General features: G+C 57.8%; 212 protein-coding genes, 2 other RNA genes and 5 pseudogenes (2 of these 219 only partly in view). 120 read left to right on the top strand and 99 right to left on the bottom strand.

What is annotated here, in order from left to right; all coding sequences use genetic code 11:
* From trpC to rpe, 6 genes are all read right to left on the bottom strand, one after another.
* Positions 1-505, bottom strand: the 5' portion of a protein-coding gene (gene trpC, locus R1T46_RS06310; RefSeq protein WP_317307710.1) for an indole-3-glycerol phosphate synthase TrpC. It extends 308 nt beyond the left edge of the window; 505 of the gene's 813 nt are visible here — the first part of the coding sequence; the start codon lies at positions 503-505; its stop codon lies off the left edge, out of view.
* A gap of 13 nt (positions 506-518) precedes the next feature.
* On the bottom strand, positions 519-1,547 hold the full coding sequence (gene trpD, locus R1T46_RS06315; protein WP_317307711.1) for an anthranilate phosphoribosyltransferase: 1,029 nt from the start codon (positions 1,545-1,547) through the stop codon (positions 519-521).
* Between the two features lie 11 nt (positions 1,548-1,558).
* A complete protein-coding gene (locus R1T46_RS06320) occupies positions 1,559-2,140 on the bottom strand; it encodes an aminodeoxychorismate/anthranilate synthase component II (RefSeq protein WP_036210957.1) in 582 nt (193 codons plus the stop codon).
* A 16-nt stretch (positions 2,141-2,156) separates the two neighbouring features.
* Positions 2,157-3,644, bottom strand: a complete 1,488-nt coding sequence (trpE, locus tag R1T46_RS06325) for an anthranilate synthase component I (RefSeq protein WP_317307712.1) — start codon at positions 3,642-3,644, stop codon at positions 2,157-2,159.
* Between the two features lie 176 nt (positions 3,645-3,820).
* Positions 3,821-4,510: a phosphoglycolate phosphatase gene (locus R1T46_RS06330; RefSeq protein WP_317307713.1), complete on the bottom strand. Its 690-nt coding sequence runs from the start codon at positions 4,508-4,510 to the stop codon at positions 3,821-3,823.
* The gene (rpe, locus tag R1T46_RS06335; RefSeq protein WP_127401896.1) at positions 4,507-5,193 is read right to left on the bottom strand and encodes a ribulose-phosphate 3-epimerase; all 687 of its coding nucleotides are present in this window, start codon (positions 5,191-5,193) and stop codon (positions 4,507-4,509) included. The genes R1T46_RS06330 and rpe overlap by 4 nt, the downstream gene beginning before the upstream one ends.
* Positions 5,194-5,341: 148 nt before the next feature.
* Between rpe and R1T46_RS06340 the strand changes: the two genes are divergently transcribed.
* Both R1T46_RS06340 and R1T46_RS06345 read left to right on the top strand, forming a co-directional pair.
* Complete coding sequence (locus R1T46_RS06340; RefSeq protein ID WP_317307714.1) at positions 5,342-5,851, top strand: DUF3530 family protein; 510 nt, start codon at positions 5,342-5,344, stop codon at positions 5,849-5,851.
* The gene (locus R1T46_RS06345) at positions 5,769-6,368 is read left to right on the top strand and encodes a DUF3530 family protein (RefSeq protein ID WP_317307715.1); all 600 of its coding nucleotides are present in this window, start codon (positions 5,769-5,771) and stop codon (positions 6,366-6,368) included. The genes R1T46_RS06340 and R1T46_RS06345 overlap by 83 nt, the downstream gene beginning before the upstream one ends.
* A 7-nt stretch (positions 6,369-6,375) precedes the next feature.
* Here R1T46_RS06345 and R1T46_RS06350 read toward each other — a convergent pair whose 3' ends face one another.
* The 4 genes from R1T46_RS06350 to R1T46_RS06365 form a co-directional block, all read right to left on the bottom strand.
* Complete coding sequence (locus tag R1T46_RS06350; protein WP_317307716.1) at positions 6,376-6,663, bottom strand: type VI secretion system PAAR protein; 288 nt, start codon at positions 6,661-6,663, stop codon at positions 6,376-6,378.
* A 114-nt stretch (positions 6,664-6,777) separates the two neighbouring features.
* Positions 6,778-7,533: a DnaJ domain-containing protein gene (locus tag R1T46_RS06355; protein WP_127401893.1), complete on the bottom strand. Its 756-nt coding sequence runs from the start codon at positions 7,531-7,533 to the stop codon at positions 6,778-6,780.
* A 3-nt stretch (positions 7,534-7,536) separates the two neighbouring features.
* Entirely contained in the window at positions 7,537-8,217 is a 681-nt protein-coding gene (gene murU, locus R1T46_RS06360) for an N-acetylmuramate alpha-1-phosphate uridylyltransferase MurU (protein WP_317307717.1), read from the bottom strand.
* Positions 8,214-9,251, bottom strand: coding sequence for an aminoglycoside phosphotransferase family protein (locus R1T46_RS06365; protein WP_317307718.1), 1,038 nt, complete (start codon positions 9,249-9,251; stop codon positions 8,214-8,216). The genes murU and R1T46_RS06365 overlap by 4 nt, the downstream gene beginning before the upstream one ends.
* A gap of 329 nt (positions 9,252-9,580) precedes the next feature.
* Between R1T46_RS06365 and R1T46_RS06370 the strand changes: the two genes are divergently transcribed.
* The 9 genes from R1T46_RS06370 (at position 9,581) to slmA (ending at position 18,146) form a co-directional block, all read left to right on the top strand.
* Entirely contained in the window at positions 9,581-11,896 is a 2,316-nt protein-coding gene (locus R1T46_RS06370; protein ID WP_317308270.1) for an LPS-assembly protein LptD, read from the top strand.
* A 64-nt stretch (positions 11,897-11,960) separates the two neighbouring features.
* Positions 11,961-13,283, top strand: a complete 1,323-nt coding sequence (locus tag R1T46_RS06375; RefSeq protein ID WP_317307719.1) for a peptidylprolyl isomerase — start codon at positions 11,961-11,963, stop codon at positions 13,281-13,283.
* Positions 13,280-14,281, top strand: a complete 1,002-nt coding sequence (pdxA, locus tag R1T46_RS06380; protein WP_317307720.1) for a 4-hydroxythreonine-4-phosphate dehydrogenase PdxA — start codon at positions 13,280-13,282, stop codon at positions 14,279-14,281. The genes R1T46_RS06375 and pdxA overlap by 4 nt, the downstream gene beginning before the upstream one ends.
* Positions 14,278-15,108: a 16S rRNA (adenine(1518)-N(6)/adenine(1519)-N(6))-dimethyltransferase RsmA gene (rsmA, locus tag R1T46_RS06385; protein ID WP_317307721.1), complete on the top strand. Its 831-nt coding sequence runs from the start codon at positions 14,278-14,280 to the stop codon at positions 15,106-15,108. The genes pdxA and rsmA overlap by 4 nt, the downstream gene beginning before the upstream one ends.
* Positions 15,101-15,901: a symmetrical bis(5'-nucleosyl)-tetraphosphatase gene (locus R1T46_RS06390; protein WP_317307722.1), complete on the top strand. Its 801-nt coding sequence runs from the start codon at positions 15,101-15,103 to the stop codon at positions 15,899-15,901. The genes rsmA and R1T46_RS06390 overlap by 8 nt, the downstream gene beginning before the upstream one ends.
* Positions 15,902-15,962: 61 nt before the next feature.
* Complete coding sequence (locus R1T46_RS06395) at positions 15,963-16,283, top strand: DUF423 domain-containing protein (protein WP_317308271.1); 321 nt, start codon at positions 15,963-15,965, stop codon at positions 16,281-16,283.
* 27 nt (positions 16,284-16,310) lie between these two features.
* Complete coding sequence (thiS, locus tag R1T46_RS06400; protein ID WP_286810012.1) at positions 16,311-16,511, top strand: sulfur carrier protein ThiS; 201 nt, start codon at positions 16,311-16,313, stop codon at positions 16,509-16,511.
* Positions 16,512-16,565: 54 nt separating this feature from the next.
* On the top strand, positions 16,566-17,375 hold the full coding sequence (locus R1T46_RS06405; protein ID WP_317307723.1) for a thiazole synthase: 810 nt from the start codon (positions 16,566-16,568) through the stop codon (positions 17,373-17,375).
* Between the two features lie 174 nt (positions 17,376-17,549).
* Positions 17,550-18,146, top strand: a complete 597-nt coding sequence (gene slmA / locus R1T46_RS06410; RefSeq protein WP_036210993.1) for a nucleoid occlusion factor SlmA — start codon at positions 17,550-17,552, stop codon at positions 18,144-18,146.
* Here the strand turns inward: slmA and R1T46_RS06415 are convergent.
* The 6 genes from R1T46_RS06415 to R1T46_RS06440 form a co-directional block, all read right to left on the bottom strand.
* The gene (locus R1T46_RS06415; RefSeq protein WP_317307724.1) at positions 18,137-18,961 is read right to left on the bottom strand and encodes an inositol monophosphatase family protein; all 825 of its coding nucleotides are present in this window, start codon (positions 18,959-18,961) and stop codon (positions 18,137-18,139) included. The two genes, slmA and R1T46_RS06415, sit on opposite strands and share 10 nt — an antisense overlap.
* Positions 18,962-19,010: 49 nt before the next feature.
* On the bottom strand, positions 19,011-20,306 hold the full coding sequence (locus tag R1T46_RS06420; RefSeq protein ID WP_317307725.1) for a pyridoxal phosphate-dependent aminotransferase: 1,296 nt from the start codon (positions 20,304-20,306) through the stop codon (positions 19,011-19,013).
* Between the two features lie 92 nt (positions 20,307-20,398).
* A complete protein-coding gene (locus tag R1T46_RS06425) occupies positions 20,399-21,139 on the bottom strand; it encodes a substrate-binding periplasmic protein (protein ID WP_317307726.1) in 741 nt (246 codons plus the stop codon).
* A 191-nt stretch (positions 21,140-21,330) separates the two neighbouring features.
* Positions 21,331-21,654 (bottom strand): DUF3301 domain-containing protein, encoded by a 324-nt coding sequence (locus R1T46_RS06430; RefSeq protein ID WP_317307727.1) that lies wholly within the window; start codon positions 21,652-21,654, stop codon positions 21,331-21,333.
* Positions 21,651-24,734 carry an efflux RND transporter permease subunit gene (locus R1T46_RS06435; RefSeq protein WP_317307728.1) on the bottom strand — a complete coding sequence of 1,028 codons (3,084 nt, stop codon included), beginning with the start codon at positions 24,732-24,734 and terminating at the stop codon, positions 21,651-21,653. Before R1T46_RS06435 ends, R1T46_RS06430 begins: the two co-directional genes overlap by 4 nt.
* A complete protein-coding gene (locus tag R1T46_RS06440) occupies positions 24,734-25,834 on the bottom strand; it encodes an efflux RND transporter periplasmic adaptor subunit (RefSeq protein ID WP_036211014.1) in 1,101 nt (366 codons plus the stop codon). The genes R1T46_RS06435 and R1T46_RS06440 overlap by 1 nt, the downstream gene beginning before the upstream one ends.
* Before the next feature lie 314 nt (positions 25,835-26,148).
* Here R1T46_RS06440 and R1T46_RS06445 point away from each other — a divergent pair, with 314 nt between their 5' ends.
* Positions 26,149-26,661 carry a DnaJ domain-containing protein gene (locus R1T46_RS06445; RefSeq protein WP_317307729.1) on the top strand — a complete coding sequence of 171 codons (513 nt, stop codon included), beginning with the start codon at positions 26,149-26,151 and terminating at the stop codon, positions 26,659-26,661.
* Between the two features lie 6 nt (positions 26,662-26,667).
* Here R1T46_RS06445 and R1T46_RS06450 read toward each other — a convergent pair whose 3' ends face one another.
* Complete coding sequence (locus R1T46_RS06450; protein WP_317307730.1) at positions 26,668-27,453, bottom strand: secretin N-terminal domain-containing protein; 786 nt, start codon at positions 27,451-27,453, stop codon at positions 26,668-26,670.
* 360 nt (positions 27,454-27,813) lie between these two features.
* Between R1T46_RS06450 and R1T46_RS06455 the strand changes: the two genes are divergently transcribed.
* Positions 27,814-28,872 carry a 3-deoxy-7-phosphoheptulonate synthase gene (locus tag R1T46_RS06455; protein WP_317307731.1) on the top strand — a complete coding sequence of 353 codons (1,059 nt, stop codon included), beginning with the start codon at positions 27,814-27,816 and terminating at the stop codon, positions 28,870-28,872.
* Positions 28,873-29,045: 173 nt separating this feature from the next.
* On the opposite strand, the gene R1T46_RS06460 is transcribed toward R1T46_RS06455, so the two are convergent.
* Positions 29,046-29,702 carry a LysE family translocator gene (locus tag R1T46_RS06460; RefSeq protein ID WP_317307732.1) on the bottom strand — a complete coding sequence of 219 codons (657 nt, stop codon included), beginning with the start codon at positions 29,700-29,702 and terminating at the stop codon, positions 29,046-29,048.
* A 174-nt stretch (positions 29,703-29,876) separates the two neighbouring features.
* Here R1T46_RS06460 and R1T46_RS06465 point away from each other — a divergent pair, with 174 nt between their 5' ends.
* A complete protein-coding gene (locus R1T46_RS06465) occupies positions 29,877-31,319 on the top strand; it encodes a dihydrolipoyl dehydrogenase (protein WP_317307733.1) in 1,443 nt (480 codons plus the stop codon).
* A 20-nt stretch (positions 31,320-31,339) separates the two neighbouring features.
* Here the strand turns inward: R1T46_RS06465 and R1T46_RS06470 are convergent, their stop codons facing one another.
* Positions 31,340-31,615, bottom strand: a complete 276-nt coding sequence (locus R1T46_RS06470; protein ID WP_317307734.1) for a DUF2061 domain-containing protein — start codon at positions 31,613-31,615, stop codon at positions 31,340-31,342.
* Between the two features lie 227 nt (positions 31,616-31,842).
* Between R1T46_RS06470 and R1T46_RS06475 the strand changes: the two genes are divergently transcribed.
* Both R1T46_RS06475 and R1T46_RS06480 read left to right on the top strand, forming a co-directional pair.
* The gene (locus tag R1T46_RS06475; RefSeq protein ID WP_007154203.1) at positions 31,843-32,316 is read left to right on the top strand and encodes a Dps family protein; all 474 of its coding nucleotides are present in this window, start codon (positions 31,843-31,845) and stop codon (positions 32,314-32,316) included.
* 181 nt (positions 32,317-32,497) lie between these two features.
* Positions 32,498-34,201 carry a choice-of-anchor I family protein gene (locus R1T46_RS06480; RefSeq protein WP_317307735.1) on the top strand — a complete coding sequence of 568 codons (1,704 nt, stop codon included), beginning with the start codon at positions 32,498-32,500 and terminating at the stop codon, positions 34,199-34,201.
* A gap of 60 nt (positions 34,202-34,261) precedes the next feature.
* Here R1T46_RS06480 and R1T46_RS06485 read toward each other — a convergent pair whose 3' ends face one another.
* The 13 genes from R1T46_RS06485 to R1T46_RS06545 form a co-directional block, all read right to left on the bottom strand.
* Positions 34,262-35,392 (bottom strand): NAD(P)/FAD-dependent oxidoreductase, encoded by a 1,131-nt coding sequence (locus R1T46_RS06485; RefSeq protein WP_317307736.1) that lies wholly within the window; start codon positions 35,390-35,392, stop codon positions 34,262-34,264.
* Positions 35,393-35,394: 2 nt separating this feature from the next.
* Positions 35,395-36,714, bottom strand: a complete 1,320-nt coding sequence (locus R1T46_RS06490; protein WP_317307737.1) for a cyclopropane-fatty-acyl-phospholipid synthase family protein — start codon at positions 36,712-36,714, stop codon at positions 35,395-35,397.
* A 283-nt stretch (positions 36,715-36,997) separates the two neighbouring features.
* On the bottom strand, positions 36,998-38,293 hold the full coding sequence (locus R1T46_RS06495; RefSeq protein ID WP_036211044.1) for a TRAP transporter large permease subunit: 1,296 nt from the start codon (positions 38,291-38,293) through the stop codon (positions 36,998-37,000).
* Complete coding sequence (locus R1T46_RS06500; RefSeq protein ID WP_036211047.1) at positions 38,290-38,835, bottom strand: TRAP transporter small permease subunit; 546 nt, start codon at positions 38,833-38,835, stop codon at positions 38,290-38,292. The genes R1T46_RS06495 and R1T46_RS06500 overlap by 4 nt, the downstream gene beginning before the upstream one ends.
* A gap of 100 nt (positions 38,836-38,935) precedes the next feature.
* Positions 38,936-40,012: a TRAP transporter substrate-binding protein gene (locus R1T46_RS06505; RefSeq protein WP_036211050.1), complete on the bottom strand. Its 1,077-nt coding sequence runs from the start codon at positions 40,010-40,012 to the stop codon at positions 38,936-38,938.
* Between the two features lie 647 nt (positions 40,013-40,659).
* Positions 40,660-40,731 (bottom strand): transposase domain-containing protein, encoded by a 72-nt coding sequence (locus R1T46_RS06510; protein WP_317308272.1) that lies wholly within the window; start codon positions 40,729-40,731, stop codon positions 40,660-40,662.
* Complete coding sequence (locus tag R1T46_RS06515; protein ID WP_317307738.1) at positions 40,728-41,282, bottom strand: nitrilase-related carbon-nitrogen hydrolase; 555 nt, start codon at positions 41,280-41,282, stop codon at positions 40,728-40,730. The genes R1T46_RS06510 and R1T46_RS06515 overlap by 4 nt, the downstream gene beginning before the upstream one ends.
* A gap of 17 nt (positions 41,283-41,299) precedes the next feature.
* Complete coding sequence (locus tag R1T46_RS06520; protein WP_317307739.1) at positions 41,300-41,836, bottom strand: hypothetical protein; 537 nt, start codon at positions 41,834-41,836, stop codon at positions 41,300-41,302.
* Positions 41,837-41,911: 75 nt separating this feature from the next.
* Positions 41,912-45,049, bottom strand: coding sequence for a multidrug efflux RND transporter permease subunit (locus R1T46_RS06525; RefSeq protein WP_317307740.1), 3,138 nt, complete (start codon positions 45,047-45,049; stop codon positions 41,912-41,914).
* On the bottom strand, positions 45,049-46,260 hold the full coding sequence (locus tag R1T46_RS06530) for an efflux RND transporter periplasmic adaptor subunit (protein ID WP_317307741.1): 1,212 nt from the start codon (positions 46,258-46,260) through the stop codon (positions 45,049-45,051). Before R1T46_RS06530 ends, R1T46_RS06525 begins: the two co-directional genes overlap by 1 nt.
* Positions 46,261-46,380: 120 nt before the next feature.
* Positions 46,381-47,691 (bottom strand): histidine kinase dimerization/phospho-acceptor domain-containing protein, encoded by a 1,311-nt coding sequence (locus R1T46_RS06535; RefSeq protein WP_317307742.1) that lies wholly within the window; start codon positions 47,689-47,691, stop codon positions 46,381-46,383.
* Positions 47,688-48,371: a response regulator gene (locus R1T46_RS06540; protein ID WP_317307743.1), complete on the bottom strand. Its 684-nt coding sequence runs from the start codon at positions 48,369-48,371 to the stop codon at positions 47,688-47,690. Before R1T46_RS06540 ends, R1T46_RS06535 begins: the two co-directional genes overlap by 4 nt.
* Before the next feature lie 441 nt (positions 48,372-48,812).
* Positions 48,813-49,682 (bottom strand): MBL fold metallo-hydrolase, encoded by an 870-nt coding sequence (locus R1T46_RS06545; protein ID WP_317307744.1) that lies wholly within the window; start codon positions 49,680-49,682, stop codon positions 48,813-48,815.
* Between the two features lie 395 nt (positions 49,683-50,077).
* Here R1T46_RS06545 and soxC point away from each other — a divergent pair, with 395 nt between their 5' ends.
* From soxC to R1T46_RS06605, 12 genes are all read left to right on the top strand, one after another.
* A complete protein-coding gene (soxC, locus tag R1T46_RS06550; RefSeq protein ID WP_317307745.1) occupies positions 50,078-51,409 on the top strand; it encodes a sulfite dehydrogenase in 1,332 nt (443 codons plus the stop codon).
* Positions 51,393-52,070, top strand: a complete 678-nt coding sequence (locus tag R1T46_RS06555) for a cytochrome c (protein WP_317307746.1) — start codon at positions 51,393-51,395, stop codon at positions 52,068-52,070. Before soxC ends, R1T46_RS06555 begins: the two co-directional genes overlap by 17 nt.
* Before the next feature lie 52 nt (positions 52,071-52,122).
* A complete protein-coding gene (gene soxX, locus R1T46_RS06560) occupies positions 52,123-52,476 on the top strand; it encodes a sulfur oxidation c-type cytochrome SoxX (RefSeq protein ID WP_051947063.1) in 354 nt (117 codons plus the stop codon).
* A gap of 19 nt (positions 52,477-52,495) precedes the next feature.
* On the top strand, positions 52,496-52,984 hold the full coding sequence (gene soxY / locus R1T46_RS06565) for a thiosulfate oxidation carrier protein SoxY (RefSeq protein ID WP_317307747.1): 489 nt from the start codon (positions 52,496-52,498) through the stop codon (positions 52,982-52,984).
* Positions 52,985-53,009: 25 nt separating this feature from the next.
* The gene (soxZ, locus tag R1T46_RS06570) at positions 53,010-53,321 is read left to right on the top strand and encodes a thiosulfate oxidation carrier complex protein SoxZ (RefSeq protein ID WP_036210664.1); all 312 of its coding nucleotides are present in this window, start codon (positions 53,010-53,012) and stop codon (positions 53,319-53,321) included.
* 52 nt (positions 53,322-53,373) lie between these two features.
* Positions 53,374-54,213: a sulfur oxidation c-type cytochrome SoxA gene (soxA, locus tag R1T46_RS06575; protein WP_317307748.1), complete on the top strand. Its 840-nt coding sequence runs from the start codon at positions 53,374-53,376 to the stop codon at positions 54,211-54,213.
* Between the two features lie 25 nt (positions 54,214-54,238).
* Positions 54,239-54,550: a hypothetical protein gene (locus R1T46_RS06580; RefSeq protein ID WP_317307749.1), complete on the top strand. Its 312-nt coding sequence runs from the start codon at positions 54,239-54,241 to the stop codon at positions 54,548-54,550.
* Between the two features lie 87 nt (positions 54,551-54,637).
* Positions 54,638-56,395 (top strand): thiosulfohydrolase SoxB, encoded by a 1,758-nt coding sequence (gene soxB, locus R1T46_RS06585; protein WP_317307750.1) that lies wholly within the window; start codon positions 54,638-54,640, stop codon positions 56,393-56,395.
* Positions 56,396-56,398: 3 nt separating this feature from the next.
* Positions 56,399-56,860, top strand: coding sequence for a hypothetical protein (locus tag R1T46_RS06590; RefSeq protein ID WP_317307751.1), 462 nt, complete (start codon positions 56,399-56,401; stop codon positions 56,858-56,860).
* Between the two features lie 27 nt (positions 56,861-56,887).
* Positions 56,888-57,403, top strand: a complete 516-nt coding sequence (locus tag R1T46_RS06595) for a heme-binding protein (protein WP_317307752.1) — start codon at positions 56,888-56,890, stop codon at positions 57,401-57,403.
* Positions 57,404-57,457: 54 nt separating this feature from the next.
* Positions 57,458-58,195, top strand: a complete 738-nt coding sequence (dsbG, locus tag R1T46_RS06600) for a thiol:disulfide interchange protein DsbG (RefSeq protein WP_317307753.1) — start codon at positions 57,458-57,460, stop codon at positions 58,193-58,195.
* A 43-nt stretch (positions 58,196-58,238) separates the two neighbouring features.
* Positions 58,239-59,174, top strand: coding sequence for an MBL fold metallo-hydrolase (locus R1T46_RS06605; RefSeq protein WP_317307754.1), 936 nt, complete (start codon positions 58,239-58,241; stop codon positions 59,172-59,174).
* A gap of 66 nt (positions 59,175-59,240) precedes the next feature.
* Here R1T46_RS06605 and R1T46_RS06610 read toward each other — a convergent pair whose 3' ends face one another.
* Genes R1T46_RS06610 through R1T46_RS06625 form a run of 4 tightly spaced genes read right to left on the bottom strand, consistent with a single transcriptional unit; the run spans position 59,241 to position 63,636 of the window.
* Entirely contained in the window at positions 59,241-60,986 is a 1,746-nt protein-coding gene (locus R1T46_RS06610; RefSeq protein ID WP_317307755.1) for a sulfate permease, read from the bottom strand.
* A gap of 27 nt (positions 60,987-61,013) precedes the next feature.
* Complete coding sequence (locus tag R1T46_RS06615; RefSeq protein WP_317307756.1) at positions 61,014-62,282, bottom strand: FAD/NAD(P)-binding oxidoreductase; 1,269 nt, start codon at positions 62,280-62,282, stop codon at positions 61,014-61,016.
* Positions 62,283-62,336: 54 nt separating this feature from the next.
* Positions 62,337-62,753: a TIGR01244 family sulfur transferase gene (locus R1T46_RS06620; protein ID WP_317307757.1), complete on the bottom strand. Its 417-nt coding sequence runs from the start codon at positions 62,751-62,753 to the stop codon at positions 62,337-62,339.
* A 13-nt stretch (positions 62,754-62,766) separates the two neighbouring features.
* Positions 62,767-63,636 carry an MBL fold metallo-hydrolase gene (locus tag R1T46_RS06625; RefSeq protein ID WP_317307758.1) on the bottom strand — a complete coding sequence of 290 codons (870 nt, stop codon included), beginning with the start codon at positions 63,634-63,636 and terminating at the stop codon, positions 62,767-62,769.
* A gap of 235 nt (positions 63,637-63,871) precedes the next feature.
* Here R1T46_RS06625 and R1T46_RS06630 point away from each other — a divergent pair, with 235 nt between their 5' ends.
* The 11 genes and pseudogenes from R1T46_RS06630 (at position 63,872) to ltrA (R1T46_RS06680) (ending at position 76,903) form a co-directional block, all read left to right on the top strand.
* Entirely contained in the window at positions 63,872-64,558 is a 687-nt protein-coding gene (locus R1T46_RS06630) for a response regulator (RefSeq protein ID WP_317307759.1), read from the top strand.
* Entirely contained in the window at positions 64,555-65,856 is a 1,302-nt protein-coding gene (locus R1T46_RS06635) for a histidine kinase dimerization/phospho-acceptor domain-containing protein (RefSeq protein WP_317307760.1), read from the top strand. The genes R1T46_RS06630 and R1T46_RS06635 overlap by 4 nt, the downstream gene beginning before the upstream one ends.
* A 127-nt stretch (positions 65,857-65,983) precedes the next feature.
* On the top strand, positions 65,984-67,351 hold the full coding sequence (locus R1T46_RS06640) for an MBL fold metallo-hydrolase (RefSeq protein ID WP_317307761.1): 1,368 nt from the start codon (positions 65,984-65,986) through the stop codon (positions 67,349-67,351).
* Positions 67,352-67,457: 106 nt separating this feature from the next.
* Positions 67,458-67,850: a YeeE/YedE family protein gene (locus R1T46_RS06645; RefSeq protein WP_317307762.1), complete on the top strand. Its 393-nt coding sequence runs from the start codon at positions 67,458-67,460 to the stop codon at positions 67,848-67,850.
* Positions 67,847-68,248, top strand: a complete 402-nt coding sequence (locus R1T46_RS06650; protein ID WP_317307763.1) for a DUF6691 family protein — start codon at positions 67,847-67,849, stop codon at positions 68,246-68,248. The genes R1T46_RS06645 and R1T46_RS06650 overlap by 4 nt, the downstream gene beginning before the upstream one ends.
* Before the next feature lie 189 nt (positions 68,249-68,437).
* Entirely contained in the window at positions 68,438-70,285 is a 1,848-nt protein-coding gene (dsbD, locus tag R1T46_RS06655) for a protein-disulfide reductase DsbD (RefSeq protein WP_317307764.1), read from the top strand.
* A 10-nt stretch (positions 70,286-70,295) separates the two neighbouring features.
* Positions 70,296-71,126 carry a TlpA disulfide reductase family protein gene (locus tag R1T46_RS06660; RefSeq protein ID WP_317307765.1) on the top strand — a complete coding sequence of 277 codons (831 nt, stop codon included), beginning with the start codon at positions 70,296-70,298 and terminating at the stop codon, positions 71,124-71,126.
* Between the two features lies 1 nt (position 71,127).
* Positions 71,128-71,913 (top strand): thiol:disulfide interchange protein DsbG, encoded by a 786-nt coding sequence (gene dsbG / locus R1T46_RS06665; protein WP_317307766.1) that lies wholly within the window; start codon positions 71,128-71,130, stop codon positions 71,911-71,913.
* A gap of 190 nt (positions 71,914-72,103) precedes the next feature.
* On the top strand, positions 72,104-73,012 hold the full coding sequence (locus R1T46_RS06670; RefSeq protein ID WP_317307767.1) for an MBL fold metallo-hydrolase: 909 nt from the start codon (positions 72,104-72,106) through the stop codon (positions 73,010-73,012).
* A 784-nt stretch (positions 73,013-73,796) separates the two neighbouring features.
* Positions 73,797-75,074: a group II intron reverse transcriptase/maturase gene (gene ltrA, locus R1T46_RS06675; RefSeq protein ID WP_317305339.1), complete on the top strand. Its 1,278-nt coding sequence runs from the start codon at positions 73,797-73,799 to the stop codon at positions 75,072-75,074.
* A gap of 457 nt (positions 75,075-75,531) precedes the next feature.
* Positions 75,532-76,903 (top strand): annotated as a pseudogene (gene ltrA, locus R1T46_RS06680) (group II intron reverse transcriptase/maturase).
* Between the two features lie 272 nt (positions 76,904-77,175).
* Here the strand turns inward: ltrA (R1T46_RS06680) and R1T46_RS06685 are convergent.
* On the bottom strand, positions 77,176-77,442 hold the full coding sequence (locus R1T46_RS06685) for a hypothetical protein (protein ID WP_317307768.1): 267 nt from the start codon (positions 77,440-77,442) through the stop codon (positions 77,176-77,178).
* Positions 77,443-77,583: 141 nt separating this feature from the next.
* The gene (locus tag R1T46_RS06690) at positions 77,584-78,150 is read right to left on the bottom strand and encodes a hypothetical protein (protein WP_317307769.1); all 567 of its coding nucleotides are present in this window, start codon (positions 78,148-78,150) and stop codon (positions 77,584-77,586) included.
* Between the two features lie 96 nt (positions 78,151-78,246).
* Between R1T46_RS06690 and R1T46_RS06695 the strand changes: the two genes are divergently transcribed.
* The gene (locus R1T46_RS06695; protein ID WP_292048785.1) at positions 78,247-79,209 is read left to right on the top strand and encodes an IS1595 family transposase; all 963 of its coding nucleotides are present in this window, start codon (positions 78,247-78,249) and stop codon (positions 79,207-79,209) included.
* Between the two features lie 67 nt (positions 79,210-79,276).
* Here R1T46_RS06695 and R1T46_RS06700 read toward each other — a convergent pair.
* Positions 79,277-79,684 (bottom strand): annotated as a pseudogene (locus R1T46_RS06700) (radical SAM protein); the annotation flags it as partial.
* Between the two features lie 109 nt (positions 79,685-79,793).
* Here R1T46_RS06700 and R1T46_RS06705 point away from each other — a divergent pair.
* Entirely contained in the window at positions 79,794-80,756 is a 963-nt protein-coding gene (locus R1T46_RS06705) for an IS1595 family transposase (protein WP_292048785.1), read from the top strand.
* 66 nt (positions 80,757-80,822) lie between these two features.
* Here R1T46_RS06705 and R1T46_RS06710 read toward each other — a convergent pair whose 3' ends face one another.
* The gene (locus R1T46_RS06710; RefSeq protein ID WP_036210612.1) at positions 80,823-81,287 is read right to left on the bottom strand and encodes a hypothetical protein; all 465 of its coding nucleotides are present in this window, start codon (positions 81,285-81,287) and stop codon (positions 80,823-80,825) included.
* 192 nt (positions 81,288-81,479) lie between these two features.
* Between R1T46_RS06710 and R1T46_RS06715 the strand changes: the two genes are divergently transcribed.
* A complete protein-coding gene (locus R1T46_RS06715) occupies positions 81,480-82,553 on the top strand; it encodes a beta-N-acetylglucosaminidase domain-containing protein (RefSeq protein ID WP_317307770.1) in 1,074 nt (357 codons plus the stop codon).
* 14 nt (positions 82,554-82,567) lie between these two features.
* Here the strand turns inward: R1T46_RS06715 and R1T46_RS06720 are convergent, their stop codons facing one another.
* The 4 genes from R1T46_RS06720 to ptsP form a co-directional block, all read right to left on the bottom strand.
* The gene (locus R1T46_RS06720; RefSeq protein WP_317307771.1) at positions 82,568-83,275 is read right to left on the bottom strand and encodes an SIMPL domain-containing protein; all 708 of its coding nucleotides are present in this window, start codon (positions 83,273-83,275) and stop codon (positions 82,568-82,570) included.
* An 82-nt stretch (positions 83,276-83,357) separates the two neighbouring features.
* Positions 83,358-85,097: a PTS fructose-like transporter subunit IIB gene (locus R1T46_RS06725; protein ID WP_317307772.1), complete on the bottom strand. Its 1,740-nt coding sequence runs from the start codon at positions 85,095-85,097 to the stop codon at positions 83,358-83,360.
* On the bottom strand, positions 85,094-86,065 hold the full coding sequence (pfkB, locus tag R1T46_RS06730; protein WP_317307773.1) for a 1-phosphofructokinase: 972 nt from the start codon (positions 86,063-86,065) through the stop codon (positions 85,094-85,096). Before pfkB ends, R1T46_RS06725 begins: the two co-directional genes overlap by 4 nt.
* Positions 86,065-88,893, bottom strand: coding sequence for a phosphoenolpyruvate--protein phosphotransferase (gene ptsP / locus R1T46_RS06735; RefSeq protein ID WP_407070151.1), 2,829 nt, complete (start codon positions 88,891-88,893; stop codon positions 86,065-86,067). The genes pfkB and ptsP overlap by 1 nt, the downstream gene beginning before the upstream one ends.
* A gap of 167 nt (positions 88,894-89,060) precedes the next feature.
* On the opposite strand from ptsP, the gene cra reads away from it, so the two are divergent.
* Positions 89,061-90,044 carry a catabolite repressor/activator gene (gene cra, locus R1T46_RS06740; RefSeq protein ID WP_317307775.1) on the top strand — a complete coding sequence of 328 codons (984 nt, stop codon included), beginning with the start codon at positions 89,061-89,063 and terminating at the stop codon, positions 90,042-90,044.
* Between the two features lie 58 nt (positions 90,045-90,102).
* Here the strand turns inward: cra and R1T46_RS21620 are convergent.
* Positions 90,103-91,169: pseudogene (locus R1T46_RS21620) on the bottom strand (ChaN family lipoprotein).
* A gap of 132 nt (positions 91,170-91,301) precedes the next feature.
* Between R1T46_RS21620 and R1T46_RS06755 the strand changes: the two are divergent.
* From R1T46_RS06755 to R1T46_RS06780, 6 genes are all read left to right on the top strand, one after another.
* A complete protein-coding gene (locus R1T46_RS06755; RefSeq protein WP_317307777.1) occupies positions 91,302-93,248 on the top strand; it encodes a CASTOR/POLLUX-related putative ion channel in 1,947 nt (648 codons plus the stop codon).
* Between the two features lie 192 nt (positions 93,249-93,440).
* Positions 93,441-95,030, top strand: a complete 1,590-nt coding sequence (locus R1T46_RS06760; protein ID WP_286847858.1) for an isocitrate lyase — start codon at positions 93,441-93,443, stop codon at positions 95,028-95,030.
* 374 nt (positions 95,031-95,404) lie between these two features.
* Positions 95,405-96,382 carry a hypothetical protein gene (locus R1T46_RS06765; RefSeq protein WP_317307778.1) on the top strand — a complete coding sequence of 326 codons (978 nt, stop codon included), beginning with the start codon at positions 95,405-95,407 and terminating at the stop codon, positions 96,380-96,382.
* Positions 96,383-96,441: 59 nt separating this feature from the next.
* The gene (locus R1T46_RS06770; protein WP_292048774.1) at positions 96,442-96,792 is read left to right on the top strand and encodes a hypothetical protein; all 351 of its coding nucleotides are present in this window, start codon (positions 96,442-96,444) and stop codon (positions 96,790-96,792) included.
* Between the two features lie 12 nt (positions 96,793-96,804).
* On the top strand, positions 96,805-97,497 hold the full coding sequence (locus tag R1T46_RS06775) for a C39 family peptidase (protein WP_317307779.1): 693 nt from the start codon (positions 96,805-96,807) through the stop codon (positions 97,495-97,497).
* A 98-nt stretch (positions 97,498-97,595) separates the two neighbouring features.
* Positions 97,596-97,991: a hypothetical protein gene (locus tag R1T46_RS06780; RefSeq protein ID WP_317307780.1), complete on the top strand. Its 396-nt coding sequence runs from the start codon at positions 97,596-97,598 to the stop codon at positions 97,989-97,991.
* 18 nt (positions 97,992-98,009) lie between these two features.
* Here R1T46_RS06780 and R1T46_RS06785 read toward each other — a convergent pair whose 3' ends face one another.
* The 5 genes from R1T46_RS06785 to R1T46_RS06805 form a co-directional block, all read right to left on the bottom strand.
* Complete coding sequence (locus tag R1T46_RS06785) at positions 98,010-99,086, bottom strand: transporter (protein ID WP_317307781.1); 1,077 nt, start codon at positions 99,084-99,086, stop codon at positions 98,010-98,012.
* The gene (locus R1T46_RS06790; RefSeq protein ID WP_317307782.1) at positions 99,083-100,474 is read right to left on the bottom strand and encodes a sigma-54 dependent transcriptional regulator; all 1,392 of its coding nucleotides are present in this window, start codon (positions 100,472-100,474) and stop codon (positions 99,083-99,085) included. The genes R1T46_RS06785 and R1T46_RS06790 overlap by 4 nt, the downstream gene beginning before the upstream one ends.
* Before the next feature lie 245 nt (positions 100,475-100,719).
* Positions 100,720-101,211: an acyl-CoA thioesterase gene (locus R1T46_RS06795; protein WP_317307783.1), complete on the bottom strand. Its 492-nt coding sequence runs from the start codon at positions 101,209-101,211 to the stop codon at positions 100,720-100,722.
* Positions 101,212-101,252: 41 nt separating this feature from the next.
* Complete coding sequence (locus tag R1T46_RS06800; protein WP_317307784.1) at positions 101,253-102,323, bottom strand: M48 family metallopeptidase; 1,071 nt, start codon at positions 102,321-102,323, stop codon at positions 101,253-101,255.
* Complete coding sequence (locus tag R1T46_RS06805; protein WP_317307785.1) at positions 102,301-103,620, bottom strand: YjgN family protein; 1,320 nt, start codon at positions 103,618-103,620, stop codon at positions 102,301-102,303. Before R1T46_RS06805 ends, R1T46_RS06800 begins: the two co-directional genes overlap by 23 nt.
* A gap of 194 nt (positions 103,621-103,814) precedes the next feature.
* Here R1T46_RS06805 and R1T46_RS06810 point away from each other — a divergent pair, with 194 nt between their 5' ends.
* The 3 genes from R1T46_RS06810 to R1T46_RS06820 all read left to right on the top strand — a co-directional run bounded on the left by R1T46_RS06810 (position 103,815) and on the right by R1T46_RS06820 (position 107,877).
* The gene (locus tag R1T46_RS06810) at positions 103,815-105,623 is read left to right on the top strand and encodes an SLC13 family permease (RefSeq protein ID WP_317307786.1); all 1,809 of its coding nucleotides are present in this window, start codon (positions 103,815-103,817) and stop codon (positions 105,621-105,623) included.
* Between the two features lie 123 nt (positions 105,624-105,746).
* Positions 105,747-107,123 (top strand): selenoneine synthase SenA, encoded by a 1,377-nt coding sequence (gene senA, locus R1T46_RS06815; protein ID WP_317307787.1) that lies wholly within the window; start codon positions 105,747-105,749, stop codon positions 107,121-107,123.
* Between the two features lie 10 nt (positions 107,124-107,133).
* Entirely contained in the window at positions 107,134-107,877 is a 744-nt protein-coding gene (locus R1T46_RS06820; protein ID WP_317307788.1) for a putative 4-mercaptohistidine N1-methyltransferase, read from the top strand.
* Here the strand turns inward: R1T46_RS06820 and R1T46_RS06825 are convergent, their stop codons facing one another.
* The 3 genes from R1T46_RS06825 to R1T46_RS06835 all read right to left on the bottom strand — a co-directional run bounded on the left by R1T46_RS06825 (position 107,878) and on the right by R1T46_RS06835 (position 111,123).
* Positions 107,878-108,519 carry a methyltransferase domain-containing protein gene (locus R1T46_RS06825; RefSeq protein ID WP_317307789.1) on the bottom strand — a complete coding sequence of 214 codons (642 nt, stop codon included), beginning with the start codon at positions 108,517-108,519 and terminating at the stop codon, positions 107,878-107,880.
* Positions 108,519-110,093: a cation:proton antiporter family protein gene (locus tag R1T46_RS06830; RefSeq protein ID WP_317307790.1), complete on the bottom strand. Its 1,575-nt coding sequence runs from the start codon at positions 110,091-110,093 to the stop codon at positions 108,519-108,521. The genes R1T46_RS06825 and R1T46_RS06830 overlap by 1 nt, the downstream gene beginning before the upstream one ends.
* Before the next feature lie 88 nt (positions 110,094-110,181).
* Positions 110,182-111,123, bottom strand: coding sequence for an alpha/beta fold hydrolase (locus R1T46_RS06835; protein WP_317307791.1), 942 nt, complete (start codon positions 111,121-111,123; stop codon positions 110,182-110,184).
* A gap of 197 nt (positions 111,124-111,320) precedes the next feature.
* Here R1T46_RS06835 and R1T46_RS06840 point away from each other — a divergent pair, with 197 nt between their 5' ends.
* The 9 genes from R1T46_RS06840 to R1T46_RS06880 all read left to right on the top strand — a co-directional run bounded on the left by R1T46_RS06840 (position 111,321) and on the right by R1T46_RS06880 (position 121,940).
* Positions 111,321-113,024, top strand: a complete 1,704-nt coding sequence (locus R1T46_RS06840; RefSeq protein ID WP_317307792.1) for a HAMP domain-containing sensor histidine kinase — start codon at positions 111,321-111,323, stop codon at positions 113,022-113,024.
* A gap of 12 nt (positions 113,025-113,036) precedes the next feature.
* The gene (locus R1T46_RS06845) at positions 113,037-114,407 is read left to right on the top strand and encodes a sigma-54 dependent transcriptional regulator (protein ID WP_317307793.1); all 1,371 of its coding nucleotides are present in this window, start codon (positions 113,037-113,039) and stop codon (positions 114,405-114,407) included.
* A 211-nt stretch (positions 114,408-114,618) separates the two neighbouring features.
* Positions 114,619-115,986 (top strand): ABC transporter substrate-binding protein, encoded by a 1,368-nt coding sequence (locus R1T46_RS06850; protein ID WP_317307794.1) that lies wholly within the window; start codon positions 114,619-114,621, stop codon positions 115,984-115,986.
* Between the two features lie 87 nt (positions 115,987-116,073).
* Positions 116,074-117,393, top strand: coding sequence for an ABC transporter substrate-binding protein (locus tag R1T46_RS06855; protein ID WP_317307795.1), 1,320 nt, complete (start codon positions 116,074-116,076; stop codon positions 117,391-117,393).
* Between the two features lie 63 nt (positions 117,394-117,456).
* Entirely contained in the window at positions 117,457-118,356 is a 900-nt protein-coding gene (locus tag R1T46_RS06860; RefSeq protein WP_317307796.1) for a branched-chain amino acid ABC transporter permease, read from the top strand.
* On the top strand, positions 118,356-119,300 hold the full coding sequence (locus R1T46_RS06865) for a branched-chain amino acid ABC transporter permease (RefSeq protein WP_317307797.1): 945 nt from the start codon (positions 118,356-118,358) through the stop codon (positions 119,298-119,300). The genes R1T46_RS06860 and R1T46_RS06865 overlap by 1 nt, the downstream gene beginning before the upstream one ends.
* Positions 119,297-120,070, top strand: coding sequence for an ABC transporter ATP-binding protein (locus R1T46_RS06870; protein WP_317307798.1), 774 nt, complete (start codon positions 119,297-119,299; stop codon positions 120,068-120,070). Before R1T46_RS06865 ends, R1T46_RS06870 begins: the two co-directional genes overlap by 4 nt.
* Position 120,071: 1 nt before the next feature.
* Entirely contained in the window at positions 120,072-120,746 is a 675-nt protein-coding gene (locus R1T46_RS06875; protein WP_317307799.1) for an ATP-binding cassette domain-containing protein, read from the top strand.
* 33 nt (positions 120,747-120,779) lie between these two features.
* Complete coding sequence (locus R1T46_RS06880; RefSeq protein WP_317307800.1) at positions 120,780-121,940, top strand: zinc-dependent alcohol dehydrogenase family protein; 1,161 nt, start codon at positions 120,780-120,782, stop codon at positions 121,938-121,940.
* Positions 121,941-122,097: 157 nt separating this feature from the next.
* Here the strand turns inward: R1T46_RS06880 and purD are convergent, their stop codons facing one another.
* From purD to R1T46_RS06930, 10 genes and pseudogenes are all read right to left on the bottom strand, one after another.
* Positions 122,098-123,393, bottom strand: coding sequence for a phosphoribosylamine--glycine ligase (purD, locus tag R1T46_RS06885; RefSeq protein WP_317307801.1), 1,296 nt, complete (start codon positions 123,391-123,393; stop codon positions 122,098-122,100).
* Positions 123,394-123,414: 21 nt separating this feature from the next.
* A pseudogene (purH, locus tag R1T46_RS06890) lies at positions 123,415-124,996 on the bottom strand (bifunctional phosphoribosylaminoimidazolecarboxamide formyltransferase/IMP cyclohydrolase).
* A gap of 85 nt (positions 124,997-125,081) precedes the next feature.
* Positions 125,082-125,399: a DNA-binding transcriptional regulator Fis gene (fis, locus tag R1T46_RS06895; protein ID WP_317307802.1), complete on the bottom strand. Its 318-nt coding sequence runs from the start codon at positions 125,397-125,399 to the stop codon at positions 125,082-125,084.
* On the bottom strand, positions 125,396-126,391 hold the full coding sequence (gene dusB / locus R1T46_RS06900) for a tRNA dihydrouridine synthase DusB (RefSeq protein WP_317308274.1): 996 nt from the start codon (positions 126,389-126,391) through the stop codon (positions 125,396-125,398). The genes fis and dusB overlap by 4 nt, the downstream gene beginning before the upstream one ends.
* A 219-nt stretch (positions 126,392-126,610) precedes the next feature.
* The gene (locus tag R1T46_RS06905) at positions 126,611-127,864 is read right to left on the bottom strand and encodes a DUF3426 domain-containing protein (protein WP_317307803.1); all 1,254 of its coding nucleotides are present in this window, start codon (positions 127,862-127,864) and stop codon (positions 126,611-126,613) included.
* 62 nt (positions 127,865-127,926) lie between these two features.
* A complete protein-coding gene (prmA, locus tag R1T46_RS06910) occupies positions 127,927-128,823 on the bottom strand; it encodes a 50S ribosomal protein L11 methyltransferase (RefSeq protein WP_317307804.1) in 897 nt (298 codons plus the stop codon).
* Positions 128,824-128,861: 38 nt separating this feature from the next.
* Positions 128,862-130,208 (bottom strand): acetyl-CoA carboxylase biotin carboxylase subunit, encoded by a 1,347-nt coding sequence (gene accC / locus R1T46_RS06915; RefSeq protein WP_317307805.1) that lies wholly within the window; start codon positions 130,206-130,208, stop codon positions 128,862-128,864.
* Positions 130,209-130,224: 16 nt separating this feature from the next.
* On the bottom strand, positions 130,225-130,683 hold the full coding sequence (gene accB / locus R1T46_RS06920; RefSeq protein ID WP_317307806.1) for an acetyl-CoA carboxylase biotin carboxyl carrier protein: 459 nt from the start codon (positions 130,681-130,683) through the stop codon (positions 130,225-130,227).
* A 28-nt stretch (positions 130,684-130,711) separates the two neighbouring features.
* A complete protein-coding gene (gene aroQ / locus R1T46_RS06925) occupies positions 130,712-131,152 on the bottom strand; it encodes a type II 3-dehydroquinate dehydratase (RefSeq protein ID WP_317307807.1) in 441 nt (146 codons plus the stop codon).
* A gap of 272 nt (positions 131,153-131,424) precedes the next feature.
* Positions 131,425-133,038, bottom strand: coding sequence for a diguanylate cyclase (locus R1T46_RS06930; RefSeq protein ID WP_317307808.1), 1,614 nt, complete (start codon positions 133,036-133,038; stop codon positions 131,425-131,427).
* A gap of 199 nt (positions 133,039-133,237) precedes the next feature.
* On the opposite strand from R1T46_RS06930, the gene R1T46_RS06935 reads away from it, so the two are divergent.
* Entirely contained in the window at positions 133,238-135,226 is a 1,989-nt protein-coding gene (locus tag R1T46_RS06935; RefSeq protein ID WP_317307809.1) for a GGDEF domain-containing protein, read from the top strand.
* Between the two features lie 131 nt (positions 135,227-135,357).
* Positions 135,358-136,408 (top strand): annotated as a pseudogene (locus R1T46_RS06940) (DUF2333 family protein).
* Positions 136,409-136,486: 78 nt separating this feature from the next.
* Here the strand turns inward: R1T46_RS06940 and ppa are convergent.
* The 3 genes from ppa to rpiA all read right to left on the bottom strand — a co-directional run bounded on the left by ppa (position 136,487) and on the right by rpiA (position 139,153).
* Positions 136,487-137,014 carry an inorganic diphosphatase gene (gene ppa / locus R1T46_RS06945; protein ID WP_036210530.1) on the bottom strand — a complete coding sequence of 176 codons (528 nt, stop codon included), beginning with the start codon at positions 137,012-137,014 and terminating at the stop codon, positions 136,487-136,489.
* Between the two features lie 102 nt (positions 137,015-137,116).
* Positions 137,117-138,256, bottom strand: a complete 1,140-nt coding sequence (locus R1T46_RS06950) for an acyl-CoA dehydrogenase family protein (protein WP_317307810.1) — start codon at positions 138,254-138,256, stop codon at positions 137,117-137,119.
* A 216-nt stretch (positions 138,257-138,472) separates the two neighbouring features.
* Entirely contained in the window at positions 138,473-139,153 is a 681-nt protein-coding gene (gene rpiA / locus R1T46_RS06955) for a ribose-5-phosphate isomerase RpiA (RefSeq protein WP_317307811.1), read from the bottom strand.
* Positions 139,154-139,292: 139 nt separating this feature from the next.
* Here rpiA and ilvA point away from each other — a divergent pair, with 139 nt between their 5' ends.
* Together ilvA and R1T46_RS06965 are read left to right on the top strand one after the other, a co-directional pair.
* Entirely contained in the window at positions 139,293-140,828 is a 1,536-nt protein-coding gene (gene ilvA / locus R1T46_RS06960) for a threonine ammonia-lyase, biosynthetic (protein ID WP_317307812.1), read from the top strand.
* Positions 140,829-141,017: 189 nt separating this feature from the next.
* Positions 141,018-141,167 carry a hypothetical protein gene (locus R1T46_RS06965; RefSeq protein WP_317307813.1) on the top strand — a complete coding sequence of 50 codons (150 nt, stop codon included), beginning with the start codon at positions 141,018-141,020 and terminating at the stop codon, positions 141,165-141,167.
* Positions 141,168-141,170: 3 nt separating this feature from the next.
* Here the strand turns inward: R1T46_RS06965 and R1T46_RS06970 are convergent, their stop codons facing one another.
* Entirely contained in the window at positions 141,171-141,821 is a 651-nt protein-coding gene (locus R1T46_RS06970; protein WP_317307814.1) for a 5-formyltetrahydrofolate cyclo-ligase, read from the bottom strand.
* 137 nt (positions 141,822-141,958) lie between these two features.
* On the opposite strand from R1T46_RS06970, the gene R1T46_RS06975 reads away from it, so the two are divergent.
* Entirely contained in the window at positions 141,959-142,342 is a 384-nt protein-coding gene (locus tag R1T46_RS06975) for a DUF2750 domain-containing protein (protein WP_317307815.1), read from the top strand.
* Between the two features lie 18 nt (positions 142,343-142,360).
* Here R1T46_RS06975 and ssrS read toward each other — a convergent pair.
* The 5 genes from ssrS to R1T46_RS07000 form a co-directional block, all read right to left on the bottom strand.
* A non-coding RNA gene (gene ssrS / locus R1T46_RS06980) (6S RNA) lies at positions 142,361-142,540 on the bottom strand.
* Positions 142,541-142,604: 64 nt separating this feature from the next.
* Positions 142,605-142,901, bottom strand: coding sequence for a cell division protein ZapA (locus R1T46_RS06985; protein WP_007153201.1), 297 nt, complete (start codon positions 142,899-142,901; stop codon positions 142,605-142,607).
* Positions 142,901-143,107: a TIGR02449 family protein gene (locus tag R1T46_RS06990; RefSeq protein WP_317307816.1), complete on the bottom strand. Its 207-nt coding sequence runs from the start codon at positions 143,105-143,107 to the stop codon at positions 142,901-142,903. The genes R1T46_RS06985 and R1T46_RS06990 overlap by 1 nt, the downstream gene beginning before the upstream one ends.
* 102 nt (positions 143,108-143,209) lie before the next feature.
* On the bottom strand, positions 143,210-144,484 hold the full coding sequence (locus R1T46_RS06995; RefSeq protein WP_317307817.1) for an ABC transporter permease: 1,275 nt from the start codon (positions 144,482-144,484) through the stop codon (positions 143,210-143,212).
* A complete protein-coding gene (locus R1T46_RS07000) occupies positions 144,481-145,221 on the bottom strand; it encodes an ABC transporter ATP-binding protein (protein WP_317307818.1) in 741 nt (246 codons plus the stop codon). The genes R1T46_RS06995 and R1T46_RS07000 overlap by 4 nt, the downstream gene beginning before the upstream one ends.
* Positions 145,222-145,270: 49 nt before the next feature.
* On the opposite strand from R1T46_RS07000, the gene R1T46_RS07005 reads away from it, so the two are divergent.
* Entirely contained in the window at positions 145,271-145,813 is a 543-nt protein-coding gene (locus R1T46_RS07005) for a DUF3299 domain-containing protein (RefSeq protein WP_407070149.1), read from the top strand.
* Between the two features lie 23 nt (positions 145,814-145,836).
* Here the strand turns inward: R1T46_RS07005 and R1T46_RS07010 are convergent, their stop codons facing one another.
* On the bottom strand, positions 145,837-146,475 hold the full coding sequence (locus tag R1T46_RS07010; RefSeq protein ID WP_317307819.1) for a ZrgA family zinc uptake protein: 639 nt from the start codon (positions 146,473-146,475) through the stop codon (positions 145,837-145,839).
* Positions 146,476-146,615: 140 nt separating this feature from the next.
* On the opposite strand from R1T46_RS07010, the gene R1T46_RS07015 reads away from it, so the two are divergent.
* From R1T46_RS07015 to R1T46_RS07035, 5 genes are read left to right on the top strand one after another with little or no spacing between them, the layout of a single operon-like run.
* Positions 146,616-147,212, top strand: coding sequence for a UPF0149 family protein (locus R1T46_RS07015; RefSeq protein ID WP_317307820.1), 597 nt, complete (start codon positions 146,616-146,618; stop codon positions 147,210-147,212).
* A 27-nt stretch (positions 147,213-147,239) separates the two neighbouring features.
* Positions 147,240-148,562, top strand: a complete 1,323-nt coding sequence (gene pepP, locus R1T46_RS07020; protein ID WP_317307821.1) for a Xaa-Pro aminopeptidase — start codon at positions 147,240-147,242, stop codon at positions 148,560-148,562.
* Between the two features lie 2 nt (positions 148,563-148,564).
* Positions 148,565-149,845, top strand: coding sequence for a 2-octaprenyl-6-methoxyphenyl hydroxylase (ubiH, locus tag R1T46_RS07025; RefSeq protein WP_317307822.1), 1,281 nt, complete (start codon positions 148,565-148,567; stop codon positions 149,843-149,845).
* Complete coding sequence (locus R1T46_RS07030; RefSeq protein ID WP_317307823.1) at positions 149,838-151,061, top strand: UbiH/UbiF/VisC/COQ6 family ubiquinone biosynthesis hydroxylase; 1,224 nt, start codon at positions 149,838-149,840, stop codon at positions 151,059-151,061. Before ubiH ends, R1T46_RS07030 begins: the two co-directional genes overlap by 8 nt.
* Before the next feature lie 52 nt (positions 151,062-151,113).
* A complete protein-coding gene (locus tag R1T46_RS07035; protein WP_317307824.1) occupies positions 151,114-152,028 on the top strand; it encodes a DUF808 domain-containing protein in 915 nt (304 codons plus the stop codon).
* 1 nt (position 152,029) lies between these two features.
* Here R1T46_RS07035 and R1T46_RS07040 read toward each other — a convergent pair whose 3' ends face one another.
* From R1T46_RS07040 to ubiE, 9 genes are all read right to left on the bottom strand, one after another.
* On the bottom strand, positions 152,030-152,749 hold the full coding sequence (locus R1T46_RS07040; protein ID WP_036210496.1) for a 16S rRNA (uracil(1498)-N(3))-methyltransferase: 720 nt from the start codon (positions 152,747-152,749) through the stop codon (positions 152,030-152,032).
* Entirely contained in the window at positions 152,746-153,540 is a 795-nt protein-coding gene (tatC, locus tag R1T46_RS07045; protein WP_036210493.1) for a twin-arginine translocase subunit TatC, read from the bottom strand. Before tatC ends, R1T46_RS07040 begins: the two co-directional genes overlap by 4 nt.
* Positions 153,537-154,052 carry a Sec-independent protein translocase protein TatB gene (gene tatB, locus R1T46_RS07050; RefSeq protein ID WP_317307825.1) on the bottom strand — a complete coding sequence of 172 codons (516 nt, stop codon included), beginning with the start codon at positions 154,050-154,052 and terminating at the stop codon, positions 153,537-153,539. The genes tatC and tatB overlap by 4 nt, the downstream gene beginning before the upstream one ends.
* A gap of 10 nt (positions 154,053-154,062) precedes the next feature.
* Entirely contained in the window at positions 154,063-154,299 is a 237-nt protein-coding gene (gene tatA / locus R1T46_RS07055) for a twin-arginine translocase TatA/TatE family subunit (protein ID WP_036210488.1), read from the bottom strand.
* A gap of 88 nt (positions 154,300-154,387) precedes the next feature.
* Positions 154,388-154,717, bottom strand: coding sequence for a phosphoribosyl-ATP diphosphatase (locus R1T46_RS07060; protein ID WP_036210485.1), 330 nt, complete (start codon positions 154,715-154,717; stop codon positions 154,388-154,390).
* Positions 154,710-155,147, bottom strand: a complete 438-nt coding sequence (hisI, locus tag R1T46_RS07065; protein ID WP_036210482.1) for a phosphoribosyl-AMP cyclohydrolase — start codon at positions 155,145-155,147, stop codon at positions 154,710-154,712. The genes R1T46_RS07060 and hisI overlap by 8 nt, the downstream gene beginning before the upstream one ends.
* Positions 155,148-155,162: 15 nt before the next feature.
* Complete coding sequence (gene ubiB / locus R1T46_RS07070; protein WP_036210479.1) at positions 155,163-156,812, bottom strand: ubiquinone biosynthesis regulatory protein kinase UbiB; 1,650 nt, start codon at positions 156,810-156,812, stop codon at positions 155,163-155,165.
* Positions 156,809-157,447, bottom strand: coding sequence for an SCP2 domain-containing protein (locus tag R1T46_RS07075; protein WP_041335193.1), 639 nt, complete (start codon positions 157,445-157,447; stop codon positions 156,809-156,811). The genes ubiB and R1T46_RS07075 overlap by 4 nt, the downstream gene beginning before the upstream one ends.
* Positions 157,447-158,238: a bifunctional demethylmenaquinone methyltransferase/2-methoxy-6-polyprenyl-1,4-benzoquinol methylase UbiE gene (gene ubiE / locus R1T46_RS07080; RefSeq protein WP_036210474.1), complete on the bottom strand. Its 792-nt coding sequence runs from the start codon at positions 158,236-158,238 to the stop codon at positions 157,447-157,449. Before ubiE ends, R1T46_RS07075 begins: the two co-directional genes overlap by 1 nt.
* Before the next feature lie 114 nt (positions 158,239-158,352).
* On the opposite strand from ubiE, the gene R1T46_RS07085 reads away from it, so the two are divergent.
* Complete coding sequence (locus tag R1T46_RS07085) at positions 158,353-158,631, top strand: polyhydroxyalkanoic acid system family protein (protein ID WP_317307826.1); 279 nt, start codon at positions 158,353-158,355, stop codon at positions 158,629-158,631.
* A 14-nt stretch (positions 158,632-158,645) separates the two neighbouring features.
* Here R1T46_RS07085 and R1T46_RS07090 read toward each other — a convergent pair whose 3' ends face one another.
* Together R1T46_RS07090 and R1T46_RS07095 are read right to left on the bottom strand one after the other, a co-directional pair.
* The gene (locus R1T46_RS07090; protein WP_317307827.1) at positions 158,646-159,395 is read right to left on the bottom strand and encodes an FFLEELY motif protein; all 750 of its coding nucleotides are present in this window, start codon (positions 159,393-159,395) and stop codon (positions 158,646-158,648) included.
* 73 nt (positions 159,396-159,468) lie between these two features.
* On the bottom strand, positions 159,469-160,392 hold the full coding sequence (locus R1T46_RS07095; RefSeq protein WP_317307828.1) for an alpha/beta hydrolase: 924 nt from the start codon (positions 160,390-160,392) through the stop codon (positions 159,469-159,471).
* Between the two features lie 343 nt (positions 160,393-160,735).
* Between R1T46_RS07095 and R1T46_RS07100 the strand changes: the two genes are divergently transcribed.
* The 4 genes from R1T46_RS07100 to R1T46_RS07115 all read left to right on the top strand — a co-directional run bounded on the left by R1T46_RS07100 (position 160,736) and on the right by R1T46_RS07115 (position 167,067).
* The gene (locus R1T46_RS07100; protein WP_317307829.1) at positions 160,736-162,130 is read left to right on the top strand and encodes a WS/DGAT domain-containing protein; all 1,395 of its coding nucleotides are present in this window, start codon (positions 160,736-160,738) and stop codon (positions 162,128-162,130) included.
* 182 nt (positions 162,131-162,312) lie between these two features.
* Positions 162,313-163,416, top strand: a complete 1,104-nt coding sequence (locus tag R1T46_RS07105; RefSeq protein WP_036210457.1) for a porin — start codon at positions 162,313-162,315, stop codon at positions 163,414-163,416.
* A gap of 242 nt (positions 163,417-163,658) precedes the next feature.
* The gene (gene nosP, locus R1T46_RS07110; protein ID WP_407070150.1) at positions 163,659-164,828 is read left to right on the top strand and encodes a nitric oxide-sensing protein NosP; all 1,170 of its coding nucleotides are present in this window, start codon (positions 163,659-163,661) and stop codon (positions 164,826-164,828) included.
* Positions 164,806-167,067, top strand: coding sequence for a NahK/ErcS family hybrid sensor histidine kinase/response regulator (locus tag R1T46_RS07115; RefSeq protein WP_317307830.1), 2,262 nt, complete (start codon positions 164,806-164,808; stop codon positions 167,065-167,067). Before nosP ends, R1T46_RS07115 begins: the two co-directional genes overlap by 23 nt.
* A 4-nt stretch (positions 167,068-167,071) precedes the next feature.
* Here the strand turns inward: R1T46_RS07115 and R1T46_RS07120 are convergent, their stop codons facing one another.
* Positions 167,072-167,749 carry a response regulator gene (locus R1T46_RS07120; RefSeq protein WP_036211852.1) on the bottom strand — a complete coding sequence of 226 codons (678 nt, stop codon included), beginning with the start codon at positions 167,747-167,749 and terminating at the stop codon, positions 167,072-167,074.
* 266 nt (positions 167,750-168,015) lie between these two features.
* Between R1T46_RS07120 and R1T46_RS07125 the strand changes: the two genes are divergently transcribed.
* The 6 genes from R1T46_RS07125 to R1T46_RS07150 all read left to right on the top strand — a co-directional run bounded on the left by R1T46_RS07125 (position 168,016) and on the right by R1T46_RS07150 (position 173,081).
* A complete protein-coding gene (locus R1T46_RS07125; protein WP_317307831.1) occupies positions 168,016-169,035 on the top strand; it encodes an ABC transporter substrate-binding protein in 1,020 nt (339 codons plus the stop codon).
* Between the two features lie 38 nt (positions 169,036-169,073).
* The gene (locus R1T46_RS07130) at positions 169,074-169,808 is read left to right on the top strand and encodes an ABC transporter permease (RefSeq protein ID WP_317307832.1); all 735 of its coding nucleotides are present in this window, start codon (positions 169,074-169,076) and stop codon (positions 169,806-169,808) included.
* On the top strand, positions 169,801-170,475 hold the full coding sequence (locus R1T46_RS07135) for an ABC transporter ATP-binding protein (protein WP_317307833.1): 675 nt from the start codon (positions 169,801-169,803) through the stop codon (positions 170,473-170,475). Before R1T46_RS07130 ends, R1T46_RS07135 begins: the two co-directional genes overlap by 8 nt.
* Positions 170,476-170,566: 91 nt before the next feature.
* Positions 170,567-170,926, top strand: a complete 360-nt coding sequence (locus tag R1T46_RS07140) for a hypothetical protein (RefSeq protein WP_317307834.1) — start codon at positions 170,567-170,569, stop codon at positions 170,924-170,926.
* Between the two features lie 26 nt (positions 170,927-170,952).
* Entirely contained in the window at positions 170,953-172,488 is a 1,536-nt protein-coding gene (locus tag R1T46_RS07145; protein ID WP_317307835.1) for a DUF2235 domain-containing protein, read from the top strand.
* On the top strand, positions 172,488-173,081 hold the full coding sequence (locus R1T46_RS07150; RefSeq protein WP_317308277.1) for a DUF2931 family protein: 594 nt from the start codon (positions 172,488-172,490) through the stop codon (positions 173,079-173,081). Before R1T46_RS07145 ends, R1T46_RS07150 begins: the two co-directional genes overlap by 1 nt.
* 48 nt (positions 173,082-173,129) lie before the next feature.
* On the opposite strand, the gene R1T46_RS07155 is transcribed toward R1T46_RS07150, so the two are convergent.
* Genes R1T46_RS07155 through R1T46_RS07170 form a run of 4 tightly spaced genes read right to left on the bottom strand, consistent with a single transcriptional unit; the run spans position 173,130 to position 176,855 of the window.
* Positions 173,130-173,933, bottom strand: a complete 804-nt coding sequence (locus R1T46_RS07155) for an ABC transporter permease (RefSeq protein WP_317307836.1) — start codon at positions 173,931-173,933, stop codon at positions 173,130-173,132.
* 2 nt (positions 173,934-173,935) lie between these two features.
* Positions 173,936-174,658: an ATP-binding cassette domain-containing protein gene (locus R1T46_RS07160; protein WP_317307837.1), complete on the bottom strand. Its 723-nt coding sequence runs from the start codon at positions 174,656-174,658 to the stop codon at positions 173,936-173,938.
* A 7-nt stretch (positions 174,659-174,665) separates the two neighbouring features.
* Positions 174,666-175,640: a YVTN family beta-propeller repeat protein gene (locus tag R1T46_RS07165; protein WP_317307838.1), complete on the bottom strand. Its 975-nt coding sequence runs from the start codon at positions 175,638-175,640 to the stop codon at positions 174,666-174,668.
* 42 nt (positions 175,641-175,682) lie between these two features.
* Positions 175,683-176,855: an ABC transporter substrate-binding protein gene (locus R1T46_RS07170; RefSeq protein WP_317307839.1), complete on the bottom strand. Its 1,173-nt coding sequence runs from the start codon at positions 176,853-176,855 to the stop codon at positions 175,683-175,685.
* 163 nt (positions 176,856-177,018) lie between these two features.
* Here R1T46_RS07170 and R1T46_RS07175 point away from each other — a divergent pair, with 163 nt between their 5' ends.
* Together R1T46_RS07175 and R1T46_RS07180 are read left to right on the top strand one after the other, a co-directional pair.
* The gene (locus R1T46_RS07175) at positions 177,019-178,251 is read left to right on the top strand and encodes a histidine kinase (protein ID WP_317307840.1); all 1,233 of its coding nucleotides are present in this window, start codon (positions 177,019-177,021) and stop codon (positions 178,249-178,251) included.
* Positions 178,248-178,904: a response regulator transcription factor gene (locus R1T46_RS07180; protein ID WP_092030413.1), complete on the top strand. Its 657-nt coding sequence runs from the start codon at positions 178,248-178,250 to the stop codon at positions 178,902-178,904. Before R1T46_RS07175 ends, R1T46_RS07180 begins: the two co-directional genes overlap by 4 nt.
* Positions 178,905-178,917: 13 nt before the next feature.
* Here R1T46_RS07180 and R1T46_RS07185 read toward each other — a convergent pair whose 3' ends face one another.
* Both R1T46_RS07185 and R1T46_RS07190 read right to left on the bottom strand, forming a co-directional pair.
* Positions 178,918-179,571: a pentapeptide repeat-containing protein gene (locus tag R1T46_RS07185; RefSeq protein WP_317307841.1), complete on the bottom strand. Its 654-nt coding sequence runs from the start codon at positions 179,569-179,571 to the stop codon at positions 178,918-178,920.
* A 70-nt stretch (positions 179,572-179,641) separates the two neighbouring features.
* Positions 179,642-181,495: a methanol/ethanol family PQQ-dependent dehydrogenase gene (locus tag R1T46_RS07190; protein ID WP_317307842.1), complete on the bottom strand. Its 1,854-nt coding sequence runs from the start codon at positions 181,493-181,495 to the stop codon at positions 179,642-179,644.
* Between the two features lie 366 nt (positions 181,496-181,861).
* On the opposite strand from R1T46_RS07190, the gene pedF reads away from it, so the two are divergent.
* The 15 genes from pedF to R1T46_RS07265 all read left to right on the top strand — a co-directional run bounded on the left by pedF (position 181,862) and on the right by R1T46_RS07265 (position 197,671).
* Entirely contained in the window at positions 181,862-182,290 is a 429-nt protein-coding gene (pedF, locus tag R1T46_RS07195) for a cytochrome c-550 PedF (protein ID WP_064229926.1), read from the top strand.
* A gap of 89 nt (positions 182,291-182,379) precedes the next feature.
* The gene (locus R1T46_RS07200) at positions 182,380-183,342 is read left to right on the top strand and encodes a substrate-binding periplasmic protein (RefSeq protein WP_317307843.1); all 963 of its coding nucleotides are present in this window, start codon (positions 182,380-182,382) and stop codon (positions 183,340-183,342) included.
* Positions 183,343-183,465: 123 nt separating this feature from the next.
* Positions 183,466-185,241: a PQQ-dependent methanol/ethanol family dehydrogenase gene (locus tag R1T46_RS07205; protein WP_317307844.1), complete on the top strand. Its 1,776-nt coding sequence runs from the start codon at positions 183,466-183,468 to the stop codon at positions 185,239-185,241.
* A gap of 225 nt (positions 185,242-185,466) precedes the next feature.
* Positions 185,467-186,987 (top strand): aldehyde dehydrogenase family protein, encoded by a 1,521-nt coding sequence (locus R1T46_RS07210; protein ID WP_286749684.1) that lies wholly within the window; start codon positions 185,467-185,469, stop codon positions 186,985-186,987.
* 364 nt (positions 186,988-187,351) lie between these two features.
* A complete protein-coding gene (pqqA, locus tag R1T46_RS07215) occupies positions 187,352-187,423 on the top strand; it encodes a pyrroloquinoline quinone precursor peptide PqqA (RefSeq protein WP_007153157.1) in 72 nt (23 codons plus the stop codon).
* 52 nt (positions 187,424-187,475) lie between these two features.
* Positions 187,476-188,405 (top strand): pyrroloquinoline quinone biosynthesis protein PqqB, encoded by a 930-nt coding sequence (gene pqqB, locus R1T46_RS07220; RefSeq protein WP_286749683.1) that lies wholly within the window; start codon positions 187,476-187,478, stop codon positions 188,403-188,405.
* A gap of 20 nt (positions 188,406-188,425) precedes the next feature.
* A complete protein-coding gene (pqqC, locus tag R1T46_RS07225; protein ID WP_178380755.1) occupies positions 188,426-189,157 on the top strand; it encodes a pyrroloquinoline-quinone synthase PqqC in 732 nt (243 codons plus the stop codon).
* An 11-nt stretch (positions 189,158-189,168) separates the two neighbouring features.
* On the top strand, positions 189,169-189,432 hold the full coding sequence (gene pqqD / locus R1T46_RS07230) for a pyrroloquinoline quinone biosynthesis peptide chaperone PqqD (RefSeq protein WP_075194481.1): 264 nt from the start codon (positions 189,169-189,171) through the stop codon (positions 189,430-189,432).
* A complete protein-coding gene (gene pqqE / locus R1T46_RS07235; protein ID WP_286749682.1) occupies positions 189,429-190,583 on the top strand; it encodes a pyrroloquinoline quinone biosynthesis protein PqqE in 1,155 nt (384 codons plus the stop codon). Before pqqD ends, pqqE begins: the two co-directional genes overlap by 4 nt.
* A gap of 73 nt (positions 190,584-190,656) precedes the next feature.
* Positions 190,657-192,447 (top strand): prolyl oligopeptidase family serine peptidase, encoded by a 1,791-nt coding sequence (locus R1T46_RS07240; RefSeq protein WP_317307845.1) that lies wholly within the window; start codon positions 190,657-190,659, stop codon positions 192,445-192,447.
* 58 nt (positions 192,448-192,505) lie between these two features.
* A complete protein-coding gene (gene ercA, locus R1T46_RS07245; RefSeq protein WP_036206008.1) occupies positions 192,506-193,669 on the top strand; it encodes an alcohol dehydrogenase-like regulatory protein ErcA in 1,164 nt (387 codons plus the stop codon).
* Positions 193,653-195,404, top strand: coding sequence for an ATP-binding protein (locus R1T46_RS07250; protein WP_317307846.1), 1,752 nt, complete (start codon positions 193,653-193,655; stop codon positions 195,402-195,404). The genes ercA and R1T46_RS07250 overlap by 17 nt, the downstream gene beginning before the upstream one ends.
* Before the next feature lie 49 nt (positions 195,405-195,453).
* A complete protein-coding gene (locus tag R1T46_RS07255) occupies positions 195,454-195,738 on the top strand; it encodes a hypothetical protein (protein ID WP_036206012.1) in 285 nt (94 codons plus the stop codon).
* A 31-nt stretch (positions 195,739-195,769) separates the two neighbouring features.
* The gene (locus R1T46_RS07260) at positions 195,770-197,146 is read left to right on the top strand and encodes a class II fumarate hydratase (protein ID WP_317307847.1); all 1,377 of its coding nucleotides are present in this window, start codon (positions 195,770-195,772) and stop codon (positions 197,144-197,146) included.
* Between the two features lie 42 nt (positions 197,147-197,188).
* Positions 197,189-197,671 carry a CDP-archaeol synthase gene (locus tag R1T46_RS07265; RefSeq protein ID WP_036206015.1) on the top strand — a complete coding sequence of 161 codons (483 nt, stop codon included), beginning with the start codon at positions 197,189-197,191 and terminating at the stop codon, positions 197,669-197,671.
* A 9-nt stretch (positions 197,672-197,680) separates the two neighbouring features.
* Here the strand turns inward: R1T46_RS07265 and R1T46_RS07270 are convergent, their stop codons facing one another.
* Positions 197,681-198,655, bottom strand: coding sequence for a metallophosphoesterase (locus R1T46_RS07270; RefSeq protein WP_317307848.1), 975 nt, complete (start codon positions 198,653-198,655; stop codon positions 197,681-197,683).
* 146 nt (positions 198,656-198,801) lie between these two features.
* Between R1T46_RS07270 and chrA the strand changes: the two genes are divergently transcribed.
* The 3 genes from chrA to msrB all read left to right on the top strand — a co-directional run bounded on the left by chrA (position 198,802) and on the right by msrB (position 201,164).
* A complete protein-coding gene (gene chrA / locus R1T46_RS07275) occupies positions 198,802-199,980 on the top strand; it encodes a chromate efflux transporter (protein ID WP_317307849.1) in 1,179 nt (392 codons plus the stop codon).
* A 97-nt stretch (positions 199,981-200,077) separates the two neighbouring features.
* Positions 200,078-200,725, top strand: a complete 648-nt coding sequence (msrA, locus tag R1T46_RS07280; protein WP_317307850.1) for a peptide-methionine (S)-S-oxide reductase MsrA — start codon at positions 200,078-200,080, stop codon at positions 200,723-200,725.
* A gap of 10 nt (positions 200,726-200,735) precedes the next feature.
* The gene (msrB, locus tag R1T46_RS07285; protein WP_041335269.1) at positions 200,736-201,164 is read left to right on the top strand and encodes a peptide-methionine (R)-S-oxide reductase MsrB; all 429 of its coding nucleotides are present in this window, start codon (positions 200,736-200,738) and stop codon (positions 201,162-201,164) included.
* Positions 201,165-201,173: 9 nt separating this feature from the next.
* Here msrB and R1T46_RS07290 read toward each other — a convergent pair whose 3' ends face one another.
* Complete coding sequence (locus R1T46_RS07290) at positions 201,174-202,145, bottom strand: calcium/sodium antiporter (RefSeq protein WP_317307851.1); 972 nt, start codon at positions 202,143-202,145, stop codon at positions 201,174-201,176.
* A gap of 332 nt (positions 202,146-202,477) precedes the next feature.
* On the opposite strand from R1T46_RS07290, the gene mqo reads away from it, so the two are divergent.
* The 5 genes from mqo to R1T46_RS07315 all read left to right on the top strand — a co-directional run bounded on the left by mqo (position 202,478) and on the right by R1T46_RS07315 (position 210,043).
* Complete coding sequence (gene mqo / locus R1T46_RS07295; protein WP_317307852.1) at positions 202,478-203,959, top strand: malate dehydrogenase (quinone); 1,482 nt, start codon at positions 202,478-202,480, stop codon at positions 203,957-203,959.
* A gap of 154 nt (positions 203,960-204,113) precedes the next feature.
* Positions 204,114-205,346: a carboxylate--amine ligase gene (locus R1T46_RS07300; RefSeq protein WP_317307853.1), complete on the top strand. Its 1,233-nt coding sequence runs from the start codon at positions 204,114-204,116 to the stop codon at positions 205,344-205,346.
* A 53-nt stretch (positions 205,347-205,399) separates the two neighbouring features.
* Positions 205,400-207,424 (top strand): hypothetical protein, encoded by a 2,025-nt coding sequence (locus R1T46_RS07305; protein WP_317307854.1) that lies wholly within the window; start codon positions 205,400-205,402, stop codon positions 207,422-207,424.
* Positions 207,425-207,452: 28 nt separating this feature from the next.
* A complete protein-coding gene (locus R1T46_RS07310) occupies positions 207,453-209,123 on the top strand; it encodes an acetolactate synthase large subunit (RefSeq protein ID WP_317307855.1) in 1,671 nt (556 codons plus the stop codon).
* A 50-nt stretch (positions 209,124-209,173) separates the two neighbouring features.
* A complete protein-coding gene (locus tag R1T46_RS07315; protein ID WP_036212141.1) occupies positions 209,174-210,043 on the top strand; it encodes a hypothetical protein in 870 nt (289 codons plus the stop codon).
* Between the two features lie 132 nt (positions 210,044-210,175).
* Here the strand turns inward: R1T46_RS07315 and R1T46_RS07320 are convergent, their stop codons facing one another.
* Complete coding sequence (locus R1T46_RS07320) at positions 210,176-210,745, bottom strand: exopolysaccharide biosynthesis protein (protein WP_317307856.1); 570 nt, start codon at positions 210,743-210,745, stop codon at positions 210,176-210,178.
* Positions 210,746-210,868: 123 nt separating this feature from the next.
* Between R1T46_RS07320 and R1T46_RS07325 the strand changes: the two genes are divergently transcribed.
* Both R1T46_RS07325 and R1T46_RS07330 read left to right on the top strand, forming a co-directional pair.
* Positions 210,869-211,903, top strand: coding sequence for an IS110 family transposase (locus R1T46_RS07325; protein WP_317307857.1), 1,035 nt, complete (start codon positions 210,869-210,871; stop codon positions 211,901-211,903).
* Positions 211,904-212,380: 477 nt separating this feature from the next.
* Positions 212,381-212,890 carry an MgtC/SapB family protein gene (locus R1T46_RS07330; protein ID WP_317307858.1) on the top strand — a complete coding sequence of 170 codons (510 nt, stop codon included), beginning with the start codon at positions 212,381-212,383 and terminating at the stop codon, positions 212,888-212,890.
* A gap of 24 nt (positions 212,891-212,914) precedes the next feature.
* On the opposite strand, the gene ssrA is transcribed toward R1T46_RS07330, so the two are convergent.
* The 3 genes from ssrA to smpB form a co-directional block, all read right to left on the bottom strand.
* Positions 212,915-213,279: a transfer-messenger RNA gene (ssrA, locus tag R1T46_RS07335) on the bottom strand.
* Between the two features lie 85 nt (positions 213,280-213,364).
* A complete protein-coding gene (locus R1T46_RS07340; protein WP_317307859.1) occupies positions 213,365-214,783 on the bottom strand; it encodes a wax ester/triacylglycerol synthase family O-acyltransferase in 1,419 nt (472 codons plus the stop codon).
* Between the two features lie 163 nt (positions 214,784-214,946).
* Positions 214,947-215,426 (bottom strand): SsrA-binding protein SmpB, encoded by a 480-nt coding sequence (gene smpB / locus R1T46_RS07345; protein WP_007153125.1) that lies wholly within the window; start codon positions 215,424-215,426, stop codon positions 214,947-214,949.
* A gap of 179 nt (positions 215,427-215,605) precedes the next feature.
* On the opposite strand from smpB, the gene R1T46_RS07350 reads away from it, so the two are divergent.
* From R1T46_RS07350 to R1T46_RS07360, 3 genes are all read left to right on the top strand, one after another.
* On the top strand, positions 215,606-217,222 hold the full coding sequence (locus tag R1T46_RS07350; protein WP_317307860.1) for a sodium-dependent transporter: 1,617 nt from the start codon (positions 215,606-215,608) through the stop codon (positions 217,220-217,222).
* 81 nt (positions 217,223-217,303) lie between these two features.
* Positions 217,304-217,744, top strand: a complete 441-nt coding sequence (locus tag R1T46_RS07355) for a type II toxin-antitoxin system RatA family toxin (RefSeq protein ID WP_317307861.1) — start codon at positions 217,304-217,306, stop codon at positions 217,742-217,744.
* A 2-nt stretch (positions 217,745-217,746) separates the two neighbouring features.
* Positions 217,747-218,028 (top strand): RnfH family protein, encoded by a 282-nt coding sequence (locus R1T46_RS07360; RefSeq protein WP_317307862.1) that lies wholly within the window; start codon positions 217,747-217,749, stop codon positions 218,026-218,028.
* A 14-nt stretch (positions 218,029-218,042) separates the two neighbouring features.
* Here the strand turns inward: R1T46_RS07360 and R1T46_RS07365 are convergent, their stop codons facing one another.
* A complete protein-coding gene (locus R1T46_RS07365; RefSeq protein WP_317307863.1) occupies positions 218,043-218,369 on the bottom strand; it encodes an outer membrane protein assembly factor BamE in 327 nt (108 codons plus the stop codon).
* 122 nt (positions 218,370-218,491) lie between these two features.
* Here R1T46_RS07365 and fur point away from each other — a divergent pair, with 122 nt between their 5' ends.
* Positions 218,492-218,902, top strand: a complete 411-nt coding sequence (gene fur, locus R1T46_RS07370; RefSeq protein ID WP_007153120.1) for a ferric iron uptake transcriptional regulator — start codon at positions 218,492-218,494, stop codon at positions 218,900-218,902.
* A gap of 106 nt (positions 218,903-219,008) precedes the next feature.
* Here fur and recN read toward each other — a convergent pair whose 3' ends face one another.
* The gene (gene recN / locus R1T46_RS07375) at positions 219,009-220,688 is read right to left on the bottom strand and encodes a DNA repair protein RecN (RefSeq protein ID WP_317307864.1); all 1,680 of its coding nucleotides are present in this window, start codon (positions 220,686-220,688) and stop codon (positions 219,009-219,011) included.
* Positions 220,689-220,934: 246 nt separating this feature from the next.
* Here recN and grpE point away from each other — a divergent pair, with 246 nt between their 5' ends.
* The 6 genes from grpE to carB all read left to right on the top strand — a co-directional run.
* Positions 220,935-221,540, top strand: coding sequence for a nucleotide exchange factor GrpE (gene grpE / locus R1T46_RS07380; RefSeq protein WP_317307865.1), 606 nt, complete (start codon positions 220,935-220,937; stop codon positions 221,538-221,540).
* 110 nt (positions 221,541-221,650) lie between these two features.
* On the top strand, positions 221,651-223,576 hold the full coding sequence (gene dnaK, locus R1T46_RS07385) for a molecular chaperone DnaK (protein WP_317307866.1): 1,926 nt from the start codon (positions 221,651-221,653) through the stop codon (positions 223,574-223,576).
* A gap of 78 nt (positions 223,577-223,654) precedes the next feature.
* Positions 223,655-224,785 carry a molecular chaperone DnaJ gene (dnaJ, locus tag R1T46_RS07390; protein WP_317307867.1) on the top strand — a complete coding sequence of 377 codons (1,131 nt, stop codon included), beginning with the start codon at positions 223,655-223,657 and terminating at the stop codon, positions 224,783-224,785.
* A gap of 11 nt (positions 224,786-224,796) precedes the next feature.
* Positions 224,797-225,597 carry a 4-hydroxy-tetrahydrodipicolinate reductase gene (gene dapB / locus R1T46_RS07395; RefSeq protein WP_036212186.1) on the top strand — a complete coding sequence of 267 codons (801 nt, stop codon included), beginning with the start codon at positions 224,797-224,799 and terminating at the stop codon, positions 225,595-225,597.
* A gap of 201 nt (positions 225,598-225,798) precedes the next feature.
* Positions 225,799-226,923 carry a glutamine-hydrolyzing carbamoyl-phosphate synthase small subunit gene (gene carA, locus R1T46_RS07400; protein ID WP_036212189.1) on the top strand — a complete coding sequence of 375 codons (1,125 nt, stop codon included), beginning with the start codon at positions 225,799-225,801 and terminating at the stop codon, positions 226,921-226,923.
* A protein-coding gene (gene carB / locus R1T46_RS07405) for a carbamoyl-phosphate synthase large subunit (RefSeq protein WP_317307868.1) crosses the window boundary here: on the top strand, positions 226,923-229,185 show its 5' portion. The gene runs 953 nt beyond the window's last position; the window shows 2,263 of its 3,216 coding nt (coding positions 1-2,263); the start codon lies at positions 226,923-226,925; the stop codon falls past the right edge of the window. The genes carA and carB overlap by 1 nt, the downstream gene beginning before the upstream one ends.

A 229,185-nucleotide genomic window follows, 5' to 3' on the forward strand; every position in this document is an offset into this window, starting at 1 on the left:
GGGCAATGCCTTCCAGCTCCTGCATCTGGTCCCTGGTCAGGCAGGCGGCGATCAGCAGGATGCAGTCGGCGCCAATAGCCCGGCTCTCGTAGACCTGATACGGCGCCACCATAAAATCCTTGCGGATGACTGGCAGGCTGCAGGCGTTGCGGGCGGCTTTGAGGTAATTCTCATGGCCCTGAAAGAAGTCCTTGTCAGTGAGCACTGACAAGCAGGCGGCACCGCCTTTTTCGTAGCTTTCGGCGATGGCCTCGGGCACAAACGGATCGCGGAGAATGCCTTTGCTGGGGGAGGCTTTTTTGATCTCGGCAATGACCGCAGGCGTTTGCTGTTCGATGCGTCGGCGAAGGGCGTCCGCAAAACTCCGCGCTGGCGGTTGATCGCCAGCCATAGCCTTCAGGTCGCCAATAGAAACCTTGCGCGTGCGCTCATCAATTTCCTCCCACTTCCGATCAACGATCTTTCGCAGGATGGTAGGCGTCTTGTCCAGATGTCTGTCAGTCATTATCAGGCTCGTATTAGAAACACTGCGAAAAGTCAGCAAGCTCGGACATCTTGCCGGCGGCCAAACCTGAGCCCATAGCGTCCAGCGCCATCTCTACGCCTTCCGGCGTCGTCTTCGCCAGACCAGCCACATAAATTGCTGCGCCGGCGTTCAGGGCGATGAGGTCGCGGGCCTTCTCAGCCATTTCATCATGGCCACGACCGAACGCGGCACGGATCAGTTTCAGGGAGTCCTCGGCGGTATCCACTGTGAGACCAACCAGCGCCTGGCTCTTGATGCCCAGGTCTTCCGGGGTGATGTCGTACTCAGTGACTTCGCCGTTTTTCAGCTCCGCCACATGGGTGGCGCTGGCCAGGCTGATTTCGTCCAGGCCATCCTTCGAGTGCACCACCATAATGTGTTCGGCACCCAGGCGGTGCAGAACCTCCGCCATGGGGCGACACAGCTCTTTCGTGAACACGCCGATCAACTGTCGCTTGACGCTGGCCGGGTTGGTCATGGGGCCGAGGATATTGAAAATGGTACGGCAACCCAGTTCCTTGCGCGGGCCAATGGCGTGTTTCATGGCACCGTGATGGGCGGGGGCGAACATGAAGCCGACGCCGATCTCCTCTACGCAGCGGGCGACTTCCTCAGGCGCCATTTGCAGGTTGATGCCCAGCTTTTCCAGCAGGTCCGCGCTGCCACTCTTGGAAGACACGGCACGGTTGCCATGTTTGGCTACAAAGCCACCGGCTGCGGCGACCACAAAAGACGCGGCGGTGGATACGTTGAACAAGTTGGCACCGTCACCGCCGGTGCCCACGATATCCACCAGAGGGTCGGCGTTGACCGTCACGCGGGTGGCCAGCTCCCGCATGACTTCGGTGGCGCCGGTGATTTCGTCGATGGTTTCGCTCTTGATGCGCAGCCCCATGAGAAAGGCTCCAATCTGCGCATCGGTGGCTTCACCCTTCATGACGATGCGCATAACATCCTTCATTTCCTCCGTGGACAGGTCCAGATTGGAGGAGATGCGGTTCAGTGCTGCTTTCATGTCCATGTGGTGGCCTCTTATCGTGTCTTCAGAAAGTTGCGCAGCAGCTCATGGCCCTGTTCCGTCATAATAGACTCTGGGTGGAACTGTACACCTTCGATGGGCAGTGTTTTGTGCCGAACGCCCATGATTTCTTCCACCGAACCATCGTCATTGCGAGTCCATGCGGTGACTTCCAGACAATCCGGAAGGGTGTCTTTGTCGATCACCAGGCTGTGATAGCGGGTCGCCTTCAGCGGGTTGCTCAGGCCACGGAAAATGCCTTGGTCCTTATGGTAGACCGCAGATACCTTGCCGTGCATCACCTGCCCGGCGCGAATCACCTTTCCGCCGTACACCTGCCCGATGGCCTGGTGGCCGAGGCAAACGCCCAGAATCGGCAACTTGCCGGCAAAGTGGCGGATGGTGGCCATGGAAATGCCTGCCTCGTTGGGCGTGCAGGGGCCGGGAGAGACAACGAGACGTTCCGGCTTCAGGGCTTCAATGCCCTCCACGGTGATCTCGTCGTTGCGGTAGACATGAACATCTTCGCCCAACTCGGCCAGGTACTGCACCACGTTGTAGGTGAAGGAGTCGTAGTTATCGATCATCAGTAGCATAATCTTATCCTCCGCCTCAGTGGTCGAAATCGTTGTAGGTCATGGCGACGGCGCGGAAAATCGCGCGGCCCTTGTTCATGGTTTCCTTCCACTCAAGGCGGGGCACCGAATCGGCCACCACGCCCGCTCCTGCCTGAATATGCAGGGTGTTGTCTTTGATCACGGCCGTGCGGATAGCAATGGCGGTATCCATGTTGCCATTGAACGACAGGTAACCCACGGCACCGCCATAGACACCGCGTTTCACCGGCTCCAGTTCGTCGATGATTTCCATGGCGCGAATCTTGGGGGCACCGCTCAGGGTGCCGGCGGGTAGGGTGGCGCGCAGCACGTCCAGGCAACTGGTGTTGTCTTTCAGGCGACCGGTGACGTTGGAGACGATGTGCATCACATGAGAGTAACGCTCCACAATCATCTTGTCCGTCAGCTTCACCGTGCCGGTTTCAGACACCCGGCCAGCGTCGTTGCGGCCCAAATCGATCAGCATCAGATGCTCGGCGATTTCCTTGGGGTCGGCCAGCAGTTCCGCTTCCATAGCCCGGTCTTCGGCATCGGTGGCGCCACGCTTTCGGGTGCCGGCGATGGGGCGCACAGTGACTTCATCATCTTCCACCCGCGCCAGGATTTCCGGCGAGGAGCCGACGATCTGGAAGTCTCCCAGGTCCAGGAAATACATGTAGGGGGACGGGTTCAGCACCCTCAGCGAGCGATACAGGTTCAGCGGTGGCGCCTCGAACGGAATCGACATGCGTTGCGAGATCACCGTCTGCATCACGTCGCCGTCCAGCACGTATTCCTTGATGTGGCCGACGGCCGCTTCGAATTTTTCCTGGTTGAACCCGGAAATAAAGTCGCTCTCATCCACGGTTTTACCGCGCAGATGTTCCGGCGTGCGGGGCGCGTTGGCCGTCTGCCGGTGCAAGCGGGACTCCAGATCGTCAATTCGCTGGAGTGCCTGTTCGTAGGCGCCCTCCTGATTTGGGTCGGCATGGACAATCAGGTGCAGTTTGCCGCGCAGATTGTCGAACACCACCACGTCATCGGACACCATCAGCAGTATGTCGGGCGTGCCGATCTTGTCCGGCGGGCAGGTGTTGCGCAGGCGCTTCTCGATGTAGCGCACGGTGTCATAACCGAAATAGCCAACCAGGCCGCCATTAAAGCGGGGCAATTCCTCCAGGTCCGGCGCGTTGAAGCGGGCCTGGTAGTCTTCCACGAAGGCCAGTGGGTCGTCGACCGTGGTTTCTTCGATCACCTTGTCGTCGCGGGTAATAGTGACGGTGTGATCATAGACCTTGAGGACTTCCCGGCTTGGCAGGCCGATGATGGAATAGCGGCCCCACTTTTCACCGCCCTGGACGGATTCAAACAGGTAGGAATAGGGGCCGCTGGCCAGCTTGAAATAGGTGCTCAGGGGCGTGTCCAGGTCGGCAAGGACTTCGCGGTATACGGGGATACGATTAAAGCCGGCCTTGGCGAGCTCGGCGAATTGCTCGGGTGTCATGATAACGGTTCCTGAATCTGATCTGTATGGAGGACGTTCGGGCGGCATTCAGCCGGTGCGCCATCGCCACCATCGTGTTGCGCGGGTTGTCAGTACGCCACGCGCTGTCATCAGACTCAGTCCCTGCACGGCAGGAATCTCCCGAATTGAAGGTTTCAAATCAATATCCTGTGAGATTACAAAAGCTGGGCCAGGGAATCAACAACGGCATCCGCGCCGAGCGAATCCACGGGCGCCCCGTAATTATAGCCGTATCGTACCGCCACCGAAGGAATGCCTGCTGCCAGGGCCGCGCTGATGTCGGTGACCGAATCGCCCACCATCACCGTGGTGCCCCGGGTGCCGCCCAATTCGGTCATGGCATGGATCAACGGTTGCGGGTCTGGTTTGCGCACCGGCAGGGTGTCTCCACCGATGCTGATATCAAACCAGTGTTCTATGCCCATCTGCTCGAGCAACGGTGCCACAAACTGTTCCGGCTTGTTGGTGACGATGCCCATGCGGCAGCCGTGGTCGGCAAGACGGGTCAGGCAGTCCTCCACGCCGTCGTAGAGTACGGCATGCCGGCCATTAAGGTTTTCGTAGGCATGGTAGAACATGGTCAGTGCATCGTTGAACAGGGCGTCGTTCTTTGGGCTGACTGGTTCCCAGTCCGCCTGGCCTGCCAGGGCGCGGCGTACCAGCACGCCGGCACCGTTGCCGACCCACTGGCGCACGTTGTCGATGCCGGCCTTGCGGCGACCTAACTGTTCCAGCATGGCATCAATGGCCGCCGCCAGATCGGGGGCACTGTCTACCAGTGTGCCGTCCAGGTCAAACAGGGCAACCCCCGGCCAGCGCTGGTTGAATAGCCCCGCCAGGCTCATTGGTTCAGGCCTTTTTGGGCCAGTTCCAGTTCCGCCCGCATTCCGTCGATGGTGGTCTTGTAGTCGTCGGTGTTGAAGATGGCGGAGCCGGCCACGAAGGTGTCGGCGCCAGCCTCGGCGATCTCGCGGATGTTGTCGGTTTTCACGCCACCGTCGATTTCCAGGCGAATATTGCGGCCGCTGGCATCAATGCGCTTGCGGGCTTCACGCAGTTTGTCGAGAGTGCCTGGAATGAACTTCTGGCCGCCGAAACCGGGGTTTACGGACATCAGCAGGATCATGTCCAGCTTATCCATCACGTGATCAATGTAGTGCAGTGGTGTGGCCGGGTTGAACACCAGGCCCGCCTTGCACCCACCTTCACGAATCAACTGCAGGGAACGGTCGATGTGTTTGGAGGCTTCCGGGTGGAAGGTGATGTAGCTGGCGCCGGCATCAATGAACATCCGGATCAAGTCGTCTACCGGCGATACCATCAGGTGCACGTCAATTGGAGCGGTAACCCCGTGTTTGCGCAATGCTTCGCAGACCATGGGGCCGATGGTGAGGTTGGGTACGTAGTGATTGTCCATGACGTCGAAGTGGACAATGTCGGCGCCGGCGGCCAGTACGTTATCGACTTCCTCGCCCAGTCGGGCAAAATCGGCTGAGAGGATGGACGGGGCAATCTGGAAAGGGTTCATGACGGCTCTCTTGAACGGTTTGATAGTGATATCGACGATGGCGCGTACAGCGGTTCTCTCTGCAAAAGGCTGCAAAAAGCTGCTGGGCCGCAAAGCTGCTAGTCTACCAGTTTGATGGTGATTTTTCGCACGGAATGAGTGACAGCCTGTGAGCAGATGGATTGAAAAAACGGTTACGCAGGGCCTGGTCATCCTGGCCTGCCTTATTGCTTTCTGGGCCCCGCCAGCGTTGGCGCAGGCGCAGAAAGACGCGCAGGACCAGAGTGCCAACCCGACCGGCCAGGAAGCTGAAAAACCCGCCGGGGCGGCTGTTGAAAGGCCGTTGATATCGACGGGGCTCGATTCGGATGCAATCGCCAGAATCTGGCCGGACTCGTCAATATGGCTGGAACCGCCGGAAGAAGAGCCTGTGCTGGCCCTGTTTGAGCCAGAATCCGAGACCCCCGCGAAGGGCGCACTGGTGATTCTTGCCGATGAGGGGCAATCACCCGCCTCCGGGTTGGCTGCCGCCCTGCGGCAACCGATGGCACGTGCCGGCTGGGCCGTCATGGTGGTCGGGCTTGAGACACCGCCGTATGAGCTACAGGAAGCGCGTTCGACAACGGGACTTCGGGTCACCCGAAGACGCTGGCATGCCGGAAACGGACGCCGCCGATGAAACGAGCGAAAAATCTGTGGACGACGAGTCGGTGATGATTGATGTGATGGCCAGTGAGGATGTCGAGGCATTGGCAAGCCAGTACCGCGCCCGCATCCAGAAGGCCCTGGCTGCGGCGGTTGGCAACCTGGTTGGTCGTGGTTACAGCCGGGTGGCCATGGCTGGCGTCGGCCGGGCGGCTGGTCATGTCACCCACGCGGCCACGGCCAGCGGGGGGCAGGATGTGTCGGCGCTGGTCTGGATTGCGCCGGTGTTTGATCAGAGCGATTCGAAAGCCCTGGCGGAGTCACTTGGTGAGTCTGGCGCGCTGAAAGTGCTGGAGCTTTACAGTGCCCGCAGCTCGTTGGACGCCGGGGGCGCGACTCAAAGGTCGCCAAAGCAACGGGAGGCTGCATTCCGGCGGGCAGGGATTGCAGGCTACTCCCGACAACCTGTCGCAATGGCTGAACAGCCACAGCCCAGGGAGGCGCAAGCGCTTACCAATCGCGTCTCAGCCTGGCTTGCCTCCGAACGCTAGGAAATGATCAGCCACCCACGGCGGTGGATGAGCCGATGACAACTCCACCACAGCTCACAGCATCGCCGGTCAGAGCGGCCGGCTTGCCCTCAATCAGCACGGTTGGGCTTCCAACTGCGATGGTGCGGGGGTGTGGTGGATGCTTGGGCTTGGAGTGCATGGCGAGCTGGTCGCCGAGTCGAGCAACGGGCTTGCCGTCGATCAGCACGGTAGCGCTGCCGGTAATGACGGGGGTTGGAGGGAAGCCTTGGTGATCGGTTCCGATGTCGCCGAGCAGGACGAGTTTCTTACCCATGGGAATGTTCCTTTTCAGTGGGTCTTGCACGCCGCTGGTCCGTGGGCATGCCTTCAATAAGTGATACTGATGCCGAAGTCTAGCAAGCTTGGCGTCGAACTCAAAATGTCGGATTCAAACCGAAAGGCGCTGGCTGATCAGTTCCCAGGCCTGCTGGTAGCGAAGAAGGCGGTCTTTCGCCCTGGTCAGTTCCGCCGGGCTCAGCTTCTGTTGTGCCAGCTTGTCCGGGTGGCATTCAGACACCTTCTTCCGGTAGGCCCGTTTGATAACCTCGCGGCTGTCACGGCGGGTAACGCCGAGGACCTGGCAGGCCTGCTCGAAGCTGGAGGGCCGTGGCTGGCCTTCCGGTTCGGTGATCCAGACCTTGCTGGCGTAACTTTCGAGAATGTCATCGCTGACTCTGATCGGCAGCCCCATCTGGTCAATGGCGTCTTCGCAGCGATAGCGGCGGGGCTTCTCGGGGCGTCCCTGCAGCTGCGCCGCGTGGCAAAGGCAGATGGCAACGCGTAGCGAGGGCGAAGGCCAGATTCTGTGGGTCAGTCGCAGGCGCAGGGCTTTCAGGGTAGGGATGCGCTCAGCGCTCTTGCCCTTGCGGAAATTGTCAATGGCTTTGCGCCGCTGGCGACCGGAGAGTTTCAGGGCCTTCATCAGGGTTTCGGCGAAACCGATGTCTTTCTCCGTAACCCGTCCTTCCGATTTGGCGATGTAGCCCAGGAAAAAGAACAGGCTCCGGCGGCACCAACGCGGCAGTCGGGTTCTGACCAGCAATTCGTTGGCCTGGTGGCCGCAGGCGGTCAGCTCTCCAAGCAGCTCACTGAACTCCGCTTCCATGCGTGCGGGCAGGTTATTGTCTCTGGTCTCAGAGGTCATGGCTCAGCCCCCGCCTTCCTTAAGCATCCGATCCAGCTCGCGTAGCCGTTCCGGTGTACCGATATCCATCCAGTGTCCGGTGTGACGGATGCCTGTGACGCGTCCCCGGGTCATAGCATCTCGCAGGATTGGAGCCAGCTTCCGGGCGCCCGGTTGCAACCCTGAAAACAGGTTTCGGTTTAGCAGGCTGATGCCGGTAAAGGTCAGCGTTTCGGGGCCGTTGTCAATCACCGTACCATCCGCTCGCAGGCAGAAGTCGCCCGCTGGGTTGTGGTCAGGGTTACCCGTCATGACCAGTAACGCGTCTGCATGTTCGGGTGGCGTCAGTTGCGCGAGATCAAAATCGCACCAGATGTCTCCGTTGATCACAACGAACCACTCGTCGCCGCTGCTGGTTAACAGGGGCAATGCGTGGAGAATTCCGCCGGCGGTCTCCAGGGGGTCGCTTTCCCGCGAGTATTCAATGGCCAGCCCGACATTACTACCGTTACCCAGTTCCGTTTCGATCTGTGTGCCCAGCCAGGCATGGTTGATCACAACTTCCCGGAAACCAGCGGCTTTCAACCGTTCCAGGTGGTGCACGATCAGCGGCTTACCGCCGGCAGACAGGAGCGGCTTCGGAGTGGTCAGGGTCAGCGGCCGCATGCGCTCGCCTTTGCCGGCCGCGAGAATCATCGCTTTCACTGGCCGAATGTCTCCACAGGGCCGATCCGTTGCTCAATGGGTGGCACCACGGTTTCCGTGAGCCATTCGTGGAAGTGGCGCAGGGCGGCCTGACGGCTGCTGGCCTCCACCAGATAGCCCACGGTACGGGGAACATCCTTCAGGAAGCCGGTTTTGCCGTCACGTATGGCCAGCCGGGCAAAGATGCCCGCAGCTTTCAGATGGCGCTGCATGCCCATGAGCTCCAGCCATTGGCGGAAGGTGTCCCTGTCAGCCTTGTGAAGGCCGGCCTCGGCGCTGAGTACGCGAAAATGGTCTGTCCACTGGTCGATGCGTTCTTCCGGCCAGCGGATATAGCAGTCTTTCAATAGCGATACCAGATCGTAAGTGACCGGGCCGCGCACCGCGTCCTGAAAGTCGATTACGCCGGGCCTCGTGGTGCCGGGGCGGACCAGTAGGTTGCGGGAATGGTAGTCACGGTGCACTGCCACGTTCGGTTGGGCCAGGGCGCTCTCACGCAGGAAGGCGAAGGTGGTGTCCAGCAGCGCGCGTTCGCCGTTGGAGAGAGTCAGCCCCAATTGTTGTGTCAGCAACCAGTCCGGAAACAAGGCCATTTCCCGATCCAGCAGGGCGATGTCATAAGCGGGAAGTGGGTAGTCGGGTGCGTCGTCGGCCTGCTGTATGCGGACCAGTTCATCCATTGCCGCGCCATAAAGCCGGTCAGCGTTGGTGTGGTTCACGGCGCTGAGCATCAGGGCGTCACCGAAGTCTTCCAGCAGCAGGAACCCCCGGGTCAGGTCTTCGTGGACGATGTCCGGCACAGCGATATCAAGGCTGCGCCAGTGATGGGCAATAGCTACGAAGGGGTGGCAGTCTTCATGCTCGGGCGGCGCATCCATCACGATATAGGGTTGTGGCCCGGTGCCATGAGGGTCGCCGCTGACGCGGAAGTAGCGGCGGAAGCTCGCGTCCCCGGATACTGGCTCGGGTGTCGCCTGGTCAAAACCGGGAAGGTCTCTGACCCACTGGGTGAGCATTGTCAGGCGGGTATCCATGAAATTGGCTGTTTTCCTGGCTCAGAAGTTATCGGTGACCTGGCCGCAACGAACCTGCGGGCCCATGGCCGAAAGTTAGCAGATCAGTATAGAGGCGGTAAAACGGTTTTGCAGCAATGGCTGGTTTCCGTTAACAAAGGCCGGTTTCCGTTAACAAGGCAAAGGGCGCCGTGTAAACTAGGCCGCTGTTAAGTATCTCCGACAGCCGCGAATCCATTCTGGACAGGAACCTGCTCACCGTGCCAGCCCCAACAAGGAAGCTGCGAATGCCAACGCCCCGCATGCGGCACCGTCTCGGGTTGCTGTTTGCGTCCGTTACGGGGTGCACAATGTTGGCACCAGTTTCGGTGGTTTATGCTCAGGAAGCCGCCCCTTCGGCTGCCGAGATTGACTGGCGGCCCAAGTCTGATTTGCCGGAGGATGTCCGTCGATCCCTGCCGGACTTCTGCGGGGGTGGCTATTTGCCTTCCGCGGTCCCGGGGGTGGGAAAGGGAAACGCAGGTGAGCCGGCAGCGAAAAATGGTCAGGCGCCCCTACAGGCCAGTGGGCTCAATGCGCGGTATGAACTCGACAACGAACTGTTTCTGCGGGGAGATGTTCGTCTGGAGCAGCCGGGGTTCCGGGTGACTGGCTCCGAGGCCCGCTACAACCAGGCAACCGGTGCGGTGGCCATTGAAGGGCCGTTGACCAGCCGCGGTGATGGCTTCCTGCTGACCGGCGAGCGTGCGGACTACGACGTCAACAGCGGCCGGGTTGACATCAATACGGCGACCTTTCTCCTGCACGGCCCGGAAATGCGGGGTTCGGCCACTCAGCTCTCCCGCACGGCGGAAGACCAGGTGCGGATTCGTGGCGGCTCACTGACCACCTGCGCCCCAGACAACAACGACTGGTCCATCGTGGCGTCGGACATCCACCTGGACCAGGGCGAAGGTGTGGGCACGGCAAAGCATGTGCGCCTTGAGATCAGTGATATCCCGGTGTTCTACTGGCCCTATGCCAGCTTCCCTATTGACGACCGCCGCAAGACAGGCTTTCTCTATCCGTCTTTCGGTACCTCCAATGCGGGTAGCGGCGCTTTCCTGTCGGTTCCCTACTACCTCAACCTGGCGCCGCACTACGACGCGACGCTGACGCCCCAGTACATACATGGGCGTGGATTGTTTACCGAGGCGGAGGGGCGTTACCTCAGCAGTCTGGGCGAATCGGTGCTTCAGCTAGGCTACGCGGGCAACGACACCGAGTACGAGGAGGAATTTCCCTCGCAAGGCGGCGAACGCTGGGGTCTTGATTTCAGTACCCAGGCGAGATTCGGATACGGCTGGACCGGCTACGGAGATTATTCCGTGGTTAGCGACGACGACTACCTCAGTGACCTCAACCGCAACCTCGAGATCAATAGCGCAACGCACCTACGGCGTCGTGGTGGCGTGCGCTACCGGGATTCCTCCCAGTATTTCGAGACCTATCTTAATGGCTACCAGACGATCACTGATACTATCGCCGACGAGGACATCCCCTACTCGCAGCTGCCGGAAGTATTGTACGGCGCCACATTCGATGCAGGACCGACGGAAGTGTCCCTGGAAAGCCAATACACTTATTTTTACCGCGACAATGACGACCTGACAGGGCTCGACCAGGCGAACGGCCATCGCCTACGGGCCATACCCGAAGTGGCGTTGCCTATGCGGGCTCTTTGGGGCTATGTCAGACCTTCAGTCAGCGTGGACTACACGCGTTACGAACTGGAGGATTACACGGCACGAGATCCCGGTTTCGACCGCACCGTTCCAGTAGCGGAATGGGATTCCGGCCTGTACTTCGACCGCCAGTCCACTCTGTTTGATATTCCCTACAATCAAAGTCTTGAACCGCGACTCTACTATGCTTGGGCAGACGCAGAGTCTGACCAGTCCTACATTCCGGACTTTGACACCGCCATCCGCTCGTTCAGTTTTGACCAGCTGTTCGAACGTAACCGCTTTAGCGGTGGTGATCGGGTAGGCGACAGCAATCAGCTAACAGTGGCACTGACCAGCCGCTTCAATGACCTGGTGACAGGTGCTGAGCGAGCGCGTTTCAGCATTGGTCAGGTGCACTATTATGACGACCGGGAGGTGGAGCTTCTGGACGGGAAGGGTGCCTCGGATGCCAGTGATTCGCCTCTGGCCGGTGAAGTGGTTCTGCGGCCTGTGGACGGCCTGGAAATCCGCAGTTCAGGTCTGTGGGAACCAGACACAAACGAGACCCAGGAAGGTCGTAGCCAGCTGGTTTTTCACTCCGATGATTACCGATATCTGGCCAGCCTGGGCCACACCTACGTGGCTGATGAATTTGAACAGTCGGATATCGGGGGCGTTTTTCCTGTCACAGACCGTGTTAGTCTGATCGGCCGCTGGGTCTACGATTCCGAGCTTGATCGTACGGTCGGTTCACTGGCCGGGCTGGAATACAATAATTGTTGCTGGAGTGTGCAGCTGGTGCACCAGAACTACCTGACGGACGACGAACAGCTTGAGAGTCGTATGCTGTTCCAGATCCAGCTCAAAGGACTGGGCGGGAGCGGCGGATCGTCCAGCCAGATTTCCGAAGCCATCTACGGCTTTGACGAAAGGGAACGTCGCCGTTTCGGTGATCGCTGATGCCTGACAGTCAGGCTCGGGATGCCGGGGTGACAGGCAGTATTCTTCCATACTAGAGGTGACTATGAAGGCGAACCTTCGCCATTGCGCACAAATGATGCTGGCACTGATGGTTGTGATGGTATCCGCAACCGTGCAGGCGGACCGTAAACTGCTTGATCAGGTGGTGGCAGTCGTCAACGACGACGTTATTCTTCAGTCCGAGCTCGAGGCACGGATCAACACCATCACCGGGCGGTTGCGCGCTCAGGGAACCGGATTGCCCCCCAGGGACATTCTGGAAGAACGGGTGTTGGAGCAGTTGATCAGCGAGTCCATCCAGTTACAGATGGCGGACAGGGCCGGGATGCGCATCAGCGACAACGAGCTCAATGAAACCCTGGCATCCATTGCGCAACGCAACAATATGACGCTGGCCCAGTTCGAGCAACAACTGGTCCAGGAGGGCGTCACCTATCGCGAGGCCCGTGAGCAGATTCGCAACGAGATGATTACCAGCCGGGTACAGCAGCGTCAGGTTGGCAATCGCGTGCGGGTTACGGATCGGGAAATTGAGAACTATCTTGCAGCAATGGAGGGGCAGGGCCGTAGCAATGCAGAGTATGAGCTTGCCCATATCCTCATTGAAGTGAACGATTTTAATGACGAGGAAGAGGTCAGCGCTGCCCGCGAAAAGGTGGAGCAACTGCGTGAAGAAATTGCCGAGGGGCGGGACTTCCGCTCTGTTGCCGTTGCCGAATCCGATGCCAGCAATGCCCTCGACGGTGGCAACATGGGATGGCGTGCCGAGAACCAACTACCGTCACTGGTGGCCGATGTGGTCCCGGATCTTGAAACCGGAACCGTCTCCCCGGTACTCAGGAACAGCAGCGGCTTCCATCTGGTGATGGTGATGGATCGCCGCGGTGGTGATAAAGCTCAGTTCATCGAGCAGTCGAAAGTCCGTCACATCCTGGTACGCACCTCGGAAACCGTGTCGGAAGCCCAGGCGGAAGCAACCGTTCGCGATCTCTATCAGCAAATCGATAATGGCGCCGATTTCGCCGTCATCGCCAGGGAACACTCTGATGACCCGGTTTCCGGCTCTGACGGTGGTAACCTCGGCTGGGTCAGCCCCGGGCAGATGGTGCCAGAATTCGAACAGGCGATGATGGAGGCGGATGTGGGCGAACTCAAAGGTCCGTTCCGCTCTCAGTTTGGCTGGCACATTCTGCAGGTCCAGGACCGTCGCCAGCAGGACATCAGCGGTGATGTAAGGGAATCCGAGGCGCGGCAGGCCATCTACCGCCGCAAGTTTGATACCGAACTGCAGAACTGGCTGCGTGAGATCCGCGACGAGGCGTTTATCGAGTTCAAGAGCGGCTACGGAGCTGACAGCGAATCATGACACAGCCGGTCACCCTCGCACTGACAGCGGGCGAACCTGCGGGCATTGGGCCGGAGCTTTGCCTGCAGCTGGCCCTGGAAAGACGCGGGCCCGGCCTTGTGGTGGTGGCCAGCAAACGTTTGCTGGAGGCGAGGGCCCGACTGCTTGGGCTGAACGTGTCGCTGGAGGACTGGGCACCGGGAGCACCAGCCACCGTTGAACCGGGCCGGCTCTCCGTGCTTTCCGTTGATGGATTGGCGTCCACTACGGCCGGCCACCTGGACCCGGCGAATAGCGCCTATGTTCTGGAAACCTTGCGAGTAGCGGCTCAGGGCTGCCTTGATGGCACGTTCGACGGTATGGTGACGGCTCCGGTTCACAAGGGCGTTATCAACAACGCCGGTATGGCCTTTAGTGGCCACACCGAGTTCCTGCAGGAGCTCTGTGGCGTTGAGCGTGTGGTAATGATGCTGGCCACGGACGAGTTAAGAGTGGCCCTGGTGACCACTCACTTGCCCCTGAAGGATGTCTCTGCTGCGATCACGGCTGAGCGCCTGACCCAGGTCACCCGTACTCTGGACAATGACCTGCGCAAGTTCTTTGGTCTTCAGCATCCGAGAATCCTGGTTGCAGGGCTTAACCCCCACGCGGGTGAAGGCGGACATCTGGGGCGGGAAGAAATCGACGTCATCGAGCCGACCCTGGACCACCTGCGCCGGGAAGGCATCGACCTGACGGGCCCATTGCCGGCGGACACCCTGTTCACTCCTCATTGGCTCGACAACGCCGACGCGGTACTGGCCATGTACCATGACCAGGGCTTGCCGGTTCTCAAATTCCAGGGCTTCGGCCGGGCGGTCAATATCACCCTGGGCCTGCCCATTGTGCGGACCTCCGTCGACCACGGCACCGCCCTTGATCTGGCCGGCACGGGCAGGGCAGATGCCGGCAGCCTGGAAACGGCAATCCGGGTGGGCGAACGAATGGCAACCTCAGCGAAAAGAGATCCTATCGAGTGAGTAGCAAACACGGCCATCAGGCCCGGAAACGCTTCGGTCAGAACTTTCTTCACGACCCCGGCGTGATTGAACGCATTATCCGCGCTATTCATCCCAAGGCGGACGATGCCCTTGTGGAAATCGGGCCTGGCCTGGGCGCTCTCACCGAGGAAATGCTTGCCGTTAACTCGAACCTTCAGGTGGTGGAGCTGGATCGGGACCTGATTCCCGTGCTCAGAACCAAATTCTTCAATTACCCCAACTTCCGCATCCATGAAGCGGATGCGCTGAAGTTTGATTTCGGCGAACTGGTTGCCGACAAGCCTCTGAGGATCATCGGCAACCTGCCGTACAATATCTCCACGCCGTTGATTTTCCACCTGTTGGGGCATTCCGGCGTGGTGCAGGACATGCATTTCATGCTGCAGAAGGAAGTGGTTCAACGGATGGCGGCGGTGCCCGGAGACAACAACTACGGCCGGTTGGGGATCATGACCCAGTATTTCTGTCGGGTGCAGCCGTTGTTTGAAGTCGGGCCGGGTGCTTTCCGGCCGGCGCCGAAAGTGGATTCCGCCATCGTTCGGCTGGTGCCCTACAAGACGCTGCCGCATCCGGCAAAGGATTATAAGCTGTTGCAGGCAGTGGTACGCACTGCCTTCAGCGCCCGGCGTAAAACCCTCCGAAAGGCGCTGGCCGGCATGGTTTCCGTGGAACAACTCAACAGCATTGGCATCAACGATGGCCTGCGCCCGGAAAACCTTGGCCTGGTAGAGTATGTTGCGATTGCCGATTTGTTGGCTGACAGTAGACCTGATAATTTCGGTGCTGATGAGGTAAATCATGACTGATTACGCCATTGGCGATATTCAGGGCTGTTACGAACGTCTCCTGGATGTGCTTGCCAAGGTGGATTTCTCACCATCACGGGATCGGCTCTGGGTGGCCGGTGACCTGATCAACCGCGGCCCGTCTTCGCTGGAAACCCTGCGTTACGTCGAAAGCCTGGGTAGTTCTGCGGTGGTGGTACTGGGTAATCACGATCTGCACCTGCTGGCGGTGGCCTTGGGTGGCCACGCCCTGAAGAATAAAGACACACTCGCCGATATACTCGAGGCGCCGGATCACCAACGGCTTTTTGATTGGCTGCGGCAGCAGAACCTCTGTGTTCACGATGAAGACCGTAATCTGGTGATGGTCCACGCCGGGTTGCCCCATATCTGGTCAGTGGAAGAAGCTGTCGGCTACAGCCGGGAAGTGGAAGCGGTGATTCGCGGGCCCGAGGCCGCAAACTACTTTGCAGATATGTATGGTAACTGGCCCGAACGCTGGCACCCGGACCTCAGTGGGATGGATCGGTGGCGCGTTATTACCAACTATTTCACCCGTATGCGGTTTATTGCCGAGGACGGCACCCTGGAGCTTGCCGCCAAAGAGTCGGCCGCGTCGGCGCCGGATGGTTTTGCGCCCTGGTTTCGCTTCCCTCGCCAGGATGATGTGCGTGTGGTGTTCGGACATTGGGCGGCACTGGAAGGCCAGACCGAAAGCACCCGTTATTTCGGGCTGGATACCGGTTGTGTCTGGGGTGGAAAGCTTACCCTGATGAATCTTGATACCGGGGAAAAGATCCACTGTGACTGCTAGGCAGATAGAACCCCTTCGCCCGGCGCTGGTGTTGGGCGCGCTGTTCGCCCTGTTGGCGGTGATGGCAGGAGCCTTTGGTGCACACGGGTTGCGTGGTGTAGTTGACGCGCGGGGGCTTGAAGTTTTCCAGACTGCCGTCACATATCAGATATACCATTCACTGGCGTTAATTCTTGTCGCGATACTCCCGGTTGCGGGTCTGTCGCGGCATTTGCTCGGCATTGCGGCCGGCTTTTTTGTTGCCGGAATCCTGTTGTTCAGTGGCAGCCTGTACCTTCTGGTACTAATGGACCTTCGCTGGATGGGGCCGGTTACGCCGGTCGGAGGAATCGGCTTTATGGTGGGCTGGATATTGGTTCTGATGGCGGGATTCAGGCGTTAGAGACAGATGTTTAAGGCAGGTAACGTTATGCAGGTACAGGTAAACGGCGACGCCATGGAGCTTCCCGAAGAAGTCACTGTCGCGGTATTGATAGAGCGGATGGCATTGGTTGGCAAGCGATTCGCTGTCGAAGTTAACGAAGATATTGTTCCCCGCAGCCAGCACGCCACGTTCAGCCTCAATGACGGCGACAGGGTTGAGGTGGTTCACGCTATCGGCGGTGGTTAACTGCAGCCTTGCCATTCTTTTTCACGATTTTATCAACAAGTTCAGGTGTTCAGCATGAGTGACCGTTCCGAAAGACCGCTTCCCGAAGACAAACCGCTCGAAATTGCCGGCCGGGTATACCAGTCCCGGTTGCTGGTAGGCACGGGTAAATATCGGGACATGGCTGAAGCCGGCCATGCGATCGAAGCCAGCGGTTCTGAGATTGTCACCTTTGCCGTGCGCCGTACCAATCTGGGCCAGAACCCGGATGAACCGAGTTTGTTGGACGTGGTATCGCCTGAGCGCTACACCATGCTGCCTAACACCGCTGGCTGTTACACCGCAAAGGATGCCGTACGCACCTGCAAGCTCGCACGGGAGCTGCTGGATGGTCATGATCTGGTCAAGCTGGAAGTGCTGGGTGAGGAAAAAACCCTGTACCCGAATATGACCGAGACCCTGGTGGCGGCGGAAGAGCTGATCCGGGATGGGTTCAAGGTGATGGTGTATTGCTCGGACGACCCGTTGCTGGCCAAGCGCCTTGAAGAAATGGGCTGTATCGCCATCATGCCGCTGGGTGCGCCAATTGGTTCCGGCCTGGGTATCCAGAACCGCTATAACATCCGTCTGATCGTCGAGAACGCCAACGTACCGGTACTCGTGGACGCCGGTGTTGGCACGGCTTCTGACGCGACGCTGGCAATGGAGTTGGGTTGCGATGGCGTGCTGATGAACACCGCCATCGCCCAGGCCCAGGACCCGATCCGCATGGCGAAGGCAATGCGCCTGGCCATTGAATCTGGCCGCGATGCCTATCTGGCGGGGCGTATGCCGAAGAAGCTTTATGCCAGTGCGTCGTCGCCCCTTGATGGTACTTTCTTCTGATCTGGTCCAGAATTTCAACTGATGGTGCCAGTACAGGCGGGCGCATCCATTCGGGACACGCCGTGAATACGTCCCTGTAGGCTCGTAAAAAACATCCCTGTTTTTTACGGTCCCGAATGGATGCGCCCGCCTGCACCCAAATTCCGCAGATAAACAGAGCGCTGCAGTCCTGTTATGACAGAACAAAAAATCAGTCGCCGTGAAGCGATTCTTCATGCCCTCGTGGAGCTTCTGGAGAAAGATCCGGGAGCACGAATTACCACTGCTGGCCTGGCCAAGTCGGTGGGTGTCACCGAGGCGGCCTTGTATCGCCATTTCCCCAGTAAACGGAAGATGTTCGAGGCGCTGATCGAGTTTGCCGAGGAGGCGGTGTTTTCCCGTTGTCAGGTTATCCTGCAGGAACAGGAGAATGTTCGGGTTCGGCTACAGCAACTCGTGCATCTGGTGCTGGTGTTTGCCGAACGCAATCCGGGGCTTTGTACGGTGCTGACCGGTGATGCGTTGATGGGGGAGGATGAAACCCTTCGCAAGCGAGCGTCGCAGTTCTTCGAACGCCTGGAAACCCAGGTACGCCAGGCACTCAAAGAAGGCGAGATTCGCCAGGGTTTGCGCCCGAGAACCAGTTCGGCAAGGGGCGCGGATTTTGTGCTCGTGTTTATGGAGGGCCGGGTTCAGCGCTACGTACGTTCCTCATTTTCCCGATTACCCTCCAACGATTTTGACGAAGCGTGGGGCCTGGTGTCAGAAGCCGTCTGGGGTGTTCAATCGTAGCCCGACGCCTTTCGCAGGATGTCGCGAACCGGCTCCCAGACCGCCGGGGCTGATATCAGGATATCCCGCCCCCACAAGTCCGCCGGATAGCCCTCCGGTACTTCACCGAAATGCCCCGCCGTCGCGTCTGACTCCAGAGCGATCAGCCGCGCCGCCGCGAAGTCCCAGGGGCTGACGTTCTCGTAGTAGATGTCCAGCCGCCCGCAGGCCACCCAGCAGATGTCCAGCGCCGCGGAACCAATACGCCGCAGATCCCGGCATTGATGAATCATCGCTCCCAGCCGGCTTAGCAGGGGTTCAAGGCTGTCCTTGGTGTAGGGGAAACCAGTGGCGAATAGCGAATCCCTGGGCAGTGTCGCCCCACTGTGTTTGATTCGGCTGCCATTCAGGGTGGCGCCGGTACCTCGTGTGGCGCGGAAGGTTTCACCAGAAAATGGCGCGTGTACCACGCCAGCCTGCACCCGCCCATTTTCCGCATAGGCGATGGAGACTGCGACCTGGGGGTGGCCGTAGGCGTAATTCACAGTGCCGTCGATGGGGTCGATGACCCACAGTGGAGTATCCAGGTGTTCGGCCTGGCTCAAGTCCGGCATGGTTTCTTCGGAGAGGATGCGATGGTCGGGGAAGCGCTCCCGAATGGCGCCGGTGATCATCTCGTCGGCCATCACGTCGGCGTGCGTGACCAGCTCCGTCTGCTGTTTATAGTCGGTGCGAAGGGTATTCTGTTCTCGTTCGTGCTTGATCAACTCACCGGCCTTCAGGGCCAGCTCTTCGGCGAAATCCGCAATGGCGGTATAGGCTTCCGGGTTAGACATGATGACGCCCTCCGATCTGAAATGAGGGCGCCAGTCTATCATGACCCTGTTACAGGCCGGTGAGCCACTGCTCCATCTTGTCCATCGCTGTCACCAGTCGCGGGCAGGCCTGTTTGACGAAATCGTCGCTCAGTTCCTGGTCACCGTACTCCTTTCCGGCCAGCGCCAGAGCCTCAGCACCGTCAAAATCCACGAACGCGAGACGTGCGGCAAGGTGGTCCGGGACAAAGCCGAAATCACTGGCCGGAAGGATGGCGACACCGGTATTTTCCAGTAGCGACTGACACAGTGCCTGACTGGTTTTTATGTCGCGACGGGCCAGCGCCTCGCGGAAGTTGGAAAAGTCCGGGAACAGGTAGAATGCACCCTCGGGCTTTTGCGCCACGGCACCCATTTCGGTGAGGCGGAGATGGAGGTATTCGCCCACGACCTTAAGCACCCGGCGTGACTGCTTCAGGTATTCATCCAGGTCTTCGCCGCCATTAAACGCAGCAATGGCCGCATGTTGGATCGGGGCGCTGGTCGCGGTGTAGGTTTCGCTGGCGATGATCGCCATGGCGTCCTGCAGTGGCCGTAACTCCGGCGGGAAAATAAACGTGCCGAGGCGCCAGCCACCCGCGCCGGCCCACTTGCTTAAGCCGGTGCTGATGATGGTGCCTTCGGGGTAATAGCGGGCAACGGACTTGTGACGGCCCTCAAAGTTTACTTCGCCGTATATTTCGTCCGACAGCAGGATCAGTTTGTACTTGCGAGCGACGTTGGCGATGGCCAGCAACTGGTCGTCTGTGTAGGTGCAGCCCGTTGGGTTGGATGGGTAGTTCAGGATCAGGATGCGCGGCCGTGACGGGTCGTCGCGGCAGACGATATCCAGCTCTTCTGCCGTCAGCTGCCAGTTGTTTTCCGCGTGCGTTGGCAGCCAGTGTACTGAACGGCCGATGATGCGTGCCTGCGGCGCGTAGGACACCCAGCTTGGGCGCGGAATCAGCAAGTCGCCATAGTAGGCCAACTGCAGCATGAACAGCAGCTCCTTGGAGCCGGGGCCGATCAGTACGTCCTCCCAGGTGCAGCGCATGCGCTCACTGCGGTTGATGTAGCCCGAAATCGATTCCCGCAGCGCCTTAAGGCCCTTCACTGGAAGGTAGTCCTTTTCATGGGCATGCTCGCGCAGGGCATCGACCACGCGTTCGGGCACCGGGAACGGCGACTGGCCGAGCCCCAGTTTGATAATGTCCCGGCCTTCGGCGCGAAGCTGGTTACTGAGTTCGTTGATTCGGAGGGTGGCGGAGGGCTGGATGCCCCTGACGTTCAGGTTAATGGCGTAGCGGTGATCAGTCTGGATGTCCATGGTCCCGGTCTGTTGGTTGAGGGGTACAAACCGCAGTATAGGAAACCTTTAAGTGCCTGTGTGGTTTCGGGGGTAGGTGATTGCCGCAGACGCTAGTCGGAATCGCTGGATTTCAGTTCGGTCAACACCTTGTTGAATCCGTCACGGAGCGCTTCTCCTGTCGGGTGCTGGCGGGAGAATGCCGCCCGAAAACTTCGTACTTCGCCAACGGTTCGCGGCATTGCAGACACATTTGCGAGCTCCGGGTGATCGGCAATGTGTTTGTCGATCAGATACCGACAGACGGTTTCCTCGCAGATAAACAGATCGATACGGCCATAGGCAATCATTTTCAGTCCCGTGAGTTCCGGAGACTCCTGGCTGATCTGGATCACCCGGGCATTACCGGCGGCCAGCCAGTCCATGAACTCTGGGGCATAACTGTAGAAGGCGGATAACCCAATCTTCAGGCCTGCCAGGTCATCCAGCTCCTGCCACTGAAGGCCCCGGTCGGAGAGGCTGAAAAACACATCGCGTGCCTCGCTGATGGGGTTGGTGAAGTGGTAGTGGCGGGCGCGGTTTGGCGAGTGAGTCAGGGAGTAGATCAGGTCTGAGCTTCCAGCACGAGCGCTGGCTTCCGCCCGGGCCCAGGGTACAAGCCGGAAAACAGGGTCATAGCCCATCCTCACAAGAATCTGGCGGATGGTTTCTGTATGGGTGCCCTTCACTGCACCGTCTTCCAGGTATTGGTACGGTGGGTAGTTCGACGTGACAACCGCCATTTTGGGGCGGTCAGCATGGGCAATAACGGGCATGAGCGCTGAGAGTAGAAGTGCCAGAAAACGTCCAGACATCAATGCGTTGATCCAAACAGGTGAGAAAGTGTCATGGCGCCAGTATAGCGATTCCACCCCGCCCCTGCACAGTTGGTGAAGAGCTTTCCTCAAAACTGTTAAACCGCAAACGAAGGGTGTCTGTGGCGTGGGAGTATGAATCACCCATTTGGGAGAGAGGGTCTGTTGTGTCGACAGGATGTGCCCGGAGGTCAGAGGTCCGGGCCGAAACGGTGAGGGTCCAGTTCCATATGGATGATGCGAGGGCCGAGCATGATGATTCGGCCGAGGTAGCGTTCCTCCCCGGTTGAAGTGAACTCAAACAGGAAGCGGCGCCACACCCGGGTGCGGCCGCTGTCGTCACGCTTGAACCATACGCCACGGAGATAGACCGCGTCGTCCAGCAGCATCACATCCATTTTCTTGCAGTAGTTCCTGGCTGCCTGAAGCACAAAGTCCTTGATGGCCTTGGCCCGCCACCAGTACCAGGTGGCGAAGCCGGCTACAAACAGCCAGAAGAGCGTTCCGAGGGTCACTGGGCGTGAGCCGTATTCCCGGTGTTGCCATTTCCGTATTCATCCGCCGTGGAGCCGTGGTGGTCACGGCCCAGCAGGATGTAGAACGCGGGCAACACGAAAATGGTGAACAGCGTGCCGATGCCCAGGCCTGCACTGATGGTCAGGCCGATGGCGAACCGGCTTTCTGCGCCCGGGCCTACTGCAATCAACAGCGGAACCATGGCGAAGATCAGCGCCAGGGAGGTCATGACGATTGGGCGCAGACGGATGGCCGCCGCTTCCACGACGGCCTCGCGCTTGTTCAAGCCCTTGTCCACCTGCAACTGGTTGGCGAACTCCACGATCAGTATCCCGTTCTTGGAGACAACACCGATGAGGGTGATCAGGCCCACCTGCGTGTAGATGTTCATGGTGGCAAAGCCGAGCACAATGAAGGCCATGGCCCCAGCCACCGACATCGGTACTGATACAAGGATGATGAACGGGTCGCGCCAGCTTTCGAACTGGGCTGCCAGCACCAGGTAGATCACCAGCAATGACAGGAAGAAGGTAACCACCAATGCGCTCCCCTGGTTCGCAAACTGACGCGACTCCCCGGTGTAGTCGAACGAGAAACCCTGCGGGAAACTTTCTGCGGCGGCATTCTCCATGAAAGCCATGGCATCACCCACCGTCACGCCCGGAGTCACAACACCCTGCAGTGTCAATGAGTTCAACTGGTTGAACTGAGTACGTTGTGATGGTTCCACGTCTTTCTGGAAGCTGATGACGCTGGACAGTGGTACCAGGCTGCCGCTGTCGGCACGAATGTAATAGTCATTGAGCGCCTGCTCGTCCAGGCGGAAATCCTGGTCGACCTGGGGAATGACCTGATAGGAGCGGCCCTGCATGTTAAAGCGGTTGATGAAGCCGCCGCCCAGCATACTGGACATGGCACGGCCAACGTCCTGCATCGACAGCCCAAGATCCGCCACCCGGTCACGGTCGACGTTGATGCGGGTAACCGGGCGGTCAAAGTCGATGGATTTCTGCAGGAACATGAAGTTGCCGCTTTGCATGGCCTGCCCGAGCAGATCATTGGCAACGTCATTCAGGCGTTCGTAGTCCTCGCCCGTGGTAATCACAAACTGGAATGGCAGGCCGCCACCGGAACCCGGGAGGGAAGGCCTGGGGAAAACGGCGGTCTGCAAGCCGGTGACGTTTTTCAGTTCCTGGTCAAGCTGTGGCTGAACCTCGAACTGGCTGACGTCACGCTCGGACCAGGGCTTCATCTTGAAGCCGCCGAACACGGCGTTGGGCCCGGTGATGCCGAGAATCATGAAGTCCTCATGGTAGCCGGGTACCGTCGACATACGCTCCTGAACCTCATCTCCATGTTCCTGGAGATAGTCGAGGGTAGACGTCTGGGGACCGAGCCCCTGATAGAACAGAATGCCCTGGTCTTCAGTGGGGGCCAGCTCGTTCTGGCTCATGGCCACCATGAAATAGATCGATCCCAGCACCACGATGGCGAAGAAAATCACCACGGACTTGGTATCCATCAAAGATGCAAGAGCACGTTTGTACCCGTTGGCCAGGCCGCCGAAGGAGCGCTCCACGACCTGCTCGAACCGCCCCGGATTGCCGTGGGGCTTGAGGATCTTGCCGGACAGCATTGGTGACAGGGTCAGTGCCACGATACCGGAAATGATGACGGTGCCGGCCAGGGTAAATGCGAACTCTGTGAACAGTGAGCCAACCAGACCACCCATGAAGCCGATAGGGGCATAGACCGCCACCAGCGTGGTGGTCATGGCGATGATCGGCGTTGCCATTTCACGGGCACCGTTCATGGCCGCGTTGAAGCGGGACTCACCCTCTTCAATGTGGCGGTGGACGTTTTCCACCATGATGATCGCATCGTCAACGACAAGACCGATAGCGAGTACCATCGACAGCAGAGTCAGCAGGTTCAGTGAGAAGCCCATCATCAGCATGAAAAAGGCGCCGCCAATCAGTGACAGGGGTACCGCCACGGACGGAACCACCGCCGCCCTGATCGAGCCCAGGCAGATGAAAACCACCACCAGAACGATAACGAGGGCCTCCAGCAGCGTCTGGATAACTTCTTTAATCGAGCTGTCGATAAAGTCGGACGCATCGTAGGCCAGGCGGACGTTCATGCCCGAAGGTAGCTGGCTTTCAATACCTGGCAGTTCGTCTTTGACCAGTTTTGCGACCGTTAACGGGTTAGCACCGGGTGACAGTTCAATGGCCACGTAGGTCGCTGGCTGGCCCTTGTACAGGGCGAGCTGGTCGTAAGTTTCGGAACCCAACTCAACGCGGGCAATGTCCCGCAGGCGGATCAGTGAGCCGTCGGATTCCTTGACCACCAGATCCTTGAACTGCTCCGGATCACCGACGTCGGTGTCGCTGGTCATGCTGATCTTGGTGTATTTACCCTTGGTATTGCCTACGGCCGCCTGATAGTTGTTGCGCAGCAGTACATCCACCACTTCCTGCGGAGTCATGTCCACGGCGGACAAACGCTCGGGGTCCAGCCAGACCCGCAGGGCGAACTGCCGTCCCAGCAGATCGGCCTTGCCTACGCCGGACAATGCCTGCAGCTTGGGCTGCACCACCCGCGTCAGGTAGTCGGTGATCTGGGGTACCTCCAGCTCATCGCTGTAAAAGGCGATGTACATCAGCGCGGTGGAATCGCCGGTTGTGGAGGTGATTACCGGGTCCTGCGCATCGGCAGGCAGCACGTTGCGCTGACTGGCCACTTTTGCCTGAATCTCGGCCAGCGCTGCGTTGGCGTCGTAGTTCAGCACCATCTTGGCTTCAATGGTGGATTGCCCCTGGGAACTTGTGGACGTGAGGTAGTCGATGCCACTGGCTTCAGCGATGGCCTGCTGCAATGGCGTGGTGATGAACCCTTTTACCAGCTCAGAGCCTGCGCCGGGGTAGGCGGTTGTCACCGTGACGGTGGTGCTTTCAAGTTCCGGGTACTGACGGATTTCCATCTCCATCGCTGCCCGGGCCCCGAGCAGCAGGATCAGCAGGCTGACCACCGTCGCCAGGACGGGGCGCTGTATGAATATGTCGGTGAAACGCATTACTTGGACGCCTCCGCCGGCTGCTCATCTTCCTGGACTTCAACGCGCTGGCCAGCCCTCAATCTCAGCAGGCCCTTGGCGACGACCTGCTCACCTTCTTTCAGGCCTTCGAGCACCGCAACGCGACTGTTCCGGGTATTGCCGGTCTGGACGGTGCGACGATTGACGACCAATTCACCGTCATCATTCTCTTCGACAACAAACACGAAATCGCCGTAGGTGTTGTAGGAAATGGCGGTTCTCGGCACGGTGACAACCTCCTGATCCTGGGGTTGCCTGGTTGCTACCGTGGCGAACATGCCCGGGCGAAGCTGGTTCTCCTCGTTGCCAAGCGTGGCACGAATCCGGACGGTACGGGTTTGCGGATTAACCGACGTGTTGATGGCGCTGACCTGGCCGGCAAAATCACTGTCGGGGATGGCCGCGACAGTTGCGACTACGTCATAGCCCTGTTGCACCATGGGCAGGTCTTTTTCTGAGAGGGTGTAATCCACGTAGATCGGATCGAGCATGTTGATTTCGACGATCGGCGTACCGGTACCAATGTATTCGCCCTGATCCACCAGACGGAGGCCAAGTTTGCCATCAAAAGGCGCGCGAATGATTTTCTTGCTCAACTGGGCTTCGGCTTCATTGACCCTTGCCCGTGCTGCGTCGAAATTGGCCTTGGCTTCATCGTACTGGGATTGCGACACGGCGCGCTTGGGAAGCAGGTCGGACACCCGCTTGAACTCCTGCTCCGCCAGCTGTGCCTCGGCACGGCGTGTGCGTAATGCGGCTTCATCAATGGCGGCGTCCAGACGGATCAGGATGTCGCCTTTTTTCACCGTATCACCTGACTCGAACGCGATGTTCTCAACCACGCCGGGGACTTCGTTCGCCACTTCAATGCCATTGATGGCTTCGACACTGCCAACGGCTTTGATCTCAGGTGTCCACATCTCGGTGCTGGCCATGGTCGCGGAAATTTTCGCCGGCGGCTGTGGCTGGGAAAATTGTTCCTGCATCTGGCCGAACTGGTAGAACTTGTAACCAAAAATGCCGCCGAGCACGACACCGAGAAAGATGAGTACAATCAGGAAGCGGGAGGCAGTGCGCATAATTCAGGTCCTGGGTCGTATGTCCGTTACAGGTAATCGTGTTAGCTTTGCAGGCTCCTGATCCCGTAGGGATGGAGTTGCCCGGCTCGTCGGGGGCTGTGTTGGCAAGGACTCGTCAACAAACCGTAAAGAATAGCATCCTATACAAGCGAGAGGGTTGCTGTCACTGATTTGTCAGTGAAAATGCGTACAATTACTGTGCTCCAGGCGCCTTCGCCGGCCTTGCCCAGGTGGGACCGGGAGCTCATCCCGTTCATTAGGTTGCCAAACAAGAATGACAGATTTACGACTTGGTCATCTATAAGGATTGGCGGATGCAATGGATTCTTGGTATTGCACTGGCGGCAGCCGTATTTATTGTGCTGAAGCAGTGGGGCGCGCTATCACCGGAAAAGAAAAAGGCCGCTACCTGGAAAATCGTGTTGGTGGCGGGCGGCGCTCTGCTGCTGTTCATGGTGCTGACCGGGCGGGTGCATGTACTGACGGCCGCAGTGGCCGCCCTTTTACCACTACTGAGAAAGCTGCCAGCCTTACTGAAGTTTGCCCCGACGATCAGCCGCCTGTTCGGGCAGAACCAGCCGAATGGGTCTGATAATGACGACACTGCCACCCACCACGAGCACAGGCAAAAAAGCGCCAGTTCCGGCAATATGTCGATCAGCGAAGCCTGTGAGGTTCTTGGGGTTGCGCCAGACTGCACAGACGAAGAGATCGTGCAGGCGCATCGACGTTTGATCCAGAAACTCCACCCCGATCGAGGCGGCAACGATTACCTGGCAGCAAAGATCAACGAAGCCAAGAGTGTCTTGCTCAAACGCCGTATCTGACTGGCCTTAAAGAACCTCAACCTTTACCTCGAAGGTCTGGTTCTGGCGGCGGCTGTTCCCGGTTTGGTAGGTGATGCCGGACTGCTCACCTACTCGCTGTTGGCGCGTGCTGCCGAGTTCCACCCATTCACCGGGTTCTACCCGGCGTATGGTCATCACCGCCTCGGTGTCGTAGCCGGGCGGATTGCCCTTCGGGTCTTCCTCAAAAGAAACGATGTTCAATTCGACCGCCTGATCTGAAATCACCTGCGGACTGACCAGGAAGCCGCTTCGGGTTTCGACCTGTCCCAGAAATGCCGCTGGATTGCGGCCCCCGCGGATGGCGACCGGTACGGTGCGGACCTGGCCAGAGGCAATATGAGCGGATTGCCCATCCTGAACGATCAGCGTGCGTTCCTGATTCCGCCGTGTCGTGGTGACCTTGCGTTCTGCCTGTACGCTGACCTGGTTGTTGTTGACGGAAAACCCGCCGCCACCGGTTTTGGCATCCACGTTGTGACGGGAACGAACCGTAATACGCATCTGTGAGGGGGCAACGTCCATGGTCTCCACCAGCCTGCCGATTTCATCCAGCACCTCAGGTTCACCACGAACCACCATTTGCTGTCCGCGAGCGGTGATCGACACTTGGCCATCCGGGTACAGTTCGCGGATCTGTTGCGCCACACCCTCTGCGGAGCGCTGTGACATCTGGTAAGTACGGGCCTCGGGCGCCGCCGCTAGAGCGCCTGAAAAAAGCAGCAGGATCAGCAACAAAGAAAGCGTGGACCGACGATTCATCGCTGTGTTCATGAGTGACTCCGGGACTGGTAGGGCCGCAATACCTGCAAAAACCGAATTTACGGGTTGCAAAGCCGGAAACCGGGGATATATATTGGAAAGCATGAAGACGACACACGCGACCTGTCAATTGAATGTTCTGCAAGCTTTCGGTGAAAAATCGATCGCTGCGGTCGCTGCTGTGTTTTTTTGGTGGTTTGGTTATGGCTATTTTAGCCAGAGCCCGGGCCGCCCATAAGATCTTCATCGACCGAATAACGAGGAAGGCAGCCCGGCAAAAACCCAGGCTGCCACCGGACTCAAAAAGCCCCGACTGGTAGCCACCAGCCGGGGCTTTTTTGATTCTGACACAGGGAAACGGGAACACTGACCATGAACATGTCGCTGAACATCGAGACACTGAACGAGACCCGGCAGCCATCAGAGGCTGAGCCGGGAACCCGGGAAGTGCCGCTGCCGACACCATCCGAACTGCGAGCCAGCCTGCCGGTTCCTGCTCACATGCAGGCGCGGATTCGCCAGCACCGGGATGCTATTCGCCGGATACTCAAGGGCGAGGACCCGAGAACGCTGGTGGTCGTCGGCCCTTGCTCCATCCACGACGAAGTGGCGGCATTGGAGTATGGCGAGAAGCTCAAAGCGCTGGCGGATGATGTCAGCGACCGTTTCCTGATTGTGATGCGTACCTACCTCGAAAAACCCCGAACCACCGTTGGCTGGAAAGGCCTGCTCTATGACCCGGAGCGCACCGGCAGCGGAAACCTCAACGAAGGCCTGCTGCGTTCCCGGCGCCTGCTGTTGAACCTGTCAGATATGGGCCTGCCATTGGCCACGGAAGCCCTGAGCCCGTTCGCCATGGATTACCTTGGCGACCTCGTTAGTTGGACCGCCATCGGTGCCCGCACCACCGAGTCCCAGGTTCACCGTGAAATGGTCAGCGGTCTGCCGATGCCGACCGGTTTCAAAAATGGTACCGACGGCAGCATTGGCGTTGCCATCAACGCCATGAAATCGGCGTCCCATCCCCATCACCGGTTCGGCATAGGCAGTCATGGCGCACCCGCGATGATTACCACCGAGGGCAACCCCGATACACACCTGGTATTACGGGGCGGGCGAGGTATCACAAACTACGATGCGGAGAGTGTCCGCGAGGCCGTGGATGCCTTGTCCAGCGCAGGTGTTTCTGCTTCGGTGATGGTCGATTGCAGTCATGATAACGCTCAAAAGCAATCATCGCGGCAACTGGAGATAGCGAAGGAAGTCATGTTCCAGAAGCGGTCGGGTAACCGAAATATTGTTGGTTTGATGCTGGAAAGTTTTCTTGAAGAGGGGCGTCAAAATGACAGCGACGATTTAATTTACGGATGCTCCCTAACGGACCCCTGCATTGGCTGGAAGCAAACGGAAGAGCTGTTACGTAGCCTGTGAACAACGCTCTGGTGCATGCGCCGGTCTGTAGGCCTCTCCCAGAACACGCCCGTAAATACGTCCCTGTAGGGCTCGGTCGCGCCATCCATGGCGCTCCACGGTTCTGGGAGAGGCCTACAAACCGGCGCCCCGTCTTGTTTGGTTTGCCTGAAACCGGGGCGGGGCCGCTCTGGTTATTCTTTTTCCGGAAGGCTTCCGTCCCCAGACACTGTTGAAAACAGTAACTGCCCCGCCAGCAGCAACAGAACGCCCCCCATCAGCCGGTCCAGCCAATAGCCGAAACGGTTAAATCCCTTGCGGATCTGCGGCAGGGTGAAGAATACCGCCACGGCCATGAACCACAGGCCGGTGGCCACTGCCATATAGACGCCATAAGCCGTTTGAATCGCAATCGGCGTACCCGGGCTGATGATCACGGAAAAGAGTGATACGAAGAACAGCGTGGCTTTCGGGTTCAGGGTATTGGTCAGAAAACCCAGCCGATAGGCCGCGAAACCGCTTTGCCGACCACCGTTTTCCGTTTCGACATGAATGCCGCCGGCTTTCGAGCGCAGGCACTGTATCGCGATCCAGGTGAGGTAGAGGGCGCCAACCACTTTGAGAATACTGAACAGCACCAGTGACTGCTGGATAATCAGGCCAATGCCCAGCAGGGAATACCCCACGTGAATCAGAATTCCCGTGCCAATGCCGAAGGCCGTCAGCAGGGCGTTGCGACGGCTTTGGCACAGCGCCTGGCGAAGCATCACAGCAAAGTCTGGCCCTGGGCTGGCGACGGCCAGGAAATGAACGAGGGCGACGGTGATGAATTCTGGCCAGTAGTTGTGCATACCTTTTATCTCCAGGAAAGCTCCGTTACAGGGCGCCAGTCTAGAAGGCGTGGTTGAAAAAGTCCCGCGTCGAATGCTGCGATGTCATTGGTTGGCAACTGAACGGTTTCTCGTATTCACTCCTATACTGAGGCAGAACCATGAATTTTGTAGGCGGTGAGGGGAGTTGTAGACGTGGAAAAACGCAAGGTGGATGTCGCTGTTATTGGCGCGGGTACCGCTGGCATGAGCGCCTATCGCGCTGCCCGCAAGCATACGGACAATATCGTTTTGATTGAAGGCGGTGCCTACGGTACCACCTGTGCCAGTGTCGGCTGTATGCCCAGCAAGCTTTTGATTGCTGCGGCCGACAGCGCCCATCAGTCGCGCAAGGCACCGATGTTTGGTGTTCACCCCGGTGATATCCGAATTGATGGCAAAGAGGTGATGGCGCGTGTCCGCAGGGAGCGGGACCGGTTCGTCAGCTTTGTGATAGAGGCGGTTGAGGGATTTCCCGAGGCTCACCGGCTTCGCGGCCAGGCCCGTTTCCTGTCGCCTCACCGAATTGTTGTTGGAGAGAAGGTGGAAGTCGAGGCCGCCCGTGTGGTCATTGCCACCGGTTCCCGGCCGAACGTCCCCGGCTTTCTCAAGGACGCCAAGGACCGACTGGTGGTGAACGATGACATTTTCGAGTGGGACGACCTGCCTGGGTCCGTTGCCGTGTTCGGCCCCGGCATAATTGGTCTGGAACTGGGGCAGGCGCTCAGTCGGTTGGGGGTTCGGGTGCGAATGTTTGGTGTCAGTGGAAGCCTTGGGCCACTTCAGGAAGAGACGATTCGCCACTATGCCCTGAAAACATTCAATGAAGAATTTCCGTTGGATACCAACGCCGTCGTCCGGTCGGTTGAGCGAACGGACGACGGCGTGAGTATTCGTTTTTCAGGAGCGGATCGCAGTGAAACCACGGAAAATTTCGACTATCTATTGGCAGCCACGGGGCGTCGCCCCAATGTCGACAGTCTGGATATACAGAACGCGGATATTGCCGAGGATGATCATGGCTCGCCGTTGTTCGATCATTACACGCTTCAGTGTGGTGACAGTCATATCTTTATCGCTGGAGATGCCAACAATGAAGTGCCACTGCTCCATGAGGCGGCTGATGAGGGGCGAATAGCCGGCGATAACGCGGCTCGATACCCTGATGTGCGGGCGGGGCTGCGCCGGGTGCCATTGGGCATCGTGTTCACCGATCCACAGATCGCCACGGTGGGTATGACTCTCAGCGAAGTCGATGAGCGTTGCAAGGGGCGCTATGCCGTTGGTGAGGTTTCTTTCGAAGGGCAGGGGCGCAGTCGCGTTATTGGCGCTAATAAGGGCTTGCTGCATGTCTACGGTGAGCGGGGCAGTGGGTTATTTCTGGGCGCGGAGATGTTTGGTCCTGCGGCCGAGCACATCGGCCACTTGCTGGCCTGGTCGCTGCAAAAGCACATGACCGTAAGCGAGATGCTGACTATGCCGTTTTACCACCCGGTGATCGAAGAAGGGGTCCGCACGGCATTGCGTGACCTCAACCGTAAGCTGGATATCGGCCCACAACCGATTGAGCATTGCCTGGATTGCGGCCCGGGTGGCTAGAGTCAAGGAGATGGCCCCGATCAGAAACTGTGTGCGACCGGGGTTGCCTCCGGGCCAGAGACGCCCCTTGTAATCTGTTGCCTGCGCGCCCATATCTTTTCGTGAAAGAAATAGGCAACCGTGTTAATTGCTGGTTCTACCATGGCAATCAGGCTACCAATCACGATGTCGCCGGTCAGCAGATAAGCAACGGTAAAGGCCACGGTGAAATGAGTAATGGCAAATGTAATGGTTTTCAGCAACGAGTTGTCACCCTCTGAACCATGGTCATGGAAAAACATCTTCAGGGCACTCATAGTCAGTCAGCTCCGCGTGTGCGATGGATATAGGTCCATTCAACAGCAATTGAGAATCGTTGTTAAATAAATAATGTGAAGATTTTTTATAGTCTTTGGCTATTGTTTGGTTCTGCCAAGAATTGGCAATAGCTATCACGAAGATTGGATAACTAAACTTTATCTATTCACGATTCCTGGTTAGATTAGCGGCCAGTACATTCCGGTAACTGTCAAGGAGACACGTTATGAGCAAGAACTTTATTGGGCTGGACACTGAAAAGACCCAGAGCCTGGCAAACGCACTGAACGATCTGTTGTCCAATTACCAGATCTTCTACATGAACGTTCGTGGCTATCACTGGAACATCAAAGGTGACAACTTTTTCGAACTGCATGCCAAATTTGAAGAGCTTTATGACGACCTGTTGTTGAAGATTGACGAGATAGCCGAGCGGGTTTTGACCCTCGGGCACAGGCCTGCGCACGCCTACAGCACCTACATCGAAAAATCCGAGGTGCCTGAGCGAAAGGATGTGGCCGATGGTAAGGATGCTGTTGAAAATATCGTAGACAGTTTCGCTAAATTGATCGGCAAGCAGCGGGAGCTGCTACATCTGGCTGGCGATGCTGACGATGAGGGCACCGTTGCGTTGATGAGTGATTACATCTCTCAGCAGGAAAAGACAGTATGGATGTACCGCAGCTACCTCGGCCAATAAAGCCCTTGGAACTCTCAATAGCTTGAGCAAGCGTTGAAAATGGCGACCGTGCGGTCGCCATTTTTTTGCGGGTACCGCCTCTCCTGAGCAGTCCTGACTTAAAAGTGACGCATTTCTGTCACCTCTTCTCCATAAAGTGTCGTGTACAACCACACGTGTAACGACAGAAGAAGAGGCAAACATGACATTCCAGAAGTCACTCCATACTGCAGCCATCCTCGCATCCACCCTGGGCCTGACGGCCTGCGACGGTGATGATGGTGACGATGGCAGCGCGGGTTCGCCCGGCACCAGCCAGACCCTGATTGAGCTGAATACCCTCGGCACCTATGCAAGCGGTGCTTTCGATGAAAGCGCGGCGGAAATCGTGGCCCACGATCCGGCGAACCAGCGCCTGTTTGTCATCAATGCCAACGATTCAACCGTGGATGTGTTGGACATCCAGGACCCCGAGATGCCAATAAAGCTCAGCACCATTGATGCCACCGCCGAAGGTGCTTCCGCGAATAGCGTGGCGGTATACGGCGATCTCGTGGCCGTCGCCATTGAAGCCAACGTCAAGCAGGACAACGGCAAGGTGGTGTTCTACAACAGCACCGACCTGAACAAGGTGGGTGAAGTAGAGGCGGGCGCCCTGCCGGATATGCTGACGTTTACCCGCGATGGCCAGAAGCTCCTCGTGGCCAACGAGGGCGAACCCAGTGATGACTACAGTGTTGACCCGGAGGGTTCCGTTAGCGTTGTTGACCTGTCCAACGGCGTGGCTGCGGCGACGGTCACCACGGCCGGGTTCGCCAGCTTCAACGGTCAGCTGGCGGAACTTATGGAACAGGGCCTGAGAGTATTCGGGCCGGGCGCCACTCTGGCCCAGGATCTGGAGCCGGAATACATCGCGATCTCTATCGACGGTGAAAAAGCCTGGGTCGCGATGCAGGAAGCAAATGCCGTTGCCGAACTGGACATCGCGGCCGGGGAAATTACCGCCATTATTCCGCTGGGCTTCAAGGATCACAGCATCATCGGCAACGAATTGGACGCCAGCAACGACGACAGCGGCATCAACATTCGCAACTGGCCGGTGAAGGGCATTTACCATCCGGATGCCATGACCAGCTACGGTTTTAACGGAAAAACCTATTACATCACCGCCAACGAGGGTGATTCCCGGGATTACGACGGCTTCAGTGAGGAATTCCGCGTCGCCGACCTGACGCTGGATGCCATGGCCTTCCCGAACGCTGCCGAGTTGCAGGAAGACGCTAACCTGGGACGCCTGAACGTCACATCCACCCTGGGTTTTGGCAATTCCTGCGCGCCCAGCGATCCTGCCAACGTCATTCTCGTGGGCGGTGAGTATGACCGGAGCTATGTGGAGAATAACTGTGTCTACAGTGAGCTCTACGCCTACGGTGCGCGTTCGTTTTCAATCTGGTCGGAAACCGGCGAGCGGGTCTTCGACAGCGGCAGTGAATTCGAGCGCATTACCGCGAGCCTGATCCCGGACAATTTCAACAGCAATAATGACGAAAACGCGTTCGAAAACCGCTCCGACGATAAGGGACCAGAGCCTGAGGCGGTCACCGTGGGTACTATCAACGGCCAGACCTTTGCCTTTATTGGTCTTGAACGGGTTGGGGGCATCATGGTCTATAACGTGACCAATCCGCAGAACCCGGAATTCGTCCAGTACCTCAATAACCGCGATTTCTCTGCCTCCCAGACCGATCTTGAGAGTGGAATGGCGGGTGATCTTGGGCCCGAGGGGCTTGCCTTTATCGCTGCTGACGACAGCCCCAATGGCAAGCCGATGTTAGCGGTAGGCAACGAGGTGAGTGGCACGACCACTCTGTATGGTATCGATGTGATTGAACTGGCCGCTGACTGACCGTCGGTGTGATAAGGAGAGCCGGACCGGGTACTGCCCGATCCGGTTTTATACGTTCTATCAGCCTTGGGAAACCGTCGCCAGCGGTGGCACCTGCTGATGCAGGAACCATTTTTCGGTGACGACCTTGCGGGTGAACCAGTGGGACCGCATCAGGGTGCTGGCCAATGGCATTTTGACCCAGTCCGGCACTTGCCAGCCCTCATCCTGAGGCATGGCGCGATTCCCAAAACGGCTGGCAATAGCTTCGCCGTAAGCCTGCAGTGCCTGGGCAGAATAATCCTCCTGGTCGCGAATAATGTCTGCCGCCATCAATGCGGACTCTATGGCAGGGCGAATACCTTCGCCGCTCTGAGTGTAAGCCAGGCCGGCGGAATCACCGATCAACAGCAGGCCGTCATCGGCCAGTGGTCTCTCCGCGTGGGCGTATAGCAGGTAGGCATGTCCTTTGAACTTGCCCGGTAAATCGGCCGGTATGCGTCCTTCGGATTTCATCTCCTCCACGAAGGCATTGAGGTGCTCGGTCAGTTTGTGATTGTCTTCCCGACCAAGGCCAATATTGAGAAAATTACCTTTTCGGAACACCCAGGCATAGCCCTTCAGGTCGCGGCAGAACCAGAGCTCGGGGGTGTCGCCACGGGCTTCGCACACCTCGGCCTGTTGAGGCGTCATCTCGAATTCCACCTCTTTGGCCGCCACCACGACTTCGTGGCTGCCAGGGCCGTCTCCCATCAGCTTCGCCACCGGGCAGAAATGGCCCCCGGCACCTACGATCAGGGGTGCCTCCCAGGTATCGTTGATCACCCAGTTGCCATCGCGACGAACAATGGACTTGACCGGTGTGTTCAGTTGCTTCGGCACGGTTGTCCTGTCCAGAAGAAACGCATCGAACTCGCAGCGCCGTATGCCGTAACTGACAATGTCACCGTGGTCATTTTCTACCGCCGGTTGCCCCATCATGCCTATACGGAACCGCCGGATGGGCTGGAGGGTTCGCCCGGTGCCGTAGTGGTTGATGTCGATGTCGAGACTGTCCATCACCGCAGGGGTAACCCAGCCGGCGCAGGTCTTGTCCCGAGGGAAATCCTTCTTATCGATCACCAGAATGCGTTTGCCACTGTCCTGCAGTGCGTGGGCAAGCGTGGAGCCTGCGGGCCCGGCACCCACGATAATCAGGTCGTAGTAGTCCATGATTATGCCTCCGGAGCTGCGGGGGACGAATAGATATCCTGGCGGTTTTGTGGCAGTTGGTTGTTCCCGCCATGGGTGAAGACCACCTGGAACAGTTGCAGTGACCCGGCCCGGAAGGCGGCTATGGAGCCGGCGAGGTACATTTCCCAGGCCCGGGCAAAGTGCCCGTCGTACATCTCTGTGACCTTGTCCATGTTGCTTCTGTACCGTTCCATCCAGTGGGTCAGCGTCTGGGCGTAGTGCAGTCTGAGGTTTTCGACATCCAGCACCGAAAAGTCGCTGTGCTCGCAGATGCCCATGAACTCAGAGATACTCGGTGGGTAAGCGCCCGGAAAGATGCGTTTCTCAATCCAGGCGTTCATCAGCATGGGCCGGTTGCGGCCGATGCTGTGCAGTAACGCCAGGCCGCCCGGCTTCAGGGAGCGACTGATCAGCTCCGACAGTGCCTGGTAATTGTCCGTGCCGACATGCTCCAGCATGCCGATGGACACAAAGGCGTCGTATTGGCCGCTGATATTGCGATAGTCGTCTTCAACGTATTCAATCAGGTGCTCCAACTGCTGACGCCTGGCTTCTTCCCGGGCGTAGGTTAGCTGTTCTTTCGAGATGTTGTAGGAATGCACCTCTACGCCGTAGTTCCTGGCCATATAGCGCGCAAGACCACCCCAGCCACAGCCAGCTTCCACAACCGTCATGCCGGGTTTCAGCCGTAACTTGCGGCAAACGTGCTCCAGCTTGGCCAATTGGGCCTGTTCCAGGGTCAAATCCGGCGTTTCGTAATAGGCGCAGGTGTACTGCATTTCGGCATGATCCAGCCAGAGCCGGTAAAATTCGTTGCCCAGATCGTAATGGTGGTGAATGTTCTCCCGGGCTTCAGAAACGCCAGTAGAGCGGGGGTTATGGTTGCGCCACAGGGCTTCCAGCCATTTGGGCCATTTCTGCCTGGCGTTGTGAATTGAGCGGTAAAGTGTCTCCATCAGCTCCGAAAGATCGCCATCTACCTGCAGTCTGCCTGCACTGTATAGATCTCCAAACGCCAGGTTGGGGTTGGTAACCAGCGTAAACAGCGCCTTGGGGTCTGTCAGTTTGAGCGTAAAGCGGGCATGGCCTTCTTCAGGGTCAATGAATTCGTTGTTCCACAACTGGAACCGTAGCGGCGGTGACCCGGCCATGCGCATCAGCTTGGCGATCAGCCAGCGTTCATAACTGTGAGGCTCACGGTCCGCCTGCTGCTCTTCCAGGGGCAACGTCAGGACGTGAGGCCTGTCCTCCGGTCGGTCGTTGGTGGACGCTGGGGGTTTCCGGGCGGTGCTTTGGCTCATGGATACATATCTCCCTTTTTCAGCTGGTTAATCACGGACTGAAGTCGGCGGGCTTGGCCGACAGTGATTCAGCATCAGGGCGTGTCCCGATATCACAACTGAGAATCGCCTGCTTCGTCTTTAGTATAGAAAACAAGCGTGTTTTGTCATATCCCCCCACACACCAAAGAATGGAGGGTTGCTATTGGGGCATTAGGTAAAAGGGGTAAAAGCGGGAATGGCGGGCAAAAAAACCGGGGCTGCAAGGCCCCGGCTTGTCGGTGTGCTGTCGGCTGCGCCGACGTCAGTAGGTCGAGCTCATGCCAAACCATTCCGGGAAAATGACGATCATCGCCAGCACCAGTACCTGCATCAGGATAAACGGTAGTACCCCTTTGTAGATATCGGTGGTCTGTACACCGGGTGGTGATACGCCTTTGAGATAGAACAGACTGAACCCGAATGGGGGCGTCAGGAAACTGGTTTGCAGGTTCATGGCAATCAGAATCGCGAACCACAGCATGTTGATGCCCATGGCTTCCGCCACCGGTGCCAGGATCGGCACGATGATGAACGAAATTTCCACGAAGTCGATGAAGAAGCCCAGCACCAGGATGACCAGCATGGCCAGGATAATGAAGCCCCATTTTTCGCCGGGAAGCTGCAGTAGCCATTCTTCCAGCAGGTAATCGCCACCGGTGTAGCTGAACACCATCGAGAATGCGGTTGCACCCACGAGGATGGCGAACACCATGGCAGTGACCTTCACCGTGTCCTTTGAGGCATCCCACACCATCTTGAAGGAGAACTGGCGGTAAATGATGGCCAGCACCACGGCGCCGACACCACCGAGCGCCGAAGATTCCGTGGGGGTGGCAATACCGGCAAAGATGGAGCCCAATACGACGATGATCAACGCCAGCGGCGGGATAATCGCCAGCAGCGCTGCACGGATTTCCTTGCCCCGTGACAGTCCGCTGTCATCCGGCATGGCGGGGCCGGTTTCAGGCTTGAAGCGGGTGAGAACAAGGATGTAGATGATGTACAGACCGACCAGCACCACACCTGGGATAACGGCTGCCCTGAAGAGGTCGCCAACCGGGAGCCCGAGCACGTCGCCAAGGATAATCAGGATAATCGAAGGCGGTACGATCTGGCCCAGTGTGCCGGACGCACAGATAGTGCCCGTGGCAAGCCGCTTGTCGTAGTTATGGGCCAGCATCACGGGGAGAGAGATCAGACCCATGGCTACCACACTAGCACCGACGACGCCCGTTGATGCGGCGAGCAGGGCACCTACCAGGATGGTGGAAATGGCCAGGCCCCCTGGCAATCCACCGAACAGGCGGCCCATGGAGGTCAGCAATTGCTCGGCCAGCCGCGTGCGTTGCAGGACCACACCCATGAAGATGAACAACGGCACCGCCATCAGCACCGTGTTCTGCATGACGCTCATGATGCGATAGGGCATGAAAGCGAACAGATCCATGCCTTCGGCATAGATCCCGAAAAACAGGGCAACGCCGCCAAAGGTAAAGGCAACCGGGAAGCCCAGCATCAGAAGGAGGAGGGCGGCTCCGAACATAATCATACCGATCATGCGAGACCCTCCGCGCCGTGCTTGGGCTCATAGGTCTTGTCGCCGGAGATAACCCGTATTGCGAAGGTCACCATGTTGAACCCGGCGATACCGGTAAACACCGCGGAAATCGGGATCACGCTCTTGATCACCCAGCGATGGGGTAGCCCACCCGGGTCGCCGCTGCCTTCGCCCATGCTGTAGGACTCAACGGCAAAATCGTAACCGTAGTTCCAGATCAGGTAGGCAAAGGGGATGACAAAGATAACAGCACCAACGATGTTGACCCAGGCTTTGGTCTTGTCACGCCAGCGGGTGTAGAAAACGTCTACGCGAACATGGCCGTCCGTGCGCAATGCGTAGGGGATGCCCAACAGGAACACCACGGAATAGAGATGCCACTCCATTTCCTGCATACCGATCGAAACTTCATTGAAAGCGTAGCGGGCTACTACGTCGTAGAAGACGTTACCGGCCATCAGAATCATTGCGGCACAGGCCACCCAGCCGCAAAAAATGGACAGGGTGGCCAGGCCCTCGTCCAGCTTGATAATCCAACGCATTGATTGTCCTCCGCCAGCGAGCCGGCGATTTTTCAATTGCTATAAACGACAAAACCGGGATCACTGCTAGAGCGATCCCGGCTCAGTTACTGCCGATATGTTACTCGACTTCTGCCATCGTGTTTAGGTAGGCCCGCTCGGAAATGTCCGTGTAGGCCCGGCTCTTCTCAAGATATTCCTGTTGGGATTTTACAATCTTTGCGGCTTGCTCATTGTTCGCTGCCGCTTCTTTCAGGAGTTTCTCATTGGCCTCGTGCATGGCCTGGAAGATTTCCTCAGGGAATTTCTTGATCTGTACGTTCGGGTACTCTTCCTTGATGTTGGCCCAGGCTTCTGCGTTTGCGTGCTGAGAGTGAACCAGCATGTCGTAGGAGGCTGTGCGCATGGCGACGCGCATGATTTCACGAAGGTCGGCTGGCAGTTCTTCCCATACCTTCTTGTTCACCAGGAACTGCAGCTCCGTGGCGGGCTCGTGCCAGCCAGTGTAGTAATAGTCCGCAATTTGCTGGAAACCGAGACGCAGATCCAGGGAAGGACCAACCCACTCAACCGCGTCAATGGTGTTGCGTTCCAGGGCTGTGTAAAGCTCGCCCGGTGGGATGTTGGTCGGATTAACGCCTACTTCTGCAAACACCTCACCGGCGAAGCCAGGAATACGCATCTTCAGGCCCTGCAGGTCTTCGAGAGTGTTGATTTCCTTGCGAAACCAGCCGCCCATCTGAACGCCGGTGTTGCCACCCGGGAACGACAGCATGTTGTGGGGTTCGTAAACCTCCTGCATCAGTTCCATACCACCGCCGTGGTAGAACCAGGCGTATTGTTCCATCGCGTTCATGCCGAAAGGCATGCTGGTGAAGAACAGGGTGTTGGGTACTTTGCCTTTCCAGTAGTAGGACGCGGAATGACCCATGTCGTACTGGCCGGCCTTGACCATATCAAAGACACCGAAGGGCGCTTTGTGCTTGTTTGACGAGTCGATGCGGACCTTCAGGCGGCCGTCGGACATTTTTTCGACAGTTTCAGCGAACCGTTTGGTGGTGTCACCGAAAATCGGGAAGTTGGGCCCCCAGGTCTCGGCCAGGCGCAGGGTAAACGTGTCTTGAGCGAGGGCTTGTGTGGAAGCAAAGGTAGTTGCTACAGCCAGCACAGCCGCGGATAGAACAGAACGGATCTTCATTGCTCTTCTAGCCTCTTTTGTCGTTGTTGTGTTGAGAGCCTCTCCCTCTGTCAGGGAAAGTAACTCCTAATTCTAGTTCAAGTTATCAACAAACGTTAAGAAACGGAATGAAAAACCCGCCTCTGTACGACCTAGGTCTTACGACTTTCTCCCGCTGGTCAGTGTGAGGCAATGTTCCTGGCCAGTACCATGGCGGAGGCGCCATCGCTGATAGTGGACACCGGATGGCGATACTCGACCAGCACCTTGAGGATGTCGCGGGTAATTTGCCGGTGCTTCTCAACCGCGCTGCACAGTTTTCACGTGGACTGTGTACATGTGACTTAAGTCTCTGATTATCATTTGAAGTTCAGGAAGATTTGAATAAAGGACGTGTATACACTCTGGGGCCTCTTTAATATGTATAGAACGGCGCTCGTTTGTACACATCCGGACTCTCGGTTGCGCTTTTCAACTGAGCCAGCGATTTTCACATCGGTAGAACCGCTGCGCTCAACAAATGACCCGCATTGAAATGCAGCCTCAGCATACGAATTCGCATAGTTTTTTTGAGTTCCCCAAGTTTTGTTCATAGGTATAGTGTGAGGCAGGAGATCGCATGGAAAGGTTTTGTCAGGAAGATAGACGAGGTGGCGAGTGCTTTTTACTCATGCGCGCGCACCCTTCAGGTAGGCCTGAGGATCATGGCCATTCAGCTTCGCTGACTCGATCAGGGTCATGTCGGCAGCAGCACACTGACATTGGAAAGCGGACCTTTTTGCCGAGACCGAGCGGGCTTTTTAGGGTGCCCTGAATAGGCATTCAGGATGTGCGCTTCCTGTCCCGGCGTGAAATCTGACATGGGCGCGCCGAGCACGTCGAAGGCCGAACCAAAGAAGTCCCGAAACGGAACATACTCACCGAAGGGTACCAGGTGGCGTTTGTAGTAAAGGCCTGAGGGATCGGAGAGGCTCGCCACCGCATTGTAGGCACGACCCTCCGATTCACGTACCGGGACGCCAATCAATAACGAGGTGCCTGCTTGATCGGCTAATACCTTAAGCTCAGCAAGATATTCCTTGGCCTGGTCATGCCACATCGGGATTGCCGATTCTGGCCAGATAACGATATCGGCCCCGAGATGCTCTATGGTAAGCGCCTGATAGCGCTCAAACGTGATCTCCCGGTAGTCCCGATCCCATTTCTTGTCTTGCTTGAGGTTTCCCTGCAAGAGGGCGACATTAATTGGGTCTGCGGCTGGTTGCGTCCACTCGCGATCCAGCAGCTGCAAGCCGGCGAAGGTTGAGACTATAACACTGCACCGATTACCGCAGCACCGCGCAGGCTTGGCGCCAAGACAATCCACGCAAGCCCAGCAGCGAAAAGTGCGACGAGAAAGCTCACGCCAAGCACGCCAAAGACAGGAGCGATAGTCGCAAGTGTGGTGTCGGTCTGGCTGTAGCCGATAAAGAGCCAGGGAAAGCCAGTTAAGAACCAGGTACGCATCCATTCACTCAGCACCCATGCCGCCGGCAGCCCTATCCAGAGCGCGATTGTGTCCATCTCAGGGCGCAGTCGGCGCACGAAATACGCAACGCCCCATGGAAAGAGAGCGAGCAGGGAAACAAAGGCCGCCGTGGCTAAAACTGCCACCACGGGGCCATTGCCATACTGGCTGATGCTGATATAGACCCAAGAGACACCCACGCCGTAGTAGCCAAGGCCAAAGAGGTAGGCAGACCACAGCGCTAGCAATCTTGAAGATTGCGCGGTCAGAACAAAAAACGTTGCCAGAGCGATCACCGCAAGCCATGCCCAGCCCACAGGGGCAAACGCAAGCGACATGGCACTCCCAGCAAGCAGAGCCATCAGCCCGGCAGAAGTGGCTGCTAGCGCACACTCGGGTACAACCGGAAGCAGTCAGGCACTGGCATCCTGTGCGGATCTTTTCAGTTTGCCGGCCCACCAACAGGACAGGTCGTCGAGGAGTTTATAAGCCAGCGGCACAAAGACCAGCGCCAGGCTGCTCGCCGCGAGCATACCACCCACTACCACCGTGCCGATTTCCTGGCGGCTGGCGGCGCCAGCTCCGCCAGCCACCATCAGGGGCAGAGAGCCTACAACGAACGTAGCGGCCGTCATGATGATCGCACGAAAGCGCTGGCGCGCCGCGTTGAGGGCCGCTGTGGCCGAAGCCATGCCGGTCCGCCGGTTCTGCGCCGCGAATTCCACAATCAGAATCGCATTCTTGGCCGCCAGCCCCACCAGCACTAACAGGCCCACCTGAAAGTAAAGATCATTGGGAAAGCCGCGCAGCAAGCTCGCGAGCGCTCCGCCCAACGCCGCAAAAGGCACTGAGGTGGCCACCGCGAGCGGCAGGGCGAGTCGTTCGTACTGGGCTGCCAGAATCAGAAAGACCATCAGTAAGCTCATGAAGAAGGCACCGGTGGCGCTGTCAGAGACCTGATCCAGTTGATAGGCTTCGCCAACCCAAGCCATTTGAGTATCCGCGTCCAGGGGGAGCGAGGCAGACACTTCTTCCAGAGCCGTTTTGGCCTGACCGCTGCTGTAACCCGGCGCTGGATTCGCCATTACCCGTATGGCCGGGTAGCCGTTGAATCGCGTCAGCAAATCTGCACCCCGGCTTCGCTCCAGTGAAACCAACGAACTCAGCGGCACCATGCTGCCATTGTCGCTACGGACAAAGGCGTGGCGGAGATCCTCAGGCTGGCGCCGGTACTCGCTTTCTGATTGCAGATAAACTCGCCATAGTCGGCCCAGATACGAGAAGTCATTGATGTAGCGGGCGCCAATGGTGCTTTGTAACGTGTCATAGATGCGGGAGACGGGTATGTCCATGGCCTTGCTTTTTTCCCGGTCCACCACGGAATGGTATTGAGGAACACGGGCTTCAAACATGGCGTTAACAGCGGCCAGTTCGGGGCGGGCGGCCGCGGTCTCTCGCAATGCGCCCGCCACCTTTTCCAGCAGGGCTACGTCGGTATCGCCCCGCACTTGCAGATAACCTTCTACGCCGCCCGTCAGCGACAGGCCGGCAATCGGCGGCGGTGTAAACGAGCGCAGGTTGGCTTCCTGAACGCTGCTGCCCAGACCGCGCACCCGCTCAGCCACCGCAAAGGCGCTTTGTTGCTGATCGTTGCGCTGGTTCCAGTCCTTCAGGCTTACAAAGCCCCCCAGCGCATGGCTGCGCATCACACCGTTGACCAGGTCGAAGCCGGCGAAGGAAATGTAGCTTTCAACTTCATCCATGGCCATGATCTTCTGAGAGAAAGCATCCCGCACCCCCTCGGTGCGCGGCAGCGACGAGGCGGGCGGCAACTGCCCCAGCACGCGCACTACACCCTGATCTTCCGCCGGCAAAAGCCCGGAGGGCAAACGATCGGTCAACAGCCACGTAGCACCAAAGAAGAACAGCAGAAGGATGAGGCCGGTGCGCGGGCGTTCCAGCAGCCCTCTTACCACCGCGGTGAAGCCGGCCGTTAACTTGTCGAAGCCGCGATTGAAGGCGCGGAAAAATTTGCCGGGCTCAGTTCGCTGCGGGCGAAGCAGCAAGGCGCACATGGCAGGAGTCAGTGTCAGCGCCACCACACCGGAGATAACTACGGACACGGCTATAGTGACGGCAAACTGACGATACAGGCCGCCGCTCAACCCTCCCAGAAAGGCTACCGGCGAGAATACTGCCACCAGCACCAGGGTGGATGAAAGCACTGCGCCGCTCACCTGCCCCACCGTTTCGATGGCGGCTTCGCGCGCATACATGCGCTTCTCGGTCATCAGGCGTTCGACGTTTTCCATGACAATAATGGCGTTGTCCACCACGATGCCAATGGCCAGAACAAGCCCGAACAGAGTGAGCATGTTCAGGGAAAAGCCCAGAGCGAGCATGCCGGCGAACGTGCCGATCAGGGACACTGGAATGGCCGCCACCGGGATCAGCGTGGCGCGAAAATTCTGCAGGAACAGGTAGGTCACCAGCACCACTAGGGCGACGGCCACCAGCAGCGTGATGACCACCTCGCGAATGGACGTTCGCACAAATTCGGTGGTGTCGTAGGCAATGGTATATTCGAGATCGGCCGGAAAATTTTGCCCGAGGTCCTGCAACGCGTCCCGAACCCGGTCGGCGGTGTCCAGTGCATTGGCTCCGGACTCCAGATAGATCTGGAAGGGCACTGCGGGCGAGCCATTGAAGGTGCCGGAAAAACTGTAATCCTGGGAGCCCAGTTCCACCCGGGCGACATCCCCCAGGCGCAGGTTGGAGCCGTCCGCCAGGCTGCGTAGTACAATCGATTCGAACTGCTCAGGGGTGGTGAGCTGACCTTCACTGGTGACAGTGAAGGTAAAGGGCTCTTCCTCACTATCGGGCGGGGAGCCCAGGCGGCCGGTGGCGTATTCGGCATTCTGCTCCCGCAAGGCGGCGGCCACGTCCTGGGTGGTGAGTTCATGCTTGGCGAGTCGGGCCGGATCGAGCCAGATTCGCATGGCGTAGTCCTGCAGGCCGAACAGACTGGCATCGCCCACGCCTTCGATCCTCACCAGTTCGTCCAGCATGTTGAGCAGCGCATAGTTGCTGATTTCCACCATGCCCATGCTGTCGTCGGGCGAAGTAAGCACACCCAGCAGGAGAATATCGGTGGAACGCGCCTGCACGCCCAGGCCCATGTCGCGCACAACCTGGGGCAGGCGCGGGGCCGCTGCCTGAACCCGGTTGTTTACGTTGATGGTGGCCTGATCAGGATCAGTGCCGATGTCGAAGGTCACCGTAAGTTTCAGGGTGCCCGTGTCGGTGCTGGTGGAGTCCATATAGATCATGTCCTCCACGCCGTTGATTTCCTGCTCCAGCGGAGAGGCCACCGAGTCCGCAACCACAGCGGCACTGGCGCCCGGATAGGAAGCGGTGACCACCACCTGGGGCGGCACCACGTTCGGGTACTGCTCAAGTGGCAACAGGCGTAAGGCGGCTAACCCCGCCAGAATAATAATGACCGAAATTACGGACGCAAAAATGGGGCGGTCGATAAAAAATCGCAGCATTACAGGCCCGCCTGTGCACGGGTGCGGGATTGCTCCCTTTGCGCATGGGCCCGGGACGGAACTGTTTCGACAACACTCACCGACCTGCCCGGCCGGAGCGAAACCTGACCGTTTACCACCAGCTGATCCCCGGCGGCGAGCCCAGCGGTTACTACCTGCAAGCCTTCAACGACAGGCCCTAATTTCACCGGCCGAGACCTGGCCATTTGCGCGTCGGTGGCATTATTGTTTTCGACGGTAAATACCCGAGGCCCCGCCGGGCCCTCAGTGACGGCTTTCGGATCGATGAGTACAGCATCCCTGAAAGTCCGCAGGGGTAGTTGCAGTCGCACAAATTGGCCCGGCAGCAACTCACCCTCAGTATTTGGAAACACCGCGCGCATCTCGACACTGTCGGTGAGAGGGTCGATGCGGGCGTCGGTATAATTCAACTGGCCCGCATGGGGGAAGACTCGTCCACGATCCAGAAGCAAGCCGGTTTCCACCGGTCCACCAGACCTGCCTGCAAACGCGGCCTGATGCATGGCGGCATCACCGGAAGGCAAGGTGAAATAAACGTGAATAGGGTCGCGCGGCGTGATGGTGGTCAGCAGGGTGCCGGCTTCCACCAGACTGCCTGCCGCGAGGGCCTCAAGCCCAGCGACGCCTGCCACGGTCGCTTCTACCTGGGCATAGTTCAACATTCGCTTCGCGTCATTCTCGGCTACCTCAGCTTTCTTTAGCCGAGCCGATGTCGCCTGCAGTGCGGTCTCGGCCTTGTCCCTGTCGTACTCACTGCTCACCTTGCGGGCAAACAGCTCCTGCTGGCAACGCCATTCCCGCTCCGCATTACTGTGCTCCGCCCGAACCTCGGCCAACTCCGCCTCGGCCAATTCCAGTGCCAGGGAGTAGGACTCCGGATCAATCTGAAACAGGGTCTCGCCCTTCTGGACAAGCTGCCCCTCCTGGTACAAGCGCTTTTTTAGAACGCCCCCCACCTGCGCACGCAGTTCCACGGCGCCAGGACTTCGCACCCGGGCGGCGTATTCGCCGTACTGCACCGCGTCGCCGGTTTCCACGACAGCGACGGTCACCTCTGCGCCAGATGTTTTCGGTTCGGATGTGCTCGACTCGGTGCCGCAGGCGCCAAGCAGCATTGCAGCTGCCAGAACAACAAGCCCTGACAACCAGCGAGAAAAGACCGATGGAAAAAACAGATGCACTAGCTTCATTAAAACCGCTCCGGGGACAGGCGAACCAAAAAGGCTGGCAAGTCAACCACGGGATTATTAAGGCGGTATTAAATGCACCTCAGCTAAAAGCGTCTGGCCAGCACATCCCATCTAGCCACTTCAGAGAACTCTTGGTAATGCCAATTCCCAGTCCATGCCGCCGCGTGCATTTTCCTCTGCGTGAAGGCGACCATTGAATTGCTCGGCAATGGATTCCACGATAGTCAGCCCAAGCCCATGCCCTTGTTCAGGCGCTCGAATGTTTTGTTGTCCATCGACGTGCTCGCTGGTTGACGGGCTATGGCCTCCATCGCGAATGATAAGCCTGACCATATCTCGATGATTCGACACCTGGCAGGAAACGGTCAGCTCCACCGGCTGGTCATGGCTGGAAAATTTCAAGGCATTTTCAAGCAGGTTCCTTACCGCGATAACCACCAAAGGGTGTGGTGCGTTCACGAGAATGTTCTCTGTTTCCAGATTCTGTTTTACTCGTTCTCTCCCCGGCATATCCACAAGCGCCTCGCATATGGCGATGCTTACCGAACAGGGCTCAAACTCGCGCCAGTCATCCCGGCTCTCCAAACGCGCCAGCATCAATAACTGCTCGGCGACATTCTGTAGCCGTTGCACGCCCGTTTCCGCCCTGGCCAGAGCCAGTTGCTGCTGTTCCCCGTCGATGCGACGGGCTACTTGCAGGTGGGTTTTAATTCCGGTTAAAGGCGTCCGGAACTCGTGGGCCGTATTGCTGGCAAACCGCTGTTCGCGGATCACTGTGCGCTCGACACGCACAAACAGGAAATTCAGTGTGTTGACGATGGGCCTGAGTTCGGCAGGAGCGCTCCCAATTGAAAGCGGCTTGAGGTTCGCGGGTTCTCGTAACTGAAGTTCGCGAAACAGCTTTTGCAGCGGCTCCAGTCCCCGGCGCACTCCCCACCAGAGGACAACCAGGCTACCCAGCAAGGCCAGGGAGAATGGCACTACCATCACGAGGATGATGCCGTTTTCAAGTTGTCTGCGCTCTGTAACCCGGTCAGCAGTCGTTATCTGCAGGCCATCCTGCTCCAGGGTGTAAAGCCGCCACTTCTCCCCGGCAACGGTGCGGGTGGTAAAACCAGGCTTTGCATTCGACAGGGAGGCACCGCGTGGGCCGGCGGTCTGCATCAGGATTTCGCCGGCAGCAGACCGAATCTGACACGCGACGCCCTCACTTAAGGGGGACATCAGTAATGGCTCCCTGGATACCTGAGAGAACGGCTCGGGCTGTTGAGAGATCAGACCGGCAACCATGTTGGCTGAAGCGGCGAGGCGCTGATCCAGCGTTTCCGATACCTTGTTTCCCAGATGCAGGTACATCAACATTGCCACGGTCAGCCAAAGTATGATCAAGGACAGACTGAGCATAGCCAAGAGGCGGCTACGGAGACTCATGCTTTTGTGCCCCGGAACCGCACGGGTGGACCCAATCGGAAACCAACCCCACGCTCAGTGATGATCAGTTTTTTACCGAATTTTTTTCGAAGATGATGGATATGAACGTTCAGGGCGTTGCTTTCGACTTCGGTATCCATCCCGTAAAGTCCATCTTTCAGACGCTCTTCACTCAATACCACCCCACGAGCATTGAGGAGCTTTTCCAGTAACGCCAATTCCCGCCGGGACAGTTCTACCGGTTCGGCGGCAAGAAAGACCTCCCCCGTCGAAGGGCGCAGTGTCAGATCGCCATGACAAATCTCTGACACGACCCTCCCTGCGGCTCGCCGTACTAGGGCATGCAAGCGTGCGGCGAGCTCGTCAAGTTCAAACGGTTTGAGGACATAGTCATCGGCTCCGGCTTCAAGCCCTTCGATCCGACGTTGCACCGCATCCCTGGCGGTGAGGATCAGTACCGGAGTGTGCACATCTGCAGCTCGCCATTGCGCCAACACCTCTAGCCCGTCTATATCGGGCAGCCCGAGATCCAGAACAACCACGTCAGGATTGAACTGCTTCAGCGCATGCTGCGCCTCCCGACCGGTTCGAACATGATCGACCACACAATGATGAAGCTCCAGCCCGGCCCTTAAACCGGATGCCACAAGTTCGTCATCCTCCACCATTAAAACGTGCACATTGACTCCCTCAGTTGGATTGCTCCGCAGCACTTTATGGTGTGCGTGGGTATTGAGCAATACGTAGAGACTGACGGTGATTCAGATTGACATCCGAGATTGTGGCTGAGCAGAGTACATCTGCATTTCGTTCCGGTCAGCTCTTAATGTTGACTTAATTCGGCTGGTTGACACTCGCGTTCCGAAAAAACAGACGGTTGGACAATTCATCCAATCAGGGGACTAGTGAGTGGGAATCTTTAGAGGGTAATCCCCCCGAAAAACAGCGGTGGCTAAAACGGGGTCAGGGTCATTAATGACATTACTAAGCTGACAACGGTTCACTACTAGTTCATCTGGAACGGCGAAGAGATCAGTTCAGTGAACAAATTCACACGGACATAAGGCCTTGGTACTACTAAAGAGCCTGCAGTACCAGGCCAAAATGGCGTCGCGGCTGATCTAATCACCACCCAAAGCGGCTTTTTCCTTTTCAAGGTAAACGCGATAGGCGTTGGCCTTGTTAAACGCATCGAACGCCGGCAAGTCGTCGTAGCGGGACCAGTCCGTTTGTTCATAGGCATCCTCGAATGGAATCCATGCTTCAACCGCTCCACCCATACGGTCCCGAACATACGCCAGATAGTCATAGGTGAAGTTGAGGGCCTCCATGGCATTTTCCGATGCCTTGCCATGGCCGGGTATCAAAATTCGGGGCTTCAGTTTCCGGACCTCATCAATGGCGCTCATCCAGTTACCGGTGTCCACCTCAGAGCTGGCGAGGTATGGAACCCGGTCATTCTGGATAATATCGCCGGAAAACAGAACACCGGCGGGTTGCACCATCATCAAGCTGTCATCCGGGGCATGGGCAGGCCCCGCATGCATGATACGGAACCGGTAATTGCCGGATTCCAGCGCAGTTTCCTCCCGAAAGGTGACATCAGGGGCGACTAACCTGGTGCTGTCATCTACCCAGGGTGAGAGTGCCTGTTTACGCTGGTTCAGGCGTTGCGCCGCCTCCGGGCTGTTGATATAGCGACTGGATGACTCCTGGGCAAAGACCTTCGCTTTTGTCTTCTCTTTGAAGGCTTGAAGCCCGTAAACATGATCCGCATGATAATGACTGATCACTACGTGAGTTATGGGTAATTCCGTCATCTCGCGTATTTTATCAATCATTGCTGCACCAAGGCTCGGTGTTCCCAGGGCATCGAACACCACCACTCCCTGGTCGGTGATTACAAATCCGGCATTGGCCGTAAAGCCTTCATTCTGCTTTCCCGGTACCCCGGAGTGGCCGGAAAAATAGTAAACATTGTCTACGCTCACTGGTTCCGCCTCAAAAGGAATCGATAGTGGCGGATACTCAGGCGAGGATCCGGCCTTGAGTGTTCCCGACCCGAGCAATATTGCGGCTAATATTCCGACAAATCTAACACTGAAAAAAATGTTTTTTGCCCGCATTCTGTTCTCTCCTATCTTTTTCCACGCTGCATTAAGTGCCTGCATTGGCGGTGACTAATGTCGACTTATCCGCACTCCAAAGACTATTTTTCGAGCGCAGGCCCTACGAAGTCCAACGGCAAAGCCACTTGCAACTTGGCTGTGAGGGGGCTATAAATTTGTTATATCCTTATAAAAAAACAAAAAGACTGGCCTTTAGTCTCTGCACTGAAGTGTCGGCCGACTTTCCCGAGAGGGAATCGAAAGAGGAGAACAATAATATGCTTGGCAAACCTCGCCGACTCAACCGGGATGTGTCAAAAGCGGTCCTTGAAGAGTCAGAACGCTTACCCTCGGCAGAACGCAGACGTTTTCTCAGGAATGGTCTGTTTACCGCAGGTGGCGCCATGGTTGGTGGTGCGCTCGCAGGCATTGCCCCGAAGGCCCTTGCGGCGACACAGTCTCCACCCGAGATTCCATCGTGGACCCGAACTCTCGGGGCGGGTGTGGTTGCCGACCCATACGGTGTTCCCTCTCCGTTCGAAAAGGATGTCATCCGTCGTAATGTGCCCTGGCTGACCGCTGACAAAGTCTCGTCAATCAGTTTTTCGCCACTCCAACACCTTAAGGGAATCATCACTCCAAATGGTCTTTTCTTCGAGCGCCATCATGCCGGACGACCGGAAATCGACCCCCAGCAGCACCGACTGATGATTCATGGCCTTGTAGAGCGGCCGATCATACTTTCAATGGAAGATCTTCAGCGATTCCCCAGCGTTTCCCAGATCAATTTTATTGAGTGTCCGGCCAACGGCGGCATGGAATGGCGTGGCGCGCAGCTCAATTCGCTGCAGTTTCTGCACGGCATGGTGAGTTGTGCCGAATGGACCGGTGTTCGGCTCTCCACGCTGCTTCAGGAAGCCGGCATCAAGACTGAGGGCAAGTGGTTGTTGGCGGAAGGTGCTGATGGTGCCGCCATGACCCGGAGCATTCCGCTCGAGAAAGCCCTTGACGATGTCATTGTGGCCTATGCCCAGAACGGAGAGGCGCTGCGTCGCGAGCAGGGCTATCCCATCCGCCTGGTCGTGCCGGGCTGGGAGGGTAATACCCATGTTAAGTGGCTGCGCCGGCTCGAAGTCGGCGACAAGCCGTGGATGCAGCGTGAAGAAACGTCCAAGTACACGGATCTGATGTCGGATGGCACAGCCCATGGCTTCACCTGGGTTATGGAAGCCAAGTCGGTTATTACATCGCCGTGCCCCGAAATGCCGTTGCGTGGCAAGGGTATTCATCAGATTGAAGGGCTCGCATGGAGTGGCCGCGGCAAGGTGAAAGCGGTCGATATTTCTGTCGACGGCGGCCAGAACTGGCAGCAGGCGCAGTTGCGGGAGCCGGTAATGTCCAAATCGCTCACGCGGTTCTCCCTCGAGTGGAAGTGGGACGGCAACCCCGCGCTGCTGCAATCCCGGGTTATTGATGAAACCGGATATGTGCAGCCGACCCTGGCTCAGCTCAAACAGGCCCGTGGCACCAACTCGATCTATCACAAAAATTCGATCCAGACCTGGAAGGTCAACGCAGACGGAGGTGTGGTCAATGTCCAGCTTTCCTAAGACACCACACCTGCTCGCTGGTGCCTGTTGCGGCATTCTTCTGGCTTCACTGCCTGTTATCGGTTCTGCGGAACAGGCCGGGCATTACGGCTATGGCGAATCCGCTACGGATGAACAGATCGCTGCCTGGGATATCGATGTTCGCCCTGACGGTATGGGGCTGCCCGAGGGCAGTGGTAGCGTCGATGAGGGCATGGCCGTTTACGAGACTTACTGTTCGTCCTGTCATGGAGCCTTCGGAGAGGGCATGGGGCGAAACCCCAAGCTGGCCGGCGGCGACGGCAGTCTTGGCCAGGACCGTCCGGAAAAGACGGTGGGAAGTTACTGGCCTTACGCCTCTACGCTCTGGGATTACATCCACAGAGCCATGCCCTTTTTTGCACCTCAATCGCTGTCGGATGATCAGGTTTATGCGCTGACCGCCTATGTCCTCAATCTCAATTACATCGTGGAAGGGGACTTCGTTGCCAACAAGGAGACCCTACCGAAGGTGGTCATGCCCAATCAGGATGGTTTCACCTGGGAAGACCCGCGACCGGTTGTTAACAACGAACGCTGTATGAAGGACTGCAAAGAATCGGCGACGGTGTCGGACTCAGCAGCTGGTAAGAACCTGACACCAAACACGACCGGTCCCCTTGATGAGGGCATGACAGAGTAAAGGCTGACCAGGAGCAAAAGGCTCCACAACGCGTGCCGAGGAGGACTACGTGATGCGAAAAGCGTTAATTTCCATGTGCTTGACCACGCTCGCACTGGGTGCCACTGCGCCAGTGTTTGCCGAAACTGCCCAGGCTGACATTGACCGGGGAAAGGAGCTGGCTTTCAGCCGGAAGGATGGTAACTGCCTGGCCTGCCACCAGATGGATGATGGCAAACTGACTGGAAACATTGGTCCGGAACTTGTGGATATGAAATCCCGCTATCCCAACAGGGAAATCCTGTTCAATCGCATCTGGGACGAAACCCAGTTCAACCCGGTGACGGTGATGCCGCCATTCGGACGACACATGATCCTGAGCAAGCAGGAAATAAACCGAATCGTCGATTACCTGTATACGCTCTAAATGCGGAGGAGAAGTTACCGTGACTGACCAAAGGCGAAGAGGCTTTTTGAAGGGGATGCTCGGTGTTGGAGTTGCCGGCTTTGCGCTGGGTTCCGGCATGGTGCCACTAAGAGTCGAGGCGGCAACCGCACCCGATGCGTCCGACTGGCCGGAGAAGGCGTTCGGGACTCCCGGGGTGGATGAAACCATTGCTGAACTGTATGGGATGGAAGCGACTGAATCAGATCAGATCACCATGGATTTGCCAACCATTGCGCAGAACGGCGCCGTGGTGCCCGTGTCTGTCGAAACCACACTCCCGAACGTAACGGGCATCGCGTTGCTGGTAGCCAAAAATCCGAATGCCCTGGCGGCCTATTTTGATATTGCCGGGGATGCACTGCCATTCGTATCGAATCGCCTGAAGATGGCCGAGACGACAGATGTGGTAGCAGTCGTGATTTCTGACGGCAAACCGTACAAGGCAACCCAGAATGTGAAAGTGACCGTTGGCGGCTGCGGCGGCTGACAGCTAACCGGACAGGAGAACAATAATGGCGTCCAGTATCAGAGTTCGTGCAGTAGAGAGCGACGGTGTGACATCACTGAAAGCCCTGGTTCGACACCCTATGGATTCAGGTTTTGTAAAGGATTCGGCGGGTGATGTTATTCCCGCCCATTTCATCCAGGTTCTGACAATTTCCCATGGCGGCAAGGATGTATTTGTTGCCAACTGGGGGCCGGCGGTATCCAAGGATCCATTCCTGGAATGTCGGTTCAAGGGAGCGAAAAAAGGTGACGAAATCACTATCAGCTGGATCGATAACGAGGGCGAGAGCGATTCAACCACTGCAACGATCACTTGAGGATTGTCGGCCGACCAGGTGCGCCCTGGATCGCCGAAGAGGAGGATTGAACATGCTTAAAGCGAAATTCATTCTGATCGCTCTCGGAGCAGCACTGGCCGTGCCCCAGGCACTGGCAGGGTCGACCCCTGATGAAGACCGGAAAGAAATGGCTGAATACTTCAAGCAGATGTTCCCGGACGTGCCTTTCGAGGACTTCGTGAACGGGCAGTACGCGCTGAACGACGATCGCCGCAAACAATGGGAATCCATGCAGGACTTTCCACCGTACGAGTTCGCGGTTGCCGAAGGTAAGGAGCTGTTCGAGACGCCGTTTGCCAATGGCAGGACCTACGCCAGCTGTTTCGAAAACGATGGCATCGGTATTCGCCAGAACTATCCCTTTTTCGACACGGAAAAGAACGAAGTTATCACCCTTGAACTCGCCATAAACCGCTGTCGCGAAGCCAATGGTGAGGAGCCCCTGGGCTGGAAGAAGGGGGCGATCGCGTCAATTTCCGCTTATATGGCGTCCACCTCCCAGGGCAAGCCCATCAATATCAAGGTCCCGGACGATCCCGATGCCATGACTGCTTACCAGGACGGCAAGGAATTCTATTACAGCCGTCGGGGCCAGTTGAATTTTTCCTGCGCAAGTTGCCATGTCCAGAATCCGGGCAAGTGGATTCGGGCAGACTTTCTGTCTCCGACAGTTGGGCAACCGGCAAACTTCCCGGTGCACCGTGCGAAGTGGGGTGAGTTGGGCACGTTGCATCGCCGCTTTGCGGGCTGCAATAAAAATGTGCGGGCAGAACCCCTTGCAGCGCAGAGTGAGGAATACCGCAATCTCGAGTATTTCCTGACCTACATGAGCAATGGTCTGCCAGTTGTCGGACCGGCAACTCGTCCATAGTCATAAACAGAGAGGGAGAATCACAATGAACAAGCCTTTACTGACAATCGGTATCTCGCTTGCGCTTTCTGTACCGCTGACAGGACAGGCGGGGCCCAAAGAGGACTTCAATGATGTCTACTCGAAGGCCCAGAGCATGCATCAGGATGCTGGTACCTTTCAGTGGACCGTCACCGCGGACCGATTGAAGGCGGCGAAGTCTGCTGCCGACAATGGCGATTATGAAAAAGCCGAGTCCATGGCCCGCGAGGGCCTGAAGCTTGCTGAAAAATCTGTCGCGCAGCGCGAACGGCAACAGCAGGAGGAGGCCTGGCGCAACGTCGCCATAGGACATTGACTTCGTGTGCCGAACCTTGCCAGTTTGCCCTGCGCGGAACCGGGCAAACTGGCTCACTCTAATAATTATAGAGAAAAGGAGAGTGCAGTGACAATTTCCCGTAGAGACTTCCTGATGGCAATGCAAGCGGCCGCTCTGGCTGGGCTCGCCCCGAAACTTGCTTTGGCAAAAGGCGGCGAGGGACTGTACGACGCACCGAAGTTCGGCAATGTCCGGTTGCTTCATCTTACAGATATTCATGCCCAGCTGTTACCAGTTCATTTCCGTGAACCCAACGTGAACCTGGGAATTGGCCCCAGCAAGGGAAGGGTTCCCCACTTGGTCGGCAGTCACTTCCTGAATCATTTCGGACTTCCCGCGGATACCCGGCGCTCCCACGCATTTACCTATCTTGATTACACCGAGGCAGCCCAGGAATACGGTAGTTTGGGTGGTTTCGCCCATCTCAAGACCCTCATTGATCAACTGCGGGAGCAGGCGGGTGCCGGTAACTCACTGTTGCTTGACGGCGGCGATCTCTGGCAGGGCTCCGGTACCGCATTCTGGACCCAGGGCGAGGACATGGTGGAAGCTAGTAACCGACTTGGCATCGATATCCTGACAGCGCACTGGGAGTTCACCTACCCGGAGCCGCAGATTCGAAAGAATCTCAACGCCTTCCAAGGAGAGTTTCTGGCCCAGAACGTCTTTCTCTCTGACGAAGCCATATTCATGGGCGTGGAATCCTACGACGAGGCCAGTGGACGGGTTTTCAAGCCGTATACCATCCGCGAACTGGGCGGTAAGCGCGTTGCGATCATCGGCCAGGCCTTCCCCTATACACCGATTGCCAATCCGTCTTATTTCATTCCGGACTGGCGCATGGGAATCCGGGAAAACGAGATGCAGGCGCTGGTCAACGAAATCCGCGAAAACGAAAAGGTCAATGCGGTCGTGGTGCTTTCCCATAATGGCATGGACGTAGACCTGAAAATGGCAAGCCGTGTGACCGGGATCGACGCCATCCTGGGCGGTCACACTCATGACGCGGTACCACAACCCACCGAAGTTACGAACCCTGGCGGCAAGACCCTGGTAAGCAACGCCGGTACCAACGGTAAATATGTCGCGGTACTGGATCTGGATATCGGCAGTAACGGCGTCCGGGGGTACCAATACAAGCTATTGCCTGTTTTTTCAGACCTGATCAAGCCCGATGCTGCTATGAGCAGTTTTATCCAGGAAGTCCGAGCCCCCTACATGGACAAACTTGGTGAAAAACTGGCCATCACGGACGACCTGCTTTATCGGCGGGGCAACTTCAACGGCACCATGGACCAGGTGATCTGCGACGCCCAGAGAAAGGTGCTCGACGCCCAGATTTCCCTGTCACCCGGGTTCCGTTGGGGTACAACTGTTCTGCCGGGTGAGCACATCACCATGGATGACATTATGAACGCCACAGCCATTACCTATCCGGAAACCTATGTCCGGGAAATGTCAGGCGCCGACCTTATGCTGATTATGGAGGATGTGGCCGACAACCTGTTCAACAAGGATCCCTATTACCAGCAGGGAGGTGACATGGTGCGTGTCGGTGGCATGGATTACACCTGTGATCCGACAGCCAGCATGAACAATCGAATTTCGGACATGCGCCTGGATAACGGCCAGCGGATAGAGGCCAGCAAAATGTACAAGGTCTCGGGTTGGGCCACAGTGAACTCACGGGCACCCGGCCCGCCAATCTGGGACGTTGTTGCTGAGTACCTGAAGTCAGAGAAGACAGTCAGGATCGACAAGTTCAATACACCAACCCTCAAGAATGTAGCCGGTAACCCCGGAATTGAAAACTACGCAGGATAAATGATGAACAGGAATCTCTTTGCTCAATCCAGAGCAGCAGTGTTGGGCCTGGCGCTCCTGGTAGCGGCGGGCACCCTTCACGGGGAATCGCTGAACAAGAGCAAGCCATTCGCCGAGAAATTCCTGCTTCTTCAACTGAGTGACGATAAAGCGGAGAAGCAAAACATGGTACTCAGTGTCGCCGCCAACCTTTTGGAGCACTATGGTCTGGACGCGATTGATATCGAGATAACGACGTTCGGACCAGGTGTGCGCCTGATGTACGCAGACAACAGTCGGCGGGAAAGGATCAGTAGCCTCATGGCCCAGGGCGTCCGGTTTAGCGTGTGCATGAACACCATCAATACCATCGAGAGACGCACCGGAAACCGTCCGGAACTCCATCCTGAAAACATCCCGGTCGACGTGGGGGTCGCCCATATCCTGGACGAGGTTGAAAAAGGCTATGTGCTGGTTCGCCCATGATCGTCTGACCCCAAAAGGAACCCCGTCATGAAGACCAAGCTGTCGAAGTCCCTTATAGTTGCATCGGCCCTTGCTGCTACCGGTATTGCCGGAGCACAGGAGAGTGCCCAGCCAGTGATGGTGGAGATCAAACGACTGTCCATGGATACCGCTCTGACCATCGCGAAAACTGCAATTGACACCTGCCGTGAACAGGGCGTTCAGGTCTCCGTCACTGTGGTGGACAGGGGTGGGCACCCTCAAGTGGTGCTGCGGGATGTACTCGCCATGGACCTCTCTCTCGAGGTCAGCTATCGAAAGGCCTACACCGCCATGACGTTCACCAGCCCGACCTCGGCTCTGGAAGATCGCTTTACCAGGCCATTTTCCGTCGGCAAGGTCGAGAAGGTGCTGCTCTCTGCCGGGGGAATACCCATTCAGGCAAGCGGTGAAACCATTGGGGGTGTTGGCGTGAGCGGTGCACCGTCCGGCGAAACAGATGAGAACTGTGCCCGCGCGGGTGTTGCTGCCGTGGAAATGGATCTGGAAATGGCGTCTTTCTGATTGTATTTATTTTAAATATACATCGAGATCATTATGTTAAGGCGTATAGTGCAAATGTTCTCTCTATTATTTCTGCTTCCCGCCCCGGCTTTGGCAGTGTATCCGGATGCTGTCCAGGTATTGGTTGATGAGGGTCTCAAGGTGGAAGCCAGTTTCGAGGCACCGGGAGGAGTGAAAGGCTTTGTCGGTCGAAGGAACGGACACCCGGTCTCCCTTTACCTCCTGCCGGATGGCGAGCATGTCGTCATCGGTAGAATGGTCGACGGTTTTGGCCAGGACCTCAGCGCTAGTCACATCAGGAAATGGCTGCCCAAACCGGATTTGACCGGAGCCTGGCAAAAGCTGGCGGATGCGGCCTGGGTGTCGGAAGGTCCCGGAGACGCCAAACGTATTGTATATGTTTTTACCGACCCCAATTGCGGCTACTGTGTGACCTTCCGTGACAGGGCTCAGCACTATCTGGAACGGGGCATAGAGTTGCGGCATATCATGGTTGGCATCATTCAGCCCTCGAGCCTGGCCAAGGCGGCCAGCGTGCTAGGCGCGAACGATCCCGTCAGTAAACTCGATTTCCACGACAAACAGTTCCCGCGAGACTGGCTGGAATCCGGGGAAAATGTACCTCAGGAACTGCGGAAGCTAATCCGGAGCAATAACCGACTGATGGAAAGTCTCGCGGTAGCAGTAACACCATCGGTGTTTTATAAAGACCTGGATGGAGACGTACGCAAGATCGTTGGGCTACCGGATGACTCGGCGTTATCCGAGGCAGTTTTCAGGGCTCCGGAATAGTGTCGCTATTGGCTCCGGTGTGTTCGGAACAAGGAGAATAACAATGGCGTTTAGAGGGTTGTTACTGGCTCTATTGATGTTTCCGGGATTGGTCAATGCCAGCAAAAGCATGCCGGATCACCTGGAGCTCACCCGGGTATCGGATCGGACTTACTCGGCCATAGGAGCAACCGGTCCCGGGACGTACGAAAACCATGGCCACAACAACAATCTCACTTTCATCATCACGCAGAAGGGCGTTGTGGTGTTTAATGGCGGTGACAGTTACCTTCTGGCGAAGTCCTTTCACAATTCGATTCGCAGCATCACCGACAAAGACGTCAAATACGTGGTCAATGAAAATGCCCAGGGTCACTCAATGCTGGGTAACAGCTACTGGCGCGATCAGGGTGTTCCGATCATCGCCCAGAACGAAGCAATCGAGGAGTTCAAACATGAGGGCAAAGCCAAGCTGCTCTCGATGCAAAACAGAAACAAGGACAAAGCCAAAGGCACCTATGTTGCGGTACCCGATATTGGCTTTGAAGACCGGCACGACCTCGATATGGGCGACGTAAAGATCGAGCTGCATTATTTCGGCCCGGGGCACGCACCGGGTGACCTGGCCCTCTGGATTCCCCAGGAAAAACTGCTGATCACCGGAGACCTCGGTTTCCACCAGCGTTTGTTGGCAGTCTTTGAGGATACTGATACCGGCTCATGGGTGGAGTCTTTCGACAAGATGACAGCGCAACTGGATCCGAAGATTGTAATTCCCGGCCACGGTGAGCCGACCACTATTGATGTGGTTACCAAGGAAACCCGCGGATATCTCGTGTTCCTGCGTAACGCTGTGAGAGAAATTCTGGAGCAGGGGGGTGGGTTGGACGATGCCTATAACATCGACCAGTCCCAGTGGTCCTATCTTGATACCTTTGAAGAGCTTGCTGCAAAGAATGCAGGGCGCGTCTATCAGGATCTGGAGTTTGAGTACTTCTGACATCAGCCGAATCTTCTGAACGGAAGTGGAATCCAGCGATCTTCGCCACCCTTTGGGTTCTGACAATCAGGCTGTTTTGAGCTTGCTGTTCGTTGATTCTGGTGCGGAGATCAGAGCTTTCCAGGCGTCATAGGTGCTCAGGAAAACCTTGCCAGTGAGCTCGTCACAAAAGTGAGTGCGTCGCAATCCATCCATGACAGGGCCTTTCACTTCACACAAGTGCAGATTGATGCCCATAGCTTTCAGTCGGCCGTTGATGGCTTCAAGACTTTCCAGTGCTGACGCATCGATGCTGTTAACGGCCTGGCAGGCCAGAACGAGGTTCTGCGTGTTCGGGCGTTCGGCAGTCAAAGACAGTATGGTCTCCTCCAGGTATCGGGCATTGGCAAAATAGAGGCTTTCGTCAACTCTCAGGATTATTGTTTTCTCGTCAGTCTCGACCTCGTGGCGCTTTACGTTTCTGAAATGCTCAGACCCGGGAAGCCGCCCCACCACCGCACTGTGCGGGCGGCTAGTGCGGTAAAGATAAATGCCAATGGACAAACCCACACCGGCAAGAATCCCGGTTTCCACGCCATGGACCAGCGTGAGGGCAATGGTGGCAAGCATCGCCGTGGCGTCTGCTTTGGAATAGCGAAAAGTGCGGCCAATGGCTTTGAAGTCGATCAGAGTGCTGACTGCAATCATGATGGTCGCGGCCAGCGTCGCCTTTGGGAGAAAGGCCAGCACCCCTGTCAGTGTGAGCGTGGCAATAGCAATACCAAGTGCAGTGAACATGCCGGCAAGCGGAGTCTGGGCGCCGGCTTCAAAATTGACCACTGAGCGGGAAAACCCGCCGGACACCGGTGAGCCACCGCTGATGCCCGCACCGACGTTGGCCAGACCCAGGGCAATCAGTTCCGAATTCGGATCCACTCTTTGGCGTCTTTTGGCAGCCAGCGTCTGGGCGACTGATACTGACTCCACGAAGCCGACCAGGCTGATCAGAATGGCTGCTGGTATCAGAGTGGCCCATATCTCTCTTTCCATGGGCGGAAGGCTGATGCTTGGCAGGCCACTCGGAACCTGGCCGACAAGATTGACGCCCTGGGCACCGACGTTGAAATACCAAGCCGCGGCTGTCGTAGCGATAACCGCCGAAACAGGCGCGGCTTTGGTAAGAATGTCAGCCAGTCTCGCCGACAGGCCAAGGCGCGTTAGCCAATTCTTGAGATAACGACGGCATAGGAAAAGATACAGAAGCGTCCCACCACCGATGAACAAAGTTATGGGGTTGAATGATCTAAGCCCACCGAGCAGGTTTTCTCCCATCTCGAGGAGGTTGTGGCCGCCACCCTGGATGCCGAGGATATGACCGAGCTGGCTTGCACCGATGAGAATGCCGGAGGCAGTAACGAATCCGGAGATCACCGGATGGCTCAGAAAATTAGCGATAAATCCTAGCCGAAGGACACCCATGGCAAACAGGATCAGACCTGACAGCGTGGCCAACACAAGGGCAGCGCCCACATATTCCGGAGAGCCGGTGGCGGCTATCCCTCCAAGGGCGGAGGCCGTCATCAGGGACGCCACCGCAACCGGCCCGACAGCCAGGGTCGCACTGGTACCGAACAGGGCGTAGACCACCAGCGGAATCATGCTCGCGTACAGGCCAACTTCGGGCGGCAGCCCTGCCAGAAGGGCGTAGGCCAAGGCCTGCGGAACAAGCATCAGCGTGACGATGACCGCTGCAAGGCCATCACTGATCAGCGTGTCAGCGCGATAGCCTTTCAGCCAGTCAACGATTGGCAGAGCTGAGGCAAGTTTCTTCACGGTCGCTCCTTACTCAACTGACCCTGCTCAGGATTGGCGCTCTGCTGGCTTAGCCAACCATTCGCGCCCTTTCAGCATCCCATTCCAATAGATCCAGGGAAGCTGTTTGGTTTTTAGAAACCAGGCCTGTTTCGTTGCTTTCGTACCATCGTTAACCCATTTGGGAAAAGTTGGTTGCAAGGCCCCGCCATATCCAAACTCAGCAAGCACGATGCGCCCCCTCTCGACGGTCAGAGGACAGGAGCCGTAACCGAGATAGGCAGCACGCAGCGGCTGATCATGAAGTGACGCCAACAGGTTTTCAGCAACAACGGGGGCCTGCTTTCTGACGGCCGCCATTGTCTTGGCATTCGGAGTACCACTGGCATCTCCGAGGCCGAATATGTTGGAAAAATGCGCGTGTTGCAGCGTTTCATGATCCAGGTCCAGCCATCCCCCAGAGTTGGCCAGTCCCGACTTCTCAATAAAGGCGGGGGCATTCTGCGGAGGCACCGCATGGAGCATATCGAAATTGACCTCGATTTCTTCCTGCCCACCTTCTGAGGTTGCCCTTAAAAACGTTGCAGTGCGATTCGCGCCATCAACACTGGCCAGTTGCTCACCAAAACCAACATCGATCCCATAGAGATCAATGTAGTGCTGCAGCGCCGGAACGTAGTCCTCTACTCCGAAAAGAACATTACCAGCCAGACGAAAGGATACGTCGATGTCTTTGAGACGATTTGCCTTGCGCCAGTAATCTGAAGAAAGGTACATGGCCTTTTGGGGGGCCCCCGCGCACTTGATTGGCATCGGTGGCTGCGAGAAAACCGCTTTGCCACGATGTAGCCCCTGCACCAACGACCGGGTGTAAGGCGCAAGATCATAGCGATAGTTCGACGTAACGCCGTTTTGCCCCAAGGTTTCTTCAAGCCCTTTTATGGCTCCCCAGTTCAGCACAAGGCCGGGTGCAACCACCAGGCGGCTGTATCCTACCGAAGCACCATCTGAAAGTGTGACGGTCTGGGCGTGAGGGTCTACCTGTTCGGCCGATTTCTGATACCAGGAGCAACACTCCGGAATAACAGATTTCGTCTTACGCCGGGTGCTTTCCGCAGAAAATACACCGCCGCCGACCAGGGTCCAACCGGGTTGATAATCGTGAGTGTCGCTGGGATCAATAATTGCGATAGCAAGATCTTTCTGACGCTTCAACAGACTGGCTGCGACAGTAACGCCAGCTGAGCCTGCGCCGATAATCACAACATCGTATCGTTTAATCTGTGTGGTGGTGGTACTTGTATTTGGAGCAGACATTATTGTTGGTCTCCATATGCCGAGGATTGATTCTTATTTGGGGTGAACTCTTACCTAACTCTCCAGAATGTCTTTGACCAGCTGCGGGTCATGGCCCGCAGCCTGGGCGGCATCAAGCAACATAGTGACGCTGCATTGCGGATCTTTCGCCTTGCTCTGGGCCCACATATGTACAGCCCGACGTCCGGTCCGACAGAACCCCAGGACCGGGGAAGCCGAGTTTTCGAGCGCTTCGCTGAATGCGTCGACGTCAGCTTTGGAATACTCTCCTGAAGGAACTGGAATGCTCACCCATTCAAGGCCCTGACTTTCTGCCGCCCTGGCATAAACCAATGCGCCCTCATAATCATCCTCGCCCTCACGGCGATGACAGATAACAGCCCCAAATCCCTGTTCTTTAATTCTGGCCATGTCTGCCGGTTTTACGGTATCGGCAACGGCGAACCCTGATTCAAGGAAGTGAATTTTCATTGCGGACCTCCGCTTAAAACTGGTTGATCGGAATTTTCAGGTAAACCTGTCCGTTATTTTCGGACGGCGGCAGCTCCCCAGCTCTCATGTTGACCTGAACGGCCGGCAGTATCAGTCGAGGCATTCCGAGCTTCGCGTCACGCTCTGAGCGAAAAGCGACGAAATCGTCTTCACTCATACCTTTACCCACATGGATATTGCTGGAACGTTGTTCGGCGACAGTCGTCTCATGAATAAACTCATCGCGTTTTCCTCCTGCTCCGTAGTCGTGACAGAGAAAAATGCGGGTGTCCTCAGGGAGTGACAGCACTTTCTGAACGGACTTGTAAAGCGTGTGGGCATCGCCACCCGGAAAATCGCAACGAGCCGTTCCCGAATCTGGCGCAAAAAGCGTGTCACCGACGAACGCAGCATCGCCAACTACGTAGGTTAGACAGGCCGGCGTATGTCCGGGCGTGTGAAGAACGCTCGCCTCAAGATTTCCGATCATGAACGTGTCGCCCTCCTTAAACAGATGGTCGAACTGGCTGCCATCCCGGGCGAAATCGGTTCCGGCATTGAAAGCTTTGCCAAACACTTCCTGAACGACAGCGATCTTTTCACCAATGCCTGTTTTTCCACCGAGACGTTCATGGAGGTAGGGTGCAGCAGACAGGTGGTCAGCGTGCACATGGGTTTCTAAAACCCATTCCACACTCAGGTCATTGCTTTGAACGTACTCAATAATTTTGTCAGCGGAGCGGACATCGGTCCGGCCCGCGGCATAGTCGAAATCCAGCACAGAATCGATGATCGCGCAGGCCGAGCTATCAGGATCCTGAACGATGTAGCTGAATGTGTTTGTAGGCTCGTCAAAGAAATGCGTGACCAGCGGATGTTGCATGGCGTCACCCTCGTCGCAAAGAGAATTGATCTGATTTCAACATATCAGATTTTGTGTTATAACGATAGAACGTTCAGTTATATAAAGTAATAGACGCTATAGATTTCAGCAATCTCTCCGTATGTACCTGTTATTGAGGAGTAAAATTAACTTCATGGTGGAGTGGTGGAACTTATCGGCACCATAAGGGACTCAATGGCCATTACCCGAATATTCCCGGAGGACAGAGCCCCCTATGCAATTACTGCTGATTGAAGTCGATGAACTGGTTGCTTCCGGCCTGGTCGCGGGACTTGAACTGGATGGGTTTGTGGTAGACCACGTGAGCAACGGTCGGCAAGCGAGCCACGCAATGAGTCTCTTTACCCCGGATGCGCTCATTCTGGATCTCGGACTGCCCGATGCTGACGGTATGGCCATGCTTCGACAGTGGCGCTCCGAGGGTCTCAATGCTCCCGTCCTGATCCTCACCGCGCGTGATGCGCTGAATGATCGTGTGACTGGCCTTGAGGCGGGCGGCGATGACTATGTACTCAAACCTTTCGAACTGGATGAACTGGTCGCCCGCCTTCGTGCACTTGTGCGCCGTGCTGCCGGCCGGTCCGTCTCTGAAATTGTCCATGGCGACTTGATCGTACGCCCCTCAGAGGGTGAAGTACGCCTATGCGATCAACCTGTGAGGCTATCGCGTCGCGAATTAACATTACTGGAAAAGTTCCTCAATGCCCGTGGCGCCGTGCTTACTGAGGATCAGCTTAAAGACAGCCTCTACGGTATGACCACCAATGTGGAAAGTAACGTGCTGAATGTGCACATCTATCACTTGCGCAAGAAGCTGGGGCGCGAGCTGATCGAGACGGTGCGCGGCGTCGGGTATCGGCTAGGGCCGCCGCTAAGCGTATCGGATCAGGCAGCGTCATGAGTCTGCAGCGTCGCCTCCTGTTACTTCTGGGTAGTAGCTTTGTTCTATTGTGGTTGTCGGCCGCAGGGTTGCTCTATGTTGATCTCGACCGTCAGGTCTCCGAGACACTGGATCATCGCCTGGCCGCATCTGCGACCATGGTGGCTGGACTGATCGCACGGCAGCCCGAGCTGTTGACGGCGCCCGCTGACAATCCGCTGCTGGTCGAACCTGAAAGCGAAGGCGTCGCCTGTCAGATCCGGTCAGCCGGGGGGCAAGTGCTGCTGCAGACAAGTGGCGCCAAGAACTTGCTGACGAAGAAGGCCAGCACCGGGTTTGATACGCGCACAATCGGCGAGACGCAATGGCGCCTTTTTACGCTTAACCATGAAGGTGTACTCATCACGACGGCCGACCGCATGACCGAACGCTCCTCGCTGCAGAATGGCATTATTATTGTGATGGTTGTGCCTTTTGCGCTCGCGTTGGTCGGCAGCCTGCTGGCGCTGTGGCTGGGTGTGAGGCAGGGGCTGAGCCCATTGAAACGCCTGTTTCGGGCTCTCGATAGCCGCAAACCGGCCAACCTTGAGCCAGTGAACATCGGTGAGGCACCGGCGGAGCTCAAGCCAGTCGTAGAGACACTCAACAACCTGTTTGTCAGGGTAGACCGTGCCGTGCGCCGAGAGCAGCGCTTTGCCAGCAATGCAGCCCACGAGTTTCGTACGCCCCTGACCGCTATCAAAACACACTTGCAGGTAGCCCAAAAAGTTCAGGGCGAGCGACAGCAGCAGGCGTTAATTAATGCCGAATACGGAGTTGGCCGCTTGCAACGGGTTACTGAACAGCTACTGATGCTGGCTCGTCTTGAGCAAGGTAGCGAATGGCCTGGCGCAGCAGAGTCCCGCGTCGATCAGGTGATCACGGAGGCGACAACCGATCTGCCACAGGCCACTCGGCTGAAGGTTGAACCGGGTACGGAGAATCCGGTAATGGCCGTGCCGCAGGTCTTGGCGGGTGTGGCTGTGAGAAATCTCATCGAGAACGCGCTGAAATACTCTGCATCGGACCGCCCTGTTGAACTGCGGGCATTCAGAGGCTCTGAACATGTAACCTTTGTCATTCGTGACCATGGCCACAACGATCAAGCTTCTGAACGGGCTCAAATCAACGGAGGGACGGGAAGCAGCGAGATCCGTGGCCATGGCTTGGGGTTAACGATCGTCGAGACCATTGTTTCAAGATTCTTGGGGAGCCTTGACGTCCAACACAATGCGGCGGGGGGGCAGGACTGGATTCTGGAGTTCCCGGTGGAGGGCTGAAATGATGCGCCGGTACCTGAATTTTTGCGATCAAGGCCCTGGGTTTACCGGCTTGGTTTTAAAGTCTAGCCTGAAGAAGGCTTGGCCATAGTAACGTGGAGAGTAACCATCGATTGGGAGATAAGCCATGTTCATTGAAACAATCAAGTCACAAGGACTATCACAACTTTCGTATCTTGTTGGAGGCGGTGGAAAAGCGATCGTGATCGACCCCCGTCGCGACTGCGAAATATACATCGAAAAGGCCGCCCAGCTTGGGTGTCGGATAACGCATATCTTCGAGACCCATCGTAACGAAGATCTTATCTCCGGTGCGCCGGTCCTCGCATCGCTCACCGGTGCCAAGGTCTACCACGGGCCTAATGCGGCCGGAAAGGTGGCATACGCCAACACTGTGTCTGAAGGTGATAGCTATCGCACCGGGGAGGTAAGCATCGATGTCCTCGAAACACCCGGCCATACTGACGATAGCGTGTCCTATATTCTGTCTGATCAGGCGTATGGCGAGGAGGCTGTTGCGGTATGCACGGGTGACGCACTTTTTGTCGGAGACGTTGGCCGGACGGACTTTTATCCGGAGCGGGCGGAAGAAGTAGCCGGGCTGCTTTTTGACAGCCTTCGGAAGCTCCTGACCCTGGGTGATCACATTTACGTCCTGCCAGCGCACGGGGCCGGTTCGGTGTGCGGTGATAACATGGCAAACCGCGATTTTTCATCGATCGGTTATGAGCGAGCGCATAACAAAATGCTCCAGATTACAGATCGCAACGAGTTCATCGCTGCCAAGCTCGATGAGCATCATTACCAACCGCCTTATTTCCGGCTGATGGAGAAACTCAATCTTGAGGGAGGCAGGCCCGCCGCCCGCACACTGGCGCCAATGCCGCTGGATATGGCTCAGTTCCAGGAACTTTGCAAACAGTCGGTACTGATCGATGTCCGCTCTGTGAGCGCTTATCTCGGTGCGCATGTGCCCGGCAGTCTTGCGCTGCCAGTGGGGATGCTGGCGTCGTTTGCTGGTTGGCTGCTCAACCCTGGAGACGATATCACCTTGATCGCCGAAAATGACACGCAAGCCGAAGCAGCGGCTCGCCACCTTGCCCGCATCGGGTTCGATAACGTTCGAGGTGTCTTTGCCCTGCCAATGCCGGAGCAGGTTGCCAATGCACTGCCGTTCAAATCGGTCCCGACTCTGGGGGTGGGGGACGTGGCGGATCGAGTCAACGATCAACCGGACAATTGGCAGTTGCTGGATGTGCGCAGCCAGTCAGAGGTAGCGGGCGGTGTGATAGCCGGTTCAATGCACATTTATGTTGGTCATATACCCGTCAAGCTGGATACCTTGCCATCTGATAAACACTACACCGTGATGTGCGCCAGTGGCGCCCGAGCGACGGTTGCTGCATCCGTACTACTCAATAGCGGCTTTAAAAACGTCGATGTATTCATGGGATCCATGGGGGCCTGGAAGAATGCAGGCCATTCAGTGGACTGATTGATATCGGGATGTATATCAGCGCAGAGGTGAAATAATGGAATGGGGTTCGTATATTCAAGGTGCTTTTGGGGGCCTGTTGATAGGCTTGTCTGCGGTGACGCTTATGGCCTCGCTGGGACGTATTGCGGGTATCAGTGGGATGGTATCAGGTCTGATCTTTGATCGGTTTACTGCAGAGTCCGCGTGGCGACTGGCATTTGTGCTGGGCCTTATCAGCGGGCCTTTATTGTTGGTTGTTCTGAATAGCTCGCTTGGAAACGTGGCGGGCAATCCGGAGGCCGTGGTCGGCAACCCCATTGGTGGCGTGCCGCTGATGGTTGTAGCTGGCTTTCTGGTGGGCGTGGGGTCTGGTATCGGCAACGGTTGCACCAGCGGACATGGTGTTTGTGGTATCGCCAGGCTATCCCCCAGATCCATACTGGCAACGTTGGTTTTCCTCTTAACGGGTGTTGTAACCGTTTACGTCGTCAGACTCATGACAGGACACTCTTTATGAAACTGATTTTTGGTTACCTGGCTGGTTTGTTGTTTGGCCTGGGTCTGGCTATTGGCGGTATGACCGACCCCCAACGTGTACAGGGCTTTCTCGACGTCTTCGGTAGCTGGGACCCAACGCTCATATTTGTGATGGGCGGAGCCGTGATAACAACGTTTATCGGCTACCGATTGGTGTTCCGGCGCCAGGGCCCTCTGTTCGCAGAAACGTTTATCGTGCCCACACGTCGTGATATTGATACCCGTTTATTGATTGGTGCCGCTGTGTTTGGGATAGGCTGGGGTCTATCAGGTTATTGTCCGGGCCCGGCCTTTGCGTCAATAAGTGGTATAACCTGGCCTCTCGTGGCGTTGTTACTGTCGATGGTCGTTGGCTGGTGGTTGGCTAGACGAATATGAAGTGAAACTGAGAAATATATCAGCGGTGTGCGAGGACAAGTATTTGATATAATGATCAATTCTAAAAGATAAATTAAATCATTAAGTTATCCTATTTTATCCTGTTTTCCCAGTCTGTCTGCTGAGCATTCCGCTTGGCTCTTAATGTTGACTTAATCCAGGTGCCTGAAGCTCCCGTCTGCGCCCCAGATGATCCATTATCAATACAGACGGGAGTATTGCGTGCGAGTAATCCGACTCTGGATACGAATCTTATCGGCTTTCCTGGCTTTGACTGCGAGTTGGCCAACTGTCGGCCAGTCCTTGCTTGATGGTAATGATGACTTCCTGTCGGCCCAAGAGGCCTTCCAGTATGACATTCAGGAAAATACTGACGGCACGCTAACGCTAGCCTGGGAGATCGCACCGGAATATTATCTATACCGCAAACGCCTCGCCATCGAGGGCTCAGGCGGTGACCTGGGAGACATCCGTTACCCCACCGGCACGGTTATTCATGATGAATTCTTCGGCGAGTCAGAGGTGTTTTATAACCACGCCGAAATCCTGATCAATCCCGGTAATGCCACGGCTCTTGAACTTACCTGGCAGGGTTGTGCTGATGCTGGCCTATGCTACCCGCCACAGATGGCAACTGTGGATTTCAGCGGCAATCCCACGAAATCTGCTCCCTCAACCGTCAACAATGTCACCCCTGTTAGTGGGCCAGACGGAGGACAGGGCGAACTGGCTACCGATCAATCACTGACTCAACAACTGGCTTCCAGCGGTCTGTTATTGAATCTCGCAGTATTTTTTGGCTTGGGCCTGCTACTCGTATTTACTCCGTGTGTGCTACCGATGATTCCGATATTGTCGACCGTGATCGTCGGCAATCAGGCGGGACGAGGCAGGGCGTTTGCTCTATCCGGCGTTTATGTTGTGACCATGGCGATCACCTACTCGCTATTGGGTGTCGCTGCTGCACTTGCAGGCGCCAATCTTCAGGCAATGCTACAGGCGCCGGTGTTCATCATTCTTGTTGCGGTGGTGTTTGTATTGTTGGCGCTATCCATGTTCGGTCTATACGAACTGCAACTACCCGCTTTTCTGCGTGATCGGCTGGCCCGCATCAGTAACCGTCAGGAGGGTGGCAGCCTTGTTGGTGCCGCAGCCATGGGTGTGATTGCCGCACTGCTGGCCAGTCCTTGCATGACCGCTCCATTGGCCGGTGCGCTTTTCTACATCGCAGACACTGGCAATGGAGTGCTTGGCGGTCTGGCGCTTCTGGCACTGGGTCTGGGCATGGGGACTCCGTTGATTGCTCTGGCAACCGTTGGGTCTGGATTTCTACCCAGACCCGGAAAATGGATGGACAGTGTAAAGGCAGCGTTTGGCTTCATCTTGCTTGGCACCACAGTATATTTTCTCGAACGCATTCTGGATGATGCCCTGGTCCTTGCACTCTGGGGGGCACTCACTCTCGCTCTGGGGCTCTCACTCTTACACATTGCCCGCGGGGTTTCACAAATCACACCGCTACGCTCTCTAGCCGCCAGTGCGGGCGTGGTGACCATGTTCTGGGGTGCCTTGATGATGACCGGTGCGGCTGCAGGGGGTATCCAGCCCTGGCAACCACTGAAGGCGTTTGTCGCCACGGGCAGTGACAGCAGAGCGAGCGAAGAACAACATGCAGCCTTCGAAAGTTTCAAATCGGTGGGTGATCTGGATCGGGCGCTTGCTGAGGCCGGAGCCAACGGCCAGTGGACACTGGTGGACTTCTACGCAGACTGGTGTGTGTCCTGCAAGATCATCGAAGAGGAAGTGTTTGGCGATACCGCCGTAGTGTCCGCCCTATCTGACATGCAGCTGCTTCGCGCCGATGTTACAGCCAATGACTCTCTGGATCAGGAACTTATGAAACATCTGGAAGTGGTTGGTCCACCCACCATCCTTATTATCGGGCCGGATGGCCAGGAGTACCGGACACAACGCACCACCGGAGAGGTTTCCGCCGAGGTGTTTCTCCAACGCCTGACCCGGGCACGTCAATCCTGAAGGAGCCCCTATGCCAAGCATTAACCTTGGTCCGTTTGCTTTGTCACTGGACCAGGCGCTGTTGATGATTGCGTTTGTCATTGCCCTGATCGTCGGTGGCATTGTCGGCCGCAAGGCGCAGATTCCCGTTACCGGACCACTATCCGATATCTTTCTGACGGCCATGGTGACCGCGCGCATCGGGTTCGTTCTGCGCTATTTCGAGTACTACCAGGCGGATCTGTTGGGAATAGTCGATATTCGGGATGGCGGCTTTGACATGATCGCCGGGCTGATCGGTGCCTTAGCTATGCTGGCGTGGAAACTCTGGCGCAATTCTGCGATCCGCTTCCCACTGGGCAGTGCAGCCGCCGCCGGGTTATTAACCTGGGGTACGGTTTCGCTGTTGATTGTCCTGATGGAAGGCCAATCCCGGCAGCTCCCCGACTCGCCCCTCTCTCATCTGGACGGCAGACCGACCACATTGCCACAAGTGGCTGATGGAAAACCCATGGTGGTGAACCTCTGGGCCAGTTGGTGCCCGCCTTGTATTCGCGAGATGCCGGTGCTGGACAAAGCCCAGAAAGAGAACCCTGACATTACTTTTGTCTTTGTTAATCAGGGCGAACAGCCTGAAACCATCAAACGTTTTCTGAACCAGTACAGTCTATCCCTCCGCAACGTGATTACGGATATTCGCACCAACATGGGTCGGACAACAGGCAGTCATGTCTTGCCGACCACCCTTTTCTACGATGCCCAGGGACGGCAGGTGAACGCCCATACGGGCGAACTGTCTGCTGCGTCGCTGGCCCATAACCTTGAACGCTTTGAACGCCCAGAAACTGACTCCGGAGGCTAATATGAAACCTTTGAACACCCTGCTGAAAAGCGCTCTGTTGAGTGCAACCCTGGTCACCACCGGTTATAGCCTGCCAGTGGCCGCACAAAGCTATCCACCTGCGGTACAGCAGTTGATAGATCGTGGTGTTTCGATAAAGGGCACCTTTGATGCTCCCGGCGGCATGATCGGCTATGTCGGTGATATGCAGGGCCGTGGAGTTGCGTTTTACCTGACTCCGGACAAAGAACACGTAGTCGTCGGCCCCATGCTCGACGAAAAGGGTAACAATCTGACCGAACCAAAAATTCAGGAGTTGGTGCTCGGGCCGCAAAACGAAAACGCCTGGCGCCAACTGGAGGATGCTGACTGGGTACGCGATGGCGACGCTGATGCACCGGTGGTGATATATACTTTCACCGACCCCAACTGCCCGTATTGCCACCGTTTTCGACAGGCTGCAGAGCCCTGGATTGATACTGGCCGGGTACAACTTCGCCACATCCTGGTTGGTATCCTGAAGCAGGATAGTCTGCCGAAAGCCGCGACTATTATCGGATCGGAAAATCCGAGCGCTGCATTGGCTGAAAATCAGCAGAGCTACAGCGAGGGCGGTATTGAGGTAGACCGGCAGATCGTCAGCGACCATGCCAAGCAGATTCAGGCCAACAACAAGCTGATGTCCAGTCTTGGCCTGAGCGCCACACCGAGCACCTACTACCGCAACAGCAACGGTAACGTACTGAAGAAGCAGGGGGCACCTCGGCCAGACGAACTGGAAGAAATCATGGGTAGTAAGATGCCCTGACCTTGGCAGCGCGCAATAGAGGCGCCACGACGTCGGGTTAAAGGTAGACATCAGTCGTTAGTGGTAGCGACGCAGTAGCCTGTGCGTATGTCTTCGATGTTTTTTATCAATTAGAAAAATAAAATATATAGTAATAACCTAAAGTTAGCTTGGTGGACAAACATTGTAAATGCGCACAGAGGAGACAACGATGAAGACTTTCAGCCTGTCACCTGCAAAACATGCCGGCACTCCGGATGTCGCCGGTTTCTTTGATCCTCACACCTTCAGTGTTCAATATGTGGTTAGCGACCCGGAGACCAAGCAGTGCGCCATCATTGATCCAGTGCTGGATTACGATGAAAAGTCCGGAGCCACGGCGACTCATCATGCGGATGAGCTATTGACTTACGTAACTGAAAACGGTTTTAACGTACAGTGGATTCTGGACACACATCCTCACGCCGACCACTTTTCCGCAGCACAATATTTCCGCGAAAAAACCGGAGCACCGACGGCGATCGGCGGTTATGTGACTGACGTTCAGGAGCTTTGGAAAGACATCTACAACTGGCCAGATTTTCCAGCTGACGGCTCACAGTGGGATCATCTGTTTCGGGCAGATGACGAACTCAAGATTGGAAACCTGCGGGGTCAAGTGATGTTCTCGCCGGGCCACACCAAAGCCTCAGTCACCTATGTGATTGGTGATTCAGCGTTTGTGCATGACACGATTTTTCAGCCCGACTTCGGCACAGCCCGTGCAGACTTCCCCGGCGGTGACGCTCGGCAACTGTGGGAATCCATTCAGAGCATCCTTTCATTACCGGATGAGACTCGGCTGTTTACCGGCCACGATTACATGCCCGGCGGCCGAGACCCTGAATGGGAGAGCACCGTCGCGGAACAGAAGAGAACCAACAAGCATCTGACGAACGCCTCGCAATCCGAATACGTTGAATTCCGGAATACCCGCGACAGTGAGCTGCCCATGCCCAAATTGATCCTGCATGCATTGCAGGTGAATACCCGAGGTGGGCAACTGCCAGAGCCGGAGGCGAACGGCAAGCGATACCTTAAAATTCCGCTGGACGCGCTCGAGGGCGCAGCCTGGGGATAGAGATCCAAACTGAATGCATACCCTTTTGCCGGGCCGAAAAGTCCGGCTTTTTTGTTTGCCCGGCGAAGCCGGCAAACCCGGCCATCTGAAAGAAGGTGGCGTCACCCCGACTGAGGGGAAGACAATCCGACTGGCAAGGGCGTCACTGGCCAACGGTGGGGTCTGAAGGAAGCCATAGGAAGTTAACGGTACACAACGCAAGTGAACCTGTTTCGGCAGTCCAGGTGGGTCAGCGTGCAAAATAACGCGAAGCCCGATACTCAGTCAGACCTGGGCTGTGCTTGAGGGTGGCATCGTTAACAGGGAGCCGGTGCAGTAACCGGGGAAGCCTGACACCGAATCCGGCGACGCCGGAGGCTGTGGCGCAAGGCGAAAGCCGAGGCCGCAGTCGGTGCGAGGTGGCAGATGATGCCGTAGTAGTGAGGAAGTTCCGGCCTGAGAAGCCTGGTAACAGCGTGGAGGACAAAACCGGAACGACCGCTGACGGAGGTTCAGCGGACCGGCCAGGGTCAAAAGCTCTGGTCGGATGCGAAGGGCGGAAGTCATTAACGAGAGTGACGGACGACGAGCGAACAGGTGGACGCTGCGCTCACAAGCTGCCCGACGGGGCAGGGACGTGCATTGAGGTGCTGCGGGAACGTAGTGGCTTCGGTGTTCTCCGGGCAAGGGAGTAAAGCGATACCGTGGCGGCAGATTGCCAGAGTGCTAGTACCCGGACGGATTGCTTGAAACAGACCGGCAGCCAGACCGATCCTCGAAGCCGTCACCACAGAGATGAGCAGGCATGAGGAAATACTACAGTCTGTACGGGCAATTGCTGTCAAAACAGCGCCTGTATGAAGCCTTCAGACACATCAAACGCAACAAGGGCGCGGCCGGAATCGATGGGCAGAGCCTGAGTGCGTTTGAGGCGGATCTGGAGGTGGAGCTGTCGTGCCTGTTGCTCGAGCTGAAGGAAAAGCGCTATCGGGCGCAGCCAGTCAGACGCGTAGCCATCGCCAAGGATGACGGCGGTGAGCGTCTGCTGGGCATTCCGACGGTTCGGGACCGGGTGGTGCAACAGGCGTTGCGCAGCATCATCGAACCGATCTTCGAGCCGGACTTCCACCCGTCGAGCTACGGGTACCGTCCGGGACGCAGTGGTCACCATGCCATTGGCAAGGCGGAGCGGTTCATCCGCCGCTACCGTCGTGACTGGGTTGTGGATATGGACCTGTCGAAATGCTTCGACACGTTAAACCACGATCTGATCATCCGCCAGTTCCGCCAACGGATCACGGACGGCAGTGTTCTGTCACTGTTGCGCCAGTGTCTGGAAAGCGGGGTGATGGTGGGGTACCACCTTGAAGACACGGAGCTGGGAAGCCCGCAGGGCGGCGTGATCAGTCCGCTGATTGCGAACGTCTATCTGGACGCCTTCGACCAGTTCATGAAGGCGCGGGGTCACCGGATCGTCCGCTATGCGGACGACATCCTGATCCTGTGCGGTTCACGAGCGGGCGCGGAGAATGCGTTACGGGTGGCCCAAAGCTACCTGGAAGGGAAGCTGAAGCTGACGGTTAACGCCACCAAAACCCACATCGCCCACAGCGATGAGGGGGTGAAGTTCCTGGGCGTGGTGATCCACATGAACTACACCCGCATCCAGGACAAGAAGGTGGTGAAGCTCAAGCAGACGCTGAAAGCGCTGACGAAGCGAAACCGGGGCATCGGGCTTGCGGCGATCATCCGCGAGCTGAACCCGGTGCTACGGGGCTTTGCCAGCTACTTCCGGGTGGCAAACTGCGCGCGGGTGCTGAAGCAGGTGATGAGCTGGTTAAGGCGGCGACTGCGCTGCATCCAGCTCAAGCAGTGGAAGAAGCCGAGCCGGCTGCATCGGAGGCTGAAACAGTTGGGCTACAAGCCCCCGTTCCGGCACATCAAGATGCAAAGCTGGCGCAATGCGGCGTCCCCACTGGCCAGTCTGGCCCTGCCCAACACCTACTTGCACAATGACCTGAAGTTGATGGATCTTACGAAGGTCAAAACCGGCATCACTGTTCCCGAGTTCGGGGTAAGTTAATGGCATGAGCCGTATACGTGGCCCGTATGTACGGTTCTGTGAGAGGGATGAGGCGGTGTCGCCTCACCCTACTCGATGGTGCGCCCGGCACGGGCGCACTCCTGGAGGTGGAAGTCCTCCCGTGAGCTGGCCACAGCGAACGAAGTGAAGCGCAACTGCGGAAGGGTGACCGACCGTGGAGAGGAAGCGTGGAGCGTAAACCGTGAGCCGATGAACAAGAATCGGATATGAGGCATTGCCGAGCAGGGTGAGCGGGCCAAAAGCCGCGAAGCTCTTGTGGCCAAGGCGAGGTGGTGTAAATCCGGCGGTTGTGCGGTGAAGGAGTGTGTTCTTACCCGGGGAGATCTCGCCTCATGCCTGAAAGGGCGACGTGGTAACACGGAGCGAGAAGTCAGCAGAGGCCATAGTAGCCGCTTATTCAGGGTGAAGGGCTGAACGAGAAGGAGCGTCAAACGCCTTGTCGATGAGTACTGTAGAGCATCAGATGCCCGCGTCAGCGGGGCGGGTTGCAACAAGGGAAGGTGAAGCCTTGCCGGGCGTGACCAGTGATGAAACAGGACTCCCGCCACAAGAATCGGAGGGCGTAGGGCGAAGCCTGCTTGAGCAGGCGTTCGCACGAGAGAATATGCAGCGGGCATGGAAGCGCGTGAAGGCCAACAAGGGATCTGCGGGTGTCGATGGACTGGACATTGTCCAGACCGCCGAATACCTGAGATGGACGTGGCCAGAGCTCAGGCAGCAACTGCTGGAGGGCTCCTATCAACCGAACCCCGTTCATCGGGCAGGCATCCCGAAACCGGACGGCAGTGAACGGGAACTGGGTATCCCCACCGTCACCGACCGTCTGATCCAACAGGCACTGCTGCAAGTGCTGCAACCTCGGTTTGATCCCACCTTCAGCGAGCACAACTACGGCTTTCGTCCGGGCCGTCGGGCCCACGACGCCGTGTTGGCTGCACAGCATTACGCCCGGCAGGGCCGCCATATCGTGGTGGACGTCGATCTGTCGAAGTTCTTCGACCGGGTCAACCACGACATCCTGATCGACCGTCTGAAGAAACGCACAAACGACCCCGGCGTCATCCGGCTGGTTCGGGCGTATCTGAACGCAGGCACCATGGATGGCGGCGTGGTCATGGATCGGCACGAGGGCACGCCGCAAGGCGGACCGTTGTCGCCGTTACTGGCCAACGTTCTGCTGGACGAGGTGGATAAAGAGCTGGAACGCCGGGGGCACTGCTTCGCTCGTTACGCCGACGACTGCAACGTCTACGTTCGCAGTCATAAAGCGGGAGAGCGGGTAATGCGATTGCTCCGTCGTTGTTACGACAAGCTGCACCTTAAGATCAATGAATCCAAAAGTGCGGTAACCAGCGTGTTCGGTCGCAAGTTCCTTGGCTATGTATGCCTTATGGCAAACCAGAGACGGAGACGTCCGGCGCGCGGTATCAACGAAAGCGTTACAGTCGTTCAAACTCAGGATCAGGCAACTGACCCGGGGATCAGGTGGTCGCAGTGTTACACAAGTGGTGGAGAAGCTCCGCAGCTACCTGCTCGGCTGGAAAGGGTACTTCAGGCTGGCGCAAACGCCACGCATCTGGCGATCACTGGATGAGTGGATACGTCGCCGACTGAGAATGCTCCATCTCCGGCACTGGCGACGGGGCACGACGATCTACCGGGAACTGGTCCGCTTGGGCGCGAGTTCCTGGGTTGCTGAATCCGTGGCGGCCCTGAGCCGTCGCTGGTGGCACAACAGTCGCTCTGCCATTCATACTGTGCTGACGATTGCCTACTTCGATCGATTGGGAGTGCCGAGACTCTCGTGAAACCTCAACTTCTCGAACCGCCCGGTGCGGACCCGCATGCCGGGTGGTGGGGGAGGGGTGGAGCCTTATGGCTCCCCCCTATCCCGATTGGGCGGTACATCTATCGGCCGGCTAACGTGACTTTGTCACTGAAGCTCAGGCTCTGGAGGGATAGCTTAAGCTGGAAATTAGTCGATTAAACATAACGGAGTTTCAAGCATGATCAAGTCATTCAAGACCATGGCGATTGGCGCGATAATGACGTTAAAGTCATTCGGAGTCCAGGCAGACGTTCACAAAAGCGGTGTTGAGGAAGTGTTGGTCATTCTTTCGAGAATATGAACGTTCGCTTCGCGACCTGCGCCGACCTTGAGCCGCAACTCTTGCCCTGTCTGTTTCTTTAGAATGTTCTTAAGATGATGAATTCTCAGCTTGCAAACCGTCTGCTTGCGTGCCCCGGTTTCAACAGCAAAAAGCATCATTAGCTCAAAGCAGTAATTTCCATATTTGCTCAGCTTATCAGCGATGATCTTTTGGTCCTTTGAGTCGAGAGGTCGCAACTTCTCACCGTCGTTAAGGTGTTCTGGGGCAGCGATCTGATCTCTTCTGGGTACGCCGATAGAAAGGTCAGTTGTTTGAACCTCTTTGATCCTCGCGAGACCTTGCGGGTTAATGTACGGAATCCCAGCTACTCGTTTCTCTTAAGGAGGGTTGGGTAATTTCGAACTCTCAACAAGCCCTCCGATGATCAGGGCTCTATAAAAAGCGACAACGACTCCCATTCGGGTGCTTGCGACGTTTAAAGATAAAGATTGTGGCGTCTGTCTGAGTTGGCGCATCAGATAACGGCGATAAACATAGGTAACTCGGTTATGGGGCTCATTAGGAAAGGTGTATTCGTTTATTTCGTTTCCTCTCGAGTTGCTGTCCTCTAGCCATCGAAGAAATCCCAGGAGGTGAACGGCATGAGTTTCAAGAGTATCAACCGACACTTGGTCGAATTTGGCCATTTCGGCCATTTTATTCATGAGATACAGATTAGCGATGTCCCAGGGTTCGCCGTTTCCTCTGAAGAGAATCGGAAAGTTACGGATAATCCCATCGTCTCGTATGCCTGAGAGCGAATATGGGTCTTGGAATCGGTAGGACGAGAAGGTTGCGCGGTTTTTATCCTCAAAAACTACTTTTCGTGGGATAAAGATGCGGATTTTTGAGAGGTAAGCGGTGGAGTTGAGTTCTTCTCTGGAGAAATTTCCCGGCTTTCCCATAGCTGGATGCCCATGGCTATGTTTGCTTCGGCTGTTGGTACGCTCTAAGAATACTGTATATACTACTGTATAAATAGTACTTCGATGGAGCGCACCATGAAAAGAGCTGATGTTAACGCCCTCGAAAAGACCTTGGCCAACCTCCCGGTTGACCTCAAGCAACACCTTGCCAGTCAGCTTCTTGGGCAAATCAATGCTCAGGCTCATACCTTGCTTGAAACCGCCAGATCTCACCGTCTATGCCCCCATTGTGGTGATGAGCACCTTATCAAATGGGGTCATTCTGGTGGATTGCAGCGATATCGATGCCAGAGCCTGACTTGCCATAAAACCTTTAATGCCGTTACAGGAACATCGCTGGCCAGGCTGCATCACCGAAACAAGTGGTTTGATTATTTGCGATGCATGCGAGACAGCCTGACCCTGCGGGTATCGGCAGGCCGAGTAGGCATTGATTTAAAGACAGCTTTCCGGTGGCGTCACCGTTTTCTAACGGCCAGTGCAAACGCCAACGCGAATGCCCTTTCCGGCATTGTCGAAGTGGATGAAACCTTCTTTGCCGAGTCCTGCAAAGGCAAACGCAACATCACCCATCGCAGTTCCAGGAAGCGTGGCGGGCAAAGTAACAGGAAGCATAAAGCGGACAAAATTCCAGTACTTATTGCACGGGACCGCAACGGTCACATCAGTGATCTGGTGGATCCTGCATTAAACAAACCGACGGTTCATGCTTTTCTGACGCCGATTATCAATCCTGACTCGATTCTATGCTCAGATGGTCACAGCTGGTATAAAACCTTTTCCATCGAGCACGGCATTGCCCACCACAGACTGGTCACACTCGATAATCAGAGAGTGATCGGCAAGGAATACCACATACAGAACGTCAACAGTTACATGAGTCGATTGAAGGGCTGGATGGCGCGGTTTCATGGGGTTGGGACGGCATATCTGCCGAGCTATCTGGCATGGCGGCGGCTATTTGAATGCGCTCAACCTTCTGAAGAGGCTTGGCTCCGAATTGCGATCGGTGCAAACCAACAGCCAACGCCAACATAGCGATGCCCATACAGTTTTCACAATATGGTGCGTGTACCTTAGCGTGTCAACTGTGTGCGTGTACCGTAGGCTGATAGGCATCGGTATTCACGCCAAGGGCAATCGGCGACACACGGTAGCCGGGTTTATCGAGCTCCCTTCGAAGCTGTTCCGCAGCATTGGGTTTGGCGATCAGCCGGGTTTCGAAGTCCAGCCCCGGCGACATGTCCCAGTACGCATGGGTAGGCCGGGCAAAGCAATATATGCACGCATGCTCGCAGCCCCGGTACGGGTTTATGGACTGGTCGAATGGCACATCGGGCGACTGGTTGCGACTGATGATCGTACGCACCTGTTCATCCACCACTTCGGTTGCCAGTGAGTCCGGGCAGGTATCGTCAGCGGGGTCCTGATACCAGCCATCATCGTATTGGCGGTCCGTCACTATGGGCTGGAAACGATTCTGTGGATTGAGCGGCGTCGCGCGAGTCTTCATGGCAAACTCTCGATACTGTTTATATATGGCTATGTTTGCTTCGGCTGTTGGTACGCTCTAAGAATACTGTATATACTACTGTATAAATAGTACTTCGATGGAGCGCACCATGAAAAGAGCTGATGTTAACGCCCTCGAAAAGACCTTGGCCAACCTCCCGGTTGACCTCAAGCAACACCTTGCCAGTCAGCTTCTTGGGCAAATCAATGCTCAGGCTCATACCTTGCTTGAAACCGCCAGATCTCACCGTCTATGCCCCCATTGTGGTGATGAGCACCTTATCAAATGGGGTCATTCTGGTGGATTGCAGCGATATCGATGCCAGAGCCTGACTTGCCATAAAACCTTTAATGCCGTTACAGGAACATCGCTGGCCAGGCTGCATCACCGAAACAAGTGGTTTGATTATTTGCGATGCATGCGAGACAGCCTGACCCTGCGGGTATCGGCAGGCCGAGTAGGCATTGATTTAAAGACAGCTTTCCGGTGGCGTCACCGTTTTCTAACGGCCAGTGCAAACGCCAACGCGAATGCCCTTTCCGGCATTGTCGAAGTGGATGAAACCTTCTTTGCCGAGTCCTGCAAAGGCAAACGCAACATCACCCATCGCAGTTCCAGGAAGCGTGGCGGGCAAAGTAACAGGAAGCATAAAGCGGACAAAATTCCAGTACTTATTGCACGGGACCGCAACGGTCACATCAGTGATCTGGTGGATCCTGCATTAAACAAACCGACGGTTCATGCTTTTCTGACGCCGATTATCAATCCTGACTCGATTCTATGCTCAGATGGTCACAGCTGGTATAAAACCTTTTCCATCGAGCACGGCATTGCCCACCACAGACTGGTCACACTCGATAATCAGAGAGTGATCGGCAAGGAATACCACATACAGAACGTCAACAGTTACATGAGTCGATTGAAGGGCTGGATGGCGCGGTTTCATGGGGTTGGGACGGCATATCTGCCGAGCTATCTGGCATGGCGGCGGCTATTTGAATGCGCTCAACCTTCTGAAGAGGCTTGGCTCCGAATTGCGATCGGTGCAAACCAACAGCCAACGCCAACATAGCGTTATATATACAGTACTATCGATAGCTCGCGATTTCCAGTTTTCACGCTCAGAGAGTGGAAGAACTCAGACGTCATCCATCATGCCAATCTGCCTCGCCAGCCTCATGGCTTCGTTCTCCTCCATGGCGCGTAGGGATTCAGCGAGTTCTTTCGCTTCCGGAATTTCGGCCTTGCCGGCCAGGCTGTCATACAGGTCGATCAGTTGGTCATGGAAGTCGAACACCTCTCGGACAATGCTGTCGAAGTCGAGACTGGCGTAGTGATCATCGCAGGTGCGGTGGGTTTTGATGGCTTTGTGTTCGTCGTTCAGGTAGTCGTAGAGTCTTGTTTTCAGAGCCTTTGAATCGGCCTGTTTCTCGAACTCCGCTGTGATGCGCTCCAGTTCGGCCTCATGGTCCGACAGATACGTCAGCAGTGCCCGGGCTCGCTCCTCCTTGTTCTTTGTTGAGCACTCCGACAAACATCGGGACAGGTGGGCGTGGAGCTCGCGAGCCCACTCAATCAGGTCTTCAAAGCTTTTAATGTCCATTTGCCAGGCTCCTTATCCACATGGGTAATCGGAGAGCGGATGTGAATCGCCACTGCTCATTACTACTCATCACTACATCATCAGTAAGAGAAGTCTAGCCGACATTGCTAAACTTGTCCGGTGACCCCCACAGCCTGATGAGATACCCTCTGGACGATAAACTATCTGTGTACTCGCGAAATGGAAACGCCCATGGCAGAGCAACCCCCACTGGGAATCATCGAAGGCTTCTATGGCCCGTTGTGGAGCTGGGAAGAGCGTCGGCAGCTGGTTGCGGCACTGGCTCCCCATGGTTACCGCAACTATTGGTACGCGCCCAAGGCGGACGCTTTTCTCCGGCGCCGGTGGAACGAGCCGCATCCACAAGCGGAGGCCGATGAGCTGGCCGATTTCGCGCGGTTTTGTCGCAGTCACGGAGTCCGGTTCGGCATTGGCCTGAGCCCGTTCGAGGTGTTCAACAATTTCGATGACTCGGCGAAAACCGCGCTGACGCAAAAGCTGGCAGCGTTTGATCAACTGGGTATCACCGACCTGGCGATCCTGTTTGATGACATGAAAAGCGATACGCCGGAATTGGCGGCCCGACAGGCGGACATTATTCATTGGGTAGCAGAACGCAGCGCGGCGGATCAACTGACGGTCTGCCCCAGCTACTACTCCGACGATCCGGTTCTGGACCGGGTGTTCGGTCCCCGTCCCGAGCATTACCTGGAAGATCTTGGCAAGGCACTGGACCCGTCCGTGCAGGTGTTCTGGACGGGCGAGGAGGTGTGTTCGCGGGAGATATCGCCGGGCCATCTGCAGCGTGTTGCAGAAGCGCTGGGGCGCAAGCCGGTACTGTGGGATAACTACCCGGTGAACGACGGCGACCGTATGTCCCGCCATCTGCACCTGCGGGCATTTACCGGCCGGCCGGCGGCCAACGGCCCGTATCTCTCGGGCCACGCCATTAATCCCGCGTTACAGCCAACCCTCACTGCGATTCCGGCCATCACCCTGGCCCGTAGCTACAAACAGGGGCCCGGCTACCAGTATGGCAAGGCCTTCCAACTGGCCGCCGAGGAAGTGTTGGGCAAAGAGTTGGCGCAGCAGGTACAGGCCGATCTGCTGCTGTTGCAGGATGCCGGCTTGCACAGGATCGGTACCGAACGCCATCAGGCGCTGGCGGAATGTTATCGCCGCTTTGATCACCCGGCCGCCAGCGAGATCCTGCATTGGCTGGCCGGCCGCTATCAGGTTACCGATGAAATGGTGCAGACCCAGTAGCCGGTGGCGACTGCCTATTTAAGATAGTACTCCACGGTGGTCACCACCCGGACGGTTTTAATCGGCTGTTGGCCTTCGCTGACGCCTGGTGCCTGGTCTCGGGCCAGGATCTGGAACACGCCCTGATTGGCGCGGCGCAGGTTCCCCAATTCAGTTTTGGCATCCCTGGCGAACTGTGCGGCGGCCTCGCGGGCGGCGGCGGTTGCCTCGGCAATCATCTCGGGTTTGATGTCGTTCAACCGGTTAAACAGGTAAGTCGGCCCACCCGGGCCATAATCGGAGGAGAGTATTACGCCGGAATCCACCAATTCACTGACAGACTGCGCGGCCTGGCGAATGCGATCGATGTCGTCGCTGCGAACCATCAGGGTCTGGTTGATGATGAACTTCTGGCCGTTGCTTTCCTGGTAGGGATTGGCGCGGGTGTCCGTGACGTCCAGACGTTGCAGTTCCACCGCGTCGGTGTCGATGGCCTGCAGCTTGAGAAACGCCATGATGGCTTCGCGGCTGCTGTGGGCCTTCTCGCGAGCTTCCTCCAGGCTGTTGCCGGTGGCGACGAAACGCAGGGGCCACAGTGCAAGGTCCGCCTGTACCTCCCGTTCCGCAACGCCCTTGACGGTGACGAACCGGTCTCCGGTGCGTAGCCCGGTCAGGCCGTCGGCGATGAGCGATGCGGAAACAATGGCGGCAATCGCCAGGATCAGGGCAGACAGAATTTTCATCACGGCGTCCTTGTGTGTGGATCTGGCGGATACCATCGCCGCAAATACCGGGGGCGTCAAGCGCCCCCGGAGGGGAGGTCTGCTAAGAGGAGGCGGTTGCCACCTCGGCCTTGCCGGTCTTGATCATGGCATAGCCAAACCCGATCACCAGCGAACCGATGGCAATGGCGGCCACATAGGGCAGTACCGTGCTTACCGCATTGGGAATGGCGAGCACGAACAGACCGCCGTGGGGTGCCATGAGTTTGACGGTGAACAGCATGGACAGGGCTCCGGTGATGGCGCCTCCCACCATGCACACCGGGATAACTCGCAGTGGGTCTTTGGCCATGAAGGGGATCGCACCTTCAGAGATAAAGCACAGCCCCAGCACAAAGGAGGCCCGCCCGGCCTGCCGTTCGGCCTCTGCAAACTTGGCGCGAGCAATAAAGCTCGCCACACCCATACCGATGGCCGGCACCATGCCCGCGGCCATGATCGCCGCCATGGGGGCCGAACCACCGCTGCCTTCTGAGAGTAAACCGACACCGAAGGTATAGGCGGCCTTGTTCACCGGCCCGCCCAGGTCAAAGCACATCATGGCTCCGAGAATGCCACCCAGCAGGATGGCGTTGGTGGTGCCCATGCCTTCCAGGAAACTGGTCAGCCCATCCATCAGGGCGGCAGCGGGTTCGCCGACCACGTAGATCATGCCAAGGCCGGTGACCAGACTGGCCAGCAGCGGAATGATCAGGATGGGTTTGAGGGATTCGACACTCTCTGGCATCGGCAGTTTCTGGCTGATGAAGCGCGCCACATAACCGGCCAGGAATCCGGCGATGATGCCACCAAGAAAACCGGCGCCAAGGGTACTGGCCAGATAGCCACCGATCATGCCCGGCGCCAGGCCTGGCCGGTCGGCAATGGACCAGGCGATATAGCCGGCCAACAGAGGAATCATCAACTGGAAGGCGGTGCCGCCGCCGATCTGCATCAGCGCGGCTGCCAGGGTGCCTTCCTCTTCGAATGCGTCAATGCCGAACACAAACGACAGGGCGATCAGCAGGCCGCCGGCCACCACCATGGGCAGCATGAAAGATACGCCCGTCAGCAAATGCTTGTAGGGGCCGCGTTTCTCGCCACCACCTCCTGAGGTCGCTTTTTTCTGGCCTTCCTCGACAGAGGCATTGGTCATGGCTTCATCAATGGTGGGCCCCGGTTTTTTCAGGGCGCTGCCGGTGGACGTGCGCCAAAGGCGCTTGCCGGCAAAACGGCTGGGGTCGACTTCGATATCACAGGCCAGGATCACCAGATCCGCCGCCTCGATTTCCTCAGCGGTCAGTGGATCCTGGGCGCCCACGGAGCCCTGGGTTTCCACGCGGATCTGATGGCCAGCAGCGGTCGCGGCGGCGGTCAGGGCTTCTGCCGCCATAAAAGTGTGGGCAACACCGGTGGGGCAGGCGGTGACGGCGACAATGCGTTTGCCTGCGCTACCTGAGGTGGCAGGCTCGGGCTGTGAAGCCTCTGTTGGTTGATAGGGCTCGGCCTGCTTTTCGGCCTGGTCCAGAATCGACGCGGGATCGGGCAGGGCGGCCGTTACCGGGACCTGATAGAGGCGTTTGCTGGCGTAGGCGTTCAGGTCCGTTGGTGTTCCTGTTGCGGCAACGACCAGATCCGACGATTCGATGACATCCTCGGGCAGGGACGACAGTGGTTGCTGCGGGCTGCGAATGTCTGTTCTGGCTTCCCAGCCCTTTTGCTGCGCGGCCCGTTCCAGGGCCCGGGCCGCCAGGAAGCTGGTGGCCACGCCCTGAGGGCAGGCGGTTACAATGATCAGTTTCATGATGGCATCTCCCCATTGTTGTGCCCGGGCCAGGGGGTAAAGAGAGTGACGCGGGTTTGCTGAATCAGTTGGGTGAAGTCGTCGGCCATTGGATCGCCAACGCCAATGTGGCGAACGCACTCGGCCGACAGCGCGGTGGCGGTCGACAGCACCTGTTCCGGGTGGTGACGTTCGAGCAGGCCGTGAATCATTCCGGCCAGCAAAGTGTCTCCGGCGCAGACGGTGCTTGTGGCGGTCACGGGCGGTGGCGACGCTTGCCAGTTGCCCTTCGGCGACAGCCAGAGCACGCCTTTTTCGCCCATGGAAATCACCACATTGGCGATGCCGGTGGCCTGAAGTGAGCGACCTGCCTCGGCGATGGCGTCCAGGCTCTCCAGAGGGTGCCCGGCCCATTCGGCCAGCTCTTCCGTATTGGGCTTGATGCCGTCTGGCAGCACCTTAAGCCCGGCTGTGAGGCCTGCGCCGCTGGTATCCAGCCACACCGGGATGTCTGCTTCGCGAGCCAGGGTGACCAGTTCCGCCAGTGCCTCGGGCGGAAAGCCGACGGGCAGGCTGCCAGCAATGGCAACGGCATCGAACCTGTTGTTCAAGTTACCCAGGCGTGCCTTTAATCGGTCCAGGGCATCCGCGGGTACGTCAAATCCGGGCCCGTTCAGATCGGTCACACGACCATCGCCCTCGGCAATTTTCACGTTGATGCGATTCTGCCCGGGGATGCGGACAAAGTGGTCTGCCAGGATGTCAGACGAGAACAGGCGATCGAAGGGCGCGGCGTTGATCTCTCCCAGCAGTCCGGACACGGTCACGGTATGGCCGAGACGTGACAGCACACGGCCCAGGTTAATGCCTTTGCCGGCAGCTTCCAGGCGTGTGGACCGAGAGCGGTTCACGTTACCCAGCCGGATTGAGTCGGTTTCGGCATTGAGGTCCAGAGCCGGGTTCAGGGTGATGGTGAGTACGCGGGCCATTACAGTGTCTCCAGGGCGTCGCGCACTTCGGCTGCGGTGGCCTTGCCCAGCGCCAGTTTCGCCTGTTCACGGGCGTGTTCCCGGCTCAGCCCTCGGATACAGGCTTTGACCAGTGGCACTCGCCGGCTGGTCACCGAGAGCTCGTCCACATCCAGGCCCAGCAGTACCGGAATAGCCTGTGGGTCGGAGGCCAGCTCGCCACAGATACCTACCCAGCGTTGGTGAGCATGGGCGGCTTCGACGGTCATGCGGATCAGTTGCAGTACCGAGGGGTGCAACCCGTCGGACTCGGCCGAAAGCTGGCCGTGGCCACGGTCGATGGCCAGGGTGTACTGAGTGAGGTCATTGGTGCCCACCGAGAAAAAATCCACTTCCGGTGCCAGGGTGTGGGCCAGCAGGGCGCAGGAGGGCACTTCAATCATCACGCCCACCTGCAGGCCCTGGCAGGGAATCTCGGCGCGGACCCGTTCGACGATGGCCTTGGCCGCGCGAAACTCTTCCAGGTCCTTGACCATGGGAAACATGATTCGCAGTGGGCGGTTGTCGGCAGCCGTCAGCAGTGCGCGCACCTGGGTTTCGAGGATCTCCGGTCGTGTCAGCGACAGGCGAATACCGCGCAGCCCAAGGAAGGGGTTGTCCTCATGGGGAAGGGGCCAGTAATCCAGGGGCTTGTCGCCACCCACATCGAGGGTGCGTGCGACCAGTGGCAGGCCGTTGAGGGCGTCGAAGGCATGGCGATATTCCTTCACCTGGGTGTCCAGGTCAGGCGCATCCGGGTGTTCCATGAAAATGAACTCGGTGCGCAAAAGGCCAATGCCATCGGCGCCCCGGTCGACGGCATCCGGGGTGTGGGCCGTGTTGCCAAGGTTGGCGCATACGTCGATGGTGTGGCCGTCGGTGGTGGTGGCTGGCTCGTTCCGGCACTCGTAGGCGTCCGCCTGCAGGCGGGTGAGTTGGTCCAGGCGACGGTCAATGCGGTCGCGGCGTTCGGCGCCGGGGTTGGGCACGAGGCAGCCGCGTTCGCCGTCGACCACCAGGTCCGTTCCGTTGCTGATGGTCAGGATTCGATCACCAGCCCCGACCACGGCAGGAAGCCCCAGCGCCCGAGCCAGGATGGCGCTGTGGGATGTGGCGCCACCACGGGCTGTGATCAGGCCGCGAACGCGCTGGGTGTCCAGCCTTGCCACATCGGAAGGGCCCAGATCGTCCGCCACCAGTACATAGGGTTCGTCCGGCGGTGTCGGCATGGCCACCCCACAGAGGTTGGCCAGCACGCGCCGGCCAACATCCCGCAAATCTGCCGCCCGTTCGGCCAGCAACCGGTCCGCCAGTGCTTCCTGGGCCCGCGCGGCGGTATCAATGGCGTGCCACCAGCCGGCTTCGGCGGACGCGCCTTCGTTGATGGTTTCCAGGGCGGCCTGGTAGAGATCGTCGTCCTGGAGCATTTCCACATGCACCGACAGAATCGGCGCTGCCTCACCGCCTTCGGCCTGGCGGATCAGCGTGCGCAGTTGTCCATCGGCTTCGTCGATGGCGCGGCCCAGCCGGCTGGTCTGTTCACCGGCATCGCTGGCGGTGGACGGGTAGTCCAACGTTGGCTGACGCATTACAAAAGCGGGTGCGAGAGCCAGGCCCGGTGAGGCGGCGACCGCTTTCAGGGGTTCGTCATCGATCAGAGGTTCGGGTTCCGGTTCGGCAGGCGCCGGCTTGCACTGTTGTTGTCGAAGCGGGGAGACGGTTTCTCCTAGCCCGTTATTAATGGACTGGCAAACGGCTTCTACCGCCTGTTCCGCATCGTCGCCGGTTGCGGAGATGATCAGGGTTTGCCCTCTGCGGGCACCGAGGCCGATGATCCGGGTGAGACTGGTCGCCGATACCGAATTGCCATCGCCGTCTTCCAGGCGGATGCGAATGTCTGCGTTGTGCTGACGGGCTTCCTGTACCAGCTGTTTGGCGGGCCGGGCGTGAAGGCCATGGGTATTCAGCAGGCGTACCCGGTCGCTGACCGCATTGGCTTGCTCACCGGAAAGCCGGGAAAGTACAGCATCCACGGACTGGCTTTCCAGAGGGATGTTCTGGGCCAGGAAATTATCGATACGCTCCAGCAGTTCGCGGCAGTCGTCGCCAGGGCCCGCCAGGCAGAAAACGCCGGCGAGGTCGTCGCTGGGTTCTTTGGGGGTTGCCAGTGCCAGCGCAGGTCGGATACTGCCAACGCTGTGGTGAACCAGCCAAAACCCCTGGCCCAGCTCCACGGGTGGCTGGCTGACAATTTCTTTCATAAAGCTGGCGTCGACACAGCTCAACCCCTGCAGCCGGGCAGCAGCGCTGATGGCCAGTTCGCTGGTGGCCCGGGTGTCAACACCCAGGCAAAGGGTCTGAGCGTCGCATTTAGGCACCACTGGCTCTTTCGACAATAGGGTCACCAACGCCTCGGTGTCATCGGCTTCGGCCAGCTTCCGTGACAAGCCGGGTTTGTCCAGTACGCGGGTCAGGTGGCGCAGGATATCCAGATGCTCATCTGACTGGGCTGCAATGGCGACCAGGACGTACACCGTGGCGTTGTCATGCCAGGTAACGCCGCCTGGAAACTGCAACACCCGGATGCCTGTGCTGGTAACCGCGTCGCGGCTTTCGGGTGTGCCGTGGGGGATGGCAATGCCGTTACCAAGGACGGTGGAGGACTGTTGCTCCCTGGCCAGCATGCCCGCGTGGTAGTCGGGAGTGGTCCGGCCTGCGTCCTGCAGTTCCTGGCTGGCCTGGTTCAGGGCATCCTGCCAGTCGGTTGCAGTGCAGCCCAGGCGGATATCATTGGCTGTTAGCGTCAGCATGTGGGTAGCCTCGCCTTGTTGTTGTGTGGTGCCGGCACTGACGATCAGGATATTGGTCACTGCCAGTGAAAATGGGAGTTGCTGAATCGTGTCAGCAGACATAAAATGAATCATGAAACAGATATGATCAGAAATCAAGCAATCTGTGCCCAGGAGGAATCGGCCCCATGACCCTTGCAGAACTTGCCCGCCTGGCGGGGGTGTCCCGCACCACAGCCAGCTACGTTATCAATGGTCAGGGGCCGGCTCGCCGGATCAAGCCGGTGACTATCGACAAGGTGATGGCGGTCGCGCGGGACAACCACTTCCAGATCGACCCGCAAGCCGCATCGCTGCGTGGCGGGGCGAGCCGCACTCTGGGGTTTATCCTGCCGGACCTGGAAAACGCCAGTTACGCCCGTCTGGCCAAACTGCTGGAGCAGGGTGCCCGCGCCCGGGGCTATCAGCTTCTGATTGCCGGATCCGGGGATGACCCGGATACCGAGCGCGAGCTGGCACGTTCTCTCAAGGCAAGGCGATGCGATGCCCTGATCGTTGCGAGTGCCCTGCCACCGAATGACCCCTTCTACCAACAGTTGCAGCGGGAAGACCTGCCGGTGATCGCGGTGGACCGGTCGCAATCACCGGGTGTAGTCAGTTGCGTGGTGAGCGACAATCGTAAGGGCGCAGCCACTCTGGCCCGTTCGGTGCTGGAACCTGGCGCCGGGTCGGTGGTCTGGCTTGATGCGGTGCCGGCGCTGGCGATGACACGGGAGCGCCGCGAGGGCTTTGAGGATGTGGCTCGGAGTCGCAGTGGACAATGGGCGGTCTACAGTGGCGAACACTATGACCGAGCCTCTGGCGCCCGCCTGATGCAGCGGGTACTGGCGGATCAGGGGCTTCCGGATGCGTTGATTACCGCCTCGTACACCCTCTTGCAAGGGGTGCTCGACGTGCTGCTGGAGCAGCCGGGAGGCTTGCCGCAGTCTCTCAGAATGGCTACCTTCGGAGATGATCGGCTGCTGGATTTCCTGCCGGTCAAGGTTCACTCGTTACCCCAAAAACACGAAGCCATTGCCGAGGCAACGCTGGACCGGGCGCTGGCTGCCATCGCAGGTCACGGCGAGCCGGAAACCGTTATTATCAACCGCTCGCTGAAACGGCGGTGTTGAGTCAATGGCCGGGGGCGGTGTTGCCGGTGCGCTTCATGCGGCCGCAGGGGCTTAGTCCTTAGTCACAGGTTGTTTCGGGTACCTTGCGGAACTTTTTCAGCATCGCCTCGCGCCCTCGTGCTTCGTCCCGGTACTCCTCGGGCAGGGGCAGCAGGAAATACAGGTAATCGCCCTTGTTGCGGTTTTCAATGACCGACAGTTCGCTTTTATCGGACGACGTTCCGGTAAAAACCGGGCTGATAACCGCTACGGTCAGGTCGGGCTGTCGCTGCAACAGGGCGGCTACCGTGCCCAGGCGATCCTCGCTGTGAAAGGTGCCTGTCAGGTGAACGACCTGGTGGCCGGGATGACGTTCCAGCGCGGCCAGTATCCGGCTTGCCATGGTGTTGTCCCGCAGCAACTGGGCGTGATAAGTGTTCTGCAGTCGCTCATTGTCGGCGGTGCCATGCCGGCCGCCCATGGTGCCAAAGAATTTTTCCCGGTAGGCCGCGCTGCCTGCGAAGGGCGCGTCTGGGATGTGGCGCTTCCGAGCTGCGTTCAGGTCCGCCAGATACTCGGCCCCTCGCGCCCCACGCAGCGAGCGATATCACCCGGTGCGTTTGCGGCGATGACCGGCAGGCCCTGGCGACGGGCAAATTCCACCAGCGGTCTGTAGGCGTATTTGTAGATAGGCCAGGCGCCGGCATCCTCGATCAGTTCCATTTCGCCAATGTCGCCGGCCAGGTAGCGGTCCAGCACTAGCTGCCGGTCCACCTCGAACTGTTCCATGGATAACACCTGTTCAGGGCGATGCTGGTACAGATGAGCCTGCAGGCGGGATTGGAGCAGGTGAGCGCCCTGGTGGCCGTGATATTCGCCAATCATGACCACATCCTGTTCCGCAAGCCGCTCGGCCAGTTGCGGTATGGAAACCGCCGTGCCGGATACGGCCGTGCCGGATACGGCCTCGACCACGGGGGCATGATAGTGGGTTTGTGGTGGCGCCGGTTCCGGTGTTGGTGCCAGCAGGGAGCAGCCCGTCATCAGCGGGATGACAGCAAGTGACAATGTGATCGGCGCATGGGACATGAAAAATCGGCCAGTCTTGCAGCCGCTCAGGGCCGCGTTGGAGAACTTGATAGACATCTATACGATGCTGCGGATTGCGTAGCCAGTCAATTGTTCATGAACGAGCGTGCTATAAGGCACCGCTCCGGTTTTATTCCATACGTTCTGCGCTATGCTACCGGCATTCCCCATCTGGCCAGAAGGACGATCATGATCCCCTTTCGTTTTGTTGACCGCGTGAAGTTCATTGTTGAGCGCCAACTCGTAAAAGGTGCGGGCTTTCAGTTGTTGGTGGTAGGTGTCTTTATCGGCATTATTTCGCTTGTCGGCGGCTTGCTGGTGATCCCGCTCGGAACGCCGTTTGAAGATGTCGGCGACGCCATCTGGTGGGCATTTCTTCGGCTGACGGACCCGGGCTATCTGGGGGACGATGTGGGTAACTGGCAGCGGTTTGTGTCCACCATTCTCACTGTCAGTGGTTATGTGGTTTTCATGGGCACGCTGGTGGCGATCCTGACGCGCTGGTTGATCGCCAAAATGACCGACCTGGAGCGGGGGCTAACCCCGGTTACGCTGAGAAATCACATCGTAGTTCTGGGCTGGACCAGCCAGACCTTACCGCTGCTGGGCGAGTTGCTGGGGTCATCAGGGCGCATGCGCCGTTTCCTGGAAAAACGTGAAACCAACCGCTTGCGTCTGGTGGTGCTTTCCGAGCATGCCTCGGCGGCCCAGGTGCATGAGTTACGTGACGAGCCCGGGATCGGGCGCAAGTCTCGTCAGATCATCCTGCGCGCCGGCGCTGCCATCCAGCCGGATGCCCTGCAGCGGGTTGCCTGCCTGGATGCTGCGGCAGTGATTGTGCCTAGCGCCTCCCATCAAGCAGGCAGCCTGGTGACATCGGACGTGGAGACGGTGAAGGCGCTGCTGTCCATTGCCGCCCAGGCACGGCATCTGGGGGCGTCGCTGCCCTTTGTCATTGCCGAGATACAGGATGTGCGCAAGCTCGCGGTGATCGAGCGCGCCTATCCCGGAGAGGTGGAAGTGGTGGCCGGCGACGCCACCATAAGCCGGCTGATGGTGCAGAACATCCTCCATCCGGGGTTGTCGGAAATTTACAACGAACTGCTGACCGCCGGTGAGGGTTGCGAAATCTACATCCGGGGTGGCGACGCCCTGGCGGGATTGTCCCTTGGCGAATTGGCTTCTCTGCGGCCCCAGGCAATTGTGCTGGGTATTCTGAAGCGCTCGGGCAAGGCCTGGATGGTGAGGATGCCGGCCTCGTCAGACACGGTGATTGAGGCTGGGGACCGGGTTGTCATGATGGCCAGGGACTACACCGAAACCGAGTCCGATTCGAGGGTGCCACCGCTGCCTGTTATCGCTCGAGGTGAACCCGCAAGCCGGGCCGTCTCGTTTTCAGGCGGGGTTCACCGAATTCTTGTGTTGGGGTGGAACCGCCGGGTGCCAAGCCTGATCGATGAGTTTTCCAGCTACAGCCAACGGCGGTTCGAGGTAGATCTCGTTTCAGTGGTGCCGGCCAAGGAGCGGGAACAGGAAATTGACCGCTACCTGGGGGGGCAGCGGGAGGTGACCTGCCGCCACATCGAAGCGGATTACATGGTGGAAGGCGAGTTGAGGCGCGTTGGGCCGCTTAACTATGAGTCCATCATGCTGTTGAGCAGTGATCGCCTGGCGTCCGGCGAGGAAGCCGACGCCCGTGCCATGGTGGGTTACCTGCAACTGGAAGACCTGTTGAGTGAAGGCGGTAAACGCCCGCAACTGATCATGGAACTGAGCGACCCGGACAATCGAAACCTGTTGATGGGCCACCAGAGCGAAATGCTGATCAGCCCGATGATCATCAGTCACGTGCTCGCCCAGGTCGCTCTGAGGCGGGAGCTGAGGGTGGTGCTGGATGAGCTGTTTACGGTGGGCGGTGCTGAGGTGCAGTTCCGGGATCCCCGGGACTATCCATTGCCTGCCAGCGCGGATTTTCAGGTACTGGAGAAAACGGTCGCTGCGGAGGGAGAAGTGGCGCTGGGCGTCTGGCGCGCACAGCCCGACGCGCTGGGGCGACATCTGGCTCTGAGCCCGCCACGGGACGAGTACCTTGACCTGAATAGCGCTGATCGGCTCGTTGTCCTTTGCAATGCCTGAGAGAGAGGCTTCTACATTCATGTAAAAAATGCTGAATATAGATAATATAAATTTCAATTATAAAATCAAAGCCACTAAAGTAATCGTCAATGTCAGCGGCCTGGTTATTTTTTGAACGGACGCTGGCTCGCTGAAGTCGCTTTTATGCTTCATAAAAGAGCACCTCAAACCTTAGAAGACAGGACTGAGACCATGCCATACGCAAAAGACGTTGACGCCATCGCTTCCCTGCTGAAGCAAAACCCGACCTGGAACGCCATCAAGCCCGAGCACGCGGCCCGCATGCGCGCCCAGAACAAATTCAAGACTGGTCTGGACATCGCCAAGTTCACCGCGAAAATCATGCGAGAAGACATGGCGAACTACGACAAGGACACGGCTCAGTACACCCAGTCCCTGGGTTGCTGGCATGGCTTCATCGGTCAGCAGAAGCTGCTGTCCATCAAGAAGCACTTCGGTACCACCAAGCGTCGTTACCTGTACCTGTCTGGCTGGATGGTTGCCGCCCTGCGCTCCGAGTTTGGCCCCCTGCCTGACCAGTCCATGCACGAGAAGACCGCTGTATCTGGTCTGATCGAAGAACTTTACACCTTCCTGCGTCAGGCGGATGCCTGGGAACTGAACCACCTGTTCCGCGCCCTGGAAGAAGCTCAGAACGCTGGCGACAACGCCAAGGCTGACGAGCTGATCAAGCAGATCGACAACCACGAAACTCATGTCGTGCCCATCATTGCCGACATCGACGCTGGTTTCGGTAACGCCGAAGCAACGTACCTGCTGGCCAAGCAGATGATCGAAGCAGGCGCTTGCTGTATCCAGATCGAGAACCAGGTATCCGACGAGAAGCAGTGTGGCCACCAGGACGGCAAAGTGACCGTTCCTCACGCCGACTTCCTGTCCAAGATCAACGCTGTACGTCTGGCTTTCCTTGAGCTGGGTGTGGACGATGGTGTGATCGTTGCCCGTACTGACTCACTGGGCGCTGGCCTGACCCAGAAGATCGCTGTTACTGAAGAGCCGGGCGACCTGGGCGACCAGTACAACAGCTTCATCGACGGTGAAGTGATCGAGAAGGCTGAAGACATCAACAACGGTGACGTTGTGATTAAGCAGAAAGGTCAGCTGGTTCGTCCCAAGCGTCTGGCGTCTGGCCTGTTCCAGTTCAAGCCTGGCACTGGCGAAGACCGTGTGGTTCTGGACTGTATTACCAGCTTGCAGAACGGTGCTGACCTGTTGTGGATCGAAACCGAGAAGCCCCACGTTGGCCAGATTGCTGCCATGGTTAACCGCATCAAGGAAGTGGTTCCCGATGCCAAGCTGGTTTACAACAACAGCCCGTCCTTCAACTGGACCCTGAACTTCCGTCAGCAGGTATTCGATGCATGGAAGGAAGAAGGCAAGGACGTATCCGCTTACGAGCGCGCCGACCTGATGAATGCCAAGTACGACGAAACCGATCTTGGCAAGCTGGCCGACGAGTGGACTGCCAACTTCCAGCGTGACGGGTCACGTGAAGCCGGTATCTTCCACCATCTGATCACTCTGCCGACTTATCACACGGCTGCTCTGTCTACCGACAACCTGGCCAAGGGCTACTTCGGTGACGAAGGCATGCTGGCTTACGTTGCAGGCGTTCAGCGTAAGGAAATCCGTCAGGGTATCGCGACTGTAAGGCACCAGGACATGGCCGGTTCAAACATCGGTGATGATCACAAGGAGTTCTTCGCGGGCGACGCAGCCCTGAAGGCTGGTGGTAAAGACAACACTATGAACCAGTTCTAAACAACGGTTCGGTTGTCACTGAAGCGGGCTGAGATGCTCGTTTCAGACCACGAAACCCCGCCTTGCGCGGGGTTTTGTTTTTTTACAGTAACGTTTTCTTCTAGGCTTCTGAAATTAAAACATAAACTGTCTGTTTTATCTTTTTCCCCCACCGGCTCTGTTTCATTACTGGAACAGTTTATCTCGATCAGTCGTGTTGAGTGTTTGTTCCTTGTCGCATTAAAAATATTAAAAACAGTAAGTTGAGATTGTCTTTTGGATACTGGCACGGGAATCGCTGTGTTCGTCTGGCGGGGCCGAGCCTTGGCTTACCGAAGGCTAGCGGTTTGGGTCAGCCCCCTCTGAAAGCCAATAATCGAAAAGGAATTGACATCATGGATACCAAAAAAAGTTTGCTGGCAGCTGCCATCGCAATGAGTCTGGGTGTTTCCGGTTTCGCATACGCGGATTTGGGAGGAGACGGGGATCCGAATACCAATGCGGATGATACCTCCACGGCTAACAATGACCATTCCGGCAATACCGATTCCGGTAACGACAACTCCACCAATACCGACAATACGAACAATTCGGACAACTCGGACAACAGCACCGATGTGGCCGATTCGTTCAAAATTGCCGATAGTGGAAATGACAGTTCGGACAACTCGGACAACTCGGATAATTCCGATAGTTCTGACAACAGCACCGATGTCGCTGATTCGTTTAAAATTGCCGACAGCGGTAATGACAATTCCGACAATTCGGATAATTCAGACAACTCAGACAATTCAGACAACAGCACTGACGTTGCCGATTCGTTCAAAATTGCCGACAGCGGAAACGATATGTCGGACAACTCGGACAATTCCGACAACTCTGATAATTCGGACAACTCTGATAACTCGGACAACAGCACCAGTGTGAACGATTCCTTCAAAATCGCTGACAGTGGCAATGATATGTCCGACAACTCCGATAACTCCGATAACTCCGATAACTCCGATAATTCGGACAATTCGGACAACTCTGATAACTCGGATAACTCCACCAACATTGCGGACAGTGGAAACACCACCGTGTCTGACAGTGGCAATAACAGCTCCGATAATTCAGTGGCCCTTGATCTGGACGTGTTCCTCAACAACGCAGATCTGGACGGTAGTGTATCGGGCACAGCAACCACCTATGGTGATGCCAATGGCAGAGCCTCACACACCGAGGTTCACAACAGCAACGAAATCTCTGGTGGTTCAGCGAACTACACCGGTGTCGGCGCATTTGCCCAGAACGCAGGTAATGGCAGCGTTACACAGGCCAATGTCAGTGTAATGTCCAACCTGTCCACCGGCGGCGGTGGCGGTACCCAGTGAGGAATTCAGGCCGCATCTGTCGGTAGTCGATGCGGCTTGGTTATTCCGGGAGAAATGCCATGGGTCAAGTCATCAAATGGAAACTGAGGGCTGTCTTGCTGGCATTATTGATCGGCGCAACGGGATTTGTATCGGCTGAGGAGTGGATGGATGCCACACCATTGTCGGCGGATCAGCTGGCGGATTCGAGTGGTCGCCAGGGAATCCCGATGCAGTGGCAGATTAACGATAACCAGCAAAATGCGAATGTGTCCGATAACCTGCTGTCGGGTAATGTTGTTACAGGTGATAACAGTATTTCCGACAATGCGTTCGGCAACATGAGCGGGGTTGCCACGGTGATCCAGAATACCGGTAACCAGGTGGTCATTCAGGACAGTACCCAGATCAACATACTGATAAATCACTGACGGAGGTGGGCCATGGTCAGAAAGGTTCTTGTTGCGGTCTGCACGAGTGCCGGGCTGCTATGGTCCACTGCCTTCGCCGGCTCGGTCATGGTGCCGGGTATTGGTGGTGATGTACGGGTAGAAATAAACAGTTATGAGAACAGGCGCTTCGATAGTGTCATCCGCCAGCAATACGATTTCAGTTGCGGCTCCGCTGCTGTTGCGTCGTTATTGGCGTTTCATTACCAAGATCAGGTAACAGAGCACGATGTATTCGTTGAAATGCTCGCGTTGGCCGATGAGGAAAAAGTACGTAAGCATGGGTTTTCCATGCTTGATATGAAGCACTATCTTGAGGCTCGAGGATACCGGGCCGATGGGTTTCGCATGGCGTTGAGCGGTCTCAGGGAGAAGGTGCGCTTGCCGATGATTGTGCTGCTGAACATCGAAGGCTTCCGGCATTTCGTCCTGATCAAGGGTATCAGCGAGGACGAGGTCCTGGTGGGGGACCCAGCGCGGGGGCTGAAGGTATACTCCTACGCACAGTTCAGCGATTACTGGAATGGCACCGCCTTTATTATCCGCAGCCATCTTGAGCAAGGCCGAGACGCTTTTCTTGGCGAGGGACATTGGCCTCAGGTGGCCAGGGCGCCAGTACAGAAAGGCCTGGGCGATCCTTCACTTGGGCACATACTGCCTTACTGGCCCTCTACAAGGGAATGGTGATGATCATGATAGTCCGGATCCCAGCTCTCGCATTGGCTCTTTCATTTGCAACCTTATCGCCGTCTGTCCAGGCAGAACTGACGCTCGGTGTTGAACCATTGAGTGATCCGCAGCTGGCTGATTACCGGGGAGGCTTCCTGATGGATAACCTGGAGATCAGTATTGGTCTGGAGCAGATCGTGGGTATTAACGGTGACACCCTCGTGATCAATCGTTTGACCATCCCCAATCTCAACCAGACTGTGAACGACCGTCTGGTAGATCATCAAATGGAAACAGTTCTCGAGGTGATCAGTGCGGACCGGAGTGGCGGCGCACGGGTTCTCAGCAATATGGCCGGGCCCAATGGATGGATGACAGTGATCCAGAACAACCTCGATAGCACTGTGATACAGAATATGCATCAACTGAACATTGAGCTGAACAATTTGGGTGTCGGTAATCAGTTCCCGGCAAGGTTCAGCGATCAGTTGGTACAGTTGCTGGGTCGTTGATGGCTCTTCGGGTCCTGTCTATAGGCTGATTGGGAGCTTCAGAGTAATTTCGCTGTTGGGTGCATTTTTCGTAACTCCTACGCTCACTGTCAGGCTCAGGCTTGTGGACCGCGTCAGCCGTTGGGACAAGCCGAACGACAATGATCCGATCTGAATTCGGTCAAAGTTGGAGGCGAACAGATCGTTATTCCTCTCGAACGTTGTTTTCCGGATGATCGAATGGTCATAGCTTAGACTAAAGGACGTTCGGTCATTAAAGGCAAATCCCATCCCGAAGCCGAAGCGCACGATGTCGCCAGGGTCGACCGTGCCGCCATTTTCGAAGCCTTGCTCCTCTTTAAGAGTCCAGACATAACTCAGGTTTCCGAATAGCACGGCGGGGTCTGTTGGGTAAATAAATGAAAAGCCTGGTTCGAATGCCCAGAAACCAGAACCGGTAGGTCGATTCTCAAGTTCTATACCAATTGGGTTGCCCTGTTCGTCTCGAATAATCCTTTGATCGACGTCGTAAGGACCTTCTCCGGTTGGTGCTTTCACTCGCATTGCGCCAATAACATAGGGCCAGCCACCCAGGCCATCAGTCAACTGGTAGCGAGCGGAGAGTTCAACATCACCGAGGCCCTCGCCAGACGACTCGCGAAGTGTATCCACCGGTGTGCCCTGGAAAACCTCGCGCTCCCGCAGGTCTTCGTTGATGCTGAGATAGGGGACTCGGATCGCAGCCTCGAGCTTGCTGGTGAAGCCGTACTTCAGCGACATCGCGCTGACGAAAATGTCACGCTGGATTTCCGAAATGTTGATCAGCCCGATGAGCAGGGCCGGTATTACCGTATAACCTTCCACGGCGACGGCCGTTGAGTTGCTAAGGGCGTGAGAAAAAGACGGTTCAATGGTAAACCGTCCCGGCCGGGTCACAATGCCGCGGTCTGCGGTGATGGAGGCAATATCGGTTGCTGGGTCGTTCCCCCGCTCAGGCGCCGTTACCGATGTGCTGTCATCCGTTGAGGCTGTGTCTCTATCCGATGGTGCAGCCTCTGCAACTAGTGGTGTCGCTGCGAATACCACAGGGACCAGCCAGGGCAATTTTGTAGTCATTGGACATCTCCTTCAGTCCCCTTCGACGGCGAAGGGGATGGTCTGTGTATAACGTGATGCTTGTCCATCAGCCGGTAAAACGAAACTCTTGAGATGTTAAGCAGTCGCGCAGCGGCGGAAATGTTGTTTTGAGCCAGCGCCAGGCTTACCGCAATTGCCCGCCGATCTGCCTGAGAGCGGAAACTGTCCAGAGATAGTTTCTCGCTCTGGCCATTAAGGTCGGCAGATGACTGACCAAAGCCCATATCGGCTGGTTCAATGAATGCAGCTTGCCCGAGTAGCAGAGCCTGACGCAGCCGGTTCTGAAGCTCCCGAAGGTTGCCGGGCCAGGGGTGCTCTGCAAGGCAGATGGTGGTTATTTCAGCAAGCCGTTTTGGCTCCAGGGAAGACGGAGCTGCGGCCAGTATGCGATTTGCCAACTCAGGAATGTCTTCCTTGCGTGCCCTCAGAGGAGGCAGAAGAACATTCAAACTGCCGAGTCGGTAAAAAACATCACTGCGAAAATGACCCTGGGCGACTAGTTGATCAAGCGGGGTTGTGCTGGTCGCGATGACCCGGACATCCACCTTTATCGGATGGCAACCCCCAATACGTTCGATCTGGCCTTCCTGCAGGAAACGCAGAATGGCCGATTGTTGTTCCAGTTTTAGTTCATCAATGCCGACAAGTAACAGGGTGCCACCGTCGGCGGTTTCAATTCTGCCCTTGCGAGAACTCATGGCGTGAGTGAACGCGCCCTTCTCATGTCCGAACAGTTCGTTTTGAGTCAGTGAAATGGGCAAAGCGGCACAGTTGACAACAACTAAAGGTTTGAGTCTGCGGGAGGAGTGGTTGTGAATGAACGATGCGGCCGCTTCCTTTCCGGTGCCATTTTCACCGTAGATCAGTACGGGTTCCTCAGTGTGCGCGAACCTGCCAAGTAGCTCCCTCGTCTGCGTGATTGCAGGGGATTTACCCTCCAGGGCAAACTCGTGGTAGCTCACAGGCTTGTCGTGGAAAGCCCGAGACTGGAGCTCCGACATGCCCCATAGGTGGCCAAGTGCTGCATGGAGCCGGTCAGGCTGAAGCGGTAATGTGTGGTAATCCCCACAGTGGTGGTTGATAAGTCTGCAAACCTCGGGATTATAAACCTGGCCAGGCTCAAGAATGGCTACCCAGTGTTCGATCTGCAATGCTTCCAGCCAGTTGTTTACACGCCCAAATTGGTCGTTGGAAACATCGCTGAGATCGAGCACGCCAACCCGAGCACTGACGCTGGAAAGGTTGCCGTGGTGCAGTTGGGACGAGACAGCGATAGGAATCAGCTGCCATTCTGGCAGTTGATTATTGCGTGCTTCTGAACCGGTGTGTTCCGCCGACAACCAAACGAGCGGTCGTTTTTCCTTCATGGCGAATCTCCATATGAGCTCGTTTTAGGAAAATGGACTGCGATACGTTTAGTAAATGTTGATAATGCCGGGACGGCTTGCTCCAGCCACTATCCTGTGATCGTTAATGGCTTCGTACAACAGGGGAAACCTCTCGGAACACTTATTCAGATTGCATGCCAGTTTTGAGACTTGTGGTGGTTTCAAAAGGTTAGGATGCCGACGCTATGCCAGAGATTAATCTCTGTAAAATTTGCCGACACAATTTAGCGTTCGCTCAGCTTTTTGCGGGTTTCGAGGCGACCTTCCCGACGGATTTCGGCGTTGTTGAAGCGGCGTTTCTCGTCGTCGGTTTCCGGCTCTACCGCAGGCACGTCCACGGGCTTGTCGTTCTCATCCAGCGCCACGAAAGTGAAAAATGCGGAAAGGATGTGTCGGGACTCTCCGGTGTAGCTGTTTTCTGCTTCCACCCGAGCCCCGATTTCCATGGATGATCCCCAGCTTCGGTTCAGGGCAAGACTGAACAACAGCGTATCGTTGCCCTTGGCGGGCGCGCGGAAGTGAATGGAGTCCACCGCTGCCGTCACGCAGACGTGGCCGGAGTGCCGTTCTGCCACCACCAGGGCCAGACGGTCGCATTTGGCCATGATCATGCCCCCGAACACCGTCTGGTGTGCGTTCATGTCATTTGGAAAAACCTTGTAGACATGTTTGTCGATGGCAGAGGCCGAAACCGGCCTGGGGGGTCTGGATGGCATAGCGTGTGCTCCCGGTGGTGGACGTATCGCTACTATACCGATCAGGGCGTCTGTTTAAAGCGTTCGATGCGCTCGCCAGTTTCCGGATGACTCGACAGCATGTCGCGAAGGCTGTCCCACCGGCTATTGTCCTCCTCTTTCTCTGGGCCCCGATCCTCGTCATGAGCGGCCATCAGGCGCTCCATGATGGTGACGAAGTGGGCCGGGTCCAGGTCGTGGTCCGTCATTGCTTTCAGGGCATAGGCGTCGGCCTCCCGTTCCATGTCACGGGAGTAGGACAGGCTCATCATGACCGCCGGAACCACTACGGTTGCGTCGGAAAACGCAGACAGGTCGCCGGTCATCATCACGATCAGCCAGAACGTCAGTGACGATTGCACCATGCCTTTCATGCCATGGTTATGGGCGACATGGCCGATTTCATGGGCGAGGATGGCGGTCAGTTCGTTATCATCTTCGGCGAGGTTCACCAGATCGTCCGTGAAGATCATCGTGCCGTCCGGCAGTGCCATGGCGTTGGCACCGATGGCAGGAGACGAGCGGAAAATCACTCTCAGGTCTTTGCCCGCTACCGGCGTCAAGAAAGGCTCGAAGTGGGCCTGCAACGCCTGCTGCCGTTCCTCCGACAGCCCAGAAGGTTCAAGCCAGGTGCTGTCCAGCGTGGTGAGTGTGGAGTCGCCAACCTGCTCCGCTATACTGTCCGGGAGCGTATTGGCCACCGTCTGGGCCGCCCAGGGCACGCCCCAGACAAATGCGGCACCAGTAGTCGCGACGGTGACGACGACCGCAACCAGAATCAGCCCCAGATGATTTTCCAGCGCGTGCAGCAGGCGATTGCCACGTCCCCGCCGGGATTGCCGGCTAAGCTGATCCACCGCGGCGTTGTCGCCGGTTTCGAATACGCCATCGTCAGGCAGGTGGAGGTAGCGGGGAGTATTGCCAATCCGCGGTGATATCGTCACATCGCTGGGTGAGAGGCGCAGTCGGGTGTCTCCCGCATCAACGATGATCACGCCAGCGGCGGAGCGCAATACTGCGCCCCGCCGGCTGGAGTCATTACCCGAATAGAACTGGCCTTCGATCGTGACTTCAGATGGCGGCGAAGTCGACATCGAAGGCATCCCCCAGTTCCTGTCCCAACGCGCTGGTGCGGTTCTGTTCGGCCGCAACGAAGTGGTTCAGATCCCCGCTGACCATCATGCCCGTGCAGGAAGCCCGGTACCTCGCCATGCGCACCTTGGCCCAGGGAGTGAACAGGCCAAGGGTGAGGACTACAAAGAAACTGTTGGACAGGTAAATCCACACCATTTGCAGCGGTTGCAGGCGGGATTCAAAGCCGTGACGGTCGAGGTGGACGGCATTGAGGAAGAGGTTTGAAATGCCCGCCATGAAATAGCCGAACAGTGTCAGGTAGCCAGCACCGGCAATGATCGACCCGACGGTAAAGCCGACATAGCGCATGGCGAGGAACGCCGCAACACCGAAGGCAATGGCGATCAGCAGGCCTTTTCCGAAGAAACGGTAGTAGGATCCGGTATCGGCTTTGAGCGCGAACTCGGTGGTGCCGTATCGGCTGCCGTTAGCGATGAATTCGTGGGTTTTCTTCATCACCAGTGGGGTAAGCAGCAATAGGGTCAGCATGTTCAGCAATGGCCACACAAATGCCACCATGAAAGCCTGGCCATAGCGGCCCTGAAAGTCGAAGCGGATGTTGCGGTAGGCACTGTTGACGGCATTGAACCGCAGCGAGCGCACCATGATCCAGGGTACGAGGGGGATAAACGCAATGGCGAAGACCACTGCGGCTTCAACGTACATTTCAGAAAGCACCACGTAGACAACCAGGACAGCCAGAGCAATCAATCGGCCTTTGAGAATAGTGATCGGGCTGGCCAGGTACTGGAAGCTGGCGCCATCGAGTTTGGTGTTGCCATAGAAGTATTGATTGTTACGCACTGTAGCCCAGGCCGAATAAATGCCAAGAGTGACAATGGTCAGCAGGATGTTGACGATCCAGATTCCGAAATATTCACGGCCGTTGCCGGTGAACTCCAGCGGTGCCTCCTGTTGTGAACCGGGCGGGTTGGCCGTTGCTGGCTCGGCGTCTGACGACGCTGACGGTTGGGCGCCGGCGGTTTCCGATTTGGGGGTTACAGCGGCAGCCGGCTGTTTCGAAATCTGTACATCGGCTCCGGCTTTTGTCAGTCGCTCATGGTAAATCAGGGCGTCCGCGTGACTGAGACCGGACTTGAGTGTCTTGGTGGCACCGCTGAAAAGGCTTGCAGTACGTTCGTCTGAGATCCGAAACAGGGCTTGTACATTTTCCCTGACCTCAGCTTCGCTGAATCCGTCGAGAATCCGCCCGGCAAACGTTATCTGATAGAGTTCGTTGTGGAGTTCTTTGGTCATGACGTCCCTTGTACCTGTTGTTCCCTGATGGGGTGCTCATGTCACCCGTTGTAATCGAAAAGTGGGGCTGCGCTCGTAAAAGACCGCTACGGGAAGAAAATTACCAGAAATTCATGTGGCATGTGCGATATCAGGCACAAAAAATCCATGTTAAACCGACGATAAACCGTCGGACGTAAAATTGAGGGTTAGGCGTGACCACAGAGCAGGGAATTGTCTTCGCAGTGTTGGCGGCCACGCTGGCTCTGTTCATCTGGAACCGGCTGCGGTTCGATGTGGTGGCGATGCTGGCGTTGTTGGCGATTGCCATTGCCGGGCTGGTGCCCACTGACGAACTGTTTGCCGGCTTTGGTCACCCTGCCGTGGTGACCGTTGCGGCGGTTCTGGTGATCAGTCAGGGCCTGGTGAATGGCGGTGTGGTGGATAACATAGCCCGGTTCCTGGGGAAGGTAGGGCACCGCCCCACCATACAGGTGCTTACCCTGACGGCGGTCGTTGCGCTCTGTTCCGGTTTTATCAACAACGTGGGTGCGTTGGCGCTGTTGATGCCGGTAGCAGTGTGGATGTCCAGGGAGGCAGGGCGCTCGCCCTCATTGCTGCTGATGCCACTGGCGTTTGGTTCGCTGCTTGGAGGCACCATGACCCTGATCGGGACGCCTCCGAACATTATCATTGCCAGCTATCGGGAAGGCAGCGAAGCGTTCGGTCTGTTCGATTTTGCGCCGGTGGGCGCTGCGATCACCTTTGCCGGTGTCGCTTTCATCGCCCTGGTGGGGTGGCGATTGACGCCCAGAAGGGGCGACGAAAGTGGGGATGACGACAAGCTTTTCAGCGTTGGCGACTACCTGACCGAACTGAAGATCCCCGAAGGTTCTCCCCATGCCGGCGCGACACTCCACAACCTGCTGGCGGAAAGCGGGGAAGACCGGGACGTGGTGGTGCTGGCGCTGATTCGCGACGACAAACGCCAGCTTGCGCCATCAACCTACAAGGTACTGCAAGAGAACGACCTGCTTCTGGTGGAATCGGACACCGAGAGCCTGCAGGCGTTCCTTGACAACACCGGCCTGGAACTCGGTAGCCAGGATGACTCCGAATCCGAAGAGGACAAAACGGCACGGAAAAGCCGTAAAAAGGAACTGAATGAAGGTGAGGTGCAGCTGACCGAAGCGGTGATCACCCCTGAATCTTCCCTGGTGGGGCAGACGGCCAATCGCCTCAATTTGCGCGAGCGCAACGGCCTCAATATTGTTGCCGTTGCCCGGCAGGGGCATCGGCTGAAGCGCCGGCTGGGGGATATTCGCTTCAATGCCGGTGATATTCTGCTGGTGCAGGGCTTCGAAGACACCCTGACCGGTACGCTGTCCAACCTCGGTTGCCTGCCGCTGGCCGAACGTGGGTTGCGCCTGGGCTCTTCCCGCAAGACCCTGCTGGCGTCCGGCATCTTTATCATAAGTATCGTTGCCATTGTCAGCGGTTGGCTGTCAGCCCCGGTGGCGTTGGTGTCCGGCGCTGTGGCCATGGTGTTGACCAAGCTGATTGACGCTCCCGGTGCCTACCGGGCCATCGACTGGTCTGTGATTGTGCTGCTGGCGGCGATGATCCCGGTGGGACAGGCGCTGGAAACCACGGGTGGCGCAGAGCTGATCGCCGGCCAGATGCTGGCAATTGGTGACGGACTGGCCCCGTCGGCCGTGCTGGTCATGGTTCTGGTGGGAACCATGCTGTTATCGAACGTGGTCAATAACGCAGCGGCGGCCATTCTGGTGGCGCCTATTGCACTGAGCCTGTCCGCTGAACTGGGCATGGCTTCCGATGCGGTGCTGATGGCGGTTGCGGTCGGCGCGTCCTGCGCCTTCCTGACGCCCATTGGTCATCAGTCGAATGCGCTGGTGATGGAGCCCGGAGGCTATCAGTTTGGCGACTACTGGCGTTTGGGCTTGCCGCTGTCGATTCTGGTCACTGTTGTTGCCGTACCGATGATCCTGCTGGTTTGGGGGTGATGAAGAGTGATGTAAGGGTGATGAAGGGTGATGAAGGGTGATGGGCGCGAGCATCGAGAGCGTTCCCTGTACCGAGCTCTCTGTTATGCTGAAGACGAGAAACGGGTAATCGACGGAGCCGACATGACGCAGAGCGAACAGGCGCAAAAAACAGAGTTGCTGGCCGAGTTGGAGGCGACCTGCCACCGGACCTTTGAACTGGTTGACTCCCTCAGTGATGAACAGCTTGAGGTGCCCTACCACCCGGGTGTGAACCCGCCACTTTGGGAAATGGGACACGCGAGCTTTTTCTACGAAGTGTTCGTTTTTAACCTTCTGGATGGTACCCCGAGCTACGATCCGTCCATGGATGACCTCTGGGATTCGTTTCACATCGACCATGGAGACCGCTGGAGTCGCAAGCTCTTCCCCGGTCGTGAGAAAACCCTTCAGTATTTCAACGTCATCTATGATCGCGTTGCGTCGCGCATCGCACAGCAACCACTGACCGATGAGGCCCTGTACCTCTATCGTTACGCCATTTATCACCAGCACATGCACATCGAGTCGATGACGTGGTGTCGGCAGACGGTTGCCCTGCCGGCACCCCCTGGCTTTGTTGGCGCCTTGCCAAAACGTGCGGAGCCTCTGCCCGGCGATGCACCCATCCCCGGCGGCCGCTACCAGATCGGAATGCCGGGCGAGTCTGCCTGTTACGCCACCACAGACTTTGCCTTTGATGGGGAAAAGCCGCGTTTCGAAGCCCCGGTGGAGCCCTTTGCCATCTCCCGCACCCTCGTCTCCAACCGGGAGTTTCTGGCGTTCGTTGAGGATGATGGCTACCGGCGACCGGAACTCTGGTCTTTCGGAGGGCGCAAGTGGTTGAGTACCGCGACCGATATTGCCCTGGTGCATGGCAGTTCCCAGCCAATGTTGCGGGAGCCCAGGCACCCGCTTTACTGGTGCTGGCACGAGGGCGAATGGCAGGAGCGTGTGTTTGACCGCTGGCAGGCCCTGAATCTGGATGCGCCTGTCGTCCACGTCAGCTATTGGGAGGCCGAGGCCTATTGCCAGTGGGCCGGCCGCCGCTTGCCAACAGAAGTGGAGTGGGAGGCTGCGGCACTCGGTAACCGGAGTGGCGAGGATTTTCGTCGTTTTCCCTGGGGGAATGAACGCCCAGCACCCGACCATGCGGATCTCGACGCCACCCACATGGCGCAGCAGCCGGTGTGGGATTATCCTGCGGGTGATAGCCGCTCCGGCTGTCGCCAGATGATCGGTAGCGTCTGGGAATGGACCAGCAGTCAGTTTCTTCCCTACGACGGATTCAGGGTCGATATGTACCCCTTTATGTCTACCTTGCAGTTCGGTGATCACAAGGTGACCCGGGGTGGTGGGTGTGCGACATCCTCATGCCTGATCCGGGGCACTTACAGGCAAGCCTATCTGCCCCTTCGCAACGACGTGTACACCGGGTTTCGCACCTGTGCGCTGTCGGATTCGGCTTCTGGTACACGCTGAGGATCTTGATATGAATGTCTATGAAACCGACGAACTACTCGGGCAGTACCTGGGGTTTCATTTTGGTGAAAGCCACTTTGGGGTAGGAAATTATCCCGCCCGCTGCGCCGGTATCTGCCAGGAATTGGTGGCGGGCCGGGATAAACGGCGAGCGTTGGACCTGGGGTGTGCGGTTGGCCGCACGGCCTTTGAGCTAGGCCGGGTCTTTGATGGTGTGGTGGGGGTGGACCTTTCCCGCCGGTTCATCGACGCGGCCACCACCCTTCAGAAAACCGGCGAGATTGATTATTTTCGCCGCGACGAAGGGGAGCTTGGCGAGCGCGTAACGGTGAGCCTGACTGCCCTGGGGCTCGACCGGGCGACTGAAAAAGTATCATTTTCCACCGGCGACGCCAGCAACCTGGGGCCGGAACATGTGGATTATGACCTGGTCTTCGCCGGCAATCTGATCGACCGCCTTCAGGATCCGGGCGCCTTTCTGGAAAGCATCCATCGACGCCTGGCTCTGGGTGGCACCCTGGTGATCAGCTCGCCCTATACCTTGATGGATGAATTCACCCCAATTGCCAACTGGATTGGCGGATACGAACGCAATGGCCAGCCCTATACGGTCTATCAAGGTATGAAAGAAATACTCTCGCACCATTTTGAAGAGATACAGTCGCCCAGGGATGTGCCGTTTGTCATTCGGGAAACCCGACGTAAATTTCAGCACACCATTGCGGAGCTCAGCGCCTGGCGTCGAACCCGGTGATCAGTCCCGACGGGTAAAAAATGCCGTCTGGGTAGGGTGCCCAACGTCGGGCACGTAGTCTCCAATACCTCCAAATCGCACGTCATAGCCATTGCGCTCGGCCACGCCACGGGCCCAGCGCTGGAACTTGGGTCTGTCCCACTCGAATTTGTGGTCTTCCTCGCGGAATTCACCCGGCGCCAGGTCGAACAGGGGGTTGTACTCCCGATTTGGCGTGGTCATGAACAGATACCCTGGCCGGTATTCCCCGAACACCGCGCGTTCCACCCTCGACAGCTGCTCGGGCCGGACATGTTCAATGGTTTCCACCATGGCGGCCGCATCGTAGCCGGTCAGGGCCGGGTTGCTCTCGGCGTAGGAGCCCCGGATCAGTCGGATTCTGGCGTTCTCTTCGCGCAGGTATTCAGCGAGCACGGCACGGGCCTGCTGTAGAGACACGCCGGAATCCTCAAGGCCGGTTATACTCTCGAACTGTGGGTCGGCAAGCATGCGGTAGAGCAGGGAGCCGGAACCACAACCCAGGTCGAGTACACGCCTTGCCCCGGTCGACTTCAGGGTACGCAATACGAAATCCAGACGCTCCTCGTGGAGGGAGGTCATCTGGGTCATCATGCCGTTTTCCGGAACCTTGAGTTCGTGCATCAGGCTTTAGCGTTCTCTGTCGGTGATGGTCCCTGGTGGTTGCGCTGCAACACCTGGCTTGCCAGCGCGACGCCGGTTTCACTCATGGTCAGGTAAGCCTCGTCCGCACCGGCTTCGCGAATTCGTTCTGCTTCGTCGGCGTACAGGGTATGCGCCACGATATAACCGGTGAACCCCTTTTTCCGAAGGTTTCTGGCGGCGATCAGTTTGCCTTCGATGTCGCCCATTGCAAGGATGACGGCTTCAACCGCCGGCATGTGCAGCCCTTGCCAGAAAGAGATGTCCTCCGCGTCACCAAAGACCACATTGCGTCCTTCCCTCTGGTGTTTTTCCACCTTTGCCGGATCGGAGTCAAGCGCCTTGATCAGTGGCTCCTCATGAGCAAGCTGGTCATAGGCGGCTGAGCCGGTACGGCCCATACCCATCACGAGTAATCTGGTGTTACCCAGGGAGATGGGTTGCTCGTCGGGGTGGCGCCGCTGGCTTTCGAAACGAGCCAGCCGAGCACTGAAGCGCTCATAGACCGCGTGGGAAAGCCGGTTCACGGGGGCGGACACCACGAAGGACAGCGCTACGGTGATGGCCAGCGGCACCAACCACTCCGGCAGGGCAACGCTGGCCACGATAAGGCCAAACTCACTGTAATTGGTCAGTGACAGGGCACTCAGGAAACTGCTGCGCGAGCGCAGGCGGAAGGCCAACAACAGGAAGAAAAACAGCACCCCTTTGAGGGGCACTACCAGCAGCGCTACGGCTGCAAATAGCAATGCCTCACCATCGGGCAGGCCGCCGATGCCAATCTGCAGGAAAAAGCCCACCAGGAACATTTCCTTTACGCTCCAAAGCGATTTGGTCAGCTCCTGGGCGCGAGGATGATTGGCCAGCATGGCACCCAACACCAGGGCACCAAGCTCCGAACTTAGCCCAACTGCTTCAAAGCCGAGCCCGCCAAGTACCAGGGCCAGCAGGAGACCGAGCAGAACCAGCAACTCATCGTGACCACTGGCGTCCAGAAGTTTGAACAGCAGTGGTCTTAGCAGGGGCAGGCCAAAGATGATAAACGCCCACTGGGAGGGCGTCTGGCCAGCGGCCAGGCTCATCACCACGAGGGCGATCAGATCCTGCATGATCAGGATTCCGATGGCGACGCGCCCATGGAAGGCCCTCAATTCACGCTTGGTTTCCAGCACCTTGGCGGCCAGCACGGTACTGGAAAAGGAAAGAGCGATGGCGAGCAGGAATGCGGTCTGCCACGTGAGCTCCATCAGCAGGTAGAGGCCGGGGGTAAACACCGCGCAGGTGATGCCAAAATGAAGCAGACTGCCGCCGATCACTTCAGGGCTGATGATGGAGCGCAGCTTCAGCTTCAGGCCAACGGTAAACAGCAGCAACAGGACACCCAGGTGGGCGATGTGCTCAAGAACATCGGTGGCTTCAATGGCGAGGCCGGTGGCGGCGGAGAGACCGCTCAGCAAGAATCCCGCTGCCAGGTATCCTACCAAAGGCGGCAGACCAACCGCTTTGACCATCAGGCCAAGGACAAAGGCAAAGGATATCCATAGTGCTTCGGGCATGGGTCACTTCACGGTTTAGAAACGAGGCTCTGGCAAGGCTACCGTGTTTCCGTCGGGCCGTGTAGTCAAAACTGACTTGTCGTGTGAGTTACGACGCGTTGGTGGTTGGGAGAAACTCGCGGAACAAGCGTGCGGACTCTTCCGGCACTTCGACCATGGGGGCGTGGCCGACGCCTTCCAGAAGCACCTTGCGGGCATCGGGGATTCGCTCGACGAACACATCAGCGTTGCGATAATTGATCACCCGGTCTTCCATGCCCCAGACCACCAGAACCGGTGCCTGGATGCGGGTGATGGCATTGCGGAAGTCATCCTCGTAACCGGTATCCCGGATGGCATCGAAAATCACTTCGTTGACGCGGAGGTTGGCAATGGCCTTCTCTTCCATGACATCGTAAATGGGCCAGGGCACGAAGGGTTTCTTTTCCAGCGCAAAATCAACCAGGCGCTTAAAGTCGCCCTCCTGGGAGGGAATCAGCGGATTGTTACCGTCCATGACCAGGCTGACCAGTTCGCTGTCGTACTCGAAAATACCTGCAGGATCAAAGAGGATGGCGGTGCGGATCTGGTCCGGGTAGGTTGCTGCGTAGAGAGCGGTGATGGCGCCACCCATGGAGTTGCCCATCATGTGTGCCCTCTGGATGCCCAGAGCATCAAGAATCCTCGACAGGTGCTCGACCTGGTCCTCGAATCGATATCCCAGGTCCAGCTCCTTGCTGCTGTCACCATGGCCGGGCAGGTCGATGGCATAGACGTTGAACTCGTCCGTCAACTCCCGCGCCAGCCGGGTCCAGTTGTCCTTGTTGGCGCCAAAGCCATGGACGAGCACAATCGTGTCACCGTCCACCGGCTCTGCATTGCTCAGGTAGGCAATGGTCATCTCACCAACGGTGACACTGGATTCTTCCAGCCCGGCACTGGAGCGTTCCCAGCCAATGGCGTTGTCATACAGGGCCTGGCGGGAACAGGCACTGATCATCAGAGTGCCGATCAGCAACGCGATCACGATAGCAATGGGTCTGGCGTTCATCCAGGGAAGGCTCCTTGCGGAAAAGATTCAAACGTCCGTTTACATAAACGCTTACACTACCCCAAAAAAAGACCCGGTCAAGGATCGGGTCGAGGGATTACCGCATTCGGACTGGGGATCGAGGTAGGTGTTTGTGAAATCTATCAAAGCATCTACTCTAATTACCGTTTTCCAGTAACAATCGTTATGAGGTTGCCATGAAGCCCAGATTCAGTCTGGTTGGCCGTTATTCGTTTATTTCCCTGGCCCTGATGATTGGCTCTGTCGCGGTGCTCAGTGCGCTCTATACCGCAGTGTCGGACTCAGTAAACGAACGGCTCGCCGGTGAGCGTCTTGAAGCCCAGGTAGTCGGTAACGCTAACCGACTGACCAATTTCATTGAAAATCGGGTTTATCAACTGGAAACGTTGTCTACCCACCCTTCCATGCCTTTATATCTGACATTCAGCGAGGCGGTTCCCGAGGGTGTCAAAGAGTTGGTGCGGGTAGAGGCTGACTCGCCGGATCTTTATGGCATCCTGTTTTTTGACAGTGGCAACAACCTGTTGGAAGTGGTTCCGGGTCAGGCGGCTTCCGGAAGTCCTTACTGGAGCCGTGAAGGCTGGTCTCTGGCGGGGCTACCGGTCATTGATTTTGGAATCAGTGAAATCATTGGTCCATCGCTACCGGATAACGGCGGCCCGGCGTGGCTGCTCATCCGCCAGCCGCTGCGAGCCGGGACAGAGCAGGCCGTGCAGGGTGCAGTTGGCCTGCATGTGCGGCTGGCATCGCTGACAGAACTGATGCGAACAGAAAACCTGGCTGGAGTGTTGCAACCGTTCTTGCGCACGCCGACTGGTGAGCTACTGGATGCCACGGGTAACCTTCAGACAACGGTACCCAATGACCTTCGTAGCGGCCCGGAAGTGTTGCCCGGATGGCGTATAGATTATGTGGTCGCTGCCGGCGAGATCCTGAGTCCGCTGCGCACCGCCCAGCTGGGACTATACGCCTTGGCCGGCGTGTTGGTGCTGGGAACGGTTATTCTGTTTTGGGCACTTGCCCGGAGCCTGCGCCGCCGTGTGGCCCGGTTGACGGAGGGGGCGGAGGCCTTTGCTTCAGGTGATCTGCATTTTCGCTTGCAGGCTCCGAGGAACGATAAGGACGAGATTGACGTTTTGGCGCACGCCTTCAACGCGATGGCAGACCGCCTGCAGGAAATGATCGCGCGCACTGTACAGGCAGAAAAAATGGCCGTGCTCGGGGAGTTTGCGACGGGCGTGGCCCATGAAGTGCGGAACCCGTTGGCCACGATCAAATTGACGGTTCAGGCATTGGAGAAGCATGAGCCAGACAAACAGCGCAGGGAGCTGCTGGTTTCCGTCGAGGATGAAATCGATCGGCTTAATCGTGTGGTTGGAGACTTGCTGGATTATGGCCGCCCGGTGCCGGGCGAACCCCAACAGGTGGATATCCGCAGAATTTTCCGCCACGCTTCGGTGCTGACCTCTGGGCTGGCAGACAGTCGCCAGGTAACGGTCAGTGCCACTGGCGATTCCAGCTTGACGATCCATGCCAGTCCGGACCAGGTCATTCAATGCCTCGTCAATCTTGTGGCCAATGCGGTTCAGGCATGCAAGCCTGGAGGGATGGTGCACCTCCGGGCCTATCGTAGTAGTAGCTGCCTGACGGTGGAGATCGCCGATAACGGTTGTGGCATGTCCGAAGATACCCTTAACCGCGTGACAGAGCCTTTCTTTACCACTCGTTCCGACGGCACGGGGCTCGGCCTGAGTATCACCCGTCAGCTTGTTGAACTGAATGGCGGCGAGATGCATCTTCGCAGTCTGCCCGGGCAGGGAACAACGGTATCTGTCACCTTGCCCGCTGGAAAGAGTGGTAACCTGATAACAGACCAATAATAAAGAGAGTTCGTGAAAGCCATTATGCGCCTGAACATCCTGATCGTTGATGATGAAAAGAGTTTCGTGCGGTCTTTGACCTTTGCGCTTCAGGAAGCCGGTTATAGCGCCAGCTGCGCCCATACAGGTGAAGATGCTCTGGCAACCCTTGAGCGGGAATTGCCCGACCTGGTGTTGCTGGACCTGCGGTTACCAGGCATGAGTGGCATGGATGTCCTGAATGAAACGGCCCGTCTGTATCCGGAACTGCCGGTGGTGATGATTTCGGCCCACGGTGATACGCGGGCAGCTGTGCAGGCGGTAAAAGCCGGCGCTACGGATTACCTGACCAAGCCCTTCGCTCTGGATGAACTGCTTCACCTGATTGATTCGGTGACTGAACGGACCCGGTTGCGGGATGAACTGGCCTACCATCGCAACAGGGCGGCTTCATCCTCCGGTTTGATGGGTGACAGCGACACCATGCGGGCGCTCTGGCAGAAGGTGCAACGGGTATCGGCAAGTAGCGCTGGCAGAATTCTGTTGTTGGGGGAGTCCGGCACGGGTAAGGCTCTGGTGGCCCGAGCCATTCACGAACAGAGTAGCCGTTCCTCCGGCGCCTTCGTGGAGATAAACTGCGCGGCGCTGCCTGAGCAACTGATCGAGGCGGAACTCTTCGGAGCTGAGAAAGGGGCCTATACAGGCGCTCACCAGAAGCGGGCTGGTTTGGTGGCTCTGGCGCACGACGGTACCTTGTTTCTGGATGAAATTGGTGAGCTGCCCCTCACCCTGCAGGCCAAATTCCTGCATTTCCTGGAAAATGGTGACTATCGCCCGATGGGTGGTGGTGCCAGTGCTACCGCAGATGCCCGGGTTATTGCCGCGACCAATCGGTCGCTGGAAGCGGAGGTCCGCAACGGGCACTTCCGGGAGGATCTGTATTTCCGACTGAATGTCATCGAGCTGACGATTCCACCACTGCGGGACCGGGGCGATGATGTTCGCGAGCTACTGGACATGTTCATCGAATCCCAGGCTGGGGAAGAGGGCTGCCGACCTATCACTATTCTGCCGGAAACGCTGGCCTGCTTAACTTCCTACAGCTGGCCGGGCAACGTGCGGGAGCTGCGTAACCTGGTGGAACGGCTGACCATTCTCTATCCGGGTCAGCTGATTCGTCTCCATCAACTGCCTGCGGAGTTTTTTGCCACCCACAACCCAACCCCATCTGTCGATCAGGAGTCCGGCGATGCTTCCCTTGATCGGCATTTGCAGGACACTGAGCGCCAGCTGTTACTGAACGCTCTGAAGAAAACCGGCGGTCGCAAAGGGAAAGCTGCTGAACATCTGGGGCTATCCCGGCACGCATTCAAACGTCGTTTGCAGCGATTGGGGCTAGGGTGATGGGCGAAATCCGCTCACTCTGATCGACCTCAGTGAGCGAATTCCGCTCACACTTCCTTATTTTATCCGCACCATGATCGTCGAGGCCTGTCAGGCCAGGCTCCAGCCCCGTTTCGGTGCATTGGCCCTACTTTTGCTACCTATCTGGATAACTGGTTTACAACAATAATCCAAAACCACACGCCGGATACGACCGGCGCGGGAGGCTGACTTGTCGGGACTGACTACCCGCCCGGATCAGACAGTACCGTCCATAAAGTCCCGTTTCTGGCCATGTCGACGATGGCGACTCCGGATAGCGGTGATTGGTCTGCTGGCCGGTAGTGGGGCTCTTGCCGATATGCCTGCCCAACCATCGGCTCCGACGGTGGGGCGGGTAGAGCTGGGGGCTGATCATACCGGTGCCAACGCAACCGTCGCCTGTATGTACCCGATGACTGGCCGTTCCTCCAGCTTCGGTCGAGACAGCATTGTCGCTATCCAGCTTGCCCTTGAGGAACTCTCTTCCGATCCCGATGCACCTCGTCTGAGGGTCATTGTGGACGATTCCCGATCCAAAGCCTCCTTCGCCGTGCGCATGGCTGAAGATTTTATTGAACAGGATAACGCCAATATCCTCTGTGGCATGGTCAGCTCTGGTGTGGGTATGGCGGTCAGTCGGCTGGCAAAGCGGCGCAAGACCATTATGGTGGGAACCGATCATGCGTCTTCCCGGGCTTCCCTTGAAGAAGGTCATCGCTATTATTTCCGGGTGTCGAGTGACACCTGGTATTCACACGCCGCCGGTGCTCGCTATCTCAAAGAACTGCAGGACAAAACTGGGTGGCAGAAACTGGCATTCCTGGGGCCGGACTATGAATATGGCCGGGTTGCCTGGCGTGACCTCCGGCAAGCCCTGGAGCAGAACGATGTCCAGTTTGAGGAAACTGGTACTTACTGGCCCAAACTTTACGAGCCCGACTACTCACTTTATATACAGGCATTACTGGAGTCGCCCCCGGATGTGCTGGTGGTTTCCCTCTGGGGCGGTGATTTCATTGCCTTTCTGGAGCAGGCGCGCACCACACAGTTGTTCAGCCGCATGCGTGTGGCCAGTTTCGATGCCGGCGGTGATTACGAAACCCTGGTCAGCCTGGAGGATGATCCACCGGAAGGGTTGATTCTCTCTGCCCGTCATCACGTTAACTGGCCTCCAACAGAGCGCAACCGGCAGTTTGTAAACCGCTTTCATAAACTCTCCGGTCGATATCCGAGCTATTCCGCCCAAGGGGCCTACGCCGGCATGTTGACCATCGCTCGTGCAATTCGCATGGCCGGTGATGTTACCGATACTGACGCCATGATTGAGGCTTTGGAAGGACTTGAGATTCCCTTGCCCAAAGATCCGGAGGGTTACGTGTCCTATATCGATCCGGACACCCACCAGATTGTTCAGGCTCAGGCTATCGGGACCCCGGTGGCCAACGATCAATATCCACCTGCCCGGGTCATGCTGGGTAACTGGGTGGTTTATGACGCTGAATCCCTGAAACCGTCCCCCGCTTTGGTGAAAAAGCGACGCGGTAAATCCGGCGGCTGATCCTGAGCGATAGCCGTCAAAGCCAGAGAAGGTAAAACAAAAACACAACCTGAAGTACGACGTACAACAACAATGAAGGAGCACACAATGAAAAAGTCCAATCAACGTCCCGTCGGGCGAAAGATGCTTCTGGGCACGGTTACCTCCGTGGCCATGGCCTCGGTTGGTGTGATGGGTATGGCGGCTACCGCCAGTGCCGAGGATACCTTCAAGGTCGGGTTTGTGACCTTCCTGTCTGGTGGTGCCTCGGGGCCGTTCGGGGTCCCTGCCGCCCAGGGTGCGGAGATCGTCATCAAGGCCATCAATGAAGGCAGCCTGCCAGCCCCCTATAACACAAAGGGCGTCAATGGCCTGACGCTGGAGTCCGTGGTTGTCGATGAGGCCGGTGGCCCGACCAAGCAGGTTGAAGAGTATCGGAACCTGGTTCAGCGCCAGGACGTCGACGCGGTGATCGGTTACATCTCGTCGGGCGACTGTCTGGCGATTGGCCCGGTGGCCGAAGAAATGAAGATGTTCACCATCGCCTTCGACTGCGGCACCTCACGCCTGTTCCAGGAGTTGGAGGATCCTCAGTACATGTTCCGTACCGGCCTTGACGCAGTTGCGGATAACGTGGGGGCTGCCCGTTACCTGGCCGAAACGCGTCCGGATGCCGTGCGCATTGCCGGTATTCAGCAGAACTACGCCTGGGGCCAGGATTCATGGCAGGATTTCACCCTGGCCATGGAGCAGCTGATGCCGGAAGCCAACATCGTGAATAATCAGACGCCGCAGATCTTTCAGGGCAGTTACAGCACCGAGATTTCAGCGCTTCAGACCCAGCGTCCGGATATTGTCCACTCCTCCATGTGGGGCGGGGATATGGAGTCCTTCACTGCTCAGGCGAATGCTCGCGGTCTGCTGGAGCAAGCAACGGCAATTCTGACTACCGGGGAATCCGGCCTGCATCGTTTTGACGGACAGGCACCCAATGGCACGATTCTGGGTGGTCGCGGTCCTTTCGGTGGTTTTATGCCGGAAAACGACCTCAGTGAATGGTTCGCCAAAACCTATGAAGCTGAGCACGGCACCCCACCAAGCTACCCTGCATCCAAGGCAGCCCAGGCCCTCCTGGCGTTGAAATTCGCCGCCGATAATTCCGGCGTTGACGGTGTCCCCAGTCCGGAACAGCTGGCACAGGCGCTGAAAGGTGCTGAGTTTGATTCCGTGAGTGGTACTGTTCGCATGGCCCTGGCCGGTGGTCATCAGGCCTTACAGCCCATGCTTTATGGTGAATACCGTTACGAAAATGGCAAGGCTGAACTGCGCAATGTCCGGTCCTATCCGGGCGAGTGTGTGTCTGCACCGGATGGGTACAACGCCCAGCAATGGATTAAGGAAGGCTTCCCGGGAGCCGACTGTAACTGATTCATTGAACAACCACCGGCAGCCGGAAGGTTGCCGGTGGTCCGATAACGGGAGAGCACACTGATGTTAACGGTCTGGGCGATATTGATTGACGGTTTCATCTACGCGTCTTGGTTGTTTCTGGTAGCTGCAGGCCTGACGGTCATATATGGCGTCATGAGAATTCTGAACATGGCTCACGGTAGCCTTTATGCCCTTGGTGCCTATGCCTCCGCGTCTGCGTTGGGCTGGTATTACGCCGGCGGTGGGGACCAGTTGATCCTGGCCTTTGCCATCATCGCGGTTTCTGCGGTACTGATCGGGGCGCTGACCGGGCTGGCGATTGAACGAGGTCTGTTGAGGCTGATGTATGGCCGCGATGAGATCCTGATGCTGATTGTTACCTTCGCCGTCCTGCTGATTCTTGAAGACGTCATGAAGTTGATCTGGGGAACAACGCCCTATTTTGTTTACCAACCATACGCGGCCATGGGCCGTATCAACATTGATGTACTGACCGTGTCAGGTTATGACCTGATGGTACTGGCGGTATCCGTGGTGATTGGCGTGGGGTTGTGGTTCTGGTTGGAGCGCACGAAGGTCGGCAAGGTCCTGCGTTCTATAATCCACGACCGGGAAGTGTCCGAAGCCATGGGCGTTAACGTACGCCGCATGTTCACCATCACCTTCATGATCGGGGCGACTCTGGGCGCCATCGCCGGTGGCATTACGGCTCCGATCATCTCCGTGGTACCTGGGATCGGGATCGAGGTGATTGTTCTGGCCTTTGCGGTTGTGGTGACCGGCGGCCTGGGCAGCATTACCGGCGCAGCGGTGGGCGCTGTCATTGTCGGCCTGGCGCGGGCGACATCGATTCACACCATGCCTGAGCTGGAGCTGTTCATCATATACGCGGTGATGGCGACAGTGTTGATCTTCCGACCCCATGGCCTGTTTGGTCAGGTGACTGCGAGGAAAATCTGATGACGTTGGAAAGAACCGAAATCTCCCTGATTGGAGCCGCTGTCGCCATTGCCCTGTTGTCGCTGGTGGTGCCGAATTGGCTTGTGTTCACTAGTACTCTGGCCATTTCAACCGCCCTGGTGGTTATGGGTGTTGTCATGCTTATGCGAGCGGGGCTGGTGTCGTTTGGTCAGGGGTTGTTTTATTGCCTTGGCGGTTACTCCGTTGGCCTGGGTGGTCGTTACCTGGGTCTGACGGATGCCTTGCTGATGGTTGTCCTGGGCATCGCGGTGACGGTTGGCGTCGCCATGATTCTCGGGCTGCTTGTCACGCGCTATCGGGAAATATTCTTCGCTATGCTGTCCCTGGCCTTTTCGATGATTCTTTACGGGATTCTGGTGAAAAGTCACGGACTGGGAAGCACGGACGGTTTCGGCGTGGTGGACTGGACCATTCTTGGCTTCACGCCTGGCTCGGGTGACAGCAGTGCCAGGACCGCCTTGCTGCTGGCGATTGGGCTGGCGCTGGCGATTGCGTTGTTCCTCAATCGTTATTTCCGGTCCAGCCTGGGTCTCGCCTGTGAGGCCATCCGGGAGAATGAAGTCCGAGTAGAGTACATGGGGGTATCGCGCAAGCAGGTGCTCTACATTAACTACGTGATTGCTGCGGCCGTCGGCTCCGTGGGCGGATCAATGACCGCATTAGCTGCGGGGCATGTGGATCCGACCATGGCCTACTGGACCATCTCCGGCGAGTTCGTGTTCATTGCCCTCCTCGGGGGCACCGGGCATGTTGCGGCTCCTTTTATCGCCGCCCTGATCTTCACGCTGGTCAGAACCTATGCCATTGAACTGGCGCCCAATGCCTGGCAAATGATTCTGGGTATCGTGCTGTTGATGATCATCCTGTTTCTGCCCAAAGGAATCTGGAGCCTGTTTTCCAGCAAGAAAGGGGTGGCTTCATGACCGAGATTCTGAAAACCACTGGGCTGTCCCGTTATTTTGGCGCGGTGACTGCTGCTGAAGATATCAATGTAACCATTACCGAAGGTGAGATCGTCGGGGTTATTGGTTCAAACGGCGCCGGCAAGACCACCTTCATCAATATGGTGACCGGTTACCTACCTCCGTCCGACGGCACCATTGCATTTGCGGGTAAGGCCATTAAGGGGCTGGGGCCCCGCAAGTTGATGAGAAAGGGATTGACCCGGTCATTCCAGATTCCACAGCTGTTTCTGGAGCTTCCGGTTATCGACAACCTGGCCGTTGCTCTGGCGGCGGCTGACCAACAACAATTCCAGATGATCCGGCCGGTGCGCACATCGAAACGCCTACAGGCGGCTGAGGAGATTCTGGACCAGATGAACATCGCCCAATACCGCGATGAAATGGTGACTGCCATGCCCCAGGGCGCACGCAAACTGCTGGATATTGCCATTGCCATGTTAGGAAGTCCGCGAATGCTGCTGCTGGATGAGCCCACCAGCGGTGTCAGCATGGAAGAAAAATACACCCTGATGGACACCGTGATGGAGGCGGTTCGCCAACGCGGCTTGACGGTACTGTTTGTCGAACATGACATGGAAATCGTACAGCGCTACGTGACACGTGTATTGGCCTTCGCCAGCGGTATTGTGATCAAGGATGGTCCAGTAGACGAGGTGCTGGCAGATGAAACAGTCCAGGAACTGGTGACCGGCAAACGGAAGAAGCCCAATACCGTAGGAGACGCCTGACATGAGCCTTGAAATTGCCAATCTTGACGTTTCCATTGAGGGCATCGGCATCCTCCATGAGGTCAACCTGAGCGTCCCGCAGGGCCAGATGGCCGGCCTGATTGGCCATAATGGCGCCGGCAAGACCACGCTGATCCGCGCCATTATGGGCCTATTACCCTCGACAGTAGGGTCTATCGTCTTCAAGGGTGAGGACATCAGCAAACTGCCAGCCCATCGCCGCGCCAGTCTTCGCATCAGTTACATGCCGGAGGACCGGAGGCTAATACCGGAGCTGACGGTGTCCGAGAACATGCTCATGCCGGCCTGGACGAATAACATCAAGGATGGTGAGGAACGACTGAAGTGGGTGTATTCGCTGATGCCCGAAATTGCCGACTTTGGTGAACGCAAGGCACTGCAGCTGTCCGGCGGCCAGCAGAAGCTGGTGGCGTTAGGTCGGGCGTTGATTCCGGGCAGGGAACTGATTCTGTTGGATGAACCGTTCGAAGGGGTCGCACCGGTATTGGCGCGGCGTTTGTCAGAGGTCATTGCCGATCTGCGGGCCGAAGGCCTGACGGTGCTGATTGCGGAATCCGATGACAGCCATTCCGCGGATATGGTGGACACGACATGGCGCATTGAACGCGGATCCGTATCCGCCGGTCGAAAGGATCCGTCTGCATCGCCAGCTTGACCAAAGAATAACAGCCGATTGAGGGAATTTTCTATGAAAGTTCGCGCAGCAGTTTTGCAAGCTATCGGGGTGGGGCGGCCATACCAGGACACTAGGCCCCTGGTGATTGAGGAACTGGAACTGGCCCCTCCCAGTGACAATGAGGTGCTGATCCAGATCAAGGCCGCTGGTCTTTGCCATTCCGATCTTTCCGTGATTGATGGTAATCGCCCCCGTCCTGTGCCCATGGCTCTCGGCCACGAAGCGGCCGGCATCGTAAAGGCGGTCGGCAAGGGTGTTCGTGACCTGAAAGTGGGCGACCATGTGGTGGCAGTGTTCGTGCCCAGTTGCGGTCACTGCGTGCCCTGTGCGGAAGGGCGCCCGGCGCTGTGTGAGCCTGCGGCGAAAACCAATAACGTCGGCACTTTGGTCAGTGGTGAGCACCGGCTGCACCGTGCCGACGGTACCCCAGTGAACCATCATCTGGGAGTGTCCGCCTTTGCCGACCACGCGGTTGTTTCCCGGGATTCGCTGGTCAAGATCGACCCGGATTTGCCCCTGCACCACGCCGCGTTGTTTGGTTGCGCTGTGCTGACGGGCGTGGGCGCTGCTATCAACTCAGCCGATATCAAGGCAGGCCAGACCGTCGCGGTGATCGGTCTTGGTGGTGTCGGCCTGAACAGTGTTTTGGGAGCCTTGGTTGCTGGTGCTGGCGCGGTGATTGCCATTGATCTGGATGACAACAAGCTGGCGCTGGCCAGTGAGCTGGGGGCAACCCACGCTTTCAACTCCCGCGAAGAAGACTGTATCGACAGGGTCAAGGCGCTCACTAGTGGCGGTGTCGACTGCGCCATTGAAATGGCCGGTTCCGAAAAGGCCCTGGAATTTGCCTACCAGATCACTCGCCGTGGCGGAACCACGGTTACCGGTGGCCTGGCTAATCCTGAAAAGAAAGTGGCTATCCAGCAGGTCAGCCTGGTGGCGGAGGAACGCACCCTCAAAGGGAGTTATGTCGGCAGCTGTGTGCCGGTGCGCGACGTTGCCCGCTATGTTGCCCTATTCCGTCAAGGCAAACTGCCGGTGGACAAATTGCTCAGTGACACTCTGACGCTGGATGAGATCAACGAAGGGTTTGAGAGGCTTGCTTCCGGCAAGGCCGTTCGGCAGGTCGTGTTGTTTGACTCCGTTGTGAAGGAGCGCCAATCAATTCTCTGACCAGTTTGTGTCCGGAGGCATGGTATGTCTGTAAATCTGACGAAGTAGGAACTTATACGGAATAGCGGATTCCAACGGCAATTGGATTCAGAGCAGACCTGTTTTCAAAAGCCCTCCAAAAGCGGGGTGTCAGTGATTTTTGGAGGACCATCCGGGTTTATTTTTTATGGGCGTTTTCTCGCGCAATGGCGCGATACGCAATGTCCTTGCGATAGAAGGCGCCGTCCCATGAAATGCGCGAAGCCACCTCGTAGGCGCGCTTCTGTGCCTCAGTGACAGTATTGCCCAGGGCCGTGGCGCACAGCACTCGTCCACCGTTGGTGGCCACCTGCTCCCCGTTCAAACGGGTACCGGCGTGGAAGACCTTCTCGCCCTCGGTTTCCGATTCCGGTAGCCCGGATATGACGTCGCCCTTGTTGTAACTGCCAGGATAGCCGCCTGCGGCCAGCACGATGCCCACGGAAGCGCGTTCGTCCCAGTCTGAGGGGCACTGGTCAAGCTTGCCGTCAATGGCATTATCGCAGAGTTGCACCAGATCCGATTTCATCCGCAGCATGATGGGCTGGGTTTCCGGATCGCCAAAGCGGCAGTTGAATTCGATGACTTTGGGGACGCCTTCGCCATCGATCATCAGACCGGCGTACAGGAAACCTTTGTAGGGATGGCCTTCCGCCGCCATGCCGCGAACGGTGGGATAGATTACTTCGTCCATGATTCGCTTATGGACATCCTGAGTGACCACAGGAGCCGGGGAGTAGGCCCCCATGCCACCGGTATTCGGACCGGTGTCACCGTCGCCCACACGCTTATGGTCCTGGGAGGTCGCCATGGGTAATACGTGCTCGCCATCTACCATGACGATAAAGCTGGCTTCTTCGCCATCCAGGAATTCCTCAACCACGACGCGGTTGCCTGCATCACCAAAGGCGTTACCGGCCAGCATGTCGCGGATGGCGTCTTCCGCCTCCTTCAGCGTCATGGCAACAATCACGCCTTTGCCCGCAGCCAGGCCATCGGCTTTCACCACGATGGGTGCGCCCTGCTTGCGTACATAATCCAGTGCCTGGTCCACGTCGGTGAAATTGGCGTAGGCGGCGGTGGGAATGTTCTGGCGATCCAGAAAGTCCTTGGTGAAGGCCTTGGAGCCTTCCAGCTGTGCGGCACCGGCACTGGGGCCGAACACCCGCAAACCACGCTCTTCGAACAGGTCTACAATGCCATCAACCAGCGGCGCCTCGGGGCCGACAATGGTCAGGCCCACGTTATTGGCCGCGGCAAAGTCCGCCAGGCCGTTGAGATCCATCACGTCGATGTTGATGTTTTCCAGGCCGGGCTCGCCGGCGGTGCCGGCGTTGCCGGGGGCAACGAATACCCGATCCGCGTCCGGTGATTGAGCGGCTTTCCAGGCGAGGGCGTGTTCGCGACCGCCGGAGCCTATAACAAGAATATTCATGATCGGTTCCTGTGTGTCGGATTAGTGCCGGAAATGGCGCATGCCGGTAAACACCATGGCAATGCCGTGCTGGTTGGCAGCGTCGATCACTTCCTGGTCACGCATGGAGCCGCCCGGCTGGATCACGGCGGTAATGCCGGCTGCTGCGGCGGCGTCGATACCATCCCGGAAGGGGAAGAACGCATCGGACGCCATCACCGAGCCTTTTACCTCGAGGCCTTCATCGGCGGCTTTGATGCCGGCAATCTTGGCGCTGTAGACGCGGCTCATCTGGCCTGCGCCCACGCCGATGGTGCGGCCCGCCTTGGCATAGACAATGGCGTTGGACTTGACGTACTTGGCCACTTCCCAGGCGAAAAGCAGGTCGTTCAGCTCCTGTTCGGATGGTTCACGCTCGCTGACCACCTTGACGTCTTCCATGGCCACCATGCCCAGATCGCGGTCCTGAACCAGAAGGCCACCGGTGACGCGCTTATAGTCCATGGATTTGGCGCGCTCGCCATCAAATTCGCCGCTGGCCAGCAGGCGGACATTTTTCTTGGCGGCAATCAGTTCCAATGCCTCCGGCGCAATGGTTGGGGCAATGATCACTTCCACGAACTGGCGGTCAATGATGGCCTTGGCGGTTTCCGCGTTCTAGTTCTCGGTTAAAGGCAATGATGCCGCCAAACGCAGAGGTGGGGTCGGTGGCGAAGGCCAGGTCATAGGCCTGCAGGATATCGGCACCGATGGCCACACCGCAGGGGTTGGCGTGCTTGACGATCACGCAGGCGGGATCAGCGAAGGGCTTGACGCATTCCAGCGCAGCGTCGGTGTCGGCGACGTTGTTGTAGGACAGTTCCTTGCCCTGGAGCTGCTTGGCAGTAGCAATGCAGGCTTCCCTGGGATTGCGCTCGGTGTAGAAGGCTGCCCGCTGGTGGGGATTCTCTCCGTAGCGCATGTCCTGAACTTTCAGGAACTGGGTGTTGAAGGTGCGAGGGAAGTCGGCATTATCGTTGTCGGCAGTACGACCGCCGAGATAATTGGCGATAGCACCGTCATAGCCAGCGGTGTGCTCGAAGGCCTTCACGGCCAGGTCAAAGCGTGTGGTGTAGCTCAGCTCGCCGTCGTTGGCTTCCAACTCTTTCAGAACACGGCTGTAATCAGAGGCGTTCACCACAATGGCCACGTCGTTGTGATTCTTGGCTGCCGCGCGAACCATGGTAGGGCCGCCAATGTCGATGTTCTCAATGGCGGTGTCGAGGTCGCAGTCCGGTTTGGCGATGGCATCCTCAAATGGGTAGAGGTTTACAATCACCATGTCGATGGGATTGATGTTGTGCTCTGCCATCACCGCGTCGTCGGTGCTGCGACGCCCGAGGATACCGCCGTGGATTTTCGGGTGCAGGGTTTTGACCCGGCCATCCATCATTTCCGGAAAGCCGGTGTAGTCACTGACTTCGGTGACCGGTACCTGGTTTTCCTGCAGGAGGCGAAAGGTGCCACCGGTAGAAAGCAGTTCGATGCCGCGATCGGTCAGTGCACGGCCGAATTCAACGATACCGGTTTTATCAGACACGCTGATCAGCGCGCGACGGACGGGGGTATTAGCCTGATTTGCCATGAGTCACTTATTTCTGCTGGGTATGAACGAATGAAGGCCTCGCGAATGGTGTCCGGGAGGCCCTCGTTTCAATCGGGTAGCTGGATTATAGCAGACCGTACTGTTTGAGCTTCTTGCGCAGGGTGCCGCGGTTCAGGCCAAGCATGGTCGATGCCTTGGTCTGGTTGTTGCGGGTGTACTTCATCACCTGTTCGAGCAGCGGGGCCTCTACTTCTGACAACACCAGTTGGTAGACCTCAGTCACCGGGGCGCCATCAAGTTGGGCAAAATAGTTTTTAAGGGCAACTTCCACGCTGTCGCGCAGGGTAACCGTGTTGCCGCTGCTGTTCACCGTTTGCAACTGATGAATGTCATCGTTGGCGGGTGCTGTCAGGTTGTCTTTAGCCAAAGTCTCAGCGGTCATGCTGCGAATACCTCTCCATTTCGTAAGCCTGCAAAGTACTGTTGAATGCTGTCTTTCTGCGCCATCGCATCGTCAATGGCGTTGAAGCGTTTTCTGAACTGTTTGTCTTCGTCGTGGGACTGGAGGTACCAGCCCACGTGTTTCCTGGCAATGCGCACGCCCATGGTCTCGCCGTAAAAGCGGTGCAGGGCGTCCAGGTGTTCGCTCAATACCTGTTCCACCTCATCCACTGGCGGCTCCGCAAGGTACCTGCCGGTTTCCAGGAAATGCAGGATTTCCCGGAAAATCCAGGGCCGCCCCTGTGCTCCACGGCCGATCAGCAGCCCGTCAGCGCCGGTGAAGTTCAGTACATGTTGTGCCTGTTCCGGCGAGCTTATGTCGCCGTTGGCAAATACTGGAATACTCACTCGGGACTTCACGTCGGCGATCGTGTCGTATTCTGCCTCGCCCTTATAGGCATCGGCGCGGGTACGACCATGAATGGCCAGGGCCTGGATGCCAGCGTCTTCTGCCATGCGGGCAATCAGTGGCGCATTCCGATGTTCCCTGTCCCAGCCCGTGCGCATCTTCAGAGTCACCGGGATGTCCACGGCGGCCACGACCGCTTCCAGGATATCCCGCACCAGCGCCTCATCTTTCATCAGTGCTGAGCCGGCGGCCTTATTACACACCTTCTTGGCCGGGCACCCCATGTTGATGTCAATGATCTGGGCGCCGAACTCGGCATTCAGCCTGGCGGCGGTGGCCAGCATTTCAGGGTCGCCGCCGGCGATCTGTACAGAGCGGGGCTCGGGTTCACCCTCATGGTTCATGCGCGTTTGTGACTTCCGCGTATGCCACAGTTTGCTGTCCGCAATGACCATCTCGGATACGGCCAGCCCAGCGCCCATTCGCCGGCAGAGCAGGCGAAAAGGACGGTCTGTTACACCGGCCATAGGTGCAACAATCAACGGATTGGGCAGGGTATACGGCCCGATTTTTGCCGTTGGCAGCATGATCTGAATCCGTGTAACAGCGGGTTAAGCGAACGTCGGAAGTGAACGGCTGCTCAATAAGTAACCGATTCTGATCCGAAGGGCGGTAATGATACCGCTGGCAGAGATCCTATTGAAGGGGCGAAGCCATGAAAAAATTGATTATTTTTCGTCCTTTCTGGTTGACTTTCAGTCTATTCGGTGGCCGCCCCGGTTTTCTGTCGAGTGAGGACTTGCTTACTCCTGGTAGGCGCGGAAGGCGATATTGTAGTTCACGGCGTCCTTTCCCGGATCGCGGATGTTGATAACGATCCTGACCGGGGTATCGGTCGGCATCGCCTCAAGATCACGGCCGTCTCCCGCCAGGTACTCGTCCGGTGTGAACACACTCTGGGCGACCACATCACCATTCAGGTTGGAGAATGTCAGGGCGATGGCGGGGAATGGCTGTTCAAAAGCGGCCCGGTTGATGATGACGGCATCAACCACCAGTTGGCTGCGGTTTTCCGGGTTGGTCCGGACCACCAGTTTGCGGCTCTGGATGGCATCCACATTGATCAGCGGTTTCAGTTCGCACCCGGCGATCTCGCAGCCCTGCTCATAGAAGGGGCGCAGTTCCGGTATGGAAGACAGACGGTCGAACTGGAACCAGGTGACTTGCGCCACCAGGACGCCGATCAGTGCGAGGATGATCAGCGTCCATAGGGTCGTCCTCACGCGCCCCCGGCCATTGCCTGCCACGGAGACTGGCTCCCTGCGCAGGTTGCTGTAGGGGGAGCCGGCGACAAGAGGTTCGTTGTCGGTCACCGGGCCGGCGTCATAGTCGAAGGACGACGATCGGGGGTCATCGACGTAGAAACCATCGGCGTTGTCCACCGGTTCCAGGCTCAGGTCTTCGGGTTCCCGTGGTGTTGTTTCGGGCTCATCCCAAGCCTGTTCTTCAAATGGCTCGTTCTCGGGTGGTTCTGATTCCGGCTGTTCGAATTCCGCAGGTTCTTCTGGCGGCTCGGGTTCGACAGGGGCGGGCTTGGCCTTACGCTTGGTGTCGTCTTCTTCGGACAACATTGCCTCAGCCCAGCTTTCATCGATTTTTTCGTGGGTTTCGTCGTCACTGTCTGTCTCGAACGTGCCACCGCTGCGCTCGTCGACGGTGCGAAAGCTGTCGCTCAGTTCGTCGTCGGAGAAAGTCAGCCGAGTGCCAGCGTAAGGCCCCTCGGCCGCGTCTTCTTCCGGGTTGTCCGCAAAGATCAAGTCGTCATCTGATGTGAACCGCTGATCTGCCGGTGCATCCTGCTTTTCCGATTCGAATGGGCCGCTCGTCGCGCTGGCGTTTCCTGAAGGGCTCTCATTCATTTGGTGTTCGACGGCATTGAACACCGCCATGCAGTTGCCGCACCGCACTTTGCCGCTGGCTACGCTCAGCTGTGCGTCGGTGACCCGGAATCGGGTTTCACATTTTGGGCATCGTGTCTGCAGGCTGCTCTGGGTCATGCTTCTTTCCTGTAAGCGGCGTCGCTACGAGTCACGGAGTTTAGTTGGTTCGGAAGAGTTCGTCACCTGTCGTTGCGCCGTCCTGTGAGCCGTATCCACTCCTCGCGTTGTTCCGGCTCGTCCATGATGAACCAGGGCTCGTAGGCTTCCATGACCTCCCGGGCCTGGTTGGACAGTATGCCGGATAACACAATGTCGCCGCCCGGTTTTACCTTTGCTGCCAATCTGGGCGCCAGGCCGATTAATGGCTGGGCCAGTATATTGGCCATCATGATGTCCGCCATGGTATCGGGTTCATCCCCGGGCAGGAACAGGTCTAGCCGGTCTTCTTCAACCTCGTTGCGGCGCGCATTTTCCCGGCTGGCTTCCAGTGCCTGAGGATCTGTATCGACACCGATAACGTGGTCAGCATCCAGTAATAGGGCCGCAAGACCCAGTATGCCGGAGCCGCAGCCATAGTCGATCACTTGCCGTGAGGTCACGTCCTTACCATCAAGCCATTCCAGACACAGAGCCGTGGTGGGGTGGGTTCCGGTGCCAAAGGCCAGGCCGGGATCCAGCAGCAGGTTGGCGGCGTGGGGATCTGGAGCGTCGTGCCAACTGGGCACGATCCATAGCCGGTCACCGAAGCGCAGCGGCTTGAAGTCATCCATCCATTCGCGCTCCCAGTCCTTGTCTTCCACCAGGGTGACGTCGATGTCGGGCAGTGACTGTTGTGTCTGCTGGTGCCAGGCATCCTTAACGGAGGCGCAGAGCTCTTCGATATCACGATCGGACCCGAACAGACCAGTGACGCTGGTCTGGTGCCAGAGTGGTGTTGTACCCGGGTCGGGCTCGTACAGGGGCTGGTCTGCGGCATCTTCCATGGAGACGGCTTCAGCGCCCATCTCCATGAGCAGATCCTCAAGCTGGTCCGCGTTGTCCGGATCAGCTGGGATCTGTAGTTGTATCCAGGGCATGTGGGTGTCCTGTTTGGTAAACGAATCGACTGATCGGGTCAGTCCCGTATCAGTTTTTCCAGATAATGGATGGTGAAGTCTACCTGTTTAAAGCCGCCATCGCGCACCAGTTTCCTGTGCAGCGCCTGATTCGTCTTGATGCCCTCGACCACCAGTTCATCCAGCGCATTCTTCATGCGGCGGCGGGCGATCTCCCGATCGTCTCCCCAGGTAATCAGCTTGGCAACCATGGAATCGTAGAACGGGGGTACCGTATAACCGCTGTACAGATGAGAGTCGACCCGTACGCCGTTACCACCAGGCGCATGGAAGTGCTTGACCTTGCCCGGGCTGGGTACAAAGGTTTGCGGGTCCTCGGCGTTGATGCGGCATTCCAGCGCGTGGCCGGTAATCTTGATCTCGTCCTGGCTGTATTGCAGGGGTAGGCCACTGGCGATACGCAACTGCTCGCGAACGATATCGACACCGGTCACCATTTCCGACACCGGATGCTCCACCTGCACCCGTGTGTTCATCTCGATAAAGTAGAAAGCACCGTCCTGGTACAGGAACTCGAACGTGCCCGCACCCACGTAGCCGATCTCCTTACAGGCGTCGACACAGGCCTTCAGGGTTTTTGCCCGCGCTTCCGGGTCGATGTTCGGGGCGGGGGCCTCTTCCAGTACCTTCTGGTGCCGACGCTGCATGGAGCAGTCCCGGTCGCCCAGGTGGATGACGTTGCCGTGGGTGTCGGCCAGTACCTGGACCTCTACATGGCGGGGGCGCTCAAGGTATTTCTCAAGGTAGACCGTAGCATCGCCAAAGGAGTTCTTGGCTTCAGTTTGCGTAACCTGCACGCTCTTGAGCAAGGCTGCTTCGGAATGAACGACCTGCATGCCGCGGCCGCCGCCACCGGAAGCGGCTTTGATGATCACTGGGTAGCCGATTTTACGGGCAACTTCCAGAGTGCGGTTGTCGTCGTCCGTCAATGGGCCATCGGAGCCCGGCACGGTGGGGACGCCCGCCGCAATCATTGAGTTGATGGCGGAAACTTTGTTGCCCATCAGGCGAATGGTATCGGCTCTGGGGCCGATAAAGCGGAAGCCGCTCTTTTCGACCTGTTCAGCAAAATCCGCGTTTTCGGCAAGGAAGCCGTAACCGGGATGGATGCCGACGGAGTCTGTCACTTCGGCCGCACTGATAATAGTAGGGATGTTCAGGTAACTGTCTGCGGCACTGTTGGGGCCGATACAGACCGACTCGTCCGCCAGGCGAACATGCATGAGGTCGCGGTCGATCTGGGAGTGGACAGCCACGGTTTTGATGCCCAGCTCCTTGCAGGCGCGCAGGATGCGCAGGGCAATTTCGCCGCGATTTGCGATCAGGACTTTTTCTAACATAGCCATGAGAGTATCACCGGGTTCAGGAAATGATGATCATCGGCTGGTCGAACTCGACCGGCTGACCGTTCTCCACCAGGATCTCGGCGATGGTACCGCTCTTGTCGGCCTCGATCTGGTTCATCATCTTCATGGCTTCGACGATGCACACCACGTCGCCGGCTTTCACTGACTGCCCGACTTCCACGAAGGATTTCGCGGTTGGCGAGGGCGAGCGGTAGAAAGTGCCGACCATTGGCGATTTCACAGCATGGCCGGAAGGTTCCGCCGGCTTCGCGGGTTCGTCGGCGGCTGGCGCTGACGGCTGCGGTGAGGCGGGCTGGGGTGCTGGTGACGGATACTGTGCCATATACTGTGGCGCAGCCAGTTGTTCACGACGCCGGGAGATGCGAACAGAATCATCACCCTCGTGAATCTCCAGCTCCTCGACGTCGGATTCCTCCAGCAGTTCGATAAGTTTCTTGATCTTGCGAATGTCCATAGTCAGTCCGATCCCGTTTTAATCAGTTCTATCGATGAATTCGTTGCAGGGCGGCTTCGAGTGCAAGGTCGTACCCCAGGCTGCCCAGCCCGCAGATAACGCCATCGGCGATATCAGAAAAGTATGAGTGATGACGGAATGCTTCCCGCGCATGCACGTTGGAAAGATGGACCTCAATAAACGGTATGCCCGAGGCCAACATGGCGTCCCGCAGTGCAACACTGGTGTGGGTGAACGCCGCCGGGTTGAAGATGATGAAATCAACCCCTTCTGATCTGGCTTCATGTATCCGCTCAATCAGTTCATATTCCGCGTTTGACTGTAAATGTAGCAGGTGATGGCCATCTTCGGCGGCTTTCCGGTGCAAACGGTCGTCAATGTCCGCCAACGACTCGTGGCCGTACACCTCCGGCTCGCGGGTTCCCAGCGTGTTCAGGTTGGGGCCATGAAGTACGAGTATGGTCGACATGATTTCGTCTGCCTTGCTGACTTTTTACAGGATCGCCGAATTTAGCGACATTTTCCCTCAATGGTGCGTTCTTGAAGTCTTCAGATCAACACTTTTTGACAATTGGGTATGTGTCGAAAAGTATCTTACCCACGCAAAAGCAATCTTTGTCGTTTGCACGGTCATTGTCGTGAAGGGTGATCAGGAGTTCTATAAGACGTTGGTTTCATAGAACGGCCCCGAGAGTGGGGCGGGGCCGTTGCTGGGGAGAGCCAACCAGTGGCGGCTGGGTGTCAGTCGCCGGCGGCGGTCACACAGTTTCGGCCCTGGGCCTTGGCGCGATAGAGCGCCCTGTCCGCACGTTCGCAGATGGCCTGAGATGTATCGCCTTTCCAGGCGGCAACGCCGCAGCTGAAGGTGACGTTAAACTCTCGGTCACCAGCCGGTTGCAACAGCTCTGAGAAACGCTCACGGATCTCGTTCAGTACATTGCGGGCGTCACTCTCGCGGGTGGCCGGCAGTATAATGGCAAACTCCTCGCCGCCGTATCGGCCGATATGGTCGGTCTTGCGCAATCGTTGTTTCAGGAACATGGACAGGCTTCGCAGCACGCGGTCGCCAATGGGGTGGCCGAAGGTATCGTTCACCTTTTTGAAGTAGTCGATGTCGATCATTGCAAAGCACAGTTGCTGGTCTTTCTGCCGCGCCCGCACGATCTCCTGATCAAGCAGGTGCAGGGTATGGGTGTGATTGAACAGGCCGGTAAGGCTGTCGCGGATCATCAGCGCCAGCAGCGATCGGGCACGGCGGCCACGATTGTGTATCGTGGAGATCAGATGTTTCGGGTCAATCGGCTTGGTCAGGAAGTCATCGCCCCCAAGGCTCATGGCATGCAGCTGTTTGGTAACGTCTTCCTCCGCAGAAAGGTAAATGATCGGCACGCTGTGGAACCGGTCCTGTTGGCGGATCACCCGCGCGATCTCCATGCCGGTGCAGCCGGGCATGTACATGTCCAGAATGATGATCTCTGGCGAGAACGATTCCAGTGCATGAATGATTTCCATGGGGTCGGTGATGATGTGGGCATTCATGCCGGCCTTTTTCAGCACCGTCTCCATGAACTTGGCCTGGGCGCGAGAATCATCCAGCACCAGAACCTTGTAGGGCTCCACCGTATTGCCATGGGTGTAGGTTTCAATTTTTTCGATCAGCTGGCCGGGGTCAACTGCTGGGTAAAAGAATTCCTCGCCACCGCATCGGGACGCCCGCAGGCGGGTCTCTATGGTGCCGTCCTCATCGCTCATGAAGATGATGGGAATGGGAGTGTCGTGGCGTTCCTGAAGCCGTTCAATGGTGGCAATCCCGCTAAGGGGCTCGCCGCCGTAGTTAACATCCATCAGGATGGTTTCTGGTTTGTGGAGTGCACAGGCTTCGATCAGCTTGTCGGCGGTATTGAATGCCGACGCACGAAAGCCGAAAAACTCAAGCTGGCGGATCAGGCGGCTGGCCATTTCTTCACTGGCCAGAGCAATATAGACAGGCGTCCGTCGATATTGCTGGGGGGCCTCGCTGGCTTCCTGGTCGGTCCGTCTTGACGTGCAGTGAGACAGTTGCTCAATGGCATCCTGGAGTTTGCGACCCAGGCCTTCGGGGAGCATGCTGCCTTCCGGCCACTCACCAATCAGGTCAAACACCTGGCGCCCGGAATCGGCATGGCTTTCCATGTCGAAGCGCTTTGCGTAGCGAACCAGTTTGTCGGCTGCCCTGGCAAAATCGCCCTTGAAAGCGGCAGACTGGCCGGTGTCTTCGCGGATTTTTTGCCATGTATCCAGGACCACGCGTGCCTGGGTGGTGACACGGCGAGCGAAGTGCTGCCTGAGTTTGTCTTTCTGGCTTTCGTCGTTCATGGTGCTCCGGCCTGTGTTTTTCTCGTTCTGAACCGCCCGTTTCCGGTACAGACGGATACTCTCAACAGTAATCTTTTTGCAGAGTCTATAGTGTTTAGTGTTGTCGGCGTAGGTGACGCAGTGTAAATGTTTGTCAACTCTGCGGGACAGGTCACACCAGATGTCCGACAATCCTTGCTTCAGACAGGGGCTGCCAGTGATGGCATGGACGCAAAACGACAGACATATTTCTCGCCAACGGGGTGTAATCACCTTGCGCAGTCTGCTGCTGCTGTTTACCGGTGGCATGTTGCTACTCGTCCTGGTGGCGGCGGCCAGCGTCAGTTTTGACCGGTTCCGGGATTACATGTCGGGCCAGCTTCAGGGCCACGCCCGGGATGGCGCCACGGCCATCGGCCTTTCACTGTCCGGTGCCATTGACGGTCGCGACCCGGTGGCTTCATCGTCATTGATCGATGCGGTTTTCGACAGTGGCCGTTATCTCTCTGTGGTCTACGTCAATAATCAGGGTGAGGAAGTGGCTGGGCGGGAAACCTCATTGCGTGAGGTCGATGTGCCGGACTGGTTTATGGCGCTGGCGGATCTGCCCCTGTCGGCGGGCGAAGCGGAAGTGGTGCGTGGCTGGAGCCGGCTGGGCAAGGTGCGGGTCGTAAGCCACCCTGGCCGGGCCTACGAAGACCTGTGGGTGGTGACCGTCAGAATCGTGGCCGGTTCTGCCCTGATTGGTGGTCTTGGGCTGATCGGCCTGTTCTGGATGATGGCACGCCTGATGCGTCCGCTCAGGGCCGTTGAGACGCAGGCCAAGGCTTTGGGTAAACGGGACTTCAGGCGCCGGGTCGACATTACCTCCACGCGGGAATTGAACCAGGTCACCCACGCCATGAACCAGATGGCGGATGACCTTGGTCGACTCTTTGAAGGGCAGGCCAAACTGATCCAGCACCTGCGCAAGGTGAACAACGAAGACAGTCTGACCGGGCTTGCCAGCCGGCGGGCGTTCGAGCAGCGCCTGAAGGTTGAAGTGGAATCGGAAGAGCGATCCGCCCCCGGGGTGCTGTTTCTGATCCAGTTGGAAGAATTCGCCCAGTATAACCAGAGCTATGGTCGCGACGAGGCTGACCGTTTGCTGGTTCGTATAGCGGAGGCGCTGAATGGTTTTGTACGAGCGCACAGTGACTCCTTTGCCGGTTGCATGACGGGTGCCGGCTTTGCTGTCTTCCTGCCAAGCGTTTCACGTGCTGACGGCGTTATCTGGTGTCGCCAACTGGTCGAGGAGCTGGACGGTATCTACTCTGACCTCTCTGCGCCCATGGACGTTTCCGTTCACGCTGGCATTGCCCAGGCCGCCGAAACCGGTAAGGCGGACGATCTGATATCGGCGGCCGACGAAGCGCTCCGGCAGGCGCAGATGGAGGAGGGATCTGCCTGTCATGCGGCTGATCGCGACCGTCCTGAGCACCATGACAGTGAAAAATGGCGAGTCATGATTGGCGAAGCGATCGCTCGGGGACAGATGTCATTGTGGATGCAGCCCATGATCAGCAGTGGTGATGATGAAGTGCTGTTTCACCAGGTCTTTTCCCGGATGAAAACGGCGGACGGCTGGATCAAGGCCGGTATTTTTGTGCCCATGGCGGAACGGTTCGGCATGACCCCTGACATTGATCGCTGGGTGCTTGAACGTTCCCTGGCGCTTTTGCGTCTGGAGCCGGACACCCGTCTGGCATTAAGCCTGGGCATGGTTTCAGTGGCCAGCGAGGCATTTCGTAAGGAGCTCCTGGAACAGCTGTCCGCTGCGGGCAGCGAGCGCCGGCGAATGCAGATCGGCATTTCGGAGCAAGCTGTTCACCACCACCGTGCGGCGGTGGGACTCCTGGTGCGTGGGTTGAACCGGCTCAAGGTGCCGGTGATTGTCGACCGCTTCGGTGTAGGTGGGGTGCCCTTCAGTTACCTGAAGGATCTGAGGTTCCAGGCGCTACGTATTGATAACAGCTTTGTTCACGACATTGATAGCCATGACGACAACCGCTTCTACCTCGAATCCGTGACCACCATCGCCCACAGTCGAGGCGTTCGAGTCTACGTTACGGGTGTTGAAACGGCCCGTGAATATGCGGCACTTCAGGGTGTCGGTATTGATGGCGCAATGGGTTACCATCTGGGCCGGCCGTTTGAGACGGAGCACTAGTGTTTGGTCGCGGCCCCAGTGCCGCAAGAAACGTCGCAAATTGCATAAACGTTGCCGTTGCTTCATGGTATTCGCAGTGTGTAGACGGATAGCGTCCGGGATATAACGACAGACAGGGGAACTGAAAACCGATGCCAGGAAGAATCAGACAGTATTTCAGTGATCGCAAAGACGATGTTCGGGATTACACCGGTGGCGGGGTTGTCGGTAAATTTATACTGGCCGTCGTGGTTGTCTACCTGCTTGTTGCGATTGTGCTCGGCATGATTTGGAGTAGCGAGCCAGACGTGTTCTCGGTACGCGAACACACACGCACTGTGGCAGACGAAATGCAACGTGAACCCGTGGCCGGTTTCGCAACAACAGTAACCATGATCCGGGTTGCAGAGACTCTTCTCGATAAGCCCGGCGGCTATGTTTCCAATGACATATTCCCGCCGGGGCTTTGGCTCGACAATATGCCCAACTGGGAATACGGTGTGCTCGTTCAGCTTCGCGACCTGTCTCGCGCCATGCGCAAGGACATCAGCCGTTCCCAGAGCCAGTCTGCTGAGGACCCGGACCTGACGATTGCCGAGCCCCAGTTCCACTTTGACAGCGGCAGCTGGGCTATTCCGTCCACCGAGGCGGAATATCGGCGTGGCATCCAGGCGCTTCACAGCTACCTGGACCGCTTGTCGCGCCCGGATCAGCCCGATGCCCAGTTCTTCGCCAGGGCCGATAACCTGGCCAACTGGCTGGCAGATCTGGAAACCCGCCTGGGCAGTCTCTCACGCACGCTTGGTGAGAGCGTCGGTAAAGCGTCGGTGTCCGACGCTGTGTCCAACGTCAATCCTGGAGACCCGCTGTCGGAAGATGTCATGGGCGATGAGGTCAAGACTCCCTGGACGAAGATAGAACGACGTGTTCTACGAAGCGCGCGGCAGCGCCTGGGCCCTGTTGCACATCTTTCGCGCCATCGAAGTGGACTTCCGCAAGGTGCTTAACGATAAAAACGCTTTGGCCAGTGCCAAACAGATCATCATCGAACTGGAAGGTGCGCAGGGCGAAATGTGGAGCCCCGTGATCCTGAACGGCAGTGGCTTCGGTGTGCTCGCCAATCACTCATTGACCATGGCGGCGTACCTGTCCCGCGCCAGCGCTGCGATCAGCGACATGCGTGACCTGCTGACCCGAGGCTGATGCCGGTACAGCATCGCCGCATAAAAAAACCGGGCCACGCAGCCCGGTTTTTTTGTAATCGCCTGAAAGCTTCGCCGATCAGCCTTTGTAGGCTTTCACGGACGCTTCGATGGCCTTCTTGGCTTCGGCGGCATTAGCCCAACCCTGAACCTTGACCCATTTGCCCGGCTCCAGCGTCTTGTAGTTCTCGAAGAAGTGCTGGATTTGGTCACGGAGCAGTTGCGGAAGGTCTTCCACGTCTTTCACGTCGGTATAGCTCTTGGTGAGCTTGTCGTGGGGTACGGCAACCAGTTTGGCGTCACCACCGGCTTCGTCTTCCATGTTGAGCACGCCAACCGGGCGGCAGCGAATCACGGAACCGGCCTGAACCGGGTACGGGGTCACCACCAGCACGTCAATCGGGTCACCGTCGTCAGCCAGGGTGTGGGGAATGAAGCCGTAGTTGGCCGGGTAGAACATTGGCGTAGCCATGAAGCGGTCTACCAGCAGGGCGCCCATGTCCTTATCCAGCTCATACTTCACCGGGGAACTGTTGGACGGGATTTCGATGGCCACGTAGATGTCTTCCGGCGGGTTCTTGCCAGCAGGGATATGGTCGAAGTTCATGATCGATCCTTTCTGAAGTGCGTTTAACTGCGATTAAAAAGTGGGCGCAATTATACGGGACAATGGTGTGGATCGAAACTAAACGTTGGTATCGCCTTACCGCTACAATTGCATCTGTTTGGCAATCAATTCCTTCATGATCTCATCGGTACCGCCACCAATCGACAGGATCTTCCCGTCCCGGTAAAGGCGCTCTACGACGGATTCACGCATATACCCCATGCCGCCGTGGATCTGAACGGCTTCGCGGGTGACTTTCTCGCACACCTCCACCGCAAAGTTTTTCGCCATGGCAACCTGCTTAATGGGGTTTTTACCTGCCTGCATCAGTGCGGCGCAGCGATAGGTGTACTCCCGCGCCACATCCACCTGGGTGGCCATGTCGACCAGTTTGTGACGGGTGACCTGGAATTTGTTCACAGGACGACCGAACGCCTCCCGCTGGCCGGCCCAGGCTATCGAGGCCTCGAGGGCGATTTCGGCCGTCATGTAGGCCATGATGGACAAGCTGAGGCGTTCAAACAGAAAATTGCTCATGATCGCGATAAAGCCCGCATTCTCGGCACCGATCAGTCGGTTGGCAGGCACCCGGCAATCCTCGAAAAACAGTTCTGCCGTATCGCTGGCCCACCAGCCCATTTTCTTGAGCTTTTTGCCGGTGGAAAAGCCGGGCATATCGCGGTCAATCAACAACAGGCTGATGCCACCATGGCCCTCGCCACCGGTGCGTACCGCAACGGTGTAATGATCGGCACGCATGCCGCTGGTGATAAAGGTTTTGCTGCCGTTGACGATGTAGTCATCGCCGTCCCTGACGGCCCGGGTTTTGATATTGGCAACGTCGGACCCGCCGCCGGGCTCGGTGACTGCTAGCGCGGCAATCTTCTCGCCTCGCAGCACCGGAGGCACAATCGCTTCTTTTACCTCCTGCTGCGCCCACTTCGCCACCGGCGGCAGGCCGATATCCAGCGACCCCAGCCCGGCCACCAGGCCGCCGGACGTGGAGCGCATCAGTTCTTCGGAGACGGCGACTTTCATGAAAATATCGCCTTCACCAATGCCGCCAAGACTCTCCGGAAAACCGACCCCAAGCAGCCCGGCATCCCCAGCGGTCTTATAGAGCTCCCGGGGGAACTCGCCAGCTTCCTCCCAGTCGTCTATGTAGGGCAGCACATGAGTGGCAACGAACTTGCGGGCACTCTGGCGAACTTGTTCGTGGGTATCGTTGAAATAATCAGACACGGAAAGCCTCCCTCAATAGGAAATCATGAGAGCAGTCTCACGCAAAAAAAGGAACCAAGCAAGCGCTTGGTTATCAGAGGGCCCGAAAAGAGCCCAGACCGTGGAGAGACAGGGACATCAGGGGACGTCAAAAACAAGGATGTTTTTGTCGAGCGTACACGGACGTATTAACAGCGTGCCCCTGATGTCCCTGTCTCTTCACGGTCTCCTCCGTAGTCAGCCGTCCTGGCGGGAAATGCTTTTTACTCCGTCTTCAGTACCCAGTAACAACAAATCCGCAGGCCGTCGAGCAAACAGGCCATTGGTCACAATGCCCACAATATTGTTCAACTGCTCTTCCACCTGAAGCGGGCGGGAAATATCCAGATTGTGGATGTCCAGGATGATATTGCCGTTGTCGGTGGTGAAACCCTCGCGATAAACCGGGTCGCCGCCGAGCTTGACGATTTCGCGGCCAACGTGGCTGCGAGCCATGGGTACCACTTCCACCGGAAGCGGAAACGCGCCCAGAATATCCACCTTCTTGGACCCATCGGCAATGCAGATAAACGTCTTGGCCACCGCCGCTACGATCTTCTCACGGGTCAGGGCGCCGCCGCCCCCCTTGATCAGCTCCATGCGTTCATTGGTTTCATCGGCCCCATCCACGTAGAACTCAAGTGGCCCGGCACTGTTGAGGTCGTACACCGGAATACCATGGCTTTTCAGGCGTTCTGCCGTGGCATCGGAACTGGCAACGGCGCCATCGAAATCGGTGCGGATATCCGCCAGCAGATCAATGAAACAGTTGGCCGTACTGCCGGTACCCACGCCGATAACGCTCTCCTGATCCAGGTGCGGCCTGATATGGTCCAGTGCGGCCTTGGCGACGGCTTTCTTCAGTTCGTCCTGATTCATCGATCGACTCCGGTTTTACAGGAAAGTGTGGTTAAAGCCGCCATTATAGCCCGTCTGTGGGGCGAGCTTATAGACGGAACCCCGGCAAAGTTTCTACACTGTCCGTTTTCCCAACGACAATCCAACTCCGGACGGACCCATGCCGCAACGCTACATAAAGAAAATCCTCGATGCTCGTGTTTACGACGTGGCCATCGAGACCCCGCTGACCGAGGCTCGTAGCCTCTCAAAGCGCTTTGGCAACAACATTCTGCTCAAGCGCGAAGACCTTCAGCCGGTGTTTTCTTTCAAGATTCGTGGCGCCTACAACCGGATTGCGCAGCTCTCTGAAGAGCAGAAAGCCAAGGGCGTGATTTGTGCTTCCGCGGGTAACCATGCCCAGGGCGTGGCCCTGGCTTCCAAGAACCTGGGTATCAAGGCGGTCATCGTCATGCCTCAGACCACGCCAGAGATCAAAGTGCGGTCTGTGCGTGATCACGGCGCCAAAGTGGTTCTCAAGGGCGACGCTTTTGACGAGGCCGCAGCCCATGCTCAGGAGCTGATCGCGAAGCACGGCTACACCTACATCCCGCCCTATGACGACCCGGACGTCATCGCCGGGCAGGGCACCGTGGCCATGGAAATCATGTGGCAGTTCAGCAAACCCATTCATGCCATCTTTATCTGCGTTGGCGGCGGCGGACTGATTGCCGGCATGGCGGCTTACATCAAATACCTGCGCCCGGAAATCAAGGTGATCGGTGTTGAGCCCGAGGATTCCAACTGCCTGCAGGCGGCCATGAAGGCTGGCAAACGGGTGGTATTGGACGAAGTGGGCATCTTTGCAGATGGCGTGGCCGTCAAGCAGATCGGCAAATACCCCTGGGAGATCTGCAAGGATCACGTAGACGAGGTGATCACCGTCTCCACCGACGAAATCTGCGCCGCCATCAAGGACGTGTTCGAAGACACCCGCTCCATCGCCGAACCGGCCGGTGCGCTCGGCGTGGCTGGGATCAAGAAGTACATTGAGCGCGAGCAGATCGAGAATGAAAACTTGGTGGCCACCCTTAGTGGGGCCAACATGAACTTCGATCGTCTGCGCTATATCTCGGAGCGCACGGAAATCGGTGAAAAGCGCGAGGCCATCCTGGCGGTGACCATCCCGGAGAAACCGGGGGCCTTCAAGACCTTCATCAACGCCCTGCACAAACGCAGCATCACCGAGTTCAATTACCGCTACGCCGATGCCACCAATGCGACCATCTTCGTGGGCATCCAGATTGCGGCTGGAGGTCATGGCCGTGAAGATCTTATCCAGGATCTGCGGGAAACAGGATATTCCGTCATAGACCTGACTGAGAGTGATCTGGCGAAGCAGCACATTCGCCATATGGTGGGTGGTCACGCTCCGACCATCACCAATGAGAAGGTCTTCCAGTTCGAGTTTCCGGAGCGCCCGGGCGCCTTGCTGAAGTTCCTGATGTCACTGGGAACCCGCTGGAACATCTCCATGTTCCACTACCGCAACCACGGTGCGGCCTATAGCCGTGTTTTGCTGGGAGCCCAAGTGGAAGAAGACGAAGTGAAAGACTTCGAGAATATGCTCGGCAAGGTCGGCTTCCGCTACGAAAACATGACTGACAATGAGGCTTATCAGTTGTTTTTGGGAGCCGGGAACAACAAGTCTTCTTAAATTGCAGCGAGAACCGGGGAGGAAGCTCCCTCCCCGGTTCGGCAAACTTCGGGGTGGCTTACAAAAATTTAATCTGTGAAAAATTGTAAAACGCAGGATAGGTGTTAGTCTTTCGTCTAATTCTTGAAAACAAGAATAGTCAACTGATTTAGATCGATTTTACTATTTAAGACACCGGAGAATCCCCTCATGGGCCGCAAGCCTGACATTATCCGGACGGTCGTGCTGATTTTCGCCGTTGGCCTTGTTATTACTGGCTTCACATCGCTTCAGGCCTCTGACGATGAGCCTACGGCCTCCGATAGCAAAGCCTTTACAGTGTCCGCCGTTCGAGACTAAACCTTACCGAAAGCTCTTCGACCTCATTCGGTAACGCTCTCTGTCAGTCACCACACTGTGCAGAGGGATATCCCAGGGTTCCAGCGGTAACTCCGATACCTTCTGACAGTCATGGGCCAGCCCGATCAGCTTGGGAGCCAGTCGTGGCCGGATTCGCGTAAACGCAAAAGTGCGATCGTAGAAGCCGCCGCCCATGCCCAGCCGACCACCGAAACCATCAAATCCCACTAGCGGAAACAGCACTGCATCCAGCGCCCATGGTGGCCGCTCCAGTCCCTTGTGGAACGGCGGCTCCGGAATGCCAAAGCGGTTGGCTGTCAGCTCGGTGCCATCGGTAAAAGGGCTGAAAACCAGTCTGCCGCGGTGAACCGGGTGCAGCACGGGCAAATAAAAGCGTACCCCCCGTCTGCGGGCAACATGAACGTACACCTGGGGATCAATTTCACCGTCGTTGGGCAGGTATACGGCAACGTGGCGGGCCCTGAAAAGGTCGGGATGTTTCAACAGGTTCAGCGCAAGTTGATCGGCGGCGACCTGTTGTTCTTCCACGGACAGCGAGCGGCGCTTCTTCCGAAGGGCTTTGCGAAGATTGCTTCGGGATTGCGAGTCAGGGCGTTCTTCAAAGGGCTGGGGTGAGACAACGTTGGTCAACATAAAGCTTTTTCTACCATCGGGTTGCCCCTGTTGTACAGAAAAATGTCGTCTGTTGCCGTTCGCTGGTGATGTCGGTGGAGCGGGCCGGTAGGCTACAATTGGCCCTTCAAATTTTTCGTTCAACAGCAGGTCGACCCATGAACCATGATGCATTAACGAGTGTCCTCGAATCAGACGGCGAAGCACGATACGACTATTTCCTGAGTCAGGTCGGGGAGGAGCGTGAAATCTGGATTCTGGTGAATGCGGAGAATCGTTTCCTCAAGATCGTGTCTGAAGATGGCGATGTGGAGTACCTGCCGGTGTGGCCCAGTGAGGCATTCGCGGTGGAGTATGGTAAGGGGTCCGACGATCTCACGCCTAAGCGTATTCCGTTGCCGGATTTTTTCAGGAAATGGGTGCCGGGTCTGACGAAAGATGGTCTGGACGTTGGGGTGCTGCCCGGTGTGGATGAAACCCTTTGGATAACCGAGCCGGAAGAGCTGAAACGCGACCTGCAGGATGAATTGTCGAGTTTCTGAGAGCCTTGGTTGAAAGTAAAGCTTCCCGGGCTGCCGTTATCGGATGTGGCCCTTGAACCCAGAGTTCAAGGTCGGTGGCCGCTGTGACATATTAGGCTTTCCCCATACGGGGACGTGCTCACAATGCCCTGAAGTAGCCACCTGGGTAGTGCGCATCGGCTCGAGGACGAATCCGACCAGCGAACAGCCCAGGAAGTTAGATTCATTATACGGGCATTGCCGGGGCTGATTGCAACACCTGAATCGGATTCCTGCGCAAAGACTAGTTACCGGTGCCTTCGCCCAAAGCGGTATCGAGCTTTTCATCCATGGCGTTGAGAATTGAACTGGCGGTGTCCGACATGGTGTCCCGCTCTAGCATTTCATTGGTGATGTTGAGAGCTGCCATCACGGCGATACGTTCGGTACCGAATACCTTGCCGCTGGCGCGTATTTCCCGCATTTTGGTGTCCAGGTGCCTGGCGGAGCGGAGAAGGGCTTCCTGCTCTTCCTGCGGGCAGGCGACCAGGTATTCCTTGTCGAGAATCTTGACTTCGACGGTTGTCGGCTGCTGTGGCATCAGTGGTGCTCCAGGGCCCGGAGGCGGCCTATCATGGCTTCGATCTTGTTTTTGGCAAGATCATTCTTGTGCATGAGCTGCGCCCGCTCACGGTTCCAGTCGTCCTGCAGCTCGCGCAGCATCGCGTTGTCACGTTCCAGTTTGCGACAGTGATCGATCAATCTGTCGAGTTTGTCCGCCAGTGCCTGTAGTTCGGACTGTTCCATGAGTCGTCCAACGCCTGTATCAAAGAAGTGAACTAACTATAAGTGTGGACTGCAAGTTGGTCAATTTACAGGGATGTCATGGCCTCCGTTGCGTGATGTCCGTCACTCTGGGGCCACGTGCCCCAGCCCCTGTTTTCGGCTGCCCCGCCAGGCCTGGAGCGCCGGAATCAGTCCCACGAGCAATGCTGCCAGAGGGACGCTGGCGATGATCGACCATTCCGTTGCATTCAGCGGCCGCAGGCCTACCTGAACGCCCCACGTATCCAGTAGCCAGGGGCTAAGAGCCGCGATGCCGGCCGCTCCGGCCAGTATCGCGAGCCCACAGGCCGCGATGGCCAGCAGAATGCATTCGATAACGTGCAATGCCGCGATGAGCGCCGGCGAAGCTCCGGTAGCCCTGAGAATCGCCGCTTCCTGCCGGCGCTGTGCTTGCAGAGTCAGTAACACGGCCACGAGCCCGACCAGGCTGGTGACCACCACAAAGCCGGTGATGCCCAGCAAGGCTTTTTCGAACTGACCCATGATTCGCCAGAGTTCGCTGAGCGCCACCCCAGGGAGAATCGCCGACAACGGTTCGAGCTGCGATTCGTTGATCTGGCGCTGAACCTGAAAAGTCAGCACCTTGCGGTCGATGCCCACGAATGCGGCGGTAATCGCGTCCGGTGTGAGGTCCCTCTGCCTGGCCTGTTCGGGCGTGACGGTTCGCCCGGGGATGGCAACACCGGATTCCCAGCCAATATGGATGGCTTCGAGGCCCTCCAGGCTGACGTAAACTGCCTGGTCCACCGGTGTGCCAGTGGGAGCGAGGATGCCAGTGACCGTAAACGGAGTGTCCTTGTGGTTGGAGAAGCTGGTCTTGCCGCCACCATGGGACAGGACAACCCTGTCGCCAGTCTGGTGAGCGTGCTTGCGGGCTACTTCGGCCCCCAACACCACGTCGAAGACATCGGCGAACCATTCTCCCTCGGCCAATGCGGGTTTCTGGTCCCGACCGTAGCGGAAATGTTCCGGGAACTGCTCGTTGGTGCCGACAACCCGGTGCCCCCGGTAACTGTCGCCCAGGGAAATGGGCACCAGCCAGCCAATGCGCTCATCCTCCTGCAGTTTCTCGTAGGTACTCCAGCGGATGTTATTGGTGGCGTCACCGATGTGAAAGACCGTGTACAGCAGCAGGTTCAGCTGACCGCTGCGAGCGCCCACGATCAGGTCGGTGCCGGAGATGGTGCTGGTAAAGGACTGCTTCACTTCGGTGCGAAGGTACTGAACGCCCAGAAGCAGGGTGATGCTGAGCGTCAGGGTCAGGGTTACCAGCGCCAGTACCCTGCGCCGATACCAGAGGCTTGCCATGGCCAGAGACAGTGCCAGCCGCAGGTTCATGGGGTCACCTCCAGGGCCAGTTGGTGGTTAAAGCGTTGGGCCAGGCTCTTGTCGTGACTGACAAAGACAACGGATGAGTGTTTTTCCGCCGCCAGCCCCAGCAACAACTCGATAAAGCGGTCCCGGTTGTCGCTGTCCAGGGCCGAGGTGGGCTCGTCGGCGAGGATCAGTTCCGGGGCGCCGGTCAGTGCCCGGGCGGCGGCTACTCGCTGTTGTTGCCCGACGCTGAGGGTGGTAACACGCCGGTGCCAATGGCTCTGGGGGATGCCCAGGGCAGTCAGCAGGGATTTCGCTTCTGCCTCCGGCGAAGACAAGGCCCGCGCTCGGCGTTTCCGTGAAAGCTTGCAGGGCAGTGTGACGTTGTCCAGCGTGCTCAGGTAGGGCACCAGGTTGAACTGCTGGAAGATAACGCCCATGTGGTCGGCCCTGAATCGGTCGCGTTGGCCGCTGGTCAGGCCTGCCAGGTCTGTGCCCAGTAATTCCAGGCGACCGGTGTCCGGCACGATCAGGCCTCCCATCAGGCTCAGGAGTGTGCTCTTACCGCTACCGCTGGGGCCTCGGAGGAAAAGGTGTTCACCGCTGTTCAGTGTCACGTCGGGATAGCGGATGCCCGGCTGGGTCCGGTCCCAGCGAAAAGCGAGTTCGCTGATGCGGAGGGTTTGCCGTGGGGTTACGGAACTCTCTGAGGTTACGGAACTATCTTTGTGCAAGTCTGTCTTGCCGGTCATGTCAGGCATTGGTCATCCGGTGTATGATCCCTGAATCGTTACAGGAGACGTCAGTTTTATGTCAGAACCTCTGGAATCCCGCTCGCGGCAACGCTCCTTGTTTGCCACCCTGTTCATGGTGGCGCTGGTCGCGGCCTTCAGTCTTTCAACCGCCGTTCGTGCAAAAGACGCCTCGCAAGAGATCGACTGGCTGGAACTGATGCCAGAGGAGGATCTCAACCTACTCGAGAATATGCCAGAAGTCTCCCACGAGGGTGACGGCCCTGCCACATTACCGGACGAGATCATGACAGGCCGTGTGGTGCCTGAAATGGATGGCCGGTCGGGCCGGATTCCGGGTTTCGTCGTGCCGCTGAAAACCACACAGGATATGCGCATTCTGGAGTTTTTCCTGGTGCCATACTACGGCGCCTGCATACACGTGCCACCCCCGCCACCCAACCAGATCATCCATGTGAAGTACAAGAAGGGCTTCAAGCTGGAAGCGCTCTACGATCCGGTGTGGATTGAGGGCACCCTGAAGATCGAGAAGACCGAGAACGACATTGCCTCGTCCTCCTACTCCATCGTGGCGGAGGACGTCTCACCCTACGAGGAGTAATGTCTTTGCAGGGCATTCATGGGTCAGTTGTTGACAGTAAATGCCCGGTTTGAGGGTGTCAGCCGGGCACTACCCTGGCCAGAGGGGCTGACCCATTCGACGGTGAGCTCCTCCATGCCCTCGAACCTCTCCATCAGTGCCGATGTAAATTCCTGATCGGCGTCGATGTGGTTGCATGCCAGTTGCTGGGATACGTCGTATTCCCGATGAGTGGCTTCCCCATGATGTTCTTCGTCATGATGTCCTTCGTCGTGATGTTCGGCCTCGTGATGATCGTGCTCGTCGTGGCCGTGATGAGTCTCCCCACCATGGTTTTCGTCTTCCCCGCCGAGTTCCACGGCTGCGGCTGTCACGCGGCAGTCGGCCGCTGCGGTGTTGACCAGCGGCGTGGTTTCCAGCCAGCGGGTAATGTCCGCCAACCGGCTTTTTTCCGCCTCTGTGCGGGCGCCATGCTCGAACCCGGCGAGGTTGTAGGCCGGGGAATTGAGCATCAGGTCAATACGGTTTTCTTCCACCGCCATCTGCAATCGGGCATGGCCGTGCTCGTGGGCGCCGGGATTGTCGGCGGCCAGCGCCATCGGTGCCAGGCTGCAGGCGGCGACCATACATCCAAGTGTATGCAGCGAGCGTGGACGGTTGGGGGGTAAGCGTTTAGCGGACATGGCAGGCGGCTCTCCTTGAAATTGATATGTTATAACATAATTTACTCTTTCCCGGTCCGGAATCAAGAGGGCAAGTGTCTTAAATGCGCCTGAATGCTAGGATAGGGCCTTCACTCATTCATACAGGACCGTCCCGTTTCATGTCCGAAACCGACACCTCCAACGCCCGCGCCGTCGCCTTTGAGCGCTGGGCAAATATGTTCACCGCTCACAAGGCTTTCAGTCATCCATCAGAGCTCCATGGCGTGCTTTGTGGCCGGCTTGCTGCTGGCGCTCGTATCAGTGAAGAGGAATGGCTGTCCATGGTGTGTGAGCACATGGGCCTGCCCCAGGCTGCGACCGACGAATCGGACGAACTGCGGGAATTTATGGCCTCGGCCTATAGCCAGACGCTTGAGCTGTTGAAGGCTACCGATATGAGTTTTCAGCCCTTGCTGCCGGACGATGATTACGCCATCGAACAGCGACTGGAAGCGCTCACCTCCTGGGTGCGTGGTTTCCTGGAGGGCATGGCGCTGTCCGCTGGTCAGGCACTGGGTGAGGCGCCGGATGAGATTCGCGAACTCATTGAAGATCTGGTGGCGATCAGTCAGGTGGCCGATGATGACGAGCCGGACGATGAAAGCGAACAACAATTGATGGAAATCGTCGAATATGTACGGCTGGGGGCGCTAGCGGTGTTTACTGAGTTCAATCCGCCGGAAAAGCCGTCACCCAATACCCCGACTTTGCACTGAACAACGCTGATACCCGTGGGAGACTTCATGGCTTCACTGATACCCGTCAAGGAATTCAACGATCGCCGGCACCGGCTGATGGAAAGAATGGCGCCGGATAGCATTGCCATCCTGCCGGCCGCCCCCGAACGGGTGCGTAACCGGGATGTCCTGCATCCGTTTCGTCAGGACAGTGACTTTCACTATCTGACCGGATTTGGCGAGCCGGAAGCAGTCCTGGTGCTGATCCCCGGCCGGGAGCATGGTGAGTCCGTACTCTTCTGTAAGGAACGAAATCCGGAAAAGGAGCTTTGGGATGGCTTCCTGGCAGGCCCCGAGGGTGCCATCGAGACCTTCGGCCTGGACGATGCCTTTCCCATTGCCGACATTGACGACATCCTGCCCGGCATGATCGAAGGCCGCAGCCGGGTGTACTACCCACTGGGCAAAGATCATAACTTTGATGCCAAGGTGATGGACTGGGTCAAGTTGATCCGCAGCAAGGTTCGCTCAGGTGCTCATCCGCCCGGCGAGTTCGTAGCCTTGGAACACTTGCTCCACGACCTGCGCCTGTACAAGAGCGCAGCGGAAATCAGGGTGATGGCAAGGGCCAGCGAGATCAGTTGTGAGGCCCACAAGCGGGCAATGAAGCGGGCCGGCAAAGGTGTCTTTGAGTACGCCCTGGAAGCTGAACTGATTCACACCTTTATGGAAAACGGTGCCCGCTCCACGGCCTATCCGTCGATTGTGGGGGGCGGCCAGAATGCCTGTATCCTCCACTACATCGAAAACAGCGCCCCGTTGAACGAGGGCGACCTGGTGCTTATCGATGCGGGTTGTGAACTGGAATGCTATGCCTCCGATATTACCCGTACCTTCCCAGTCAGCGGTACATTCAGTGATGAGCAGCGGGCCCTGTACGAGGTGGTGTTGGCGGCCCAGTACGCGGCCATTGAGGAAGTCCGTCCCGGAAATCACTGGGACCACCCCCACCAGGCCGCACTGAAAGTGCTTACCCAGGGCTTGATCGATCTTGGCCTGCTCAAGGATACGACGGTAGAGCAGGCCATCGAGGAGCAGGCGTTCAAGCCGTTCTTTATGCACCGTACCGGCCATTGGCTTGGTATGGATGTGCATGATGTCGGGGACTACAAGGTGGGCGATGCGTGGCGCGAACTGGAGCCGGGCATGGCACTGACCGTGGAGCCCGGGCTATATGTGGCGCCGGACAACTCCAGCGTGGATGCGAAATGGCGTGGTATCGGCATTCGCATCGAGGATGACGTGGTGGTGACGAAAGAGGGCTGTCGGGTACTCACCGAGGCGGTCCCCAAGACCATTCCCGAGATTGAAGCGCTGATGGCCGACTGACCGTGAACCAGCACGATACCGATATCATCATCGCCGGTGGTGGGCTGGCAGGAGCCACCCTGGCATTGGCGCTGGCGAAAACCTTGCCGCAATTGCGGGTGACCGTGGTAGAGGCGTTTCCGTTGTCTCCGGACGCCCTGCCTGACAGTTACCAGCCCAGCTACGATGCCCGCTCCACAGCGCTGGCCTGGGGCTCAAGGTTGATCTTTGAAGAACTGGGCCTGTGGCAACGGCTTTCCGAGCATGCCACGCCCATTCGCCATATTCATGTATCGGATCGTGGGCATTTCGGGGCCACGCGCCTGAACGCCGCCGAGCACCAACAGGAGGCTCTGGGCTATGTCGCGGACAACCGCTGGATGGGGCTGTGCCTGATGCGGGAACTGCTGCAGACGCATGTGGTCTGGGAAGCACCGGCGGAAGTGACAGCCATGCAGCCGCTATCGGAGGGTGTTCGCGTTACCCTGGGCGCCGACACGGGAGATCGGGAACTGACCGCGCAGTGTCTGGTGGTGGCTGACGGCGGCCGTTCCGGCCTGCGTGAAACACTGGGCTTCCGGGTCAATGAACAGGCGTATGATCAGCATGCCCTGATCGCCAATGTCTCCACCTCCCATAGTCATGAGTTTACCGCGTTTGAACGTTTCACCGATGCTGGCCCCATGGCGTTGTTGCCTCACGGCTCGCCAGCGCGCGCCGGCACAAACGCCGCCCTGGTATGGACGTTGAGTAGTAAGGCTCTTGATGAACTGCTGTCATTGGGCGATGACGACAAGTGCCAGCGACTGCAGCATCGTTTTGGCTGGCGCCTGGGGCGTTTCACCCGAATCGGGGAATGCAGCCACTACCCGCTGACCCTGAAAACCGTGGATGAGGCAGTTCGCCCCGGTGTGGTATTGGTAGGCAATGCGGCGCACACGCTTCATCCGGTTGCCGGTCAGGGCTTCAACCTTGCTTTGAGGGGGCTGATGGCGCTGGTGGAGCAGTTCTGTGTGGCTGTCGAGCAGCAGCAACCCCTGGGCAGCCTGGGCGTGCTTAACGCCTATCAGGCACGTCATCGTCGGGACTGGCAACAGACAGTGCGGTTTTCCGACTCACTGATCCAGCTCTTCGGCAATCATCTGCCCCTGGTAACCACGGCCCGCGACGCCGGCCTGATGGGGCTGGACCTGCTACCCGGCGCCAAGCGCTGGTTTGCTCGTCAGGCCATGGGGCTGGGTGGGCGCCGGGCCGAGCTTCGTGCTACTGACAACGCTTTCTCGGAACGCAATGACCATGAGTGAGCAACCGCAATTCGATATCCTGGTGGTTGGCGGCGGCATGGTGGGCTCGGCCCTTGCGCTGGGTTTGTCTCGGCAGGGCTGGAACGTAGGGCTGGTGGAAGGTGCCGACCGAAAGGCCTTGATGCAGGACCCCGAAGAAGCGCTATCTGTGGAAGATTTCGATCCCCGCGTGAGCGCCATTTCGGTCGCCAGCCAGCGGCTGCTGGAACAATTGGGGGTATGGCCGGACATAACCGCTGGTCGCCACTGTCCCTACCAGACGATGACGGTGTGGGATGGCGATGGCACCGGCCGCATCCAGTTCGAAGCGGCAGAGCTCCGCGCCCCGGCGCTGGGTACGATCATTGAGAACCGCCGAATTGTACGGGCACTGTTTGATGCCCTGACTGACAGCGCGGTGACCCTGATTGATGGGGTCAGGGTGAGTGGCTGGTGGCAGGACGGGCACACGCGAGGCATCCACCTGGAAGACGGCCAGACCTTCGGCGCCAGACTTGTAGTGGCGGCGGACGGTGCCCACTCCCGATTGCGCCAGTGGGTGGGGCTACCGACCCGCGAGTGGGATTACGGCCAGCAGGCCATCGTATGCACCGTTCGAACGGCCCAGAGCCACCGTTATACGGCCTGGCAACGGTTCTCGCCCACAGGGCCTCTGGCTTTCCTGCCACTGTTGTCAGAGTCCGGCGATGAGCATTTTTGTTCTATTGTATGGTCACAGGATACCGAAGAGGCACGGCGTCTGATGGGGCTGGATGACCACGCCTTCAAAGCGGAGCTGGAACGGGCGATAGAGCGTGAACTGGGCGCAGTGGACCTGGTCTCGCGTCGCTACGCGTTTCCTTTGCGTCAACGCCACGCCAAGGAATACATCGCCCCTGGCTTTGCGCTGGTGGGCGATGCCGCTCATACCATTCATCCCCTGGCCGGCCAGGGGGCGAATCTGGGTTATGGGGATGTTCGTGCGTTGCTGGATGAACTTGCCAGTGCCCGGAGCAAAGGCATTGATCCAGACAACGAGCTTGTTCTGGCTCGCTACCAGCGCCGTCGCAAGGGTGAGAACCTCGCGATGATGGCGGCCATGGAAGGTTTCAAGCAACTGTTTGGCCGTGATGAGTTGACCCTGCGTTGGCTGCGCAACACCGGCATGCGCTGGCTGAACCGGCTTGGGCCGATCAAGAACCGTATTGCGGCCGAGGCCATGGGGCTGGATGCCTGAGTATGGTTTTCAGGGCGCACCATAAACATCGTTGAACCAAAAGGAATTCGTTATGGCTGCCAGCAGTCTCCTCGTATTGATTGATGACATCGCCACGGTTCTGGACGATGTGGCGTTGATGACCAAGGCGGCCACCAAGAAAACCGCTGGCGTGCTGGGGGATGACCTCGCGCTCAATGCCCAGCAGGTAACCGGTGTGAAACCCGCGAGGGAACTGCCGGTGGTCTGGGCGGTGGCGAAGGGCTCGATGCTCAACAAGGCCATCCTGGTTCCGGGGGCTCTCGCCATCAGCTTCTTTGTGCCCTGGTTGGTGATTCCCCTGCTGATGCTGGGTGGCGCCTTTCTCTGCTTTGAGGGGTTTGAAAAAATCGCTCACCGGTTCCTTCACAGGCAGGAAGATGAACAGCACAAGGAAGAACTTCGCAACGCCCTCAAAAATCCCGACGCCGATCTGAAAGCGGTTGAGCAAGACAAGATCAAAGGGGCGATCCGCACAGACTTTATCCTGTCGGCCGAAATCATAGCGATCACCCTGGGAACGGTCAGTAGTCAGAGCATCGGAATGCAGTTCATGGTGCTGACGGTCGTCGCCGTAATGATCACCATCGGTGTCTATGGCCTGGTAGCCGGCATTGTGAAACTGGACGATGGCGGTCTGTACCTCAGCCAGAAAGAAAGCCCATTCGCCAGGCGGGTTGGGGAAGGCATCCTCTGGTTTGCTCCCTGGATGATGAAAGCCTTGTCAGTGCTGGGCACCATCGCCATGTTCCTGGTGGGTGGCGGCATTCTCACCCATGGACTGCCACCGGTGTATGAGGCCATTCATCACTTTGTCGAAGGTTTTGGTAGTGTCGCCCAGGCCGTTATTCCGGTGCTTGCGGACGGCCTTTTCGGCGTTGTAGCGGGGGCTTTGCTGGTAGCGGTGATCACACCACTGACAAAACTCTGGAAGGCGCGTTCGGCCTGAGCTAAACGCAGGCGTCGAACAGGCGGCTGACCAGCACAGGCACGGCGGTCTCCACCCGGAGGATACGGTTGCCAAGGTGTACCGCTTCGCAGCCCGCCTCGGTCAGCTTGTCGACTTCATACGGTATGAACCCACCTTCCGGGCCAACGCACAGGGTGGCGGGTTCGTTGATGTGTGCCGGGCAGGGCGTGCTGGTGCCGGGGTGGGCCACCAGAGCACGGGTATTTCTCAGCAGGGCCGGCAATTCATCTTCCACGAACGGCTTGAACAGCTTGCGGACGTGCAGCCGGGGCAGGTGGGTGTCCCGCGCCTGCTCCAGGCCGAGTACCATGTTTTCCCGCAGATTGTCGTCCGACAGCCACGGCGTTTGCCAGAAGCTTTTCTCCACCTTGTAGGCATTGATCAGCCAGATATCCTTGACGCCAAGGGTTGCGCAGGTCTGAAGTACACGGCGGAACATCTTTGGCCGTGGCATGGCCAGGATCAGCGTCAAGGGCAGTGGGGCTGGCGGTGGTGTGGTTAATTCCACCTGGAGTACGGCCTCGGTATCGTTAAGCCTGACCACGCGACCCGTGCCAATATCGCCGTCCACCAGGCCCACAGGTACCAGGTCGCCTTCCGCAACCTTCAGCACTGAATGCAGGTGTGCCAGCCGGCGGCCCGTGAGCACGGCTGTGTCCGTTGCCACGAAATCATCCTGGAACAGCAGCGCCAGGTTCATTCGTTGGAGGCGTCCGTTGCATCAGGGGCTTCCACCTCGCGCCTGGCGAGCCGACCAAACAGAATGCCAAGTTCAAACAACAGCCACATGGGCACCGCCAGCAGGGTCTGGGAGATGATGTCCGGTGGGGTCAGCAACATGCCGATTACGAAGCAGCCCACCACGATGTACGGGCGCTTCGCAGCGAGGTCTTCGGGCGTGGTGGCGCCAGTGAGAATCAGCAGTATGGTGGCGATGGGAATTTCGAAGGCAACCCCGAAAGCGAAGAACATCTTCAGTACGAAATTGAGGTAGCTGCTGATATCCGGCAACTCCACAATGCCTTCCGGGCCGATGGCGGTGAAGAATCCGAACACCAGCGGGAAGACTACGTAATAGGCAAATGCCGCCCCCAGATAGAACAGGACGACCGACGTAAACAGTAAGGGGAACGCCAGTTTCTTCTCATGGGCATACAGGCCCGGCGCAATAAAACTCCAGAGCTGGTAGAGGATCACCGGAATGGCCACGAACACAGCTAGCACCAGGGCCAGTTTCAATGGCGCGAAGAACGGCGAGGTGATGTCCGTTGCGATCATGGTCTGGCCGACTGGCAGCAGGTCCCGCAAGGGTTGCGATATCAGCAGGTAGAGCTCGTTGGCAAACGGGTAGATGGCGGCAAAACAGATGATCACCGCCAGCACCATTTTCAGCAGGCGGTTGCGCAGCTCCAGCAAATGCTCGATCAGTGGCATTTCCGGCTGTGCATCTTCGGGGCGTTGGGCGTTTTTGCCGTCGGGCTGGGTGGTCATGAACGGTTATCCGGCGTGCTTTCCTGTTGTTTCGGGGTGCTATCGGCCGAATGGTCGTGCCTGCTGTCATCCTCTCGTGGAGGATCATCGGGGGCCAGAGAGGCATGTCCGGAACCGTTGGCTGAGGTTGGGTCCTCCTCCGGCTCCAGCATGGGTTCCGTTTCAGGCTCTGACTGTTCGGCAGTCCGCCGGGTTGCGGGCGCGGGCCGATGTTTGGACTTCCCGTCGTCGGACAGAACCATGTGCTCGTACTTCTTGGCCTCGTCCAGGGCGCCGCGCACCGACTTCTGGACATCTTCCAGGCCGACGTCGCCGGCCTGGCGCAGTTCTTCGCGAAGCTCTTCCGCCTTCAGCTGACGGTCGAGTTCCGAGGAAAACTGGCTCACCATGCGGCGGGCACCCCCTATCCAGCGCCCGGCTGCCCGGGCCGCTGTAGGCAGCCGTTCAGGGCCGAGAACCAGTAGCGCAATGACGCCGCAGATCAGCAGCTCGACAAAGCCGATATCAAACATTCAGCCCGTCTCAGCTGTGGGACTTGTCCCGTGGCTTTTCTTCGGCGTGGGCTTCATGAGCCTTCACGTCGGACTCTTCTTCGATGGCGTCCGGGTCATCGTCCTTCTTGTCGTCTTCGTTCATGGATTTTTTGAACCCACGAATGGCACCGCCCAGATCTCCGCCGATATTACGGAGCTTTTTGGTTCCAAATAACAGAATAACAATGCCAAGTACGATTAGGAGTTGCCAGATACTGATGCCCATGCCGGGACCCTCGTCTTAAGGTTTCTGTTACGATTGATTGTACGCCACTTCGGGGTGCTTCCGGAAACCCTCTTCAGGGCTCCCCGGATCACTGATCCCGGGAGGCTTTTTCTTCAAGGCCAGACAGGTCAAATCGGCTGGCGAGCTCGTCGATGACGTCCTTGGGGCCAAGGCCAAGCCGGGACAGCATCACCATGCTGTGAAACCAGAGGTCGGCGGTTTCATAAACCACGTCCCGGGTTTCACCGGAGTGCTCCGCGTCCTTGGCGGCCAACAACGTCTCGGTGCACTCTTCCCCTACCTTTTCCAGGATCTTGTTGAGCCCCTTCTGGTGCAGGCTGGCGACATAGGAGGTTTCCGGATCGGCCTCCTTGCGGGCTTCCAACACCTGGGCCAACTGCTCAAGAATGTCACTCATGGTTGCTACCTCCCTGTTTGTCACCGTAAATAGCGCCGGGATCCCGCAGAACCGGATCCACGCTCGCCCATTGCCCGCCTTCCAGTTTGCGATAGAAGCAGCTTCGTCGCCCGGTGTGGCAGGCGATACCGCCTTTCTGCTCAACCTTCAGAAGAATCACGTCTTCATCGCAGTCCAGCCGGATTTCCGAGATCACCTGTTGGTGCCCGGAGGTTTCCCCTTTGCGCCACAACTTGCCGCGGGAACGGGACCAATATACGGCCTGGCCTTCTTCAGCGGTCAGCCGGAGCGACTCTGCGTTCATCCAGGCCATCATCAGGATGTCGCCGGTAGCGGCGTCCTGGGCAATGGCAGGTACCAGCCCATCCGCATTCCAGCGGATTTCCTCTAACCAGTCAGGCGCCCCGACTCTAGCGTTTGATTCTTGCATTTCAGATGACTTCCGTCAGTTTTTCCGTTCACGGCCAACAACCAGCCAGGCCGCTACAGCCAGTAAGGCCCAGCCATGAACGGGCATGGTCTGTGCCAGGGTGGCAAGGTCATGGTCGAGGCTCAGCCAGGCCACCCCGGCCAGGGCCGCTGCGGCCAGTCCTCGTCGCCAGCGCCGGTCGGCCCGGGCCCGGTTTTCACGAATAAGCTCCAGTGTAGCGCGACTGGGGTGGTCGTTGGAGCCCGTATTGCGTAACTGCACCAGCGCGTCGTGTACCAGTTGTGGCATTTCCGGCGACTGCTCCAGCCAGGCAGGCAAATGGGACTGCAGGGATTTGATCAGGCCGGACGGGCCGATGCGTTTGCGCATCCAGGCTTCCAGGAAGGGTTGAGCAGTGCTCCACAGGTCCAGATCCGGGTAAAGCTGGCGCCCCAGACCTTCCACATTCAGCAGGGTTTTCTGCAGCAGCACCAGTTGCGGTTGCACTTCCATGTTGAAGCGCCGCGCCGTCTGGAACAGCCGTAGCAGGAAGTGGCCAAAGGAGATGTCTTTCAGTGGCTTCTCGAAAATCGGCTCGCAAACAGTGCGGATAGCGGCCTCGAATTCATTGACCCGGGTGTCCGGTGGCACCCAGCCGGACTGTATATGCAGCTCGGCGACCTGGCGGTAATCGCGGCGGAAAAACGCCAGCAAATTGCGGGCAAGATAGCTTTGGTCATCCGGTGCAAGAGTGCCAACGATGCCGAAATCGATGGCGATGTACTTGGGGTCCGCGGGGTTGCTGACATCCACGAAAATATTGCCCGGGTGCATGTCGGCGTGGAAGAAACTGTCCCGGAAAACCTGGGTGAAGAAGATCTCCACCCCTTTCTCTGCCAGCACTTTCAGATTAACGCCGGCTTCACGAAGCGCCGGAACGTCGGCAATGGGGATGCCGTGAATGCGCTCCATGACCAGAACGGACTTGCGGGTGTAGTCCCAGTCGATGGAGGGGATATAAATCAGCGATGAGTTCTCGAAATTACGGCGCAGCTGACTGGCGTTGGCGGCTTCGCGTTGCTGGTCGAGTTCGTCATGGATGGTGGAATCGTAGTCCGCCACCACTTCCACCGGGTGCAGCCGACGGCCTTCGGACCAGTAGCGTTCCAGCAGACCTGCCATCATGTACATCAATGCCAGGTCCTGGCGGATGACCCGTTCAATGTCGGGGCGGATGACCTTGACCACGACTTCCCGGCCGTCAAGAAGCGTGGCGGCATGCACCTGGGCGACGGAGGCAGAGGCCATGGGCTCGCGGGAAAACTCCGCAAACAGCTCCGACACCGGCGCACCGAGGGATTTTTCGATAATGCCCTGGGCGACGTCGCCGGGAAAAGGCGGTACCCGGTCCTGCAGGTTTTTGAGGGAAAGCGCCATGTCGTCGGGTAGCAAGTCCCGTCGCGTCGACAGGATCTGGCCGAATTTGACGAATACCGGCCCCAGCTCTTCAAACGCGAGGCGTAGGCGGTCCCCCCGGTCCAGCTTGGGTTTCGGAAACAGGTGCCAGGGGGCCAACAGGAAAAACACTTTCAGGGGGACAGGCAGTTCCGCCAGCGGTAGAAAGGTGTCCAGCCGGTAGCGGCAGAAGACCCAGGCAATGCGAAACAGGCGTTGCAGGCGCGTCACGGCGTCTCCGTTTGGTCTTGTTGTCTGGGATGCTCCAGCCGCGTGACCCTGGCTTCCAGGCGTTCGGTCTGCAGGTTCAGCCGGTCGATATCGGTAAACGTGGCTTCCAGCTCCCGGCGCCCGGGCAGGCTTCGGCTTTCTTCATGAATATATTCTTCAACATTGGCGTTCAGGGACGCAAACGCCTGTCGGCTCCAACGAACAGCCCCGCGAACGCGCTGGCCGATAAAATGCGCCGGCACATCACCAATATACCCGGCCATGGCAGCTTCCCAGTCGGGGTCGAGTTGGTCGATGGCGCGCTGGAACTGGTGCGCCAGGGCGGTATCGCCAGTCACGTGAATGCGGCCTTCGCTGAAAACTCCGTCATCGCCGGTGGCCAGGGCGGCGAACGCCATGGGGCGGCCGGACAGGATCAAAGCAGGAGCTTCCGAGGGCTGGCTGGCAACCTGAATGCGATCTCCCGCCTGTTGCAGCGTCAGCGTGAGGCCGAGCCCGTCCAGCGAAAACTGTACCGGCCCCGTGAGCGCTGACATCAGAGCCTGCTTGCCAGCGGGGTCCAGCGCCAGCGCTCGGTTGAGCGCGCTCTCAATGATAGAGGTGGCGGCAGACAGCAGGGTTGGGCCGGGAAACATCAGGGCTTGATTCCCACATGCAGGGCGACCACGCCGCCGGTCATGTTGTAGTACTTGCAATTCACCAGGCCTGCCTCTTCCATCATCGCCTTGAGCGTATCCTGGTCCGGATGCATGCGGATGGACTCGGCCAGGTATTGATAGCTGTTGGAGTCGCCAGCAATCAACTGGCCCATCAGCGGCAGCGCGTTGAATGAATACACGTCATAGGCTTTGCTGAGCAGCGGATTCTTGGGTTTGGAAAACTCCAGCACCATCACCTTGCCACCGGGTTTCAGCACCCGCGTCATATCCCGCAGGGCCTGGTCCTTGTCGGTGACGTTGCGCAGGCCAAAGGCAATGCTCACAGCGTTGAAGCTGTTGTCCGGGAAGGGGAGGTGTTCGGCATCCGCCTGCACGTATTCGATGTTGCCGGCGTAGCCACGGTCCATTAGCCGGCCCCGGCCAACCTGCAGCATGGACGCATTGATGTCGGCGAGCACAACCTTGCCGGTTGGGCCGACCAGGTCCGAGAATTTCATGGTCAGATCACCGGTGCCGCCTGCAATATCCAGCACCTGGTGCCCCTTGCGCACCCCGGAAAGCTCAATGGTGAAGCGCTTCCAGAGGCGGTGGATTCCCATGGACATGAGGTCGTTCATCAGGTCGTACTTGCCGGCCACGGAATGGAACACGTCAGCGACCTGACCCGCTTTTTGGCTTTTCGGCACGTTGCGAAAGCCAAAATGGGTGACGTCGTCTTTCGGTGTTTCCGCCTGCGGACGGTCGGTAGACGGTTGTTGCTCGCTCATGGGTATGTCCTGTCAGAATCTGAACCCCGTATTCTAACGCCTGCGGGGGTGGCTACAAGTTTAATGCCGCCTTACACTATAAATTGCGCCCGAAATCCTGGAGATATCCGTTTCATGTCAACAATTGATGTACGCCGTACTCATTCCCTCGACAAAAAGCACGCCCGCCAGGCGGCGGAAACCCTGGCTGAGGATCTGTCAAAGCAGTTTGATGTGAACTATCAGTGGGAAGGGGATCACCTCAAGTTCAAACGCAGCGGTGTAAAAGGCCAGCTGGAAATCACCGATAGCAATCTCCATGTTCATCTGGAGCTGGGCATGATGCTGCGGCCGTTCAAATCGCGGATTGAGCAGGAAATCCATTCCCAACTTGACCAGATATTGAAGGCCTGAGCTCCCCTCTTTCGTTAAAGGTCACTCGGCAGTTCAAACGGTTTCGGGTGGCCGGCCAGGATGTTCTTCATGACCCGTTTCTCCCGCGTGACCAGCCGGTCAATCAGCAGATCTACATTGTCCATTTTACGGAACGCGGAATAGCCCCGGTGCAGGAAACTGTGCAGGTCGCTGAGGTCCGCCATTTCGGCGGGTGCCCGGCTCATTGAAAGCAGCCAGCCAAGGGTACGGTTGCGCACATAGCGGTCGAGCTGGCGCCCCACTTCAGCCACCAGGGTAATCTGCCGTTCCCGCTGTTCCAGCTTCTGACTACCGCGAAAAATCTGGCAATAGGCGTCGCTGGAAAGCTCGTTGGGAAGATGGCCGTGTGAATGGCAGAGTTCGGCCAGTTCCAGGTCCAGCTGCTGGGTGATCAGGTTCAACTCCACCAGCCCGGCAAAGGTGTCCAGCAGGTTGTCCGGAAGCCACTTCACCATCTTCGGGAATACGCGGTCGATGTTGTCGTCGCGTCGGGTCATGCCGGCAGGGGCGTAGAGGTCCGTAAGCAGGAACTCCAGGCCGGTGTGGTAGCCAGGGTGTTGGTAGAGGTCCGCGTGCGTGGTCTTCAGGCGTTCCGCCTGCCAGTCCGCTATCCGGAAGGTGTGTTCCAGCAGGGGGTGGGTGGCTTTGTACTGGCGGAAGTCGTGGTAGTCCAGTAGCAGTCGCTGCAACCGGCGGGCACTGTCGGAATGGGTTGGGGTAGCGACTAGGCGCTCACGATACATGGGGGTGTGGCTCCACTGGACCTGCAATAGAAGCGCGCCAGTTTAGCGGAGCCGGAGCTTGAGTGCAGCTGTGCTAACCCTGGGCCGTTGCCGGCAGACTCTCAAATCCCGGCACCCATTCCTTGCTGTCGAGGGTGATAAAGTGGCTGGGTGCCTCGGTTTCGACAATCCGCATGGTGGTTGGGCTTTGGCGTGCACTGGCCAGCATGGCCTGTCGATCCAGGATTCGGTCCACAGCCGGTACCAGGAAGGTGCCGTAACGAACCTTGCTGTACACGCTGGTGTCTGTCCTCTCCATCCAGACCATCAGGTTCTCTATGTTGCGAACAATGGTCAGGTGGTCCTTGGTGGCGGAAAACAGCTTGCCCAGCAGCTGCTTCTTGCGTGGGTTCATTTTGCCGAAGAAGGTTTGACCATAGGCGGATGAGGGAGCGCTGTTTATCAGGCGAATCAGCCAGGGCCACATGCCGTGGCTCACCGGCTCCAGTACCGCCGTTACCAGGGCAGAAAGGCGCCCCTGGGGCAGAACGGGTGCTTCCAGCACCAATTCCACATTTTCATACAGTTCCGGCCATTGGTTGATGGCCTCAAGGATGACGGCGCCGCCACGTGAATGGCCATGCACGCGGATGTTGTCGGTACTTGGCAGGTTCGCCAGAGCCTGGTTGAGAATGCAGGCATCGTACTCGATAGTGCCGTCCAGGTGTTTGATAGGCACTTCCCAATCCGGTGTCTCGGGTGTCACACCGTTTACGGGAATATGATAGTTGCTGCAGGTCAGCAGGATCAGTTCGGTTGTCGGTGCTTCGTAGGCCTGGGTGAAGTAGCAGTGATTTTCCAGGAAGCCGTGGAGGCCAATGACGGTCTGTTCGGCCTTGCCGCTGTGGTTGCGGACCGACACGGCTCCAGTACCGACTCGGTATACCCGCCCTGAGAACATTTCAGAGTAGGCATTTTCAATCGGTTTTATCAGTTTTCGTACATGGCTCGCTTTCATGACTGCTCTCCTTCAGCGCCTGATGCCTGCCTTTTATGGGTCTTTATGGGCGCTGGTACATTCAGTTGTACCGACTTCTGCCACCGCAGGTATTGGCACTGATTACTGTTTTTACGCTCAGTCAGGGCCAATAAACGTTTGGCGAACAGGGCGTAAAGGCACGTGTAGTGCCTAATAACCATTTCATCAAGCCTTATTCCCAGTATAGGGGTGTAAGGTTGCTTCCGTGTAACTTTTTGTAATTGCGTGACGTTGGCAGCCTTATGGAGCCTTCAGTGCTTGTCTGGCACAATGCGGCGTCAACTTTCCATTTCTTGCAGCATTTATCCGGGGACAGACAGGTTTGAGTCAAAAGGAATCGCATCTGCTGTTGCCTGTGGACTCGGCCTGGCTGGCTCTTGAGCGGCCCGAAAACCCGATGACGATTACCGTTATGTTGCGGGTGGAAGGGCTCACGGAAGCCCGGTTGCTGGAATTCCTGCGTATTTACTGGCTCGCCTGGGAACGTTTCCGATATATGCCGGTTTGCCGCCCGCCCGGTTGGTGGTGGGAGGAAGACCCGGTATTTTCGCTTCACCACCATTTGGAGGTGGTGAATGGCGACTTTGATCGGGCAACCTTGCAGGACTGGGTATCAGCAAGGTTGAACCAACCGTTGCCCACGTACCGTCCGCTCTGGAAATTCTGGTTGCTTCCCGATGCCGAGGGTGGCGCTGCGCTCCTTCTGCGTATGCACCACTGCTACGCGGACGGGCTCTCTCTGCAGGGCATATTTGACCGGTTGTGCCCGCCGTCACCGCAACAGGCACCGGTGCTTTACGGCGCGGCGGAACAGGCGGACATGGGGCGCTGGGGAAGAGCCGCCAATGCCTGGCTGTGTGAGCTGACGGCCAGCGAGTGGCCGCGGGAAGAGGCGGGTCCGGGGGACGATATTCCCCGCAACGGTGGCACCGCCGGTCGCAATGCCCTGGAGCGGGCGACCTGGAAAAGTGTCAAGCTGGTCAATGAGCTCAGCCAGTTCCTGGTAGAGCCGGAAGATACGGACTCCTCCCTTAAGCGGTCGCTATTGGGACGTCGCCAGTGCCGCTGGTCGCAGCCCGTGGCGCTTGAACGTTTTCGCCGGATTGCCACGCTTACCAGCGTTACCATCAACGATGTGTTACTCAGTTGCGTGGCGTCTGCAGTCCGCAATCGGCTTGTCGCGGACGATACCGATATGGATGAGGCAGTGCTTCACGCGGCGGTGCCAGTGGATATCCGCAACCGCCTGCCGGAAGGGGTAAAGCCGGAGCCCGGGACTCTGGGTAACTATTTCGGGACGGTGTTCGTGCCGTTGCCGGTGGACGGTGAAAGTTCCCTGGAGCGGCTGTTCCGCATCAAGCATGAAACCCGCAAGCTCAAGAAAAGTTGGCAGCCCGGCCTGTCCTGGGCGCTGACAGGCAGCGCACCGCTGATTCCCGAAGCCTGGCGTCAACCTGTGGCGGATCTGTTCTACCGCAAGGCCAGTGCGGTGGTGTCGAACGTGCCTGGTACCCGTGATGAACGGTATCTGGCCGGTTGCCGCATTCTGGAGCAGATGTTCTGGGTACCCCAGGCCGGGGATATCGGGCTCGGCGTCAGCATTGTCAGTTACGCCGGCCAGGTCCAGTTCGGTGTGGTGGCCGATGAGGCGGTCATGGCCGATCCCGAGTGCTTCCTGGATGACTGCCTGCAAGAGTTGGAATGCTTTCCCCTCTGACGGGTAGTAGTCCCAAAGTTCTGTTTTCATAGCCTCCTAAAAGATCAGAAAACCTGCCCCCTTGGCGCATTTTCCACCCCCGCTGCTTCGCCGACCATTGAATTCAGGCGAAAGAATGCGCCTGAGACACGGGTAACTACCCGCTGCTCAACACCCAGATTCAATAAAAACCGGGGGAGTTTATGAACAACAACAATTTCCGAAAGTCAGGGCTGGCCATCGCGATGGTTGGTGCGATGTCGGTCAGTGCCGGCGCAAACGCGGCAATCGAAGTGTACAATGAAGACGGGACCAGCTTTTCCGTGGACGGCTATTTCAACGCCTTCTACGTTAACCGTGACGACAAGCTGAACGACACCCGCAATTCCGACGTGAAAATGGGTTTCCTGCCCAATACGATCGGTTTCAACTTCAGTAAGGAAATGGGCGATCTGACTCTGGGTGGCCGGTCTTCGTTCTGGTCCACCATCAACGACAGCCTGCAGTCACCGACGGATACTGCCATCGATGTGCGTCAGCTGTACGCCACGGTAGACGGTTCTTTCGGTCAGGTGCTGATTGGTAAGGACTTTGGTCTTTACGCCCGCTCCAACATCTTCCTGGACGAAATCCTGATGGGCTTCGGTTCTCCGGGTGCGGCAACCGGCGTTTCTTTTGGCAATATCCGCACTGGCTACCCTTATCCCAATCCCTCTGCCCAGATTACCTATCGGACCCCGGATATGGGCGGTTTGAAGGTGGCCGCTGGTATTTTTGAGCCTGCCAATACCACGCCGGGGGCGGAGTCAGAACAGTCCGCGCCGCGTTTTGAGGCAGAGGTTACCTACAGTGCGGATTTGAATGGCCTGGCGTTGACAGGCTGGGTAAATGGTCGCCATCAGAGTTCAGAGAACGCAACCACCGAAGTGGACAGTCAAGGCCTTGGTTACGGTCTTAAAGCGTCGGTTGCAGGGCTATCGCTGACGGCCTCCGGCTTCACCTCTGAGGGCGACGTGCCTGTATTGCTGACCGATGCGGCCCTGACTTCGGAAGAGGACGCCGACGGCTATTTGCTCCAGGGATCCTACATCCTTGGCGCCAATCGGCTGGTGCTGTCCTACGGCGAAACGGACTCTGACCAGGGGGATTTTGAAACAGAGAACACCTCGGTCGCGGTCTTCCATAGTGTAAACAGCAACTTCAAGCTGGTTGCCGAATACAACATGTTTGAGCAGACCACGAAGTCCTCCGGCGCGGATGCAGCAGAGTTCGACACCCTGGCGCTGGGTGCTGTGATCACGTTCTGAGTGTTTGAAGAGTGCCCCAGCACCGGCAAGGATTCCCGGCGCCGGGGCCTCGCCCTAAGACTAAAGTGCCGGTTTGCTTTCCCGCAAACCGGCAGCGCCAGCAGGCATTGATTCAGGAGGGTTTTTAATCAATGGCTTATGATCATTTTGGCGCGCCAATAAAAAGCACTGAAGTCGCATTGGCTCCGTTTTCGGATTCCGTAGAATCGAGTGAAAGCCACTCGGTTTCGGAGCGCGTATCCATGAAACCCGTTACCACGCTGCCTGCCGTTCGGGTAGCCAGCTCCCATGTTCGTGACCCGATGCTGGCCGCCACCAATCTTGCCAGCGAGCTCAACCATGAGCATCTGGGTTGTGTCCTGTTTTTCTGTTCCGCTGAATACGATCTCGGCCGTCTGGGCATTGCCCTTGAACACGTGTTTGATGGCGTGCGGGTCAGTGGTTGTACATCTGCAGGGGAAATAACACCGGATGGTTACGGCCGGGGGTGTATTACCGCCATCGGTTTCGACCGGCGTTACTTTTCCATTGAATGCGCTCTGATCAGTGAGCTTGAGCATTTCACCCTTCACGACGCTCAGGGGGTCATTGATGGCTTGCTGTCCACCTGCCGCGATGCCGGACTGGCCTCAGTCAAGGGCAACACCTTTGCTATAACCCTGCTGGATGGGCTGTCGAGCAGGGAAGAGCTTGTGCTGGCAACACTGAATGCCGCGCTCGGCACTATCCCACAGTTTGGCGGTTCCGCTGGCGACGACGAGCGCCTGGCCAACACCCACGTGTTTTTCGAGGGCCGGTTTCACACCGGGGCCGCCACTGTGATGCTGGTTAATACGCCGTTGGACTTCCGTGTGTTTTCCACGCACCACATGCAAGCCCGCGAAGAAAAGCTGGTGGTTACTCACGCGGATGCGAAGAGCCGAACCGTCTATGAGTTGAACTCGGAACCGGCAGCAGAAGCCTACGCCCGCGCAGTGGGCGTAGCGGTGGAAGAGCTTGACCGCAAGGTGTTCGCACTGCGACCGATGGGCGTGCGGATCGGAGGGCACTATTTCGTGCGCTCGGTGCAACGGGTGAATGCCGACGGGAGCCTGACGTTCTACTGCGCGGTGGAAACCGGCATTGTGATGACCGCCATGGAGCCTGGCTCACTTCTTGAGAGCGTGCGCACGCAAATTGAAGCCTCCGAGCGGGTCGTGGGGCCGCCACTGGTGACCATAGGCTGCGACTGCTTTCTTCGTCGTCTGGAAGCAGAGTTCACCGGCGTGGTGGATGAAGTGTCAGATTTCCTTCGTCATCACAAGGTCATTGGCTTCAATACCTATGGTGAGCAGTTCGACGGTATGCATATCAATCAGACGTTTACGGGGGTGGTGATTGGTCAGCCCGATGCCGGTTACAGTCACAACTGAGGCTGATCCCGAAGACCACAGGGATCAGCGGATTGCCGAGCTGGAGGCGGAGAACGAACGCCTCCGAAAGATAAGGGACGCTCTTATTGTTCGGGTGGAATCCGGCTCGGCCCACAAACCCGAACCCTATGCGGCCTTTGAACATTCTGTGGTTCTGGCGGAACAGGTGCGGGAGCGTACGGAAGCGCTCAACCAGACCATGGATGAGCTCAAGCACAGCAACAAGGCCCTGAACAGGGCCCGTGAAGAGGCTGAGACCACACGCCAGCGCCTGGCGGACGCTATTGAAAGCATTGCTGACGGTTTTGTGCTTTTTGACAATCAGCACCGCCTTATCCAGTGCAACAGCCGGTTCCGCAGTTACTGGGCCTATTCTCACCTGGACGTTCCTCCCCCTGGCACATCAATCGCAGATGTAAAAGCTATGGCGATTAATTCCGGGCTGGTGGTCGAGGAGCATGTGAATGAGTCCTCCGAAGGGGCGGTGTTCCTGCTGTCCAATGGCCGTTGGGTACAGATGACGGAAAGGAGTACTCGCGAAGGCGGACTGGTTGTTCTTTACTCTGACATCACCGACGTCAAGAACAGTGAAATGGCTCGTCGAATCAAGGCGCTTGAAGAGAGCGAGCGCTGGATCCGCGTGGTGACGGACCATGTGCCCGCACTGATCGCCTACGTGGGCGCGAACATGACTGTGCAGTTCTGCAACAAGGTTTATGAAGCCTGGTATGGCCGCAATGGCGAGTCTCCACTTGGTAAACACCTGGAGAACATTCACCAGCCTGAGCTTTACCAGCGGCTCATGCCTCATATGCAGGCTGTGCTCAGAGGTAATAGCGTTAACTTCGAATTCGAGGAAACCAACGACACCGGAGAGACCCGCTACATGCTTCGCGCCTACGTGCCCAACGTGGACGAGCACGGGGAGGTCATCGGGTTCTTCGTGCTGATCCGGGACATTACCGACCGCCGCAAGACGGCGCTTGCGCTGGAGCAAGCGTACGATAATCTGGAGCGGCGGGTGAAAGAACGTACCGCAGCTCTTACCGGCCTCAACAGTCAGTTGCGACAGGAAATCAGTGAGCGGGCGGAGGTGGAAGCCCGGCTGCGTGACGCCAAGATGGACGCCGAGCGCGCCAACTTGTCGAAAACCAAATTCCTGGCGGCAGTCAGTCATGATTTGCTGCAGCCACTGAATGCTGCCCGCCTGTTCACAAGTGCTTTGTTGGAGCACTCCTTCGGGCCAAAAGCAGAGGGACTGGTGCGCTCAGTAAGCACCTCCCTGGACGATGTGGAAAACCTGCTGGGCACCCTGGTGGATATTTCCAAGCTGGATGCTGGCGTGATCAAGCCGGACATCATGGCTTTCGACTTGCGGGACCTGCTCAACAACATCGCCCGTGAATTTCGCCAGATGGCGCTGGCGGAGGGGCTGACGCTCGACTTCGTGCCATCGTCGGCAATCGTGGAGTCAGACTCCCAGCTATTGGCGCGGATTCTGCGCAACTTTCTCTCCAATGCCATTCGCTATACCGGCACCGGGCGCATCCTGCTGGGGTGCCGCCGGCATCGGGACCACATGTTGCTGCAGGTGTGGGACACCGGCCCCGGTATTCCAGAGGACAAGCTGACCGAGATTTTCCAGGAGTTCAAACGCATTCGCCCAGCTGGTTCGCAGCCTGACAAGGGCCTTGGGCTGGGGTTGGCGATCGTCGACAAGATTTCCCGCATGCTGGGCCACGAGGTGACGGTATCCTCGATAGAGGGTAAAGGCTCGGTGTTCAGTGTAAAAGTGCCGGTCGGGCGGTTGTTGCCCAAACAGCCGACAACGGATGACGACCGCGCGGTGTCGAACCACGGTGGCCTGGGTGGCGCCAGGATCTGGGTGATCGACAACGACCACGCTATTTGCCAGGGTATGCAGACGCTGCTTGAAGGGTGGGACTGCCAAGTGGTTTCCGCAGTTTCCCTGGAAGATCTTGAGCGGCAGCTGGATCCGGCCAATAGCCCCGTGGACCTTATCCTGGCGGATTATCACCTGGACAACGACGAAAATGGGGTAGATGTGGTGGCCGAGATCAATGGCCGCCGCCATTGCCCGGCGCCGGTGGTCATGATTACCGCCAATTACTCCAACGAGTTGAAGCAGCACATCCGCGAGTTGGGCCACGTGTTGATGAACAAGCCTGTGAAGCCGTTGAAGTTGCGCAGTGCGCTGAATCACCTTTTGAGAGGGTGATCTCCTACCGCTTCAAATACTGACTGAAATCCACGTCGCTGGCCGACAGAATCGCCTGCACCCGGTTGTGAACCCCCAGCTTACGAAGAATCGCCGAGACGTGGGCTTTTACCGTGGTCTCTGCAATGTTCAGGTTGTACGCAATCTGCTTATTGGATTCCCCTTTGGACATACGCTCCAGTACCAACAACTGGCGGCGGGTCAGGGAGTTCAGCAGCTCTGGTGAAATCGGGTTGTCCTCATGACGGCTGCGGCGATGGGTGCTTTCCTTGCCGGTACGGATAATGTCGGAAGGCAAATAGACATTGCCGTTGAGGATCTGCTGAATGGCGTCCGTCATCTGGGCGCGGGGAGAAGATTTGGTAATGAAACCGCAGGCGCCGTAGGTAATGGCCTGCAATACCACCTGCTTGTCTTCCTCCGCCGATACAATGACCACGGGAATGGTCGGTGCTTCATTCCGCAGGGTGATAAGGCCGTTCAAGCCATGCATTCCCGGCATGTTCAAATCCAGCAGGATCAGATCCAGATCATCGTTTTCGCGGGTAATGTCCAGGGCGCTATCGAGGTCGGCAGTTTCAATGATCGTACTACCGTCAAAACCGGTCGATATCACGCTGCTGATGGCCTCACGAAACAGCGGGTGGTCGTCGGCGATCAATATTTTGTAGGTTGGCTCCATCACTGGTTCCACCGGTTTGTTGTCGTTATCAGGGACGGTTTTCGAGACATCATAGCGCTTTTCGGGAGAGAGTGTGGCATCGGGCTCATTCAGCATGGCGGCCTCCTGGGACAGGGGATCTCCCGAGTGGGGTGTGATCCTCTGGTTATTATTGTGATGATTGCATTACACGCTATCCTCGCCTTGGGTTGAATGCGACCATCGCACCAAAAAACAGGCACCAAAGTACTATTCTTGCCGGCTGGCGGGCTTCGTATCGTGGAGGCATGAGCCAACAAACCCTGACACCACCCAATCTTGCACGCCGCTCTGCCATTACCCGACCGGTGTGGATGCTGGTCGCCCTAGTGGTGTTCAGTCTGATGCTACCGGGCGTGGCCCGTGCCAGCGATAAAACCTCTGTTCCTGCCTTGTCTGTCAGTGTATTGCAGTTTGGTACGGCCCACTGGGAGTTGGACCATATCCTTCACCGGGGGCTGGACCGGAAGAACGGCTACCAGTTGGATCTCACTCTGGTGGCCAACCTGCCAGCGTCTCGCCTGGCGGTCACCAGCGGTTCCGTCAACGGCGCCGTAGCGGATCTGCTCTGGGCCCAGGCCCGTTTTGAGGATGGGGCCCCTTATTTCTATGTCCCGTTCTCATCCCAGATTGGCGATATCGTGGTGGCGGAAAGCTCCGGTATACGCGCTGTGGCAGACTTGGCCGGCAAGCGCATCGGCGTTGCCGGCGGGCCGGACAGCAAGGGCTGGATACTCCTGGAAAAGGTTGCCTACCAGCAAGGCATCGATCTGGCGGAGTCCGCTGACGTGCAGTTTGCCGCACCACCGTTGCTGAGCCAGGCCCTGAGGCGGGGCCAGATGGATGTGATCGTTACCTACTGGCATTTTGCGGCACGCCTGAGAGGTGAGGGCGGCTGGCGCTCGGCGTTCAGAATGTCGGATCTTCTGGCTGCCCTCGACCTGGATCGGAATCTGCCGGTTCTGGGGTATGTTTTTCCAGCTGATTGGGCGGAAGGCCACCGCGCATTGATAGACCGTTTTGCCACCTCTTTGCGTCAGGCAAAAGCGGAGCTGGCAGAGAGCGAGATGCCCTGGCAGCGACTACGGCCACTTATGGGAAACCCGGGCGACGGTGTGTTCCAAGCGCTGCGGGAAGGTTTCGTGGCAGGCACACCAGCACCACTAACGGATCGGCGCATTGCCGACCTGCATCGGCTGCTTGCGCTCACCGGAGCCACCCCGGACAACCTGATGCCCGCCTACCTGTTCCAACTGAGGCAGCCGTGAGCGCTTTCTCCGGCCGCCCTCCGGCCTGGAGTTACTGGGTGATACTGCCCACTTTTGTCCTGATTTGGGCGGTGCTGGCCTGGGTGTTCCAATCACCGTTGCTGCCGACGCCCCTCAACGTTCTCGATACCCTGATTCAGGAGGCTGAATCAGGTGCGCTCTGGCATCATCTGGGCGCCACCCTCGGGCGTGTGGTAGTGGCTTTTGCGCTGGCCATGCTACTCGGCACCGGGATTGGCGTCGTGATGGGGCGCTCCCAAATCACCAATGCCCTGTTCGATCCACTGCTGATCCTGCTTCTCAACCTGCCCGCTCTGGTGACCATTATCCTGATGTACGTCTGGTTTGGGTTGGTAGAGGTGGCGGCCGTCATGGCAGTGGTGATCAACAAGGTCCCCAATGTGGCGGTGACGGTTCGGGAGGGCGCCCGCAGCCTGGACTACCGCCTAGAGGAAATGGCCACCGTCTACGAGTTCACTCGTTGGCAACGGTTCCGCGATGTCTGGATGCCACAACTGTTTCCCTACCTGATGGCGGCCACTCGCGGTGGTTTGGCGCTGATCTGGAAAATCGTGCTGGTGGTTGAGCTACTTGGCCGCTCCAGCGGTGTTGGCTTCCAGTTGCACATGGCTTTTCAGGTGTTCGATGTGGCAGCCATCCTCGCATACAGCCTGGCCTTTATCGCCGTTGTGCAACTCATTGAACTGGCCATCCTGCAGCCCCTTGAGCGCAGATCCAACCACTGGCGTCAGCCGGAGGCCGCTCATGCTTGAGCTGCGGATCGCTGGGCGTAGTTTCGGAAAGCCCGTGCTGGGTGAAGTCTTCGCCACCATTGAGCGGGGTGATCGTATCTGCCTGTTGGGGCCATCCGGCATCGGTAAAACCACCTTGTTGAACGCCATTGCCGGGCTCGACAAAACGCTCCCGTCGGGTGCGATTATAGGCAGCAACAAACTCCGGGTTGGTTACCTGTTCCAGGAGCACCGATTACTGCCCTGGCGGACCCTGGATGCCAACCTCCGGCTGGTGGGTGCAGGCGAGGAGCAGGCTGAAGATTCCCTTCGCCAGGTTGGCCTTGCCGGATACGGGCATTACCTGCCGGATCAACTCTCCCTTGGTATGGCGCGACGGGCAGCCCTCGCACGTTGCCTGGTTGTTAAGCCGGACCTGTTGTTGCTGGATGAACCCTTTGCGTCGCTGGATCCGGTGATGGCCGGTGAGCTTAAAGCGCTGATCTCCGGAATTATGGATGCCAGCCCTGGGATGGCCATGATTTGTGTGACACACAATGGTGACGATGCCGGGGTTCTGGCGAATCGCCTGTGGTATCTGGATGGTAAACCGGCGCAACTGCGTTGGGATGAAACGGTTGGTGAGCCTCGCCTGATCAACGAACTTCTTGGCAAGCTACGATATTCCGAGGGACTTGACCTGGTTTGATGACAGAAACGTGACACTCGAATTGTTGCCTTCGTGAAACATCGGCTAACATGGAGGGCTTGTCTTTTACCGTCAACAAGGAGTGCTGACGATGGGCTTTATGGAGCTGGTCCCGGTATGGGACCTGAAGGCCTACCACCTTCCCCGCATCGAATCCCCCTTTATCGCCGCCAGTATGGTTGGGCGCCTCATCCAGAACGATGGCAGTGTCCGCGCACGCATGGAGTCGATATTCGGGCCGCAAACCCGTGACCTTCATGACCTGATCGAAACCGTCTGCCAGGCTGTCAGCGAGGGCAGGCTGATGCTTGTCTGCAAAGGGTCTGGCTGGCCTATTTCTCCCATGGTGACCTGGCAACGGGATGATAGCCTGCCCGCCGGAGGACGCTGGCGGATGAGCGGCAGCGGTCAGAGCAGGAAGCGCAAGGCAGCACAACGGACCATCGCCTGAGTTTGCCGCTAGGCGCAGCAGCCACCGTGGCCCCGCTGAATGCTGCAACTGAGGATACCCAAACCGATTCGTCCGAGGTGACCTCCCCCAAAGTACACCTGGAAGTTGGGATATTCACCGACGGCACCATGAACAACGCTGCCAATGTTCGGTCTTTTGCCGAGCAGCTGGAGCAGGACTGCCTGGCACCCTACGAAAATGACGAAATTGGTCGGGAGGAGTGTGAGTGGCGCCTGTCGATGTTGATGGGCGGCAGTTATGCGAATGCAGTTACCAATGTGGCGAAGCTGCGAGATCTGTACATGGAAGGCGAGGTGGAGTCCGACGAAAAGATAATCTACCAGCGACAGGTCTACGCCCCAGGCGCGGGTACAAAAACCGGAGATAGCGATAAATGGTATGGCGCAGCCACAGGTATGGGGGAGGCGGGAGTCATCCAGCAGGTTAACTATGCCTTTTCTGAGCTTATTTTTCTGGTGCAAGAGGACATGCAAGGTCAGGTTATTGACAAGTTGACTGTTGATCTTTTCGGCTTCAGTCGAGGAGCTGCGGCGGCACGCCATGCGGCCCACGAGATCAACCAGGGAGAGGATGGTCTGCTGGGCAGGTTATTTGCGGAGAACGGTATCCTCTGGCCAGCGCAGGTGGAGATCCGCTTCGTGGGATTATTCGACTCTGTCGCCGCCATCCTAAACCCGGCGTCTGGTGACCTGTTTGCTCACAACGACCGAAACCACCCCGTTAAGCTCTATCTGGAGCCGGGTAAGGTTGGCCACGTGGCGCATCTAACCGCGGCCCATGAGCACCGTGAAAACTTTGCGCTTAACAGTGTAAGAAGCCAAGACGGCTCCCTCCCAGCCAACTTTCGAGAGATCACCCTGCCGGGTGTCCATTCCGATATTGGCGGTGGGTATGGCGACAGCCAGAGGGAGGAAGTGCTACTAAGCCCTATGCTGGAAGTGCCTCGGAGTCGAATGCGGTGGCCGGAGAAAACTGCACAATGGGATAACCTCGATGCCCAGCGGCAGCAGGTAGCGGCCCAGGGCTGGATCGGTCCCTATAATCTGCAGGTACGGCAGTCCGATCAGTTGCAGGCATGGCCGAAGGATCTGGGTTCTGAAGGTCCCGCACAACTGGATATTGTTACCCAGCGCTATGATCATCCTGTACCGGATGGCCGGATAGAGCTGGTGTTGCGGATGCTGCGACAGGTTCGTGGAGAGTATTCTCGAGTGGCTATGATGTTGATGCATCATATGGCCACGAACAACAACGTACCGCTAAGAGACGTTGACACGAGGAAAGCTGGCAATAGCATGCCCGAAGAACTGGAACCGATATATTCGCAAATCCGGGAGCAGGTGTCCGAAGGCAATGATGCGCCCTCTCTAGGCGCCAAAGACCTGGACCTATTGCTCCAGCGCTATATTCATCACTCGGCAAACTACAACAGCATTGAGGCCCAGATAGCGGAATGGCCCGCAAAGTTAGGCGTGGTGTTTCCTCATGCGCCCGCGTCTTCCGGGGAGCGCCTCGTATATCCTCAGAAGGAGGGGGAATGATGATTCGCAGAGTATTGGCTATTGCTGTTTTAGCGCTACTTGCCAGCGGGTGCGCTACCTCCCCAAAGGAGGAAATCCCCTGGGGCATAAAAATAGTAGCCCCTGAGCACTATGATATTTGGGGTATAAACATGTTCCTTGAGAAGACCGGGGAGCGGAGCTGGCGTGCACCTGTCGGTTACGTAAGTTGTTGCTGGAAAGGTCCGCGCGGCCCTAGTGGCTCGCGCCACAGGCTTGACCCTTTTCCCGAATTGATCCTCATTCACTGGTTTTCGTTCGCTGAGCAGAAGTACTACGCCAAAGTGATTAAGGTGCCGCCGGACTTGCAAGATCGTATGCGGGAGCCGGCGACCTACAAAACTCAGGTGGACGTGCGGTCGGGACCGCGTCACACCATGGCTGTTGGGCTGGCTCCCGGCGGCACCGTGGTGGTCTGGATCATGAACCAGATCGGGAACGAGGTCGAGGTGATGCGCATGCAGGCCTCAGAGGGGCCAGGTGACCCGGAAGATTTTGAGGTGGGAACCCGAAACTACCTGGAAAAGCACGGTGACTACCTTGAAGAACACGGCATACCACTGGAAGGTTGGTAGGTAGCCGCAAAGTGATTGCGTTTACCAGGCCTGCCGAGTGGTCTTCACTCAGGCAGGCCCGGTGCCTAGTATCTTCGTCCGTTGAGGCCGGAACCCGGCCGTGGCCAGCAGAGCCAGAACGACCGTTACACCGGCAGTAATGCCAAAGGCGATGGGATTCCATTCCAGGTACAACGAAAACCGAATTGCCTCCACTGCATGAGTGAACGGATTGAACTGGCAGATCCAGTACAGCCAGGGACTGGCTTCGTTCATTTTCCACAGCGGGTACAGCGCCGAGGACATAAAGAACATCGGGAAAATGACAAAGTTCATTACCCCCGCGAAGTTCTCCAGCTGCTTGATCCAGGTGGCAATCAGCAAACCCAGCGCTCCCAGCATCAGACTGGTCAGGATCAGCGCTGGCAATACCGCCAGATACCCCCACAGAGGCGGCTCAACGTCCACCAAAAGGGCCAGCAGCAGGAACACATACACCTGCCCAACCGACACCACCCCCATCGCCAGCAACTTGGTCACCAGCAGGAACGGGCGGGGCAGCGGGCTCATCAGCAACACCCGCATGCTGCCCAGTTCCCGGTCGTACACCATGGACAGGGCACCCTGCATGCTGTTGAACAGGATGATCATCCCGCACAGGCCGGGGGCGATGTAGGTCTCGTAGGTAATGTAGGTCTCGTAGGGCGGAATAATGGAAATGCCCAGCACGGCCCGGAAGCCGGCGGCGAACACCACCAGCCATAGAAGCGGCCGAACCAGGGCGCTGGCGAAACGGGTGCGTTGCTGCCAGAAACGCAACCATTCCCGGGTCTGGATGCCAACAAAACAGTGCCAGTAGTGAGCGGCTTTCATGGTTATCCGGCTCCGGTCAGTGTATGGAAGGTTTCCGCCAGGTCGCGGGTGCCTTCGGCCACACAGATATCCTGGGCGGAGCCGTCGGCCAGCAGTTGGCCCTGGTGCAGGATCAGCACCCGGTCCTCCTGATGCACCTCCTCAATCAGATGAGTTGCCCACAGAACGGTGAGGCCCGCCTCGTCACACAGAACGCGCACATGCTCGTTGAGCGCTTTTCGGCTCGCCACGTCCAGGCCAACCGTGGGTTCATCCAGCAGTAGCAGGGAGGGCTCGTGAAGTAACGCCCGGGCAATCTCTACGCGCCGGCGGTGGCCACCGTTGAGTTTTCGGACAGGGTCGTTCGCACGCTCCAACAGCTCAAACCGTTCCAGTTCCCGGTCGCCCCGAACCCTGGCTTCCCTGCGCGATAAGCCGTGCAGTGCTGCGTGATACTGCAGGTTCTGGCGCACCGTCAGATCCAGGTCGAGAGCATTCTGCTGAAACACCACGCCAATCTGGTGCATGGCTTCAGACGGCTGCCTTTTCAATGATTGCCCGGCCAGCAGGAGCTCTCCCTGCTGAATCGCCAACAGGCGGGTCAGCAACCCGAACAGCGTCGACTTGCCGGCGCCATTCGGTCCGAGCAGGGCATGAAAACGGCCAGAGGTCAGTGCAAAGCTGACCTCCTTGAGCACGGGTGTGTCGCCGTAGCGAAAGCCGAGGTTCCTGGCTTCAATGGTCATGCTGGTGTTATGACGTTGGATCGATGACCACGCCCCAGGGGTAGCGGCCGACCTTGATGGATTTGATGACCTTCAGGTCCTCCACATCGATGACCGAGATATCGCCGGATACACCGTTGGTGGTGTACAAGTACTTCTGGTCCTTGTCGAGATCCAGTTGCCAGACGCGGCTGCCAACTAGCAAATAATCCAGCACTTCATAAGTCTGGGCATCCACCACGGCCACGTGATTGGACGGGCCGAGGGCCACGAAGGCGTACTTGCCGTCGTCCGTCAGTTCGATACCCACAGGTTGCACACGGTCCTGGTTAACGCCGGGGACTTTGAAAGACATCTCATGGATCTGCTCCAGGTTGTCCACGTCGATGATGTGTACGGTGCCGCCGATCTCGGCGGAGGCCCAGGCAACCTTGCTGTCTTTGGTGAATTCCACGTGTCGGGGGCGTTGTCCAACCACGATGTTCTTCTCGATCTCGAACGTCTCGGTGTTGATCCAGTGCAGCATACTGGTGGTTTCACTGGTGTTGACCGCCCATTTGCCGTCCGGGCTGACCGCCATGCCTTCCGGCTCAATGCCCACGTCGATCTGGGCGAGTACGTCCTTGTTGGTGACATCCACCACCGTCACGATGGCGTCGTCCTCGTTGGCGATATAAAGATGCTTGTTGTTCGGGTGGAGTGAGAACTGCTCGGGGTCTTCGCCAGAAGGCAGGGTGTCGACGATCTTGCGGGTGGCCAGGTCCAGCACCTGCACGGTGTCGTCATCACTGGCACAGATATAGAGCTTGGTGTAGTCCTTGGACAGAAGGATGCCTCGGGGGCGAGCGCCGACCTCAATGGTATCGACCACTTCCATGGACTCGGTATCGATCACCGACAGCGTGTTGTCCTTTTCGTTGGAGACGTATGCGAGGCTGGCCAGTGCCGGTGTCGACAGGCCGATCATGGCGGCCAGGGCGGTGTGTTTGAACAGGGATGTCATGGTGTAACTCCTTCTTGTTGTATGGGGCCGCCGCCAATGCGGTCAGCCGTTGATACGGCACTTGCTCTCTGGCTTGTCGAAACCGAGCGTATCCATCTCTGTCTTTGGATGTAGGAAGCCCTCGAACGGTGCCCGGGCAACCAGGCCCCTCGGATGAACCAGGGGAATCGGTTGCCGGAGTTGGCCGTTCCAGTCGCGATAGGTGAGCTTGCGGCCCTTGAACGCGGCAAGCTGGAATTGATCGCTGAACAGGAAGCGTCGAATGTCCGTTGGGTCAGCGCTGCCGAGGTCGGTCACCGCGGTGCCGATGGATCGAATGGCGGCCCAGGCGGCGTAGTCTTCGCCGTTCATGTCACGGCCGGCCAGGTCACGGAAACGGTTCTGTAGCTGTGCGGCGCCCCAGCTCTCAACGACCCGATGCCAGGTGACTGGTGCCATGCCCTGAGTGCCCACCACCGGTCGCGGCAGCCAGGTGTTGAAGGGCACGTACTCGCCAAAATCGCCGCGCACGTCGGCCACCACCACCGCGTCGTAATCGCTGGCCTGGGTGAACAGCGGCAGCTCTTTGGAGGCGGTTCGGCGCAGGTCGGCGTCAAAGGTCCAGGGCTTGTCTTCGACAATCTCCAGCCCGAAGCGCTTGGCGGAACGGCGGAAGGCATCGGCCCAGCCCTTGTCGGCTTCAGTCGGCCCGGTAATCAAAAACACCTCATCCCAGCGTCGCTGATTCAGCCACTGGCCGAGGGCGTCAGTGAGCATCGAATAGCTGGGCATGGTGTGCAGCAGATTGACGTGGCACTGGCCGGTGCGCAGGGCATCGTCTTTGGCGCCAGCGTTGAAGATCAGGGTGTTATCACCGGCGTTTTCGGTAAGGGTTTTCAGGGTCGACGCCGGCGCATTCACCACGAACAGTTCCAGGCCGCTCTCGCGCATTGAATCAAAGGCCGCGATGGCCGCTTCTTCGGAATCAGCAACGGTGTTCTGGAGTGAGTAGGTCTGGCCCAGAAACTTGCCGGTGGTGCTGTTGTCGTTGATGGCCAGTTCGGCGCCTCGCAGGCCGGCGTCCTCAGGTTCCGGAATGACATTGGAAAGCACCGGCCCCTGATCCGGAACCCACTGGAGATAGCCAATCCGCACATCCAGGGTCTCAGCCTGAAGTGGGCTTGCTGCCGCTAGTGTGATCAGTGAAGTGGCCGCAGTCCGGGACAGAAAAGACATGGGATTCTCCGGTTTGTTGTTGTGCTTCCAGCTTAGAGAAGGGAAAAAGTCCCGGAAATATTCAGAAAGTAGGAAAGTGGCGGTACTAAAGAACTATTCCGGTGAAAACTGGCGGCTTTAGCATGGAGATAGGAAGACTGTTTCCCCGCAACGGATAAAAACAATGACCGTATACCGGAAGATTTCCCTCTTGATGCTGTCGGTTTTCCTCCTGGTCTACCTGCTTGGCGCGCTGCTATACACCCAGCAGGCCCGGCATGATGTCCAGCGCGAGCTCGATGGTGTTGCCGGCCTGGCACAGAACCTGGGGAGCCCCGCCGATCTTCCGGAATCTGTCGTCAGTAGCATGCGTCACCTGACCCCGGCGGCTGAAATGGAGTCCGGGACCGGCGGAGGAGTGCCAGCCTGGTTCTCGGCGATGATTGCCGGAGAATCGTCCCGGCCGGTGGTCAATGGCTGGCAGGTTGATCCCGCCGACGAGGTTGAAGAAATCTGGGAAGGGTTCCTGCTGATCTCGGGTGCCTATGCAATCGGTATGGGCCTGTGTTTCCTGGCACTGTTCGTGATGGTGCGGCGAGGCCTGCGCACGCTTGCCAGCCTGTCCGACGCCATGGGCGCGGTATCCGCGGGGCAGCTGACTTCCCGGCTACCGCGTCAGGGCGAGCAGGAACTGGATGCGCTGGTTTGCCGCTTCAATTCCATGGCCGGGGCGCTTGAGTCGGAGCAGCAGACCGTCAGCCGGCTGCTTAATGAACTGCTGCAGTTGCAGGATCGGGAACGGGAACACATCGCCCGGGTACTGCACGACGATCTGGGCCAGTACCTGACCGGCATTCGCGCCCAGGCCCGCAGTCTGCTCTACGATCCGGACCTGAGTGACCGGCAAAAGAAGCAGGCCAGGGATCTGGCGGAACACTGCGAGACCATTCAGAAACATTTCCGGCACCTGTTACAGGATCTGCATCCGCTGGTGATGGAGCAACTCGGTCTTGGCAGTGCAATCCGGCATCTGGCCGAGCAATGGCAACAGCTCAGCGGTCTGGAGTGCCGCCTGGCCATGGATGAGTGCCTGCCGGAATTTACCGGCGAACAGCAGACTCACCTGTACCGATTCCTGCAGGAAGCCCTGAACAATGTGTCCCGCCACGCCAACGCGTCCTGCGCCATGCTGGCGGTGGCTCGCAAAGACAACGAGCTGAGTATTGAGGTGCGTGATAACGGTGTTGGCAACGATCAGCTACCCGGCAATGCGGGTCTCGGCGTGCGCTCCATGTGTGAGCGGGCCCGCTGCCTGGGTGGCGAGGTCAGATTTCTGAGCAGGATGGGCGAGGGAACTCGCATTCGGCTTGCCATACCGCTCGCGCCGCTCAGCCCGAATACCGGAGGTGTGCTGTGAAACTGATGATTGTGGATGACCACCAGGTGGTCCGCCAGGGCATCGCCAATCTTTTGCGCTCGATGCTGCCGGCGGTGGCCATTACCGAAGTCGACAACGGTCAGGACGCGGTTGCCCGGTATGGCGAGTTGCGACCGGACGTGGTGCTGCTCGATATGGGCCTCCCCGACATCTCCGGTCTGGAAGTCGGGCGTCGGCTGCGCCAGCGCTGGCGTGGGGCGGCTATCCTGTTTTTTACCATGCACGATGAGCTACCGATGGTTAGGCAGGCCCTGGATGTTGGTGGTCTAGGATTTGTATCCAAGAGCTGCGCCCCCGAGGAGCTTGCAGAAGCCGTGAAGCGGGTTGCTGCAGGCCAGCCTTACATTGAGCACCCGATTGCCACCCGGTTGGCCATGAACCAGGAGCGGCCTGTGGATCATCGGCTCAGGGATATGACCCAGCGGGAGATGGAGGTATTGCTGATGTACGCCAGGGGCGAGAGTGTCGGCGGAATCGCCGAACGGTTGTGTGTCAGCAGTAAAACGGTTTCCAACCACCTGGCCGGCCTGAAAAACAAGCTTCAGGTGTCGTCATCCGTGGAGCTGATTCATCTGGCGGTGGATGCCGGTCTGATTCGTTATGGTCAGCTGGAGGAAGCGAGGCGGGTCTGAGCCCGCCCCGGGGTTACCAGTCAAAGGGGCAGGCCGTACAGCCCTCCATATAGGTGCCCTCAAAGGTTGCATAGTGGATTTGGGTTCCGGTCAGGTCCGCATCAGCCAGGTTGGCCAGCCCCAGCTTGGCCTCCTGAAGGTTTGCGCCCCTGAGGTTAGCCCCCTCCAGATTCGCCTTCGGTAGCCAGGAAATCTCGAAGCTGCTAAAGGGCATGGTGGCGTTAACCAGGGTGGCCCCGGAAAAACGGGAAAAGTCGAAGTTGGCACCGGTCAGGTCTGCCCCGGTGAAGTCCGCACCCTGGGCGAACAGATACTCGCCCTGCATCCCCTGTAATTGAGCATTCTTCAGCGACGCGCCGCGCATGCTGGCCCGGTAGACCTGAAGGCGGTAGCCGGTGACGTTGTCCAGGTTTGCCCCATCAAGGTTGGCCCCTCGCAGGCTGGTATGGCTCAGGTTGGCGCCAGACAGATTGGCACCGCGGAAGTTGGCGGAGCGCAGATCCATATTCGACAGATCCGCTCCCTGCAGGTCGGCGCCGGCACAGCTGGTATCCCGTTCCAGTTTGCAGCCGTTGATGACAGGGACTTGATCCAGGCCGGCCATGTAATCGCCGGCCAGTGCCGGTGCCATGAACAATAAAAGTGAGGTGGTAGCCAGAGGTCTCATGTTTTTCACTCCTGAATCTTGGCCGGAAAAAAGGGGCCTGGCGACCTGCCAAGCCCAGTCCGGAGGACAGTTAGCGGGAGGCCTGTGCCCAGGAAGGCATCTTGAAGACCCAGAATGACCCGCCCTGGGAGACAGGCTTGGTCAGCTCGGCCATGTCGCCGCCCCAGAGAGGAACCGCGCCGCCATAGCCGGAGGCAACCCCGATGTACTGCTCGCCGTCCATTTCCCAGGTGATGGGAGACGAGATGATTCCGGAGCCGGTCTGGAACTTCCAGAGTTCCTCCCCGGTTTCAGCATCGAAGGCCTTCAGGAAGCCGTCGCCGGTGCCGGTGAACACCAGGCCACCCTTGGTAGTCAGTACGCCGGCCCAGAGTGGTAACCGTTCCTTGTGCTCCCATTCGATCTCGCCGGTGAGCGGATTCATGGCGCGAAGGATGCCCACGTGGTCGTCATACATGCGCTTGATCCGGAAGCCCTGGCCCAGATAGGCGGCACCTTTCTTGTAGGTCACCTCTTCCGTCCAGTAATCCTCTTTCCAGTGGTTGGCGGGCACGTAGAACAGGCCGGTGTCCTGGCTGTAAGCCATGGGGTTCCAGTTCTTGCCGCCGAGGAAAGGTGGAGAGACTTCAATGGCCTCGCCACGGGTTTCACCCTCTGCTACAGGTGGCGGGCGCTGACCTTTTCTCTCCACAGGGCGGCCATCCTCACCAATGCGCTCGGCCCAGGTAATGTTGTCCACGAACGGAAAGCCTTTCTTGAATTCACCGTTTTCACGGTCGACCACATAAAAGAAACCGTTGCGGTCAGCATGGGCGGTTGCTTTGACAGTTTCGCCGTTCTCGTCGTATTCGAAGAGCACCAGTTCGTTGTTGCCGGAGAAATCCCAGGCATCGTTCGGCGTGTGCTGATAGAACCACTTCACTTCGCCAGTAGTGGGGTCTACACCCACCTGGCCGGAGGTGTACAGGTTGTCGTAGTCGGCAGGATCACCGCCGGGTGATGTGCGTTTCCAGGTGTTCCAGGGCGCGGGGTTACCGGCACCAATGATGATGGTATTGGTTTCCGCGTCGAAGCTGGCGCTTTGCCAGGGGGCACCACCGCCATGACTCCAGGCTTCCACCTTGCCGGTTTCGGTGTTGGGATCATCCGGCCAGCTGGGCGCGCGGGGGTCGCCGGTGGGCGTGCTTTTTTCGCCGTTCAGGCGGCCATAGTGGCCTTCAACGAACGGTCGCATCCAGACTTCTTCACCGGTATCCGGATCCCGGGCAAACAGCTTGCCGACCACGCCGAATTCATCCCCGGACGATCCGTGAATCAGCAGGACTTTGCCGGTCTCCTGATCTTTCACCAGAGTCGGAGCACCGGTCATGGTGTAGCCAGCTTCGTGGTCGGCGAATTTTTCACGCCATACGATGTCGCCGGTGTCCTTGTTGAGGGCAACGATGCCGGCGTCGAGGGTGCCAAAGAAAACCTTGTCGCCAAAAATGGCTGCGCCCCGGTTGACCACGTCACAGCAGGGACGGATGCCTTCTGGAAGGCGGTGGTTGTATTCCCAGAGTCGTTCACCGGTTTTTGCATCCAGGGCCCACAGGCGTGAGTAGGAGCCGGTCACGTAGATGACGCCGTCGTGGACCAGCGCCTGGGATTCCTGGCCCCGTTGCTTCTCATCGCCGAACGAGAATGACCAGGCCGGAACCAGGCGCTCGACGTTGTCCCGGTTGATCGTGGTCATCGGGCTGTACCGCTGGGCCTTGGGGCCAATGCCGTAGCCCAGCACGTTCTCGGTTGTTTGGGCATCGTTGGCGATATCTTCCCAGGTAACGTCTTTGGCACTGGCCTGGGCGGCCAGTCCTGCTGCTGACCCAAGAGCCAGGGCCAGTCCGATCCCGCGAAGCAGCGGGTGTTTGCGTGTTCTGATGTTCATAGTCTTTCCCCTTGGTTTTTGTTGTAACCATCGTCTTGCTCATGGCATCGACGCTTCGAGTATCGGCGCAGGCGATTCGCTGTGGCGACGGAAAAGTCCATCCCGGAATCGGGAAGTTGGCCTCAAAAACCGGGAAAACTTCCCGAAAAGGCTCCTTCTTCATGAAAAATGGAGGTTTTCAGGTTTTCAGGCCGGCATATCGTGCTTTGGCCTTCGCTCTGAGCGTTTACTACCAAGGAACTAAGCCAGAAACCCCAAAGTGGCATTCGGATTGGACAAGGGGATTCCTAGACTGGAGATCAGCAAGTTGGCAACTGACAAATCCAACAGCCAACCACGGGGAATCCAATAACAGAGGTAAGACCAATGGCAATGTCCTTTTCACTCAAAACCATCATGGCCGCGGCCATGCTTGGCCTGGCCGGTTTCGCTATTGCGCACGGCAATGTCACACCACAGGAAGTGGACACGGGCAATCTGCCGGAGCTGGGCGATGACGTCCGCATTGAGAATCCGTTCCGTGAAGGCAATGAATTCGGCGAGTTCAACGCCCAGGCGGTCAAGGTCGGCGAGAGTGCCTACGCTGGTAACTGTGCCGCCTGCCACGGTATCCGGGCGATGTCCGGCGGCCTGACACCGGATCTTCGCGAGCTGACCGAATGGGATGACGAGTACTACATCGGCCGGGTGATGAATGGTACCGACCGTGGCATGCCGTCCTGGAAAAAGAGCATGGACCAGAACGCCATGTGGGCAATCCGAACCTACGTGGAATCCCTGCCCAAGCCGGAGTGATGAGCACGGCTTCTAGCAAAACGAACGTCTGAATTCGGGTCGGCCCTGTGCCGGCCCTTCGTCGTTGAGAGAAAAGGTGGGAGAAAACAATGAAAATACTGTCTCGAATGCTTGCCCTGCTGCTGTTTGCCCAGGTTGTCCTTGCCCAGGAGGTAAACGACGGAAACGAACTCCTCAACCGGCCTGCGGATCGCACCTACGACATCATTCTGGAGTCCGGCTATCTGAAAGTGGGCGTTTATGAGAATTTTCCACCTTATTCCTACCAGGTTGATGGTGAGCCCCGAGGCATCGATATCGAACTCGGCCGCCGGATTGCCGAGGAAATGGGTGTTGAGTTCAAGGTGCACTGGATTATCCCGGATGAAAACCTGGGAGACGACTTGCGCAACAACGTCTGGAAAGGCCACTACCTGGCCAAACAGCGGCTTGCCGATGTGATGCTGCGGGTGCCCTACGACAAGACCTACGCCTACATGCAGGATTCCACCGGTGAGTACATCAACGAACAAGTCGTTCTGTTCGGCCCCTATCAGCAGGAAACCTGGCAGATTGCCTTCAGCCCGGAAAAAATCGACGGCGTCGACACGGTTGCCAAGTTCCAGTACCACCCCATTGGCGTGGAGATCGATACCCTGCCGGACTTCTACCTGAGTTCCGGTTTGCAGGGCCGCATGCGGGATCAGGTCAGGCATTACCCGAACGTTCGCAAGGCATTCAACGCCATGCGCGAGGGCACGGTCAGTGCCGTGATGGGGATGCGTGCCGAGATTGACCACGAACTGGGGCGCCCGGAAAACACCGGGTTACAACTGGCTGGTAACGGCTTTCCGGGTATTGGCAAGCAGGTGTGGGACGTGGGTATGGCCATCAAACACACCCATCGCCAGCTCGGTTATGCGATCGAAGCCATCATCGGTGAGCTGGTGAAATCCGGTGAGATGCAGTCCCTGTTTGCAGAGCTCGGTTTGCGATACAGCGTTCCCCAGTACTACAGGGAGTTTCTCAGCGAGGAGGCGTTGGCAAAAGCTGCAGGTCGTAATACCAAGTGATGAGAAAACCAGTGCCGGGGGGTAATTGTTGGTTCTTGCGTCAAAGCGAAGAATCTCTCCAGAGGCGGGAAAAGTTCCCGGTTCATCGAGAAACTGAAAACAAGAGACTTGGAGAGCGCAACCATGACATCGAACAGGTTAGGGATTCGCATTGCCGCCAGTGCCCTGGCGCTGGCCGTATCGTATGGGGCCCACGCGGTCACCGACGAAGACATCATGAACGATCACAAAACCCCCGGGGACATCGTCAGCTACGGTATGGGCACCCAGGGCCAGCGATACAGCGTTATTGACGACCTCAACACCAATAACGTGAAGTACCTGCAGCCCGTCTGGGCCTTTTCCTTTGGCAGCGAGAAAATGCGCGGCCAGGAATCCCAGCCACTGATCAAGGACGGCGTGATGTATGTGACCGCCTCCTATTCCCGTGTGTACGCCATTGACGCCAAAACCGGTGAGGAAATCTGGCAGTACGACGCGCGTCTGCCTGACGGCATCATGCCCTGTTGTGACGTTGTTAACCGTGGTGTTGCCCTGTACGACGATAAGGTCATCTTCGGCACCCTGGATGCCAAACTTGTCGCCCTGAACAAAGACACCGGCAAGCCCATGTGGATCAAAAAGGTCGCCGACTATCAGGCTGGTTATGCCATTACCGCGGCACCGATTGTTGTCAAAGGCAACGTCATTACCGGGGTGTCCGGTGGTGAGTTCGGTGTTGTAGGTAAGGTGGAAGCCTACGATGCCAACACCGGCGAACTGGTGTGGATGCGCCCAACCGTCGAAGGACACATGGGCTATGTCTACAAAGAGGGCAAGGCCATCGAGAACGGTATCTCCGGTGGCAAAGCCGGACAGACCTGGCCCGGTGATATGTGGAAGAACGGCGGTGCTGCGCCCTGGTTGGGGGGCACCTATGACCAGGACACCGATTCCCTGTTCTTCGGAACCGGTAACCCGGCACCCTGGAACTCACACCTGCGCCCTGGCGACAACCTGTTCTCATCCTCGCGGGTGGCAATCGATCCGGACGATGGCAGTATCAAATGGCACTTCCAGACCACGCCTCATGATGGCTGGGACTACGATGGTGTCAACGAGCTGATTTCGTTCGATTACAAAGAAAAGGGCAAAACCGTGAAAGCGGCGGCAACCGCTGACCGTAACGGCTTCTTCTACGTTCTGAACCGTGAGAACGGCGACTTTATCCGCGGCTTCCCATTCGTGGACAAGATCACCTGGGCTGAAGGCCTTGATCCGAAGACCGGTCGTCCGATCTTCAAGGACGGTGGCCGCCCGGGCGATCCTTCCGCAATGGAGGGAAGTAAAGGTGAAGTTGTTGTTGCCCAGCCGGCGTTCCTTGGCGGCAAGAACTGGATGCCCATGGCTTATAGCCAGGACACCGGGCTTTTTTATGTGCCGTCCAATGAATGGTCCATGGATATCTGGAACGAGCCAGTTTCCTACAAGAAAGGCGCGGCTTTCTTGGGTGCGGGCTTTACCATCAAGCCAGCTAATGACGATTACATCGGCGTGCTCCGTGCCATGGACCCAAAGACCGGCAAGGAAGTCTGGCGTTATGAAAACACCGCTCCGCTGTGGGGTGGTGTGATGACAACCGCTGGCAACCTTGTCTTCACTGGTACGCCCGAAGGCTATCTGAAGGCTTTTGACGCCAAGACCGGCGAAGAGCTGTACAAGTTCAACACCGGTTCCGGCGTTGTGGGTACGCCTGTCACCTGGACCATGGACGGCGAGCAGTATGTCTCTGTGGCCTCTGGCTGGGGTGGGGCGGTTCCGCTCTGGGGTGGTGAAGTCGCCAAGGTGGTAAAGGACTTCAACCAGGGCGGTATGGTCTGGACGTTCAAGCTGCCGAAGGATCGTGTTGCGAGCAACTGATTCGACGATAGAACGGCCATTGTTCGTTCGATGGGGGCTGCCGGAAGGCAGCCCTTTTTGTCTGCGCAAGCGCTAGATTGTCGTAGTCCCCGCTTATCTACTACCAAGGGATGAGTTTTTCCCCTCTATCGAATCATTCACCTAACCGCTTTGGGGGTCTACATTGAATAGGTAAACGCGCAAGGCCGCGTTGTCCTGCGACAAACACAACAAGAGGTCGAGACCATGATCTACGCACAACCTGGTAAGGAAGGCTCCGTCGTCTCCTTCAAACCCCGTTATGAGAACTACATTGGCGGCGAGTGGGTCGCCCCGGTCAAGGGTCAGTATTTTGAGAACATCACGCCGGTGACCGGCGATGTCATCTGTGAAATTCCCCGCTCCTCGGCCGAAGATATTGATGTGGCTCTGGATGCCGCCCATAAGGCCGCGCCATCCTGGGGAAAGACGTCGACCACCGAGCGCTCCAATATCCTGCTGAAAATTGCCGACCGTATCGAGCAGAACGTTGAAATGCTGTCGGTCGCCGAAACCTGGGATAACGGCAAAGCCGTTCGCGAGACGTTGAACGCCGACATTCCTTTGGCGGTTGACCACTTCCGTTACTTTGCCGGTTGTATCCGTGCCCAGGAAGATACGTCCAGCGCCATCGACAACAATACCGTGGCCTATCATTACCATGAGCCGCTGGGTGTTGTGGGCCAGATCATTCCCTGGAACTTCCCTTTGCTGATGGCTGTGTGGAAGCTGGCGCCCTGCCTGGCGGCTGGTAACTGCACGGTGATGAAGCCGGCAGAGCAGACGCCCGCCAGTATCCTGATCCTGATGGATCTGATTGGCGACCTACTGCCACCGGGCGTGGTTAACATCGTCAACGGCTACGGCATTGAAGCAGGTCAGGCACTGGCCAGCAGCAAGCGTATTGCCAAGATCGCCTTCACCGGCTCTACACCGGTGGGTTCCCACATTCTCAAGTGCGCGGCCGAGAATATTATTCCGTCCACGGTGGAGCTGGGTGGTAAGTCCCCCAATATCTATTTCTCCGATGTGATGAAAGCCGAGCCCGAGTTTATCGACAAGTGTGTGGAAGGCCTGGTGCTGGCGTTCTTCAACCAGGGTGAGGTCTGTACCTGTCCGTCCCGTGCGCTGGTACAGGAAGACATGTACGACGAGTTCATGGCCAAGGTTGTTGAACGCACGAAGTCCATCAAGCGTGGCAACCCGCTCGATACCGATGTGCAGGTCGGCGCTCAGGCCAGCAAGGAGCAGTTCGACAAGATCATGTCCTACCTCGAAATCGGCAAGCAGGAAGGCGCGGAAGTGCTGACCGGCGGTGGCCGTGAGGAAATGGACGATGCCTATAACAATGGCTTCTACGTTCAGCCCACGCTGTTCAAAGGCAAGAACAACATGCGTGTGTTCCAGGAGGAAATCTTTGGTCCGGTGGTGGGTGTAACCACCTTCAAGGACGAGGAAGAAGCCCTGGCCATCGCCAACGACACTGAGTTCGGTCTGGGTGCCGGCCTCTGGACCCGCGACATCAACCGTGCCTATCGCATGGGCCGCGCCATCCAGGCAGGCCGCGTATGGACCAACTGTTATCACCAGTACCCAGCGCACGCTGCCTTCGGTGGTTACAAGAAGTCCGGTGTTGGCCGCGAGAACCACAAGATGGCGCTGGATCATTACCAGCAGACCAAGAACCTGCTGGTCAGCTACGACATCAACCCGCTGGGATTCTTCTAAGCCCGCCAATGACTGTAGTGCCCGGGCCCTCCCACACAGGCCCGGTGGCGAGTCAGCACATGGATGTGCACATTCCTTCCCGGTGTCTGACCGGGGCGCATCTCTACCGGGTTGTAGTTGACTGGTGGGGATGGATGGGTCTTCCTGCCAGTTTTAGGTCCTTCCCAGGGCCTTTTTTTGTGTCTGAGCCGGTGCTCACCGGAATGGGCCGAAAGGATGAGTTTCGCGGCCTGGATCGAGCGGAAATCAGTGCCAAAGTACCATATTGGCCTTTTCGGGGACTGGGTAGGATTGAGAGTGAGTTACCGGGCAACCGGTTAACGGATCCTCAATGCCACAACAATCATCACAAGAGGTAAGCGTTATGTGGACCAAACCAGCCTATGAAGACCTGCGGATCGGCTTCGAAGTCACCATGTACTTCGCCAACCGCTGAGAAGTAATGGCCAGCCTCGTGCGCTGGCCATTTTGCTTCTGGAGTTTCTGTCATGCAGATTCGTATCCTCGGTTCCGCCGCCGGCGGAGGGTTTCCCCAATGGAACTGCAATTGCGCCAACTGTGATGGCTTCCGCAAAGGTACCCTGAACGCCAGCGCACGTACCCAGTCGTCCATAGCAATCAGCGAAGACGGCGTGCACTGGATTCTCTGTAACGCCTCTCCTGACATTCGTGCTCAACTTGCAAGCTTTGATGCCATGCAGCCGGCGCGTGCGCTTCGGGATACCGGAATTAACGCGGTGTTGCTGTGCGACAGCCAGGTGGATCACACCACCGGTTTGCTGATGTTGCGCGAGGGGTTGCCCCTGGACGTGTGGTGTACCGCCCAGGTTCATGAAGATCTGAGCAGCGGCTTTCCACTGTTTCGCATGCTCACCCATTGGAACGGTGGCCCCCAGTGGCATGAAGTACCCTGTACCGACCAACAGTCTTTTTCCATTCCCTGCGCCCCGGCGTTGCGGTTGACGGCCATTCCGTTACTCAGTAATGCGCCGCCGTATTCACCGCGCAGGAATAATCCCCACCCGGGTGACAACATTGGGCTTTTCATAGAAGACACCCGCAGTGGTGAAACCGTCATGTACGCCCCGGGGCTCGGGCAGCCCGATGAGCAGATTCTGCAGTGGATGCGCAAAGCCGACACGCTGCTGGTGGATGGTACCGTTTGGCGCGACGATGAAATGTTGCGCTGCGAGGTGGGTACCCGCACCGGCCAGGAAATGGGGCATCTTGCCCAGAGTGGCCCCGGCGGCATGATCGACGTGCTGGATGCCATGCCAGCGCGCAGGAAAATTCTTATCCATATCAACAATACCAACCCGATCCTGGACGAGGATTCGCCTGAACGGGCCCTGCTGACCAGGCATGGCATTGAGGTGTCGTTTGACGGCATGCATCTGCATATGGAGGTGCCCCTGTGAACGCAATCGCTACAACCGTCATGAATCGCGGGGATTTTGAGCAGGCCCTGCGGGCAAAAGGCCAGTACTATCACATCCACCATCCGTACCATAAAGCCATGTACGGCGGTGACTGCACCCCGGAGCAGATTCGTGGCTGGGTCGCCAACCGTTACTACTATCAGATCAACATCCCCCGCAAGGACGCGGCGATCATGGCCAACTGCCCGGATGCCTCGGTGCGCCGGTTGTGGCTCCAAAGAGTACTGGATCACGATGGCCACAGTGACGACGAAGGCGGTATCGAGGCCTGGCTGAGTCTGGCGGAAGCCGTAGGGTTAACTCGGGACGAGGTCATCGACCAGCGCCACGTGTTGCCGGGTGTGCGGTTTGCGGTTGATGCGTACCTGAACTTTGCCCGACGGGCGACCTGGCAGGAAGCGGCCTGTTCCTCCCTGACGGAACTGTTTGCGCCGGAGATTCACCAGTCCCGGCTCGATAGCTGGCCTCAGCACTATCCCTGGATCCAGACCGATGGTTATGGCTATTTCCGCAAGCGGTTGTCGGAGGCGCGCCGTGACGTGGAGCATGGTTTGACGATTACCCTGGATCACTTCACCACCGCGGCACAGCAGGCCCGTGCCCTGGAAATCCTTCAATTCAAACTGGATATCTTATGGTCTATGTTGGATGCCCTGACTATGGCTTATCAGCACCGCACGCCGCCGTACCACACCGTAACCAGCCAGCCAGTCTGGCACCGGGGGGTGTAGTGGTCACGCTCATGGAGCGCACCCCGCGCCTTCGCCCGGGGTTCCGTTTCCAGTGGGAGCCGGCCCAAAACGCCCATGTGCTGTTGTATCCCGAAGGTATGGTGCGGTTGAACGACAGTGCCGGGGCGGTGCTGAAGGAAGTGGATGGCCAGCGCACGGTGGCCGATATTGTCGCTATCCTGGAACAGCAGTTCCCCGATGCGGGATCCCTGGCAAACGATGTCAGTGATTTCCTCAAGGACGCCGAACAGCAGCACTGGATACTGTTTCCATGAGTCAGCACGACACCATGCCGGCGGGCGATCGCCCTGGTATTGGTCCGCCCCTATGGCTGCTGGCGGAACTGACCTACCGATGCCCGCTGCAATGCCCATATTGTTCCAACCCACTGGATTTTGCGCAGACCCAGCAGGAACTGACCACCGAAGAGTGGGTCAGGGTGCTGCGCCAGGGACGTGAGATGGGAGCCGCCCAACTGGGCTTTTCCGGCGGCGAACCGCTGGTGCGCCAGGACCTGCCGGAGCTGATCTCAGAGGCCAGGCATCTGGGCTATTACACCAATTTGATAACCTCCGGCCTGGGGCTCACCGAGGCCAAGGTAAACGCTTTCCGCGACGCCGGGCTGGACCATATCCAGGTCAGTTTCCAGGCCTCAGACCCGGAACTGAACAACGCCGTGGCCGGCTCACGCAAGGCTTTCGAGCAGAAGCTGGCCATGGCCCGTGCGGTAAAAGAGGCGGGTTACCCCATGGTGCTCAACTTCGTGATCCATCGCCACAACATCCATCAGATGAACGACATAATCAGCCTCTGTGACCGTTTGGGAGCGGACTACGTGGAGCTGGCCACCTGCCAGTACTACGGTTGGGCCTTCGAGAACCGGGAGGGGCTGATGCCCTCCAGGGCGCAGTTGGAAAAGGCGGAGGCTGAGGTCAACCGCTATCGTCAACGTCTGGCAGACGACGGATCGGCGATGAAGCTGATCTTTGTCACACCGGACTATTACGAAGAGCGGCCAAAAGCTTGCATGAATGGGTGGGGCAGCCTGTTCCTCACCGTAGCGCCAGACGGCACCGCGTTGCCCTGCCACAGTGCTCGCCTGTTGCCGATTGAGTTTCCCAATGTACGGGATTCCTCGCTACACTCCATCTGGTATGACAGCCCGGGTTTCAACCATTACCGGGGTGACAGCTGGATGCCAGAGCCGTGCCGGTCCTGCGACGAAAAAGGAAAGGATTTCGGCGGCTGCCGATGCCAGGCCTACCTGCTGACCGGTAATGCCGACAACGCCGACCCGGTTTGTAGTAAATCACCCCATCATGACCGCATCCTCGCCGCCCGCCAGGCGGCGGACCACGCCACCGCCGGGCTGGAGGAGCTGACCTATCGCAACACCAACAACTCCCGGTTGTTCTTCCGGAGCTGATGCCTGGAATCGGCCCCGATCTCCGTCGCTCTCAGCTGAACGGGCTTCTGCGGCGTTTACCCAGCGAGGATGGGTGGCTGCCAGTCAGGCCGGTGTATTCTGGCTGGAGTTCGACCCTGACAGCGGTCACAACCTGCTCCGAAAAATGGGTAACGAGAGCCCTCAATGGGCTTCTCCTCCGACTTTTGGTATTCGCAGTCAGGTCAATGGTTACGGCGGAGGTGCGCTGTGCGCCGGGCACGACACGGTGTACGCAGTTGAGGCATCCCAACAGCAGATCCATCGTATCGATCCTGTTACGGGCGCCACAAACGCCGTAACACAGGATACGGGCGCCAGCTTCGGTGGGCTGGTATGGGACTCGCTTCATCACCGCACCCTGGCCGTACGTGAACGTTCGGGTTGTCAGCAGTTGGTGGCGGTTCGAGACTACAACGAGATTGTGCCCCTGCACGACAGCGAGGATTTTTACAGCGCACCGGCGCTCTCCGCCAGCGGTGAACGCATGGCATGGGTTTGTTGGTCGTTACCGGATATGCCCTGGGTGAGATCCGTTCTGTGGACCGCGGATGTTAATGAAGACGGTATGTTGGTTCGCGCCCGTTGTTGGCCCACATCACAAGAAGGCAGCGTGCAGCAGCCTGTGTTCGATGGTGAAACGCTGTACGTGCTGTCGGACCACGAAGGATGGTGGCAGACCTGGTGCGTTTCATGGCCAGATGAACAGGCCAAATGGACTTGTCTGGACTCGACAGCAGCGGATCACGCGAGCGCCCCCTGGCAATTGGGCGAACGCCATTTTTGCCCGTTGGGGCAGGGTGGTTGGGCCTGGGCACGCTACGTAAATGGGGTTGGGGAGCTATGGCTGAAGCGTTCCGCCGGTTCATCGCCCGCGAGAGTTGCGCCGGACTTCAACGACTTTCGGCATATGACGGCCTCCGATGGCCAGCTTTATTGTATTGCCCGATCGGCAACCCGGCTCGACTCGGTATTGGCGGTGGATCTGGCAACCAAGCGGGTCCGCCTGCTAGCCGGGGGCGAAGCGCCGTTCGCTGATACGCCTATCGTTGCGCCAGCGCCTTTCAAGATGCCGCCATCGAATGGGGGGCAGGAGGAGATGGGTGGGTTCTGGTATCCGCCCGTCGGTGGCTCGTCTGAAAACAACCCACCGCCATTGATCCTGATCGCTCACGGTGGGCCCACGTCGACGGCCTGGCCGGTCTTCAATCCGCAGGTCCAGTTCTGGTGCCACCATGGCTTTGCGGTCGCCGATGTCAATTATCGCGGCAGCGCGGGATTTGGCCGCCGCTTTCGCATGGCACTCGCTGGCAACTGGGGCCAGTCCGATGTGGAGGACATGGAGCGGGCAGCGGACCACCTGGTAGCCACTGGCCGGGCAGACGCCAGCCGGCTGTTTGTACAGGGCCGTAGCTCTGGTGGATATACCGCGTTGATGGCGATGATTCGCAGTACACGATTCCGGGCCGGAGCGAGCCTGTTTGGTGTTAGCGATCCGGCCCGTCTGAGGGAGGTGACGCACCGATTCGAGTCAGGCTACCTGGACTGGCTGTTGGGTGCGCCGAGTGATTATCCTGAGCGCTGGCATAAGCGCACACCCGTTCAGCAGGCGCATCGCATCCGGAGGCCGATGATCTTTTTTCAGGGTGGCCAGGATCGTGTGGTCGTGCCCGAGCAGACCCGGGAAATGGTACGAGTTCTGGAGCAGAACGCGCAGCCAGTGGAGCTCTGGTGGTTTGAGGATGAAGGGCACGGTTTCCGGCAGCGGAAAAACCAGGTCGCCCTGTTGGAAAACCTGCTCACTTTCTACTGTCGAAATAGCCAAAAGTGGAATGATGGCGGGTAACGCTTAAGGTAAACTCAGGGTCTATACAATAACAACAGCAACACTGAAGAGAGCGCCCATGAGCTACGACATTTCTGCCCTGCGCAAGTTTGTGTCCCCCGAGATTGTCTTTGGTGCCGGCTCACGCAAGGCGGTAGCCAACTTCGCCAGCAACGTTGGTGCCCGCCACGTGTTCCTGGTGTCGGACCCAGGTGTGGAGAAGGCTGGCTGGGTTGCAGAGATCATGGACATCCTGGTGACAGCCGGGCTTCGTGTCACTGTTTTTACCGGTGTTTCTGCCAATCCGAAAGTGGATGAAGTCATGGCCGGGGCAGAGCTGTACAAATCCAATGAGTGTGACGTCATTGTCGCCATTGGTGGCGGCAGCCCCATGGACTGCGCCAAGGGCATCGGCATCGTCAGCGCCCATGGCCGGAACATTCTCGAGTTTGAGGGTGTGGACACCATTACCTCGCCGTCGCCGCCAATGATCCTGATCCCTACCACGGCCGGCACGTCCGCCGATGTGTCCCAGTTCGCGATCATTTCCGACCCGGACCGACGCTTCAAGTTCTCCATAATCAGCAAGGCGGTAGTGCCGGATGTATCGCTGATCGACCCGGAAGTGACGGAAACCATGGACGCCTACCTGACGGCCTGTACCGGGGTGGATGCCATGGTGCATGCTATTGAGGCCTATGTGTCCACAGGTAGTGGGCCGCTCACTGATACCAACGCCCTGGAAGCGATTCGGCTGATCAATCGCCATCTGGAACCGCTGGTCTTGAACACCGCCAACGTGCACTTGCGGGAGCAGATCATGCTGGCCTCCATGCAGGCCGGCCTGGCGTTTTCCAATGCCATTCTGGGGGCGGTGCATGCCATGTCCCATAGTCTGGGCGGGTACCTTGATTTGCCCCACGGACTTTGCAACGCCTTGCTGCTGGAACACGTTGTGGCCTACAACTACACCTCGGCCGAGGATCGATTCCGGCGGGTGGCGGAGGCCATGGATATCGACACCCGCGGCATGTCGAAACCGGTGATCAAACAGCGCCTGATGGGGCGAATCATCACGTTGAAACAGGCCGTGGGGCTGGAGGCCAAACTTGGCAAACTGGGCGTGACCACATCTGACATCCCTTACCTGTCGGGCTTCGCGCTGCAGGACCCATGCATCCTGACCAATCCCCGCAAGTCCTCACGCCGTGACGTCGAAGTTGTTTATGAAGAAGCCCTCTGATTCCAACGACGCTGACTACGACATCGGCGATCTGCTCGGCCTTGGCAGCCAGTCGGTACGCAAGAATTACTACCCGGCACTGCAGCAACGGATCGATGAACTGGAAAACGAGCGCAACCGCTACAAATGGCTTTTTGAAAACGCCCTTCATGGCATCTTCCAGGCCAATCTCCGCGGTGGCTTTGTGGCCGTCAATCCGGCCATGGCGCGGATTTGCGGCTACGACAGCGCCGAGGCCTTGGTGGCCGGGGTTATCCGCTTGCGCGAACAGCTATTCTGCAGTTCTGGTGAGTTTGATGCCATCCGACAGGAGTTGCTGGACAACGGCAGCCTCAGTGCAAGGGAAACCCGGCTCAGACGCGCGGACAATACGCCAGTGCAGGTGGCAATCACGTTGTTGCGGCGGCCAGACCTCGGTCCGGAAGTGGTGGAGGCCTTTGTCGCCGATATCACCGAGCGCCACCAGGCGCGAGAAGAGTTGCGCCAGCTCAACGCGGATCTGGAACGCCGTGTGGAGGAGCGCACCGAAGAGCTGCAGAACGCCAACGTGGTGCTGCGTTACCAGATCGAGCAGCGCGAACGGGTGGAGCGGGAGTTGGTGGTGGCTGTAGAGGCCGCCAAGGAGGCCAATGAGAGCAAAGACAAGTACCTCGCGGCGGCCAGTCATGATTTACTGCAACCCCTGAATGCGGCCAGGTTACTGGTGTCCGCCCTGATGGACAGCGATCTGCCTGCGGACGAGAATCGACTTGTTCAGCGTGTGCAGCGGTCTTTGGAAAGTGCCGAGGATCTGCTGGCGGATCTTCTGGATATATCCAAACTGGACCAGAAGGCCATGCGACCGGACTTTGTCCATGCCGACATTGGCGAACTGATGCGGGGACTGGCCCAGGAATTCGAACCGGTGGCTGAGAACGCGGAACTGCACTTCCGGGTACGCTCAGGCGCAGGTTACGTGCGTACTGACCCGCGAATGCTGACACGGATCCTCCGTAACCTGTTGAGCAACGCGTTTCGCTACACCCGTGAAGGTGGCGTTCTGTTTGCTGCCCGCAAGCGTGGTCCCAACCTGGAAATCGGGGTGTGGGATACGGGCGTGGGTATCGAGCAGGAAAAGCTGGAGGATATCTTCCGGGAGTTTCACCAGATACTGCCCAAGGGCGGTGGCCGCCAGGGGGTGGGCCTGGGATTGGCGATCGTTGAGCGAATGGCGAGGGTATTGGCCTGCGACATCCGTGTGGATTCACATCATGGCAAAGGCTCTTGCTTCAGTGTTCTCATTCCCCTGGCACGCTTCACCGAAGCGCCTGCCAGCGGCCAGATAGGGGAACCTTTGGTAGCAGCACCTGCGTTCTTTGACGGGCTGCGTGTTCTGGTGATCGATAACGAAGAGCCGGTGCAGGAAAGTATGCGAGTCTTGTTGGAGCGTTGGGGTTGTATGGTCACTACGGCGGGGAGTGCGGAGGATGCCGTGGCGCATTGCAGTGGCACCGATATCATCCTCGCCGATTTCCACCTGGATGAGAACCTGACGGGTTGTCAGGCGGTGTACGCGGTTCGGCGTCACTTTGGTCATGATATACCGGCCGCCATCATTACCGCTGATCGCAGCGATGAAACACGCCGGCTCATCAGTGCACAGTATCTGCCTGTGCTCAACAAGCCGGTCAAGCCCAACCGTCTTCGGGCGCTGGTATCCAGTCTTGCCACATCCCTGAACTCAGAATCGCAATGACGGTCTACACTTTATTCTGTCAATGTTCGTTTTGTCAGGAGAGTGTGCCATGTCCGTTCCGGAAAACGCCCTTACCAATCACGAAGTGACTGTTTGCCTATCTGGCGGTGCCGTCCTCGGGCCCTTCAACGCCACCTGGTCGAGGGACGAGGGAGGAGACGTGCGGGAGCTGGTGCGGGAGTATGACGGTTTCCTTCAGGGGGAGAAGCAACATCGCTTCAAGTTTCACCTTCACGACACCTATACCAACACAGTTCATACCCTGATCCTGAATTTTGATCAGGTTACCGGCATTTGCGACCATGTCAGACTGAAGTCACCGCCAAACGGGTGAGCCTCAATGCCTGTGAACAGAGGAGGATGTCATGATGAATTTCAGGACTGAAAAAGACAGCCTGGGCGAAGTGCGCGTTCCTGAAGAGGCTCTTTGGGGCGCACAGACCCAGAGGGCCGTAGAGAATTTTCCGGTAAGTGGCTTGCCGATGCCATCGGCATTCATTGCGGCGGTGGTAAGAGTGAAGCAGGCAGCCGCAGATGCCAACGCCAGCCTCGGTTTATTGGATAACGATCTGAGGGATGCCATTGTGGTGGCCGGCGATCGCCTGATAAATGGTGAATTCGCTGACCAGTTTCCCATAGATCGTTACCAGACGGGGTCGGGCACCAGCACTAACATGAATGTGAACGAGGTCATCGCAGCCCTGGCAGCAAGGGAGGATGTCGAGATTCACCCCAACGATCACGTCAACATGAGCCAGAGTTCCAACGACGTGATCCCGACGGCCATTCATGTCAGTGCCTTGGCAGGCATTTACGAGCGTTTGATTCCGGCGCTGACCCACCTGTGCGGGGTTATCTACGAGCGTGAGGCGTTGTTTGCGAATCAGGTTAAAACCGGCCGTACTCACCTGATGGATGCCATGCCGGTCACCCTGGGGCAGGAGTTGAGAACCTGGCGAGAGCAATTGCTTGCCGCGGAAAAACGGCTTGAGGCCGCGGCTGATGACTTACTCGCGGTACCCCAGGGCGGGACTGCCGTGGGAACTGGGGTGAATGCACTGGAAGAATTTCCAGGGCAGTTCATCAAGTTCCTCACCGCCAATACGGGTTACCATTTCCGCTCCCTGGAACATAAATTCGTGGGGCAGAGTGCCATCGACGCGCCCGTGGCCCTGTCGTCCCAACTGCGTGGGCTGGCCATCGTACTGACCAAGATCGCCAATGACCTGCGCTGGATGAACAGTGGGCCGATTCATGGCCTGGCGGAAATCAGCCTGCCGGCCCTACAGCCGGGCAGCAGCATCATGCCAGGCAAGGTCAACCCGGTGATTCCGGAGTCGGTAGCCATGGTCGGGGCCCAGGTGATGGGGCTGGACAGCACCGTTGCCATGGCAGGACAGTCGGGCAATTTCCAGTTGAATGTGATGTTACCGCTGGTAGGCGCGAACCTCTTGGACATGATCGAACTGCTGACCAATGCCTCGACCATGCTCGGTGACAAGGCAATTCGGGATTTCACGGTGAATACCGATCATCTGGATGCCGCAGTCGGCAAAAATCCAGTGTTGGTCACCGCATTGAACCCCGAAATCGGTTACAGCTTGGCGTCCGATATTGCCAAGGAAGCCTATCAGAGCGGCCGACCGGTGATTGACGTGGCGGAAGAGCGCAGTGGACTTGACCGGAAACGGCTGGAGGAACTGATGGACCCGCTGAAGCTGACCAAAGGCGGGCTTGCCTGATAGTAACCGCCGAACGGGCGGTCCTGACGGAGACTGAGCCGATTGCTGATTTTTATCGAGCTCTTTGTGATGCTGGTGCTGGCGAATGGCGTACCGGTGCTTGCCGCCCGGCTGCTTGGCCGGCGCTGGTCGGCCCCTATTGATGGCGGCCGGCTATGGCGGGACGGACAGCCGGTGTTGGGGCCAAGCAAAACCTGGCGGGGTGTCGTATCCGGTGCGCTGGCGTGCAGCCTGTTTGCGTGGATCACCGGGATAGGGGTCGTATTTGGCCTGGCTTTCGGCGTGCTGGGGCTGACCGGCGATGTCATCAGCAGTTTCATCAAGCGCCGTGCAGGGCTCGCCTCAAGTGCCCGGGCCGTTGGGCTTGACCAGATCCCCGAAGCCTTGTTGCCGATGATCCTGGCATGGCCCTGGCTGGGGCTGAGCTGGTTCACGGTGGTGGTGGTGGTCGTGCTGTTTACCTTGGCCAATATCCTGCTGTCGCCCCTGCTATACCGCCTGGGTATTCGCCATCAGCCGCACTAAGCCCCGAACTCAGTCCGGGCCTCGCGTAAGGGTGTGTATGGTCACTTCCGGCGGGCAATTCAGGCGCACATTGACCACCGACGTGCCTGCGCCGGGTGAGGTGTAGCCCTGCATACCGTTGCGGCGCCAGTAACCACGGCCGAGTTCTCTGGGACAATCGGAATCCAGGGTCACGGGGACGCCTCCGGGCAGGCAGATCTGGCCGCCGTGGGTGTGGCCGCACAGAAAAATGTCGTAGCCCGCATGCGCAGCCTCGCGCCAGATTTCCGGTGTGTGGCTCAGCAAAACGCTGATGCCACCCGGGGGTATCTGGTCTCCTGCCCGGTGCAGGTTGTGAACCTTGTAGAAATGGGCATCGTCCACTCCCGCCAGATAGAGCTTGTCCTCTCCCTGCTGGAGCTCGATATGCTCGTTCATCAGCAGGTGATAGCCCATGTCCTCAAGGCCAGGAACCATGCGTACGCTGTCGTGATTGCCCAGTACAGCGTAGGCTTTGCCGCGAATAGCGTCCCGCAGCCTTGCCATACCGTCCATGGCATTGTCGATCGGCCCCCAGGTGAGGCGACGGTAGTCCCCGGTGAGCACGCACACATCGTACTCAAGGGGCTCGATTTGACGGATTACGGCCTGCAGGTTGGCTTCATCCATATCCACGTGGAGGTCGGTAAGGTGCAGTATGCGAAAGCCTTCGAAGGCAGAGGGCAGGCCGGGGATGTGGAACTGATTGTGGGCGGTATCCAGCCGGCGGCTATTATGTTGGCCTCTCCGGAACAAGCCCGTCAGCTTCAGGCACGCACTGATGAAGCGTGGTGCGGAGGTTATGTTTTCAAGATGGAACGACTGGTGGCCCGGCCCGAACACGCGAGCTTCCGCTTCCCGTTCGATACCCAGGCGCTGGCGCGCGTGTACCGGGCCAAGGCGGAGGCTCAGGCGATACTCCAGGAGTTCATCCTGATTGTCTGGTGTATGGGCCCGGGCGGTCATTGCTGGTCCTGTTGGTTGTTGGAAACGTTACCTGTCACGATCCGGTCAACCCGTCCTTTCATTATGGTCGGGACTGGGAGTGATGCAACCGGAGCGTCATAATGTTCATCATTCTTAACACACGTTGCCACGATTAAGAGCGTTCCATGACCAAGGATACATACGCCGGGGCCTTGCCAGCCTGGCACATTTTCCTGTTGTTTCTGCGTCTTGGCCTGACGTCCTTCGGCGGTCCGGCGGCCCATTTGGGGTTTTTCCATGACGAATTCGTAAAGCGCCGGCGATGGTTGTCAGACGACGCCTATGGCGAGGTAGTGGCATTGTGTCAGCTATTGCCTGGACCTGCCTCCAGCCAGGTGGGGTTAACCCTGGGGTTTCTTCAGAGGGGCTATAGTGGTGGCGCTGCGGCCTGGCTTGGCTTTACCCTGCCATCGGCACTATTGATGACGCTGTTTGCGCTCGGCCTTGGCCTGTGGCCGGACGCAGGGCAGGGTGGCTGGATAACCGGCCTTAAGTTGTTTGTGGTCGCCGTGGTTGCCCAGGCGGTTTGGCAAATGGGCAAAACCCTGTGCCCGGATGCTCCGCGCCTGTCGATTGCCGTGGTGGTCGCGGTTGTCCTGCTGATGGCGGGCGCGGCCTGGATGCAGATACTCGTCCTGCTCGCAGCCGGTGCGGTGGGTGCTGCAATGCAACTGCCGCAAAAGCGCGTGGAAGAGTCATTGACCATACCGGTTCAAACCGGGCGGCCTATGATGTTCCTGGTGGCATTTTCAGTGCTGCTGTTGATGGCATTCGTTCCCCTGGTATCCGGCTCCCTGGCCTGGATCTGGTCTGAGCTCTATCGCGCGGGGGCCCTGGTGTTCGGGGGTGGTCATGTGGTGTTGCCCTGGCTGCAGGAGGGGTTTGTGGCGCCCGGACACCTGTCGGCGGATACCTTCCTGGCCGGTTACGGCGTCGCACAGGCCATGCCCGGACCACTCTTCACTTTCTCAGCGTTTTTGGGTGGTGTCGAGAGTGGGTGGACCGGTGCCGCCGTGGCTGTGGTCGCTGTTTTCCTGCCGGGAACCCTGCTGGTATTTGCCGGTCTACCCCTGTGGTCGTACATTCGTAGCCATTCAGTTGCACGGGCGGCCCTGGCCGGGGTGAATGCCGGCGTTGTCGGGCTTCTGCTGGCGGCGCTGTATGATCCGGTATGGACCTCAGCCGTACACGATGCAGGGGGAATTGCGTTTGTCCTGCTGGCCTGGGTTTCCCTGGCGATATGGAAGGTGCCGGTCTGGATACTGGCACCCGGCAGTGCGCTGGTGGGCTTGCTGGTTTTCTGATGCCCCAGAGTGGGGGTAGCTAAAACCGGTCAGGAAGGCCACACTTGGATATTGGAAAACTAAATGAACGGTAATGATTCAGAGGCAGAGGTTGATTATGTCCACATCCTGCACAATTCCGGGCTTGAACGTACCGAAAAGTCGCTTTCCGGAGCCTGAAAGTGATTTGCCAGCCGGCGATAACCGCGAGCAAAGGGTCGTGCTTGGCGGTGGCTGTTTCTGGTGTGTGGAAGCCGTTTTCCTGGCGGTGAACGGCGTTAGCCGGGTGGAATCCGGCTATGCCGGGGGCAGAGCGGATACCGCCAACTATGAAGCAGTGTGCAGCGGCCAGACCGGGCACGCGGAAGTGGTGGATGTTCATTACGACCCGCAGACCGTCAGCTTCGGGGAAATCCTGAAGGTATTCTTCTCAGTGGCCCACGACCCAACCCAGCTTAACCGGCAGGGAAACGACCGTGGCACCCAATACCGGTCCGCCATTTTTTACGAGAATGACGAACAGAAACAGGTGGCAGAGGCCTACATTCGCCAACTGAATTCGTTGGGCGTTTATGATAATTCTCTGGTGACGACCCTGGAGCCGTTGGATGCCTTTTATCCGGCGGAAGACTATCACCAGAATTTTGCCGCACGGAATCCACACCAGCCCTACATCATGGCTGTTGCGGCACCAAAGATGGAAAAGCTTGTGGACACGTTCGGTGACCAGCTCAAGCCTGGTTACACCGACAACAATATTGCCTGAGGAGGCTGCTATGAGCGTTTCTGCTGCAGGTTATGACCTGACCCCGCTAACGCCACAACAAGTGGACGAAAAGGCCGCGGGCCTGACTGACGAGGAGCGCCGCGTGTTGCTGGATCATGGCACCGAGCGGCCATTTTGCGGCACCTTGTTGGACAACAAGAACGCAGGCGCCTATTACTGCCGGTTGTGCGAATTGCCGCTGTTCAGTTCCGACTCCAAGTTCGATTCCGGTACCGGTTGGCCGAGTTTTTTTCAGCCCTTTGACACCGACCACATCCGCTATATTGAAGACAACAGCATGGGAATGGCTCGCACGGAGATCCGCTGCCCGCGTTGTGACAGCCATCTTGGGCACGTGTTTCCAGATGGGCCACCACCAACCGGCCAGCGCTACTGCCTGAATTCGGTGGCGATGGTGTTCAGGGAGAACCAGGCCTGATTGGCCTGGTCAGCGGATCACTGTTGACACCAGATAGCTGGTGTAGCAAACGTACACAATCAACAGCAGCAGGCCGTCCGGTCGCCCGATGGTCCGGGACTTACCGGTCAGCCCAAAGCTCATCAACAGAAGCCCGACGGTGAGGGCCGTCATCAGGGTCCAGTCGCGGTAAAGCACTTCCATATCCACGGTCAGGGGCTCAATGGTCGCAGCAAGACCAACCACGGCGAGGGTGTTGAAAATGCCAGACCCCACGATGTTGCCGAGTATCAGGTCGTGCTCGTTTTTCTTGACGGCCGCCAGCGCAGAGGCCAGTTCCGGCAGAGAGGTACCGATGGCAACGATCGTCAACCCGATGATCAGGTCACTGACGCCCAGGCCCTGGGCAATAAACACCGCTCCCCAGACCAGCATGCGCGAGCTCACCAGCAGAAGCACCAAGCCGACAACCAGCCACATCACGGCTATTTTCAGTGGCATCGGGTGGGCAACCAGTTCGGAGTCGGTCTCGCCGATCAACGAGTCCCCCTTGCCCTGGATGCCTTGATAGATGGACCAGCCCATGACGGCTGCGAACACACCAAGCAGCACCCAACCGTCGAGTCGGGTCAGTTTGCCATCAATCAACTGGTAGCCGGCGATGGCCGTCAGAACCAGCAGCAGCGGAAGTTCCTTTCGAATCACCTGAGAATGGACCGCAATAGGGGCGATCACTGCAGTAAGGCCGACGATCACCGCAATATTGGTGATGTTGGAGCCATAGGCGTTGCCCAGCGCGAGCCCCGGATTGCCATCGAGTGCGGCCATGGCTGACACGGCCAGTTCAGGCGCAGAGGTGCCGAATCCGATTATCACCATACCAATCAGCAGCGATGGCATACCGAGGTGTTTGGCGGTGGCCGCCGCGCCTTCAATGAAGCGGTCTGCGCTCCAGACAAGTAAAATCAGACCAGCGATGATTGCTGCGATTGCCAAAAGCATAAAGGGTGCCCTGTTGGTGTAAGCCGCACGGTATGAGACTAAAGTGGCGGTGATATCGTTGAGCGCAGACGTGAGAATGTAACAAAGATCGTCCGGCGAGCGCATTTTAAACGTTTGACCTACGCACGGCCACCGTTGGTAAATGAAATCAGCACGTTGGTCCTTGCCATATGCGCCGGCGCACTCAGCCCGAGGCGGGTTCCGGTCGGAAGTCAGTTGCTAATCGCAATTTATTATCCGGTCAAAAAGCGGGATAATCGCGCCGCAACTTCAAAACCCCTCTACTGATCGTGGGCGGGTAACAGGCTTTAAACTAGCTAGGGTGATAACCAATGGCCGTTAGACAGGCAGATGTAGTGCTGGTCGGCGGGGGCGTCATGAGCGCCACCCTCGGCATGATGCTCAGGCAGCTCGATCCTTCCCTGGACATCGTCATGGTTGAACGTCTTGATCACGTAGCCCATGAAAGCACCGACGGATGGAACAACGCAGGGACCGGGCACGCCGGCTACTGCGAACTCAATTACACCCCCGAAACTGATGATGGCGATGTTGCTATTGAGCGGGCGTTGAAGATCAATGCCTCGTTCGAAGTGTCTTTGCAGTTCTGGTCCCATATGGTTGAGCAGGGCATGCTGCCGGACCCCAAAAACTTCATTAACCGAACCCCTCACCAGAGCTTTGTATGGGGTGAGGATGGCGTGAAGTTCCTCAAGCGCCGCCATGAAAAGCTCAGTGCCCATCACCTGTTCCGCGAAATGGAATACACGGATTCGCCGCGGGAGCTGGAAGAGTGGATGCCGCTGGTGGTCAACAACCGGGATCCAATGCAAAAGGTAGCCGCCACTCGAATCAAGCACGGTTCAGACGTGGACTTTGGCTCTCTTACCCGCAGCATGGTGGAATTCCTGGAAACCACGCCGAATTTTGAGCTGATGCTAAGCAGCCCCGTGCATTACCTGGCCAAGCGTGACAATGGCCGCTGGAAGGTGCGGGTGAAGAACCAGAAGACCGGTGAGCTGACGAAGCTAGAGGCGGGGTTTGTCTTCCTGGGTGCCGGCGGCGGAGCGCTGCCGATGTTGCAAAAGTCCAACATCGATGAATCCAAGGGCTATGGTGGTTTCCCCGTCAGTGGTCAGTGGCTGGTTTGCCAGAAGCCGGAAATCGTTCAGCAACATCACTCCAAGGTGTACGGCAAGGCACCGATCGGGGCGCCGCCGATGTCGGTACCGCATCTGGATACCCGTATCATCAACGGTGAACCGGCGCTTCTCTTCGGCCCCTTTGCTGGCTTCACCACACGATTCCTCAAGCAGGGCTCGGTATTCGATCTATTCGGCTCGGTCCGCTCAGCGAACCTGCGCCCCATGTTATCGGTGAGCCGCACCAACATGGACCTGACTCGCTATCTGATTGGTGAAGTGTTCCAGTCGCACAGTGACCGCGTGGCTTCCCTGCGCAACTACTTCCCGGACGCCCGCGAAGAAGACTGGCGCCTGCAGGACGCTGGCCAGCGTGTGCAGATTATCAAGAAGTCACCGGAAGGTGGCGGTAAGCTGGAGTTCGGCACCGAAATTGTGGCGGCGAAAGACGGTACCCTGGCCGCTTTGCTTGGCGCATCGCCGGGGGCTTCGACGGCTGTCCAGGCCATGATCGATGTGATCCAACGCTGCTTCCCGGAGCGTATGGGGTCTCAGGAATGGCAGGAGCGCATGAAAGTGATGGTGCCTTCCTACGGCCAATCGCTGGTAGACGATGAGCAATTACTCAACAAAGTGCGGGAACGAACGCTCTCAACCCTGAAATTGAGCTGATATTCCCAAACGATCTAACACCTGCGTAAGCGCTGGTAGTCCTGTCTTAAAAGCCGGGGCCGCCGGCGCTTTTTGTTTTTCGGGCGCCGTGTTCGGTTGCGATTTGCGCCTGAAACGTTAGGTTATAAGGAAACACCACCAAGGAGAACAAATGATGAGCGAGCAAACATTCGATCCGAATAAAGGCTATATCGCACTCCTGGGATGGAGCCTGAATGCGGTGGAAGCTGCGGACAAATTTGATCGACGATACGTGGTGGTTGCCCCCGATTGGGCAGAGGCATACTGCAAGGAACATGATATTCCCTACGTGCCATGGAATTTTGAGCGGCTGAACGACCGGTCGGTTGAAATTGCTCAGACACTTAAAGAGATGGGCGTTAATGTGGCTATTCCACTGTTTGAGGAAACCGTGGAGTGGGCAGGCGCTATCAACTCGGTTTTGATGGATCAGCCAAAGCTGTTCGGCCAGTCCATGTTGTTGCGGGACAAGGCCCTGATGAAGCGCCGCGCCCAGCTGGGCGGTATTCGTGTGGGAATTTTCGAGGAGGCCCACGACCGGGACGACGTTATCCGTTTCCTCAAGCGCGTCAACCAGACCCTGCTGAAGCTGGACGGTGACCCGAATGACCCGATTCACCTCAAAGCATTCGACAAGGCCGGTTGCCTGGGCCACCGGGTGATTCGTACCCCGGATGAAGTGGATACCATTCCCGAGGAAGAATTCCCGGTGCTCATGGAGTCCCACCTGGACGGTTGGGAGTTTGCTGTCGAGGCCTGGATTCACAACGGCAAGATTGCGTTCCTGAATATCTCGGAGTACGTGACCCTGGGTTACTCGGTGTTTGTGCCGGCCACGCCCGACCTGGAGAAATACCGGGAGCAGATTACACGCGAGATCGAAAAACTGATCAAAACGTTCGATATCGAGTTCGGGTTCATCCACCCCGAGTATTTCGTGACCAGCGACAGCACCATGTACTTCGGCGAGGTAGCGTATCGGCCACCGGGATTCAAGGTGTTCGAGCTGCTTGAACGTGCATACGGCTTCAATGCCTATCAGGCACTGATCATGACCTTCGACCCGAAAACCACCGCCGAAGAGGTCAAAGCCTTCTTCCCGAAAGAAGTGGTGGATGCCAAGGGTTATGCCGGCTGTTTCGGCGTTTATCCGCGCCGCCGGGTGGTCAGCCAATTGGAAATGCCGGAAGAGACCGAGAACCACGATTACTTCGAATCCCACGAACTCACGCCGCCGCTGGAAGAAACAGTTACCAAGCGTACCGCCTTTGGCACGCATTGGGGCCTGATTTACTTCTTCGGTGAAGACCCGTATGCGATGCGTGATTTACTGAAACATCAGGAAGAACTGGATTTCTATGTATAATTCCGTAAGGAATTAACAACAACGGGCCTGGTCCAGGCCCTGAGGAAGACAGTTTGAGCAATTCCGACGCTGGAAACCCAGCCCCCGTCGTCAATTTCGACAAGCTGGTGCAGCGACTGGACGACGCGATTGCGGCTCTCGATGAGAGCCGCGCTTTCGCCAAGCCAGGTAAACTTCCCCGACTGTTCGACACGGTTCGCCGGGTGTTGCTTCAGCCTGAAGGTTGCCTTGCGCTGCAGGAACGATCCGAATGGCTTGAGCGGTCCGGCGTGTTCCTTGGAACCGACTGGGCAGATCCCGCCATCCTGTTGCCGTCATTGACGACCTTTTCCCTGCAAAGCCCCCATGCCGACACAGTCATCATCGAAGCGCTCAGTGAATTGCGGCTGCTGGCGGTTGCCCGGGGCGAGTATCAGCATGAGTCGTTTTCCGCGGAGCAGGCGCATCACTACCTGACGCAGGTGTTGGCCATCAACCTGAACTTGCTGTTTGGTGAGTCTGGCGAAGCCGAACGGGAACAGGGCAAACTGGCACTCGTCAGCCGCGCGGTGGTGCAGCATATTGCCACCCAGATTGGCTATGAGCATGTCATTGACCAGCTCATCGAAGAGATCTGGCGAATCCTGCAGCAACGGCCGATCCAGGTCAGCAGCGTACGGCAGATGATTACCCAGATTGCACTGTGCCGCATTGATCCCAATGTGGATCTTGGTGGTGCGGGTCAGGGTGCGGAGCGTCTGATTTCAAGCCTTTACGGGCCGACACAGGCGTGCCGTGAAGATCCTGGCATTCCTGTCTACCAGGAACGGCTGCAGTCCATGGACGCCGTGGCCCTGCAAAGTGAGGCGACCGGTTTCGCCCGCTCCATGCACGACACCGGGTTGGTATCGCCCTATCACGCCACGTTTGTCCGCCACATCCTGGAGAGTCAGGATGCGCTACTGACGGAAGCTCTGGGCCTGTCCAGTACCGGCCGCGATTGCCTGCTTTGCTACAAGGATCTGGTGCATGAGTTGATCAACGAAGGCGTCTATCCGGAAACAGCCCAAGGCCTTTACGGCCTTGCGTTGATGCTGGAGCGAGGTATTCTCTATCAACCGCCGCTTGCACCCGCACTTTGGCGCCAAGCCAGGCTCTCTATCTGTTCGCAAGCCCGTGAGCGTATCCAATTGGCTTATGGGTATCAGCCACAGCCGAAGGCGTGGCTGCTGCAGGGTGTGCTTAACATGCTGGGTCAGCCCCTTGGTGTGGGTCAGGGAAATAACCCGACCTGCCAGTCAGCCCGGGCGCTCTCCATGTGGGCCTACAATGACCCGGACTATCTTTTGCAAATGGTGGCCTGGGCCGCCCGGGATAACGAAATCATCATGCACTTCGAGGGCAGCCCGGTTTCTTCCTCCGGCAGCCAGGGCGGTGTGGCCTCGGAAGTAACGCTCGATTTGGATCCGGTTTCGCTGGTGGTAGTACCGCACCTTGACCGGATTTATGCGGAAATGGGCCGCCTGTGTACGGACCGCCAGGGCGACCCCCACCAGTGGGTTAACCCTGAATTCCATGGTTGGTCCGCGGGTCGTGGATTCCGCATTAACGTGGATGTAGCAACCGGGCACCTGGACGAGCTGGAAACGTTCCTGCGGCATTTCTATGCCAGCTACCACCCCTACTACAATGGCAATCAGCCTTTGATCCACCCGCAACCGGCCGGCGTAGCAATTACTGACAGTGCTGCTAGATTCATTGGCTGGCACGCCATCACCATCCTCCGTGTGACCCTGGACCCGGAAGACGTCATGCGGGTGTATTTCTTCAATCCCAATAACGACAGCGGTCAGAATTGGGGTGACGACGTGGTGGTCAGTACCGCCAGGAAAGGTGAACGGTTTGGTGAGGCATCCTTGCCCTTTGAACAGTTCGCCTCGCGGCTGTACATTTTTCACTTCGATCCCCTCGAACGCGGTGAACCTGCGGAAGTGGGCGAGGAGGAATTGGAACGGGTGATCAGCCGCATTCACCGCAGTTGGGGCCGAGACCGGTTACCGGCTGAGGAACTGCAGGCAGAGCCCCCGCAGGAAGGGTAGGTCCAACCAAGCCAGAACGGGAGAGATGATGACCGCTGAGGCCAGTAACCGCCGAAACGGCGCCGAGCTGTTTGTTCATGCCCTGGAAAACGAAGGTGTTCGGTACATCTTCGCGGTACCGGGTGAAGAAAATCTGGATCTCCTCGAGGCCTTGCGCGAATCCAGCATTGAGCTGGTGCTCAATCGCCACGAGCAGGCAGCAGGCTTTATGGCCGCGACCTATGGACGCCTGACAGGCCGTGTGGGTGTTTGTCTGTCGACCCTGGGCCCTGGGGCGACCAACCTGGTAACCGCTGCTGCCTACGCCCAGCTTGGCGGCATGCCGATGATGATGATCTCCGGGCAGAAGCCCATTAAGTCGTCCAAGCAGGGGCTGTTCCAGATACTGGATGTGGTGGACCTGATGCGGCCGCTTACCAAGTACACCCGCCAGATCAGCAACGCCAACACCATCCCCGCCAAGGTGAGGGAAGCCTTCAGGTTGGCTTCCGAAGAGCGCCCCGGTGCGGTTCACCTCGAATTACCGGAAGACATCGCCTCCGAGGTGGCAGAGAGCGATACCCATATCTTCCAGCCCAGTGATGCCCGTCGGCCCACTGCCAGTACCAAGAGCCTGGACACTGCCTGCGACATGATCAGCAAAGCCAGGTATCCGCTGATCATGATTGGCGCCGGCGCGAACCGAAAACGGGTGTCCCAGGCCCTGATCCACCTGGTCAACGTGACCGGCATTCCCTTCTTCACCACACAGATGGGCAAGGGTGTTGTGGACGAACGCCACCCCCGCTACCTGGGTAATGCGGCTCTTTCGGCCGGTGATTTTGTGCACTGCGCCATCGATCACGCCGACCTGGTTATAAACGTCGGACACGATGTGGTTGAGAAACCGCCGTTTTTCATGCATCCCGGCGGCAAACAGGTTATCCATGTGAACTTCAGTGCTGCTGACGTAGACCCGGTTTACTTCCCCCAGCACGAGGTGGTGGGCGACATTGCCAACAGCGTGGAGTACCTGGCCGAGAAATGCGGCCAGTGCTCTTCACACGACTTCAGCCGGTTTATGGAAGTGAAAGCTTCCGTGGACAGCCATATGGCCGACAAGGCGGACGATGGCCGTTTCCCGGTTATTCCCCAGCGAATCGTCAACGACGTACGCCAAGTCATGCCCGACGACGGCATCATCGCGCTGGACAATGGCATGTACAAACTCTGGTTTGCCCGCAATTATCCGGCCTACGATAACAACACTGTGCTGCTCGACAATGCCCTGGCTTCCATGGGCGCCGGCCTGCCCAGTGCCATGATGGCGGCCATGCTCTATCCACACCTCAAGGTGATGGCGGTGTGCGGCGACGGTGGCTTCATGATGAATAGCCAGGAGCTGGAAACCGCTGTGCGGCTGAAGCTGAACCTGGTGATACTGATCATCAACGACAATGCCTACGGCATGATCAAATGGAAGCAGGCCCAGGAAGGCTTTCAGAACTTCGGGCTGGATTACAACAACCCGGACTTCGTCAAATACGCCGATGCCTATGGTGCCACTGGCCATAGAATCACCCGTACCGAAGACCTGCGGCCGACGCTGAAAAACGCACTGACCTCGGGGGGTGTGCACCTGATCGATGTGCCCGTGGACTACAGCGAAAACCGCCGTGTGTTTGATGAAGAATTGGTAAATCTGACCTGTAACCTCTAATGCCTGTAGTATTATTCGCCCAGTATTGAACATTGATTGAGGATGGGCGAATGAGTTACTCGTGGTTCAGAGTGGTGGCACTAGCGCTGGCGGCCGTGGTGGTCGCTGGATGCAGCAAGCCGGAAACGCCCCAGGAAGTGGCCGCTGAATTCTGGCAGGCCCTGTCCGAGAAAGACGCGGATACCGTTGCCGATCTATCGACGCTTGCCGCCCCCTCTGCCTTCGATGGCTACGCCCGGGACTGGTCTGGCACCGTGCCTGATTTCGGTCGGGTGGTCATCGACGATCGCGAAGCTACGATCGTAACCCGCCTGCCCGCTGAAAACGGCGTCCCCGGCGAGCGCCGGGAAGTGAATACCTACCTTGTGGAACAGAGTGGCGACTGGCTGGTGGATTACGACCGCACCGGCGAGGCGATCATGAATCCGTCTCCGTTTGCAGGTTTGATCGGAGAAATGAACCGGCTGGGCGAGCGCTTGACGGCCAGTTTCGGACAGTCCTCCGACGATCTCTCTCGCCAGATGGACGCCATTGCCCGCGAATTCGAGGCGTATTCCGATCAGGCCCAGCGCCGGGCAGAGCAGGCCATGGAAGAGTACGGCCAAGCCCTGCAGGGGCTGATGGAAGAGTTGGAGGAATCCATCGAAGAGGCGTTGGAAGACAACCAGCGGGCGCCTGAGAGAGATCGAAGTGTCTTACAGCGAACCGCGGCGGACCTCAATCGAAGCAGCGACAGGCTGGATGAGCCGGATTTCGACGCCTTTGCCGACAGTTCTCGTGCGTTAGCTGAGGCGGGAGCGCGTATCTCGCGCCTGAGTGACGATACCTTCAAAAGCTACAAGCGCACGTGGGACGCCAAACTGGACGAAATCACTGAGCGTACCCGCGTATTTTTTGAAGAGCTTCATGGGCGTGGGTGATAACCCGGCGTCATAGAACTGTCATATTGATCTGGTGTACTGAAGATGTGTTAGTCCCTGAAAGCGACTAAAGGAGCTCCTGCTCCACTGCATCTTTGGGCCAACGGACGGCTCCTTTTTACGCATCCAGCATTACCCCGCCAGCCCGGTAACCACAAACCAGCCGGTCACCAGCGTGAGCGACGTTGCTACAATTGCCAACAACCCGTCCCTCGCTACGATTGCCAGCCCGAAGGCCGTCAACGCAGCGCCGCCACCATTGGCGCTGAAGGGCACCACCTCCATCGCCGGCATGGCCAGAGCCACCAGCATGCAGATAATGGCCATCACATAGAGCCCTGGCCCGTCCGCCAGAAACACCAGGCGCGGCCCTGTCCAACGATCCAGAAAACGAGCCGGTTTTTGCAGCCAGTCCAGTCCCTTCAAGAGCTTGTCCTGGGGCACGGAACGCTGGGAAATCCAGGACGGCATCCAGATGGTGCGTCTGTGGAACAACAGTTGCCCCAGCGTCAGCAGAACCACCAGCCCCAGAATGGTTGGAACGCCGGGAATGTCACCGATCAACGGCGCCAGGGTGATCAGCCCTGCTACGAGCACCACGGGCCCGAACGAACGTTCCCCCACGCCATTCATGATATCGTTCACCGACACTCGCCCGGCCCCGGCCGCCGACTCGCGAATCTGCTCCAGCAGTTGTTGCATGTTGGTAGGGTCGCCATTATTTCGCATAGGTCGATGAGATGGTCTCCTCCCCTCTTAATCGGCGTCGCGATGCGCCAGGATAGGGAGTGAGAATTTCTCTATCAGAACGAGTGGGAGGAGACCATGACTAAGGTTACAACGGTTGGCATTGATCTCGCAAAAAACACCTTTGTTCTCTATGGACTGGGCCTGAAGGGACACTGCGGCTGGAAGCGCAAGGTGCGCCGCAAACAGTTGCTGGAGCAACTGGTGCGTTTAGAGCCTTGCACGGTCGCTCTTGAGGCCTGTGGCAGCTCACACTACTGGGCTCGCCAGATCCGGGCGTTAGGGCATCAGGTTGAGTTGTTACCGCCGCAACACGTGAAGGGGTATCTTCGAGGCCAGAAAAACGATTACAACGATGCACAGGCTATTGCGGAGGCCAGCGAACACGGGCGAATTCGCCCAGTGCCGATCAAGAACGTTGAGCAGCAGGATGATCGGATGCTGCACAAGCTGCGCCAGGGTGTGAGCAAGGATCGGGTACGGATCAGCAACCAGCTCCGAGGATTGCTGGCCGAGTATGGGGTGATCATCCCTCAGGGGCTCGCGGCCCTGCGTCGGGAACTGCCCCGAGCCCTGGAGGATGCCGACAACGATCTGACAGAGCGGAGTCGGCAGTTACTGAATCGCCAGTATCAGCATTTTATGCAGCTGGAAGACGAGCTGGCCTGGTACGACGAGCAGGTGCAGACGATGGCGAAACAGGACGAGACCTGTCGGCGCCTGCAAGCGGTACCGGGTATAGGCGAGGTCGTCGCCAGCTTACTGAAAAGCTGGATGGGCGATGGCCGGCAATTCCGGCGAGGCAGAGACGCTGCCGCAGCGCTGGGCCTGATTCCCCGTCAGAACAGTACCGGAGGCAAAGACGTGCTATTGGGGATCAGCAAGCGGGGCGACCCGTACGTGCGCGCCCAACTGGTCCATGGGGCCCGCGCGGTGGTTGCCCGGGTGGATGGGAAAGTTGACCGACTGAGCCGGTGGCTCCAGCGGCTCAAGGCTGAGCGCGGGTTCAACAAGGCCACCGTCGCCCTGGCCAACAAGTTGGTTCGTATTGCTTGGGTGGTTATCGCCCGAGGCGAGCACTACCAGCCATTGGAGCAACGACTGGCGGTATGAATGAGCCGGAAATGACGGCAAGAAATAAATGACACGACGTCGAGCAGTAAAGCAGTCACCCTTCTCGCAGGTTGCGAGGGTCAAAGCGATTGATGGCATAACAGGTCAGACCGGCCTGCCGAAAACCTGATAAATCCGAGGGCCCATGAGGCCGTTAGGTCGATAAGGACGGCAGGCGCGGATCTTCCATCAAGGCCAGAGGCGACATAGCCGCCTCATCAAACAGGCCGGATATACGGGCGCAAACCTGTCCCTGACATCCAACGCGGAGACCTTGCAAACGGGGAGGAGACCATATACGGATTCTTCCTCGAACTCAGGGTAACGTCTGCCAAATTTAGCCTTTAAAACCTACCATTCTCGATAATCGGAAAACAGCGATTGCGACCGAACCGCAGCGGAAATGATTGAAGCCTTTGAAGACCAGGACTAATCTCGATTCAGCGATAACAAAAACTTCAGAACCCGGAAATCCCCATGGCAGACTTGCTCAACGTTGACTGGATGCTCACCCTCAACCACCTGCTGTTGATGGCCATTGCCTACCTGCTGGCGTTCCCCATCGGTTTCGACCGGGAAGAGCAGGGGCCCCGGATTGGCCTGAGAACCTTTCCGCTGGTGGCCGTGGTCTCATGTGGCTTCATGCTCGTTGGCCGCGCCGTCATCGACTCCCCGGGCGAACAGGGCCGCGTACTGCAAGGCATCGTCACCGGTATCGGCTTCATTGGCGGCGGCGCCATCCTCAAGGACGACAGCCGCGTAATCGGCACCGCCACCGCCGCCAGTATCTGGAACTGTGGCGCGATCGGTGTGGCTGTTGCGTACCACCACCTTGAGATTGCCATAGCTCTGAGTGCCCTGAACTTCTTCACGCTGCGCTACATGGGAAGGCTGGTGCGGTCGGTGACTGGTGAGTCTGTGGTTGAAGATGGGCAGACAACCAAGCCTGTGGAAGTTCGGGAGTCTGGTAACGAAAAAAGCCCCTGAAATCAGGGGCTTTTTTCGGTTGGTTGGTGGAGACGGCGGGAATTGAACCCGCGTCCGCCAGTACTCAGCCTTGAGGTCTACATGTTTAGCGTCTCTCTATTGATTTAAGTTCAAGCGACCCGAGAGCCAGGGTGCAAGAACCGAGTTCTTTAGATCTTAGCCGTTAGCCAGTGAACTCTGGAAAACGGAGCATCCCGTAAGCGATGACGTCCTGAGATGTTGCTTCCGGGCTACGGGCGACCCGGTCAGGACGACTAGCAGCTTACGCTGCTAGTGCGTAGTTTTCGTCGTTTGCGACTATTGCGTTGCAGCTTTGGATTAACGAGATTGGCTGCCATCTCGACATGCACCCAAGGGTTCGCCACCAGCGTCGAAGCCATGTCGTCCCCTTACCGACAGTATATGTGGCTGCTTCCGCCAACTTCAAGGTTTTCCTGGTTTTGTTTTGTGGTGTCGGGTGGTCAGTTGTACTTATCAACTGGCGGCCCGGGTGGTGTTCTGTTCGCTGTTGTGCAACGCGGCGTCCAGGAGTTCGTCAAAGCTGTCGCGGAAATGCCCCATCACACTAGCCGGGTCGGCCTTGATGTTCTTGTCGATAGTGATGCCAAACTGCACCGTGCCGGCGTAGCTGAAAATGCTCAAACCGATGCCGATGTTGCCGCTTTGGGGTACCCAGAACATGGGTTGGGTAAGCTTTGCTCCGGCCAGGTAGACCGGGGCTTTCGGGCCTGGCACGTTGGTGAGCACCGCAGAGGCCTTGTTACTCAGCATGGAGATCGCCCGCCGCTCAAGGACATCCGGGCCGCGCCCGAACAGGTCCAGCAGGCTGTAGGTTACCTGAGCCTGGTAGGAGCATTTGAGGCGGTTCATGTTTTCCTGAACCTGGCGGAACCGCATGATCGGATCGGTTTCCTCCACGGGCAGGGTGACCAGCACCAGCCCGAACTGGTTGCCCAGGGTTTCGATGGGTTGCCGCATCGGGCGCAGGTTAAACGGCACGGCAACGCGAACGCCGCACTCCGGCGTGGCCTCGCCAGTGGCCAAAAAATGCCGTTGCAATGCGCCGGCGGCGGCACACAGCAGTACATCGTTGGCGGTGCCGCGCAGGGCTCTGGCGCACACCTTCACTTCGGCGAGACTCAGCGGGTCGGCCCAGGCGACATGCTTGCGACCGCTCAAGGGCCTTTTCAGGCAGGTGTCTGGTTCCGCTGGGGTGAGGCCGAGCTTGAGCAGATCTACGGCGATGTTGCCAGCGGTAGTGGCCAGTTTGAACGGGTAACCTGGCTCGTTGCGGACGGACTTTAGAAACAGGCCTGCCTGGTCGATGGCGGTTTGTCCATTGTGCAAAGCCCGGCTGGCGAGCTGGCGTAGGCCTTGAGGTGCATGGGCCTTGGATTGGCTGGATGTCGATACCCGGCTGAGTCTCGGTTCCGGTGAGTTGTCGGTCAGCGAAAGCAGCACTCGCACCAGTGAAATGCCGTCAGCAATGCAGTGATGGATGCGAACCAGCAAGGCACAGCCACCCTGATAGTTCTCGATATAGTGGATTTGCCAGAGTGGACGCCGGAAATCCAGCGAGGTGCTGGTCAGGTCGCTGGTCAGTGTTTGCAGTTCCTGTTTGCCGCCATCGCCGGGCAGGGCAAGAACGTGAATATGGTTGTCGATATGAAAGAGTGGGTCGTCCTGCCAATACGTGCGGTCGCCTTCGGTGACGACGCGCTGTCGAAAGCGCCGGAAGGTGAGGAAGCGTTCTTCGAGCGTGCGCTTGAGGCGCTTGAGGGCAATGGGTTGATCAAACACCAGCACCGCTGAAATCATCATGGGGTTCTCGGGGCATTCCATGCGTAGCCACGAGCGATCTACTGCAGACATGGGTGTTTGTCGGCGTGTCATTACTTGCTCCCTTTGTTTCCCGTCTGTCCCTGGGTAGCCGCTATCCGTATGCGGATTGGGGTAAGGGATCGAGTATAGGCTGATCAGAAAGGGGCTAAAAGAGGATGCAGATGCGACATAAAATGCGGGGAGAGGATGCCGGGCCTGGGGCCCGGCCAGCGGATCAGACGTTGGTTTCGCGGAGGATGCGTTGTTTCTGGCGGTTCCAGTCCCGTTCTTTCTCGGTGGCGCGCTTGTCGAAGAGTTTCTTGCCTTTCACCAGGGCAATTTCGCACTTCACCTTGTTCTTCTTCCAGTACATGGCCAGGGGAATGCAGGTGTGGCCGGCCTGATTAACCTTGCCGACGATCTTGGCAATTTCCTTGGCGTGCAGCAGCAGTTTGCGGGTCCGGGTCGGGTCCGCGATAACGTGGGTTGAGGCGGCGGTCAGCGGGATGATGTGGGACCCCAGCAGCCAGGCCTCTCCGTCCTTAAGCAGCACGTAGGCATCGGTGAGCTGCGCCTTGCCGGCACGGATGGATTTTACTTCCCATCCGAGCAGGGCCAAGCCCGCCTCAAAGCGTTCCTCGATGTGGTACTCGTGTTTTGCCTTCTTGTTCAAGGCAATGGTGGCGCTCGGAGCGCCGGGTTTCTTCTTGCTCATGAATCGTTGATCCGGAGTCGGACAGAAAATTTACCGTGCGTAATCGTGCCGGAAAAGCGCGCATTGTAGCCCAGTAGTACCAGACTGGTCACGAAATCGGCGCGATTGACTGAGTCGATGGTCGTATGGGCTGTGATTCCTCCGCTACAATGTGCGCTGAGATGTCGTCAGGGAATGGAATGCCTACTCCATACGAAACACCAATCGGGTCGTGGACCCGACCAACCACTTTTTTCTGGGCCGCGACCGGGGCAACCTTTGGTCTGGCGAACGTGTGGCAGTTCCCCTACCTGGCCGGCCAGCATGGCGGCGGGTTGTTCATATTGCTGTACTTGGCGTGCCTGTTGTTGGTAACGCTGCCGTTGATGGTGACCGAATCCGCCATGGGACGATACGCCCGCCATGGTTTGGTGCTGGCGATGGATGGTTTCGTTCGCAGCGCGCGGCGGTCCCGGATGTGGATGTGGGCTGGTCGGCTGGGGGTGCTGGCGGCTTTTCTGGTGCTTTCCTTTACGGCTGTTTTCGGTGCCATCGCTCTGGCCTACGTGTTTTATGGTGCGATGGGGCGGTTTATTGGTGCCGGGGAGGCCGACGCTGCTCGAATCCTTTCCGCGCTGGTGTCGGACTCTCGGGACTATCGCGTATTCATGGGCTGGCACGGATTCTTCCTGTTGCTGGTGGTGTGGGTGTCGATGCAGGGCGTGGTGGACGGTGTCGAGCGTGCAGTACGGGTAGTGGCACCGGCGATGATGCTGATTCTGCTGGCGCTCTGCGGTCTGGCCGCCTGGAGCGGGGATTTCCGCAGCGCGTCGGATTTCATGCTGGATTTCCGCCCCGCCGACGTGACCCTGGACAGTTTGCGGGCGGCGTTGTTTCACGCGTTTTTCACTCTTGGGCTCGGAATGGGCGTGTGGACCCTGTTCGGTGCCTATACACCCGCGGACACTCGTCTTAAGCGTTCTGTGCTGGCTGTTGTGTTGATGGACACCCTGATTGCCATCGGGGCCGGGTTGGCAATCTATTCGTTGGCACCCGATGGTCATTCCATGGAAGGCGAGCGCGGCTTCGGGCTACTGTTCTTGTCGCTGCCGGTGGCCCTGGCGGATTTGCCGGGCAGTCAGTTTCTGGTGGCGGCCGTGTTCCTGGTCATCGTGATGATTGTGTGGACGACCTCTCTTTCATTGCTTGAGCCGGTGGTCGGTTGGTTTCAGGAGTGGACAGGCGCACCAAGGGGCTTGTCCGCCTTTCTGATGGGCAGCTCAGTCTGGCTGGCGGGGCTTGGGTCGTTGCTGTCCTTCAATCTATGGTCCGACGAGCGTTTCGCCGGGGGCACCTTGTTCCGCTGGCTTGAGCTGATCACGGGTGGCCTGCTGATTCCACTGGTGAGTATCCTGATATCCGTCTTCGCGGGCTGGTACCTAACCCGAAACCTGACCTTCACCATACTGGGAAAGGCACCGCGCCTGATTGGCCGTATATGGTTCTGGGTGATGCGCTTGGTTTTGCCGTTGGTGGTGGCGTATATCGGCCTGCAGTACACCGCCACGTCGCTGGTGGCGTTGTGCGACAGCGGTAGCAACGGGTTGTGGTGCGAACCTACCGTAGAGTTAGCGCCAGGCTCAATGACGCCGGCTGCCCCCGACTCGGACGACCCCAACAATGAAGCCGGTGATACTGGTGGGGCTGGCGAGCCAGAGACCAAGCCGGGCAAACCGGGAGAGGAAAGCGGTAAGAATGGCCCGGCTGGGCAGGAAAGTGACCCCAACAACGGTGATATCCTTTATCATAGCGTCTGATATTGGCGTCCCGGTTAAAGGGGCACCCCCTTTGCAGGGTCTTCAATTTAAGTGTATTTGCAAGCAGGACGTCCGGTTCCAATGCCCCATCAGATCGACAAGACCGCGCTGGTCATGCACTCGGCGGAACGCATGTTCCACCTGGTCAACGATGTTGCCAGCTACCCCGACTTTCTTCCCTGGTGTTCGGCCAGCCAGGTGTACGAGCAGACAGACCACGAAATCATGGCATCCATGGATATTGCCAAAGGTGGTATCCGTCACCGGCTGACCACGCGCAACCAACTGTACCTGCCGCATACCATTGAAATGAGCCTGGTAGATGGCCCTTTCCGCAACCTTAGCGGTCGTTGGCAGTTCAAGCCCCTGCAGAATAACGCCTGCAAGGTGATTCTTACGCTGGAGTTTGAGTTTTCCGGATCCTTGTCGAGAATGACGTTCGGGCCGGTCTTCAATCAGGCTGCGAATACCATGGTGGATGCGTTCTGCCGCCGCGCAGACCAGGTGTATCTCGGGGGATAACAATGATTCGAGTTGAGGTGGCCTTTGCCAGGCCGGACAGGCAGGAAATCATCAGCTTGAGTGTTGAAGAGGGAACCACCGCCGTGGAGGCTGTGAAACGTTCCGGCATTGTCGCGATATTCCCCGAGGTCGATCCGGAAAATGGCGATATGGGGATCTTCGGCAAGGTGATCAAGAATCCGTCCGCCCACGAATTGCGGGAAGGCGACCGGGTTGAAGTTTACCGGCCGCTGCAGATCGATCCCAAGCAAGCCCGGCTCAACCGGGCAAAGAAAAAGGGCTAAGGGTTGAGGTTGGCTCAGTAGGCGGGCGTTTCTTCCAGCAGTTGAGCTTCGTAATGGGAATATTGGTCGTTATCATAGTAGACGATGACCCGTTGTTCCTTGATGTCGCCACCACTGCGCTGGAAGGTATACACAAAGTATTCCCGCGACGGATCGGCGGGGTTGGTCATCAGCGGGGTTCCCAGCAGAGAGTGGACCTGGCTGCGGGACATGCCCTCGGCCAGTGATGTCAGCTCTTCGTCGGTCAGTATGTTCCCCTGTTGTACGTTGATCTTGTATACGCCTGGGAAAACACAGCCAGCCATGATGAGAGTTAGAATGAGAGCTGTGAGCTTTTGCATCGCCGGGGGAAATCCTCTATCTTGAAATCGCCTGCCAGGGGCAGGTGTGACACGGTCTGACCGTTAACATGCGGCTTCATCATACCGGAAGCCGTGAGGCACACCAAAGAGTGAATCGTAACATGTCATCCGAAAACACCGAATTACGAAAAGTCGGTCTTAAAGTCACTCTGCCAAGAGTGAAGATCTTCAATATTCTGGAGAATTCCGAGGAGCATCACCTCAGCGCCGAGGATGTGTACAAAAAGCTCCTCGAACAGGGTGATGACGTGGGCCTGGCAACCGTCTACCGGGTGCTGACTCAGTTCGAGGCAGCTGGCCTGGTTCTGCGCCACAACTTCGAAGGTGGGCACGCCGTATTTGAGATGGCCGGCGACGATCATCATGATCACATGGTCTGCACTCAGACTGGTGAGGTCATCGAGTTCGTCGATGAGGTTATCGAAGAGCGGCAGCAAAAAATTGCCAAAGAACGAGGCTATGAGATTGTCGATCACAGCCTGATTCTGTACGTCAAACCCCTCAAGTCCTGATTATTCGGGATTTGTTCCGGGCAAAAAAGAAAAAAGGGGCGGGGTTTTAAGCCCGCCCCAACAGCTCTCAGGATCGAGAGGGGAATACGTTTATCGTTCAAACTGTTCAGTGATGCGTTGCCTGGCCCTTGGTGAACATTTCGTGGGCATGAGCAATGGTGTGTTCGGTCATATCCACACCACCGAGCATTCTTGCCACTTCGCTGACCCTGCCATTGTCGTCCAGTGACTCAATCTTCGAGTAGGTGGCGTCTGATTCCGTAAACTTGCTGACGAACAGGTGCTGATGGCACTGGGCTGCTACCTGGGCAAGATGCGTGACGCACAGCACCTGCCCATTACTGCCCAGGCTGCGAAGCAGGCGACCAACCACTTCTGCGGTGCCGCCGCCAATGCCCACATCCACTTCGTCAAAGACCAGTGTTGGTGTGGTGGAGGTTTGCGCAACCACCACCTGAATGGCGAGGCTGATGCGTGAGAGTTCGCCGCCCGAGGCCACCTTGGCCAGCGGACGTGCGGGTTGGCCCGGGTTGGCGCTGACCAGGAATTCAATGTCTTCCAGGCCGTGGGGCGCAGGCTCGTCCCCCTTGTTTCGGCTCAGATGGGTTACGAACTGGACCGCTGGCATGCTCAGTTGGGCGAGTTCCTCCGCGATGCGCTGATCGAGGTTGGCAGCAGCCTGTTGGCGAGCGTTCGACAGCTCGGTGGCCAGTGTATTGAAGTGGCTTCGCTGTTCTTCCAGTTCCGCTTCCAGCTTCTCAACGCTGCCCTCGCCGTCGTCCAGCGATGCCAACTCGGCGCTCAGGCTCTGGTGGAATTCCGGGAGAGTCTCCGGTGTGATGCGGTGCTTGCGGGCCATCTGGTAAATAGCGCTCAGGCGCTCTTCCACTTCGGCCAGTCGGGCTGGGTCGGCGTCGTAATCTTCCACAAAGTGGCGCAGGTTGTCGCCAGCCTCGGTGATCTGAATCTGGGCCTCATTCAGCATCTGGATAGTTTCCGTCAGTGCCGGTACTTCCACCGGTAACTGCTCCAGTTGCTGTAATGCCTGGCGCACCAGATCCGCTGCGCTATTGTCATCTTCCGTGCACAGAAGGGTAGCCTGATGGCTATTGTGTAACACCGTGTCGGCATGGCTGAGCTGTTCCTGCTCTTTCTCCAGCTCTATCTGCTCTCCGTCTTCCAGCGCCAGGCGGTCCAGTTCTTCCACTTGGTAGCGAAGCAACTGCAGGCGGGCTTCTGCCTCATCGGCATTCTGCTGGCGTTCGGTCAGCCGCTGTCGGGTTTTGTGCCAGGCTTTCCACGCATCCCTGGTTTGCGCTCCCAGCGCTTCTGCGCCGGCAAATTCGTCCAGCAGTTTGCGGTGGGTCTCCTTGCGTAGCAGGGACTGATGTTGATGCTGGCTGTGGATGTCCATCAGGGCGCTGCCCAGGTCCTTTAGGTGGGCGAGGGGGCAGGGCTGGCCGTTGATGTAGGCACGAGAGCGGCCGTCCTTGCTGATCACTCGGCGCAGGATGCACTCGTTGTCGTCGTCGAGCTCATGGTTTTCCAGCCATTGCCGGGCTTCGGCAATGCGGGACACGTCGAAGGTGGCGGTGATGTCGGCGCGTTTGGCACCGTGGCGCACGGCACCAGCGTCGGAACGCCCGCCCATGGCCAGGCCGAGGGCGTCCAGGACAATGGATTTGCCGGCACCGGTCTCTCCGGTCAGTGCCGTCATACCCTTTCCAAACTGAAGTTCGACCCGCTCGGCAATGGCGTAATTGGAAACGGTGAGCTGTGTGAGCATGCAGAGGTCCTCCGCTCGATTCCTGAATACTGTGATTACATACAGTGACTGTGAATATATACAGGGTTTTTCCAGTTTGCAAACATCGCCTGGCGAATTTGTGAACGAATGAGGTGCGCAACGGTTGAAACATTCGATACGGGCCCCATATCCGTTCGCAAACATGTTTTTTCCGGCCTCTGGCGGTCGGAAACCAAACGTTAACCGGCCGGTCGTCTGGCCGCCGACGATCAAGCAGGAGTAGTCATGAGCGCTGACGAGAATCGTAACGAACAGGTGGAAGAAGAGCTGAAAGACGCTGCGGAAGCCGCTCCCGAAGAAGAAACGGCGACGGAAGACAGTGCCGAAGCCGGCCCGGAAAGCGAAATTGAGGCCCTGAAGGCCCAGGCGCAGGAGTTTCAGGAGCAGATGTTGCGGTCCCAGGCGGAGATGCAGAATGTTCGCCGCCGCGCTGAAATCGATGTGGAAAAAGCCCACAAATTTGCGCTGGAGAAGTTTGTGAAGGAGCTCCTGCCGGTCGCTGACAGCCTGGAAAAGGCGGTTGAAAGCACTGAGGGGCATGAAAATGCCGGCGAACTGGTGGCCTCTATTCGTGAAGGGGTCGAGATGACCCTCAATCTGTTCATGGGTAGCCTCGGCAAGTTCAATGTGGTTCAGCTTAACCCCGTGGGTGAGCCGTTTGACCCCCAGCAGCATGAGGCCATGTCCATGGTGCCGGCGCCTGATGCCGAGCCCAACAGTGTCGTGGCTGTGGTCCAAAAGGGCTACACCCTGAATGACCGCCTTGTTCGCCCCGCGATGGTGGTGGTCGCCAAGGCCGCAGACGCGCCAAAAATCGATGAGCAGGCTTGAAAAGCAGATTAAAGCGCCAATATAGCCAGTAAACAGGCGGCGCACCGGGACTCCGGGGCAACTTTTAAGGCAGCCGGAACTGAATTGAACAACCGAATTGGAGCAATTGCATGAGTAAGATCATTGGTATCGACCTGGGAACCACAAACTCCTGTGTAGCCATTATGGATGGCGACAAGGTCAAGGTTATCGAAAACGCCGAAGGTGATCGCACTACCCCGTCCATCGTGGCGTATACCGAAGACGGTGAAACGCTGGTAGGTCAATCTGCCAAGCGCCAGGCGGTCACCAATCCGAACAACACCCTGTACGCCATCAAGCGTCTGATCGGTCGTCGCTTTGAAGACGACGTGGTCCAGAAAGACATCAAGATGGTGCCCTACAAGATCGCCAAGGCAGACAACGGTGATGCCTGGGTCGAAGTGAAGGGCGAGAAGATGGCGCCGCCGCAGGTGTCTGCGGAAATCATCAAGAAAATGAAGAAAACCGCAGAAGACTATCTGGGCGAGAAAGTGACCGAAGCGGTTATCACCGTGCCGGCCTACTTCAACGACAGCCAGCGCCAGGCCACCAAAGACGCCGGTAAAATTGCTGGTCTGGACGTGAAGCGGATCATTAACGAGCCGACTGCAGCCGCTCTGGCTTATGGCCTGGACAAGAAGAGCGGCGACCGTACTGTCGCCGTTTACGACCTGGGCGGTGGTACCTTCGACATCTCCATCATCGAGATCGCCGATGTAGACGGTGAGCACCAGTTCGAAGTGCTGGCCACCAACGGCGACACCTTCCTGGGCGGCGAAGACTTTGACATGAAGCTGATCGAATACCTTGCCGATCAGTTCAAGAAAGACAGCGGCATCGACCTGCGTGGCGACTCGCTGGCCATGCAGCGCCTGAAAGAAGCGGCCGAGAAGGCCAAGATCGAGCTGTCCAGCAGCCAGCAGACCGACGTGAATCTGCCGTACGTAACGGCAGACGCCAGCGGTCCCAAGCACATGAACGTGAAAGTGACTCGTGCCAAGCTGGAGTCACTGGTTGAAGAGCTGGTCGAGCGCAGTCTCGCACCGTGCCGCACCGCGCTGGAAGATTCCGGTGCCAAGATCGGTGAAATCGACGAAGTCATCCTGGTCGGCGGTCAGACCCGCATGCCGATGGTTCAGGAAAAAGTGAAGAACTTCTTCGGTAAGGAAGCACGTAAGGACGTGAACCCGGATGAAGCTGTGGCCATGGGTGCTGCCATCCAGGCGGCCGTGCTCTCCGGTGATGTGAAAGACGTTCTGTTGCTGGACGTTACCCCGCTGACCCTGGGTATCGAAACCATGGGTGGCGTGGCGACACCGCTGATCGACAAGAACACCACGATCCCGACCAAGAAGTCGCAGACTTTCTCCACTGCGGATGACAACCAGACCGCCGTGACCATTCACGTGGTCCAAGGTGAGCGGAAGCAGGCGACACAGAACAAGTCACTGGGCCGTTTCGACCTGGCGGACATTCCGCCGGCGCCCCGTGGCACGCCGCAGATCGAAGTCACCTTCGACATCGATGCCAACGGTATCCTGAACGTGTCGGCCAAAGACAAGGCGACCGGTAAAGAGCAGTCCATCATCATCAAGGCGTCTTCAGGTCTGAACGACGACGAAATCGAGAAGATGGTTCAGGACGCGGAAGCCAACGCCGACGAAGATCGCAAATTCGAAGAGTTGGTCCAGGCTCGTAACCAGGGCGACGCGATGGTTCATACCGTGCGCAAGACCTTGGCCGATGCTGGTGACAAGGTGTCCGACAGTGAGAAGGAGTCTATCGAGGCTGCTATCAAGGAGTTGGAAGAAGCCCTGGCTGGTTCCGACAAGGACGACATCGAGGCCAAGACTCAGAAGCTGACAGAAGCGTCTTCTGAAATGGCCCAGAAGATGTATGCGGATCAGGCAGAACAGGCGCAGCAGGCCGGGGGCGAAGAGTCTGCCCAGTCCGGTTCCAGCGACGACGCCGTTGATGCCGAGTTTGAAGAAGTCAAAGACGACGACAAGCGATAAAACTTAAGATCATCAGGCAGTTGGAAAACGCGGGAGCTCTCCCGCGTTTTCCTCGTTTTACCAACAGGGTTTTAGAGCATGGCCAAGCGCGACTATTACGAGATTCTCGGGGTGTCCCGGGAAGCGGATGACAAAGAGATCAAGCGAGCCTACCGCAAGCTTGCGATGAAGTATCATCCTGACCGGAATCCGGATGATGAGGACGCCGATCATAAGTTCAAGGAAGCCAGCGAAGCTTATGAAATACTCTCTGATTCCTCCAAGCGCGCGGCCTATGATCAGTTTGGCCACGCCGGTGTCGATGGTTCTGCCGGCGGCGGATTCGGAGGCGGCGGTGGCGGTGCCAGCTTCTCCGACATCTTTGGCGATGTGTTTGGTGATATCTTTGGCGGCGGCCGCGGTGGCCGCAATACACGCGGGGCCGACCTGCGCTATACGCTGGAGTTGGACCTGGAAGAAGCGGTAAAAGGCAAAACCGTTCAGATCCGCATTCCCGGCCACACCGAGTGTGATGTCTGCGACGGCTCCGGGGCCGAGAAGGGTTCACGGCCGGAAGCCTGTGGTACCTGTAATGGCATGGGCCAGGTACGCATGCAGCAGGGCTTCTTCACTGTGCAGCAGGCGTGTCCTACCTGTCGCGGTTCCGGCAAGATCATCAAGAACCCGTGTAAGAAGTGTCACGGTGCCGGTCGCATCCAGGAAGAGAAAACACTGTCCGTCAAGGTGCCACCGGGCGTGGATACCGGCGATCGTATCCGGCTCTCCGGCGAGGGCGAGATGGGCGTTGAAGGTGGTCCTTCCGGTGATCTCTACGTGCAGGTCGCGGTTCGGGAGCATTCCATCTTTACCCGTGATGGCCGCAACCTCTACTGCGAAGTGCCTATCAGCATCGTCGATGCCAGTCTCGGCGGCGAACTTGAAGTGCCGACGCTCGACGGTCGCGTCAAGCTGAAGATTCCACCGGAAACCCAGACCGGCAAGCTGTTCCGTCTGCGTAACAAAGGCGTCAGCCCGGTTCGTGGTGGTCCGTCCGGTGATTTGCTGTGCCGCGTGGCTGTGGAAACTCCGGTTAATCTCACCAAGCGCCAGAAAGAGTTGTTGGAAGAGTTCCAGAAGACTCTGGATGGTGGCGACGGGAACCAGCACGGCCCGCGAAAAACCTCCTGGTTTGAAGGCGTGAAAAGCTTCTTCGACGAAATGAAATTCTGAGGGCAGACGTGATGAGGGTAGCAATCATCGGCGCCGCAGGGCGCATGGGCAAGGTGTTGATTGAAGCCGTTGACGGAACTGAGGGCCTGGAGCTCGGCGCAGCAGTCGTCGAACCGGGCAGCAGTCTTGTTGGCGCTGACGCCGGTGAAATGACCAGCATCGGCAAAACCGGCGTCAAGATGGCTGGCAGTCTGGCCGAAGTGAAGGACGACTTCGATGTACTTATCGATTTCACCTTCCCGGACCTGACCCTGGAAAACGCGGAATTCTGTAAAGCCAACGGCAAGATGATTGTGATCGGTACCACCGGCCTGACCGACGCCGAGAAAGAGCAGCTCGCCGTCGCCGCTGAAAAGGCTCCGGTGGTGTTCGCCCCCAACATGAGTGTGGGCGTCAACGTCACCCTCAACCTGTTGCGCACCGCCGCTGCAGCCCTGGGTGACGACTACGACGTGGAAATCATCGAAGCCCATCACCGCCACAAAAAAGACGCGCCTTCGGGCACGGCTTTGCGAATGGGCGAAGTTGTCGCCGATGCCCTCGGGCGTGACCTTAAAGAATGTGCCGTTTATGGCCGCGAGGGGTTCACCGGGGAGCGCACCCGCAAGGAGATCGGCTTCGAAACCATTCGGGCTGGCGACGTGGTTGGCGATCATACCGTTCTGTTCGCCACTGAAGGCGAGCGTATCGAAATTACCCACAAAGCCAGCAGCCGGATGACGTTTGCCAAAGGTGCGATGCGTGCGGCACTGTGGTTGGAAGGTAAGCCGGTCGGGTTGTACGACATGCAGGACGTGTTGGCGCTGAAGTAGCGACGAGCAAGATTTCGCGTGGACACAAACTGCCATATTTCGTACAATAAGGCGGTTTAACTGCACCAAGCGTAGCTTTGACAACGCTCAACAGAAAAAGCGGGACGGAGTTCAACTCCCTCTCGCTTTTTTGCGACCTGAATTTGCGCTTGCGTTCCTGTTCGTGACGAACCTGTACGCCACTCGATGAGGATACAAGCCTTGAGTACACCTGCCATCCTTGCACTCGCAGACGGAAGCCTGTTTTACGGCACCGCCATTGGCGCTGAAGGGGAAACCAGCGGAGAGGTGGTGTTCAACACCGCCATGACCGGTTATCAGGAAATCCTGACCGACCCGTCCTACTCCCGCCAGATTGTCACCCTCACATACCCCCATATCGGCAGTACCGGTGTGAACGAAGAAGACATCGAATCCGATCGTCTCCAGGCCGCCGGCCTGATAATCCGTGATCTGCCCCTGTTGGTGAGTAACTGGCGCAGTACCGGCTCGCTACAGGACTACCTGCGTGCCAACAACATCGTCGGCATTGCCGACATCGATACCCGTCGCCTGACCCGAATCCTGCGGAATAAAGGCTCCCAGAATGGTGCCGTGGTCGCCGGCGCAGACGCCACGGCCGAGCGTGCCCTGGAGTTGGCTAACGCTTTTCCAGGCCTGAAAGGCATGGATCTGGCGAAGGAAGTCACCTCGGAAAAAGCCTGGACCTGGAGCCAGAGTGAGTGGGATATCGAAAGTGGCTATGGCGAGCGCACCGAATCAAAGTTCAAGGTCGTCGCCTGGGACTATGGCGTGAAGCTCAACATCCTGCGCATGTTGGCCAGTCGCGGCTGCGACATCACCGTTGTGCCGGCCCAGACCCCCGCTTCCGATGTGCTGGCGATGAATCCAGATGGTATTTTTCTGTCCAACGGCCCCGGCGATCCAGAACCTTGTGACTACGCCATCAGCGCCATCCGCGATGTGCTGGAGACCGACATTCCCGTTTTCGGCATCTGCCTCGGCCACCAGTTGCTGGCCCTGGCCAGCGGGGCCAAATCCATCAAGATGGGGCATGGCCACCATGGCGCCAACCATCCGGTACAGAACATCGCCGACGGCACCGTGATGATTACCAGCCAGAACCACGGATTTTCAGTGGACGAAGCCAGCCTGCCGGGCAATCTGGAGGTGACCCACAAATCCCTGTTTGACGGGTCTCTGCAGGGAATCCGTCGTACCGACAAGCCAGCCTATAGTTTTCAGGGGCATCCGGAAGCGAGCCCCGGCCCACACGACGTAGCGCCGCTGTTTGATGAATTTATCCGCCTGATGGAGGCACGTTGATGCCAAAGCGTACCGACATTAAAAGCATTCTGATTCTGGGCGCGGGCCCCATCGTGATCGGGCAGGCGTGCGAGTTTGACTACTCCGGAGCCCAGGCCTGTAAGGCCCTGCGTGAGGAGGGGTATCGGGTTATCCTGGTGAACTCCAACCCGGCCACGATCATGACGGACCCGGTAATGGCCGATGCTACCTACATCGAGCCCATCACCTGGAAGACCGTTGCCAAGATCATCGAGAAAGAGCAGCCGGACGCATTGCTGCCCACCATGGGTGGTCAGACAGCCCTGAACTGTGCTCTGGACCTCGAAAAGCACGGCGTTCTGGCCGAGCATGGTGTGGAAATGATCGGCGCCAACGCCGACACCATCGACAAGGCCGAAGACCGTGATCGTTTTGACAAGGCCATGAAGAAGATCGGCCTGGAGTGCCCTCGCGCGACGATCGCCCATTCCATGGCGGAAGCCTGGGAAGTGGCCAACGACATCGGATTTCCCTGCATCATCCGCCCGTCCTTTACCATGGGTGGTTCCGGCGGCGGTATTGCCTACAACCGCGATGAATTCGAGGAAATCTGTACCCGTGGTCTGGACCTGTCGCCGACCAACGAGCTGTTGATCGACGAGTCCCTGATCGGCTGGAAAGAGTACGAGATGGAAGTTGTCCGCGACAAGAACGACAACTGCATCATCGTCTGCGCCATTGAGAACTTTGACGCCATGGGCGTGCACACCGGTGACTCCATCACCGTCGCGCCAGCCCAGACCCTCACCGACAAGGAATACCAGATCATGCGGAACGCCTCCCTGGCGGTACTGCGTGAGATCGGTGTGGAAACCGGCGGTTCCAACGTACAATTTGGCGTGAATCCGGACAATGGCCGTGTCGTCGTCATTGAAATGAATCCCCGGGTGTCGCGTTCTTCGGCGCTGGCGTCCAAGGCAACGGGGTTCCCGATTGCCAAGGTGGCGGCCAAGCTGGCAGTGGGTTACACCCTTGATGAGCTGCGCAACGAAATCACCGGTGGTGTTACTCCGGCCTCGTTCGAGCCCAGCATCGACTATGTGGTCACCAAGATCCCGCGCTTCACCTTCGAGAAATTCCCCCAGGCTGACGCCCGCCTGACCACCCAGATGAAATCCGTGGGTGAGGTGATGGCCATTGGCCGTACCTTCCAGGAATCCCTGCAGAAAGCCATGCGTGGCCTGGAAGTGGGCTCCGACGGTTTTGAAGAGAAGGTCGACCTGAGCACCACTGACGGCCAGGAAACCCTGACTCAGGAACTGAATGTGCCCGGGGCCGAGCGCCTATGGTACATCGGCGATGCCTTCCGAGCCGGGATGACCGTGGAGGAAGTGTTCAACAACACGCATGTAGACCCCTGGTATCTGGTGCAGATCGAAGACCTGATCAAAGAAGAGACTGCCCTCAAATCCGCCGGCAAGGCGGATATTGATCGCGATACCCTCTTCCGCCTCAAGCGCAAGGGTTTCTCCGATGCGCGCCTGGCCCAGCTGCTGAGCATTTCCGAAGTCAGCTTACGCAAGCTGCGCCATGACCTGGATATCCGCCCGGTCTACAAGCGAGTGGATACCTGCGCGGCAGAATTCGCCTCCTCAACCGCCTACATGTATTCGTCCTATGAGGAAGAGTGCGAGGCGGATGTCTCTGATCGCGAGAAAATCGTGGTCATTGGCGGTGGTCCCAATCGCATCGGTCAGGGTATTGAGTTTGATTATTGCTGTGTTCACGCCGCCCTCGCTATGCGCGACGACGGTTACGAAACCATCATGATCAACTGCAACCCGGAAACCGTTTCCACCGACTACGACACCTCGGACCGACTCTATTTCGAGCCGATTACACTGGAAGATGTGCTGGAAATCATTCACGTCGAAAAGCCCAAGGGTGTGATTGTCCAGTACGGTGGTCAAACCCCGCTGAAGCTGGCCCGTGGCCTGGAAGCGGCAGGTGTGCCGATTATCGGTACCAGCCCGGACGCCATCGACCGCGCCGAAGACCGGGAGCGTTTCCAGCAGATGATTGGCCGCCTTGGCCTGATTCAGCCGGAAAATGCCACCGTGCGCAGCCACGAAGAAGGCATCCTGGCGGCTCGCGAGATTGGTTACCCGCTGGTGGTGCGCCCCTCCTACGTGTTGGGTGGTCGCGCCATGGAAATCGTCTATGACGAGGAGGAGCTGGTTCGCTACATGCGCAATGCCGTGTTGGTCTCCAACGACAGCCCGGTGCTGCTGGATCACTTCC

Origin of the sequence: Marinobacter salarius, from assembly GCF_032922745.1 — a bacterium.
Lineage (GTDB): Bacteria > Pseudomonadota > Gammaproteobacteria > Pseudomonadales > Oleiphilaceae > Marinobacter.

What these genes read in the sequence shown, in the direction of transcription:
- trpD (WP_317307711.1), bottom strand. Translation starts at nt 1,547, where the DNA reads ATGGACATGAAAGCAGCACTGAACCGCATCTCCTCCAATCTGGACCTG.
- R1T46_RS06320 (WP_036210957.1), bottom strand. Translation starts at nt 2,140, where the DNA reads ATGCTACTGATGATCGATAACTACGACTCCTTCACCTACAACGTGGTG.
- trpE (WP_317307712.1), bottom strand. Translation starts at nt 3,644, where the DNA reads ATGACACCCGAGCAATTCGCCGAGCTCGCCAAGGCCGGCTTTAATCGT.
- R1T46_RS06330 (WP_317307713.1), bottom strand. Translation starts at nt 4,510, where the DNA reads ATGAGCCTGGCGGGGCTATTCAACCAGCGCTGGCCGGGGGTTGCCCTG.
- rpe (WP_127401896.1), bottom strand. Translation starts at nt 5,193, where the DNA reads ATGAACCCTTTCCAGATTGCCCCGTCCATCCTCTCAGCCGATTTTGCC.
- R1T46_RS06345 (WP_317307715.1), top strand. Translation starts at nt 5,769, where the DNA reads ATGAGCTACAGGAAGCGCGTTCGACAACGGGACTTCGGGTCACCCGAA.
- R1T46_RS06350 (WP_317307716.1), bottom strand. Translation starts at nt 6,663, where the DNA reads ATGGGTAAGAAACTCGTCCTGCTCGGCGACATCGGAACCGATCACCAA.
- R1T46_RS06355 (WP_127401893.1), bottom strand. Translation starts at nt 7,533, where the DNA reads ATGACCTCTGAGACCAGAGACAATAACCTGCCCGCACGCATGGAAGCG.
- R1T46_RS06365 (WP_317307718.1), bottom strand. Translation starts at nt 9,251, where the DNA reads ATGGATACCCGCCTGACAATGCTCACCCAGTGGGTCAGAGACCTTCCC.
- R1T46_RS06370 (WP_317308270.1), top strand. Translation starts at nt 9,581, where the DNA reads ATGTTGGCACCAGTTTCGGTGGTTTATGCTCAGGAAGCCGCCCCTTCG.
- R1T46_RS06375 (WP_317307719.1), top strand. Translation starts at nt 11,961, where the DNA reads ATGAAGGCGAACCTTCGCCATTGCGCACAAATGATGCTGGCACTGATG.
- pdxA (WP_317307720.1), top strand. Translation starts at nt 13,280, where the DNA reads ATGACACAGCCGGTCACCCTCGCACTGACAGCGGGCGAACCTGCGGGC.
- R1T46_RS06390 (WP_317307722.1), top strand. Translation starts at nt 15,101, where the DNA reads ATGACTGATTACGCCATTGGCGATATTCAGGGCTGTTACGAACGTCTC.
- R1T46_RS06395 (WP_317308271.1), top strand. Translation starts at nt 15,963, where the DNA reads ATGGCAGGAGCCTTTGGTGCACACGGGTTGCGTGGTGTAGTTGACGCG.
- thiS (WP_286810012.1), top strand. Translation starts at nt 16,311, where the DNA reads ATGCAGGTACAGGTAAACGGCGACGCCATGGAGCTTCCCGAAGAAGTC.
- R1T46_RS06405 (WP_317307723.1), top strand. Translation starts at nt 16,566, where the DNA reads ATGAGTGACCGTTCCGAAAGACCGCTTCCCGAAGACAAACCGCTCGAA.
- slmA (WP_036210993.1), top strand. Translation starts at nt 17,550, where the DNA reads ATGACAGAACAAAAAATCAGTCGCCGTGAAGCGATTCTTCATGCCCTC.
- R1T46_RS06415 (WP_317307724.1), bottom strand. Translation starts at nt 18,961, where the DNA reads ATGTCTAACCCGGAAGCCTATACCGCCATTGCGGATTTCGCCGAAGAG.
- R1T46_RS06420 (WP_317307725.1), bottom strand. Translation starts at nt 20,306, where the DNA reads ATGGACATCCAGACTGATCACCGCTACGCCATTAACCTGAACGTCAGG.
- R1T46_RS06425 (WP_317307726.1), bottom strand. Translation starts at nt 21,139, where the DNA reads ATGTCTGGACGTTTTCTGGCACTTCTACTCTCAGCGCTCATGCCCGTT.
- R1T46_RS06435 (WP_317307728.1), bottom strand. Translation starts at nt 24,734, where the DNA reads ATGCGTTTCACCGACATATTCATACAGCGCCCCGTCCTGGCGACGGTG.
- R1T46_RS06440 (WP_036211014.1), bottom strand. Translation starts at nt 25,834, where the DNA reads ATGCGCACTGCCTCCCGCTTCCTGATTGTACTCATCTTTCTCGGTGTC.
- R1T46_RS06445 (WP_317307729.1), top strand. Translation starts at nt 26,149, where the DNA reads ATGCAATGGATTCTTGGTATTGCACTGGCGGCAGCCGTATTTATTGTG.
- R1T46_RS06450 (WP_317307730.1), bottom strand. Translation starts at nt 27,453, where the DNA reads ATGAACACAGCGATGAATCGTCGGTCCACGCTTTCTTTGTTGCTGATC.
- R1T46_RS06455 (WP_317307731.1), top strand. Translation starts at nt 27,814, where the DNA reads ATGAACATGTCGCTGAACATCGAGACACTGAACGAGACCCGGCAGCCA.
- R1T46_RS06460 (WP_317307732.1), bottom strand. Translation starts at nt 29,702, where the DNA reads ATGCACAACTACTGGCCAGAATTCATCACCGTCGCCCTCGTTCATTTC.
- R1T46_RS06470 (WP_317307734.1), bottom strand. Translation starts at nt 31,615, where the DNA reads ATGAGTGCCCTGAAGATGTTTTTCCATGACCATGGTTCAGAGGGTGAC.
- R1T46_RS06475 (WP_007154203.1), top strand. Translation starts at nt 31,843, where the DNA reads ATGAGCAAGAACTTTATTGGGCTGGACACTGAAAAGACCCAGAGCCTG.
- R1T46_RS06480 (WP_317307735.1), top strand. Translation starts at nt 32,498, where the DNA reads ATGACATTCCAGAAGTCACTCCATACTGCAGCCATCCTCGCATCCACC.
- R1T46_RS06485 (WP_317307736.1), bottom strand. Translation starts at nt 35,392, where the DNA reads ATGGACTACTACGACCTGATTATCGTGGGTGCCGGGCCCGCAGGCTCC.
- R1T46_RS06490 (WP_317307737.1), bottom strand. Translation starts at nt 36,714, where the DNA reads ATGAGCCAAAGCACCGCCCGGAAACCCCCAGCGTCCACCAACGACCGA.
- R1T46_RS06495 (WP_036211044.1), bottom strand. Translation starts at nt 38,293, where the DNA reads ATGATCGGTATGATTATGTTCGGAGCCGCCCTCCTCCTTCTGATGCTG.
- R1T46_RS06500 (WP_036211047.1), bottom strand. Translation starts at nt 38,835, where the DNA reads ATGCGTTGGATTATCAAGCTGGACGAGGGCCTGGCCACCCTGTCCATT.
- R1T46_RS06505 (WP_036211050.1), bottom strand. Translation starts at nt 40,012, where the DNA reads ATGAAGATCCGTTCTGTTCTATCCGCGGCTGTGCTGGCTGTAGCAACT.
- R1T46_RS06520 (WP_317307739.1), bottom strand. Translation starts at nt 41,836, where the DNA reads ATGTCGCTTGCGTTTGCCCCTGTGGGCTGGGCATGGCTTGCGGTGATC.
- R1T46_RS06525 (WP_317307740.1), bottom strand. Translation starts at nt 45,049, where the DNA reads ATGCTGCGATTTTTTATCGACCGCCCCATTTTTGCGTCCGTAATTTCG.
- R1T46_RS06530 (WP_317307741.1), bottom strand. Translation starts at nt 46,260, where the DNA reads ATGAAGCTAGTGCATCTGTTTTTTCCATCGGTCTTTTCTCGCTGGTTG.
- R1T46_RS06535 (WP_317307742.1), bottom strand. Translation starts at nt 47,691, where the DNA reads ATGAGTCTCCGTAGCCGCCTCTTGGCTATGCTCAGTCTGTCCTTGATC.
- soxC (WP_317307745.1), top strand. Translation starts at nt 50,078, where the DNA reads ATGCTTGGCAAACCTCGCCGACTCAACCGGGATGTGTCAAAAGCGGTC.
- R1T46_RS06555 (WP_317307746.1), top strand. Translation starts at nt 51,393, where the DNA reads ATGTCCAGCTTTCCTAAGACACCACACCTGCTCGCTGGTGCCTGTTGC.
- soxX (WP_051947063.1), top strand. Translation starts at nt 52,123, where the DNA reads ATGCGAAAAGCGTTAATTTCCATGTGCTTGACCACGCTCGCACTGGGT.
- soxZ (WP_036210664.1), top strand. Translation starts at nt 53,010, where the DNA reads ATGGCGTCCAGTATCAGAGTTCGTGCAGTAGAGAGCGACGGTGTGACA.
- soxA (WP_317307748.1), top strand. Translation starts at nt 53,374, where the DNA reads ATGCTTAAAGCGAAATTCATTCTGATCGCTCTCGGAGCAGCACTGGCC.
- R1T46_RS06580 (WP_317307749.1), top strand. Translation starts at nt 54,239, where the DNA reads ATGAACAAGCCTTTACTGACAATCGGTATCTCGCTTGCGCTTTCTGTA.
- R1T46_RS06590 (WP_317307751.1), top strand. Translation starts at nt 56,399, where the DNA reads ATGAACAGGAATCTCTTTGCTCAATCCAGAGCAGCAGTGTTGGGCCTG.
- R1T46_RS06595 (WP_317307752.1), top strand. Translation starts at nt 56,888, where the DNA reads ATGAAGACCAAGCTGTCGAAGTCCCTTATAGTTGCATCGGCCCTTGCT.
- dsbG (WP_317307753.1), top strand. Translation starts at nt 57,458, where the DNA reads ATGTTCTCTCTATTATTTCTGCTTCCCGCCCCGGCTTTGGCAGTGTAT.
- R1T46_RS06605 (WP_317307754.1), top strand. Translation starts at nt 58,239, where the DNA reads ATGGCGTTTAGAGGGTTGTTACTGGCTCTATTGATGTTTCCGGGATTG.
- R1T46_RS06615 (WP_317307756.1), bottom strand. Translation starts at nt 62,282, where the DNA reads ATGTCTGCTCCAAATACAAGTACCACCACCACACAGATTAAACGATAC.
- R1T46_RS06620 (WP_317307757.1), bottom strand. Translation starts at nt 62,753, where the DNA reads ATGAAAATTCACTTCCTTGAATCAGGGTTCGCCGTTGCCGATACCGTA.
- R1T46_RS06625 (WP_317307758.1), bottom strand. Translation starts at nt 63,636, where the DNA reads ATGCAACATCCGCTGGTCACGCATTTCTTTGACGAGCCTACAAACACA.
- R1T46_RS06630 (WP_317307759.1), top strand. Translation starts at nt 63,872, where the DNA reads ATGCAATTACTGCTGATTGAAGTCGATGAACTGGTTGCTTCCGGCCTG.
- R1T46_RS06635 (WP_317307760.1), top strand. Translation starts at nt 64,555, where the DNA reads ATGAGTCTGCAGCGTCGCCTCCTGTTACTTCTGGGTAGTAGCTTTGTT.
- R1T46_RS06640 (WP_317307761.1), top strand. Translation starts at nt 65,984, where the DNA reads ATGTTCATTGAAACAATCAAGTCACAAGGACTATCACAACTTTCGTAT.
- R1T46_RS06645 (WP_317307762.1), top strand. Translation starts at nt 67,458, where the DNA reads ATGGCCTCGCTGGGACGTATTGCGGGTATCAGTGGGATGGTATCAGGT.
- R1T46_RS06650 (WP_317307763.1), top strand. Translation starts at nt 67,847, where the DNA reads ATGAAACTGATTTTTGGTTACCTGGCTGGTTTGTTGTTTGGCCTGGGT.
- dsbD (WP_317307764.1), top strand. Translation starts at nt 68,438, where the DNA reads ATGATCCATTATCAATACAGACGGGAGTATTGCGTGCGAGTAATCCGA.
- R1T46_RS06660 (WP_317307765.1), top strand. Translation starts at nt 70,296, where the DNA reads ATGCCAAGCATTAACCTTGGTCCGTTTGCTTTGTCACTGGACCAGGCG.
- dsbG (WP_317307766.1), top strand. Translation starts at nt 71,128, where the DNA reads ATGAAACCTTTGAACACCCTGCTGAAAAGCGCTCTGTTGAGTGCAACC.
- R1T46_RS06670 (WP_317307767.1), top strand. Translation starts at nt 72,104, where the DNA reads ATGAAGACTTTCAGCCTGTCACCTGCAAAACATGCCGGCACTCCGGAT.
- ltrA (WP_317305339.1), top strand. Translation starts at nt 73,797, where the DNA reads ATGAGGAAATACTACAGTCTGTACGGGCAATTGCTGTCAAAACAGCGC.
- R1T46_RS06690 (WP_317307769.1), bottom strand. Translation starts at nt 78,150, where the DNA reads ATGGGAAAGCCGGGAAATTTCTCCAGAGAAGAACTCAACTCCACCGCT.
- R1T46_RS06695 (WP_292048785.1), top strand. Translation starts at nt 78,247, where the DNA reads ATGAAAAGAGCTGATGTTAACGCCCTCGAAAAGACCTTGGCCAACCTC.
- R1T46_RS06705 (WP_292048785.1), top strand. Translation starts at nt 79,794, where the DNA reads ATGAAAAGAGCTGATGTTAACGCCCTCGAAAAGACCTTGGCCAACCTC.
- R1T46_RS06710 (WP_036210612.1), bottom strand. Translation starts at nt 81,287, where the DNA reads ATGGACATTAAAAGCTTTGAAGACCTGATTGAGTGGGCTCGCGAGCTC.
- R1T46_RS06715 (WP_317307770.1), top strand. Translation starts at nt 81,480, where the DNA reads ATGGCAGAGCAACCCCCACTGGGAATCATCGAAGGCTTCTATGGCCCG.
- R1T46_RS06720 (WP_317307771.1), bottom strand. Translation starts at nt 83,275, where the DNA reads ATGAAAATTCTGTCTGCCCTGATCCTGGCGATTGCCGCCATTGTTTCC.
- R1T46_RS06725 (WP_317307772.1), bottom strand. Translation starts at nt 85,097, where the DNA reads ATGAAACTGATCATTGTAACCGCCTGCCCTCAGGGCGTGGCCACCAGC.
- pfkB (WP_317307773.1), bottom strand. Translation starts at nt 86,065, where the DNA reads ATGGCCCGCGTACTCACCATCACCCTGAACCCGGCTCTGGACCTCAAT.
- ptsP (WP_407070151.1), bottom strand. Translation starts at nt 88,893, where the DNA reads ATGCTGACGCTAACAGCCAATGATATCCGCCTGGGCTGCACTGCAACC.
- cra (WP_317307775.1), top strand. Translation starts at nt 89,061, where the DNA reads ATGACCCTTGCAGAACTTGCCCGCCTGGCGGGGGTGTCCCGCACCACA.
- R1T46_RS06755 (WP_317307777.1), top strand. Translation starts at nt 91,302, where the DNA reads ATGATCCCCTTTCGTTTTGTTGACCGCGTGAAGTTCATTGTTGAGCGC.
- R1T46_RS06760 (WP_286847858.1), top strand. Translation starts at nt 93,441, where the DNA reads ATGCCATACGCAAAAGACGTTGACGCCATCGCTTCCCTGCTGAAGCAA.
- R1T46_RS06765 (WP_317307778.1), top strand. Translation starts at nt 95,405, where the DNA reads ATGGATACCAAAAAAAGTTTGCTGGCAGCTGCCATCGCAATGAGTCTG.
- R1T46_RS06770 (WP_292048774.1), top strand. Translation starts at nt 96,442, where the DNA reads ATGGGTCAAGTCATCAAATGGAAACTGAGGGCTGTCTTGCTGGCATTA.
- R1T46_RS06775 (WP_317307779.1), top strand. Translation starts at nt 96,805, where the DNA reads ATGGTCAGAAAGGTTCTTGTTGCGGTCTGCACGAGTGCCGGGCTGCTA.
- R1T46_RS06785 (WP_317307781.1), bottom strand. Translation starts at nt 99,086, where the DNA reads ATGACTACAAAATTGCCCTGGCTGGTCCCTGTGGTATTCGCAGCGACA.
- R1T46_RS06790 (WP_317307782.1), bottom strand. Translation starts at nt 100,474, where the DNA reads ATGAAGGAAAAACGACCGCTCGTTTGGTTGTCGGCGGAACACACCGGT.
- R1T46_RS06795 (WP_317307783.1), bottom strand. Translation starts at nt 101,211, where the DNA reads ATGCCATCCAGACCCCCCAGGCCGGTTTCGGCCTCTGCCATCGACAAA.
- R1T46_RS06800 (WP_317307784.1), bottom strand. Translation starts at nt 102,323, where the DNA reads ATGTCGACTTCGCCGCCATCTGAAGTCACGATCGAAGGCCAGTTCTAT.
- R1T46_RS06805 (WP_317307785.1), bottom strand. Translation starts at nt 103,620, where the DNA reads ATGACCAAAGAACTCCACAACGAACTCTATCAGATAACGTTTGCCGGG.
- senA (WP_317307787.1), top strand. Translation starts at nt 105,747, where the DNA reads ATGACGCAGAGCGAACAGGCGCAAAAAACAGAGTTGCTGGCCGAGTTG.
- R1T46_RS06820 (WP_317307788.1), top strand. Translation starts at nt 107,134, where the DNA reads ATGAATGTCTATGAAACCGACGAACTACTCGGGCAGTACCTGGGGTTT.
- R1T46_RS06825 (WP_317307789.1), bottom strand. Translation starts at nt 108,519, where the DNA reads ATGCACGAACTCAAGGTTCCGGAAAACGGCATGATGACCCAGATGACC.
- R1T46_RS06830 (WP_317307790.1), bottom strand. Translation starts at nt 110,093, where the DNA reads ATGCCCGAAGCACTATGGATATCCTTTGCCTTTGTCCTTGGCCTGATG.
- R1T46_RS06835 (WP_317307791.1), bottom strand. Translation starts at nt 111,123, where the DNA reads ATGAACGCCAGACCCATTGCTATCGTGATCGCGTTGCTGATCGGCACT.
- R1T46_RS06840 (WP_317307792.1), top strand. Translation starts at nt 111,321, where the DNA reads ATGAAGCCCAGATTCAGTCTGGTTGGCCGTTATTCGTTTATTTCCCTG.
- R1T46_RS06855 (WP_317307795.1), top strand. Translation starts at nt 116,074, where the DNA reads ATGAAAAAGTCCAATCAACGTCCCGTCGGGCGAAAGATGCTTCTGGGC.
- R1T46_RS06860 (WP_317307796.1), top strand. Translation starts at nt 117,457, where the DNA reads ATGTTAACGGTCTGGGCGATATTGATTGACGGTTTCATCTACGCGTCT.
- R1T46_RS06865 (WP_317307797.1), top strand. Translation starts at nt 118,356, where the DNA reads ATGACGTTGGAAAGAACCGAAATCTCCCTGATTGGAGCCGCTGTCGCC.
- R1T46_RS06870 (WP_317307798.1), top strand. Translation starts at nt 119,297, where the DNA reads ATGACCGAGATTCTGAAAACCACTGGGCTGTCCCGTTATTTTGGCGCG.
- R1T46_RS06875 (WP_317307799.1), top strand. Translation starts at nt 120,072, where the DNA reads ATGAGCCTTGAAATTGCCAATCTTGACGTTTCCATTGAGGGCATCGGC.
- R1T46_RS06880 (WP_317307800.1), top strand. Translation starts at nt 120,780, where the DNA reads ATGAAAGTTCGCGCAGCAGTTTTGCAAGCTATCGGGGTGGGGCGGCCA.
- purD (WP_317307801.1), bottom strand. Translation starts at nt 123,393, where the DNA reads ATGAATATTCTTGTTATAGGCTCCGGCGGTCGCGAACACGCCCTCGCC.
- fis (WP_317307802.1), bottom strand. Translation starts at nt 125,399, where the DNA reads ATGACCGCTGAGACTTTGGCTAAAGACAACCTGACAGCACCCGCCAAC.
- R1T46_RS06905 (WP_317307803.1), bottom strand. Translation starts at nt 127,864, where the DNA reads ATGACCCAGAGCAGCCTGCAGACACGATGCCCAAAATGTGAAACCCGA.
- prmA (WP_317307804.1), bottom strand. Translation starts at nt 128,823, where the DNA reads ATGCCCTGGATACAACTACAGATCCCAGCTGATCCGGACAACGCGGAC.
- accC (WP_317307805.1), bottom strand. Translation starts at nt 130,208, where the DNA reads ATGGCTATGTTAGAAAAAGTCCTGATCGCAAATCGCGGCGAAATTGCC.
- accB (WP_317307806.1), bottom strand. Translation starts at nt 130,683, where the DNA reads ATGGACATTCGCAAGATCAAGAAACTTATCGAACTGCTGGAGGAATCC.
- aroQ (WP_317307807.1), bottom strand. Translation starts at nt 131,152, where the DNA reads ATGTCGACCATACTCGTACTTCATGGCCCCAACCTGAACACGCTGGGA.
- R1T46_RS06930 (WP_317307808.1), bottom strand. Translation starts at nt 133,038, where the DNA reads ATGAACGACGAAAGCCAGAAAGACAAACTCAGGCAGCACTTCGCTCGC.
- R1T46_RS06935 (WP_317307809.1), top strand. Translation starts at nt 133,238, where the DNA reads ATGGCATGGACGCAAAACGACAGACATATTTCTCGCCAACGGGGTGTA.
- ppa (WP_036210530.1), bottom strand. Translation starts at nt 137,014, where the DNA reads ATGAACTTCGACCATATCCCTGCTGGCAAGAACCCGCCGGAAGACATC.
- rpiA (WP_317307811.1), bottom strand. Translation starts at nt 139,153, where the DNA reads ATGAATCAGGACGAACTGAAGAAAGCCGTCGCCAAGGCCGCACTGGAC.
- ilvA (WP_317307812.1), top strand. Translation starts at nt 139,293, where the DNA reads ATGCCGCAACGCTACATAAAGAAAATCCTCGATGCTCGTGTTTACGAC.
- R1T46_RS06965 (WP_317307813.1), top strand. Translation starts at nt 141,018, where the DNA reads ATGGGCCGCAAGCCTGACATTATCCGGACGGTCGTGCTGATTTTCGCC.
- R1T46_RS06970 (WP_317307814.1), bottom strand. Translation starts at nt 141,821, where the DNA reads ATGTTGACCAACGTTGTCTCACCCCAGCCCTTTGAAGAACGCCCTGAC.
- R1T46_RS06975 (WP_317307815.1), top strand. Translation starts at nt 141,959, where the DNA reads ATGAACCATGATGCATTAACGAGTGTCCTCGAATCAGACGGCGAAGCA.
- R1T46_RS06985 (WP_007153201.1), bottom strand. Translation starts at nt 142,901, where the DNA reads ATGCCACAGCAGCCGACAACCGTCGAAGTCAAGATTCTCGACAAGGAA.
- R1T46_RS06990 (WP_317307816.1), bottom strand. Translation starts at nt 143,107, where the DNA reads ATGGAACAGTCCGAACTACAGGCACTGGCGGACAAACTCGACAGATTG.
- R1T46_RS06995 (WP_317307817.1), bottom strand. Translation starts at nt 144,484, where the DNA reads ATGAACCTGCGGCTGGCACTGTCTCTGGCCATGGCAAGCCTCTGGTAT.
- R1T46_RS07000 (WP_317307818.1), bottom strand. Translation starts at nt 145,221, where the DNA reads ATGCCTGACATGACCGGCAAGACAGACTTGCACAAAGATAGTTCCGTA.
- R1T46_RS07005 (WP_407070149.1), top strand. Translation starts at nt 145,271, where the DNA reads ATGTCAGAACCTCTGGAATCCCGCTCGCGGCAACGCTCCTTGTTTGCC.
- R1T46_RS07010 (WP_317307819.1), bottom strand. Translation starts at nt 146,475, where the DNA reads ATGTCCGCTAAACGCTTACCCCCCAACCGTCCACGCTCGCTGCATACA.
- R1T46_RS07015 (WP_317307820.1), top strand. Translation starts at nt 146,616, where the DNA reads ATGTCCGAAACCGACACCTCCAACGCCCGCGCCGTCGCCTTTGAGCGC.
- pepP (WP_317307821.1), top strand. Translation starts at nt 147,240, where the DNA reads ATGGCTTCACTGATACCCGTCAAGGAATTCAACGATCGCCGGCACCGG.
- R1T46_RS07030 (WP_317307823.1), top strand. Translation starts at nt 149,838, where the DNA reads ATGAGTGAGCAACCGCAATTCGATATCCTGGTGGTTGGCGGCGGCATG.
- R1T46_RS07035 (WP_317307824.1), top strand. Translation starts at nt 151,114, where the DNA reads ATGGCTGCCAGCAGTCTCCTCGTATTGATTGATGACATCGCCACGGTT.
- R1T46_RS07040 (WP_036210496.1), bottom strand. Translation starts at nt 152,749, where the DNA reads ATGAACCTGGCGCTGCTGTTCCAGGATGATTTCGTGGCAACGGACACA.
- tatC (WP_036210493.1), bottom strand. Translation starts at nt 153,540, where the DNA reads ATGACCACCCAGCCCGACGGCAAAAACGCCCAACGCCCCGAAGATGCA.
- tatB (WP_317307825.1), bottom strand. Translation starts at nt 154,052, where the DNA reads ATGTTTGATATCGGCTTTGTCGAGCTGCTGATCTGCGGCGTCATTGCG.
- tatA (WP_036210488.1), bottom strand. Translation starts at nt 154,299, where the DNA reads ATGGGCATCAGTATCTGGCAACTCCTAATCGTACTTGGCATTGTTATT.
- R1T46_RS07060 (WP_036210485.1), bottom strand. Translation starts at nt 154,717, where the DNA reads ATGAGTGACATTCTTGAGCAGTTGGCCCAGGTGTTGGAAGCCCGCAAG.
- hisI (WP_036210482.1), bottom strand. Translation starts at nt 155,147, where the DNA reads ATGCAAGAATCAAACGCTAGAGTCGGGGCGCCTGACTGGTTAGAGGAA.
- R1T46_RS07075 (WP_041335193.1), bottom strand. Translation starts at nt 157,447, where the DNA reads ATGTTTCCCGGCCCAACCCTGCTGTCTGCCGCCACCTCTATCATTGAG.
- ubiE (WP_036210474.1), bottom strand. Translation starts at nt 158,238, where the DNA reads ATGAGCGAGCAACAACCGTCTACCGACCGTCCGCAGGCGGAAACACCG.
- R1T46_RS07085 (WP_317307826.1), top strand. Translation starts at nt 158,353, where the DNA reads ATGTCAACAATTGATGTACGCCGTACTCATTCCCTCGACAAAAAGCAC.
- R1T46_RS07090 (WP_317307827.1), bottom strand. Translation starts at nt 159,395, where the DNA reads ATGTATCGTGAGCGCCTAGTCGCTACCCCAACCCATTCCGACAGTGCC.
- R1T46_RS07095 (WP_317307828.1), bottom strand. Translation starts at nt 160,392, where the DNA reads ATGAAAGCGAGCCATGTACGAAAACTGATAAAACCGATTGAAAATGCC.
- R1T46_RS07105 (WP_036210457.1), top strand. Translation starts at nt 162,313, where the DNA reads ATGAACAACAACAATTTCCGAAAGTCAGGGCTGGCCATCGCGATGGTT.
- nosP (WP_407070150.1), top strand. Translation starts at nt 163,659, where the DNA reads ATGAAACCCGTTACCACGCTGCCTGCCGTTCGGGTAGCCAGCTCCCAT.
- R1T46_RS07115 (WP_317307830.1), top strand. Translation starts at nt 164,806, where the DNA reads ATGCCGGTTACAGTCACAACTGAGGCTGATCCCGAAGACCACAGGGAT.
- R1T46_RS07120 (WP_036211852.1), bottom strand. Translation starts at nt 167,749, where the DNA reads ATGGAGCCAACCTACAAAATATTGATCGCCGACGACCACCCGCTGTTT.
- R1T46_RS07125 (WP_317307831.1), top strand. Translation starts at nt 168,016, where the DNA reads ATGAGCCAACAAACCCTGACACCACCCAATCTTGCACGCCGCTCTGCC.
- R1T46_RS07135 (WP_317307833.1), top strand. Translation starts at nt 169,801, where the DNA reads ATGCTTGAGCTGCGGATCGCTGGGCGTAGTTTCGGAAAGCCCGTGCTG.
- R1T46_RS07140 (WP_317307834.1), top strand. Translation starts at nt 170,567, where the DNA reads ATGGGCTTTATGGAGCTGGTCCCGGTATGGGACCTGAAGGCCTACCAC.
- R1T46_RS07150 (WP_317308277.1), top strand. Translation starts at nt 172,488, where the DNA reads ATGATTCGCAGAGTATTGGCTATTGCTGTTTTAGCGCTACTTGCCAGC.
- R1T46_RS07155 (WP_317307836.1), bottom strand. Translation starts at nt 173,933, where the DNA reads ATGAAAGCCGCTCACTACTGGCACTGTTTTGTTGGCATCCAGACCCGG.
- R1T46_RS07160 (WP_317307837.1), bottom strand. Translation starts at nt 174,658, where the DNA reads ATGACCATTGAAGCCAGGAACCTCGGCTTTCGCTACGGCGACACACCC.
- R1T46_RS07165 (WP_317307838.1), bottom strand. Translation starts at nt 175,640, where the DNA reads ATGACATCCCTGTTCAAACACACCGCCCTGGCCGCCATGATCGGCCTG.
- R1T46_RS07170 (WP_317307839.1), bottom strand. Translation starts at nt 176,855, where the DNA reads ATGTCTTTTCTGTCCCGGACTGCGGCCACTTCACTGATCACACTAGCG.
- R1T46_RS07175 (WP_317307840.1), top strand. Translation starts at nt 177,019, where the DNA reads ATGACCGTATACCGGAAGATTTCCCTCTTGATGCTGTCGGTTTTCCTC.
- R1T46_RS07185 (WP_317307841.1), bottom strand. Translation starts at nt 179,571, where the DNA reads ATGAGACCTCTGGCTACCACCTCACTTTTATTGTTCATGGCACCGGCA.
- R1T46_RS07190 (WP_317307842.1), bottom strand. Translation starts at nt 181,495, where the DNA reads ATGAACATCAGAACACGCAAACACCCGCTGCTTCGCGGGATCGGACTG.
- pedF (WP_064229926.1), top strand. Translation starts at nt 181,862, where the DNA reads ATGGCAATGTCCTTTTCACTCAAAACCATCATGGCCGCGGCCATGCTT.
- R1T46_RS07200 (WP_317307843.1), top strand. Translation starts at nt 182,380, where the DNA reads ATGAAAATACTGTCTCGAATGCTTGCCCTGCTGCTGTTTGCCCAGGTT.
- R1T46_RS07205 (WP_317307844.1), top strand. Translation starts at nt 183,466, where the DNA reads ATGACATCGAACAGGTTAGGGATTCGCATTGCCGCCAGTGCCCTGGCG.
- R1T46_RS07210 (WP_286749684.1), top strand. Translation starts at nt 185,467, where the DNA reads ATGATCTACGCACAACCTGGTAAGGAAGGCTCCGTCGTCTCCTTCAAA.
- pqqB (WP_286749683.1), top strand. Translation starts at nt 187,476, where the DNA reads ATGCAGATTCGTATCCTCGGTTCCGCCGCCGGCGGAGGGTTTCCCCAA.
- pqqC (WP_178380755.1), top strand. Translation starts at nt 188,426, where the DNA reads ATGAATCGCGGGGATTTTGAGCAGGCCCTGCGGGCAAAAGGCCAGTAC.
- pqqD (WP_075194481.1), top strand. Translation starts at nt 189,169, where the DNA reads ATGGAGCGCACCCCGCGCCTTCGCCCGGGGTTCCGTTTCCAGTGGGAG.
- pqqE (WP_286749682.1), top strand. Translation starts at nt 189,429, where the DNA reads ATGAGTCAGCACGACACCATGCCGGCGGGCGATCGCCCTGGTATTGGT.
- ercA (WP_036206008.1), top strand. Translation starts at nt 192,506, where the DNA reads ATGAGCTACGACATTTCTGCCCTGCGCAAGTTTGTGTCCCCCGAGATT.
- R1T46_RS07250 (WP_317307846.1), top strand. Translation starts at nt 193,653, where the DNA reads ATGAAGAAGCCCTCTGATTCCAACGACGCTGACTACGACATCGGCGAT.
- R1T46_RS07255 (WP_036206012.1), top strand. Translation starts at nt 195,454, where the DNA reads ATGTCCGTTCCGGAAAACGCCCTTACCAATCACGAAGTGACTGTTTGC.
- R1T46_RS07260 (WP_317307847.1), top strand. Translation starts at nt 195,770, where the DNA reads ATGATGAATTTCAGGACTGAAAAAGACAGCCTGGGCGAAGTGCGCGTT.
- R1T46_RS07270 (WP_317307848.1), bottom strand. Translation starts at nt 198,655, where the DNA reads ATGACCGCCCGGGCCCATACACCAGACAATCAGGATGAACTCCTGGAG.
- chrA (WP_317307849.1), top strand. Translation starts at nt 198,802, where the DNA reads ATGACCAAGGATACATACGCCGGGGCCTTGCCAGCCTGGCACATTTTC.
- msrA (WP_317307850.1), top strand. Translation starts at nt 200,078, where the DNA reads ATGTCCACATCCTGCACAATTCCGGGCTTGAACGTACCGAAAAGTCGC.
- msrB (WP_041335269.1), top strand. Translation starts at nt 200,736, where the DNA reads ATGAGCGTTTCTGCTGCAGGTTATGACCTGACCCCGCTAACGCCACAA.
- R1T46_RS07290 (WP_317307851.1), bottom strand. Translation starts at nt 202,145, where the DNA reads ATGCTTTTGGCAATCGCAGCAATCATCGCTGGTCTGATTTTACTTGTC.
- mqo (WP_317307852.1), top strand. Translation starts at nt 202,478, where the DNA reads ATGGCCGTTAGACAGGCAGATGTAGTGCTGGTCGGCGGGGGCGTCATG.
- R1T46_RS07300 (WP_317307853.1), top strand. Translation starts at nt 204,114, where the DNA reads ATGAGCGAGCAAACATTCGATCCGAATAAAGGCTATATCGCACTCCTG.
- R1T46_RS07310 (WP_317307855.1), top strand. Translation starts at nt 207,453, where the DNA reads ATGACCGCTGAGGCCAGTAACCGCCGAAACGGCGCCGAGCTGTTTGTT.
- R1T46_RS07315 (WP_036212141.1), top strand. Translation starts at nt 209,174, where the DNA reads ATGAGTTACTCGTGGTTCAGAGTGGTGGCACTAGCGCTGGCGGCCGTG.
- R1T46_RS07320 (WP_317307856.1), bottom strand. Translation starts at nt 210,745, where the DNA reads ATGCAACAACTGCTGGAGCAGATTCGCGAGTCGGCGGCCGGGGCCGGG.
- R1T46_RS07325 (WP_317307857.1), top strand. Translation starts at nt 210,869, where the DNA reads ATGACTAAGGTTACAACGGTTGGCATTGATCTCGCAAAAAACACCTTT.
- R1T46_RS07330 (WP_317307858.1), top strand. Translation starts at nt 212,381, where the DNA reads ATGGCAGACTTGCTCAACGTTGACTGGATGCTCACCCTCAACCACCTG.
- R1T46_RS07340 (WP_317307859.1), bottom strand. Translation starts at nt 214,783, where the DNA reads ATGACACGCCGACAAACACCCATGTCTGCAGTAGATCGCTCGTGGCTA.
- smpB (WP_007153125.1), bottom strand. Translation starts at nt 215,426, where the DNA reads ATGAGCAAGAAGAAACCCGGCGCTCCGAGCGCCACCATTGCCTTGAAC.
- R1T46_RS07350 (WP_317307860.1), top strand. Translation starts at nt 215,606, where the DNA reads ATGCCTACTCCATACGAAACACCAATCGGGTCGTGGACCCGACCAACC.
- R1T46_RS07355 (WP_317307861.1), top strand. Translation starts at nt 217,304, where the DNA reads ATGCCCCATCAGATCGACAAGACCGCGCTGGTCATGCACTCGGCGGAA.
- R1T46_RS07360 (WP_317307862.1), top strand. Translation starts at nt 217,747, where the DNA reads ATGATTCGAGTTGAGGTGGCCTTTGCCAGGCCGGACAGGCAGGAAATC.
- R1T46_RS07365 (WP_317307863.1), bottom strand. Translation starts at nt 218,369, where the DNA reads ATGCAAAAGCTCACAGCTCTCATTCTAACTCTCATCATGGCTGGCTGT.
- fur (WP_007153120.1), top strand. Translation starts at nt 218,492, where the DNA reads ATGTCATCCGAAAACACCGAATTACGAAAAGTCGGTCTTAAAGTCACT.
- recN (WP_317307864.1), bottom strand. Translation starts at nt 220,688, where the DNA reads ATGCTCACACAGCTCACCGTTTCCAATTACGCCATTGCCGAGCGGGTC.
- grpE (WP_317307865.1), top strand. Translation starts at nt 220,935, where the DNA reads ATGAGCGCTGACGAGAATCGTAACGAACAGGTGGAAGAAGAGCTGAAA.
- dnaK (WP_317307866.1), top strand. Translation starts at nt 221,651, where the DNA reads ATGAGTAAGATCATTGGTATCGACCTGGGAACCACAAACTCCTGTGTA.
- dnaJ (WP_317307867.1), top strand. Translation starts at nt 223,655, where the DNA reads ATGGCCAAGCGCGACTATTACGAGATTCTCGGGGTGTCCCGGGAAGCG.
- dapB (WP_036212186.1), top strand. Translation starts at nt 224,797, where the DNA reads ATGAGGGTAGCAATCATCGGCGCCGCAGGGCGCATGGGCAAGGTGTTG.